The 230,686-nt window shown below is 54.3% G+C and carries 203 protein-coding genes, 5 tRNA genes, 1 pseudogene and 1 riboswitch (2 of these 210 cut by a window edge); of the genes and pseudogenes, 114 read left to right on the forward strand and 95 right to left on the reverse strand.

Annotation, left to right across the window (positions count from 1 at the left end; translation table 11 throughout):
* The 3 genes from rdgB to AMM48_RS08315 form a co-directional block, all read left to right on the forward strand.
* Positions 1 to 233, forward strand: the 3' end of a protein-coding gene (gene rdgB / locus AMM48_RS08305; protein WP_101301500.1) for an RdgB/HAM1 family non-canonical purine NTP pyrophosphatase. 364 nt of this gene lie to the left of the window's left edge; the window shows 233 of its 597 coding nt (coding positions 365-597); its start codon lies off the left edge, out of view; it ends in the stop codon at positions 231 to 233.
* 114 nt (positions 234 to 347) lie between these two features.
* A complete protein-coding gene (hemW, locus tag AMM48_RS08310; protein ID WP_102783644.1) occupies positions 348 to 1,541 on the forward strand; it encodes a radical SAM family heme chaperone HemW in 1,194 nt (397 codons plus the stop codon).
* A gap of 190 nt (positions 1,542 to 1,731) precedes the next feature.
* Positions 1,732 to 1,818 (forward strand) — tRNA-Leu (locus AMM48_RS08315).
* A 46-nt stretch (positions 1,819 to 1,864) separates the two neighbouring features.
* Here the strand turns inward: AMM48_RS08315 and AMM48_RS08320 are convergent.
* Entirely contained in the window at positions 1,865 to 2,542 is a 678-nt protein-coding gene (locus tag AMM48_RS08320) for a hypothetical protein (RefSeq protein WP_102783645.1), read from the reverse strand.
* A gap of 201 nt (positions 2,543 to 2,743) precedes the next feature.
* Here AMM48_RS08320 and AMM48_RS08325 point away from each other — a divergent pair, with 201 nt between their 5' ends.
* The 8 genes from AMM48_RS08325 (at position 2,744) to ptsN (ending at position 9,868) form a co-directional block, all read left to right on the forward strand.
* Positions 2,744 to 3,355 (forward strand): ribonuclease D, encoded by a 612-nt coding sequence (locus tag AMM48_RS08325; RefSeq protein WP_102783646.1) that lies wholly within the window; start codon positions 2,744 to 2,746, stop codon positions 3,353 to 3,355.
* Positions 3,356 to 3,522: 167 nt separating this feature from the next.
* Positions 3,523 to 4,545: a KpsF/GutQ family sugar-phosphate isomerase gene (locus tag AMM48_RS08330; protein WP_102783647.1), complete on the forward strand. Its 1,023-nt coding sequence runs from the start codon at positions 3,523 to 3,525 to the stop codon at positions 4,543 to 4,545.
* 2 nt (positions 4,546 to 4,547) lie between these two features.
* Positions 4,548 to 5,255 (forward strand): LPS export ABC transporter periplasmic protein LptC, encoded by a 708-nt coding sequence (gene lptC / locus AMM48_RS08335; protein WP_101301506.1) that lies wholly within the window; start codon positions 4,548 to 4,550, stop codon positions 5,253 to 5,255.
* Positions 5,252 to 6,154 carry an LptA/OstA family protein gene (locus AMM48_RS08340; RefSeq protein WP_102783648.1) on the forward strand — a complete coding sequence of 301 codons (903 nt, stop codon included), beginning with the start codon at positions 5,252 to 5,254 and terminating at the stop codon, positions 6,152 to 6,154. Before lptC ends, AMM48_RS08340 begins: the two co-directional genes overlap by 4 nt.
* A gap of 75 nt (positions 6,155 to 6,229) precedes the next feature.
* Positions 6,230 to 6,982 carry an LPS export ABC transporter ATP-binding protein gene (gene lptB / locus AMM48_RS08345; RefSeq protein ID WP_051146009.1) on the forward strand — a complete coding sequence of 251 codons (753 nt, stop codon included), beginning with the start codon at positions 6,230 to 6,232 and terminating at the stop codon, positions 6,980 to 6,982.
* A gap of 43 nt (positions 6,983 to 7,025) precedes the next feature.
* The gene (gene rpoN / locus AMM48_RS08350; protein ID WP_102783650.1) at positions 7,026 to 8,606 is read left to right on the forward strand and encodes an RNA polymerase factor sigma-54; all 1,581 of its coding nucleotides are present in this window, start codon (positions 7,026 to 7,028) and stop codon (positions 8,604 to 8,606) included.
* 162 nt (positions 8,607 to 8,768) lie between these two features.
* Positions 8,769 to 9,365 carry a ribosome-associated translation inhibitor RaiA gene (gene raiA, locus AMM48_RS08355; RefSeq protein WP_022732863.1) on the forward strand — a complete coding sequence of 199 codons (597 nt, stop codon included), beginning with the start codon at positions 8,769 to 8,771 and terminating at the stop codon, positions 9,363 to 9,365.
* Positions 9,366 to 9,403: 38 nt separating this feature from the next.
* Complete coding sequence (gene ptsN, locus AMM48_RS08360; protein WP_028791622.1) at positions 9,404 to 9,868, forward strand: PTS IIA-like nitrogen regulatory protein PtsN; 465 nt, start codon at positions 9,404 to 9,406, stop codon at positions 9,866 to 9,868.
* A gap of 129 nt (positions 9,869 to 9,997) precedes the next feature.
* Here ptsN and AMM48_RS08365 read toward each other — a convergent pair whose 3' ends face one another.
* The 6 genes from AMM48_RS08365 to AMM48_RS08395 all read right to left on the reverse strand — a co-directional run bounded on the left by AMM48_RS08365 (position 9,998) and on the right by AMM48_RS08395 (position 18,414).
* On the reverse strand, positions 9,998 to 11,572 hold the full coding sequence (locus AMM48_RS08365; RefSeq protein WP_102783651.1) for an MFS transporter: 1,575 nt from the start codon (positions 11,570 to 11,572) through the stop codon (positions 9,998 to 10,000).
* A gap of 150 nt (positions 11,573 to 11,722) precedes the next feature.
* Positions 11,723 to 13,543, reverse strand: coding sequence for a translational GTPase TypA (gene typA, locus AMM48_RS08370; RefSeq protein ID WP_101301781.1), 1,821 nt, complete (start codon positions 13,541 to 13,543; stop codon positions 11,723 to 11,725).
* 447 nt (positions 13,544 to 13,990) lie between these two features.
* Positions 13,991 to 14,980, reverse strand: coding sequence for an adenosine kinase (locus AMM48_RS08375; RefSeq protein WP_101301513.1), 990 nt, complete (start codon positions 14,978 to 14,980; stop codon positions 13,991 to 13,993).
* A 655-nt stretch (positions 14,981 to 15,635) separates the two neighbouring features.
* Positions 15,636 to 16,775 carry a transglutaminase-like domain-containing protein gene (locus AMM48_RS08385; RefSeq protein ID WP_102783653.1) on the reverse strand — a complete coding sequence of 380 codons (1,140 nt, stop codon included), beginning with the start codon at positions 16,773 to 16,775 and terminating at the stop codon, positions 15,636 to 15,638.
* Positions 16,753 to 17,415 carry a BON domain-containing protein gene (locus AMM48_RS08390; RefSeq protein ID WP_102783654.1) on the reverse strand — a complete coding sequence of 221 codons (663 nt, stop codon included), beginning with the start codon at positions 17,413 to 17,415 and terminating at the stop codon, positions 16,753 to 16,755. Before AMM48_RS08390 ends, AMM48_RS08385 begins: the two co-directional genes overlap by 23 nt.
* A 135-nt stretch (positions 17,416 to 17,550) precedes the next feature.
* A complete protein-coding gene (locus AMM48_RS08395) occupies positions 17,551 to 18,414 on the reverse strand; it encodes an AraC family transcriptional regulator (RefSeq protein ID WP_102783655.1) in 864 nt (287 codons plus the stop codon).
* 32 nt (positions 18,415 to 18,446) lie between these two features.
* Between AMM48_RS08395 and AMM48_RS08400 the strand changes: the two genes are divergently transcribed.
* Entirely contained in the window at positions 18,447 to 18,854 is a 408-nt protein-coding gene (locus AMM48_RS08400) for a DUF2000 family protein (protein WP_022732855.1), read from the forward strand.
* A 28-nt stretch (positions 18,855 to 18,882) separates the two neighbouring features.
* Here the strand turns inward: AMM48_RS08400 and AMM48_RS08405 are convergent, their stop codons facing one another.
* Both AMM48_RS08405 and rsmI read right to left on the reverse strand, forming a co-directional pair.
* A complete protein-coding gene (locus AMM48_RS08405) occupies positions 18,883 to 19,281 on the reverse strand; it encodes a YraN family protein (protein WP_102783656.1) in 399 nt (132 codons plus the stop codon).
* 3 nt (positions 19,282 to 19,284) lie between these two features.
* Entirely contained in the window at positions 19,285 to 20,319 is a 1,035-nt protein-coding gene (gene rsmI / locus AMM48_RS08410; RefSeq protein WP_022732853.1) for a 16S rRNA (cytidine(1402)-2'-O)-methyltransferase, read from the reverse strand.
* Between the two features lie 2 nt (positions 20,320 to 20,321).
* On the opposite strand from rsmI, the gene AMM48_RS08415 reads away from it, so the two are divergent.
* The gene (locus tag AMM48_RS08415) at positions 20,322 to 21,686 is read left to right on the forward strand and encodes a penicillin-binding protein activator (protein WP_244271166.1); all 1,365 of its coding nucleotides are present in this window, start codon (positions 20,322 to 20,324) and stop codon (positions 21,684 to 21,686) included.
* A gap of 50 nt (positions 21,687 to 21,736) precedes the next feature.
* On the opposite strand, the gene nth is transcribed toward AMM48_RS08415, so the two are convergent.
* Entirely contained in the window at positions 21,737 to 22,378 is a 642-nt protein-coding gene (gene nth / locus AMM48_RS08420; protein ID WP_033368946.1) for an endonuclease III, read from the reverse strand.
* Between the two features lie 481 nt (positions 22,379 to 22,859).
* On the opposite strand from nth, the gene AMM48_RS08430 reads away from it, so the two are divergent.
* The 3 genes from AMM48_RS08430 to dnaJ all read left to right on the forward strand — a co-directional run bounded on the left by AMM48_RS08430 (position 22,860) and on the right by dnaJ (position 26,877).
* Positions 22,860 to 23,360, forward strand: coding sequence for a DUF2244 domain-containing protein (locus AMM48_RS08430; protein WP_102783659.1), 501 nt, complete (start codon positions 22,860 to 22,862; stop codon positions 23,358 to 23,360).
* 336 nt (positions 23,361 to 23,696) lie between these two features.
* Complete coding sequence (dnaK, locus tag AMM48_RS08435) at positions 23,697 to 25,619, forward strand: molecular chaperone DnaK (protein ID WP_102783660.1); 1,923 nt, start codon at positions 23,697 to 23,699, stop codon at positions 25,617 to 25,619.
* Between the two features lie 103 nt (positions 25,620 to 25,722).
* A complete protein-coding gene (gene dnaJ / locus AMM48_RS08440; RefSeq protein ID WP_102783661.1) occupies positions 25,723 to 26,877 on the forward strand; it encodes a molecular chaperone DnaJ in 1,155 nt (384 codons plus the stop codon).
* 55 nt (positions 26,878 to 26,932) lie between these two features.
* On the opposite strand, the gene AMM48_RS08445 is transcribed toward dnaJ, so the two are convergent.
* A complete protein-coding gene (locus AMM48_RS08445; protein ID WP_101301530.1) occupies positions 26,933 to 27,871 on the reverse strand; it encodes a LysR family transcriptional regulator in 939 nt (312 codons plus the stop codon).
* A 106-nt stretch (positions 27,872 to 27,977) separates the two neighbouring features.
* Here AMM48_RS08445 and AMM48_RS08450 point away from each other — a divergent pair, with 106 nt between their 5' ends.
* Together AMM48_RS08450 and dapB are read left to right on the forward strand one after the other, a co-directional pair.
* Positions 27,978 to 28,862 carry an aldo/keto reductase family oxidoreductase gene (locus tag AMM48_RS08450; protein ID WP_102783662.1) on the forward strand — a complete coding sequence of 295 codons (885 nt, stop codon included), beginning with the start codon at positions 27,978 to 27,980 and terminating at the stop codon, positions 28,860 to 28,862.
* Between the two features lie 104 nt (positions 28,863 to 28,966).
* A complete protein-coding gene (gene dapB, locus AMM48_RS08455) occupies positions 28,967 to 29,767 on the forward strand; it encodes a 4-hydroxy-tetrahydrodipicolinate reductase (protein WP_102783663.1) in 801 nt (266 codons plus the stop codon).
* A gap of 78 nt (positions 29,768 to 29,845) precedes the next feature.
* Here dapB and AMM48_RS08460 read toward each other — a convergent pair whose 3' ends face one another.
* The gene (locus tag AMM48_RS08460; RefSeq protein WP_102783664.1) at positions 29,846 to 30,697 is read right to left on the reverse strand and encodes a transporter substrate-binding domain-containing protein; all 852 of its coding nucleotides are present in this window, start codon (positions 30,695 to 30,697) and stop codon (positions 29,846 to 29,848) included.
* A 245-nt stretch (positions 30,698 to 30,942) separates the two neighbouring features.
* Complete coding sequence (gene polA, locus AMM48_RS08465) at positions 30,943 to 33,789, reverse strand: DNA polymerase I (RefSeq protein WP_102783665.1); 2,847 nt, start codon at positions 33,787 to 33,789, stop codon at positions 30,943 to 30,945.
* A 301-nt stretch (positions 33,790 to 34,090) separates the two neighbouring features.
* Between polA and AMM48_RS08470 the strand changes: the two genes are divergently transcribed.
* Positions 34,091 to 34,873 (forward strand): hypothetical protein, encoded by a 783-nt coding sequence (locus tag AMM48_RS08470; RefSeq protein ID WP_181951560.1) that lies wholly within the window; start codon positions 34,091 to 34,093, stop codon positions 34,871 to 34,873.
* 33 nt (positions 34,874 to 34,906) lie between these two features.
* Entirely contained in the window at positions 34,907 to 35,485 is a 579-nt protein-coding gene (locus tag AMM48_RS08475) for an alpha/beta hydrolase (RefSeq protein ID WP_102783666.1), read from the forward strand.
* Here AMM48_RS08475 and AMM48_RS08480 read toward each other — a convergent pair whose 3' ends face one another.
* The 5 genes from AMM48_RS08480 to AMM48_RS08500 form a co-directional block, all read right to left on the reverse strand.
* Positions 35,486 to 36,796, reverse strand: a complete 1,311-nt coding sequence (locus AMM48_RS08480; RefSeq protein WP_244271167.1) for a folylpolyglutamate synthase/dihydrofolate synthase family protein — start codon at positions 36,794 to 36,796, stop codon at positions 35,486 to 35,488.
* Positions 36,777 to 37,700, reverse strand: a complete 924-nt coding sequence (accD, locus tag AMM48_RS08485; RefSeq protein WP_022732839.1) for an acetyl-CoA carboxylase, carboxyltransferase subunit beta — start codon at positions 37,698 to 37,700, stop codon at positions 36,777 to 36,779. Before accD ends, AMM48_RS08480 begins: the two co-directional genes overlap by 20 nt.
* 62 nt (positions 37,701 to 37,762) lie before the next feature.
* Positions 37,763 to 38,611 carry a tryptophan synthase subunit alpha gene (gene trpA / locus AMM48_RS08490; protein WP_102783668.1) on the reverse strand — a complete coding sequence of 283 codons (849 nt, stop codon included), beginning with the start codon at positions 38,609 to 38,611 and terminating at the stop codon, positions 37,763 to 37,765.
* Positions 38,608 to 39,831 (reverse strand): tryptophan synthase subunit beta, encoded by a 1,224-nt coding sequence (gene trpB / locus AMM48_RS08495; RefSeq protein ID WP_102783669.1) that lies wholly within the window; start codon positions 39,829 to 39,831, stop codon positions 38,608 to 38,610. Before trpB ends, trpA begins: the two co-directional genes overlap by 4 nt.
* Positions 39,832 to 39,956: 125 nt before the next feature.
* Positions 39,957 to 40,136 carry a zinc-finger domain-containing protein gene (locus AMM48_RS08500; RefSeq protein WP_022732836.1) on the reverse strand — a complete coding sequence of 60 codons (180 nt, stop codon included), beginning with the start codon at positions 40,134 to 40,136 and terminating at the stop codon, positions 39,957 to 39,959.
* Between the two features lie 181 nt (positions 40,137 to 40,317).
* Here AMM48_RS08500 and AMM48_RS08505 point away from each other — a divergent pair, with 181 nt between their 5' ends.
* The 6 genes from AMM48_RS08505 (at position 40,318) to AMM48_RS08530 (ending at position 46,549) form a co-directional block, all read left to right on the forward strand.
* Complete coding sequence (locus tag AMM48_RS08505; protein ID WP_102783670.1) at positions 40,318 to 41,280, forward strand: ABC transporter ATP-binding protein; 963 nt, start codon at positions 40,318 to 40,320, stop codon at positions 41,278 to 41,280.
* A 182-nt stretch (positions 41,281 to 41,462) separates the two neighbouring features.
* Entirely contained in the window at positions 41,463 to 42,428 is a 966-nt protein-coding gene (locus AMM48_RS08510; protein WP_244271168.1) for an alpha/beta hydrolase, read from the forward strand.
* A gap of 145 nt (positions 42,429 to 42,573) precedes the next feature.
* Positions 42,574 to 44,310, forward strand: coding sequence for an adenylate/guanylate cyclase domain-containing protein (locus AMM48_RS08515; protein ID WP_102783672.1), 1,737 nt, complete (start codon positions 42,574 to 42,576; stop codon positions 44,308 to 44,310).
* Positions 44,311 to 44,472: 162 nt separating this feature from the next.
* Positions 44,473 to 44,549 (forward strand) — tRNA-Arg (locus tag AMM48_RS08520).
* A 168-nt stretch (positions 44,550 to 44,717) separates the two neighbouring features.
* Positions 44,718 to 45,791 (forward strand): type I restriction enzyme HsdR N-terminal domain-containing protein, encoded by a 1,074-nt coding sequence (locus tag AMM48_RS08525; protein WP_102783673.1) that lies wholly within the window; start codon positions 44,718 to 44,720, stop codon positions 45,789 to 45,791.
* A 110-nt stretch (positions 45,792 to 45,901) separates the two neighbouring features.
* Positions 45,902 to 46,549: a 5'-methylthioadenosine/S-adenosylhomocysteine nucleosidase gene (locus AMM48_RS08530; protein WP_102783674.1), complete on the forward strand. Its 648-nt coding sequence runs from the start codon at positions 45,902 to 45,904 to the stop codon at positions 46,547 to 46,549.
* 26 nt (positions 46,550 to 46,575) lie between these two features.
* On the opposite strand, the gene AMM48_RS08535 is transcribed toward AMM48_RS08530, so the two are convergent.
* The 5 genes from AMM48_RS08535 to AMM48_RS08555 all read right to left on the reverse strand — a co-directional run bounded on the left by AMM48_RS08535 (position 46,576) and on the right by AMM48_RS08555 (position 52,057).
* Positions 46,576 to 48,243 (reverse strand): thiamine pyrophosphate-binding protein, encoded by a 1,668-nt coding sequence (locus tag AMM48_RS08535; RefSeq protein ID WP_102783675.1) that lies wholly within the window; start codon positions 48,241 to 48,243, stop codon positions 46,576 to 46,578.
* A 238-nt stretch (positions 48,244 to 48,481) separates the two neighbouring features.
* Positions 48,482 to 49,027, reverse strand: coding sequence for a polysaccharide biosynthesis/export family protein (locus AMM48_RS08540; RefSeq protein WP_102783676.1), 546 nt, complete (start codon positions 49,025 to 49,027; stop codon positions 48,482 to 48,484).
* Between the two features lies 1 nt (position 49,028).
* Entirely contained in the window at positions 49,029 to 50,252 is a 1,224-nt protein-coding gene (locus AMM48_RS08545; RefSeq protein WP_102783677.1) for an outer membrane beta-barrel protein, read from the reverse strand.
* Positions 50,252 to 50,890, reverse strand: coding sequence for a sugar transferase (locus tag AMM48_RS08550; protein ID WP_347876276.1), 639 nt, complete (start codon positions 50,888 to 50,890; stop codon positions 50,252 to 50,254). The genes AMM48_RS08545 and AMM48_RS08550 overlap by 1 nt, the downstream gene beginning before the upstream one ends.
* Positions 50,891 to 51,085: 195 nt before the next feature.
* A complete protein-coding gene (locus AMM48_RS08555; protein WP_102783679.1) occupies positions 51,086 to 52,057 on the reverse strand; it encodes a response regulator in 972 nt (323 codons plus the stop codon).
* 167 nt (positions 52,058 to 52,224) lie between these two features.
* Here AMM48_RS08555 and AMM48_RS08560 point away from each other — a divergent pair, with 167 nt between their 5' ends.
* The 3 genes from AMM48_RS08560 (at position 52,225) to AMM48_RS08570 (ending at position 55,468) form a co-directional block, all read left to right on the forward strand.
* On the forward strand, positions 52,225 to 53,400 hold the full coding sequence (locus AMM48_RS08560; protein ID WP_158246442.1) for an EAL domain-containing response regulator: 1,176 nt from the start codon (positions 52,225 to 52,227) through the stop codon (positions 53,398 to 53,400).
* Positions 53,401 to 53,499: 99 nt separating this feature from the next.
* The gene (locus AMM48_RS08565; protein ID WP_244271169.1) at positions 53,500 to 53,964 is read left to right on the forward strand and encodes a molybdopterin-dependent oxidoreductase; all 465 of its coding nucleotides are present in this window, start codon (positions 53,500 to 53,502) and stop codon (positions 53,962 to 53,964) included.
* Positions 53,951 to 55,468, forward strand: coding sequence for an ATP-binding protein (locus tag AMM48_RS08570; RefSeq protein WP_102783681.1), 1,518 nt, complete (start codon positions 53,951 to 53,953; stop codon positions 55,466 to 55,468). The genes AMM48_RS08565 and AMM48_RS08570 overlap by 14 nt, the downstream gene beginning before the upstream one ends.
* Before the next feature lie 96 nt (positions 55,469 to 55,564).
* On the opposite strand, the gene AMM48_RS08575 is transcribed toward AMM48_RS08570, so the two are convergent.
* Positions 55,565 to 56,035 carry a DoxX family protein gene (locus tag AMM48_RS08575; protein WP_102783682.1) on the reverse strand — a complete coding sequence of 157 codons (471 nt, stop codon included), beginning with the start codon at positions 56,033 to 56,035 and terminating at the stop codon, positions 55,565 to 55,567.
* 37 nt (positions 56,036 to 56,072) lie between these two features.
* Entirely contained in the window at positions 56,073 to 56,774 is a 702-nt protein-coding gene (locus tag AMM48_RS08580; RefSeq protein WP_102783683.1) for a pirin family protein, read from the reverse strand.
* 139 nt (positions 56,775 to 56,913) lie between these two features.
* On the opposite strand from AMM48_RS08580, the gene AMM48_RS08585 reads away from it, so the two are divergent.
* Together AMM48_RS08585 and AMM48_RS08590 are read left to right on the forward strand one after the other, a co-directional pair.
* Positions 56,914 to 57,825, forward strand: coding sequence for a LysR family transcriptional regulator (locus AMM48_RS08585; RefSeq protein ID WP_102783684.1), 912 nt, complete (start codon positions 56,914 to 56,916; stop codon positions 57,823 to 57,825).
* Between the two features lie 112 nt (positions 57,826 to 57,937).
* Positions 57,938 to 58,738 (forward strand): CbiX/SirB N-terminal domain-containing protein, encoded by an 801-nt coding sequence (locus AMM48_RS08590; RefSeq protein WP_102783685.1) that lies wholly within the window; start codon positions 57,938 to 57,940, stop codon positions 58,736 to 58,738.
* A gap of 30 nt (positions 58,739 to 58,768) precedes the next feature.
* Here the strand turns inward: AMM48_RS08590 and AMM48_RS08595 are convergent, their stop codons facing one another.
* Complete coding sequence (locus AMM48_RS08595; RefSeq protein WP_101301575.1) at positions 58,769 to 59,701, reverse strand: LysR family transcriptional regulator; 933 nt, start codon at positions 59,699 to 59,701, stop codon at positions 58,769 to 58,771.
* A gap of 92 nt (positions 59,702 to 59,793) precedes the next feature.
* A complete protein-coding gene (locus tag AMM48_RS22160; RefSeq protein WP_158246443.1) occupies positions 59,794 to 59,970 on the reverse strand; it encodes a hypothetical protein in 177 nt (58 codons plus the stop codon).
* 301 nt (positions 59,971 to 60,271) lie between these two features.
* Between AMM48_RS22160 and AMM48_RS08600 the strand changes: the two genes are divergently transcribed.
* From AMM48_RS08600 to chrA, 3 genes are all read left to right on the forward strand, one after another.
* Positions 60,272 to 60,721 carry a PaaI family thioesterase gene (locus tag AMM48_RS08600; protein WP_102783686.1) on the forward strand — a complete coding sequence of 150 codons (450 nt, stop codon included), beginning with the start codon at positions 60,272 to 60,274 and terminating at the stop codon, positions 60,719 to 60,721.
* Positions 60,722 to 60,960: 239 nt separating this feature from the next.
* Positions 60,961 to 61,779 (forward strand): sulfurtransferase/chromate resistance protein, encoded by an 819-nt coding sequence (locus tag AMM48_RS08605; protein WP_102783687.1) that lies wholly within the window; start codon positions 60,961 to 60,963, stop codon positions 61,777 to 61,779.
* Between the two features lies 1 nt (position 61,780).
* Positions 61,781 to 63,148 (forward strand): chromate efflux transporter, encoded by a 1,368-nt coding sequence (gene chrA / locus AMM48_RS08610; RefSeq protein ID WP_102783688.1) that lies wholly within the window; start codon positions 61,781 to 61,783, stop codon positions 63,146 to 63,148.
* Positions 63,149 to 63,269: 121 nt separating this feature from the next.
* Here chrA and AMM48_RS08615 read toward each other — a convergent pair whose 3' ends face one another.
* Both AMM48_RS08615 and AMM48_RS08620 read right to left on the reverse strand, forming a co-directional pair.
* Complete coding sequence (locus AMM48_RS08615; RefSeq protein ID WP_102783689.1) at positions 63,270 to 64,847, reverse strand: aldehyde dehydrogenase (NADP(+)); 1,578 nt, start codon at positions 64,845 to 64,847, stop codon at positions 63,270 to 63,272.
* Positions 64,848 to 65,441: 594 nt separating this feature from the next.
* Complete coding sequence (locus tag AMM48_RS08620; RefSeq protein ID WP_101301583.1) at positions 65,442 to 66,173, reverse strand: GntR family transcriptional regulator; 732 nt, start codon at positions 66,171 to 66,173, stop codon at positions 65,442 to 65,444.
* Positions 66,174 to 66,490: 317 nt separating this feature from the next.
* Between AMM48_RS08620 and AMM48_RS08625 the strand changes: the two genes are divergently transcribed.
* The 5 genes from AMM48_RS08625 (at position 66,491) to AMM48_RS08645 (ending at position 71,521) form a co-directional block, all read left to right on the forward strand.
* Positions 66,491 to 67,576, forward strand: a complete 1,086-nt coding sequence (locus AMM48_RS08625) for an ABC transporter ATP-binding protein (RefSeq protein ID WP_022732812.1) — start codon at positions 66,491 to 66,493, stop codon at positions 67,574 to 67,576.
* A gap of 38 nt (positions 67,577 to 67,614) precedes the next feature.
* A complete protein-coding gene (locus AMM48_RS08630) occupies positions 67,615 to 68,931 on the forward strand; it encodes a PotD/PotF family extracellular solute-binding protein (RefSeq protein ID WP_102783690.1) in 1,317 nt (438 codons plus the stop codon).
* Positions 68,932 to 69,069: 138 nt separating this feature from the next.
* Entirely contained in the window at positions 69,070 to 69,927 is an 858-nt protein-coding gene (locus tag AMM48_RS08635; protein ID WP_101301586.1) for an ABC transporter permease, read from the forward strand.
* 2 nt (positions 69,928 to 69,929) lie between these two features.
* Positions 69,930 to 70,766, forward strand: coding sequence for an ABC transporter permease (locus AMM48_RS08640; RefSeq protein ID WP_022732809.1), 837 nt, complete (start codon positions 69,930 to 69,932; stop codon positions 70,764 to 70,766).
* Positions 70,763 to 71,521: an aspartate/glutamate racemase family protein gene (locus AMM48_RS08645; RefSeq protein WP_102783691.1), complete on the forward strand. Its 759-nt coding sequence runs from the start codon at positions 70,763 to 70,765 to the stop codon at positions 71,519 to 71,521. The genes AMM48_RS08640 and AMM48_RS08645 overlap by 4 nt, the downstream gene beginning before the upstream one ends.
* Before the next feature lie 11 nt (positions 71,522 to 71,532).
* On the opposite strand, the gene AMM48_RS08650 is transcribed toward AMM48_RS08645, so the two are convergent.
* Together AMM48_RS08650 and AMM48_RS08655 are read right to left on the reverse strand one after the other, a co-directional pair.
* Positions 71,533 to 72,204, reverse strand: coding sequence for a FadR/GntR family transcriptional regulator (locus AMM48_RS08650; RefSeq protein ID WP_102783692.1), 672 nt, complete (start codon positions 72,202 to 72,204; stop codon positions 71,533 to 71,535).
* A 110-nt stretch (positions 72,205 to 72,314) separates the two neighbouring features.
* Positions 72,315 to 73,148 carry a sulfite exporter TauE/SafE family protein gene (locus AMM48_RS08655; RefSeq protein ID WP_028791615.1) on the reverse strand — a complete coding sequence of 278 codons (834 nt, stop codon included), beginning with the start codon at positions 73,146 to 73,148 and terminating at the stop codon, positions 72,315 to 72,317.
* Between the two features lie 236 nt (positions 73,149 to 73,384).
* Between AMM48_RS08655 and AMM48_RS08660 the strand changes: the two genes are divergently transcribed.
* From AMM48_RS08660 to AMM48_RS08690, 7 genes are all read left to right on the forward strand, one after another.
* The gene (locus AMM48_RS08660) at positions 73,385 to 74,329 is read left to right on the forward strand and encodes a tripartite tricarboxylate transporter substrate binding protein (protein WP_102783693.1); all 945 of its coding nucleotides are present in this window, start codon (positions 73,385 to 73,387) and stop codon (positions 74,327 to 74,329) included.
* A complete protein-coding gene (locus AMM48_RS08665) occupies positions 74,326 to 74,877 on the forward strand; it encodes a tripartite tricarboxylate transporter TctB family protein (protein ID WP_102783694.1) in 552 nt (183 codons plus the stop codon). Before AMM48_RS08660 ends, AMM48_RS08665 begins: the two co-directional genes overlap by 4 nt.
* Positions 74,878 to 74,892: 15 nt before the next feature.
* On the forward strand, positions 74,893 to 76,416 hold the full coding sequence (locus AMM48_RS08670; protein WP_022732803.1) for a tripartite tricarboxylate transporter permease: 1,524 nt from the start codon (positions 74,893 to 74,895) through the stop codon (positions 76,414 to 76,416).
* A 9-nt stretch (positions 76,417 to 76,425) separates the two neighbouring features.
* Positions 76,426 to 78,024, forward strand: a complete 1,599-nt coding sequence (locus AMM48_RS08675) for a gamma-glutamyltransferase family protein (RefSeq protein WP_102783695.1) — start codon at positions 76,426 to 76,428, stop codon at positions 78,022 to 78,024.
* Between the two features lie 337 nt (positions 78,025 to 78,361).
* Complete coding sequence (locus AMM48_RS08680) at positions 78,362 to 80,203, forward strand: glucan biosynthesis protein (protein WP_102783696.1); 1,842 nt, start codon at positions 78,362 to 78,364, stop codon at positions 80,201 to 80,203.
* Positions 80,204 to 80,262: 59 nt separating this feature from the next.
* Entirely contained in the window at positions 80,263 to 82,392 is a 2,130-nt protein-coding gene (gene mdoH / locus AMM48_RS08685) for a glucans biosynthesis glucosyltransferase MdoH (protein ID WP_244271170.1), read from the forward strand.
* 137 nt (positions 82,393 to 82,529) lie between these two features.
* Entirely contained in the window at positions 82,530 to 83,009 is a 480-nt protein-coding gene (locus AMM48_RS08690; protein WP_101301599.1) for a hypothetical protein, read from the forward strand.
* A gap of 262 nt (positions 83,010 to 83,271) precedes the next feature.
* Here AMM48_RS08690 and AMM48_RS08695 read toward each other — a convergent pair whose 3' ends face one another.
* The 13 genes from AMM48_RS08695 to AMM48_RS08755 form a co-directional block, all read right to left on the reverse strand.
* A complete protein-coding gene (locus tag AMM48_RS08695) occupies positions 83,272 to 84,165 on the reverse strand; it encodes an NAD(P)-dependent oxidoreductase (RefSeq protein WP_102783697.1) in 894 nt (297 codons plus the stop codon).
* Positions 84,166 to 84,188: 23 nt separating this feature from the next.
* Positions 84,189 to 84,995, reverse strand: a complete 807-nt coding sequence (locus AMM48_RS08700) for an enoyl-CoA hydratase (RefSeq protein ID WP_102783698.1) — start codon at positions 84,993 to 84,995, stop codon at positions 84,189 to 84,191.
* 54 nt (positions 84,996 to 85,049) lie between these two features.
* Positions 85,050 to 85,580 carry an acyl-CoA thioesterase gene (locus AMM48_RS08705; RefSeq protein ID WP_022732796.1) on the reverse strand — a complete coding sequence of 177 codons (531 nt, stop codon included), beginning with the start codon at positions 85,578 to 85,580 and terminating at the stop codon, positions 85,050 to 85,052.
* Positions 85,581 to 85,635: 55 nt separating this feature from the next.
* On the reverse strand, positions 85,636 to 87,420 hold the full coding sequence (locus AMM48_RS08710) for an acyl-CoA dehydrogenase C-terminal domain-containing protein (RefSeq protein ID WP_102783699.1): 1,785 nt from the start codon (positions 87,418 to 87,420) through the stop codon (positions 85,636 to 85,638).
* A 17-nt stretch (positions 87,421 to 87,437) separates the two neighbouring features.
* Positions 87,438 to 89,774 (reverse strand): 3-hydroxyacyl-CoA dehydrogenase/enoyl-CoA hydratase family protein, encoded by a 2,337-nt coding sequence (locus AMM48_RS08715; protein WP_102783700.1) that lies wholly within the window; start codon positions 89,772 to 89,774, stop codon positions 87,438 to 87,440.
* Positions 89,774 to 90,910: a thiolase family protein gene (locus AMM48_RS08720; RefSeq protein ID WP_102783701.1), complete on the reverse strand. Its 1,137-nt coding sequence runs from the start codon at positions 90,908 to 90,910 to the stop codon at positions 89,774 to 89,776. The genes AMM48_RS08715 and AMM48_RS08720 overlap by 1 nt, the downstream gene beginning before the upstream one ends.
* A gap of 42 nt (positions 90,911 to 90,952) precedes the next feature.
* Positions 90,953 to 91,357: a MerR family DNA-binding transcriptional regulator gene (locus AMM48_RS08725; protein ID WP_101301784.1), complete on the reverse strand. Its 405-nt coding sequence runs from the start codon at positions 91,355 to 91,357 to the stop codon at positions 90,953 to 90,955.
* A 90-nt stretch (positions 91,358 to 91,447) separates the two neighbouring features.
* Positions 91,448 to 93,154, reverse strand: coding sequence for a long-chain fatty acid--CoA ligase (locus AMM48_RS08730; protein ID WP_102783702.1), 1,707 nt, complete (start codon positions 93,152 to 93,154; stop codon positions 91,448 to 91,450).
* Between the two features lie 97 nt (positions 93,155 to 93,251).
* Entirely contained in the window at positions 93,252 to 94,562 is a 1,311-nt protein-coding gene (locus AMM48_RS08735; RefSeq protein WP_102783703.1) for an outer membrane protein transport protein, read from the reverse strand.
* A 56-nt stretch (positions 94,563 to 94,618) separates the two neighbouring features.
* A complete protein-coding gene (locus AMM48_RS08740) occupies positions 94,619 to 95,296 on the reverse strand; it encodes a DUF6134 family protein (protein WP_102783704.1) in 678 nt (225 codons plus the stop codon).
* Positions 95,297 to 95,317: 21 nt separating this feature from the next.
* Positions 95,318 to 95,614 carry an SCP2 sterol-binding domain-containing protein gene (locus tag AMM48_RS08745; RefSeq protein ID WP_022732788.1) on the reverse strand — a complete coding sequence of 99 codons (297 nt, stop codon included), beginning with the start codon at positions 95,612 to 95,614 and terminating at the stop codon, positions 95,318 to 95,320.
* Positions 95,615 to 95,846: 232 nt separating this feature from the next.
* Positions 95,847 to 96,452 carry an RT0821/Lpp0805 family surface protein gene (locus AMM48_RS08750; protein ID WP_102783705.1) on the reverse strand — a complete coding sequence of 202 codons (606 nt, stop codon included), beginning with the start codon at positions 96,450 to 96,452 and terminating at the stop codon, positions 95,847 to 95,849.
* Entirely contained in the window at positions 96,449 to 96,682 is a 234-nt protein-coding gene (locus AMM48_RS08755; RefSeq protein ID WP_102783706.1) for a hypothetical protein, read from the reverse strand. Before AMM48_RS08755 ends, AMM48_RS08750 begins: the two co-directional genes overlap by 4 nt.
* A 402-nt stretch (positions 96,683 to 97,084) precedes the next feature.
* Here AMM48_RS08755 and AMM48_RS08760 point away from each other — a divergent pair, with 402 nt between their 5' ends.
* From AMM48_RS08760 to AMM48_RS08795, 8 genes are all read left to right on the forward strand, one after another.
* Positions 97,085 to 97,714: a LysE family translocator gene (locus tag AMM48_RS08760; protein WP_102783707.1), complete on the forward strand. Its 630-nt coding sequence runs from the start codon at positions 97,085 to 97,087 to the stop codon at positions 97,712 to 97,714.
* A 443-nt stretch (positions 97,715 to 98,157) separates the two neighbouring features.
* Positions 98,158 to 99,384 (forward strand): MFS transporter, encoded by a 1,227-nt coding sequence (locus tag AMM48_RS08765; RefSeq protein WP_102783708.1) that lies wholly within the window; start codon positions 98,158 to 98,160, stop codon positions 99,382 to 99,384.
* Positions 99,385 to 99,555: 171 nt separating this feature from the next.
* Positions 99,556 to 99,723, forward strand: a complete 168-nt coding sequence (locus AMM48_RS08770; protein WP_022732783.1) for a hemin uptake protein HemP — start codon at positions 99,556 to 99,558, stop codon at positions 99,721 to 99,723.
* A 120-nt stretch (positions 99,724 to 99,843) separates the two neighbouring features.
* Positions 99,844 to 101,910 carry a TonB-dependent hemoglobin/transferrin/lactoferrin family receptor gene (locus tag AMM48_RS08775; protein WP_102783709.1) on the forward strand — a complete coding sequence of 689 codons (2,067 nt, stop codon included), beginning with the start codon at positions 99,844 to 99,846 and terminating at the stop codon, positions 101,908 to 101,910.
* A gap of 63 nt (positions 101,911 to 101,973) precedes the next feature.
* On the forward strand, positions 101,974 to 103,047 hold the full coding sequence (locus AMM48_RS08780; protein ID WP_102783710.1) for a ChuX/HutX family heme-like substrate-binding protein: 1,074 nt from the start codon (positions 101,974 to 101,976) through the stop codon (positions 103,045 to 103,047).
* Positions 103,048 to 103,050: 3 nt separating this feature from the next.
* Entirely contained in the window at positions 103,051 to 103,908 is an 858-nt protein-coding gene (locus AMM48_RS08785) for an ABC transporter substrate-binding protein (protein ID WP_102783711.1), read from the forward strand.
* Positions 103,909 to 103,940: 32 nt separating this feature from the next.
* On the forward strand, positions 103,941 to 104,990 hold the full coding sequence (locus AMM48_RS08790) for an iron ABC transporter permease (RefSeq protein WP_102783825.1): 1,050 nt from the start codon (positions 103,941 to 103,943) through the stop codon (positions 104,988 to 104,990).
* Positions 104,987 to 105,811 carry a heme ABC transporter ATP-binding protein gene (locus AMM48_RS08795; RefSeq protein ID WP_102783712.1) on the forward strand — a complete coding sequence of 275 codons (825 nt, stop codon included), beginning with the start codon at positions 104,987 to 104,989 and terminating at the stop codon, positions 105,809 to 105,811. Before AMM48_RS08790 ends, AMM48_RS08795 begins: the two co-directional genes overlap by 4 nt.
* On the opposite strand, the gene AMM48_RS08800 is transcribed toward AMM48_RS08795, so the two are convergent.
* The gene (locus AMM48_RS08800) at positions 105,793 to 107,499 is read right to left on the reverse strand and encodes a methyl-accepting chemotaxis protein (protein ID WP_158246444.1); all 1,707 of its coding nucleotides are present in this window, start codon (positions 107,497 to 107,499) and stop codon (positions 105,793 to 105,795) included. The genes AMM48_RS08795 and AMM48_RS08800 overlap by 19 nt on opposite strands.
* A 127-nt stretch (positions 107,500 to 107,626) precedes the next feature.
* Complete coding sequence (gene gcvA / locus AMM48_RS08805; protein WP_240626388.1) at positions 107,627 to 108,589, reverse strand: transcriptional regulator GcvA; 963 nt, start codon at positions 108,587 to 108,589, stop codon at positions 107,627 to 107,629.
* A gap of 275 nt (positions 108,590 to 108,864) precedes the next feature.
* On the opposite strand from gcvA, the gene AMM48_RS08810 reads away from it, so the two are divergent.
* The 4 genes from AMM48_RS08810 to AMM48_RS22165 all read left to right on the forward strand — a co-directional run bounded on the left by AMM48_RS08810 (position 108,865) and on the right by AMM48_RS22165 (position 113,280).
* A complete protein-coding gene (locus AMM48_RS08810; RefSeq protein ID WP_102783714.1) occupies positions 108,865 to 110,052 on the forward strand; it encodes an FAD-dependent oxidoreductase in 1,188 nt (395 codons plus the stop codon).
* An 83-nt stretch (positions 110,053 to 110,135) separates the two neighbouring features.
* Entirely contained in the window at positions 110,136 to 111,452 is a 1,317-nt protein-coding gene (locus AMM48_RS08815) for an aminotransferase class III-fold pyridoxal phosphate-dependent enzyme (protein WP_102783715.1), read from the forward strand.
* Between the two features lie 48 nt (positions 111,453 to 111,500).
* Positions 111,501 to 113,000 carry an aldehyde dehydrogenase family protein gene (locus AMM48_RS08820; RefSeq protein ID WP_102783716.1) on the forward strand — a complete coding sequence of 500 codons (1,500 nt, stop codon included), beginning with the start codon at positions 111,501 to 111,503 and terminating at the stop codon, positions 112,998 to 113,000.
* 115 nt (positions 113,001 to 113,115) lie between these two features.
* The gene (locus AMM48_RS22165) at positions 113,116 to 113,280 is read left to right on the forward strand and encodes an addiction module protein (protein WP_158246445.1); all 165 of its coding nucleotides are present in this window, start codon (positions 113,116 to 113,118) and stop codon (positions 113,278 to 113,280) included.
* A gap of 71 nt (positions 113,281 to 113,351) precedes the next feature.
* Here the strand turns inward: AMM48_RS22165 and AMM48_RS08825 are convergent, their stop codons facing one another.
* The 5 genes from AMM48_RS08825 to AMM48_RS08845 form a co-directional block, all read right to left on the reverse strand.
* Entirely contained in the window at positions 113,352 to 113,957 is a 606-nt protein-coding gene (locus AMM48_RS08825) for a superoxide dismutase (protein ID WP_022732770.1), read from the reverse strand.
* Positions 113,958 to 114,277: 320 nt separating this feature from the next.
* On the reverse strand, positions 114,278 to 114,583 hold the full coding sequence (locus AMM48_RS08830) for a hypothetical protein (RefSeq protein ID WP_101301625.1): 306 nt from the start codon (positions 114,581 to 114,583) through the stop codon (positions 114,278 to 114,280).
* A 220-nt stretch (positions 114,584 to 114,803) separates the two neighbouring features.
* Positions 114,804 to 115,451 carry a thiamine phosphate synthase gene (thiE, locus tag AMM48_RS08835; RefSeq protein WP_102783717.1) on the reverse strand — a complete coding sequence of 216 codons (648 nt, stop codon included), beginning with the start codon at positions 115,449 to 115,451 and terminating at the stop codon, positions 114,804 to 114,806.
* Positions 115,448 to 116,257: a hydroxyethylthiazole kinase gene (gene thiM / locus AMM48_RS08840; protein WP_102783718.1), complete on the reverse strand. Its 810-nt coding sequence runs from the start codon at positions 116,255 to 116,257 to the stop codon at positions 115,448 to 115,450. The genes thiE and thiM overlap by 4 nt, the downstream gene beginning before the upstream one ends.
* A gap of 82 nt (positions 116,258 to 116,339) precedes the next feature.
* A riboswitch (TPP riboswitch) is annotated at positions 116,340 to 116,464 on the reverse strand.
* A gap of 149 nt (positions 116,465 to 116,613) precedes the next feature.
* Entirely contained in the window at positions 116,614 to 119,001 is a 2,388-nt protein-coding gene (locus AMM48_RS08845; protein ID WP_102783719.1) for a Tex family protein, read from the reverse strand.
* Between the two features lie 247 nt (positions 119,002 to 119,248).
* Between AMM48_RS08845 and AMM48_RS22285 the strand changes: the two genes are divergently transcribed.
* Positions 119,249 to 119,512 (forward strand): succinate dehydrogenase assembly factor 4, encoded by a 264-nt coding sequence (locus AMM48_RS22285; protein WP_181951561.1) that lies wholly within the window; start codon positions 119,249 to 119,251, stop codon positions 119,510 to 119,512.
* 7 nt (positions 119,513 to 119,519) lie between these two features.
* Here AMM48_RS22285 and AMM48_RS08855 read toward each other — a convergent pair whose 3' ends face one another.
* From AMM48_RS08855 to AMM48_RS08880, 7 genes are all read right to left on the reverse strand, one after another.
* The gene (locus AMM48_RS08855) at positions 119,520 to 120,242 is read right to left on the reverse strand and encodes a hypothetical protein (RefSeq protein WP_102783720.1); all 723 of its coding nucleotides are present in this window, start codon (positions 120,240 to 120,242) and stop codon (positions 119,520 to 119,522) included.
* A 412-nt stretch (positions 120,243 to 120,654) separates the two neighbouring features.
* Positions 120,655 to 120,825: a hypothetical protein gene (locus AMM48_RS22170; RefSeq protein ID WP_158246446.1), complete on the reverse strand. Its 171-nt coding sequence runs from the start codon at positions 120,823 to 120,825 to the stop codon at positions 120,655 to 120,657.
* Positions 120,822 to 121,142, reverse strand: a complete 321-nt coding sequence (locus AMM48_RS08860) for a helix-turn-helix transcriptional regulator (protein WP_102783721.1) — start codon at positions 121,140 to 121,142, stop codon at positions 120,822 to 120,824. The genes AMM48_RS22170 and AMM48_RS08860 overlap by 4 nt, the downstream gene beginning before the upstream one ends.
* An 80-nt stretch (positions 121,143 to 121,222) precedes the next feature.
* On the reverse strand, positions 121,223 to 121,537 hold the full coding sequence (locus AMM48_RS08865; RefSeq protein WP_198413511.1) for a hypothetical protein: 315 nt from the start codon (positions 121,535 to 121,537) through the stop codon (positions 121,223 to 121,225).
* Complete coding sequence (locus tag AMM48_RS08870) at positions 121,534 to 123,828, reverse strand: FdhF/YdeP family oxidoreductase (protein WP_102783722.1); 2,295 nt, start codon at positions 123,826 to 123,828, stop codon at positions 121,534 to 121,536. The genes AMM48_RS08865 and AMM48_RS08870 overlap by 4 nt, the downstream gene beginning before the upstream one ends.
* A 177-nt stretch (positions 123,829 to 124,005) precedes the next feature.
* Positions 124,006 to 124,671, reverse strand: coding sequence for a ribulose-phosphate 3-epimerase (gene rpe, locus AMM48_RS08875; protein WP_101301633.1), 666 nt, complete (start codon positions 124,669 to 124,671; stop codon positions 124,006 to 124,008).
* Between the two features lie 136 nt (positions 124,672 to 124,807).
* Positions 124,808 to 126,154, reverse strand: a complete 1,347-nt coding sequence (locus AMM48_RS08880) for a transcription antitermination factor NusB (protein WP_102783723.1) — start codon at positions 126,152 to 126,154, stop codon at positions 124,808 to 124,810.
* A gap of 243 nt (positions 126,155 to 126,397) precedes the next feature.
* Between AMM48_RS08880 and AMM48_RS08885 the strand changes: the two genes are divergently transcribed.
* The 7 genes from AMM48_RS08885 to purH all read left to right on the forward strand — a co-directional run bounded on the left by AMM48_RS08885 (position 126,398) and on the right by purH (position 134,291).
* A complete protein-coding gene (locus AMM48_RS08885; RefSeq protein ID WP_102783724.1) occupies positions 126,398 to 127,411 on the forward strand; it encodes a glycosyltransferase family 4 protein in 1,014 nt (337 codons plus the stop codon).
* A gap of 132 nt (positions 127,412 to 127,543) precedes the next feature.
* Positions 127,544 to 129,535 carry a nucleoside-diphosphate sugar epimerase/dehydratase gene (locus tag AMM48_RS08890; RefSeq protein ID WP_102783725.1) on the forward strand — a complete coding sequence of 664 codons (1,992 nt, stop codon included), beginning with the start codon at positions 127,544 to 127,546 and terminating at the stop codon, positions 129,533 to 129,535.
* 200 nt (positions 129,536 to 129,735) lie between these two features.
* Positions 129,736 to 131,142 (forward strand): VOC family protein, encoded by a 1,407-nt coding sequence (locus AMM48_RS08895; protein ID WP_102783726.1) that lies wholly within the window; start codon positions 129,736 to 129,738, stop codon positions 131,140 to 131,142.
* A gap of 169 nt (positions 131,143 to 131,311) precedes the next feature.
* Positions 131,312 to 131,635: a metalloregulator ArsR/SmtB family transcription factor gene (locus AMM48_RS08900; RefSeq protein WP_102783727.1), complete on the forward strand. Its 324-nt coding sequence runs from the start codon at positions 131,312 to 131,314 to the stop codon at positions 131,633 to 131,635.
* A complete protein-coding gene (locus AMM48_RS08905) occupies positions 131,632 to 132,045 on the forward strand; it encodes an SRPBCC domain-containing protein (RefSeq protein WP_102783728.1) in 414 nt (137 codons plus the stop codon). Before AMM48_RS08900 ends, AMM48_RS08905 begins: the two co-directional genes overlap by 4 nt.
* A gap of 28 nt (positions 132,046 to 132,073) precedes the next feature.
* Positions 132,074 to 132,439 carry a DoxX family protein gene (locus tag AMM48_RS08910; protein ID WP_102783729.1) on the forward strand — a complete coding sequence of 122 codons (366 nt, stop codon included), beginning with the start codon at positions 132,074 to 132,076 and terminating at the stop codon, positions 132,437 to 132,439.
* 274 nt (positions 132,440 to 132,713) lie between these two features.
* Complete coding sequence (gene purH, locus AMM48_RS08915; RefSeq protein ID WP_102783730.1) at positions 132,714 to 134,291, forward strand: bifunctional phosphoribosylaminoimidazolecarboxamide formyltransferase/IMP cyclohydrolase; 1,578 nt, start codon at positions 132,714 to 132,716, stop codon at positions 134,289 to 134,291.
* Positions 134,292 to 134,388: 97 nt separating this feature from the next.
* On the opposite strand, the gene AMM48_RS08920 is transcribed toward purH, so the two are convergent.
* Genes AMM48_RS08920 through hemC form a run of 4 tightly spaced genes read right to left on the reverse strand, consistent with a single transcriptional unit; the run spans position 134,389 to position 139,120 of the window.
* Positions 134,389 to 135,849, reverse strand: coding sequence for a heme biosynthesis HemY N-terminal domain-containing protein (locus tag AMM48_RS08920; RefSeq protein ID WP_102783731.1), 1,461 nt, complete (start codon positions 135,847 to 135,849; stop codon positions 134,389 to 134,391).
* A complete protein-coding gene (locus AMM48_RS08925) occupies positions 135,846 to 137,384 on the reverse strand; it encodes a mitofilin family membrane protein (RefSeq protein ID WP_102783732.1) in 1,539 nt (512 codons plus the stop codon). Before AMM48_RS08925 ends, AMM48_RS08920 begins: the two co-directional genes overlap by 4 nt.
* A 39-nt stretch (positions 137,385 to 137,423) precedes the next feature.
* Positions 137,424 to 138,152 (reverse strand): uroporphyrinogen-III synthase, encoded by a 729-nt coding sequence (locus tag AMM48_RS08930; protein WP_102783733.1) that lies wholly within the window; start codon positions 138,150 to 138,152, stop codon positions 137,424 to 137,426.
* 23 nt (positions 138,153 to 138,175) lie between these two features.
* A complete protein-coding gene (gene hemC, locus AMM48_RS08935; RefSeq protein ID WP_102783734.1) occupies positions 138,176 to 139,120 on the reverse strand; it encodes a hydroxymethylbilane synthase in 945 nt (314 codons plus the stop codon).
* Positions 139,121 to 139,465: 345 nt separating this feature from the next.
* Here hemC and tsaD point away from each other — a divergent pair, with 345 nt between their 5' ends.
* The 5 genes from tsaD (at position 139,466) to AMM48_RS08960 (ending at position 142,718) form a co-directional block, all read left to right on the forward strand.
* Entirely contained in the window at positions 139,466 to 140,524 is a 1,059-nt protein-coding gene (gene tsaD / locus AMM48_RS08940; protein ID WP_102783735.1) for a tRNA (adenosine(37)-N6)-threonylcarbamoyltransferase complex transferase subunit TsaD, read from the forward strand.
* A 46-nt stretch (positions 140,525 to 140,570) separates the two neighbouring features.
* On the forward strand, positions 140,571 to 141,575 hold the full coding sequence (locus AMM48_RS08945; protein ID WP_102783736.1) for an NAD(P)H-dependent glycerol-3-phosphate dehydrogenase: 1,005 nt from the start codon (positions 140,571 to 140,573) through the stop codon (positions 141,573 to 141,575).
* Between the two features lie 115 nt (positions 141,576 to 141,690).
* Complete coding sequence (locus AMM48_RS08950; RefSeq protein ID WP_022732746.1) at positions 141,691 to 141,969, forward strand: YciI family protein; 279 nt, start codon at positions 141,691 to 141,693, stop codon at positions 141,967 to 141,969.
* Positions 141,970 to 141,972: 3 nt separating this feature from the next.
* A complete protein-coding gene (locus AMM48_RS08955; protein WP_102783737.1) occupies positions 141,973 to 142,386 on the forward strand; it encodes an EVE domain-containing protein in 414 nt (137 codons plus the stop codon).
* Positions 142,383 to 142,718: a Rieske (2Fe-2S) protein gene (locus tag AMM48_RS08960; protein WP_102783738.1), complete on the forward strand. Its 336-nt coding sequence runs from the start codon at positions 142,383 to 142,385 to the stop codon at positions 142,716 to 142,718. Before AMM48_RS08955 ends, AMM48_RS08960 begins: the two co-directional genes overlap by 4 nt.
* 27 nt (positions 142,719 to 142,745) lie before the next feature.
* On the opposite strand, the gene AMM48_RS08965 is transcribed toward AMM48_RS08960, so the two are convergent.
* On the reverse strand, positions 142,746 to 143,558 hold the full coding sequence (locus tag AMM48_RS08965) for an alpha/beta hydrolase (protein WP_244271171.1): 813 nt from the start codon (positions 143,556 to 143,558) through the stop codon (positions 142,746 to 142,748).
* 68 nt (positions 143,559 to 143,626) lie between these two features.
* On the opposite strand from AMM48_RS08965, the gene AMM48_RS08970 reads away from it, so the two are divergent.
* The 4 genes from AMM48_RS08970 (at position 143,627) to AMM48_RS08985 (ending at position 147,071) form a co-directional block, all read left to right on the forward strand.
* A complete protein-coding gene (locus AMM48_RS08970; protein ID WP_102783740.1) occupies positions 143,627 to 144,841 on the forward strand; it encodes a glycosyltransferase family 4 protein in 1,215 nt (404 codons plus the stop codon).
* A 134-nt stretch (positions 144,842 to 144,975) separates the two neighbouring features.
* Positions 144,976 to 145,866, forward strand: a complete 891-nt coding sequence (locus tag AMM48_RS08975; RefSeq protein WP_244271176.1) for a glycosyltransferase family 9 protein — start codon at positions 144,976 to 144,978, stop codon at positions 145,864 to 145,866.
* Positions 145,867 to 146,096: 230 nt separating this feature from the next.
* Positions 146,097 to 146,612, forward strand: coding sequence for a translation initiation factor IF-3 (gene infC / locus AMM48_RS08980; protein WP_022732740.1), 516 nt, complete (start codon positions 146,097 to 146,099; stop codon positions 146,610 to 146,612).
* Positions 146,613 to 146,666: 54 nt separating this feature from the next.
* Positions 146,667 to 147,071 (forward strand): response regulator, encoded by a 405-nt coding sequence (locus AMM48_RS08985; RefSeq protein ID WP_022732739.1) that lies wholly within the window; start codon positions 146,667 to 146,669, stop codon positions 147,069 to 147,071.
* A gap of 79 nt (positions 147,072 to 147,150) precedes the next feature.
* Here AMM48_RS08985 and AMM48_RS08990 read toward each other — a convergent pair whose 3' ends face one another.
* Positions 147,151 to 148,110, reverse strand: coding sequence for an AEC family transporter (locus AMM48_RS08990; RefSeq protein WP_102783741.1), 960 nt, complete (start codon positions 148,108 to 148,110; stop codon positions 147,151 to 147,153).
* A gap of 253 nt (positions 148,111 to 148,363) precedes the next feature.
* On the opposite strand from AMM48_RS08990, the gene rpmI reads away from it, so the two are divergent.
* From rpmI to pheT, 4 genes and pseudogenes are all read left to right on the forward strand, one after another.
* Positions 148,364 to 148,561, forward strand: a complete 198-nt coding sequence (gene rpmI / locus AMM48_RS08995) for a 50S ribosomal protein L35 (protein ID WP_022732737.1) — start codon at positions 148,364 to 148,366, stop codon at positions 148,559 to 148,561.
* A gap of 16 nt (positions 148,562 to 148,577) precedes the next feature.
* Entirely contained in the window at positions 148,578 to 148,934 is a 357-nt protein-coding gene (rplT, locus tag AMM48_RS09000; RefSeq protein WP_022732736.1) for a 50S ribosomal protein L20, read from the forward strand.
* A 126-nt stretch (positions 148,935 to 149,060) separates the two neighbouring features.
* A pseudogene (gene pheS / locus AMM48_RS09005) lies at positions 149,061 to 150,130 on the forward strand (phenylalanine--tRNA ligase subunit alpha).
* Between the two features lie 4 nt (positions 150,131 to 150,134).
* Positions 150,135 to 152,543, forward strand: coding sequence for a phenylalanine--tRNA ligase subunit beta (gene pheT, locus AMM48_RS09010; RefSeq protein WP_102783742.1), 2,409 nt, complete (start codon positions 150,135 to 150,137; stop codon positions 152,541 to 152,543).
* A 117-nt stretch (positions 152,544 to 152,660) separates the two neighbouring features.
* Here the strand turns inward: pheT and AMM48_RS09015 are convergent, their stop codons facing one another.
* Positions 152,661 to 153,134 (reverse strand): hypothetical protein, encoded by a 474-nt coding sequence (locus AMM48_RS09015; RefSeq protein WP_102783743.1) that lies wholly within the window; start codon positions 153,132 to 153,134, stop codon positions 152,661 to 152,663.
* A gap of 111 nt (positions 153,135 to 153,245) precedes the next feature.
* Positions 153,246 to 155,294, reverse strand: coding sequence for an ATP-binding protein (locus tag AMM48_RS09020; protein ID WP_102783744.1), 2,049 nt, complete (start codon positions 155,292 to 155,294; stop codon positions 153,246 to 153,248).
* 563 nt (positions 155,295 to 155,857) lie between these two features.
* Between AMM48_RS09020 and lepA the strand changes: the two genes are divergently transcribed.
* Positions 155,858 to 157,663: a translation elongation factor 4 gene (gene lepA, locus AMM48_RS09030; RefSeq protein ID WP_101301666.1), complete on the forward strand. Its 1,806-nt coding sequence runs from the start codon at positions 155,858 to 155,860 to the stop codon at positions 157,661 to 157,663.
* Positions 157,664 to 157,800: 137 nt separating this feature from the next.
* A complete protein-coding gene (locus AMM48_RS09035) occupies positions 157,801 to 158,262 on the forward strand; it encodes a heme-degrading domain-containing protein (RefSeq protein WP_102783745.1) in 462 nt (153 codons plus the stop codon).
* Positions 158,263 to 158,306: 44 nt separating this feature from the next.
* On the opposite strand, the gene AMM48_RS09040 is transcribed toward AMM48_RS09035, so the two are convergent.
* From AMM48_RS09040 to AMM48_RS09050, 3 genes are all read right to left on the reverse strand, one after another.
* Positions 158,307 to 158,579, reverse strand: a complete 273-nt coding sequence (locus AMM48_RS09040; RefSeq protein WP_102783746.1) for a hypothetical protein — start codon at positions 158,577 to 158,579, stop codon at positions 158,307 to 158,309.
* A 142-nt stretch (positions 158,580 to 158,721) separates the two neighbouring features.
* The gene (locus AMM48_RS09045; protein WP_102783747.1) at positions 158,722 to 159,129 is read right to left on the reverse strand and encodes a GFA family protein; all 408 of its coding nucleotides are present in this window, start codon (positions 159,127 to 159,129) and stop codon (positions 158,722 to 158,724) included.
* 27 nt (positions 159,130 to 159,156) lie between these two features.
* Complete coding sequence (locus tag AMM48_RS09050) at positions 159,157 to 160,179, reverse strand: NAD(P)/FAD-dependent oxidoreductase (RefSeq protein WP_102783748.1); 1,023 nt, start codon at positions 160,177 to 160,179, stop codon at positions 159,157 to 159,159.
* A 254-nt stretch (positions 160,180 to 160,433) separates the two neighbouring features.
* On the opposite strand from AMM48_RS09050, the gene tsaE reads away from it, so the two are divergent.
* The 6 genes from tsaE to trxA (AMM48_RS09080) all read left to right on the forward strand — a co-directional run bounded on the left by tsaE (position 160,434) and on the right by trxA (AMM48_RS09080) (position 169,891).
* Positions 160,434 to 160,910, forward strand: coding sequence for a tRNA (adenosine(37)-N6)-threonylcarbamoyltransferase complex ATPase subunit type 1 TsaE (tsaE, locus tag AMM48_RS09055; RefSeq protein WP_102783749.1), 477 nt, complete (start codon positions 160,434 to 160,436; stop codon positions 160,908 to 160,910).
* On the forward strand, positions 160,907 to 162,031 hold the full coding sequence (locus tag AMM48_RS09060; protein WP_102783750.1) for a phosphotransferase: 1,125 nt from the start codon (positions 160,907 to 160,909) through the stop codon (positions 162,029 to 162,031). The genes tsaE and AMM48_RS09060 overlap by 4 nt, the downstream gene beginning before the upstream one ends.
* A complete protein-coding gene (locus AMM48_RS09065) occupies positions 162,028 to 162,789 on the forward strand; it encodes a nucleotidyltransferase family protein (protein WP_102783751.1) in 762 nt (253 codons plus the stop codon). Before AMM48_RS09060 ends, AMM48_RS09065 begins: the two co-directional genes overlap by 4 nt.
* Positions 162,789 to 165,947 carry a double-strand break repair protein AddB gene (gene addB / locus AMM48_RS09070; RefSeq protein ID WP_102783752.1) on the forward strand — a complete coding sequence of 1,053 codons (3,159 nt, stop codon included), beginning with the start codon at positions 162,789 to 162,791 and terminating at the stop codon, positions 165,945 to 165,947. The genes AMM48_RS09065 and addB overlap by 1 nt, the downstream gene beginning before the upstream one ends.
* Positions 165,944 to 169,408: a double-strand break repair helicase AddA gene (gene addA / locus AMM48_RS09075; protein WP_102783753.1), complete on the forward strand. Its 3,465-nt coding sequence runs from the start codon at positions 165,944 to 165,946 to the stop codon at positions 169,406 to 169,408. The genes addB and addA overlap by 4 nt, the downstream gene beginning before the upstream one ends.
* Positions 169,409 to 169,570: 162 nt before the next feature.
* Positions 169,571 to 169,891, forward strand: a complete 321-nt coding sequence (gene trxA / locus AMM48_RS09080; RefSeq protein WP_022732720.1) for a thioredoxin TrxA — start codon at positions 169,571 to 169,573, stop codon at positions 169,889 to 169,891.
* Positions 169,892 to 169,960: 69 nt separating this feature from the next.
* Here trxA (AMM48_RS09080) and AMM48_RS09085 read toward each other — a convergent pair whose 3' ends face one another.
* The gene (locus AMM48_RS09085) at positions 169,961 to 170,908 is read right to left on the reverse strand and encodes a hypothetical protein (protein WP_146030394.1); all 948 of its coding nucleotides are present in this window, start codon (positions 170,906 to 170,908) and stop codon (positions 169,961 to 169,963) included.
* An 83-nt stretch (positions 170,909 to 170,991) separates the two neighbouring features.
* On the opposite strand from AMM48_RS09085, the gene lanM reads away from it, so the two are divergent.
* A complete protein-coding gene (gene lanM / locus AMM48_RS09090) occupies positions 170,992 to 174,156 on the forward strand; it encodes a type 2 lanthipeptide synthetase LanM (RefSeq protein WP_102783755.1) in 3,165 nt (1,054 codons plus the stop codon).
* Between the two features lie 119 nt (positions 174,157 to 174,275).
* Here the strand turns inward: lanM and AMM48_RS09095 are convergent, their stop codons facing one another.
* Positions 174,276 to 175,217 carry a GNAT family N-acetyltransferase gene (locus AMM48_RS09095; RefSeq protein WP_102783756.1) on the reverse strand — a complete coding sequence of 314 codons (942 nt, stop codon included), beginning with the start codon at positions 175,215 to 175,217 and terminating at the stop codon, positions 174,276 to 174,278.
* Positions 175,218 to 175,443: 226 nt separating this feature from the next.
* Here AMM48_RS09095 and AMM48_RS09100 point away from each other — a divergent pair, with 226 nt between their 5' ends.
* Positions 175,444 to 175,635: a hypothetical protein gene (locus AMM48_RS09100; RefSeq protein WP_146030395.1), complete on the forward strand. Its 192-nt coding sequence runs from the start codon at positions 175,444 to 175,446 to the stop codon at positions 175,633 to 175,635.
* A 296-nt stretch (positions 175,636 to 175,931) separates the two neighbouring features.
* Positions 175,932 to 176,144, forward strand: a complete 213-nt coding sequence (locus AMM48_RS09105; protein WP_102783758.1) for a hypothetical protein — start codon at positions 175,932 to 175,934, stop codon at positions 176,142 to 176,144.
* 132 nt (positions 176,145 to 176,276) lie between these two features.
* Here AMM48_RS09105 and AMM48_RS22175 read toward each other — a convergent pair whose 3' ends face one another.
* From AMM48_RS22175 to AMM48_RS09140, 8 genes are all read right to left on the reverse strand, one after another.
* Positions 176,277 to 176,420: a hypothetical protein gene (locus AMM48_RS22175; RefSeq protein ID WP_158246447.1), complete on the reverse strand. Its 144-nt coding sequence runs from the start codon at positions 176,418 to 176,420 to the stop codon at positions 176,277 to 176,279.
* Positions 176,421 to 176,515: 95 nt separating this feature from the next.
* A complete protein-coding gene (locus AMM48_RS09110; RefSeq protein WP_102783759.1) occupies positions 176,516 to 178,207 on the reverse strand; it encodes a cache domain-containing protein in 1,692 nt (563 codons plus the stop codon).
* 285 nt (positions 178,208 to 178,492) lie between these two features.
* Positions 178,493 to 180,952: a DNA translocase FtsK gene (locus tag AMM48_RS09115; RefSeq protein WP_102783760.1), complete on the reverse strand. Its 2,460-nt coding sequence runs from the start codon at positions 180,950 to 180,952 to the stop codon at positions 178,493 to 178,495.
* Positions 180,953 to 181,038: 86 nt separating this feature from the next.
* Entirely contained in the window at positions 181,039 to 182,229 is a 1,191-nt protein-coding gene (locus AMM48_RS09120) for an aminotransferase class I/II-fold pyridoxal phosphate-dependent enzyme (protein ID WP_102783761.1), read from the reverse strand.
* Between the two features lie 214 nt (positions 182,230 to 182,443).
* On the reverse strand, positions 182,444 to 183,682 hold the full coding sequence (locus AMM48_RS09125) for an ammonium transporter (RefSeq protein WP_102783762.1): 1,239 nt from the start codon (positions 183,680 to 183,682) through the stop codon (positions 182,444 to 182,446).
* 339 nt (positions 183,683 to 184,021) lie between these two features.
* The gene (locus tag AMM48_RS09130; protein ID WP_022732712.1) at positions 184,022 to 185,350 is read right to left on the reverse strand and encodes an ammonium transporter; all 1,329 of its coding nucleotides are present in this window, start codon (positions 185,348 to 185,350) and stop codon (positions 184,022 to 184,024) included.
* Positions 185,351 to 185,373: 23 nt separating this feature from the next.
* Complete coding sequence (locus tag AMM48_RS09135; RefSeq protein ID WP_007088725.1) at positions 185,374 to 185,712, reverse strand: P-II family nitrogen regulator; 339 nt, start codon at positions 185,710 to 185,712, stop codon at positions 185,374 to 185,376.
* 139 nt (positions 185,713 to 185,851) lie between these two features.
* Entirely contained in the window at positions 185,852 to 186,232 is a 381-nt protein-coding gene (locus AMM48_RS09140) for a hypothetical protein (protein ID WP_102783763.1), read from the reverse strand.
* Between AMM48_RS09140 and AMM48_RS09145 the strand changes: the two genes are divergently transcribed.
* Entirely contained in the window at positions 186,231 to 187,454 is a 1,224-nt protein-coding gene (locus tag AMM48_RS09145) for a UbiH/UbiF/VisC/COQ6 family ubiquinone biosynthesis hydroxylase (RefSeq protein WP_102783764.1), read from the forward strand. The genes AMM48_RS09140 and AMM48_RS09145 overlap by 2 nt on opposite strands.
* Positions 187,455 to 187,678: 224 nt before the next feature.
* A complete protein-coding gene (locus AMM48_RS09150; protein ID WP_102783765.1) occupies positions 187,679 to 188,335 on the forward strand; it encodes an OmpW family outer membrane protein in 657 nt (218 codons plus the stop codon).
* A gap of 148 nt (positions 188,336 to 188,483) precedes the next feature.
* Here AMM48_RS09150 and AMM48_RS09155 read toward each other — a convergent pair whose 3' ends face one another.
* From AMM48_RS09155 to AMM48_RS09175, 5 genes are all read right to left on the reverse strand, one after another.
* Positions 188,484 to 188,873 carry a DUF971 domain-containing protein gene (locus AMM48_RS09155; protein WP_102783766.1) on the reverse strand — a complete coding sequence of 130 codons (390 nt, stop codon included), beginning with the start codon at positions 188,871 to 188,873 and terminating at the stop codon, positions 188,484 to 188,486.
* A gap of 14 nt (positions 188,874 to 188,887) precedes the next feature.
* A complete protein-coding gene (locus AMM48_RS09160) occupies positions 188,888 to 189,076 on the reverse strand; it encodes a Trm112 family protein (RefSeq protein ID WP_022732708.1) in 189 nt (62 codons plus the stop codon).
* A gap of 47 nt (positions 189,077 to 189,123) precedes the next feature.
* Positions 189,124 to 189,813: an LON peptidase substrate-binding domain-containing protein gene (locus tag AMM48_RS09165; RefSeq protein ID WP_102783767.1), complete on the reverse strand. Its 690-nt coding sequence runs from the start codon at positions 189,811 to 189,813 to the stop codon at positions 189,124 to 189,126.
* Entirely contained in the window at positions 189,810 to 190,730 is a 921-nt protein-coding gene (gene trxA, locus AMM48_RS09170; protein WP_102783768.1) for a thioredoxin, read from the reverse strand. The genes AMM48_RS09165 and trxA (AMM48_RS09170) overlap by 4 nt, the downstream gene beginning before the upstream one ends.
* A 124-nt stretch (positions 190,731 to 190,854) precedes the next feature.
* Positions 190,855 to 191,373 carry a prolyl-tRNA synthetase associated domain-containing protein gene (locus AMM48_RS09175; protein WP_102783769.1) on the reverse strand — a complete coding sequence of 173 codons (519 nt, stop codon included), beginning with the start codon at positions 191,371 to 191,373 and terminating at the stop codon, positions 190,855 to 190,857.
* A gap of 218 nt (positions 191,374 to 191,591) precedes the next feature.
* On the opposite strand from AMM48_RS09175, the gene AMM48_RS09180 reads away from it, so the two are divergent.
* From AMM48_RS09180 to AMM48_RS09190, 3 genes are all read left to right on the forward strand, one after another.
* Positions 191,592 to 191,666 (forward strand) — tRNA-Gly (locus AMM48_RS09180).
* Between the two features lie 38 nt (positions 191,667 to 191,704).
* Positions 191,705 to 191,779, forward strand: a tRNA-Gly gene (locus AMM48_RS09185).
* Positions 191,780 to 191,866: 87 nt separating this feature from the next.
* Positions 191,867 to 192,508: a DUF488 domain-containing protein gene (locus tag AMM48_RS09190; protein ID WP_102783770.1), complete on the forward strand. Its 642-nt coding sequence runs from the start codon at positions 191,867 to 191,869 to the stop codon at positions 192,506 to 192,508.
* Positions 192,509 to 192,557: 49 nt separating this feature from the next.
* Here the strand turns inward: AMM48_RS09190 and fabI are convergent, their stop codons facing one another.
* Positions 192,558 to 193,316 (reverse strand): enoyl-ACP reductase FabI, encoded by a 759-nt coding sequence (fabI, locus tag AMM48_RS09195; protein ID WP_102783771.1) that lies wholly within the window; start codon positions 193,314 to 193,316, stop codon positions 192,558 to 192,560.
* 370 nt (positions 193,317 to 193,686) lie between these two features.
* Between fabI and AMM48_RS09200 the strand changes: the two genes are divergently transcribed.
* From AMM48_RS09200 to AMM48_RS09215, 4 genes are all read left to right on the forward strand, one after another.
* Positions 193,687 to 198,522 (forward strand): NAD-glutamate dehydrogenase, encoded by a 4,836-nt coding sequence (locus tag AMM48_RS09200; RefSeq protein ID WP_102783772.1) that lies wholly within the window; start codon positions 193,687 to 193,689, stop codon positions 198,520 to 198,522.
* Positions 198,523 to 198,823: 301 nt separating this feature from the next.
* Entirely contained in the window at positions 198,824 to 199,462 is a 639-nt protein-coding gene (locus AMM48_RS09205) for a TetR/AcrR family transcriptional regulator (protein ID WP_022732701.1), read from the forward strand.
* A 139-nt stretch (positions 199,463 to 199,601) separates the two neighbouring features.
* Positions 199,602 to 200,765 carry an efflux RND transporter periplasmic adaptor subunit gene (locus AMM48_RS09210; protein WP_102783773.1) on the forward strand — a complete coding sequence of 388 codons (1,164 nt, stop codon included), beginning with the start codon at positions 199,602 to 199,604 and terminating at the stop codon, positions 200,763 to 200,765.
* A gap of 38 nt (positions 200,766 to 200,803) precedes the next feature.
* Positions 200,804 to 203,983 carry a multidrug efflux RND transporter permease subunit gene (locus tag AMM48_RS09215; protein ID WP_102783774.1) on the forward strand — a complete coding sequence of 1,060 codons (3,180 nt, stop codon included), beginning with the start codon at positions 200,804 to 200,806 and terminating at the stop codon, positions 203,981 to 203,983.
* Between the two features lie 76 nt (positions 203,984 to 204,059).
* Here AMM48_RS09215 and AMM48_RS09220 read toward each other — a convergent pair whose 3' ends face one another.
* Positions 204,060 to 204,698 (reverse strand): hypothetical protein, encoded by a 639-nt coding sequence (locus AMM48_RS09220; RefSeq protein WP_102783775.1) that lies wholly within the window; start codon positions 204,696 to 204,698, stop codon positions 204,060 to 204,062.
* Positions 204,699 to 204,996: 298 nt separating this feature from the next.
* On the opposite strand from AMM48_RS09220, the gene htpX reads away from it, so the two are divergent.
* Both htpX and AMM48_RS09230 read left to right on the forward strand, forming a co-directional pair.
* Positions 204,997 to 205,950 (forward strand): zinc metalloprotease HtpX, encoded by a 954-nt coding sequence (gene htpX / locus AMM48_RS09225; protein ID WP_102783776.1) that lies wholly within the window; start codon positions 204,997 to 204,999, stop codon positions 205,948 to 205,950.
* 200 nt (positions 205,951 to 206,150) lie between these two features.
* On the forward strand, positions 206,151 to 207,803 hold the full coding sequence (locus tag AMM48_RS09230) for a hypothetical protein (protein ID WP_102783777.1): 1,653 nt from the start codon (positions 206,151 to 206,153) through the stop codon (positions 207,801 to 207,803).
* A 136-nt stretch (positions 207,804 to 207,939) separates the two neighbouring features.
* On the opposite strand, the gene AMM48_RS09235 is transcribed toward AMM48_RS09230, so the two are convergent.
* Entirely contained in the window at positions 207,940 to 208,662 is a 723-nt protein-coding gene (locus tag AMM48_RS09235) for a Bax inhibitor-1/YccA family protein (protein ID WP_102783778.1), read from the reverse strand.
* A 326-nt stretch (positions 208,663 to 208,988) separates the two neighbouring features.
* Between AMM48_RS09235 and AMM48_RS09240 the strand changes: the two genes are divergently transcribed.
* Together AMM48_RS09240 and AMM48_RS09245 are read left to right on the forward strand one after the other, a co-directional pair.
* Positions 208,989 to 210,473, forward strand: coding sequence for a hypothetical protein (locus tag AMM48_RS09240; protein ID WP_102783829.1), 1,485 nt, complete (start codon positions 208,989 to 208,991; stop codon positions 210,471 to 210,473).
* Positions 210,474 to 210,593: 120 nt separating this feature from the next.
* The gene (locus AMM48_RS09245) at positions 210,594 to 212,210 is read left to right on the forward strand and encodes an acyl-CoA synthetase (protein ID WP_102783779.1); all 1,617 of its coding nucleotides are present in this window, start codon (positions 210,594 to 210,596) and stop codon (positions 212,208 to 212,210) included.
* Between the two features lie 87 nt (positions 212,211 to 212,297).
* Here AMM48_RS09245 and AMM48_RS09250 read toward each other — a convergent pair whose 3' ends face one another.
* The gene (locus AMM48_RS09250; RefSeq protein ID WP_102783780.1) at positions 212,298 to 214,865 is read right to left on the reverse strand and encodes an FtsX-like permease family protein; all 2,568 of its coding nucleotides are present in this window, start codon (positions 214,863 to 214,865) and stop codon (positions 212,298 to 212,300) included.
* Positions 214,862 to 215,608 carry an ABC transporter ATP-binding protein gene (locus AMM48_RS09255; RefSeq protein WP_102783781.1) on the reverse strand — a complete coding sequence of 249 codons (747 nt, stop codon included), beginning with the start codon at positions 215,606 to 215,608 and terminating at the stop codon, positions 214,862 to 214,864. Before AMM48_RS09255 ends, AMM48_RS09250 begins: the two co-directional genes overlap by 4 nt.
* A 169-nt stretch (positions 215,609 to 215,777) precedes the next feature.
* Between AMM48_RS09255 and AMM48_RS09260 the strand changes: the two genes are divergently transcribed.
* The 7 genes from AMM48_RS09260 (at position 215,778) to AMM48_RS09290 (ending at position 222,952) form a co-directional block, all read left to right on the forward strand.
* Complete coding sequence (locus AMM48_RS09260; RefSeq protein ID WP_102783782.1) at positions 215,778 to 216,491, forward strand: arylesterase; 714 nt, start codon at positions 215,778 to 215,780, stop codon at positions 216,489 to 216,491.
* 927 nt (positions 216,492 to 217,418) lie between these two features.
* Positions 217,419 to 218,120, forward strand: a complete 702-nt coding sequence (locus tag AMM48_RS09265) for a J domain-containing protein (protein WP_102783783.1) — start codon at positions 217,419 to 217,421, stop codon at positions 218,118 to 218,120.
* 119 nt (positions 218,121 to 218,239) lie between these two features.
* On the forward strand, positions 218,240 to 219,358 hold the full coding sequence (locus AMM48_RS09270) for an FIST C-terminal domain-containing protein (RefSeq protein ID WP_102783784.1): 1,119 nt from the start codon (positions 218,240 to 218,242) through the stop codon (positions 219,356 to 219,358).
* A gap of 156 nt (positions 219,359 to 219,514) precedes the next feature.
* Positions 219,515 to 220,555: an NADP(H)-dependent aldo-keto reductase gene (locus AMM48_RS09275; protein ID WP_102783785.1), complete on the forward strand. Its 1,041-nt coding sequence runs from the start codon at positions 219,515 to 219,517 to the stop codon at positions 220,553 to 220,555.
* An 83-nt stretch (positions 220,556 to 220,638) separates the two neighbouring features.
* A complete protein-coding gene (locus AMM48_RS09280; protein WP_102783786.1) occupies positions 220,639 to 221,505 on the forward strand; it encodes a pirin family protein in 867 nt (288 codons plus the stop codon).
* Positions 221,506 to 221,549: 44 nt separating this feature from the next.
* Positions 221,550 to 222,173 carry an RNA 2',3'-cyclic phosphodiesterase gene (gene thpR / locus AMM48_RS09285; RefSeq protein WP_102783787.1) on the forward strand — a complete coding sequence of 208 codons (624 nt, stop codon included), beginning with the start codon at positions 221,550 to 221,552 and terminating at the stop codon, positions 222,171 to 222,173.
* On the forward strand, positions 222,170 to 222,952 hold the full coding sequence (locus AMM48_RS09290; protein WP_102783788.1) for a pyrroline-5-carboxylate reductase: 783 nt from the start codon (positions 222,170 to 222,172) through the stop codon (positions 222,950 to 222,952). The genes thpR and AMM48_RS09290 overlap by 4 nt, the downstream gene beginning before the upstream one ends.
* An 87-nt stretch (positions 222,953 to 223,039) precedes the next feature.
* On the opposite strand, the gene AMM48_RS09295 is transcribed toward AMM48_RS09290, so the two are convergent.
* Both AMM48_RS09295 and AMM48_RS09300 read right to left on the reverse strand, forming a co-directional pair.
* Positions 223,040 to 223,753 carry an NAD(P)H-binding protein gene (locus AMM48_RS09295; protein ID WP_102783789.1) on the reverse strand — a complete coding sequence of 238 codons (714 nt, stop codon included), beginning with the start codon at positions 223,751 to 223,753 and terminating at the stop codon, positions 223,040 to 223,042.
* Positions 223,754 to 223,785: 32 nt separating this feature from the next.
* On the reverse strand, positions 223,786 to 224,685 hold the full coding sequence (locus tag AMM48_RS09300; RefSeq protein ID WP_102783790.1) for an EamA family transporter: 900 nt from the start codon (positions 224,683 to 224,685) through the stop codon (positions 223,786 to 223,788).
* An 80-nt stretch (positions 224,686 to 224,765) separates the two neighbouring features.
* Here AMM48_RS09300 and AMM48_RS09305 point away from each other — a divergent pair, with 80 nt between their 5' ends.
* Positions 224,766 to 225,260 carry a MarR family transcriptional regulator gene (locus tag AMM48_RS09305; RefSeq protein WP_102783791.1) on the forward strand — a complete coding sequence of 165 codons (495 nt, stop codon included), beginning with the start codon at positions 224,766 to 224,768 and terminating at the stop codon, positions 225,258 to 225,260.
* A gap of 108 nt (positions 225,261 to 225,368) precedes the next feature.
* Here AMM48_RS09305 and AMM48_RS09310 read toward each other — a convergent pair whose 3' ends face one another.
* The 4 genes from AMM48_RS09310 to AMM48_RS09325 all read right to left on the reverse strand — a co-directional run bounded on the left by AMM48_RS09310 (position 225,369) and on the right by AMM48_RS09325 (position 227,547).
* On the reverse strand, positions 225,369 to 225,941 hold the full coding sequence (locus tag AMM48_RS09310) for a hypothetical protein (RefSeq protein ID WP_102783792.1): 573 nt from the start codon (positions 225,939 to 225,941) through the stop codon (positions 225,369 to 225,371).
* Between the two features lie 9 nt (positions 225,942 to 225,950).
* The gene (locus AMM48_RS09315; RefSeq protein ID WP_102783793.1) at positions 225,951 to 226,970 is read right to left on the reverse strand and encodes a hypothetical protein; all 1,020 of its coding nucleotides are present in this window, start codon (positions 226,968 to 226,970) and stop codon (positions 225,951 to 225,953) included.
* Between the two features lie 146 nt (positions 226,971 to 227,116).
* Positions 227,117 to 227,362 (reverse strand): GIY-YIG nuclease family protein, encoded by a 246-nt coding sequence (locus tag AMM48_RS09320; RefSeq protein ID WP_102783794.1) that lies wholly within the window; start codon positions 227,360 to 227,362, stop codon positions 227,117 to 227,119.
* Between the two features lie 95 nt (positions 227,363 to 227,457).
* Positions 227,458 to 227,547: transfer RNA gene (locus AMM48_RS09325), tRNA-Ser, on the reverse strand.
* Positions 227,548 to 227,885: 338 nt separating this feature from the next.
* On the opposite strand from AMM48_RS09325, the gene AMM48_RS09330 reads away from it, so the two are divergent.
* The 3 genes from AMM48_RS09330 to AMM48_RS09340 all read left to right on the forward strand — a co-directional run.
* Positions 227,886 to 228,191 (forward strand): hypothetical protein, encoded by a 306-nt coding sequence (locus AMM48_RS09330; RefSeq protein ID WP_022732676.1) that lies wholly within the window; start codon positions 227,886 to 227,888, stop codon positions 228,189 to 228,191.
* A gap of 140 nt (positions 228,192 to 228,331) precedes the next feature.
* Positions 228,332 to 229,333: an NADPH:quinone oxidoreductase family protein gene (locus AMM48_RS09335; RefSeq protein WP_102783795.1), complete on the forward strand. Its 1,002-nt coding sequence runs from the start codon at positions 228,332 to 228,334 to the stop codon at positions 229,331 to 229,333.
* Positions 229,334 to 229,447: 114 nt separating this feature from the next.
* Positions 229,448 to 230,686, forward strand: the 5' portion of a protein-coding gene (locus tag AMM48_RS09340; protein WP_102783796.1) for a class I SAM-dependent methyltransferase. 30 nt of this gene lie beyond the right edge of the window; the window shows 1,239 of its 1,269 coding nt (coding positions 1-1,239); it begins with the start codon at positions 229,448 to 229,450; its stop codon lies off the right edge, out of view.

Genomic DNA, 230,686 nt, shown 5'->3' on the forward strand with positions numbered 1-230,686 from the left:
TTATCTGTGCGCTGTCACTCGCCTGGCCTGATGGGCATGTTGAGAATTTCGAAGGGCGGCTTGAGGGTGACATCGTTTGGCCCAAACGCGGTCGTCATGGATTTGGCTATGACCCGATTTTCCAGCCCAAGGGGTATGATCAAACCTTTGGCGAAATAGAGCCAGCCATAAAGCATGAGATGAGCCACCGGGCCGATGCCTTCGCGCAGTTGGTTGCGGCCTGCTTTAAATAAGCTTCTGGGCAGGTTATCGCCCTGCACTGAACATATGCACGCATCGCTGATGTCATGATCGGCGGTGCGTGTTAGTTTATCGGCCAACATTCCCGTATTTGAAAAGAATTTCGCGTGTCCGCAACCTTCGCTGAAACCGTGCCGTTTGGCATTTATATCCACTGGCCGTTTTGCCTGTCGAAATGCCCCTATTGCGATTTCAACAGCCATGTTGCCAACAGTGTCGATCATGTGCGCTGGCGCAAGGCATTGCGCGCCGAACTGGCGGCGGGGGCTGCGCGCCATCCGGGGCGCACAGTGGGATCGGTGTTTTTTGGGGGTGGCACGCCGTCGCTGATGGATCCGGAAACCGCGGGTGCTTTGATTGATGACATCAAGACGTTCTGGAACGTGACCGATGATATTGAAATCACGCTGGAAGCCAATCCGGGGACGGTTGAAATTGACCGGTTTTCCGCCTTTGCCGCCAATGGCATTAACCGGGTATCGATTGGCATTCAGGCCCTTAATGATCGTGATTTGAAGTTTCTGGGCCGTTTGCACAGTGCAGAGGAAGCCATGCGTGCGCTTGATGTTGCGACATCAGTATTTAACCGGTTTTCGTTTGATCTGATTTATGCCCGCCCGGAACATGATCCCAAGGCATGGCGCAAGGAGCTGCGCGAAGGGCTCGCGATCGCCAATGGGCATATTTCTCTCTATCAGCTGACGATTGAGCCGGGCACGCAGTTTTACACCCTGCATCAGCGCGGTGAGTTGGTCGTCCCCGACGAAGACCTTGCGACCGAGCTTTATGAGATCACGCAAGAAGAAACGCAGGCGGCCGGTTATGGCTGTTATGAGGTGTCTAACCATGCCAAGCCGGGGCAGGAAAGCCGCCATAATCTGGTGTATTGGCGCTATGGCGATTATCTGGGCATTGGACCCGGCGCGCATGGCCGCGAAGCGATTATTCAGCCAGATGGCACGACGGTCCCGACTGCGGTCCGCCGCCATCGCGCCCCCGATATTTGGCTGGATCGGGTGGAAAAGGCCGGGAACGGTACACAGGAAGAAACTGTGCTGGATGCCAAGGAACGCCTGCTTGAAATGGTGATGATGGGGTTACGGCTCAATGAAACCATTCCAACGGCCCGGTTTGAGCGGATTATTGGCAAAGGTCCGCGCGATGTTCTGGATAACGCGCGGCTTGAAACCCTGATCGGATCGGGGGATTTGATCTGTGATTCGGCAGGGCTTCGCACGACCGATCAGGGTCGGAACCGTTTGAACGGTGTATTGGGTTACTTATTCGACCCTTCGGCGTGAGGGAAAATGGCCCGCTAAAACGGCCAAAATACCAAGAAAACCCTGATGTTTCCGGCATTCGCCAAACATACGCGCATCTGACGTGATTTAGTTTCATCAAACCATCAAAAAGGTGGTTGACACTTCAAGCTGACCGCGTATATTCCGCCCCGTTCCGGCGGGTTCCGCCGAACAAACCAGATGCCCCTATGCCCAGGTGGCGGAATTGGTAGACGCGCTGGCTTCAGGTGCCAGTGGCCGCAAGGTCGTGGAAGTTCGAGTCTTCTCCTGGGCACCATACCCCAGCACATTCATGATGTGCTGGGGTATTGTCGTTTTGGGGATCAATTCGAAGTCTGAGGACGCATGTGTTGCTTGATGCTGTATAGCAACTCGAATGAAATTTGTCGGATGGTTGGGAATGTCGGCCCCTCATCAATTACTATTTTCTCGTCAATGTACAATTTCATGTTCATCGACTTTGCACGTGTTATTGAGTGATACTCATTCGGAAGGCTAGGGTCGACGTGTGCGCCGCCATCTTTATTTCGCACATATCGGACAAGTTCTTTTCTGCTGAAATTATTCCTCTGGTCGGTGAAAACGATTTGTTCCCACCAGTCTGAAAAATTCAGCCACTTACCTTGGTCGAGTTCGCTGTCATAGATTGGTTCGTAAACGGCGAGTTTTGGTGTGTTCTGACCGGCCACCAGAAGTCGAGGGCTTTGAAGGTACAATTGGGAGTTTGGATCTCGACCTAGCTTCTTGAGATCCGCTCGAATCATTTCCATGGCAATGTCATTAGACGCACCTGAGTCAAAGTATTTTAGATCTTCTTTGTATCCAAGTTGCTCAAGAATTGAATGGTTGCTTCCCTGATCATGGACCAACATCATTATGTAATTCGCAAGGGGTTTCGCCTCGAACCTATGCCCACTGTCATACGCTTGGTTCGAGCGATCTAAAAAGTAAAGCGTCTCACGAAGGCGTTCTTGAGTGTCTTCATATGAACATTTTTGCATTTTCTCGCGGTCCAACTTGATAAAGCACTAGGTTGCTATTCCGATGATACATGAAGATCTAATGTGGAAAAGGTTCATCATGTTTGGGATGTTGAAAGATCGTAGAAACAATTAAAACTCCTCAAACATCCCGACTTTTGCGTCGCGACGCGCAGTTTGCTGTGTTAAGAACAGGCAAATCATGACATTTGGAGCACCGCGATGACCAATTTCCTCCATCTCGGAGATCTGCCCGATGACCTTGACCTTGGTAAGGTTGTGGCGATCGACAGTGAGACCATGGGCCTTAATCCGCACCGCGACCGTTTATGTGTCGTGCAATTGTCGAGCGGCGATGGCGATGCCCATCTGGTCAAGTTTGATGGGGAAGATTACAGCGCGCCGAACCTGAAGAAATTGCTGGCTGATCCGAGCGTTCTCAAGCTCTTTCACTTCGGGCGTTTCGACATTGCGGTGATGGACAAATATCTTGGTGTGCGCTGTGCGCCGGTTTATTGCACCAAAATCGCCTCCAAGCTGATCCGGACCTATACTGATCGTCATGGTCTGAAAGACCTGTTGCGCGAACTGGTCGGGGTTGAAATTTCCAAGCAGCAGCAAAGTTCCGATTGGGGTTCGCCTGAGCTTTCCAAGGATCAGATCGATTACGCGGCATCGGACGTTTTGTATTTGCATAAAGCCAAGGAAGAGCTGGATCGTCGTTTGGCACGCGAAGGGCGCACCGAACTGGCGCAGGCCTGTTTTGACTTCCTGCCAACGCGCGCGACGCTGGATCTTTCGGGCTGGGACGAAACTGATATCTTTGCCCACTAGTTTTCTGGCCGCCTGCCGATATTTGCATATCGGTTAACCGCCTGTGAATGTCGGATGTGCTAGGCAATTGACCCCCACACCGGGGAGGTTCATAGTTTTGGCAAAATGGCCGTGTATGTTGGTCAATACGCCTGACGTTCCGGGCGGGAAACGCAAACAAGAAACAGATGACAGTGACCCCAGAAGCCAAACAAAACGCCCCGCAAAATGTCGGACATACCCCTGCACCTGCTTCCAGTGCCGATCTCGCTGTGGCGCGCCGGGTGCTTGAGATCGAAGCAACTGCCTTACACGAACTGGCCGAATCGCTTGATGGTGCATTCTGTGCGGCGATTGACCTGATTGAGGGGCTTAAAGGCCGACTTGTGATTACCGGGATGGGCAAAAGCGGTCATATCGCCAAGAAAATCGCTGCGACCTTTGCCTCGACAGGCACGCCATCGTTTTTTGTCCATCCGGCCGAAGCCAGCCACGGCGATCTTGGCATGATCGGCAAGGATGACGGGGTTTTGGCCCTGTCCAATTCCGGTGAAACCCCGGAGCTTTCCGATATTATCGCCTTTACGCGGCGGTTTAAAGTGCCGCTGATTGGGATGACGCGCAAACCGCACAGCTCGCTTGCGATGCAAAGCGACTGCCCGCTGGTGTTGCCCGCAAGCCCGGAAGCCTGTCCGAACAAGCAGGCGCCGACGACCTCAACCACCGCCATGCTGGCCTGTGCCGATGCGCTGGCGGTGACCTTGATGGAGCGGCGTGGCTTTTCCGCCGAAGATTTCCGAACCTTCCATCCCGGCGGCAAGCTGGGGCAGCGGTTGCTGCACGTTCGTGATGTCATGCATCCAGCCGACAGCCTGCCATTGATTGCCAAGGATGCCCTGATGTCCGAGGCGCTTGTGACCATGACCAGCCATTCGTTTGGCTGTGTCGGGGTGTTGGGGGATCGCGGTGAGCTGATCGGGATTGTGACCGATGGCGATTTGCGCCGTCACATGGCCAATAATATTGTGGCGATGAAGGTGATGGATGTGATGACGGCGGGCCCAAAGGTGACCAGTGAAATGGCGCTTGCGGTCGAAGCTCTTGCCATCATGAATGATCGCAGCATTACGGCCTTGTTCGTGCTTGATGAGGCCGGTGTTCCTGCCGGACTTGTGCATATCCATGATCTGCTGCGTGCGGGGGTTGCCTGAGCATGGCTGAGGATCGGGCGCAAAAGGCTGAGAAAGCGGCGCGTGACGCACGCAGCCGTGACCGGCTTCCGTCCGGGCGTCGCGATGTACGGATCAATCCGTTTCGCCGGATCATTGTGACGTCGCTTAAACTCGTTTTGCCCTTGATCGCGCTCACGCTGATGGCGTTGGTGGTGTTATGGCCGCAGATCGAACAGGTTCAGGACAGTGGGTTTCGTCTTGGCTTTTCCACATCTCCTGAGGATTTGATGGAAAATGTTGCCATGTCCAACCCGCGCTTTTTTGGTGTGGATGGCAATCGGCAGCCGTTTACCGTCACCGCGCAGGAAGCCATCGAAAACCAGGCCGATGACGGTCACGATGATCATGTTTACCTTGATACCCCACAGGCCGATATCACGCTTGAAGACGGTTCGTGGATTGCGCTGACGGCCAATGAAGGGTTCTATACCGAAACCGATGGTGTGCTTGATCTGGTCGGGGCGGTGAATATGTACCACGATAACGGGTTTGAAATTCACACCCAAAAAGCTGAAATCGAAATGAACGTTGGCAATGCCAGCGGATCGGTTCCGGTTGATGGGCAGGGGCCGTTTGGCACGATCAAATCGGATTCCGGGTTTGAACTGGAAGACAAAGGGGCGGTCATCCGCTTTTTGGGGAACGCCAAAATGGTGATTTTCGATAGTGCATTGAAAGGGAAGTCATGATCGCAACGGCGCGTTTGGCCCGCACACAGGCAGCCGCAGGGCGTTTATTGGCGACTGCCCTTTTGGTCGGAAGCATTATGGGTACAAGCACCCTGATGCAGGCGACTGTGATGAAACAGGCACATGCCAATCCGCTTGGGCTGGCACAGAACGGCAGTGGCGGGCTTGAGGTCGAGTCTGATAACGGCATTGAATGGCGCCGCAATGAGCAAATCCTGATTGCGCGCGGCAATGCGGTGGCCAAACGCGGAACATCGCGGGTCGATGCCGATGAATTGCAGGCCTTGTATCGGGATCGCGATGGCAACAGCGAGATTTACCGCATCATTGCGACCGGCAACGTCAGATTGTCATCTGATACCGATGTCGCGACCGGCGATAAGGCGGTTTACGATATTGATCAGGCGGTTGTGGTATTGACCGGTGAAAACCTGAAATATCAAACCCCGAAAGAAACCCTGACGGCGGAAGAAAGTCTGGAATATTGGGAAACCGACCGGATTGCGGTGGCCCGTGGCAATGCGGTTGCGGTTGCCGAAGATCGGACATTGCGCGGCGATACATTGACCGCACGGTTCGAGCCGGGCGAGGGCGGGACCAACGAACTGCGCCGCATTGACGGCGACGGCAATGTAACAATCCGCACACCAACCGACTTTGTCATTGGTGATCAAGGGGTTTATGATGCTAAAACAGGTATCGCTACTTTGATTGGATCGGTTAAGATTACGCGTGGCGAGAACCAGTTGAACGGGGATCGCGCGGTTGTTGATCTGAATACCGGCATCAGCCGCCTGACGACCAATGGCACAGGTGGCAGCAAAAACCGTGTCCGGGGCCTTCTGATCCCAGAAAAAGACGAAAAAGACGGCCCGGCAGACGCCGGGACAGGAAATTGAGGAAAGGTCGGTAATTTGTTCTGGTCGCGCAAAGGCGTAAAATCCGACACAGCAAACGGGCAGGCTGCATCTTCTGTGGATGGCGGGCCGCGTTTGGTGACCGCGAACAAGGGGCTGGTGGCGCATAATCTTGGCAAAAGCTTCAAGAAGCGCCCGGTTCTCAAAGATGTGTCGATGTCTGTGCAGCGTGGTGAGGCGGTTGGTCTTTTGGGGCCAAACGGTGCGGGAAAGACGACCAGTTTCTATATCATTACCGGACTGATTGCCTCTGATCGCGGATCGATTTCATTGGATGGTCGCGACATTACATCGATGCCGATGTATCAGCGCGCACGCCTTGGCATTGGCTATTTGCCACAGGAAGCATCGATTTTCCGCGGCATGACGGTCGAACAAAACATCATGGCCGTGCTTGAGGTGGTCGAAGATGACCGCATCAAACGCGAACAGAACCTGGAAGATCTTTTGGCAGAATTTGCGATTGAGCATCTACGCCGTACACCGGCACTGGCATTGTCGGGCGGGGAACGCCGCCGTTGCGAGATTGCGCGTGCGCTTGCGGCCCATCCGAACTTTGTTCTTCTGGACGAACCGCTGGCCGGGATTGACCCGATTGCCGTGGGGGATATCCGTGATCTTGTACGTCATCTGAAAGATCGTGGCATTGGGGTCTTGATTACCGACCACAATGTGCGCGAGACTCTCGACATTATTGACCGGGCATATATCTTGCATGATGGCCGGGTTTTGATGGAAGGTGGTCCCGATGAAATCGTTAGAAATGACGATGTTCGCAGGGTTTATCTGGGCGATCGTTTTAGCCTGTGACCATTTCTTGGGGGGAATCGGATTGACACGGGGTAGTGCATAAATGGCCCTGAAGGCGCGGCTTGATCTTCGCCAGTCCCAGTCTCTTGTCATGACGCCGCAATTGCAGCAGGCGATTAAGCTGTTGCAATTCAACAATATTGAACTTTCCAATTTCATTGACAGTGAGCTGCTTGAGAATCCGCTGCTGGAACGCGCGGACCCGGGGCAGACGTATGCCGAATCGGGCGATAGCGCGGTCGGCAATGGTGACGACGGGATCGATCAACGCACCAGCGACAATTTCACCGACCGTGATGACCAGTTCGGCACCGACCGCCTGACTGCCAGTGAAACCATGGGGGCGGGTGACAGTCCGCTCGATATCGCCAGCGACGCGCTGTATGACGGCGAAGGCGAGATTTCCCAAAATGGTGCACCTGTTTCGGGCAGCCATGACTATTCCGCCCCCTATAGCGGCGGTGCGGGCGGTGGTGGCGGCTCAGGTGGGGGCAGTGGTGATGAACTTCCCAGCCTTGAACAAACCCTTGCCGATGAAGCAACGCTTCGTCAGTCGCTTGATGATCAGCTCAATATTGCATTTGCCGATGCAAGGTCACGCATGATCGGCAGTTATCTGATCGATATGCTTGATGATAATGGCTATCTCAGTGGGGAACTTGACGAGGTGTCATCCTCGCTTGAATGCGGCCTTTCGGATGTGAAGCATGTTCTGTCGGTAATGCAGGGGTTTGACCCAGTCGGGATTTTTGCCCGCGGTCTGGCCGAATGTCTTGAGCTGCAATTGCGCGATCTAAACCGGTTTGATCCGGCAATGGCGGCCCTTCTGGCCAATCTTGAATTGCTGGCAAAACGCGAATTTGACCGGTTGCGCCGGATTTGCGGTGTCGATGCCGATGATCTGCATGACATGATCGCCGAGATCAAAACGCTTGATCCGCGCCCCGGCCGCACGGCCGATGGCGAGGTGGCTACACCGGTGATCCCCGATGTTTTGATGCGCGCTGCGGGCAATGGCAACTGGCATCTTGAGCTAAATACCGATGCGCTGCCGCGGGTTTTGGTCAATGAAGAATATGTCGCGGAAATCGGGGCTGGTTTGCGCGACCGCGAAGAACGCGGCTTTATGAGTGAAAAGTTGCAGACTGCCAACTGGCTGGTGAAGGCCCTGCATCAGCGGGCAACCACCATCATGAAGGTGTCGACCGAAATTGTCCGCCAGCAGGACGGGTTCTTTAGCCACGGGGTGTCGCATTTGCGCCCGTTGATCCTGCGTGACATTGCCGAGGCCATCGGCATGCATGAAAGTACGGTATCGCGGGTTACCAATGGCAAGTTTATGTCCACCCCGCGCGGGATGTTTGAGCTGAAATATTTCTTTACCACGGCGATTTCATCATCGGTGGGCGGAGATTCATATTCGTCGGAATCGGTGCGTCATCGGATCAAGTCATTGATCGATATGGAAGATCCGAAAAAGATTTTGTCAGACGACAAACTGGTCGAACTTCTGCAAAAGGAAGGGATCGACATTGCACGCCGAACAGTGGCAAAATACCGCGAAGCGATGCGCATTGCGTCTTCTGTTCAGCGGCGTCGCGAAAAAAAATCACGTGCTTCCTAGCACTTTTTTACCAGAAAAATGCGCCATAAGGTGCTGTAATTTAAGGTAGAATACCCATATCTTGACTTGGCTATTACGAGGGAATATGGTGCGCCCACCTGATTGAGGGGCTCCAAACATCCATATGTACTGGGAAGTCACTCAAAGAGGGATAGGCGATCCATGCAAATTACGGTTATCGGTAAGCAACTTGACGTAGGAAATGCTCTTCGCGAGCACGTCGTCGAGACCTTGGACCCTGCGGTAGAGAAATATTTCGATCACGCGATCGAAGCCACGGTGACACTCACCAAACAGGCGCATCTCTATCATACGCAAATTTCGGTCCATGTCGGCAAGGGCATGATGGTGCAGGCCAAAGCATCGGCGGATGAAGTTTATCCTGCCTTTGACGGCGCCTGCGACAAAGTGGCCAAGCAGTTGCGGCGCTATAAAAGGCGCCTGCGTGATCATCACGCCAGCCGGGACCATCATGAGCAGGCCCGCCTAGATGCGATCCACTATGTGATCGCGCAAGAAGACGATGATCATTCGGATGACACTCACGTAAATGGCTATGAACCAGTGATTGTTGCCGAAACGCCCGATCGCATTGATACGCTTTCTGTTGGGGAAGCGGTCATGCGGCTCGACTTGGGGGACATTCCGGCACTTATGTTCCGGAATGGCAAACATGGCGGATTGAATGTTGTGTACCGTCGTGCCGACGGAAATATCGGGTGGCTTGATCCAGCCGATGAGGAAGCCGGTGCAGCGTGACGGACGCGGATTCTGAGCCAAACAACGCAACGCGAAAAATGGACATATCATCTATTCTTACCCCGTCCGGGGTTATTCCGGCCCTGCGGTCCGGTGCGAAAAAGGCTGTGCTTGAGGAACTTGCCGAGAAAGCAGCCGAAGTTACCGGACGCGATGCAAGCGAGATTTTCTCTGTCCTGCTTGATCGTGAGAAACTAGGCAGCACTGGCGTTGGCGGTGGTGTCGCAATTCCGCATGGCAAGCTGAATGATCTTGATCGGCTTTACATGGTCTTTGCCCGTGCTCAGAACCCGATTGAGTTCGATGCGGTTGATGAGCATCCGGTGGATTTGTTCTGCATGTTGATTGCGCCCGAAGAAGCCGGTGCGGATCATCTGAAGGCGTTGGCGCGGATTTCCCGCCTGCTGCGCAATCAGGGCATGTGTGACAAGCTGCGTGGTGCGGGCTCTGCTGATGCGATCTATGCGCTGCTGACACAGGATGAGGCCGAACAGGCCGCCTGAAAAGGTCAGTGACCGGCGGGTAATCCCCGTACGCACAGATAACAGCCCAGAATTTAAAAAACCGGACGCCCGTTAAGGCGTCCGGTTTTGCTTTATGGACGACATGCAAGAGTGATCAGCTGTTGACCATCAGCCCTCAGCTTTGGTTTGCGTGCTATCCTTGTTTGGATTTTCCACATCGGTTAAACGGCCCGCCAGAACGACAAGGTACAATACCGGAATGCCGATGATGGCGGTGCCAATGAAGAACCAGCTGTATCCGACCGCATCGACAACCGTGCCAGAGAACCCGGCGAGGATCTTTGGAAACAGGGTCATGATCGAACTAAAGATCGCGTATTGCATGGCCGTAAAGGAAATATTGGTCAGGCCTGACAGATAGGCAATGAAGGCCGCTGTTGCCAAACCACCCGACAGGTTGTCGGCCATGATCACCACGGCAAACATGATGGTGTTCGCCCCCATATGGGCCATAAAGGCAAACAGGACATTGGTGATCGCCGAAAGTAACGCCCCGACAAACAGGATGCGCACAACCCCGTAGCGCACTGATAAAACCCCGCCCATGAAACTGCCGGCAATGGTCATGAACAGACCAAATGTTTTGGACACGGCGGCGATTTCTTCCTTGGAAAAGCCAAGGTCGGTGTAAAACACATTGGCCATGACCCCCATGACGATATCGGCAATGCGATAGACGCCAATCAGGATCAGGATAATGATCGCGGCCTTGCCATAACGATCAATGAAGTCCTTTACCGGTGCGATATAGGTTTCACGCACCATGCCCGTCGGAGTGAGGCCGACCCGCGTGGTCAGCCAAGCGACCAAAATGGCAACGGCAATCGAAATTGCCAGTTTGAGGGTGCCGGCAATAAACCCGGCAAGCTCGCTGATCATGCCGCCATCGTGCAAGATTGCTTTGAGTGGGTCGGTGATGTCCCCGGCATAGAGATTGGCAAGGATGAAGGTGATGACCGTGACGGCAAACATCGCAAGAAATCGCACGTAATCGGATGTTTCGTGGAAATACTTGCTGTCGGTGCGGTTTACGGCCGGTTCACGGATCAAAAGCGTTGTAATCACCCCGATACACATCGCAAGCGCCATACAGCCGTACGCCATTGTCCAGGCAAAGGGTTGGTAACTGCCTTCGGCTTCAAACAGCCCGGCAATGGTGAGCGCCCCGGCCCCGGCAACGATCATGCCGATGCGATAGCCGCCAATATAGGCCGAACTCATCATGGCTTGAAGGTCGGTATCGGCGGCCTCGATGCGATAGGCATCAATCACGATATCCTGTGTGGCCGAGGCAAAGCCAAGGGCAACGGCGGCAAAGGCCATCATGGTCAGGTTTTGCGCCGGATCGGTCAGCCCCATCCACAGGATGGCGCCGATGATGCACCCTTGGGCAATGATCAGCCAACTGCGCCGACGGCCCAGCAACCCGTGCAGGACCGGGAAGGGTAGCCGGTCAATCAGTGGCGCCCAGACAAATTTGAACGAATAGCCAAGGGCGGCCCAACTGAAATAGGTAACGGTGGAACGATCCACACCCGCTTCGCGTAGCCAGATCGACAGGGTGGAGAAAATCAGAAGGATAGGAATGCCCGCCGACAAGCCCATAAACAGCATTGTGATGACACGTGGATGGATGAAGGCGCCAAAGGCCTCGCTCCAGCTTCGTTTTTCTGCGCTGTGCATCAATTTCCCCCGTTTGCATGCCACGTGGCCACAAAGTAGGGGAAACTGGTTAAGGAATACCGAAATCGTCCGGCTGTGATGCAAAGGACCTTAAACGCAAAAAAGGCCGATCCTGACGGACCGGCCTTTTTCAATTCAGGTGCGAAACGATTAGACGGTTTCGGATTCTGATTTACGGCTTTCGCGTTTGCGCACGTTCGGATCGAGGTGCAGCTTACGAATACGAATGCTTGTCGGCGTTACTTCGACCAGCTCGTCGTTCTGGATGTAGGCAAGGGCCTCTTCCAGGGACATGCGGCGCGGCGGGGTCAGGGTGATGGCGTCATCCTTGCCCGATGCACGAACGTTGGTCAGTTTTTTGCCTTTGAGGATGTTAACCTCAAGATCATTGTTACGATTGTGTTCGCCAATGACCATGCCTTCGTAAACGCGCGTACCCGATTCGATGAACATCGCGCCACGATCTTCCAAGCCCCAAAGAGCATAGGCAACCGCGTCGCCCTGATCGTTTGAAATCAGAACGCCGTTACGACGGCCTGCAATGGCACCTTTGACCGGGCCATAGGAATGGAACACACGGTTCATAACGCCGGTACCGCGGGTATCGGTCAGGAATTCACCGTGATAGCCGATCAGGCCACGCGACGGTGCGTGGAAGATGATACGGGTCTTGCCGCCACCAGATGACCGCATATCGGTCATTTCGGCTTTGCGCAGGCTCATTTTCTCAACAACCGAACCGGCGTATTCTTCGTCAACGTCGACCTGGACTTCTTCGAACGGCTCAGACATGACGCCGTTGATTTCCTGGATCAGAACGCGCGGACGCGAGATTGAAAGCTCATAGCCTTCGCGGCGCATGGTTTCGATCAGAACGCCAAGCTGAAGTTCGCCACGACCGGCAACTTCAAAGGCGTCTTTATCAGCAGTTTCGCCGATCTTGATCGCGATGTTGCCTTCGGCTTCGCGCTCAAGACGGGCACGGATCATGCGCGAGGTAACTTTGTCGCCTTCCTGACCAGCCAGCGGCGAGTTGTTGACCGAGAAGGTCATCGCCAGCGTCGGCGGATCAATCGGCTGACTTGCAATCGCGGTGGTGATTTCGGTCGAGCAGATGGTGTCGGCAACGGTTGCGTTGGTCAGGCCAGCAATTGCGATGATGTCACCAGCATTTGCTTCTTCCTGTGGTACACGATCCAGACCGCGGAAGCCCATCAGTTTGGACAGACGGCCGGTTTCAACCGTGCCATCGCCGCGAAGAACCTTAACCGGCATGTTAAGTTTCGCACGGCCCTGCGCGATACGACCGGTCAGGATACGACCCAGGAAGTTATCGGCATGCAGCATGGTCGCAATCATTGCGAACGGTGCGTCAACGTCTGCCTTCGGAGCTGGAACATAGCTCAGAACCAGATCCATCAGCGGGGTCAGGTTTTCTTTCGGACCTTCTGGTGCTTCGGCAGCCCAGCCATCACGGCCAGATGCATAAAGCGTCGGGAAGTCGAGCTGTTCATCGGATGCTTCAAGCGACACGAAGAGATCGAAGATCTCGTCGAGAACTTCTTCGGCGCGCTCATCCGGACGGTCGATCTTATTGATGATGACGATTGGCTTCAGACCCAGTTTCAGGGCTTTACCCAGAACGAATTTGGTCTGTGGCATTGGGCCTTCGGCCGAGTCAACCAGCAGAACAACACCATCAACCATCGACAGGATACGTTCGACTTCACCACCGAAATCGGCGTGGCCCGGGGTATCAACGATGTTGATACGGGTCTCGCCCCACTGAATTGCTGTCGGCTTTGCCATAATGGTAATGCCGCGTTCGCGTTCCAGATCGTTGCTGTCCATGGCGCGTTCATCAACGCGCTGGTTATCACGATAGACGCCCGACTGGCGGAACATCGCATCGACGAGGGTGGTTTTGCCATGGTCAACGTGAGCGATGATGGCGATATTGCGCAAGTTCATTGGCGCGGACTCCAGAATAAAAATGCCGCGCGCCGGGATGTGTCCCTTGCGCATCGGTCAGTAAAAGTTTCAAGGCCAGTAGATATTCAGCCGCCCTAAGACCGGGTTCATCCGGTCGGCAAGGTCAAACCCGCGCAATTTGCGCAGCACGGCACATGCTGAATGTTTACTGGCCCAAAGACATTTTGCAGGCTGGCTCGAAAGCTGCCCTGTCATAGCCAATGTGGAGGCGAATGACCAGCCTCGTGCACGCCATGCGGGGTTGATTTTTCTGCAATGCGGGCTGTTTGCGCTAAACTCTGTATAAAGTCAATGCTTGTGTGCAGTGCAAAGCCACGGAATCTGTGCTGTTTGCCAAAATAAAACGGGACGGCAAACAAATATTGCCGTCCCGTGAAATCTTTCGAGGCTTGTCTCAGGGCATGCAAATCATGTCCTGCGAACCGATCAAATGGCCTTGTTGATCAGGTCCTTAAGGTCGGCAACCGGGCGTGCGCCCATATGTGAAATGACTTCGGCGGCGCAAATCGCGCCCAGCTGACCACAGGTCGCAAGGTCATGCCCCTTGGTATAGCCATAGAGGAAACCCGATGCGAACAAATCACCGGCTCCGGTGGTATCAAGTACGCGCGCGACAGGTTCGGCACTGATTTCATACAATTCGTTATCTGAAACAATCACCGCGCCCTTTTCACTGCGGGTCAGGGCTGCGACCTTGCAGTGTTTGCGCACTTCGGCCAAGGCTTCTTCAAAGGTTTCAACCTCATAAAGCGACTTGATTTCGTCTTCGTTGGCAAACAGCACGTCAATATGGTTATGCACCAGATCGCGGAACGATTCGCGATGGCGGTCAACACAGAACGAGTCAGACAGGCTAATGGAAACCTGACGGCCTGCTTCGTGGGCGACCTTGGCAGCTTTGATAAAGGCGTCCTTGGCTTCCGGACGATCCCAAAGATAGCCTTCCATGTAGGTCAGCTTTGCCGATTTGATCAGATCCTCGTCGATGTCTTCCGGGCCAAGTTCCGCACAGGCACCCAAAAAGGTGTTCATGGTGCGGTCACCATCCGGGGTGACAAAAATCAGGCAGCGCGCGGTCGGCGACCCTGTGGTTGACGGGGTGGAATTGAACTGCACACCAATTGCACGAATGTCATGGCGAAACACCTGACCGAGCTGATCATCGCGGACTTTGCCGATATAGGCGCCCTTGCCACCAAGGGCTGCGATGCCAGCCATGGTGTTGCCAGCTGACCCGCCCGACATTTCCATGCCCGGCCCCATCTGTTCATACAGGCGATCCGCATCATCCGCGTCGATCAGGGTCATGGAGTTCTTAACCAGGTTCAGCCGTTTGAGGTCTTCTTCCTTGCAGTTGGCAAGGACATCAACGATGGCGTTTCCGATCCCGACGACGTCGACTTTGGTGTCGTGCATGTAATTCATTCCTGCGATGTGTGCGTTTGTGTGCTCGGTTTGGACGGTATGGCGCGCGGGCCTTTCGCGTAACAGGCCGTTTGGACAAATGCCGAACCGGACCGTCTTTATATAGTAGGTGACGTTATATCATAGGGGCCATTGGGCGTTGGCGGGAGTATAGGCATTGCAATTATTGGTGCAAGTGTTGCGACCGTTTCGTGACCGGTCGTTTAACCGCGCGTTAAGAACCTGAAAAACTACATACGATGTTTTTTGCGCCGATTTTGAAACGAGATTCCCGAGCCTGCAGTTTAAACATCGTGCGATGAGTCAATTGAATCCCATCCGGCGGGGAAGAATGAATCATAAGTCGCGGAAAACTGCCAGATTTCGCAAGTTAGCGGTCAGTGATGCACAGCAAGAGACATTCCCCGGATTTGAAGGTGAGAACGGGGCAAAAATACGCAAACAAGAATTTTTAACTATTTTTAATCTCGAATTTTACCCGCATTCGATTTCTTTGAAGCAACGGACAAACTGGTTTGTATTGAAATAAGAGTAATGATTTATCTGTATAATGATCAGCATAGATAATATTAATCAATCTAACATAGCGAAAAACGGCATTTCAGCATGCTGTGCCGGTTTGCGACCGACCATGCCTTCATTCGAGTCAATGGTCGCTTGAGGAGGGGGTGTCAGACGTGTTCGTGGTGTTGGTAACCGACATCAAATTGGGATAAAGCGGGATTGGCGCATTGTCCTTTGCGTCGTTTTTGACACTGTCATCATCTGTGACGGCAGGGGCTTTTGTTTTGGCGCGCCCATCGGTGTCGGAGAGGACATCAAGTCCAAGCCGGTCGCGTAATTCCTCGATAACCGCTTCGATTCTGGTGCGATGAAGCGGGTCTTCGCACAGGGCCACAAACTGTCCAAAGGCGCCCAGCGCCTTATGATCTTCATTAAGGCGGGCATACAGCGCACCGAGCTGATGCCACAGGCCTTCATGGTCGGGTGCGATCAACAGGCTATGCTCGATAATGCGGGTCGCATGGGCGAGTTCCCCGGCACGAAGCGCACGAACCTTGATATTGTTTTGCAGTCGTAACAAAATAGAAACGTCGGAAGATTCGCAATAATGGCGGGGTTCGAGTTCGGCATCGAGGCCACTAAACGATTTTAAAAGTTCACGTAGCTCGGCCGGGCCCAGCGCAATGCCGCCATGGAATGGATCAATCATGCGACGTTTGCCATTTGACTGCAGACGCAACAGGAAATGACCGGGGAAATCAATGCCGGTGATCGTAAAGTCACAACGGCGCGCCACATGGATATAAAGCATGGCCAGCGCAACAGGCAGACCACGTTTGCGGTCCATGACCTTCATCAGATCGGCGTTTTCCATGTCATCATAGTTTTCCGCATCCCCCTGAAAGCCATGTCGGGTCGGGATGACAGATTGCAGCGTCGATACGATTTGTTCGATGGAGGCCTGTGCCAAGGTTTCTGGAGCCAAGGTGTTGTCTGGCGCCACCTTGGCGGATGCCACTGTGTCGTGCCCGGATGACGCCAACAGGGCCGCAAGATCGGAACGAACCTGATCGGCCAGATCATCAAGCCGCGCAAGATACGGTGCAATGTCGCGTGCGTTGTTTGGATCGTTGATCCGTGCAAAACGCAATGCGGCTTCTGCTGCCGTGGCGTCGGGCTTATTGCCCTTGCCATAATCGACAAGCCATTGGCGATCCGGATCGGTCGGGTCTGTGATGTGGCGAATACTGTTAATAGGATCAGGTTCCTTGCCGGGTTGCATCATTTTTCAGGCGAATATGGCTGACCACCCGTCTAACATAGCTGGTATCGCGGGCATGTGCGATGACGCGATTGCGTTCAAGGTCATCCTGGGCAATCCCCATCAGATGCACCGTGCCCTTTACGGTTTCGATGCTGTAATTGATCGCAAAGACATCGGTATCAAACATCAGGGCCGTTTTAATGCGGGTCGTGATCAGAAGGTCGTTGGCATTGTCCATGAAGGACGCACCTTCGCCGACGCTGATTTCATTGAGCACACTGCGTACACCACCAACCTGCCAGGTGAGTTTCACGGCTTCAAGTTCGTCCGTTGCTGATTTGACTTCACCAGCCAGAAGAACTTCGCCTTCGACAACTTCGATCTCGATATTGAGAAACAGGGATTCGTCCTGTGCCAGAAACTTTTGCCAGATTTCAGCTGTAATTGCCGTGTCGCTTACCGCCCCTTCAAATCCGCGTTCCTGAAAGGCCGCGACCCCGGCGGTTGCCCCGGCCCCAATGGCCATCGATGTGCAGCCCGCCAACGGCAGAATGCCAAAACCGGTGAATGCCAAGGTTAGTAAAATACAAAAACGCCGCTTGGCATTGCTTGGCCATGTGCCAATGAAATGCCGGGCTGTGTCATATGCTGACGCCATATGCCGAAGTCTCGTCCCGATTCCCCAAATAATGTCCCATCATTACCCCATCGGGTTAAGGAGTTTTAAAATCCGGACCGGTTTATCAGAAAATATGCATTTTATCTTTGCCGAAGCCTTTTAACTTCGGGGTATTCAGTGGCGATGAGGGGCCGCCAGTTCCGACCAGCGTCCCGGTGTCAGGCCAAATGCCTGACGGAAATGCCGGTTAAAATGGCTTTGATCGGAAAATCCGGTTTCAGCCGCAATGCCCGCAAGCGGTTGACCCAGCGTGATCAGGGCGCGGGCCTGTTGCAGGCGCCGCATGATCAGATAGCGATAGGGTGTTGTTCCGAAACGGGCGCGAAAATGCCTGATCAACCGATAACGATCCATGTCGGCCACCTGTTCAAGTTCGTGCGATAGAACCGGGCGATCAAAATTGGCTTCAAGGAATGCGCGCACCTGCTCCATCTTCAGGCTTGCATTGTATCGTGATTGCTTCAGGGGTGTTCTGGCATGTTGTGAAAGACGATGTGCGATGTCGGTGACGAATTGATCGCGCAACAACGGATCAACGTCGCTTTCAAGTTCACCCAAAACAGATGCAAGGATCGCCCACAGTGCAGGATCGTGAATGATGGGATCGCCGACAAACGGCAGGGATGCTGTTTCATGATCAAGGCCGCGCCGCAAAAGGGCCGGTTCAAGATAGAGCATGCGATACTGTAACCCGTCATCGGTGCCAGCGCCGCCATCATGTAATTCGTCGGGATGCAAAACAATGACGTTGCCCGGATTGCTGGCGCGATATTCTCCACGATAATTAAACGTCTGAACACCGCGCATCGTAATGCCAAGCGCATAGGTGTCATGGCGGTGTGGGGAAAACATATTGCCAAAGAACTGTGCTTCGATGCGTTCAATCCCGGGGGTGGCAGGGGCCGCAATGAACCGTTCACGCGTTTTGCACAAACGTTCAATACCGGGTTCACCGTCCTGTTCTATTGCTTCTGTCATGACCTGATAACCCAACCGGATGGAGGACGCATATGTTCGAGACCAAAGTGGCGCTGGTGTTGCGCGATGATTTGCAGATGTGGCAGTCACTGAATGTGACGGCCTTTCTGATGAGCGGCATTGTCGCCCAAACACCTGACATCATCGGCGAACCCTATGTCGATGCGAAGAACAATCTTTACAACCCGCTGTCACGTCAGCCGGCCATCGTTCTGGCGGCGGATGCGCAAACCATTGCGAAAATTCATCAACGCGCCATAAACCGTGGCATTCGGGCATCTGCCTATATCGAAGAAATGTTTGCCACCGGCCATGATGGCGCCAACCGGGATGTTTTTGCCAGACTGGCCCCCGATGACGCCCAGTTTGTGGGTATTGGCATTCATGCCGACAAACGCATTGTTGATAAAATCACCAAGGGGGCAAAGATGCATCCCTAAGATGTTCTTGGGTGTGGGTATCGACAGGTTAGCGCGGTTCTGTATGCCAGGCATTTTTCAAATGTTCGATCCGGTAGCATTTGCCAATAATCATCAGATCAAGACGCAAATCACCCTGATGGCCAATGTGCCCGGCATAGGATTCAAGCGCACGTGCAATGCGGTTTTGCTGTTGCGGGCGGATGGCCAGAAGGGCATCGGCGCGATTGGTGCGGTTTTTAACCTCGATCGCGGCGATCAGGTTTGCGCGCTTGGCGATGATGTCAATTTCGCCAAGCGGGCTGCGATACCGGGTGGCAAGAATGCGATATCCCTTAAGACGCAACCAAAATCCACACAGGGTTTCTGCCCGACGTCCGGCCTTTTCTGCCCGTTTGCGTTTTGATTTATCACTGGGTGCTGGGGGGCGAGAACGCGACGGGGCCATGGCTTAGTCGTCCGATGGTTTGGCAAGTGCGAGCGCACGATTATAAAGGTCGCGTTTTTTAAGCCCGGTTTCCTTGGCAAGGATATCGGCCGCATCCTTGGTGCGGTGGGTTTTGATCAGGTCGGAAAGTCGGGCGTCGATGTCTTCGGGGCTTGGTTCGTTGCCAGTTTCATCGGCGGGGCCGACAATGACCACAACCTCGCCCTTGGGCGCACCTTGTTCGGCGTAATGGGCGGCCAATTCATCAAGTGTGCCGTTGCGGACCTCTTCGAACATCTTGGTCAGTTCGCGGGTGACCGCGGCTTCGCGTGTACCACCAAGCATTTCAGCCATATCAACCAGACTGGCGGCAAGACGTTTGGGGCTTTCAAGGAAAATCAGACTGCCGGGGATCGGGGCAAAGCGCGCCAGTTCCTTTTTACGCGCCATGGTTTTGGGCGGCAGGAAGCCAGCATAAAAGAAATGATCGCTGGGCAGACCCGACAGGATCAGGGCGACAATCGGGGAGGAAGCGCCCGGTGCTGCGGTAACGTTAAAGCCTTCGGCCTTACAATCGCGCACAAGTTTATAGCCCGGATCATTGATCAGCGGCGTGCCCGCATCGGAAATCAGCGCAAGTCCCTGACCCTTGCCAAGCCGGTCCATGATTTCCGGACGTAATTTGGCGGCGTTATGTTCGTGATAGGCAATGCGTTTGGTTTTTACCCCATAGCGCGACAGCAATTTTCCCGATGTGCGGGTGTCTTCACACAGGATAATATCGGCGCGTTTGAGGATATCGAGTGCGCGGAACGTAATATCGCCCAAATTTCCGATTGGAGTAGCAACAAGATAAAGACCAGATGAAAGTGGTAAATGGCTTTCATCATGTTTACTTGATCGGTCGCCCGCATTACCCTGCGTGCGAAACGAGTTATCGGGAGGTGAGAGTGGATTCTCCGAAACGTCATCCGGGGCAAAATCAGGCGCCGCGTCGTCAGGCGTTGAAGAATTTTGATCGGGATTCGGCTTGGTGCCGTGTCGTGTGCCGGACGGCATCTGTGTTTGTCCTCTCTATCGGGCTAGCCGCATGTAGTGCGACCACGAGTATCACGGACCTGTTTGGCATGCAACGAGACGGGGCACCGGTGGAAACCGCCAACGACCCCGGCGCGAATGCGACCCGCGCACCGGATCAGGGATTGATCCCGGATGCCAATCCGTGGACAAACGATGCCGCCTTGCCAGAAGGGGTAGGCGAAGAAATCCCGACACTGTTTAATGATGAGGCCGCAACATCGGAAAAACGTGTTGCGTTGTTATTACCACTGTCAGGACAGAATGCCGCCCTTGGCCGTGCGATGCGCCATGCGGCGGAACTGGCAATGTTTGATATCGCCGCGGATGATTTCATCCTGATGCCGATTGATACCGCCGGGACCTATCAGGGTGGGCAGAATGCCGCGCGTCAGGCGATTAACGCCGGTGCCAAGATGATCCTTGGTCCGCTGTTTTCCGAATCGGTAAGCGGTGCCAGCGAAGTTGCCAAATCGGCCAATGTGCCGGTAGTGGCCTTTTCCAACAACCGTCGGGTTGCCGAAAATGGTGTGTGGGTCAACGGTTTGATCCCGGAAGACCAGATTGCGCGTGCGGTGGGCTATGCCACAACGCAGGGCAAATATCGTTTTGCCGCCCTGTTGCCGCAGAATGATTATGGTCGTCAGATTGCCGGTGCCTTGCAAAGTGTCGTGTCACGCGTTGGCGGTACACTTGGCCGGGTTGCCTTCTATCAGCCGGGGTCCGAAGGCCTTCAGCAAACCATCCGCGATTTTGCAAATTATGATGCACGGCGTGCGAATTTGCGGGCGCGCAAGGCACAGCTGAATGCCGAAGGCGGGACAGCGGCCAAACGTGCACTGCGGCGTCTTGAAGGTGTCGATACCCTTGGCGAGCTTGATTTTGATGCCCTGATCTTGCCGGCAACCGGGGGCGATTTGCGTCAGGTATCGGCCCTTCTGGCCTATTTCGATATTGATCCATCGGTGGTGCAATTCATCGGGACATTTGGCTGGAACGATCCGGGACTGTTTACCGAACCAGCCCTTAAGGGCGGAATTTTTGCCGCCCCGAACCCGGAAAACTGGGAACTGTTTGCGGATCGGTTTGCGCGCACCTTTGGCGATCAGCCGCCGCGTATTTCAAGTCTGGCCTATGACAGTACCGCTTTGGCGGCCTTGATGGCGCGTGATGAAAACAATATGTCCGAGGCTGCGTTGACCAACACCAGCGGATTTGTCGGTGTGGATGGTGTTTTCCGCCTGACCCCAGACGGTCGGTCTGAGCGGGGGTATGCCATCATGCAAATCGGGCCAGAGGGGGCAAAGGTCATTGCGCCGGCCCCGGCCAGCTTTGATCAGGTATTCTGATTTGATCGGGTAAAACCGTATCGACAGTATGACGCAAAACGCCTGCCGGGTTATGCCCCAGCGGGCGTTTTGTCTTTGAAGTTGCACAGATCATTGACAATGCAGTCGCCACAACGCGGTTTGCGCGCCTTGCAGATATAGCGACCATGCAGGATCAGCCAGTGATGGGCATGGGTCATAAATCGCGAAGGTACCTTTTTCATCAATCCCTTTTCCACCGCCAGAACCGTCTTGCCATTGGCCATGCCGGTGCGATTGCCCAGACGGAAAATATGGGTATCAACCGCCATGGTATGTTCGCCCCAGGCAATATTGCGCACCACATTGGCAGTTTTACGACCCACACCGGGCAGTTCTTCAAGCGCGTCCTGATCGTTGGGCACGATGCCATTATGTTTCTCGACCAGAATTTTGGCCGCGGCCATGACGTTCTTGGCCTTGCCGCGATACAGACCAATGGTTTTGATATGACTGATCAGGGCTTCTTCGCCCAGATCAAGCATGTCTTGCGGGGTTTCAACGATCTGAAACAGCTTCTTGGTGGCTTTGTTCACCCCGATGTCGGTCGCCTGTGCTGATAGGGCCACAGCAACCAGAAGCGTATAGGGATTGGTGTAATCCAGCTCCCCCTTGGGTTCCGGGTCGGCATCAGACAGACGCTGGAAAAAGGCGTCAATCGCGGCTTTGTTCATCGGGCGGGCCATGGCAGAGAACTCTTTCTTGGTGCCGCATTTTTGCGGTCGATTTAGGGTCAGGACCCATTAATTTGTTTGGAATGGTCAATCAGGTTTGTGCGGATATACGAAGCAAAAGTGCAGGAAGATATTTATCTTTCAAGGTTTTGCGACAAAGTAGCCCGTGCAAATCCGATTGATCCGAAGGACAGTCGTTATATTTGCGAACTCCCACGTCAAATCCCTTGTTCGGGATACCAACCCGCACGGCGGGCTTTTCCTTGGATTTCACAAATATAACGACTGCCATTCCAATCAAATTAATGGGTCCTGACCCTAGGGAACAGCATCTTGTTGAAATGCCGGTTCCGTGATCCGATCTCTTGATCTGCTATTATATAAACGTGCAGGTTCAAAAAATCGAATTCTGATTGCAACCCGGTCAAGGCCGGGCGCAAAATCGCCGCGTACAAGACGACCACGATCAGAGGGATATATAGTGCCCGCCGTACCGCGCAGTTCGAAACCGATCTTCAGCATTGCCCTGAGGCCGCCGCGTTCCCTGTCACGGCGCGGGGCGCGCAATGTTGTTTTCCTGCTGGCGGGGGCGACAACGACGATTGGCTTGATCTTTTGGTCGGTGGGGGCGTGGCCGGTGATCGGCTTTTTGGGTGTTGATGTGATTTTCCTCGCCCTGGCATTTCATTTCAGTTTCAGGGCCGCGCGCCAAGAAGAACGGATTGAGTTGCATCCGGGGAATTTACGGGTGACACGAATCCCGGTGCGTGGCCGACGCCAGCAATATGATTTTCAGCCATATTGGCTGCGCGTTGTTCTTGAACGAGGCGAAGACGCGCAGTGCAGTCTTTTTTTGCAAACACATGGCAAAAGTCTGGAAATTGCCGGTTTTCTCGGGCCCGATGAAAAGGCCGATCTGGCCTCGCGACTTGAAGACGTGTTGCGTAAAAACCGTTGCTATCCGGCGCAAAACCCTGCCTGAGAAATTAGATTTGCGCGTTTTGCAACCCGGTTATGACCGATTTGAAAAGCGCGAATTTCAAGGATCAAAACCAGCGTTATGCGCCAATTTCGCGTCCCGGATCGGGTCAAAATGCCCGTCATAGGATGAAAATAGGTGTTTGATTGCCAAAATCACCCAAGATTCCCTGTTTTGACCGCTTGCGACTTTGTGGGGACTTTCATATATAGGTGCGCGGGGTAACGAAGAACCCCCAGAAAAATTACGTGTATTAACACCATTGGTCCCAGGAGGTCCTGCGCGGCGCTTCATAGCGAAGGCTGCGGGACGGACCGGCCGCTAAAAGAGGAACTTACTATGGGCAAAATTATTGGTATCGATCTTGGCACCACAAACTCATGCGTTGCAGTCATGGACGGCAAAGAAGCCCGCGTGATTGAAAACAGTGAAGGTGCCCGTACCACGCCATCAATGGTCGCATTCACCGATGACGATGAACGTCTTGTCGGTCAGCCTGCAAAACGTCAGGCTGTGACCAACCCGGAAAACACCCTGTTTGCGATCAAGCGTCTGATCGGCCGTCGTTACAGCGACGCTGAAGTCGAAAAAGACAAGGATCTGGTGCCGTACAAAATTATTGCCGGCGAAAACGGTGATGCATGGGTTGAAGTCAATGGCGAGAAAATGGCCCCGAGCCAGATCGCAGCCATGGTACTTCAGAAAATGAAGGAAACCGCAGAAGGCCATCTTGGCGAGCCGGTGACCGAAGCCGTGATTACTGTACCTGCGTATTTCAACGATTCGCAGCGTCAGGCAACCAAAGACGCCGGTAAAATCGCCGGTCTTGATGTTAAACGTATCATCAACGAGCCGACGGCAGCTGCCTTGGCCTATGGCCTGGATAAAAAAGAAGCTGGCACTGTGGTTGTTTATGACCTTGGTGGCGGTACTTTTGACGTGTCGGTTTTGGAAATCGGCGATGGTGTTTTCGAAGTTAAATCAACCAACGGCGATACCTTCCTTGGTGGTGAAGATTTCGACAAACAGATCATTGATTACCTTGCTGACGAGTTCAAAAAAGAACAGCAGATCGATCTTCGTAAAGACCGTCTGGCCCTGCAGCGTCTGAAAGAAGCCGCTGAAAAAGCCAAGATCGAGCTTTCCTCGTCGATGCAGACAGATGTGAACCTTCCGTTCATCACCGCAGACGCATCGGGTCCGAAGCACCTGAACATCAAACTGTCGCGTGCGAAGCTTGAAGGTCTGGTTGGCGATCTGATCGAACGCACCATGACGCCGTGTAAAGCCGCATTGAAAGATGCCGGCATCACCGCAGGCGAAATTGATGACGTGATCCTGGTTGGCGGCATGACCCGTATGCCGAAAGTTCAGGAACGCGTAAAAGAATTCTTTGGCCGTGAGCCGCACAAAGGTGTGAACCCGGACGAAGTTGTTGCACTTGGTGCGGCCATTCAGGGTGGTGTCTTGCAGGGTGACGTTAAAGACGTCCTGCTGCTTGATGTTACTCCGCTGTCGCTGGGTATTGAGACTCTTGGTGGTGTCTTCACCCGTTTGATCGACCGTAACACCACGATCCCGACCCGCAAGTCGCAGACTTTCTCGACCGCTGAAGACAATCAGACGGCCGTGACCATCCGCGTCTTCCAGGGCGAACGTGAAATGGCGGCTGATAACAAGATGCTTGGCCAGTTTGATCTGGTTGGTATCCCGCCGGCACCGCGCGGTGTTCCGCAGATCGAAGTGACTTTTGACATTGATGCCAACGGTATCGTCAACGTGTCTGCCAAAGATAAGGCAACCAACAAGGAACAGCAGATCCGCATTCAGGCATCTGGTGGTCTTGGCGATGACGAAATCGAAAAAATGGTCAAAGACGCGGAAAGCAATGCCGAGTCTGATAAACAGCGTAAGGCACTTGTTGAAGCCCGTAACCAGGCCGAAGCCGTTATTCACGCGACCGAGAAAAACCTGACCGAGCATGGCGACAAGGTTGACGATGCAACCAAGTCAGAAATCGAAAACGCCCTGTCGGCTTTGAAAGAAGCCAAGGACGGTGAAGATGCCGATGCGATCACCGCAAAGGTCAACGAACTTCAGCAGGCTGCGATGAAACTTGGCGAAGCCATGTATCAGGCCCAGCAGGCAGAAGACGGTGGCGCAGAAGGTGACGCTGCGGATGCAGGTGCGTCAGCACAGGCTGATGACGGTGTTGTTGATGCCGACTTCGAAGAAGTCGACGACAACAAAAAAGATAAATAAGACGACCGCAGAGGTCGTCTTTAACGACGCCCTGTAAATAAAAATCGGGCCGTTCCGGACGCAGAAACTGCTGGGACGGCCCGACCGTATTTCGGAGTTACAGATGGCGAAAGAAGATTACTACGAGCTGTTGGGTGTCAGTAAAGACGCCAGCGCGGCCGAGCTCAAAAGCGCCTATCGCAAGCAGGCCATGAAATTCCACCCGGATAAAAATCCGGGCAATACCGAAGCCGAAGTTAAATTCAAGCAGGTCAACGAAGCTTACGAAATCCTCAAGGATGACGAAAAGCGCGCGGCCTATGATCGTTTTGGTCATGCTGCCTTTGAACAGGGTGGTCCCGGTGGGGGCGGCTTTGGAGGTGGTGGCTTTGGCGGCGGCGGTTTCGGTGGCGGCGGATTTTCCGACGTCTTCGACGAAATCTTTGGCGCCATGGGTGGCGGTGGTCGCCGTGGTGGCGGTGGATCGTCACGCGGTGCTGACCTGCGCTACAACATGGCGATCACGCTCGAAGAAGCCTTCGACGGTAAGAAAGCCGAAATCACCATTCCGGGATCGGTTTCGTGTGAAGAATGTGACGGTACCGGTGCAGAAGCCGGTTCCCAGCCTGTGACCTGCCCGACCTGTAATGGCCACGGTAAAGTCCGTGCCCAGCAAGGGTTCTTTACCATTGAACGCACCTGCCCGAGCTGCCATGGCAAGGGCAAGATCGTTAAAAATCCGTGCAAATCGTGCCACGGGGTCGGTCGCGTTGAAAAGGAAAAGACCCTGCAGGTCACGATCCCGCAAGGGGTTGAGGACGGCACACGCATTCGCCTTTCAAGCGAAGGTGAGGCCGGGACCAATGGGGCACCAGCGGGTGATCTTTATATCTTCCTTGATATTGCGCATCACCGGTTCTTCCAGCGTGAAGGGGCCAACCTGTATTGCCGGATTCCGATCCCGATGGGCAAGGCTGCCCTTGGGGGTACCATAGAGGTGCCGACCATTGAAGGCACGCGCACCCGGATCAACATTCCTGCCGGGACCCAGTCGGGTCAGCAGCTTCGGCTGCGGGGCAAGGGCATGACCATCCTGCGCTCACAGGCGCGCGGGGACATGTTTGTTGAAATCAGTGTCGAAACGCCGGTCAATTTGACCGACCGCCAGAAAGAACTTTTGGAAGAATTCGACGAGATTTCGCGTGCAGAAGGCTCCAGCCCGGAAAGCGAAGGCTTCTTTTCCAAGATGAAAGAAATCTGGAAAGACCTGACCGATTAGGCACCATGCAATATCGTTCCGGTTTTGGAACGAAAAAGGATTTAACCCCACTCTGTTATGCGGAGTGGGGTTTTTCTTTGGCCGGATGGCTTGGCCAAGGGTGGCTTTTGACGAAATCAATAAAGGTCCTCAAGGGTGTCGGGACAAGCCGACGCCCCGGATAATACAGTTTGGGCCCCGGAAACCGCGGCCACCAGTCCGACAGCACCGGGACGAGTGCTCCGCTGTCAAAATAGGGCTGGAGCCAGTCTTCAAACAGATAAAGGATGCCTGTGCCCTGACAAGCGGCCACAGTCGCAAGGTCGGTCCCGCCGCCCGGCCGGACAAGCAACGGACCGGTCGGGTTGAGTTCGATGGTTTCATCCCCGCGTTCAAATTCCCACGGATGTAGTGCCCCGCTGGCAAAGCGGCCACGCAGGCAGGCATGGTCCAGAAGGTCACGGGGATGTTCGGGTATGCCGTGCTGTTTTAGATATCCGGGCGATGCGGCAGCGGCAAAACGCTGGCTGCGCGGGCCAATCGGAATGGCGATCATGTCCTGTTCAAGGCTTTCATCATACCGGATGCCGGCATCGCATCCTTCGGCCAGAACGTCGACAAAGCTCTCTTCGGTGATGATTTCGACCCGGATACCGGGATAGGCGGCCAGAAAGGCCGGGATGATATCGGGCAGGACAAGACGGGCGGCACTGACCGGGACATTCAGCTTAAGGGTCCCGACCGGCCGGTCCCGATAGCTGTTAACGACATCAAGTGCGAGTTCCATTTCATCAAGTGCTGGGGAAAGCCGTTGCAACAGTCCTTCTCCGGCCTCGGTCAGGGCGACACTGCGCGTGCTGCGGTTAAACAGCCGCACGCCAAGTTGCGATTCAAGGCGGCGAACCTGATCGCTTAAGCGCGATGCGCTGCCGTTGCTCAGGCGGGCACCTTCGCGAAAACCCCCGGCGCGCGCGACCGTGACAAAGGCGGTGATGGTGGCCAGATCCAGTTTCATTGTTCCAAATTCCGTACAGCTTGTATCAATTGTAGCGGATTGTTGATCACGGGAATAGGCGTTAGCGTCCTGTCAGACAGAAATCCTGATAGGAAGGAGAATTCCCATGACCATGATCGAACAGGCAGGAACATTTACGATTGGTGATTTGACGGTGAACCGCATGGGCTATGGCGCGATGCAGTTGGCTGGGCCGGGGGTGTTTGGCCCGCCAAAGGACCGGAATGAGGCGATTGCGGTTTTACATGCCGCCCGCGAAGCCGGGGTCAATCACATCGATACCAGCGACTTTTACGGGCCGCACATCACCAACCAACTGATCAAGGAAGCGCTTCATCCTTATCAGGATGATTTGGTGATTGTGACCAAGATCGCGGCAAAACGCGGCGATGATGGTGCTTGGTTGCCAGCCCTGTCGCCCGAGGAACTGACATCGGCGGTGCATGACAATTTGCGCAATCTTGGGGTTGAGGCGATTGATGTTGTCAATTTCAGGTCCATGCACGGGCTTCATGGCCCGGCGGAAGGATCGATAGAACAACAGGTGACCGTGCTTGCCGAGTTACAGCGCAAGGGTTTGATCAAGCATATCGGTCTGTCAAACGTCACACCGACCCAGGTTGCCGAAGGGCGCAAGATTTGCGACATCGCCTGTGTCCAGAATCAGTACAACCTTGCCCATCGCGATGACGACGGTTTGATTGACGATCTGGCGGCGGATGGCATTCCCTATGTACCGTTTTTCCCGCTTGGGGGCTTTTCGCCATTGCAGTCAGAAACCTTGTCACAGGTTGCCAAACGTCTTGAGGCATCGCCGATGCAGGTCGCGCTTGCGTGGTTATTACAGCGGTCCCCCAATATCCTGCTTATTCCGGGGACATCGTCGCGCGAACACTTGTCACAGAACCTTGCGGCGGCGGGTTTGACGATCCCGGCGGATGAGATTGCCGAGCTTAATGCGATTGCGGCACAGGCGGTGACATCAGCCTGAATGGGCTGATGCTGGTCTTTTGCGCATTTCCGATGATTTCATCGTGCGGCGGCATGTGATAAAGCAATCACACGTTTGAAATTACGGATCCTAGGAGACCGGAAATGAAAGTCGGGATTGTTGGTTGTGCTGGCCGGATGGGCCGGATGCTGGTGAATGAAACGGCCAAGACCAAGGGATGTGACGTTGGTGGTGGCACGGATCTTCCGGGCAGTTCATTCATTGGCAAGGACGTCACCTTGATTGCCGGTCTGGAAGAAAGTGGCGTTCTGGTTGGTGACGATCCCAAGGCACTGTTTGAAACCGTCGATGCGGTGATTGATTTCACCGCCCCGGCGGCCACCATGAAACATGCGAAACTGGCTTCTGAGACCGGTACCATCCTTGTGATTGGTACGACCGGCCTTTCCAATGATCAGAAAGACGAGTTGAAAGTTGCGGCGCAAAACGCCCCGATCATTTTTGCCCCGAACATGAGTGTCGGTGTCAATCTTGCCTTTGCACTGGTCGAAAAGGTGGCAGCGGTTCTTGATAAGGACGTGGCAGACATCGAAATCGTTGAAATGCATCATAAGCACAAGGTCGATGCGCCGTCGGGTACTGCCCTTGGCCTTGGTGAAGCCGCTGCCAAGGGGCGTGGTGTTGTGCTTGATGATGTGTCGGTGCGATCACGCGACGGGCATACAGGTGCGCGTGAAGATGGCACAATCGGCTTTGCCACCCTGCGTGGTGGGGATGTTGTCGGTGATCATACGGTTGTCTTTGCCTGCGAGGGTGAGCGCATCGAGATCACCCACAAGGCATCCTCACGCGAAGTGTTCGCCAAGGGGGCCGTGCGGGCAGCAAAATGGGCCGAAGGCAAGGCGCCGGGACTTTATTCCATGCGCGATGTCTTGGGGCTTTAAGCCTGACATCGGACGTGTCACAGCCGACTTTATACCGTGAGATGATTAACACCGGCCAGAGACATCAGGCCGGTGTTTTTATTGGCTATCGACGGCTTTGGTTTCTGGCCGCAAAGGCATTATGTTGGCAACCTCATCGGGGATGCATGCGGGGGGCATGCAGCTTAACCGGTCAAGACCCTTGTTAAAGGCATCACGTTGCCTAAGGCCCTGTGATGAGGGCGGGAATCCGACATGCAATGTTTGTTCGATCACCAGATGCGGGTTGTAGATGACAAGGTTTTCCGCATCGCGAAGGCCGGGATTATTCTGAAGAAGGTAGCGGGCAACATTGTGATCAATCACGGCCACTTCGACATGGCCGGTAATGAGTTGGCGCAGAAGAGTTTCATCGTCGCGCATACCAAAGGAATTCATGCTGGTACTTTCGAGCATGGCGACCAAGTGTGATTCATAGCCATAGCCCTTGACATAGCCGACGGCATATTCTTTGAGGTCGCTAAGGTTTTCCCAAGAAAATTCAGTTGAACGCAAATGTACAAAGCCGAGCGGACTGGTGCCGATTGGTTCGGAAAACAGGAACTGACGACGCCGTTCAGGGGTGTCATAAAGCGGAAATATGGCTTCAAACCCGCGATTGTTCAGGATGTTTAAAAGTGCGCGCTTCCAAGGATAGACTTCAATTGTGTGGTCGATATCGACCTGATCAAAGGCTGCGGTTACCACACGCGATAGAAGTCCACCATCCGGCAGATTGACAGTGCTATAGGGCGGCCAGTCCAGCGTGACGAGGTTAATAACCGGTTTTGTAAAATGCCCAAGGTTATCGGCGCGTACCGTTTGGATCGACACTATCAGCGCAACACACATGATCAAAGCACCCCACATAATCTTCTGGGCGATCAATCGGCGTTGCACCGGAACACGCATTGTTTCCTCCCTCTGCCCGCAGAAACCTATCCATAAGTGGTGATTCCGGTCAAGGTTCGAAAGGCTATTTTATTAGATTTATATTGTATTAATTGGTGTATTGTTCGTGTTTATAAACAATCACAGATGCTTAATAAGGATTATTTAATGTAGTGGTGCGACGGCAAGGCGCAGGACCAAGTGGCAAAAGAAAAACCTCGGCATTTTGACAGATGCCGAGGTTTTAAATGATCGAGGGGGATGATCTAATGCGCATCCGCCCAGCTATCGCCAATGCCCGCATCGACTATCAGCGGGACCGACAGATGGGCGGCATTTTCCATGACATCACGGATGATTTTGATGGCTTTTTCGGCCTCGTCTTCCGGGGCTTCAAAGATCAATTCATCGTGGACCTGCAACAGCATCCGGGTTTTAAGGCCCGCATCAACCAAAGCACCGGGAACCGCGATCATCGCGCGTTTGATGATATCGGCCGCACCGCCCTGAATAGGGGCGTTGATGGCTGCACGCTCGCCAAAGCTTCGGCGCATGCCATTTTTATCGTTGATGCCATTGATATGGATGTTGCGGCCAAACAAGGTGCGGACATGGCCATGTTTTTTGGCAAATTCCTTGGCCTGATCCATGTAATCGCGAATGCCGGGGTAAATTTCGAAATAGGCTTCGATGAAGGCCTTGGCTTCTTTTTGTCCAATGCCGAGCTGATTGGCCAGACCAAAGGCAGATATGCCATAGATGATGCCAAAGTTAATTGCCTTGGCCTTACGGCGCACCATCGGGTCCATGCCTTCAATCGGGACACCAAACACCTTTGATGCGGTCGCAGCGTGGATATCTTCGCCATTTTTGAACGCTTCGCGGAGCGCATCAATTTCGGCAACATGGGCCAGAAGACGCAGCTCGATTTGCGAATAGTCGGCAGAAATAAGCTTACAGCCCTTATCGGCGACAAAGGCGGTGCGGATTTTGCGGCCTTCTTCGCTGCGGATCGGGATGTTTTGCAGGTTCGGATCGTTTGACGACAATCGGCCGGTATTCACATTGGTTTGACCGTAACTTGTATGAACGCGCCCGGTCAGCGGGTTAACGTGGTGGGCCAGCGCATCGGTGTAAGTACTTTTAAGTTTTGATAGTTGGCGCCATTCCAAAATCTTTGTTGGCAGGTCATGGCCCAAGGCAGCCAATCCTTCAAGAACGTCAGCACCGGTTTGCCATGCGCCGGTTTTGGTTTTTTTGCCGCCAGGCAGGCTCATTTTATCAAACAGAATTTCGCCAAGCTGCTTGGGACTGCCAAGGTTGAACGGTTCACCGGCCATTTCATGGATGGTTTTTTCGAGTATCGCCATGCGTTTGGCAAAGTCATCCGACAGGTTTTTAAGGATGTCGGTATCAACCTTAACCCCCAACCGTTCCATTTTGGCCAAGACCGGCACCAATGGGCGGTCCAGCGTTTCATAGACGCTTGCCATATGTTCCTGAGCAATGCGGGGTTTGAGCAACCGATGCAGGCGAAGGGTGATATCGGCATCCTCGGCGGCATAGTCCAGCGCCTTATCAAGCGGGACCTGATCAAAGGTGATCTGGGTTTTGCCCGACCCGCAAACCTCCGAGAACTTTATTGGCTGGTAATCAAGATGCAGGTCAGCCAGTTCGTCCATGCCATGTCCGTGGCTGGTGCCATCAAGGACATAGGACAGGACCATGGTGTCATCCATCGGGGCGACATCAATGCCATGACGCGACAGAACAATCATATCGTATTTCAGGTTTTGACCGATTTTCAGAACACCGCTGTCCTGCAACAACGGTTTGATCAGCTCAATGGCGCGATCAAGCGCGATTTGTTTGGGGATGTCGGCCTTTGCAGGGGTTTCTTCGGCATCGCCAAAATCAAAGCCACCCTGTGTGCCTTTGGCTTCGCTGTTTTCAGCACTCTTGCCGTGCCCCAGCGGGATGTAACAGCCATTTCCTGGCTCGGTCGAAAGTGAAATGCCAACCAGTTTGGCCTGATGGGCATCAAGGGACGTGGTTTCGGTATCGACCGCAACTGTCCCGGCATATTCGGCCTTTGCAATCCAGTGCTTTAGACGTTCTTCATCCTGCACAAGTTCATATTCGGCCTTTTCGACGTTGATTTTATTGACACCGACACCGGGCTGGATCGGGCTTTCAAATTCAATATCGCCGCCAAATTTTGCTTTTACTTTAGAAAGCAGTGATTTAAAGCCGTGACTTGCGATAAAGCTTAAAAGAACTTCTGCGTCGGGTTCTTTTAATTCAAACTCACTGATCTGCTCAACCACCGGAACGTCGGTTTTCAGGGTGACCAGACGTCGCGAAATACGGGCCAGTTCGGCATTCTCAATCAGTTTTTCGCGGCGCTTGGGCTGTTTGATTTCGCCTGCGCGCTCCAGTAGAGAATCAAGATCACCATATTCATCAATAAGTTGGGATGCGGTCTTAATGCCAATGCCCGGAACACCGGGGACGTTATCGACAGAATCACCAGCAAGTGCCTGAATATCGATGACTTTGTTTGGAGAAACACCAAACTTCTCCATCACCTCGGCAGCACCAATGGTGCGATTCTTCATCGCATCAAACATTTGCACCCGGTCGGTGACAAGCTGCATCAAATCCTTGTCCGAAGATACGATAATGACGTCAGAACCTTCGGCTTCGGCCTGACGGGCATAGGTCGCGATCAGGTCGTCGGCCTCATATCCTTCGAGCTCGATCGACGGCAGGTTGAACGCCCGGGTCGCATCGCGGATCAGGCCAAACTGCGGCACCAGTTCTTCGGGCGCTGGTGGGCGGTGTGCCTTATATTCGGGATAGAAATCATTGCGGAACGTCTTGCCCTTGGGATCAAAAATGACCGCCATATGGTCGGGCTTGGTGTCTTCGCGCAGTTTCATCAGCATGGTACAGAAACCATACACCGCGTTCACCGGTGTGCCGTCCGGACTGGTCATCGGCGGCAGGGCATGGAAAGCGCGGAAAATAAAGCCGGAACCGTCAACCAGCACGACGCGGCGCGGTTTTTGTCCGCTGGACGTCTTGGTGTCGGATGGGGCGGAATCTGTCATGCGTCTCTTGCTCTTATGTTCGAGGATAATGTTGGCCCGCAGAATGCCCGATCCGTGTCGGTAAGTCGAGGGCGCGGTGCCGCCCACGATCAAAAACCGCGCCTGTCTCCTGACAAAAACGGGTGGCAAAGTGTCGGCCTTTGACGCTGGCTTGATGTATATTTCGATATCAAAACAAATAAGCTAAATACCGGGAGCTGGACGATTTTTGGCGGACGGTCTGTTTGTGCTTATCGTTCTGCTGCGGTGTTGCTATGGTGATGCGATAACTTCATCCCAAGGGACATGGGAGATCCGGTTCGTGGCCCGGAAAACAAGCAAGCCGGAATTTAGCCCAAAGGGCATCGGCGTTGAAACTGCAGGTCCGGTACGTGAGCTTTCAGATGATATGAGGCTCTCAACCCGGCAAGGCAAAAAGAAGCAGGGTGATCGTCGCGGGGTAGCTGCGAACGATACAGGATGGCGCCGATTTTTTAGCGTCAGTGCATGGCTGCGTTTTGTCCTGACTTTTGGTAGTTTTGGGTTGGTTCTGCATGGCTTGTTCATTGTCTTTGGCGTGTATGAACGCAATGAACGCCTTGCAAACTTTGATCACTTTGTCTTGCTGATCAAACTCGTGGTGTTTGTCGCGTTGATGTATCTGTTTTACGCCATGCTGATGCATTACGGGCCCATTCGGCACAAGGTTCGGGGCATTTTCTTTTTGGCGCTTGCCCCGGTGGCCGCCCTTTGCATTTTTATGATCTATGGCGGTGGTGCGCTTTTTGGCAGCTTCATCCCGGTTTTACAGTTCCTGATCCTGACGGTCGGGGTTGGTGGATTTTTGCTGTATGTTCTTGGCTACACATGGATAACCGGACGTAAGGTGCGCCGTGAAACGGTAAAATATGGCGATTTCACACCGGCAGGCGACCCAATAGGCTCGGCGGGTCATGGTAACCTGCCGCCCGGTGTGCGACAGGATCGCCGCAAAGTTCACAAAGCAGGCAACCTGCGGCTGCGCAGTACCGATGGCCGTGGTGATGCAACGGGCGGGGGATCTGGAAACGGCAATGGTGGCAAGGTCCGTTTGCCGGAAATCTAACGCATTCTGAACCATGAGCAGCGGAGGGCCTTTATGCGCCGCGACTTGATTTTTATCCACAGTGCAGGAAAACAGGGCGGAGATGACGGCAGTAGCCGGTTTCTGGCCCGGCTTGAAGCCGCGCTGGACGGCCTGTTTCGCATTGTCGCACCAGAAATGCCGACACCGGAGTGCCCCGACGTTGAACTATGGCTACGCGAAATCGACCGTTTGGTTTCCAACAGCAAGTCTGATGCCCGACCAGGGGCGGTGCTTGCCGGTCATTCGTTTGGTGGGTCAACGATTTTGCAATATCTCGGGCGGAATCGTGAAATATACCGTGATGATAACTGGTTATCGGCGGCTTTTAGCATTTCAGCACCGTTTTGGGGCCTAAAAGACTGGGAAGTGACGGATTTTGCCTTGTCTGCGCCAGAAATTGCCGCATTACAGGGTCTAAAAGACCTGTATTTCTGTCATAGTGCGGATGATCGCATCGTGCCGCCGGAACATCAGGACGCTTACGCTGATCATTTTCCCCATGCGGGCTGCATCCGGCTTAGATCAGCCGGGCACTTGTTGTCAGACGGGGATGCTGACGATCTGATTGAAAAGATCGCCGCATTCGCCTGATCAGGAATGATTTTCCAGAACGACACCGGCCAGATACAGCGACCCAAGGATTAAAATCCGCGATGGTGCCGGGATTTCTGTCAGCAAAACCTCAACCGCCTGTTTGAGGTCGCTACAAGCGTGGCTTTTGGTAATGCCGCAATCGCGCCCGGCGTTTTGCAGGGTGATCGCATCATGCGCCTCATGATCGCCGGGGATAACAATTCCCGCCAAGGCCGATACATGGGGTGCCAGTGGTGCCAGAAAGGCAACAGGGTCGCGGTTATCAAGCATACCGACAAGCACAAGCGTATCGCCCTTTGGCTGCTGTGACAGCCATTCAGAGATCACCTCGGCGGCGGCGATATTATGGCCGCCATCAAGGATAAGCTCACAATTTTCCGGCAGGGCGTCGATCAGCGGACCTTTTTTAAGGCGCTGCAAGCGTGCGGGCCAGTGCGCTGTCCGCAATCCATTGGCCAGAACATCCACATCCATGCCGTTACAGCCGGGGATATTTGCCTTGCGCACCGCGGCAATCGCCGTGGCGGCGTTGACATATTGATGCCGACCGGGAAGGGCAGGCCGTGGCAGGTTTAATGTGTCGCGCCCGATGCGCAGCGTAAAACCATCAGCCGTTTCGTCAACGACGTCAAAATCATTGAAAATGGTCGCGTTGATCGTATTGGCGTGACGGGTCAGCGTGTCAAAAGCTTCGAGGGGTTGCGGGGCCAGAATGCTGATGACCCCCGGCTTCATGATCCCGGCCTTTTCAAAGGCAATTTTGGCAATCGTATCGCCAAGGAACCCCTGATGATCAAGCGAGATTGGCGTGATCACGGTTGCCGCAGGGGTATCAAGCACATTGGATGCGTCCACCCGTCCACCCAGTCCGGTTTCAAGGATCAGCACATCGCCGGGAATGCGCGCAAAGGCCAGAAATGCCGCAGCCTGCGCAATTTCAAAGAAGGTGATGGAATCGCCGCTATTAACGGTTTCGACTTCTTCGAGCAGGTCACAAAGCGCCTGTTCGGAAATCTGCGCACCGGCAACGACAATACGTTCGTGAAAACGCACAAGATGCGGGGATGTCGAGCAATGAACCCGAAGGCCTGCGGCCTCATAAATCGCGCGCAAATAAGCCTGGGTGGACCCCTTGCCGTTGGTGCCGGCCAAATGAATGACAGGCGGCAGACTCAGGTGCGGATTACCAAGCTTTTCAAGAAGCCCGGTAATCCGCCCGAGTGAAAGATCAATGACTTTCGGGTGCAACTGACCAAGGCGCGCAATGATTGCATCGCTTCGGGCAGTGTTACTTGTCTGCTTTGGCACCTTTGGTGTCCGGCTTTTTCTTGGCATCCTTGATCGGGACAATCGACGCACCGGGTTTGGTGCGGCGGATCATGTCAATCAGGCGGCCAAAGGTCGCGTTCAATTCGTTGCGCGGAACCACCATATCGACCATGCCATGGTCCAGCAGATATTCTGCCGTCTGGAAGTCATCGGGTAGTTTTTCGCGAATGGTGTTTTCAATTACACGCCGACCGGCAAAGCCGATCTGGGCACCCGGTTCGGCAACCTGAATGTCACCGAGCATGGCAAAGGATGCCGAAACACCCCCCGTGGTCGGATCGGTCAGCAGCACGAAATAGGGCAGGCCCTTTTCCTTGACCTTTTCAATCGCAGCCGTGGTGCGCGCCATCTGCATCAGGCTAAGGATGCCTTCTTGCATACGTGCACCGCCCGATGCCGGGACGATGATCAAAGCCGCATCCTGAACCGATGCCAGTTCGGCCGCGGCAACGATGCCCTCGCCAACCGCGATCCCCATCGACCCGCCCATAAAGGAGAAATCGAAAACGGCAATCACCGTCGCATGACCACCGACCTCACCATGGGCAACAGCCAGCGCATCCTTATAGGTTGCTTTGGCTTGGGCTGCTTTAAGGCGGTCAGTGTATTTTTTCTGATCGCGGAATTTCAGCGGATCAACCGGAACATTCGGCAGTTCGATGGTTTGGTATTTACCCCCATCAAACAGGAGTTCAAGACGGTTTTGCGCGGAAATCCGCATGTGATGCCCACAATGCTGGCAAACATGATTGTTCTTTGCCAGGTCACGGTGGAAAATCATCTGTTCGCATGATTTGCATTTGTGCCAAAGATTTTCGGGCACATCTGTCCGGCGAACAAGTTGTTGAATCTTGGGACGGACGAATTCAGTCAGCCACGACATATCGGATACTGATCCTTAGGTTCTGTCTATATCGGTTCTTTTACAAACGCACAGCGATTTGCTTATTTGCGTGCGTCCCGGACCCCGTTTGCCAGTTCGCGTACAAGGCCGGTAACCATAGAGGCGGTCTTATCGGTGGCCTTGCCGTTTTCGTCAAGACTTTCGGCAATTTTTGATACGATTGCCGAACCAACAACAGCTGCATCGGCCTGTCTTGCGACCTCGGCGGCCTGTGCGGCTGTCTTGATGCCAAACCCGACTGCGATCGGCAGTTTGGTATGACGACGCAGGCGTTCCATTGCTTCGATAATCTGCTCATTGCTTGCCGAACCGGCACCGGTTACCCCGGCCACCGACACATAGTAAACAAAGCCGGATGTATTCTGAACAAGTTTCGGCAAACGCTTGTCATCAGAGGTCGGCGTGGTCAGTCGAATGAACGATAGACCTTTTTCGACCGTTGGAACACAAAGCTCTGCGTCTTCTTCGGGTGGCAGATCAACAACGATCAGGCCATCAACCCCGGCATTGCGCGCATCTTCAAGGAATTCCGCCACGCCATAGATGTAGATCGGGTTGTAATAGCCCATCAGAATGATCGGCGTTTCGTGGTCCTGATCACGGAAACCACGCACCAGCGACAGTGTTTTGCGCATGTGCATGCCCGCTGCAAGTGCCCGGTTCGATGCTTCCTGAATGGCGGGACCATCGGCCATCGGATCGGTGAACGGCATGCCCAGTTCGATGATATCCGCCCCGGCTTCTGGCAGGGCTTTGAGGATATCAAACGAAGCTTCGGGGTCCGGGTCACCCGCCGTGATGAAGGTTACAAGACCGGCACGGCCTTCTTCCTTGAGCTTGGCAAAACGTTTTTCGATGCGGTCTTTGCCGCCAATGATTGCGTCGCTCACAGTTTAACTCCCAGTGCTTCAGCCACGGTAAAGATGTCTTTGTCACCTCGACCGCACAGATTGACGATGATGATTTTATCCTTGCTCATCGTCGGTGCGATTTTCATGACATGTGCCAGTGCATGGCTGGGTTCGAGTGCCGGGATGATGCCCTCACATTCAGAACACAGCTTGAAAGCAGCAAGGGCTTCCTTATCGGTAATCGCGACGTAATTGACACGCCCGATATCCTTAAGCCAGCTGTGTTCCGGGCCAATCCCCGGATAATCAAGGCCAGCCGAAATCGAGTCTGCCTCGGTGATCTGACCATCATCATCCATCAAAAGGTATGTGCGGTTGCCGTGCAAAACGCCCGGTGCGCCAGCCGTCAAGCTGGCGGCATGCTTGCCGGTGTGAACACCGTGACCAGCCGCCTCGACGCCAGTGATTTCGACATCCTTGTCATCGAGGAACGGGTGGAACAGCCCGATGGCGTTTGATCCACCCCCAATGGCGGCAACCAGAAGATCAGGCAGGCGACCTTCGGCTTCCATGATCTGTTCCTTGGCTTCGTTGCCGATCACACATTGGAAATCACGGACCAGTTCCGGATAGGGATGTGGGCCAGCCGCGGTGCCGATGATGTAAAACGTGTCTTCGACGTTGGTGACCCAGTCACGCAATGCTTCGTTCATCGCGTCTTTCAACGACCGCGAACCCGACTCGACCGGTTTGACCTCAGCCCCCAGAAGCTTCATGCGGAACACGTTGGGCGACTGACGTTCGATGTCTTTGGCCCCCATGTAAACCGTGCAGGGCAGACCAAAGCGCGCACAAACCGTGGCGGTTGCAACACCGTGCTGACCTGCACCGGTTTCGGCGATGATGCGGGTTTTGCCCATGCGCATGGCCAGAAGGATCTGACCAATACAGTTATTGATCTTGTGCGCGCCGGTATGGTTGAGCTCGTCACGCTTGAAATAGACCTTGGCCCCGCCAAGTTCTGCTGTCATGCGTTCGGCGAAATAAAGCGGGCTTGGACGGCCAACGTAATATTTCAGGTAATAATCGAGTTCCTTTTGGAACTCCGGGTCATTCTTGGCGTCCTTATAGGCCTGCTCAAGCTCAAGAATCAGTGGCATGAGCGTTTCGGCGACAAAACGGCCACCGTAATTACCAAAATGCCCGTCCGTATCAGGAAGGGTGCGGTAGCTGTTGGGCTTGGGCGATGAAGACGTCATAGAAATTCCCCGTGGATAGGCCGCAATTCCTGCGGCGTAGGCTGGTGACGACCGATTAATCCGCAAAGCGCTGACGAAATGTGTCGCGCTGGCTGGTTACAATACCCGCAAACGGGTGTCGCGGATTAATGGGCTGCGTGATCGGCCTGGGATTTGTCGAAGATATATTTTTTTGAGCAGTACGGGCAGACGATCTCGCCTTTTTCCTCAAGATTGAGGTAAACGGTCGGGTGGCCAAGGTGACCTTTTCCGCCGTCGCAGGCTACATTCAGAGTGCCGACTTTGATTTCTTCGGTGAGCTTCATATATCCAGTTCCAAGTTTTGTATGGCCATCGGGATTGGCCACGCGATGCGGTCAGCATTGACCCCGGTTTAACGGGGATGATACCGATTGCGCATATTCAATCAATACTTCCGCATGCTCATGGCGCTCCATGGTCTTAGCGCAAACAAGCGACGCGGAAAAGAGTGGAGATCACTGACACATGACTGCAATGCCCGACTATGCCATCGAAGTCGAAGGCTTGACCAAGGTCTATACGGGGTCAAACGGCGAAAAACTTGCCCTTGATGATGTTTCACTGAAAATTCCCCGCGGGTCTTTTTTCGCGCTTCTCGGACCAAATGGTGCCGGAAAGTCAACGTTTATCAACATCTTGGCCGGTCTTGTCACCAAGACAAACGGCACGGCGAAAATCTGGGGCCATGATATCGAGGCGGAAATGCGCGCGGCGCGTTGCGCGATCGGGATCGTGCCACAGGAACTAAATTTGGATGCATTTTTCACCCCGCGTCAGGCGATGGAATTGCAGGCTGGCCTCTATGGCGTGCCGAAACCGGAACGTCGCACCGATGAGATTCTTGCAGCCCTTGGTCTGGCAGACAAGGCAGACTCGTACTCAAGATCGCTTTCGGGCGGGATGCGTCGCCGTCTTTTGGTCGGTAAGGCGATGGTTCATACCCCACCGGTTCTGGTTCTTGATGAACCAACCGCCGGGGTCGACATCGAATTGCGTCAGCAGCTTTGGGCCTATGTCAAAGAACTGAACAACGCCGGTGTGACCATCGTTCTGACCACGCACTACCTTGAAGAAGCCGAAGAACTGTGTGACGAGATTGCGATCATCAATCAGGGCAAAGTCATTGCCCATGAAGATAAGCGTAGCCTGCTGCGCCGGATTGATCACAAAACCCTGATCCTGACGGTGAATAATGAACTCAATGCGGTTCCCGATGTGCTGGCCCCTTGGGGGGCGGAGCTTCGCTCGGACAACCAGATTGCGCTGCATTACCGCCCCAGCAACACCCAGATGACCGAAATCCTCGAAGCCATTCATGGTTCCGGTCTGGCGGTTAAGGATCTGTCGACCGAGGAAGGCGATCTTGAAGACATCTTCCTGATGCTGACCCGCGATAATAATGCCGCGCGGGCCGGTGCGGCGGCGTAGGCTGCCGCGCAGTACCAGAATATCAAGCGGTCCTTGTCCGTCATGATCGATATAAGAACCCCGCAATTTGTTGTGGGGTTCTTGTTTTTGGCTTTAACATGAATGTCTTGTCTGAAACCTTTTCCTTCGGAGTTTCTGTGTCCGTCACTCAATTATTCCGTCGGGTCTTCCGAAGGATTTCGGTGCGCTTTCTAGCATATTTGATGGTGCCGGGGGTGGTGCTGATGCTGTCAGCCTGCGCACCTTCTGTGCATTCCGCCGGGCCGCCAATTGCGCAAATTTCGTTTACCTCCGATAGTTTTCAGACAAGTGATGGAACCGGGCTTGCCCTGCAGTCATGGGGCGCACTTGATTACCCGTCTGCGGTGATCCTTGGCCTGCATGGCATGGGCGATTATGCCAATGCGTTTATGGAACTTGGTGACGCACTTGGACCGACCGGCATTGCGGTTTACGCGTTCGATCAGCGCGGATTTGGGCGTGGCCCGACGCGCCCGTTCTGGGCCGGAACACGCAGCATGGTTGATGATGCCAGTGACATGCTGATTTTGTTGCGGGCACGCTACCCCAATGTTCCGATTTATCTTATGGGCAATTCCATGGGCGGGGCGGTGGCGATTGTTACGGCGGCGACCCGACCCTCATTGATGGATGGGGTTGTGCTGGCCGCCCCGGCGGTCTGGGACCGGGCCACGATGCCGTGGTATCAAACTGTGCCGCTGAGTATGATGTCCTATAGCCTGCCGTGGTTGCCGATTACAGGTCAAGGGCTTGATATTTGGCCGTCCGATAATATTGAAATGCTGCGTCGTTTGTCACGCGATCCACAGATGATGTCTGCGGTGCGGGTGGATATGATTGCCGGGGTGGCCGATTTAATGGATTTGGCGCACGCGCGTGCGGCCGACATTTCCGTTCCGACCCTGTTGTTGTCGGGTCAGCAGGACCAAGTCATTCCGCCCGATGCCATTGATGCGATTGATCGTGACCTTCGGGCGCAAAATTTACCACGCTATTCCAGATGTTTGTATGCGTCGGGCTATCACATGGTGTTGCGTGACCTCAATGGGCCGGTCGTGATTGGCGATATTGGTCGCTGGATCACATCATTGGGGACGGCAGAAAATTATTCCTGCACACAATCATGATTGCTTTTTGACCAAGGAAAGCCGATCAGGTAGCCTTTTTAATCATTTGCGCGGTGTCGGTTGGGTTGTTTAACGCTCTTTCAATCCCGATATGGCAGCAATAAACGCGCTTTGTGCAGCGATTTTTCGGAGGATCAGGACCGCCATGCTACGGACCGTTCGGGCGAAGTTCCTGGGTGTTGCGGCCTTTTTTGTCGTGTGGCTGGTTGTGGCCACCGGATTCTCTGTCATTCAATCGCTTGGCATCAATGGCGACCTCGAAGCGGTGTCGCGCTATGTCACGCCGGTCAAGGATGCGATTTCAGATGTGCGCGCGCGTCAACTTGAACAGATTTCGCTGATTGACCGCTATATGCGGGTGGTCGAAAACGATGGCCCGCACGCGCCGCTTTTGAACGGTCTTGAGATCGAAATCAACGCCAAGCAAACCCAGATCGAACAGGCATTTCGCAAGGCATTTACCTTTGCCGCCCTTGGCCGTGCACAGGCATCGGGGCATTTCGATAATGGCGTTCTGCTTGATCTTGATGTCCGCATGCGTGAGTTCGCCGATGTCTCGGCGCAATTTTCCCTTGGCGTTGAACGGTTGCTCAGCCGGGTCAGGGATGATGATCTGATGGATGCGCAGCGTCAGGAAAATCTGGTGCGGGGCCTGCATCGTAATATCGTGCTTGATCTGCGCAACGAGATTTTGCTGCTGGAAAAATATGCGGCCGATACGGTCGAAAACGTCTCGTCACGCGAAGATTTCCTGATACAGGCCGAATTTATCATGATGCTGGCTGCGGTGGTGATTGGCGTGTCGCTGGCCTATTACATGGCCCATGCGGTGGTCATTGCCGTGCGTCAGGTTACCAATGCGCTCAATGCGGTGCAGTCGGGTAAACTTGATACCAGCCTTGATTTTAAGGGCAAGGGCGATTTTGCCCGTCTGGCCGATGCGTTTAACCGTATGACCCGTGAATTGCGCATCCGGTTTCGCATGCGTGAACGGTTTGGCAAATATGTCGATCCGAAAATCGTCAATAACCTGATCAATCAGGAAACCGCGCTTGAAACCTCTGAAAAGCGGGTGATGACGGTCAGTGTTGTCAATCTGACCGGGTTTGACTGGCTGGCCGAACATACTGCTCCCGAAAAGCTGGTTGATTTCCTTAATGATTATCTGACCGCCATGACCGAACCGATTTCCGGCCATAGTGGGATTATCGACAATTTCGTGGGCGACCGGGTGATTGGTTTCTGGGGCCCACCGTTTTGTGGTGAAGGTGCTCATGCCGGTCACGCCTGTCAGGCGGCACTCGAACAGGTCGCGCGCTTTAACGCGCTTAAAACCAAATATGCCGATTTGATCGGTGACCACGGGCTTGATATCCGGGTGGGAATTGCGACCGGCGAAGTCGTTGTGGGCTCGATTGGGACGGATAAATCACGGGCCTATACCGTGGTTGGCGATTGCGTGAATTATGCCAACCGTCTGGAAAAGGCCAACCGGGTTTATGGCACGCGCATTCTGGCATCCCATGAAACCGCCAATATGGCGACGGGCGACATTGAAATGCGCGACCTTGACCATGTGGTGTTGCTGGGAACGGAAAAGGTGGTCTATCTGTATGAAGTGCTCGCAGCCGGTGGACAGCTTTCAGATGAACGCCAGGAATGGCGCAAAAAATATGAAGCCGCGATGGCCCATTACCGCGATGGTCGTTTTGACGAAGCCCGTCCGCTTTATGAATCCGTGATCGACTTTGACGACAGCGATTTTGCCGCCCAGTTGATGATGAACCGGATGGAACGGCTGGAACGTCGCGAACAGGACCGCGAATGGAACGGCACATGGGTGGTGCGCGATCCCTATGAACGCCGGGATGTCGAAAGCTGATTGCACGATGGCGGTGGCAAGAATTGCTTAACCCAAAGGCCGCTATGCTCAACACCGGATTTGGTGAACAGCAACCCGCAAAAATCCTTGCCCGCCGGGGATAAAACCTGTATCACCCAAACCGCTCGGGCCACTTGATCCAGACGTGGCCCCACATATTGCGCACCCGTAGCTCAGCTGGATAGAGCGCTGCCCTCCGAAGGCAGAGGCCACAGGTTCGAATCCTGTCGGGTGCGCCATTTTTTCCCAATCGGACGTCGATTTTTTCTTTCAGCGGTATTTGTCTATGCATAGTAAACATGTGTAGCCACAAGTTAACCGCTCTAAATTCATTAGAAACTCAAAGAATACCTCGGAATTATTTTATGCTCTGGGTTGTATTCCGCTACTATTGTAAGACTTAGTAGATGGGTGAAAATATGAATTTAGATAATGCGAACGAAACTGATATTAGGGAAGAACTTGCGGCCCCATTGTTGTCAACATTGGGTTATGAGCGAAACACGTCCAATGATATTCTCCGTGAGAGAAGTTTGAGATACGATCGCGTATTTCTCGGGCGGAAAAAAGATAATGATCCTCCATTGCGTGGCCGCGCAGACTATATCCTAAATGTTACAGGAGTTGCCCGTTGGGCATTTGAAATAAAGGCGCCAGATCAAGAACTAACAATAGATGCTGTTGAACAGGCGATATCTTACGCCCGACATCCGGAAGTTTCAGCAAGCTATGCTGCTCTAACCAATGGGCGTATGTTTTTGTTGTTTCGTGCGTCTCAAAGAAGTGACGAACAACCCATTGTAAGTTTGCAAGTTCAGAGCGTTCAGCAACTGGCCGATGAATTATCTGGGGTTCTTGGGCCGGCAGCAATTCGCCGAGATTGTTCTCCTGCGGTTGTGGACTTGGCCCGCCCTCTTGCAGATGGTCTTCGATCATCAGTAAACATCACCGGAGGCGTCCTAACCTATGAATACTTTGATTGGGAAAGCTCATTACCCTTCGGACCTCAATTAGCGGAAATACAGCAGGCTGTTGATCGTATTGTAGGCACCAGAGAAACTGTAACTGGTGGTCAAATACATCGAGATGATTATTCAAGAATTATTGCAAGAATCCAATGGGCTGTTGGCCGTGAAGAGATTCTTCAATTTATGCAAAACAAGGGTTTCGTGGATTTAGATTATGTTTCTTTAAGCGCGGATATTTCCAGTGACCCGGCGGCTCCAACGACATTCGATGTTATAGGAGATATTCAATTACATCAGGGTGAGCAAATCTTTGATGCGTCATCTTGGACGTCGAAAACGATGGGTCTGAACTCTAATATGACATTGCGGGGACAAGGCTCTGGTCATATTGAAGGTCACTGCTTCTCAGGTAGTTTTCAGACTGAATATGATGTTTCTTTTCCACAAGCTCCTGGTTTTGGGATCAGCATGTTTGGCGGCGGATCATTTTCGATCACATTGGATGATCGTTGATCAATTTGTTGTCGCTCAGGTAAGTGAAAATCACTTTCTAATGTGTTATCGCCTGTTAAATTATGCTCCGAGTTCTATTTCGAGTTTCTTTTAGATTGGGTCGAATACACATGCGCGGATATCTTCATGATTTTGCAGGCCACAATGTGCTGTTTTCGATGGCGGCACCGGCGGAATATGGGGATTTTCTCAAGCAGCGCTTTACACCCTTGATGATCGGGGTGGGGCCGGTGGAGGCTGCGATTAATCTCACTGCGGCGTTGACCGAGTTGCAGCAGTCAAATGATCTGCCTGATCTTGTCGTGACGCTGGGTTCGGCCGGATCGCGGACGTTGGAGCAGGCCGAGGTTTATCAGGCGATTTCCGTATCCTACCGCGATATGGATGCATCTGTTTTGGGGTTTGAGAAGGGCTGCACGCCGTTTGTCGATTTTCCCGCCGAAATCATGCTGCCCCATCGTATTCCCGGCATTCGCGAAGCACGTCTGTCGACCGGGGCCAATGTGGTGTCGGGGGCTGCCTATGACGCGATTGATGCCGATATGGTCGATATGGAAAGTTTTGCCATTTTGCGGGCCTGTCAGAAGTTTGGTGTGCCGTTGATTGGCCTGCGCGGGATTTCCGATGGCAAGGAAGAGTTATCCAAGCTGTCGGACTGGACGGCCTATTTGCATGTGGTTGACGAAAAACTGAGCCATGCGGTTGATAAGCTTAAAGCCGGATTGGAAAGTGGCGAGATCAGCCTTTCGAAAGGCTGATCTGCCTTATTGCATTTTCGAAATGATCAGCTTCCCGCCCGGATTTGATCCAGCGTTTTGACCGGCGTTAAGGCCTGTGGGTCAACCTGAATTTCAAGGATCGCGGGTTTTCCCGATGCGACCGCACGGTCAAAGGCCGGGCCGAAATCCTCGGTCTTTGTCACGGTTTCCCCATATCCCCCAAATGCGACGGCATAGGCCGCGAAATCGGGGTTCTGGATTTCGGTGCCCGACACACGGCCGGGATAATTGCGTTCCTGATGCATGCGGATGGTGCCAAACATGCCATTATTGACTACAAGCGTGATGATATTCGCACCATACTGCACAGCCGTTGCAAATTCCTGCCCATGCATCAAAAAGCAGCCATCCCCAGCAAGACAGACCACCGGTCGATCCGGATGGGTCAGTTTTGCCGATACCGAGGCGGGAAGGCCATAGCCCATAGAGCCCGATGTCGGAGCCAGTTCGGTGCGGTATTGTCCATAACGGAAGAAACGATGCAGGAAAGCGGCGTAGTTGCCCGCCCCGTTGGTGACAATGGCGTCTTCGGGGAGCTTTTCGCGCAAAGTCGCCACCACATGCGCCATTTTGACATCGCCGGGCGTTTCCACCGGGGTTGAGAAGGCAAGATAGGACGCATGGGCAGATTCGATCTGACCGTCACGCGCACTGCCATCGACCGGTTCCATCATAGCAATGGCGCGGATAAACGATCGTTGCGACGCATTGATCGCGATATCAGGGCGATAGACGCGGCCCAACTCATCTGGTCCGGCATACACATGGATCAGTTTTTGGCGCGGGCAGGGAATTTCAAGCAGGCTATAGCCGCTACTCGTCATCTCCCCCATGCGCGAGCCGACCAAAATCACAAGATCACTGTCGCGGATGAACTCGGCCAGTTTGGGGTTAATCCCGATGCCAACATCGCCAATGAAGTGGCTGTGGGTGTTGGGGATATAGTCCTGACAGCGGAAACTGGTGGCAATCGCAACATTGTTTCGAAGTGCAAACGATTTAAGATTTTCAGTGGTTTCGCGGGTCCAGCCGCCCCCCCCGACAATCATCACCGGCTGCTTTGCCGAGTTGAGGGCATTGTGGAACCGCGCGACGTCTTCAGGGGCTGTTTTGGCTTCAATCGGGACATAGGGTTTGGCATCGGCCACTTCGGCGCATCCCGACAGCATATCTTCGGGGAGGGCCAACACGACCGGGCCGGGGCGACCCGATGTGGCGATGTGATAGGCGTGGCTAAGATATTCCGGGATGCGGGTGATGTCATCAATCTGCCCGACCCACTTTGCCAGGGGTTCAAACATCTTGCGGTAATCGACTTCCTGAAATGCTTCACGGTCGACCATGTCGCGTCCGATCTGCCCGACAAGCAGGATCATCGGTGTGCTGTCCTGATGGGCGACATGCACACCCGCCGACGCATTGGTTGCACCGGGACCGCGCGTGACCATGCAAATGCCGGGCTTTCCGGTGAGTTTGCCATAAGCCTCTGCCATGATGGCCGCTCCGCCTTCCTGACGGCAAATGATCGGATCAATGTCGGGATGATCAACAAGACCATCGAGAACCGCCAGATAACTTTCACCGGGCACCAGAAAGACGCGTTTCGCCCCGTGAAGGGCCAGTTGATCAACCAGAATACGTCCGCCGTGTCGCATTTGCGTTTTCGCCGACATGTGTGAAGAACTCCGTATGGTGGGGCTATTGCCTTAATGGGTTTTGTTTGTTGTTGGCGCGGTGGTGCGCAACGGCGATTTCATCATGGATCAGGGGCAAAGGTAAAGATATCAGGATCGAAAACACCGGGAAAATTCAACGCACTGTTGAAGGTTTCCAAGGACGGCGGTTTTTGGCGCTAAATCCACAGCAGGATCTATCGTAAAGATGTTGGTTCGAAGTGTTTTGGTCTTGAGCCTAAAAATACCGTTCAGCAATCCGAACGATATCGCCGGGCATGACAATCGTGGCCAGGGTTGCGGGTATGGCAATGCGGTCGGTGTCATTGCCGCGCAGGATTTCGATGTCATCTTCATCGCCGCGATAGGTCATGCCGCCGCCAAGGGCGATGGCGTTAAGCACATTCATCCCCGGCACATAGTCATAGGAGCCGGGTTGATTGACCTCGCCGACGATAAAGAACGGCCGAAAGGCAATGATTTCAACCGCGATGTCGGGATTGCGTAAATAGCCGTCCTGATAGGCATCATGGACTTTTTGACGGGTTTGGTCGGCAGTCAGGTTGCGAACATCGACCGACCCGATCAACGCCATGTTGATTCGTCCGTTGGCATCGACGGTGAACTCACCCGATAAGTCTGCTTCGCCAAACACAGTGACGCGGACCGTATCCCCCGAATTGATGTGATAAATGGTTTGGGCATGTACCGGGATTGCACCGCCCGATAACACGGTTAAGAAAGCCAGAACCATCATCAAAAGGGCGTATGGGTGTTTAAGCATCTTACATCTCCAGCTTGAGGCTGAATTGCGTTTGAAAACGGCGATAGTCATGACCGGAACTGGTGGAGTTTCGCATGTCATGGGCAATCCCGGCATCAAACCGGGCAAAGCGGTTGAGCTGATATGTCATGCCCAGCCCGACACCCGTCGTGCGGTCATGACGGGTGGTTTGGCGGAACGCTTCGTCGGTATAATGTGCGTCTGCGGTGATCGAAAGAAAGCGGCGCAATTCATGTGAAACGCTTGCGCCAAAGTCAAAGGCCAGAATACCACTTGCCCCGGGCAGGGTGGTTTCGCGGACTTGGCGCGCGGCTTTGACGCCGATGCTGGTCAGCCGTGTGACGGCCCAATTCACATCAGCGCGGAGCGTATAATCGGCAATATTGCCAAATGCCGGATCGGCGTAACTTTGGGTCATCCAGCCTGCGGCAACGTCGGCTGCGATCAGATTGGTCAGATCAAACCGCAGTCCCCCCAGCATTTGAAACCCGGCGGAATCACGGACCCGGCCGTCATCATCGGGGGTCCGGTCATATTGGCGTTGATTGAGGTTAAACTCGCCATAGGCCTCGCGCCCCAGATCAAGGGGCATCAAAACCCGGATGGTTTCGCGGCTTTCAACCCGGTTGCGATCATCATTGGCAATGCGATTGCCGTTTTGGTCGGTGGCATCATCAAAATCCAGACGGCGCAAGGCCAGTTCGGTTTGATAGTGCAGGTTTTTGGCGATGTGTTGCGCGTTAAGGCTGGCCCGGACATCGTTAAAGACAACCGGCTTGGTTGCGTTGGTGGGGACATCATTTCCCCCACGGGCATCATGGGCGCGGTGCCATTCAAATGTACCGTCAAGAACGGTATTGGGGCCGATATCAAGCGCGATACCGCTACGGACATCGGCATCCTGATAATTGTCGTCGTCAGAATCGGCATAAAATCCAAGTTCCGCGCCGGCCCCGACGTAAAGTTTCAGGTAACGCCATTCAGATTGCAGGCGCAAACGCGGTGCGATTTCGGTGATGACATCTGATGTCGGGGTGTCGTCGGTCAGATAGATGTTGTCATCAAACCGTTCACGAACAGAAACATCGGGCGATATCACAAACCGACCCATTCGTATGCCAGTGTCCTCGGGCGGTGTGTTGGTTTGTGTGTGACCCGATGTCTGGACAAGGAAAAGGGCTAAAACCGGTGCAAATACCGTAGTTATCAAACGCCCGGCCGCCATCAGGTCACATCCTTGGTTTGAAGAAGCCCTGAGCGCCTTGTTGATGCGGTTAATGGCAGCAAAACCGTGCCGACCAAAATGGCCAGATCAAAGAAAAAATGCTGCTTTGAGATATAGGCAAGATCGTGCGCCACACGTTCGGCCAGATGACGTTGGCATGTGACGGGACCCCGCCAGCCCCGTATTTGCGCCCAGCCGGTCAGGCCCGGCTTTGCTGCAAGACGGTCGTCGTATTCGGGCAGGATGGATGCAAAAAGAATATGGTCGGAAATTGTATGGGGTCTTGGACCCACCAGCGACATGTCCCCGCGCAAGATATTGAAAAGTTGCGGCAGTTCGTCAAGCCCACTGCATCTCAGCAACGACAGGATCGATTTTGACCCGTGATCAGGTGAGAAATCAGACGATTGGTGAGGACGCGCGCGCAGGGTCCGGAATTTGAAGATGGTAAAAATCTTCCCGTTCAGTCCGACGCGTTTCTGGGTAAAAATCGGCTGGCTAAAGCCGCAACTCCGGATCAGACCATAGACACACAGCATGAGTGGCGCACAGGCAACAACGGCGAGGCTTGCCAGCAATAGATCGCAACACCGTTTGAGGTATGGGTGCGGTGAACACACCGGCTTTGGCCGCCGCACGGATAATCGCGGGCATATGACACAGGACCGCGATGGATTTGTTTTGACGACAGCCAACCCCTTGATGCCCCCACATTTCCCTGATGCAGCATAGCAGTATATTAAACTCAGGGTAGCGCGGAAATGATGTAATTCAAGGTGATATGTTGCAGGTCTTTGGTCGTATTACCAAACCTCTCCGTGGTTCATCCTTGTTTAGGATCGCAAAGACGGGATGGTGGATAGAACCGCTTTCATGAGTTGTGGCTGCCGGTTGACCCCGATCTTCGAAAAGATGGTTTTAAGATAGGTGCGCGCCGAACTGCTTGAAATACCAACCGTTTCGGCGGCCTGATCAATCGAAAGCCCCTCGGTCAGCTTTTGGGTGAGTTTTGCCTCGGACCGGGTCAGGCCAAACAGATCCATCAGGTCATCAATGGCTGGTGGGCATTGCTGCAACGGGTCGACCAGAATGACCATAAAGGTTGTGGTTCCATCGGATGTTTTGGGCATTCGGCGCACAAACAATGACAGTTTTTCAGCATCATGTTCCAGCGAGAAACTTTGTTGACGGCGCGGCGCAAGGTTGGCGGTGGGATGTAAAAAACTGTCGAGCCCGTCGGGCATCGGGGTGAAAACCAGATTGTTTTTCGTGCCGATCCGCACCAGCGATGATGTACGCATCACCTCGGCGGCCTGCGCATTCATGTGCGATATCGTCCGTGTTTCATCAATGGCCACCACGCCGAGTTGAAACAGGTCAAGAAATGCCGTGGGCAGGGAATCTTCGCTGTGCTCATCACGGCGTTTGAGTTCATCTGCAATCCCGTCAAGGATCGTCTGAAGGTTGGTGGGTTTGGGATAAAACCGATACACGCCAAGTTCATTGACCGCCATCAATGCCGATTGCAAATCGGCATAGCCGGTCAGCATGACAATGATCAGATCATCCCGTGTTTTACGCAGGTGTGTTGCCAGTTCCAGCCCGGTCATGCCAGGCATATGAATATCAATGACTGCGGCAACGATATCGGGCTGTGTCGTGATGGCATCCTGTGCGGAAAAGGGATCGCCAAAAAACACGCCATCCCATTCGGGCATCAGACGGCCAAAGTTGCGCCGATGCGATGACAAAAGGTTTTCGTCATCATCGACAAAGGCAATTCGGACCGGCGTTTTGGCAACCATCAGAAAGTGCCCTCCACAAATGGGGATATTGGACAAGCTACTCTGACACTATTCTTGGCAGCATCAAAGCATTGGCACTGATATCTGCCGATATCAAATGCCGTATTCGACAAACACACTGAATTTTCTGAGACGTCTGGAGTTTCCATTTTATGGAAGTGGTTGGTTTGACACGTTCTGTCATTTTGATGGTTGATGATGATGAAAGGCTGCTGGCCGCGGTGCGTCGAACCCTGTCGGGCAGTTTTAATTTCGTCACCCATACCGATCCAGAGGCCGCCTTTGAATGGCTTGTGCACAACCGCGCCCAGATCGATCTGATTATTGCCGATCTGGTGATGCCAACCCTTGACGGGATTGGGTTTCTAAAAAAGGCGGCCCGCACCGCACCGACTGTCCCGCGTATTTTGCTGTCGGGGAACGTTTCAAATATCTCGCTGCGCGAGGCCATCAATCAGGCCATGGTCACCCGTGTTCTGGCCAAGCCGGTTTCGGTTGCCGTTCTTAAGGATGCAATTGACCGGGTCATTCAAATCAAATGCCCGGCGTCAAAGCCCGCGACCGCGACGGGAATTTCGCCAGAGATGGTCAGTGCGGCGATTGATCGTGCTGATTTCCGCACGGTTTTACAGCCACGTTTCCGGGCAAGCGACCTTGCGCTCTGTGGTGGCGAGCTCCTGTGCCGTATGCCATCGCTTGAGAAAGAATTTGGCATCGACGAGATTTTCGAAGCCTGCTGGGACCATCCGGTGATTGATCGTCTGACCAGCCAGTTGATGGCACTGATGATTGATCAAGCGCCGCGGTATCGCGCGCTGATGGAAGATGCGGCCAGCGTTGCGGTCAATATTTCGGCCTATTCGCTTAGAAATCCCAAGTTTCTTGAGCTGCTCATCCGGTTTTATGAAAAAATGCGCATGCGCGGGGTTGGTGTGACTTTTGAAGTACCTGAACGTCAAATTCAGCCAGATGACCATGATTTGCTTGCAGGTGCATGTCGCCTGCGTGAACGCGGCATTGCCTTGTTGATTGATGATTTTGGTTCGGGGAACAATTCGCTAGAATTGCTGCGTCATGAAGTTTTTGCCGGTATCAAACTTGATCGGGATCTGATTGGCGGCATCATGACCGATTTTCTTGATGATGCCTTTGTTGAGTGGATCGCGCGGGTTTGTTCCAAGCTGGGCCTGTCGATTTCGGGCAAGGGCATTGAAAATCGTCAACTTGTCGAAAAGTTACAGATCTACGGGATTACGGAACTACAGGGTTTCTATCTTGGCGGGCCGGTCTCACTTGAAGAATGGGAAGCCGCGGTTGCGGTGCCGTTGAGTGCTTCTGGTTGATGGTTAAATCATCAAAACGATATCCGGGCCATTGCGAAGGGACGTCCGGCTCAGACTTAAAACATGTATGGGAGTAGGGTTATGAAGATGAAATGCTGCGTGAAACTGCTTGTAATGTTTGTTGCGGTGATCGGCCTGTATGCAACGCCTGCAATGGCTGGCAGCAGTGTGACACTGACCAAGACAGACGGTACATCGGTAACGATTTCCATGGAAAAGATGATGGAAATGCCGGTAACTGAATTTTATACGTCGACGCCATGGACCAACGGGATTCAAAAATTCCGCGGTGTCGATTTTAAACTGTTGCTTGATACCGCAGGCATTGATGCCGAAACAGTTCGGGTTTCAGCACTTAATGATTACAGTGTCATGGTGCCAGCCAATGTTTTGCGGACCGATGGGGCGATCCTTGCCTATCATATGAATGATGCGGAAATGTCGGTCCGTGAAAAAGGTCCGTTCTGGGTTGTCTTCCCCTATGACAAGGATGTTCGGTTCCAGACCGATGCATATTGGGCGTATTCCGTCTGGCAGGTGAAAGCGATTGATGGCCAAAACTAAATCATTTTTTGCCAAGATTTCGGGACGGACGGTATTTGCCGTCCTGGTCTTGTTTCTGATCCTGTACGCGGTTCTGTCGACATCAATCGTCCATAAACTCGAAGATGAACGGTTTACCTATCGTGAAAACTTCGTCTGGGCGGTGTTTCAGGTCCAGCGACAGTATCTTGTCCTGCAACGCGATATTCAGGCCGCATTGGCCGCACCCGAGGTGACCGACGAAGCCGTCGAAAACATCATGCTCGGCTATGAGCTTTTGGTCAGCCGTGTCTTTCTGTTGCGCGACGGGGATGGCTTTACCGTGCTGTTTTCCGTGCCCGAAGTCACCGACCTGATTGCTACGCTCGAAAAGCAGATCGTGGTGATCGATGATGAAATCGTCGTGATGAGCGAACCGCATGAACGGATTACCGAACTGGCCCGGTTGCTCGAACCTTTGGGTGATCCGCTTCAGCAGGCGGTGGTGCGGACCACCAATTTTGTCTCGGTCTATAACACCAATAATATTTCCGGGGTGAAGAACGATATCGAGACATTGTCTTATCTGTTCTTCTTTGGCGTGTTTGCTATGGGGCTTTTGGGGCTATTTATGATCCGCCAGCGCCAGCGCGCCTTTGCGGCCGATATCGCCGCACAGAAAGCCCGTCAGGAACAGGAAGTCATCGAAGAAGCCGCCGATTACGCCAAAATGCATGCGCTTGGGACGCTGGCGGGGGGCGTTGCCCATGAAATCAATACACCGGCGCAATATATCCAGAACAATCTTGAATTCCTGTCTGACAGCTTTGCTGATTTGATAGGCGCGATCAAACGCGACAATCCGGCAGACGACGCGCGGCTTGATCTTGATAAGGGCAAGATTGATTTTCTGACCGCAGAAGTCCCGATGGCGATTGATGAAAGCATTCAGGGTCTTGACCGTATTGCTGAAATTGTCCGGGGCATTCGCAAATTTGCCCATCCCGCGACCGATGTTGTCGAACGGATTTCAATCATTGAAGAAATCGATACGGCCATCACATTGACGCGCAATGAGGTCAAACACATCGCCGACCTTGACGTCGGCATGCAAACCGATGTCACCGAAATCAATGGACGTCGCAATCATCTGTCTCAGGCCTTGATCAACCTTATTGTCAATGCATCGCAGGCGATTAAGGAAGTTGGTCAGCCGCGTGGGCGAATTGATCTTGTGGTCAAATCCGATGACAGAAATGTCTATATCCATGTGCGCGACAATGGCGGGGGGGTTCCCGATACGGTACGCGACCGGATTTTCGATTATTTCTTTACCACCAAGGAACGCGGCGTTGGCACCGGTCAGGGGCTTCCGATTTGTCGCAAGCTTATTCAGGATGATTTCAACGGTGATTTGACCCTGTCAGACGATTATCACGGTGGGGCAGAATTCGTGATCCGATTGCCAAAACCCGATCAGGATGACGCGGTCAGCCGCCAGACCGATCACGAAGGGCCAGATGATCTGAGCGCGCTTTTGGGGTAGCCCGACTGTGCGTCTGGTGACGGAAATGTCCCAAAACAAAACGGGCTGCCCGAAAAGGCAGCCCGTTTTGCATAATATATTCTGGCAGCACAGGGATCAGAAAGCGTAGCCAATTTTCTGATCGACCGAGAATTTGCCACCGCCCCGGATCAGAACCGACAGGGCCAGCAAACCCCACATCAGCGGCATTTCAAAACCACCCTCGTTCCAGAAATAGCCAGCGGGTAAATGGGTGCTGACGGCAATCGCCATAAAGACGACAACAGCTGCGGCAACCGGGCGGGTCAACAGCCCCACTGTCAGCATCAAGCCACCGACAAATTCCAGAAGTCCGATCATCAGGGCAAAGGCAAAGCCCGGCACAAACCCGATGCTTTCAAGCCAACCGGCTGTTCCCTCCAGGCCATAGCCGCCAAAGGCACCAAACAGTTTCTGTGCGCCGTGCGGCACCATCAAAAGGCCGGTTGTCACACGAATGATGACAGGCGACAGGGGCTCAAGGACATTCCATAGAGGTTCAAGTGCCGGAATGATCGCACGCGGTTTGTTATGTGAAAACTCACTCATAACGTTCTCCAATATATCGCCTGTCCGGTGTTGCGGATCAGGGGACCATGTCAAAAACAAGGGCTTCGGCGTCTTTGGCGTCGGTGAAGACAAGTTCGTCTTCATCCTTGATCGCCACACCGTCACCAGCGTTAAGGCTTTCGCCATTTACGGTCAGACTGCCGCGTGCGACCTGCACCCAGGCAAGACGTCCTTTTGCAATCTTGTGGTTGGCACTTTCCCCGTCATTAAGATGCGCGACATACAGATCGACATCTTGATGAATGGTGATTGAGCCATCCCGTCCCGTGCGGGACCCGATCAAAGATAAACCAGAACCGGTATCACCGCGCGCAATTTCCTTTTCCTCGTACCCTGGCTCAAGACCATCCGCCTCGGGGATAACCCAGATTTGCAGGAAGTGGACTGGATCGGTTTTTGAGTGGTTATATTCCGAGTGACGAATGCCCGTTCCTGCGGTCATGCGCTGCAGACGACCCGGACGGATAACAGAACCGGTGCCAATGCTGTCTTTGTGTTCAAGTGCGCCATCAAGCACATAGGAAATGATTTCCATATCCTTGTGGCCGTGAGTGTCAAAACCAGCCCCGGCAATGACGCGGTCTTCGTTGATCACCCGAAGCGGGCCCCATCCCATGCGGTTGGGATCGTAATAATGGCCAAACGAAAAGGTGTGGTTGGAATCCAACCAGCCAAACTGTGCGCGGCCACGTGTTTTGGAGTCTATTTTGGTCAGCATGTCTGCCTCCATGGGTTGATGTGGTGTTGGAAGCACAATACCCCTTTCATAAAATGAGACAATTCATGTAATAATGCCCATAGTGTTGCATTATACGCGACAATAAATGAGGCGATTGGCGGGATAGGTATCAGGAAAAATGGATAAGCTGGTCAGTTTGCAGACATTCATTCGTGTGGTCGAAGACGGGGGGTTTGCCGCAGCCGCGCGCAAGATTGGTCAATCAAGATCGCAGGTAAATCGCGCGGTGGTCGCCCTTGAAGATGATTTGGGTGTGCAGCTTTTAAACAGAACCACCCGCCAGGTGTCGGTGACGCCAAGCGGGCAGGCCTATTATCAGCGGGCCAAGGGAATCCTTGCCGATCTGGTGGATGCTGAAGAGTCTATTCGCGAAAGCCGTGAAACACCGGCAGGTGACATTCGCATCAATGCGCCAATGTCGTTTGGCACTTTGCATCTTGGCCCGGCGTTGGTCGATTTTGCCCGTCTGTATCCCGACATCCGAGTGGAACTGGCATTAGATGATCATTTTATTGATCCGGTGGCGGACGGGTTTGACATGACGGTGCGCATCAGTCGGCCGTCGGACACACTGGCCCTGATTGATCATGAGATTATCGCGATCAAGCGGGTTCTATGTGCGTCGCCTGACTTCATTCAAACCCACGGTGAGCCGGTTGATGTTCGCGACCTTTCGACTTTGCCCTGCCTGCATTACGGCAATTTGCCATCGGGATCGAGCTGGAAAATGACTGGTCCGGATGGGCCAGTCGCGGTTCAGGTCAACGGGGTATTTTGTTGTAACAATGCCGAAGTCCTGCGTGATGCCGCATTGGCCGGGTTGGGGATTGCCGAAATTCCAACCTTTATTGCCGGGCCGGAATTGCAAACCGGGCGGCTGGTGACAATCTTGTGCGATTACACGCCGCCGGAACTGTTTTTATATTTGCTGTATCCGCCCAGTCGGCAACTGTCATCGCGTATCCGGTTGCTGGTTGATTTTATGCATGAACGGTTCGGCGGTCAGCCACGCTGGGATTTGGTGCAGTAATCAAATTGACCAAAAATACGCTCGGGGCAATCCAACCGGTTGCACACTGCGTATTGACTATTAGGTTATCATTGAAACACTAGGGTCTGAACCCAAATCACGGTTGGTCAGCATGACACAATTTGAAATGCCAACATTGATGATGGTTGCACATGGCAACAGTGGCAATGGCGGTGATCCCGCCGGGCAACTGGCGGCAAAGGTGCGCGATCGTTGGGATGGTCGTGTCAGTTTTGGCTATATGCGCAGTCAACCGTCTGTTTCAGATCAGCTTGACCACTTAAAACAGTTTGGTGATGCCGACAGATTGATCCTTTTCCCGCTGTTTTTCAGCGAAGGCTATCTGGTGTTTGAAGAACTGCCCAAGAACCTTAAGGATGCCGGTCTGGATGATGCGGTGATCCTGCCACCGGCAATCAATTTGCCGGGCTTTACCCAAATGGTCGCCGACCATGTGCAGGATGGCATCGCGCGGCGCGGTTGGCAGGCATCGGATACATCGGTGTTTCTTGTCCCGCATGGTTTGAAAACCCTGACCGAAGCCTTGCCGGAAACCTTGCGGTTTGCCGATGACCTGTCGCGGTTCTGCCCGTCGGCGGAAATTGCGGTGGGCAATATCGAAGGTCACCCATCGCTGGCAGATTGGCGCGATTTGGGATCGCGCAAAAATGCGTTGATTGTCCCGATGCTTGCGGGCGGGGGCATGCATGCGCGCGATGATTTACCACAGTTGATTTCTGCACGTCCGGGTGAGGAAATTGAAATTCTTGCGCCAATCGGACAGTGGAGCGAACTGCCAACCCTCGTCATTGCGGAAGCCAACCGTCATGTTGCCCGGTTTGGCAAATATGCCGTGCCGCTTGGTCCGACCGGTCATGATTTGTGGTCAGAAAGAATGGCGCGTTCGGCCTGACGGCTGTTGTTGGTGATGCGCCGGGGGATTTTATCCCAGGACGGGTTTGAATTTGGTTTCTGCCGACTTTTTCAACAGATAATCGCGGAACGTCCGGGCTGAACTTGTCAGGTTTTCATCGCCTTCATGGGCGATCAACAACTGACGTTTGGCCCAGTCATCAGCAATCGGCGCACCAGAAATATTCATATGCCCGACATAACCGGCAACCGAACTTTTGCGTAAGAACCCGATGCCCAGTCCAGCGGCAATCATCTGACGCAGGGATCCAAACCGCACGACCTTGATGTGCGGGTGCATGTCGAGTTTCAATTTCGATGCTGCTTCGCTGATCAGATCATCAATCACCCCGCCTTCGTGTAACGAGATGATGTCGTATTTGGCGGCGTCGGAAAATTTGACCGGTTTTGGATTGGTATCGTCGCTGATCAGGGGGTGACCTTTGGGGGTGACGACCCAGATCGGATCATCACAAAACACATCATGCTTTAAATCCCCGCGCGGGCTGTTATCGGCCAGAATGGCCAGATCAGCCCGGCCTTCGCGGACGGCCTCGGCACTTTCGCGCGATGTCAGTTCGCGAACATCAACAGTGATATCGGGAAAGTCGCGTTCGAAATCAGCCAGAAAATTTGGCAGGCCGGTCAAAATGGCCGATGTGACGGCGGCAAGATAGATTTTGCCTTTTTCGCCAACATTGAAATCGCGCAATTCATTGGAAAGATGGTTCAGGTCGCCCAGAAGCTTTTCGCCGTAGCGGGCAAAAATCTCGCCTTCTTCGGTCGGTTCGACCCCGCGCGGCAGGCGGCGCAATAGTTTGACACCCAGCATGGCCTCAAGCTCGCCGATGCGGCGACTGACTGCCGACGTCGCGATATGCTCGCGCCGTGCTGCTTCATTAATGCTTCCGGCACGCACAATGGCGACAAACAACCGGATGGTAACAATATCAAACTTTTGCATAGAACCGTTTTCGGTGGTTCAACCAAAAGCGTCAAGCGCTTTGAACGTGCGGTGATTTGCAGATCGATGCACGGGGCGCTCGCGAGGGTGAATTAACCCTCGACCTTGCGCCACGCATTGTTCCAATCCGCCGTCAGTTCAGCGTGATTTTTGGCCTGCGATGCCTTCATGATCACGGCAACCTGAAGTGCGCGGACAAAGCTGGTGAACCAGCCGGTACGGACTTCACGTTCGATGGTGGTGCTGTCTTTAAAAGTAATCGTCGTCATGATGTTTTCCTTGATACCGCATACTGTTCGTTTGCTGTGATTTCAGAAATATCAAACACCGGATGCAACGACTATTCTCCTTTCACCGCTATCCCGTTCTTGTTTGGAGAACGATAAAGCTAAGGTATTGAAATAATTGTATTTAACAATATTGCTATGCAGCATTAATTGTCGGGTTCAATGGTTTTATGGCGTTTGGAAGTGGGGTTTGCAGGGATGGCGGGCGCGCATTGGCATGCTTCACGGGCCGGGTAAACATCTGCTATAGCTGGATAAAGTTTTCACCACAAAGGTCGCAACCATGACTGCAATTGACGACAATCTTGCCTATGAACAGTCCAGTGGCAGTGGCCTGCAAAACCATCTGGGATACCGCTTGGTGGAATGGGCTGAAGACCATGCTGTGATTGAGCTCGACATCAAGGATTATCACCGCAACCGCGGGGGCATTCTGCATGGCGGGGTTTTGGCGACTTTGTTGGATACCGTATCGGGGTATGCGGTGTGTTACTGCCCGGTGCTGGGAAATGTCCGTAAATCGGTCACACTGACCCTGACCACCAATTTTATTGGGGCGGGGACGGATGGGATTGTGCGTGTGGTGGGTCGGAAACAGGGCGGCGGGCGCAAGATCGTCTTTACCGAAGCAACGGCCTATAACGCCGACGGTGAGGTGATCGGAACTGCCACCGGGACTTTTAAATATCAACGCGGCAGCGATGATCCCAACGGTATCCCGCGCGACGCCTGACAAAGGTATTTGCATTCCTCATACAAAAAGGCGCGGCCATAGGGTCGCGTCTTTTCCCTGTTCGGCATCCGCCCTGAAACAGGCAACCCCGATGGTTTTCGGAATTGGAGCGTCCCTTGCTTTACCCTTGACTATCTCATCGCGTTATCGTTATTTCGTGTTATGGGGATTCGCGAACTCCCCACGAGGCGCCAGCTAAAGATCGCGTTCCAATACAAACCTGCAAAGGAGGAACGCATATGCCTGCGCCCAACGCTATTTCCAGTGATAAACTTTCCAAAATCATCGGGACCCCGCGTGCCCCGCTTCTTCTCGACGTCCGTTCCGAGGAAGATTTCAAGACCGATCCCCGACTGATACCAGGGGCGATCAGAACGGATGATCAGGCGTTGCCGGAGCTTGCATCTCGCCTGACCGGCACCGCTTCCATCGTGATCTGTCAGGCCGGGCACAAGCGTAGTCAGGGGGCCGCAGCCTGGCTGCGGGCCGAAGATTGTCCGTCAGAGTATCTGGAGGGGGGCTTCGAGGGCTGGATAGCTTCGGAACTGCCAGTGATCTGTCCTGAAAAGCTGCCGCCTCGTGATTCCCAAGGGCGCACGGTCTGGGTAACCCGTTCGCGTCCCAAGATTGATCGCATCGCCTGTCCCTGGTTGATCCGCCGCTTTCTTGACCCACGCGCCGTCATCCTGTTTGTTGCGCCTGCCGAGGTGATGGGCGTGGCCGAGCGATATGACGCCGCGCCTTTTGACATTGAGGACGTGTTCTGGAGCCATCGGGACGCATTATGCACCTTCGATATCATGGTGTCGGAATTCGGCCTGTCAATCCCGGCCCTTGATCGGCTTGCCACCATAATTCGTGGTGCGGATACGGCGCGCCTCGATCTTGCACCCGAAGCGGCAGGGCTACTGGCCGCCTCGCTTGGTTTGTCGCGCATGTATTCCGACGATCTGGAGCAGCTTGACGCCGGTATGCTGCTGTATGACGCGTTTTATCGTTGGGCGCGTGACGCCAGCGAGGAGGCGCATAACTGGCCCACCAACAAGCCGCAGGTATGACATGGGCAAGCCTGATTACCCGACGCTGAGAGAGGCGATCAAAGTCTGGGCCCGGATTGGTCTTTTGAGTTTCGGTGGTCCCGCCGGACAGATCGCAATGATGCACAAGATCCTCGTGGAAGAGCGGAAATGGCTGGGCGAAAAGCGGTTTCTGCACGCACTGAACTATTGCATGTTGCTGCCTGGCCCGGAGGCGCAGCAACTTGCCGTCTATATCGGATGGCTGATGCACCGCACGTTTGGCGGGATCGTTGCTGGCGTTCTGTTTGTCTTGCCCGGTGTTATTGCAATCATGGCAGTGAGCTGGATTTATGCCATCTGGGGTAATGTCGGGATTGTCGCGGCGCTGTTCTTCGGGCTGAAGGCGGCTGTTCTGGCGATCGTCGTACAGGCGGTGATTCGGATCGGCAGGCGCGCGTTGAAAAATCGCGCGATGCTGATGATTGCCACAACGGCATTCATCGCAATCTTCGCCTTCGAGGTGCCGTTTCCGTTGATCATCCTCGTTGCGGGGCTGATCGGATTTTCCGGGGCACGTGCGAATATTCCGGCGTTTCGCGACGGGGGCGGACATGGGAAGATCGGCTCGGTACAGGTCGCCGATGCCGATACGCTGCTGGGTGACGAATCCCCCGACCATACCCGTGTCAACCGCAGTTGGGCGTTCCGCATCTCTGCCATCCTGCTTGGTCTGTGGCTCGTGCCGGTCGCGGTGCTTTTTCTTGTGCTCGGTCCTGCGAATGTGTTCAGCCAGATCGCGGGATTCTTCAGTGTCATGGCGGTGGTGACCTTTGGCGGCGCTTATGCGGTTTTAGCCTATGTCGCACAGGAGGCGGTGCAGAATTTCGGCTGGCTGGCACCGGGCGAGATGCTCGACGGTCTTGGCATGGCCGAAACCACACCGGGCCCGTTGATCATGGTCACGCAGTTCGTGGGGTTCATGGGGGCTTTGCGCGAAGCGGGCACATTGTCGCCGCTGGTCGCGGGGACCTTGGGCGGGTTGCTTACGACCTGGGTTACGTTTACGCCGTGCTTCCTGTGGATTTTCCTTGGAGCTCCCTTTATCGAGCGGCTGCGGGACAATCATCAACTGACAGCGGCCCTGAGCGCAATCACCGCCGCTGTTGTTGGTGTGGTCCTGAACCTTGCGGTGTGGTTCGGGCTGCATGTGGTCTTTGCAGAACTGACACCGGTAACGGGGTATGGTCTGGACCTGATGGTTCCGGTTCTGGAATCGGTGAACAGTGCGGCGGCGGTACTGACCGTGTTGGCACTGTTGGCGGTGTTCCGGTTTCGGGTCGGAACCATTGCGGTATTGGCACTTTGCGCAGGGCTTGGCGGGGTGTTTAACCTGACCGGCATTCTATGATCCGACTGTGAGCTAAATGCAAAGTGCTTTAAGGGAGGACATATTTCAGGACGAAATATTCCTCATACAAAAAGGCGCGACCCTATGGCCGCGCCTTTCGTTTGTGTGACCATTGATGGTCTTAGCTTGGCATTTGCCACTTGCCATTGACCAGACGCGGAATGTTCAGCGGGTTGGCATCCTGAATGGCGGCCGGAAGCAGCGCATCAGGGAAGGCCTGATAGGATACTGGACGGATAAACCGTTTGATCGCAAGTGAGCCGACCGAGGTCGAACGCGAGTCTGTACTTGCCGGGTATGGTCCACCATGCACCATGGAGTGGCAAACTTCGACACCGGTTGGCCAACCGTTGATCAGGATACGGCCTGCACATTTTTCCAATGCCGGGCGCAGTTTGCCTGCAACGTCTGAATCGCCATCAACCATGTGAACAGTTGCGGTCAACTGACCAATCAGGGTTGCCGACAGGGCAATCATTTCATCAACAGTGTCACATTCAACAATGATACCGGCCGGACCAAACATTTCCTCGGCCAGTTCCGGGTTGGCTTTCCAGTCGGCCGCCGTGGTGCGGAAGATCGCCGGGCTGCCTTCGAATTTGCCATCGGAATCGCGGCGTTTCAGCGCACAGGTGACTTTGCCATGTTTGCTCATGGCGTCGGTGACATCGTGATAGGCACTTGAAACGCGGTCGGTCAGCATGGCAGCACCGTCAACCTGACCAAGTTCAGACGCAGCCTTGTCGACAAAGGCGTCAAGGTCCGCACCCTTAACCGCGATCAGAAGACCCGGATTGGTACAGAACTGGCCCACACCCATGGTCAGTGATCCGACCCAGCCCTTGGCAATTTCGGTGGCCTTTTCGCCCATGGCTTTGGGCAGAAGGAAGACCGGGTTGTTTGAGCCAAGTTCGCCGTAGAACGGGATCGGTTCCGGGCGTGATACTGCGATATCAAACAGCGCACGACCACCACCGGTCGACCCGGTAAAGCCAACCGCCTTGATCAGCGGATGGGCAACCAGTGCCTGACCAACTTTGCGTGTGCCGCCATGGATCAGGCTAAACACGCCTTTGGGCATGCCGGTTTTGGCAACGGCGGCTTCAATTGCCTTGGCAACGACTTCTGAGGTGCCGGGATGGGCAGCATGGCCCTTAAACACAACCGGGCAACCAGCAGCCAATGCCGATGCGGTATCACCGCCAGCAGTCGAAAAGGCCAGCGGGAAGTTGGACGCGCCAAACACACCAATCGGACCCAGCGCCTTGTTCATCACACGCAGATCAGGTTTTGGCAGCGGCTGACGGTCTGGCTGCGCGGTTTCAATGCGGGCTTCGAACCATGAGCCTTCTTCGATCCAGTCAGCAAAGAACCGCAACTGACCAACGGTACGGCCGCGCTCGCCGGTCAGGCGTGCAGCAGGCAGAGCTGATTCAAGGGTACCGATTTCGGTGATTTCGTCGCCGCGTGCATCAATTTCATCGGCAATCGCGCGCAGGAATTCTGCGCGTTTGGCCGGCAGCATGGCGGCGAATTCTTCGGCACAGGCTTGTGCGGCGGTAACAGCCTGATCAACCAAATCCTCGGTGCCGTGCTGAAATTTGGTTGGCAGTTTGTTGCCGGTTGCCGGGCTATCGGCCTGAAATACGTCTGGCCCATTGAGCCATTCACCGGCGATATAATGCTGTCCACTAAGCATGTAGGTCTCCTATGAGATGTAAGTCCTGTGACTTTGTATGTACCGCGCAATCCAGTTCAGACCGCGGCAGATGCCAAGCATCGCGGCAGTCCAAAGGGCGCAGTCTTGATAAACTCGGCGCAGCTTAGGTTCTCGGCCTCCGGATGTAAACATCATACAATATGATAATATTGCGGCGGGGCCGTATTTGGTGGTTTTCCGGACAGTAACAGGCTCATTGATAACGGTCGAATATTTTATACAATGTTGGTCGACTGACGGTTTGGGGTGGTCTTGAGGTTGCGACCGGAACGAGCCAATTGTCAGATTTCCGATATCAGGTCTGCGCCCGATGTGGTGCACGCACCATGTGGCGGGTGACTTGGTCATGGTGTCGGCATGATCGGCTTGCTGTCTGCCGCGTAAAACTGTCTAAGGGTAAAGCTGCGTTCTACGTTTAACGGTACAGGACATGATGTTGTTCCCCGCGATGACCGGAGATGACGGGGATCATCATTGCTTTGCCCATGTTGACGGACGCATCACAGTCACAGTTAAGGATGTTGGCGTAGGGAGTTGTCCGGATTGGCTTGGCTTGGCTTGGCTTGATTGAGCTTAGCTGGCTTCGGATCTTGGTGTGCGGCCAAAAATGCTGGCAAAGTCGGTTTTGCCGGGTTTGGGGCGCTGAAGCTGCAACCGGTCGCGGATGGCATCAAGGTGGCGGGACATTTCGGCGGCCGCCACATCGGGATCGCCACCGAGTAATGCATCAAGCAAACGGTCATGTTCGCTGTGGGAGCAATCAACCGGCTGCGGGCTTTCATACATCGCAATGATCAGCGAGCTTCGTAAAATCAGCCGTTCCAAAAATTCCTCAATCACCAGATTGCCGGTCAGACGGGCCAGAAGAAGATGAAACTCACCCGATAAAATGATGGCGGCGCGGTGGTCACCGTCATGGTGGGCCGCATGTTCGCGCGCCAGATGGCTTCTGATTTGATCGGCACGTTCCGGCGTCATGCTGGTGGCCACTTTGCGGGCAACCCCGTCCTCAATCATGCGGCGGGCGGAAAAGACTTCGATGGCTTCGTTGATGGTCGGCTCAGCAATAAAGGCGCCGCGATTGGGCACAAGATTGATCAGTTTATCATGGGCAAGCTGAAGGAAAGTGGCGCGTATGCGCGCCCGGCTGACACCAAACGTTTTGGCCAGATCCTCTTCGACCAGCTTCATGCCCGGTTCCAGCCTGCGATCAAGAATCGCATCAAGCATTTCCTGGTAGATCATTTCCTCCGGACGGAGCTTCCCGCTGCCCTTGTAGGCGCCCGAATCTTCGGCCTTGGCCATCGTGACGATTCTTTCCGTTCGTTCATGTTTTTAAGTGTGCGTTTATTTCTACAAAATTGTTGACGATTTAGACAATAAAAAATCGAAGGGGTCAGTTTCATTTCCCTCCATATAATTGCATTAATAACCATCAACCAAACCAAGGTGCGTAAAAAACGCGCAAAACATGCGCAGAAAACGAGCAGAGCCTTTGCGGTTTGTATAAGCGTTTGAGCTGACTCCCGCACAAAACAGCCAATAAGAACAAGTGGCACGCATTTTGCCAGCAATCGACAATAAGATTGTTAACAATTTTGCGTGCAGCGACGGGTGAGCGAATGAAGGGCGACGGAGCCATTGAATTGATTGCTGTCAGTAAGTTCTATGGCAGCACACAGGCGGTCAAATCCATTGATCTGCAAATTCCGGCGGGCGCATATTGCTGCCTGATTGGCCCATCGGGCTGCGGAAAATCGACGACTTTGCGTATGATCGCCGGTCATGAAGTGATTAGCGAAGGCGATCTTTTGATCGGTGATCGCAATGTCACGGAACTGCCGCCGGTCAAACGCGGCACGGCGATGATGTTCCAGAATTATGCACTGTTTCCGCATATGACCTGTGCGGAGAATGTTGCCTTTGGCCTGAAGATGCAGGGTGTTTCAGCACCGGATCGCAAAGAACGCGCCAAGGAAATGTTGGCGCGTGTTCAGATGGAACAGTTTGCCGACCGCAAACCTGATCAGCTTTCGGGTGGGCAGCAGCAGCGTATTGCTCTCGCACGGTCCTTGATTACAGAACCCTCGGTCCTTCTGCTTGATGAGCCACTTTCGGCGCTTGATCCGTTCTTGCGTGCGCGGATGCGTGATGAATTGCGCCGGTTGCAGCAGGAACTTGGCATTACGTTCGTTCATGTCACCCACGCCCAGGACGAGGCCTTGGCCCTGTCGGACATGGTGGTGGTGATGGAAGACGGGATCATTCGCCAGAAAGGCAGCCCGCAGGAAATCTTCAATCAGCCCAAATCGCGGTTCATCGCCAACTTCATGGGCGGTCAGAACATTTTCAAAGGCACGGTTTCGCAATCCAGCCCGGCGGGCACCTTGCTTGCGCGTGGACCTGACAGCTTTTTCCTGCCCGGTTTTGCCGACGGAAAGGCTGGTGAGGAACTTGAATTCACCATTCGTACAGACCTGATCGGTCTGGACGAAAACGCGCCAGAAGATACCGAAAACGGGCAAATCCCCGTCGAAATTACCACGGTCGAGTACCTCGGACTGTGGGTCAGGATCGTCGCGACGACAAGCGACGGCAAGGAGATAACTCTGATGAAGACCGAAAGTGAATTTCGGCAGGCGCCAGTAAGGCGCCAGGACAAGTTCATCGCCTATTGGAAGCCTGAACACGCACATGTTCTGGCGTAAACGAAAACAAACCAAACAAACTATCAGGAGTGCTTCACATGACGATCGACATCAAAAAATCAGCGAAGAATCTTCTTACCGATACCGGCGTTTCGCGTCGTAGCTTTGTTAAGGGTGCGGCAATTACCACCGGTGCGGCCATTGGTTCGGGCGCAATTACCGGCTTTCCGACCATCTGGGCGCAGAACATCAAAAATGTAACCCTGCGTCAGTTCGGCACGGGTGTTTCCAACATCAATGCGGTTGCCGATAAGGTCAAAGAAGACCTTGGCTTCACGCTTCAGATGACCGCCCTTGATTCGGACGCGGTAGCCCAGCGTGCAGTGACCCAGCCAAATTCATTTGATATCGCCGATATCGAATATTGGATTTGTAAAAAGGTTTTCCCGGCCGGCACCATGCAGCCGATGGACACCACCAAGCTTAAAAACTATGACGCGATTTCCAAGCTGTTCATTACCGGTAAACTGACCCCGGATTCCGAAATCGCCCAAGGTACCGCACCGCATAAGGTTGGTTTTGTCGAAGGTCCCGACAGCGTTGATTTTGCATCCGCACCGACCCAGTGGATGACCCTGATCCCGACCATTTACAATGCCGATACGCTTGGCATTCGCCCGGACCTGATCGACCGTCCGATTGACAGCTGGGCGGATCTGCTCGATCCGGCGTTCAAAGGCAAAGCATCGATCCTGAACATCCCGTCGATTGGCATTATGGATGCGGCAATGGTGTGCGAAGCCATGGGTGAAATGACCTATGGCGATAAAGGCAACATGACGCAGGAAGAAATCGACAAGACCATCGCAATCATGATCGAAGCCAAAAATGCCGGTCAGTTCCGTGCGTTCTGGAAAAGCTTCGATGAGTCGGTCAACCTGATGGCGTCGGGCGAAGTTGTTATTCAGTCGATGTGGTCACCGGCAGTTGCTGCCGTGCGTTCCAAAGGCATCGCCTGTAAGTACCAGCCGCTTAAAGAAGGTTACCGCGCATGGGGTGGCGGTATTGGTCTTGCCAAGCACCTTTCGGGTCTCGAACTGGAAGCAGCCTATGAATATATCGACTGGTACCTGTCGGGCTGGGTCGGTGCGTATCTGAACCGTCAGGGCTATTACAGTGCTGCGCCTGAAACTGCGAAAAAGTTCATGTCCGAAGACGAATGGGGCTTCTGGATGGAAGGCAAAGCCGCCGAAGGCGATATCCTCAGCCCGGATGGCAAGGTTATGGAAAAAGCCGGTGCCGTGCGCGATGGCGGTTCGTACGAAGAGCGTATGGGCTCGGTCGCATGCTGGAACTCTGTCATGGACGAGAACAAGCACATGATCCGCAAGTGGAACGAATTCGTCGCCGCATAATTTGGCGACTGACATTGTCGGGCGCGGTTTATGCCGCGCCCGACACCCAATTGGGTTCAGACACTAATTGATTTCAAATGCCAGACTTGATCATTCCTTATTTGACCATTTATTCCGGCAGGCATTCAGGGACAGACCATGGCTTCTGATACGTCCAAACGATCGTCTTATTTTCTGATCACGCCAATGGCGGCGATCTTTGCGGTCTTTCTTGTCATTCCGTTGCTGACCATCGTGGTTGTCAGTTTCTGGGATTATGACGAATACCGAATCCTGCCTGATTTTATTTTAGAAAATTATAGCTACTTGCTTGGGTCTTCGGTGACCTGGAGCATCTATCTCAATACCTTGAAATATGCCGCCTTAACGTGGGTGTTTACCCTTCTGATCGGCTTTACGGTGGCCTATTTCCTGGCCTTCCATGTCCGCAGCCTGACGTGGCAGATCGTGCTGTTTATGCTGTGTACCATCCCGTTCTGGACCTCAAACATCATTCGCATGATTTCGTGGATACCGTTTTTGGGGCGCAACGGGCTTTTAAACTCGGCGCTTATCAATATGGGCATTGTCGATCAACCGCTTGAGTTCCTTCTGTTTTCCGATTTCGCAGTCGTGTTGGCAGATGTGCATCTTTATACCCTGTTTATGGTGGTGCCGATTTTCAATTCAATGATGCGGATTGACCGGTCGTTGATCGAGGCGGCCCGCGATGCCGGGGCCAGCGGGTTTGAAACCTTAAAATCAGTGATCGTACCGCTGTCCAAACCGGGCATTGCCATCGGATCGATTTTTGTCATCACGGTGGTGATGGGTGATTTCATCACGGTGCGTTTGATGAGTGGTGGGCAAAGTGCATCGGTTGGTTTGCAGATTTCCAACGAAATCGGGCTGTTGCAATACCCGGCCGCGGCGGCCAGTGCGGTGGTGCTGTTGATTACGGTTCTGTTGATCGTGACCGGATTGTTGCGGTTGGTTGATATCAGGAAGGAGCTGTAATCATGGCAATGTCGCGCAAGACCCGTGAACGGCGTCCGACGAGTTTTTACTTCCTTGCCGCGTTTTTCACCCTGTTTGTCCTGTTTCTCTATGGGCCGATGCTGACGATCTTTATCCTGTCGTTTCAGGGCGTGAATGGTGGTTTGACCTTCCCGATGAACGGATTTTCGTTCCACTGGTTTGGCAATCTGTTTGAACGTCAGGCGGTGGGCGACTTTGGCGGGTCGTTTTTGCGGTCGCTTAAGCTTGGCCTGATTGTCATGGTGGTGACGGTTGTTGTGTCCTTTATGGCCGGTCTGGCATTCCGCCGCCGGTTTAAGGGCGACAGTATTGTGTTCTATCTGGCGATTGCCAGTTTGATTGTGCCCTCGATCTTGATTTCGCTGGGGATTGGCTTGCTGTTCAACATCATCGAATGGCAACCACAATGGTTCACATCCGCCCTTGGCGCGCATCTGACATGGACGTTCCCATTCGGGCTTTTGATCATGTTTGCGGTGTTTAACCGGTTTGATCCGTCATACGAGGAAGCCGCGCGTGATTTGGGGGCGAGTAACTGGCAAACCATTCAATATGTTGTCTTGCCGATGGTCGGGCCGAGTTTGATCGGGGTGGCGATGTTTTCCTTTACGCTGTCCTATGACGAGTTTGCCCGCACTTTGATGACGGCAGGCGCGCTTAATACCCTGCCGCTTGAGATTTATGGCATGACCACCAATGTCACGACGCCAGTTCTGTATGCGCTGGGCACGGTGACCACCGGGTTCTCGTTCCTGGTGATCGCACTTGCCCTTGGATCGGTGGCGATCCTTAGAATGCGCAAAGGGCAAAAAGCATGAGCAAGATCGCGGTTATCAATCCCAACCTTTCAGAAGGGTTCACCCGAAAGGTTGGCGATCAGGCACGCAGCATTGTTGGTGCGAATACCGATATCATCGCGCTTAATCCGCAATTTGGCCCGGCCAGCATCGAAGGATATTACGACGAGGCCTTTGCCAGTGTCGGGTTGCTGTCAGTCATTCGCGACCTTGAAGCCGCACCCGATCATGCGGCCAATCCGATTGGCGGGTATGTGGTTGCCTGTTTTGACGATACCGGGGTTGATGCGGCACGCTGTTTGACCAGCGCACCAGTTTTGGGCCTGTGTGAAGGGGCGCTTCGCATGGTCGCCGCCGTGGCGTCGCGTTTTGCCATTGTCACCCCGATGCCGGTATCGGTGCGTCCGCTTGAACATCTGGTCGCGAAATATGGGGCAGCCTCGCAATGTGTTGTCCGGGCGGCTGGTGTCCGAACGCTTGATTTTGAAGGCGATGGGGCAGACGCGGCCTATCAGGCGCTTAAGAAGCAGGCAAAAGCCAGCCTGACAGAAGACCGGTCAGAAGCCATCGTTCTGGGCTGTGCGGGCATGACCGATATTGCCGACCGTCTAAAGGACGAGCTTGGCGTGCCGGTGATTGACGGGGTCAGCGCGGCAGTCAAGATGGTTGAAGCCATGGCGATGCTGGGTCTTCACACCAGCAAGGCCGGGGCCTATGCCAGCCCGCCGCTTAAGACGTATCATGGAATGTTTTCTGGTTTCGCCCCACAAGGCTGAGCAACGAGCGCTCAGCTTTGTTTTAGGGCCTGTTCGACCTGTGCCAGATGGCGACGCATGGCGTCTTCGGCGCGTTTGGGGTCACGCTGTTCAATCGCATCGACAATTTCGCGGTGTTGCCGACTTAGGTCATTGATCAGGCTGCCGGAATGGCTGCTTTCGCGCATGCGGGCCCATGCCGCATCGCGGCGCACGGCATTGACGGCCTCAAACACCGCCAGAAACAGGGTGTTTTTAACCGATTCCGCCAGTTTCTGGTGAAAGGCCGCATCCCATTTTTCATATTCGCCCTGTGTGGTCGCGCGGGCCGCATTTTCGACCATGGTGCGCATGGCATCAATATCGCCCTGTGATGCGCGAAGGGCGGCAAAGCGGGCCATGGACGGTTCGATTTCCTGACGAACTTCCATGATTTCAAATGGGCTGGTTTTGGTGGCGATGCCTTCGAGTTTGCGCAGGCGCGGGGTCGGCGGGGTGCCAACAAAGGTTCCTTGTCCCTGACGGCGCCAGATGATGCCTTCGGCCTCAAGCAAATCAAATGCCTTGCGAAGGGCGCGGCGGCCAACATCAAGTTTTTCGGCAAGGTGACGTTCTGCAATCACGCGCCCGTCTTTGACGAAGCTGCCGTCGGTGAAGCCTGCTTTGAGTTTCTCGGCCAGTCCCTGTGTCGCGATATCATGCATTGTCGTTATTCTTTTTATGGCGATCCCTATTCCGAACCAATCCGCACCCATTTTTTGCGGTGTCATTTCCCAGAGGACTGGTTCGGCTTTGACGTTTGTCTGAACTGATATCAGTTAATCAGATCATAGAACATCCGCAATGATGTCACAGCCAGAAACAGGCCAAAACACATGCGCAGTGCCCGACGTGGAATGGTGTGGGCAATGCGTGCGCCAATTGGTGCACACAGCACGGTCATCGGTATCAAAAGGGCGGCTGCCAGAACATTGACATAGCCGATTGAGAAGGGCGGGCGCCCGTCAACACCAATGCCCGACATGGCATAGCCAATCGTGCCGGGGATGGCGATGATCAAACCGATGGCCGCAGACGTGCCAACCGCGCGGCGGATGTCGTAGCCAAGGAAATTCAACACCGGCACACAAATCGTGCCGCCGCCAATCCCCATCATGGCCGACAGGCTACCGGCAATCACACCCAGCACGGCCCAGACTGATTTCGGTGGATTTTTGGCCTCATCCGTTTCGCGGTCTTTGACCAGGATCATGTTGGCGGCCACCAGAAGGGCAACAACGGCAAACACAATTGTCAGAACCCGACCATCGGCAAGGCCGCCAATGGCGGTCCCAATGATCACACCAACGATAATGGCCGGTCCCCAATGTTTCAGAAGGGCCGTATCAACCGACCCCTTCTTATAATGGCTTCGGGTGGATGAGATGGCGGTGGCGATGATTGTCGTTAACGAGGTGGCGACCGCGACCTGCATGCGTAGCGACTCGTCGACCCCCATGGTGGTCAAAAAGTGATAGAGCACCGGCACAATAACAATGCCACCGCCCACACCGAGAAGCCCGGCCATGATCCCACCGACAACGCCGGCAAACAGCATGGCAGCGCCCCAAACCAGATAGAGGCTCATGGTGCCTTCAATTTCAATCATCTCAAACCAATCCAAACCAATTTTGCGATTACATCTGTATAGGTACTAACGCCAGTGATTACAGATTGGCAATAAATTTGCGCAACAATACGTGAAATATCGCGAAAAATACGCATAAATGCGTTTTTAGGCTTGCGAATACAATATTCAGATGACAACAATATGCCGACAAAATGACGGAACCAAAATTTAATTGGTTTTGATTGATTCGAATAACTCATCAGGAGGCACTTACCATGTTCCGCAAGATTGCCGTTGCCGCCGGTTTGATGGCTGCTGCCATTGCCGGCCCGGCGCAGGCGCAAGACTATCCGACGAAACCAATTGAATTCATCGTGCCGTGGGGTCCGGGTGGCGGCAGTGATACGCAGATGCGTCTTGTTGCACAGGGTCTTGCCGAAGAAACCGGTCAGGCAGTTCCGGTGATCAACATGCCCGGCGTTGGCGGCAATGTTGGTTTGGCAGAATTCGCCAAACGTCCGGCCGATGGCTACACGATTTCGCAGATCCACGAAGGCCTTCTGATCTCAAACGGGACCGGCATTACGGACCTGAACTGGGACAGCTTCATGCCGATCGCGCTGGTGACCTCGTCGCCGCAGTATTTGACGCTTTCAAAGAACGACAATTTCTCGACCTTTGAAGAAATGGTTGCCTATGCCAAGGATCATCCGGGTGCCGTTCGTGCGGGTGTGACCCTTGCCGGTGTGCCGCATTTGCACATGGCCATGATCGAAGATGCTTTTGACATTCAGTTTTCCTATGTCGGGTATGAAGGTACCGGTCAGCGCATCCGTGCACTGGTTGGTGGCAACATCGACGTTGCCATCGGTGACGTTTCATCAGCGGGTCAGTTTGTTGAAAATGGCGATTTGATCTTTGCGGCTGTTGGCATGCCAGAACGTACCGCCGAAGAGCCTGATGTTCGTACCTTCAAGGAACTTGGTCAGGATCTTGATCTTGCTGTGACCCGTGGTGTTGTTCTTCCCAAAGGCACGCCGCAGGATGTTGCAGATGCGCTGGAAGCACATCTGGAAAAAGTCATGCAGAACGAAGACGTCCGGACCAAAATCAAAAATGTTGGTTCCGAGCCGGTCTTCCTTGGTCAGGACGCATACAAAGCCTATCTCGGCAAACTGTCTGAAACTGTTAACCGTCTGGTTGGCAAGCTCGCAGGATGACGAACGGGGCTGAGAAATCAGCAGCAGCGGGTGCAGATGCATCCGCTGCTTCTCGTGCAAGGGCAGAATTCGCACGGCTGATTTCATACATCGTATTTGGTTTGGGGTCGGTTTATCTGTCCGTCCGGGCGAGTGCGTTGCCGACATCACGCTGGGAACCACTTGGCGCGGGATCGTTCCCCAAGCTGGTTTTTGCCGTTCTGGCGGTCTTGTGCCTGATTTCGGCAGTTCGGACAGTCATTGATCTTCGCAAGACCGGTCATCTAAGTGGTCTTGGTGCGGCTTTGGCTGAATGGCTCAAGGTGCGCCGGTTTGCCTTTGCGCTGTTTGGCTTGCTGGTGATCTATCTTGGTGTATTGCCCTATGCCGGGTTTTCGCTTGCGACCTTTATGTTTCTGCTGATCACGCAGCTTATGATCGCAGGTATTTCGAAAAAGACCGTCATTCAGTCCCTGATCGCCGCCCTGATTTTCTCGGTTGGCTTGAATCTGCTGTTTGCCGAAGTCTTTAACGTGTTTCTCCCGCGCGGCGTGCTGTTCGCGGGCTAACAGAAGTTTACGATCATGTTGGATGCATTTCTTGCCGGTGCCCATCAGGTTTTCGCATTCGATACCCTGATTTATATGCTGATTGGTTCCGTTGCTGGGATCGTTGCGGCGGCCATTCCGGGCTTTACGGTTACGATGGCAATCATTCTGACCTTGCCGCTGACCTTCGCCATGGATCCGTTGCAGGGCGTTTCGGTGATGCTGTCGGTCTATGTCGGTGGCTATACCGGTGGCCTGATCAGTGCGGCCCTTTTGGGGATTCCCGGAACACCAAGTTCGGTTGCCACCACCTTTGACGCCTATCCGATGGCGCGTGGCGGGGAACCGGGGCGTGCGCTTTCGCTTGGTGTCTGGTCATCTTTCTTTGGAACGATTATTTCGACCATCATTCTGATTGTTGCCGCACCGCCATTGGCCCTGATCGCGGTTAAACTTGGTCCTTGGGAATATTTCTCGTTGATCGTGTTTGCGCTGACGATTGTTGCATCGCTTGTCGGTAATTCACTGATGCGTGGCTTGATTGCCGGTGTGATTGGCCTTGGTCTGGCAACCGTTGGGCCCGATCCGATGATGGGACGTCCGCGATTGACGTTTGACTCGGACATTCTGATGCCCGGCCTACCGTTTCTGATTGTCTTGATCGGCATTTTTGCCATCAGCCAGCTGATGGGTGAAGTCGAAGATGATGGCAAATCAGAAACCAAGGGGGCGCTGATCCCCGATGTGATCGAATTCAAGACCTGGGCCGTGATGCGCGAAGTTCTGATGCATCCGGTGAACCTTATTCGGTCCTCCCTGATCGGTGTGTTTATTGGGGCACTGCCCGGTGCAGGTGGCTCTATTGCCAACCTTCTGGCCTATGATCAGGCCAAGCGCAGCTCCAAAACCCCGGAAGAATTCGGCAAGGGCACGCCAGATGGCGTGATCGCGTCGGAAGCCGGGAACTCTGCGACGGCGGGTGGCGGTTTGATCCCGATGATTGCATTGGGCATTCCCGGATCAGCGGTTGATGCGATCCTGATGGCGGCCCTGATGGTGCACGGCATTTCGGTTGGCCCGCGTTTGATCATGGATAATGCCGATCTGGCCTATGGTATGTTCATTGCCATGATTGTGGCGTCATTGATGATGCTGGTGGTGTGTGTGCTGTCGATGCGCCTGTTCCTGCGCGTGACCGACATTCCCAAACAGTTCATTGTGCCGACTGTTATGATTTGCTGTGTGATCGGGGCGTTTGCGCTCAATAACCGTGTGACGGACCTGTATCTGCTTGGCGCGATTGGTCTGGTTGGCTATGGGCTTAAATCGCTTGATTACCCGCTGGCACCTTTGGTGCTGGGCGTGATTTTGGGGCCGATTGCTGAGACCAACCTACGCCGTGCGCTGATGAGTGACGGGGACTGGACTGTGTTCTTTACCCGCCCGATTTCGGCGGTGCTACTGGCCGCAGCCTTGCTGTCTGTCATTTTCAGCATCCGGTCTGTTTTGAAGATGCGTAAGAAAAACCGCGCTGTCACCGATGAACAAGACGGCGATTAGGAGACTCCAATGAAACTTCGTCATGACGCGCTTTATGCCTCACGCCGGTCACCGGTTTTGGCGCGCAACATCGTTTCCACGTCCCAACCCCTGGCCGCACAGGCCGGTTTGCGCATGTTGCTTGCCGGTGGTAATGCGGCGGATGCCGCGCTGGCATCGGCCATTGCACTGACCGTGGTGGAGCCGACCGGCAATGGGCTGGGCTCGGACGCCTATGCGATTATTTGGGATGGCAAGGAACTGCATGGGTTGAATGCATCTGGCCGTGCGCCCGGGGCATGGACCCCGGAACGGTTTGCCGGGGCTGATAAAATGCCCCAGCGCGGTTGGGAATCGGTGACAACGCCGGGTGCCGTTTCCGCATGGCGCGAAATTTCCGATAAATTTGGCAAACTGCCGTTTGAAAAACTGTTCGAACCGGCTGTTGAATATGCATCGCGTGGCTTTGCCGTTTCCCCGATCATTGCGACTTTGTGGGAAAAAGGCGGTCAGACGTTGGGCAAACAACCTGGTTTTGCCGAGGCGTTCCTGCCCGGTGGCAAGGCGCCAAAGGCCGGTGAGTTGTTTGTCAATAAAGCCGCTGCTGATAGCCTGATTGATATCGCCGAGACCAAGGGCGAAAGCTTTTACCGGGGTAAACTGGCCGCCAAAATTGCCGCTTTTGCCAAGGAAAATGGGGCTGCCCTTTCCGAAGACGACCTTGCCAATCACAAGGCCGACTGGGTTGGCACAATCTCGCAAAGCTTTGGCAAGGTGAAGCTGCATGAAATCCCGCCAAACGGGCAGGGGATTTCGGCCCTGATTGCCTTGGGCATTTTGCGCCATACCAACATTTCTGATTATGAGCCCGACTCGGTCGAGGCGCTGCATCTTGAGATTGAGGCGATGAAACTGGCGTTTGCCGATATGCGCGCCTATGTCGCCGATCTGGATTATATGACCGATGTGACGGTCGAACATCTTTTGTCTGATGAGTATCTGAAGTCGCGTGCTGCACTGATTGATACGAATACCGCACAGGATTTCAAGGCTGGTGCGCCCAAGCATGGCGGGACTGTCTATGTCACCGCGGCTGATGAAAACGGCATGATGGTGTCGTTTATTCAGTCGAACTATATGGGCTTTGGTTCGGGCGTTGTGGTGCCGGGCACGTCAGTTAGCCTGCAAAACCGCGGTCATGGCTTTAGCCTGACGCCGGGGCATCCCAACCATGTTGCGGGCGGCAAACGCCCGTTCCAGACGATCATTCCGGCGTTTCTGATGGGCGATGACGGCAATCCGGTGATGAGCTTTGGCGTCATGGGCGGCCCAATGCAGTCACAAGGCCATTTGCAAATGACCCTGCGCACCCAGCTTTGGGGGCAGGACCCGCAAACGGCTGTTGATGCACCGCGCTGGCAGGCGCTTTCGGGACTTGAAGTCGCGGTCGAAGCATCGCTTGGGGCAGGCGTCATTGACGGGTTGAAAGCCAAAGGTCACGCCATTGCGGTTGAGACACCAGACAGCACGAACTTCGGGTTTGGTGGCGCACAATTGATCGCCAAAACCGATGTTGGCTATGTGGCGGGGTCTGATCCGCGCAAGGATGGCTGTGCGGTTGGCTATTGATTAAGAGGTCTTTCAGATCGGCATTCGCAGTCATCTGAAGTCCGGGTCGGCCCTGTAAAGGGTCGACCCTTTTTTATAGGTGGCACAAATGCACAGCCTGCCTTTTAAATTCGCGGTTCTGTCAAGATGGAAATCCCCGCATTTCAGGACCATAGCCCATGCAAAAATACCATTTTGCGCAAAGGGCGGTTGGGCGTATTTCGGATGCAATGGGGGGCATGCCTGACGCGACATTCCGGATTCTTTCCCTTATCGCGACACATTCCTGCCTCGTTTTTTGCGCACAAACACAATCAGGATTCCAAAGAAGTCCATTGGTTGGGTAACTCAAACGAGAATGATGCAAAACAGTCAACGGCGTTCAGCGCTGAGCTTGAAACATGTCCTTCTGGTTGCATTTGCAGCCGGATCCATTGTGCTGGGCACATCACATACGGCTTTGGCGCAGGATAGCAAACCTGCTTCGGCGTCGCAGGGTGATGCCGCGGTGCCGGCAAAGCCGAAGCCCGGTGCGGCAGCGGTTGCAACGCCTGTGGCAGACAAAACAACGCCTGTGGCAGACGAAACAACGCCTGTGGCAGACGAGGCTGCGCCATCGGGCGCGGACGTCGTCCCGGTGCAAGATCCGCAAAATGAACCTGCTCCGCAAGACGACACAACGGCGCGCCCAGCTGACGCAACACCCCCGGCTGCTGTTGATCAGGACAAGCCGGTCACGTCTGTTCCGGTGGCATTTGATCCGAAAATGGTGATTGATCGCGCCCGTGCGCTGGCGGCAAAGCCGTTTGAGGATCCGCATCGTGACTTGCCCGACGCCTTGGCCAATCTGAGTGCCGAAGAATACGACCAGATCAGGTTCAAGTCACAAAGGGCGTTTTTCAGTCAGGCAAATTCCGGCTTCTCGCTTGAACTGTTCCATCCGGGCAACATGTATGACGTGCCGATTGCGATCAATCTTGTACGCGATGGCAATTTGCAGGTTGTGCCCTATTCCGCCGGGCTGTTTGATTTTGGCGAGGCCGGATTGTCGGGGAATGATTTTTCGACACAGGGCTATGCCGGGTTCCGGCTGCGCTATCCGTTGTCCGATGTCACCAGCAACGATGAATTGGCGCGGTTTTTAGGCGCGTCTTATTTCCGTTTGCAGGGCGAAGGCCAGTCGATTGGTCAGATGGCACGTGGGTTGGCGCTTGATCTGGCCGGTCCAACCGGCGAAGAGGTGCCAGTATTTCGTGAATTCTGGATTGTGGCGCCCAAAAAAGGCGAACGCAAAATTACGGTTTACGCGCTGCTTGATAGTGCGCGCGTCACCGGGGCCTATCGGTTTGACATCATACCGGGTGCGGACAGCAAAGCCGATATTCGCGCCAATCTGTTTTTCCGCGAAGGCATTGAGAAGGTCGGCCTTGCGCCATTGAATGGCATGTTCCTGTTTGGCGAACAGCGTCGCCGCACCTTTGAAGATTATCGCGGCGAAGTGCATTCAAGCGATGGTCTTTTGATCAATAACGGTCATGGTGAATGGCTGTGGCGGCCACTTGATAACCCGGTCAATTTGCAGATCAGTTCGTTCCTTGATGAAAACCCGCGCGGGTTTGGACTGTTGCAGCGTGACCGCGATTTTGATCACTATCAGGACCTTGATCGTCGTTTCGATCAGCAACCCGGCTATTGGGTGACGCCCAAGGGCAACTGGGGCAAGGGTCATGTCGAACTGGTTGAAATCCCGATCCCAAGCGAAAGCAATGACAATATCGTTGCCTATTGGGTGCCGGAAACCAAACCCGTGGCAGGCGGCGAAATGCAGATCGAATACAGCATTACCGCAACCCGTGACGGTGATGATCTGCACCACATGGCACAGGCGACAGATACCCGGATCATGCGGATTGCACCACAAGGTGATGATGAGCCGGCCAAAACCCGGTTCGTTCTGAACTTTGCCGGTGGTGATCTTGACTATTTCACTAAAAACATCGCTAAGATGAAGGCAAACGTCAGTGCAGCCCATGGCACGGTTGAAAACATCCGCCTGATGGCCGATCCGGAAAACGGCGGGGTCAGGGTGATATTTGATCTGCTGCGTGACGGCGATGTTGCCAGCAGCGATTTGCGTGCTTTCCTTTTGTATGACGAACAGGTCCTAAGTGAAACCTGGACGATGCCGTGGGTCTTTTGACCCGGTTTTCAGAACCGTCCATCAGACCGCTGATCACAGACATATTCAGGTAGCCCCAAATGAACCGGATTTCTGATCCACAGAACGACCCGACGCCCGATCATCCGAAAGGCAGTCCAGACGATGCGGTCGCCTATGACCCGGCCGTCAGACTGCGCGGGCCGGGTGTTGGGGCACGGCGTTTCTTTCTGTTTGGCGCATCGCTTGCCGCAACGGTCTATGCCGCGTGGCTGATGGCCGATGTCTTGGGGGCGGACCAGTTGACCATCATGGAAATGGTGGTGGTTGCGTTCTTTAGCATCAACTTCGCCTGGATTTCACTGTCGTTCTTTACCGGTATTGTCGGGTTGATCCTGCGCGGGTTGAAGCTTGATGCGATTACGCTCAAACGCCTTAAACCCATTGCACGCAAAGGGCCGCTCCGATCCAAGAACGTGGTTGTGATCCCGGTGTATAACGAGGACCCCAACCGCGTGTTTGCAGGCCTTCGCGCAAGTTATGAAAGCCTTGCGGCCACGGGTGAAATAGATGCGTTTGATTTCTTTGTTCTGTCTGACACGCGCGATCCCGATATCTGGATTGCCGAGGAAATGGCATGGGCAAAGGCCTGTACCGATCTGAATGCACGCGGCAAGATTTTCTTCCGCCGCCGCGCGGAAAACACCGAACGAAAATCGGGCAACCTTAAGGAATTCTGTGAAACCTATGCGGCCAATTACGATCATATGATCGTGTTTGACGCCGATAGTGTGATGTCAGGCGATGCCATGGTCAACATGGCCTATCTGATGGAAAACAATCCGGATGCCGGGATTGTCCAAAGTCCGCCGCAGCCGACGGGCCGTCAGACGCTGTTTGCGCGCATCTTGCAATTTATCTCGCGCGTCCATGGCCCGACCATGTCTGCGGGTCTGTCATTCTGGTGCATGGGCAGTTCCAACTATTGGGGCCATAACGCGATCATTCGGGTTAAGGCGTTCATTGAATGCTGCGGGCTTCCAGTTCTGTCGGGCAAGCCCCCAATGGGCGGTCATATCCTGAGCCACGATTTCGTCGAGGCAGCCTTTATGCGCAAAGCAGGCTGGCGGTGCTGGCTGATCCCGCAGCTTGAAGGCAGTTGGGAAGAATTACCGCCCAACCTGATTGATTTTGCCATTCGTGACCGTCGTTGGTGTCAGGGCAATATGCAACACGCCCGCCTGATGGTGGCCGATGGGTTTAAACCGCTCAGCCGACTTCATTTCTTTATGGGCGTGATGAGCTTTGCCTCGTCGCCGCTCTGGTTGTTGCTGTTGTTAAGCTCGACCATTGCCACACTGCAAAATACGCAGCTGACCTATAGCTTCTTCCCCGGACATTTCACGATGTTCCCGCAATGGCCGGTGGACCGGTCGTTTGAAATGCTGGTCCTTTTGATCTTTACCATCGGCATGCTGGTGCTGCCCAAGATCATCTCGATCCTGATGGTGTGTCTTGGCCGGGATCGCAAGCAGTATGGCGGGGTGATGGTGCTTATGAGTGGCCTACTGGAAACGCTGTATTCTGCGTTACAGGCGCCGATCATGATGATGTTGCATGCGCAATTTGTGTTTTCGGTTCTGACCGGCAATCAGGTTGGCTGGGATGCGCAGGAACGCGACGATGCCGGTGTGCCATTTCGTGCCGCTCTTAAAACCCATCGTACGATCATTGTCATCGGGCTGATCTGGGGGGCGATTGCCGTTTTTGTTGATACGGCATTCTTCTGGTGGCTTTCGCCGATTTTGGCCGGTTTGGTTTTATCGCCGTGGTTAACGCATTATTCGAGCAACCTTGCCATTGGCAAGGCCGCACGCCGGATGAAGCTTTTTGTCACACCAGAAGAATATGACAGCCCCGAAGAACTGCGCGCCCTTGAACGGATCACTGCTGAAAATGGTGGCGGTGGTGACGTGAAGGACGGGCTTTTGCGCCTGATCGAAGATCCGTATGCCAATGCGCTGCATTCGGCATTGCTTCCCGCGCGTAAACCGGATTCCCGCACCGCGATTGAGATTGGCATTATTTATGAAAAACTGGCACGTCTTGGCATTGAAAGCCTGACACGCGATGAAAAACTGCTGATCTTGTCCTGGCCGGTCAAGCCGCTTGATCAGATCATGGCGGGACGGGATGCATCCGCGGCAAAATCCCCGGACGTTTTGTCGTAAGATATTGTTTTAAAACAATACATATCGCCACAAAAACGCCCAGATTTGAGCAAAATATCCCGACTTTTTAAGGTGAATATCATTCTTAACGAACAGTTAATCACCGATGACTGCTTAGCTTCTTAGGGGCCAAAAACATGACTGATCTGACCATTGCATCACAGGGCTTTTCTTACGCTTCTTTTGAATCGGCTGCGATGACGCGCCTGATCGAAGATACAGCACATGCTTGGCTGCGGTCTTTTGGCTTGACCAATGCATCCGCCAAGCAGCGTTTGGTCACAGCACTGCGCGATGCGCTTGCACAAGACAGCTTTGCGGCAAATGACCGGACAAACATGCAGGACCTTCTGGATCAAGCCGCACATGACACGATTGGCGGCTGGTTTGCACAGGTAACCGGTCAGCATGATTGCTATGGTTCGGGAAAATTCTCGATGCTGCGCTGTGCCTTTTTGTCGGCCAATCGCGATGGCATCTGGTCCGAGCATTTTCTTGATCAGACGCGCACCCATCATGATCTGGCGATTGCGTTGTCGGTTCAGATGATGTTGCCGACACCAAGTTTGAAATCATGTGAAATGCCGCGCCAAACGCTTGAGCGCCGCGCTTCCTGATACAGAACGTATCCTTCGCTCTTTTGCTTTTTCATCTTAACCCTCAACGTTGATATGCAAAGCCTGAAGGATTGGCACCGCCACACATGTTGGCGGTGCTTTTTTGTGTAAGCAGGTCCTGACTTTGGGTAAATTTCCAAAAAAGAACCCGCCACAAAGGGCGGGTTGAGTTCAGCGGGCGAGAAACCTGATAAAACCACCTTGGTCAGATCAGGCCCCTGCAAGACGCCGAAGCACACACTACTTCGGCGCCAAACGGTGTTCAGGCGGCTTTGTGAAAGCGGCCAAGTTTTTCCAGAAGTTTTGCAACCTGCGGGTCGTTCTTGCCGTTGCGGTCAAGCTCAAGAAAGAAGTCCGGATAGGGCGATTTGCCCGGTGTCAGGTTGTAGCGTTCAAAATCAGCGATGCCGATGGCTTCAAGAACCGCCTCATCGGTAAAGAACCCGCCAGTAACATCGCGCGATGGCGCGGTTAGGATGGCGTGGGCGGCGTCGGCAATAATTTCAGGTTTGCGCGCACGGCCCTGTTCCAGTCCGGGGATCATATTAAGCGCGGCGGTTTCAATCACGGTGACCGGCCACAGCGAATTGACCGCAACGCCCTCATCGGCAAACTCGGCCGCCAGCCCCAGTGTGACCAGGCTCATGCCGTATTTCGAAATGGTATAGGCCGTGTGATTGGCAAACCATTGCGGTGACAGGTTGGGTGGCGGGGACATGGTCAGGATATGCGGATTGTCCGACTTTAACAGATGCGGCAGGCAGGCCTGCGCACAGGCAAAGCTGGCCCGTGTATTGACCTGATGCATCAAATCAAACCGTTTCATCGGCGTTTGCAGGGTCGGGGTCAGATTGATCGCGCTGGCATTGTTGATCAGGATATCAATGCCGCCGAATGTCTCGACTGTTTTGGCAACCGCCGCGGCGATCTGGTCTTCTTCACGAATGTCGGTTTTAAGTGCCAGACCCTTGCCACCGGCGGCGTCGATTTCGGCGACGGTGCTATGGATGGTGCCGGGCAGTTTCGGGTGGGGTTCATCGGTTTTGGCAATCACGGCGATGTTGGCGCCGTCACGTGCAGCACGCAGGGCAATTTCCTTGCCAATGCCGCGTGACGCGCCGGTGATGAACAGTGTTTTGCCTGCAAGATTTGCCATGGATGTTTTTCCCTGAATTCTTTTTATGATTTACCAAACTGGGGGCTGCGTTTTTCGACAAAGGCGGTGACACCTTCGCGGAAATCGGCACTGACCGCACAGTCGGCAAATGATGTGGCCTCAGCAGCGAGTTGGGTGGAAAGGTCGTTTTCCGGGGCTGCGTTTAACAGCGCCTTGGTCCGGGCAATCGCATCGCGGGGACCATTGGCCAGACGGGTGGCGTATTTCGCGGTGGCCGATGGCAGCTGTGCAGCTGGAACCACCCGGTTGATCAAGCCGTAATCAAGGGCCTCGTCCGCGCCAAACCGATCCCCCAAAAGGGCAATTTCCTTGGCCTTCTTCATGCCGACCAAACGGGTCAGCGAATGGGTCGCGCCCCCGTCCGGCGATGTGCCGATATGGATATAGGCAAGGGTGAAAACCGTATCCTCGGCGGCAACCGCAAGGTCACAGGCATTCATCAGACTGATACCAAATCCGGCAACCGCCCCTTCAAGCTTTGCCACCACAGGACGGGGCAGGGCATGAATGCGGGCAATAATGTCGTGCACGCCGCCAATCATGGTTTCGATCAGCGGGCGGGCTTCATTGGTGGGGGTTTGGGCCATCTGATAAAAGAATTTCACATCGCCACCGGCCATAAAGGTCCCGCCTGATCCTTCGATGATGATCGCGCCGATATTGGTAATGTCAGCTTCGATCTGATCAAAGGCGTCGGACAGTCCGGCGACCATGGCCTGATCAAGCGCGTTCATCCGCTCAGACCGGTTGAGCATGATGGTTGCGATTTCATCGGTTATCGACAGCAAAACGGCGTCATTCGATGCCATGTGAGTTCCTCCCGCAGGCTTTTGCCCGGTTTTCTTTCTGTGCTTACCTGTGAATCAGGCCGCAAGGCGTGCTTCAATCGCACTTTCCATATCCGGCCAGCCCGAAAGCCAGTCGGGCATCAGTGGCGAGGTTTCATCCGCACCAACAAGACGGCAAATCTCTTCGGGCCGGATGATACCTTCGGGGCCGACAAACACAGCCTTTACAACACCAAGGGCAAGGGTTTTTCCGTTCGCAACAAAGCGTTGTTCAAGATAAAATCCCTTGTCATCCCAATAAAGCGCGTGGGTTTCCACAGCAAACTTCTGGAACGGTTTGATGGCGCGTTTGAACCGCATGGTGGAGCCCGATACCACCGGCTGCCATTTGCGTTTAAACATCTGTTTGGCGATGCCATTGCGCAAAATAAGTTCGGTCCGGCCAAGGTCCATCAGCGCAAAATACCGCGAATTGGTCATATGCACGTTGATGTCGAGATCAAAAGGCCAAGCCCGGAAATGCAAAACAGATGGATCCAGCGGATCAAGACGGGACCGCACCAGCGACAGGATCAATACCCGGATCAGTCGGAAAATAAGGTTCACGACATCCCCCCGGGCATGGGTGCCCTGTTATCCTGGATACGGTCCGATGCCATGATCAGAACAGCTCCTCGTCAAGCGCCATCATGTTGCTGGAGCCCGACATCATTTGACTAAACAGCGCCCCTGATTGCGGCAAAACCCGTTCCATATAGAATTTCGCCGTGATCAGTTTGGCCTTATAGAACCCGTCCGGGTCATCATCGCGTTTGGCCAGTGCGATTTCAGCCATGCGGGCCCACATAAAGCCAACCGCGACCAAGCCAAACAGACGCAGGAATTCAGATGCGGCGGCCCCGGCTTCATCGGGGTTTTTCATGCCGCGCTGGGCCAGTTCACCGGTGATCTGTTGCAGGCGCATGAACGCCTTGGCCAGCGGCTGAACGTAATCGCCCAGTTCCCCGTTCGATACGTTGGCTTCGATATATTCCTGAACCGGGTGGAAGAACCGGCGCAGGTAACGGCCTGCCTTGGCCGGCATTTTACGCCCGACAAGGTCAAGGGCCTGAATGCCGTTTGTGCCTTCGTAAATCTGGGCAATGCGGGCATCACGGACATATTGTTCCATGCCCCATTCACGGATGTAACCGTGCCCGCCAAAGACCTGCACACCAAGATTGGCGTTATCAAAACCCCAATCGGTAAACAGGGCTTTGACAATCGGGGTCATCAGCTGAACAAATTCATCGGCTTCTTCGCGTTTGACCGGATCGGCATGATGTTTGGCGGTATCAAGGGCGCGTGCGACCCACATGCCCATCGCCCGGCAGCCTTCATTGGTGGCCTTGGCAGTCAGCAACATGCGGCGCACATCGGGATGCACAATGATTGAATCAGCCGCCTTGTCAGGCGATTTCGCCCCCGTGAGTGCACGGCCCTGAAGGCGGTCCTTGGCATAGGCGCGTGCGCCCTGATAGGCCGCCTCACCAAGACCAAGCCCTTGAATGCCAACCGACAGGCGTTCCTGGTTCATCATGGTGAACATCGCGGGCATGCCCTGATGGGGTTCGCCCACCAGATAGCCAACCGCACCATCAAAGTTCATCACACAGGTCGATGATGCCTTGATGCCCATCTTGTGTTCAATCGAACCACATTTGACCGCATTGCGATCACCCAGTGATCCATCATCCCCGACCATGAATTTCGGGACAAGAAACAGCGAAATGCCCTTGGTGCCCTTGGGCGCATCGGGCAGTTTTGCCAGTACCAGATGGATGATGTTTTCGGTCAGGTCATGTTCCCCGGCCGAGATGAAAATCTTGGTCCCGGAAATCGCATAAGACCCGTCATCAAGCGGTTCGGCCTTGGATTTGATAATGCCAAGATCGGTTCCGCAATGGGGTTCGGTCAAACACATGGTACCCGCCCACGTACCTTCGACCATTTTGGGCAGGAATTTGTCCTTAAGCGTGTCCGATGCATGACTATGCAGGGCGGCATAGGCGCCAAATGACAGGCCGGGATACATGCCAAAGGACAGGTTGCTCGAACATATGATTTCTTCGACCAGCGCATTGATCGATTTTGGCGCACCTTGCCCGCCATAGGTCGGGTCACAGGCAATGCCGGTCCAGCCGCCTTCGGCAAAGGTTTTATAGGCTTCCTTGAAACCTTTGGGGGTCGTAACAACCCCGTCATCCCAGTGACAGCCTTCCTCGTCGCCCGACCGGTTGATCGGATAAAGGACCTCTTCACAGACCTTGGCGGCTTCTTCGAGAACCGCATCGACAACGTCGGGGGTGAAATCCTCGCAACCGGGCATCTGATTGATGTCGTTAAAATCAAACAGCTCGGTCAGGACGAAGCGCATGTCGCGTAAGGGTGCTTTATATTCTGCCATTTTCCGTCTCCTCGTCCTTAATTCCGCAACGGCTTGCCGGTCAGCAACATATGCTCGACCCGGGCCATGGTGCCTTCATTGCGGACCAGCCGCATGAAACCTTCGCGTTCCATTTCAAGCATGTCGTCTTCGGACAGTTCTTCGGTGACGTCGGTATCGCCACCGGCCAGAACCTTGGCCAGTTCCCCGGCCACGACACGGTCGTAATCGGTGGCCTTGCCAAGACGGTGGAAACCATCGACGGCCATTTCAAACGCCACACGGGCACTTTCACCGGGCAGGCGATAGGTGAATTCTTCGGGCGCTTCATAGTCCTCAACCATCGAAAGGGCGCGTTCCTTGGCATCGGCCAGCAACCGGTTGCGGTTCATGGTGATGCCATCTGATTCGCGGAAAAACAGGTTTTCCTTGGCTTCCATTGCCGATTTGGCAACGGTCGCGACCGAGATGATTTCAAACGCCTTGGCACTTGGGGCCATCGGGCCTTTGACGAATTTCGGATTTTCCGTCCAGCGACGGATCATTTCCTTACATCCGCCCCATGCCGGGATCAGGCCAACACCGGGTTCAACCAACCCGATATAGGTTTCGCCGTGCGCCTGAACCGCGTCACAATGAAGCAAAACCTCACAGCCGCCACCAAGGGCAAGACCACTTGGCGCGCCAACAACCGGGAAGGGTGAATATTTAAGCGCCTTATAGGTTTCCTGACCGGTTTCAACCAGATTCTCAATCTCCGGCCATGCGGCGATATTGGCGGCAAACAATGCCAGACCAAGGTTCGCCCCGGCCGAGAAATTGCTGCCTTCGTTATAGATCACCATCGCCTTGAACTGCTTTTTAACAGTCCGGATCGATGTTTTGATCGCACCAAGCACGTCGGCATCAAGCGCGTTCATTTTGGTATGGAATTCAAGACAGGCAACCCCATCACCAATATCCCAAAGCGATGCGGCGCGGTTCCCGGCAACCGGTTCGGATTTGCGTTTGATGTCTTCAAGCAGGATGACGCCATCCGGGCGGGTGACGGCGGCATATTTCCCGTCAAAGCCAAGATAGAAAAGCTGTCCGTCGTCGACCTTATAGAACGATTTGCCCGCCGCCCTTTTAAGCAATGGCGGGACGTCAACGCCGTCTTCCTCAAGCATCGCAATCAGCACATCAACGCCAATGGCATCAATCAGCTCAAACGGGCCGGTTTTCCATGCATAGCCCAGCTTCATCGCATCATCGACATCGACAATCGAATTGGCCGCAACCTCGGCGATGAAGGCGGCATAGGCAAGGGTTTTGCCCATGACAGCGCGACCATATTGGCCGCCCTTATCCGTGGCTTCCATCATTTTACGCGGGTCTTTGCCTGCGGCACGCACGCTTGAAACACGGGCTTTTTCGGATTTGGAAAATTTACCGGTTTGCAGATCGACCGATTCTTTTACCTTCTCGCCACCGTCGCGGTTCAGGCGGTAAAAGCCGCCCTTGCCCTTGCGCCCGGTATAGCCATCGGCAATCAGGGTGCTGACCAGTTCACTTTCGCGGTAAATGGCGTGGAACGGATCGGATTTATCGAGCGCACCCGCCATGCTGGATTGCACATGGGGCATCAAATCAAGACCCACCAGATCCATCAGGCCAAACACCCCGGTTTTGGGAATGCCAAATGGACGGCCAATGACGCTGTCGGCTTCTTCGACGGTCAGTTTGCGGTCCATGGCCTCGACCATGGCGGCCTGAATCCAGTAAACACCCAGACGGTTGGCGATAAAGCCCGGCTCATCGTGGCAGGTCACACAGGTCTTGCCGAGTTTGCGATCGGCAAAATCGGCAACCATGTCGATCACGCCATCACGGGTCGCATCTGATCCCACCAGTTCCAGCAAACGCATATAGCGCGGCGGGTTAAAGAAGTGGGTGATGATGAAGTCCTGCGCGAACGTCTTATCCATCCCGTCAATCAGGGTGGCGAGCGGAATGGTCGAAGTATTTGACGAAATCACCGATCCCTTGGCACGGACGGCATCGATTTTACGATACAGGTCCTGCTTGATATCAAGGCGTTCAATAACCGCCTCGATGATCCAGTCACATTTGGCAATTTTATCAAGGTCATCCTCGATATTGCCGCACGTGATCAGTTTGGCGACCCGTTTGGACATGAACGGGGCCGGATCGGTTTTCAGCATTTTGGCCACCGCACCCTCGGCCACCGCATTGCGGTTTTTGGCCCCGTCGGGAACGATATCAAGCAGCAGGACCGGGGTCCCGGAATTGGCGATATGGGCGGCAATCGACGCCCCCATAACACCGGCGCCGATCACGGCAACCTGTTTGATGTCTGATGTTACGTTGGGCATTACATCGCCTCCAGAATGGTCGCGATCCCCTGACCCCCGCCAATGCATTGCGATGCAAGGGCGTATTTGCCGCCATCACGTTTGAGGATGGCTGCGGCCTTACCGACAATACGGGCCCCCGTGGCACCCAGCGGATGACCAAGGGCCAGCGCACCGCCGTCGATATTGACCTTTGCCCCATCCAGACCAAGGTCGGAAATGCTGGCCATGGCTTGGGACGAGAACGCCTCGTTCAGTTCGGTGACATCAATATCGCTTGCTGAAAGGCCAGCACGCGACAGGGCCTTTTTCGAGGCACCCACCGGGCCAATGCCCATGATTTCCGGAAGGCACCCATCAACCGCAACCGATTTGATCCGCGCAAGCGGGGTCAGGCCGTGTTTCTTTGCATAGTCTTCCGAGCAGACAAGAACCGCCGACGCCCCGTCGGTCAGCGGCGAAGACGTGCCCGCCGTCACAACACCATCAGCCTTGAATGCTGGTTTCAGGTCGGCAAGACTTTGCGCGGTGGTTTCAGCGCGGATACAGCCATCTTCGGAAACAACACCGTCCTTGGTCTGGATCGGGATGATTTCATCGGTGAATTTGCCAGCCGCCTGTGCGGATGCAGCCCGTTTGTGGCTTTCAACCGCGAAGGCTTCCTGATCGGCGCGCGACAGGCTGTATTTCGCCGCAACATTTTCGGCCGTATCGCCCATGCCCATATAGGCCTCGGGCATTTCCTTATACAAATCCGGGTTGGGCAACGGGTTAAAGCCCATCATCGGCACGCGCGTCATGCTTTCGACACCGGCACAGATAAAGACATCCCCGGCACCCATCGCGATGGCACCCGCCGCCTGATGGATCGACTGCATCGATGACCCACAGAACCGGTTGACGGTAACCCCCGCGACCGAGCGCGGCAGGTCGGCCAAAAAGGTCACCAGACGGGCAACGTTAAAACCCTGTTCGCCTTCGGGAAAGGCACAGCCAAGGATCAGGTCTTCGATGTCTTTGGGATCGATCCCGGTCTTTTCGACCAGACCTTTGACAACCTGTGCCGCAAGATCGTCAGGACGGACCTTGGCAAGAGCCCCTTTGCGGGCGGGGGTAAAGGGTGAGCGGACATATCCGGCAATTACGGCGTTGGTCATGGCGATGTCTTCCTTCCTGAGCTGTCCTCTGTCCGGGTATCATTACGAAACCGGTTCGAGTCCTTTTTCTTCAAGCGCATCAATCGATTGTTGTTCGATGTCGCGCAGTTCATCCAATGTGACGTCCAGGGCCTGGCGTTGTTCTTCCAGATCCGAAATCCGTTCCCGAACCCGGCCAAGCAGCATTCTGATCTGCTCTGACTGGGTGGGGTCCGCGCCATAGAGATCCAGATAATCGGCGATCTCGCGCAGGCTGAACCCCAGTCGCTTGCCGCGCAGAATGATCAGCATCTTGGCGCGATCCTGCCGGGTATAAACCCGTGTGGTGCCTGCACGTTGCGGATTTACGAGCCCCTTTTGTTCGTAAAACCGGATGGTGCGTGGCGTGATGCCAAGATCAGCGGCCAGTTCCGGCACGGTGTAAAACCGGTCGTCTAATTTCGTCATGTTCTCGCCCCCATGGTACCTATTTTTCACTTAACGTCAATTAGTTTACGTTAACGTCACATTGATTTTTTCTCTGTGTGTGATGTGACGTTAACGCATTGAATTTATTGACGTGTCCCCCTCACGTTTTAGGCGCTCTTCCTCAACCAGCTCTTTTTTCGACAATTTGCCGACCATGGTTTTGGGAAGTTCTTCACGGATTTCAATCTCGCGCGGCATCTCGATTCTCGAAATCTTGTCATCCAGAAACGCGCGCAAATCTTCGGCCGTAATATCGGTGACACCATCTTTCAGACGGACAAATGCCTTTGGTGCCTGCCCACGATAGGGATCGGGCACCCCGATGCAGGTGACCTCGGCGATCTGTTCATGCAGATAAAGGGCTTCTTCAATCGCGCGCGGATAGACGTTGTATCCACTACACAGGATGACGTCCTTTAACCGGTCGACAAGGAAAGTGTATCCATCCTCATCCTGATAGCCGACGTCGCCAGTCCGCAGCCAACCGTCGACAAAGGTTTCCTCGGTGGCTGCTGCATTTTGCCAGTATCCCGGCATAACTTGCGGCCCACGCACGCACACCTCGCCCTTTTCACCCAGTGGTACGGGTTGAGCATGGTGTTCTAACGAACGAATTTCGATTTCAGCCCCCGGCATGGCCAGACCGATTGAACCTTCCTTGTTGACCCCTTTGACCGGGTTACAGGTGCAAACCGGGCTGGCTTCGGTAAGGCCGTATCCTTCAACGACTTTCGATCCGGTGATTTCCTCAAACCGGTGTTTAACCTCAACGGGAAGCGGCGCACCGCCTGAAATGCAGCATCGAATGTGTGACAGATCGTGTTTGGGGGTTTCTGGCGAATTGTTGATGGCGGTATAGATCGTCGGAACACCCGGAAAGATCGTTGCCCGCTTTTTATCGAGCGCCTTAAGCAAGGCATTAAGCTCAAAGCGGGGTTGAAGAACAAGTTCTGACCCCATGTTGACCGATGTGTTAAGGGCCACGGTCATGGCAAAAACATGAAAGAACGGCAGGACACACAATGTGACCTCATATCCGGGATTGGCGTCGGGCATCCAGCGGGTCAGCTGATCAACATTGGCACTGAGGTTCGCATGGGTCAGCATCGCCCCCTTGGGACGACCGGTGGTGCCGCCGGTATATTGGAGTACTGCCAGATCATCGACCACGATATCGGCCGCCGTATCAATTGGCTTGCAGCCAATAACACGATCATAGGCAATATGGCGCAAATCGGTCGGGACGTCGGCCAGTTCACTGCGTTTAAACAGTGAAAACAGAACGCTTTTGATCGGGGGCAGAATGTCGCTCATTTCGCAAACGACAATCCGTTTTAGACAGGTCTGATCCAGACAGGCCGCGACCTTGGGATAAATCTGTTTAAGGTTCAGGGTCACCATCAGGCGACAGCCGGAATCCTCGATCTGATAGGCGATCTCGCGCTTTGCATACAGCGGATTGAAGTTGACCACCACGCCGCCGCATTTCAGGATCGCGTAATAGCACACCACATAATACGGCGTATTGGGCAGGCACAGCCCAACCTTGTCGCCTTTGCGGATGCCAAGCTGTTTGAAACCTTCGGCGGCGCGATCAATCTGATCCTTGATGGTTTTGTAATCATAAATCCGACCCAGAAAATCAATACAGGGACGATTGGGAAAACGTGCTGCAGCCCGGTCGAAAATCTCATGAACCGGGCAGGTGTAAACCGGCGAGCTTACGTCAACGCCATTGATCAGGGTCGGGGATTCTTGAACGTTCATCTGGTTCATTCGCGTTAACTCCATTACGTTAACGTCACTTTACGGGCAAAAAAAACGGGCCCGGTCGGGGCAGCATCCGCTCCCCCGCACCGAACAGTATAGCAGATCAGAACTTGAAGTTCGCCTGCAGGGCGATGATGTCGACGTGGGCCTCGTAATCGGCTTGGAACGTGCCGAGCGTCGAGGTCGTGTGGTCAACGCGCGCTTCATCCGCAAAGATATGAGTGTAGCCGAGGCTGACCATTGCCCAATCGGAAACCTGATAAGAGGCTCCCAATGATGTCCAGTACCTGTTGGAGTCAGGGAGGCGTACGTTGCGGTACTGGGTTTTGATGGGCGTTTCGTCAAATGCAATACCACCGGTAAAGGCCCAATTCTCATCATATTTGTAGCGGGCACCAAGCGATCCGAACCACGCACTTCCCCATTTATATTCATCAGAACTGGAATTGGAGGTCGCAGCGGCAGCGTTCGTCAAACCATCAAATTTGAAGGTTAATGTGTCAATCGTGTTCCAATTGGTCCACTGCGCATCTGCCATTACAGTCCATTGTTCGTCTAGCTTCTGAGCGATGCCAAACGTAACTGACTCGGGGGTTGAGACGGTTGCTGTTGCATTTCTATCTACATAAGGTGCTGCAAAACCTTCCGCAGCGCTGTCGAAATCGATTTTACCTTTTAGGTCGTGTTCAACTTCGGAAACATAAGACAGACCAAATGTCGTAGATGGGGTCATCTCCCAGTTGATGCCCGCAGTCCAGCCATAATCAAGGGAGTCCCCGCTAACTTTGCTACTGCCTTCGCCTGCGCCAGCAAGATTATCTACAGCTTTTGAAAGTTCTGCATCCATATACTGGATTTGCGGTCCTGCACCGATCGACAAACCATTATCAAAACGATATGCCAACACAGGCTTCATATTGATGGTCTTAATCGAGGAAGTCGTGCCGTAAAACCGACCTGCGAAGTCACCCTCGTAATCCGTTACAAGGCCCCACGGCGATGTAATGGACATTCCCAGATTCAATTGATCATTGAGCTTCCAGACAGCATGTGCGTTTGGGACGATAGCGTCATTTGCCATATCCTCGTCGCTTGGACTGCTAAAGCTTTGCGTATTGTTTAGCGTGCCGCCGGATGCAGATACATTTTTTGCCTTGGCAACAGGCCGAATGACGGTGACACCCGTACTGTAGGTCGTTTCTTTATATTGACCAACGGTGCCGGGGTTATAGGACATCGTGGACGCATCGGTAGAGAGCGTCGACATACCCGCAAAACTCGAACCCTGCAGCGTGCCACTGGTTTCGCGGACCTGAAAGCCTGATGCCTGTGCGGTGCTGGCGGTGGTGAGGGCACATAGAAGTGCGGTACCCGATGCCGCCCCCCAGAGGCAGCCTTTCTTGAACTTGGACATAAAGTTTCTCCCTTAATCGTAAAACGCTTTAATTTCTGTGACCAAAGCGCCCGCTGTCATTCTTGAAGGGCAATCGCATCGACCCGAACAAAATCGATGTCGTAACCCTTTCTTTTAAAACTGGTTTTAAGAAGATATCCGTCGCTGCCATACCAAAGGTCGCGTTCGACATCGCCGGACATTTCGTAATGGGTCGCCGGTGTTTCCCGGTTTTCGATCCTCAGTTTTTCGTCGCCGACCTTTGTGGTTTGCACCGCATAAGGTTCGGCGTTGATGACGCTATAGAGATGCGATTTGGCGGTGACGTCTTCAAGCCACAAGGTCAGTGGCCAGGCGCCGTCACAGGCATTGCGCTTCCCGACACCTTTTCCGGCAACATCATAGCAATCTGCCTGATAGTCCGCCTGATAGTCCGCCTGATAGGTGTAGTGTGTGCCGTCATCATTGGTGGTGGTTTTGACCGATACCAGTTGATTGCCGTGCCATTGCTCGGTCCGCTGGTGGTCATAGTGGAATTGAAGAAACAGCACCCGGACATCGGTCAGGGTTTCAACCTCAACCGTGCGGCCATTTGCCGTTTGGGTGATGTCGACTTTCTCATAGCCAATCGGTTCCCCGTCCTTAAGAACGCGGAAATTCAGGATGTCACCAGCATAAGCCGATGGCGCCATAAGAAGGGCGACAGATCCTGTCGCCAAAGCCGATACGGTGCGTTTTAAGACGCGGTTCCGCATGGTGTTCCCCTGTAGAACAGATCAGTCCAGCATGGACGATAGTTTCGCCGCAACTCCCATGGATCCCTTGATCTTGAGCTTGCCCATGGTGAAGGCCAGCATCGGATCGAGTTTTCCGTTGATCAGTTTTTCGAGGTTGGCTTTTTTGATTTTCAGAATGCAATCCGCATCCGACAGGTCATCATCGGTGATTTCCGGCTCATCACCGGTGGCATCGACCACAATCTGACCGTCATCGCCGCAATCAAATGCGACAACAGCATTCAGTCCGCGCAACTGCGGCAGTTTCTGTTTTACAGTTTCGAGGATGTCATCCACGAACGCCTCCCTCTTAAAGACGGTGTTTTTTTATGATTGTGGCTCAACTGTAACGGAATGTGACGTTAACGTAAAACAAATTACGATAGAGGGAGGAATATAACGAATAGAGCTTTGAAATTTAACAATTTTAAGATGAAAAACATCCAGCCCGGAATGCAAAAAAGCCCGGCATTGCCGGGCTTTTGAAACATAAATAGCCGTCATGTAATCTGATCAGGGGGCCGCGTGATTACGAGACAATCTGCCACGATCCATCAGGCTGCATACAGGCCGTGCCATAGCTTTCCTGTTGTTTTCCGCTGATGACGGTGGTCGCGGTATATTCGCGGCAATAACGGCCTTCGCTGGTTTCCCAACTGCGTTGCGGGACCATCTGATATGGTTGGCCCGACTCCGGATTGCGCCAATGCACCGATTGCCCGTCTGGAACCTGCTTCAGGGCATAACCGGTACAGGCACTGTCGGCCTGATCAAGGTTCTGACCAAGGGCATACCCACCCAATAGGCCAAGAATGGCGCCGCCAATCATTGCGGCATCCCGTCCATCACCCTTACCAATAGTTGATCCGAGTGCGGTGCCAGCACCCCCGCCAACAATCGCGCCAATCACATCGCGGTTACAGCGCAGGAAATTGCCGTCCGGAACAAACAAATCCCCCCGGCTCGTGCGATAATCACGGTCGTAGTGCCGCTTATGGCCATGCTTTGAGGCATGCTTGTCACGGTACCCGTGTGCGGGGGCCCAAGGTGGCGGGTCGGCCTTTGCTGCTGAGGGCATGGCGACCGGTGCCGAGAGACTTATGGCTGTTGCCACCAGAATGATCTTCTTGATCATTTTCGGGCCTCTTCGTTTTCATGCATGATGTAACCGACACCTGTGCCGACCGCCCCGCCAATCACCGTGCCGCAGGTAACACACCCGCCGGTAAGCACGGTTCCGACCGCACCGACACCCGCACCAATTGCCGCACCGCTTAGCATTTTCTGATTACGGTCATTCAGGCCGCTACAACCCGAAAGGCCCAGCGCACCTGCAAGGACGACGATCATGGCTGTCTGTCGCATTTTCGATACCCTTCCCGTTTGTTTTAACCCGTGTCATTGCGACAGGCTGAACCAGAATTGGGAACAGGGTTGGGCGCCTTTGCGCGGAAAATCGGGCAGATAAGGCGATCCAAAGGCAAAACACATCAAGTGTTTGAATTGGCGAATTTTTTAGGAAAAAGCCGATGGGGCCAGATGCATGAAACGTCAAATGTGCCGCGTAAAAGGGCGTTTTGATTGTCAAAGCAACACTTTGAACCCTGCTTTACAGTCGATGACAGGGGGACATGCTTATGCATGATCCGGCGCTTCATTTCCGTTGAAACGGTTCAGCCAAAAAGATAGCTTTGCGGTCAATTAAAGCTGACAGCACGTCGCGATACATCGCGGGACAAAGTGCCCGCACCATTTAAAGGAAACGTCATGAGCTTTGCGGCGTGGTTGTCGGTTGCAACCATCTGTGTTCTTGGGGCAATGACACCGGGGCCAAGTTTGGCGGTTGTGTTGCGCTATTCGGTGGGGCAATCGCGACAGGCCGGTTTTGCCTGTGCGCTGGCCCATGGGGTGGGCATCGGGTTTTATGCCGTCATCACCATGACCGGTCTTGGGATCCTGTTTCAAACCGTGCCGGTGTTTCATAATGCGGTCAGCATTCTCGGCGCGCTATATCTGATCTGGCTTGCCATCAAGGCATGGCGTGCGGCCGGGTCGGGGGAAAAGTTCAATGTCGAAGGAGCCGGGCAACTGTCCGGGTCGTTGACGCAGGCCGCACGCGACGGGTTCATGATCGCGTTTCTTAATCCCAAAATCGCGCTGTTTTTCCTCGCCCTGTTTAGTCAGTTTGTATCGCCGGAATTTGAATGGGGCGGTAAGTTCCTGCTGGCTTTTACCGCCGCTGCGATTGATGCGGGCTGGTACTGTCTGGTGGCGATCGGGCTTTCGCATGGCGCGGTTCTGCCATGGTTGCGTGACCACGCATCATGGATTGAACGCATCATTGCGGTTTTGTTTGTTATCGTCGCCCTGCGTGTTCTGTGGGGGGTGGTTTTATAAGCTCCATGCATGACGCACGGACCGTGATGCAGGGCCTTGAGGCAGGCTGATATCACGCTGTTTCTGTTCCTGTCCCCGGTGCGGTGATGCTCAAATTTCCAAAAAGTTCTTGATTTGTTCTTTTGTTTGTGACATAAGGGACAAATCAACAGGAAAAAACCGCCTGCACCGCACCCCGCAAGACATCATGTTTTGCGGGTTTTTTGCGTTTGGCCGCATCTCAGGGAGACAGACGATGCAAGGAATTTCGGGTCACAGAAAGATCACGTCGGCACAATCGATCAGCTTTAACACACAGCGCATTCGGCTCAGACCGCAGGGTCAAGACCATTGCCAAGACCGTTTCCAGAACCTGTTGCATTCAATCTGTGCAAGCCAGTATGGTCATGCGCGCCACCCTTCGACCTTACCCGGATCATCCCTGATCCAGACGGAGCCCCCCGATGACTGACAAAACTGCCCCCACGGATGAACCGCAAAATAATGCCGGGCGCGGGTTTCATCGCCTTGGTGCCCATATCGGGTTTTTGATCGCGATCCTGCTTCTGGCAGCCAATATGCGCGGCAGCATTGTCGGTCTTGGCCCGCTGGCCGAGATTATCGGCACCGACCTTGCCCTTTCGGGAACCCAGCTTGGTCTGTTAACGACCTTGCCGGTGTTGAGTTTCGGGGTTTTGTCGATCTTTGCCCCCCGGCTGGGGCAAAAATTCGGGCTTGAGGCAACCTTGCTTGCGATGCTGTTTTTCATCGCCATCGGGCAGGGGCTGCGCGCCAGTGGATCCTATGACATCATGGTGGTCGGCACGATCATTTTGGGGGCGGCGATTGCCGTCTTGAATGTTCTGACGCCGTCGTTGGTGCGTCGAAGCTTTCCGACCCGTGTCGCACTGGTGACAGCACTTTACACGTTTACCATGTCGACCGGGGCGACCGTTGCGGCGTTTATTTCCATTCCGATCCGCAATGCGGCCGATGGGGATTGGCGCTGGTCACTTGGGATTTGGGCGGTGTTTGCGGCAATTGCCTTTATCTGCTGGCTGCCGATGTTGCGTTATCGCCATAAGGCGGTTGTACCGGCATCTCTGGTCAAAATATCGTTGTGGAAAAATGTCGAAGCCTGGTGGCTGGCCCTGTTTTTCGGGTGCCAGTCCTTGATGTTTTATACCGGCACGGCATGGGTGGCCAAGGTCTTCATCGACAGCGGTATTTCCGAGGCCGAAGCCGCAACGCTTCTGACTTTGTTTAACGTGTTTGGCATTCCGGCCGCCTTTGCCGCCCCGCTGATCTATTCGAAGTTCCGCAATAAAAAACTGGCCATGCTGTGCCTGCACATTCCCTTGATCATTGCCGTGCCCGGCTTTGTTTTTGCCACGACTGAATTGCCGTATCTTTGGGCGGTTTGTCTTGGCCTTGGTCAGGGCAGCATGATCAGTATTGCCCTGACACTGGTTGGGATGCGCGGGGCGGACCCGCAAACCTCGGCCCGTCTTTCCGGCATGGCCCAGTCGGTCGGTTATTTGTTTGCGGCCATCGGGCCGGTTTTGTTCGGGGCGCTGCATGATCTTTTGGGCGATTGGCAGGTTGCCCTTTACTTCCTGTTTGTCGTGGTTGCAATCCAGATATGTGCCGCGATGCGCGCCGGATCGCCCGAGAAAATTGGCGGATCATAAAACCGCGCACTGAGTGACCAGAGATAAAACACCCCGGCATGAGTTGACACCATGCCGGGGTGTTTTGATGTGTGTGACAATCATCACAAGGTGTTCTTGACTTGCATTCGCAACAAGCATATAGAATGCAAATCATTATCAATTACATTAGAAACAAACAAGGAGTTTGCGATGCCCCACATCGCAGCCAGACCGTCAAGAGACGACAAATCCGGCGCGGTCAAATACATGCAAGTCAGCGAGTTGATGGGGGATGATCGGGAAATCATCATTATTCATCAGGGGGATGAATATCACCTGCGCCTGACATCGAATAACAAATTGATCCTTACGAAATAACAGCGTCAGTCGACGCAATCCTTCTCACATCACGCCTTCCGCCAGCCAGCGCGCCAGTGCCCTGCACAAGCCAGCCAGCCAGCCAAAAAATGGTCCAAAGCTGCCTTACAGGGGAACATCATGGTTCGAACGACTTCTGCGCGCCTGCTTATGGCGACGGTATCCATGCTTGCGCTTTGCGTTTCAGCGCACGCACAGGAAACCACCGACGAAACACCAAAAACAACCGTCGATCAGACATCCGATGACGCGGCGCAATCCGTGCGGGAAACGACAATTGTGCTGGATGCGATTTCGGTCACGGCCAGCAAAACAGGCACATCGGTGATTGATGCCCCGGCATCGATTTCCATTGTCGATCAGGAAGAACTCCAACGCCGTCAGCCAGATAATCTTGGCGATATCCTGCGCGGGATGCCCGGTGTCGAGGTTTCTGGTGGGCCACGCAGCACAGTTCAGATGCCGATCATTCGCGGCCTGACAGACAACCGGGTTGTCATCCGGGTCGATGGGGCGCGGGCAAATCTGAATGTCGGGCACAAAGGCGGGTTGTTTATTGATCCTGAGGTCATCAAGCAGGTCGAAGTGTATCGCGGCCCGGCATCGACCATGCAGGGGACGGGCGCACTTGGCGGTGTGCTGGCTTTAACAACAGTCGATGCCAACGACATGCTTGAGCCGGGGCAGAATATCGGTGCGCGCGTCAAAGCTGGTTATACCTCTGTGGATCACGGGATGACATGGAACGGCATGGCGTATGGTCGCCCGACCGACAATTCCGACATTCTTGTCAGTGTGACGCGCAAGAACACCGACGATTTCGAGGCCGGTAACGGCGAAGAGCAACCCTATACCGATGATGATTACATCAATGGGTTATTCAAGGCCGGGCTTGATATCAATGATGTCAGTCGCCTGACCCTGTCGCTTCAAAGATATAGCGATGATCATGAATTACCCTCTGCACCCGATGGTACCAGCACCTCCAACCTGACGGACCGCGAAAGTACTCAGACCACGGCTGTTGTTGGGTATGAATACGATGACAGTGCCAATGACTGGGTCGATGCAGAAGTCCGGCTGTATGGCATGGACAACGACATCCATGAAGTCCGCATCAGTGATGGTCGCGACGACCGGCGCGAACTTCAGACAGTTGGTCTGGAAGGCAGCAACACCGTCCGTTTTGATCTTGGCGGCGGGGAGCTTTTCACAACGGTGGGCGGCGAGGTTTTCCGCGACAGTCAGGAAGGGCGTCGCGATGGGGAGCCAACACCGGGTTGGTTCCCGGATGCGGAAATGCTGATTTCCGGTGTTTATATCGACAACACCTATGCGGTGACCGAGCGCCTCGAACTCGGCGCAGGGGTTCGGTTCGATTCCTTTGATCTTTCGGCAGATGGACAGGAAGACCGTACCGATCAGGCCGTTTCCCCACGCTTCTCGGCCAGCTATCGCGTGACAAGCTGGATGCAGCCTTATGTCAGCTATGCCGAAGCCTTTAACGCCCCGACACTCAATCAGCTTTATAATGACGGGCTCCATTTCTCGATGGGGCCGGGCAATAACAACTTCTTTGTCCCGAACCCGAACCTTGATGCCGAAACGGCGAAAACCTGGGAATTTGGGACAAACTTCAAGGCCGATGACCTGATCGTTGGCGGCGATGCCGTGCGGGCAAAGGTTTCGTACTTCCGCAACAAGGTCGAAGATTACATCGAACAGTCGACCGACATTGCCGGGGGAACGACAAGCAGCAGCAACTTGCCAGAAGCCGAAATCAAGGGCTTTGAGGCCGAGTTGACCTATGACACCGGTGTTGTTTTTGCGGGTCTTGCCGCAGCCCGTATTCGCGGCGAAAACGCGCGAACCGGTGAATATCTGTCCAATATTTCTGGCGATAAGGTTTCGGTTTCCGGTGGATACCGCTTTGTCGACGAGGGTGTCGAAGTCGGCGGTCGTGCCAACATGGTTGACGCACAAAACCGTGTTCCCGATGACGAGGATGAGCGCGATGGCTATGCGACGTTTGATCTATTTGCCAATTGGCATGCGGATGAGGTCGTCAACGGTCTGACTGTTAATTTCGGTGTCGATAACATCCTCGATCAGAAATATCGCACCAGTGCCGCGACCCTGTATGAGCCGGGCCGCAACGTCAAAATTTCCGCAAGCATGAAATTCTAATCACCGCCGATCAGACGATGCCGCCTCTGCATCGTCTGATCTTTAAGGAGGTACTTAAACGCCATGACACAAAACAATTTTAAAACAGCCGATGAAGCCTGGTCGGCATTCTCTGCCGGTGAGGCAAAAGGCTATGCGGTCGATATCGCCGCCGAACTTGGTTTGACCGAGGGCGAACTGGTTGCCGCAGGCATTGGGCAGAACGTTACGCGTCTTGATGCGGACTGGGGCGATCTGATTTCCCGGTTGGAAGAACTGGGCGAGGTCAAGATCCTGACCCGCAACGTCAATGTTGTGCATGAAAAAACCGGTACGTTTGGCAAGGTCAGTATCAATGGCGAAATGGGCCTTGTGCTCAATGGTGATATTGACCTGCGCCTGTTTCTGGGGCGTTGGGGGCATGGGTTTGCGGTTGAAACCCATAATCCGCGCGCTGGGCGTCGGCGGAGTTTCCAGTTCTTTGATCACGATGGCACGGCCATTCACAAAGTCTTTTTGACCGGACATTCCAATGAAGCTGCCTATGACACTCTGATTGCCGATTTCAAGGCAGAAAATCAGATGCCGGGTATTGAGACCTTGCCACCACTTCCCGAACAGGTGACCCGCAAGGATGGGGATGTTGATGTCGAAAACCTGCGGGCCCACTGGCGCCGCATGACCGATGTCCATCAGTTCCATGGTTTGTTGAAAGATTTCAATGTTGACCGTCAGCAGGGCCTGCGACTGGTTGGCGAAGAATTCGCCGAACGGCTGAGCAATGACGCGCTTAAAGCCCTTTTGGAAACGGCTGCCAAAAGCGATCTGTCGATCATGGTGTTTGTCGGCAACAGCGGCGCCATTCAAATCCATACCGGGCCGATCAACACCATTCGTGAAATGGGTGACTGGATCAACATCATGGATCCGAGTTTTACCCTGCATTTGCGGATGGATTTGATTGCAGAAGCCTGGCTTGTGCGCAAACCGATCCGCGAAGGTCAGGTGACCACGGTCGAGCTGTATGACGCAGAGCTAAACAATTTCGTGATTTTCTGTGGTGAGCGCAAACCCAAGGACCCGGAAAATCCCGATTGGCAAAAACTGGCCGAAGGCCTGCCGCGCTATTCATCAGCAGCGGCCAAAGTGGCGGAGTAACTCATGCGCGCGATTTTTGGATTTACGCTGGCCGTCATCGGGTTGATTGGCTTGTGCCTGCCGGCATTTTCGGCTGAGCAGCCCCAACGTGTGATCACGGTGGGCGCACCTGCGACCGAGATTGTCTTTGCCCTTGGGGCAGGCGACAGCGTGATTGCGACCGATACCACAAGTACGCGGCCAGACCCGGTGCCAAGTTTGCCCAAGGTCGGCTATATGCGACAACTGGCAGCAGAGGGCATCATCAGTCTGAAACCCGATGTGATTGTTGCGGTGGAAAAGTCCGGTCCCGACCCGGTGTTACAGGAGCTGACCGATCTTGGCATCAAGATCGTCAAACTGCCGTCGCTTGATCGGATGGAAAACCTGCCCGATGCGATTGCCATGGTGGCAGAAGCCCTGGGGCGTCAGGATGAAGCGGCCCTTTTGACCAAACAGGTGAACGACGATATTGCCAGTCTGGCCAGCCTTGCCACCAACGATCACCCAAGCATCGTTTTCTTGATGGCGGTCGGTCATGGCAAGCCGCTTTCAGCCGGGAAAAACACAACCGCAGCTGAAATCATCGATTTGATTGGCGGGCGCAATACCATGGCCGCGTTTGACGGTTTTAAACCGGTGTCATCGGAAATCATTGCCGCAGATACATCGGATTATGTTTTGGTCGCCCAATCAACGATCGATCAGTTGGGCGGAATTGACGGATTGAAAAACCATGCGGTTCTCGGCCTGAACAAGGCCGTGGAAAAGGGCCATGTCCTGACTGTGTCGTCGTCGACGATTTTGGGGTTTGGTCCGTCATCGGCATCGGAAATCCGGGCTTTGGCGACGTCTTTGCATCAGGCTGAACAGGCACAGTGAGCGGCGTGAAGAAGATGGTGGCATCGCCTTGGATGCACATACCAATCAATCGGTCCGTCATGGTTCTGATGTTTCTGGCATTGGGGCTGTTGGTGGTGACGGTGATATCGCTGGGGACGGGTGGTGCCCCGATTGATCTGGGCGATGTCATCCATCACATCCTGCACCGCATGGGTTTGATGGGAACGGGGATTGAGGAATTTGATGCCCGTGTCCTTGATCATTTGCGGCTGCCTCGGATTCTGCGCGCGATTGTCATCGGGGCGGGACTTGGCCTTGCGGGTGCGGTGATGCAAAGCCTGTTTCGCAATCCGATTGCCGATCCGGGCATCATCGGGGTTTCGGCCAGTGCCGCCTTTGGCGCGGTGGCGATGATTGTTGCCGGTCATATTATTCTGGGCAGCTATTACCCAATTGTTGGGCCCTATGGGGTGCCGGTTGCGGCCTTTGCCGGGGCTGTTTTGGCGACCGGGGTGATCCGGGTTTTATCGCGTCAGGACGGGCATACCGATGCGGCGATCATGTTGCTGATTGGGGTGGCGATTAATGCCATTGCCTTTGCCGGGGTGGGTGTTTTCACCTATATGGCCGACGATGCCCAGTTGCGCAGTCTGACATTCTGGCAAATGGGCGCACTTTCGGGCAATGGACCGGCGGATGGGCCGGCTTTGCTGATCATAGCCCTTGGTGCGGGATATCTTGTCAGTCTGGGGACGTCGCTGAACCTGTTTTTACTCGGCGAGGCCGAAGCCCGCCATCTTGGGGTCGAGGTTGAACGTCTTAAACGCCGGGCGACCGTGGTGACCGCATTGGTCGTCGGGGCGGCGGTGGCGGTATCGGGGATTATCGGCTTTGTCGGGCTGGTTGCCCCCCATCTGGTGCGCTTGGTCACTGGGCCCGATAACCGTTATGTCCTGCCCGCCTCGGCGATTTGCGGGGCGGCGGTCCTGACCGGGGCGGATGCGGTCGCCCGGATCATTGTTTTGCCTGCTGAACTGCCGATTGGGCTTGTCACCGGGATTGTTGGCGGACCGTTTTTCCTGGGCCTTTTGATGCGTGAAAAGAAAAGGCGGCGGATATGACCCTGACGGCGCACAACATCAGCTTTTTGGCGCGTGGCCGGTATTTGTTGCGCGATATTTCCGTTTCATTGGTGCCCGGCGAGGTTCTGGCGATTTTGGGGCCAAATGGGGCGGGGAAATCGACCTTGTTAAAGGTCCTTGCCGGTGAACACGGCGTTGCCCACGGGACAGTCACCCAGAACGGTCGCGATGTGTCAAAGCTGCCCGCGCTGACACTGGCGCAGGAACGTGCGGTGATGCCACAAGCAACATCAATGACATTCCCCTTTGCCGTGCGCGATGTCGTGGCCCTTGGCCGGTCGCCGTTTCGCAAGATATCAACGCGCAAACATGATCAGACACTGGTCGAACGGGCGATTGCCCTTGCCGATATCGGGCATCTGGCAGACCGTGCCTATCCGGCGTTGTCGGGTGGGGAAAAACAACGCGTCCATCTTGCTCGGGCACTTGTGCAGGTCTGGGGGATGGATGGGGATCACGCCCCGGTCGGGGCAAGCGGGGCAAGATTCCTGTTACTTGACGAGCCGACATCGGGACTTGATGTTTCTCATCAGCATGCCTTGCTTTCGGTTGCGCGGCGCGAAGCCCGCCAGAACGGGGTGGGGGTTTTAATGATCCTGCATGATTTTAATCAGGTCACAGCCTATGCCGACCGGGTTGCTGTTTTGCAGGGTGGGGAAATGGTCGCGCAAGGAGCGGTTCAGGACGTCATGACCCCCGACTTGCTTTCGACTGTTTTTAAAAGCCCCATCCGGGCCATCCCCGATCCAGATGGTCCAGATGGTGGGGCTGTGCTGGTCAGTCAGGCGGCATCGGGGTGAATGTCGCGGGCTTCTTCAGCCAGTTGCTTTAAGGCGGCCAAAACATCCTGCGTTGCGTTTTCCATCTGGGCAAAGGCCGTTTCGGCGGCGTCCTGATCGCGATTGGCAAAGGCACGAAGGGCCGCGTGGGCGGCTGCATGTTGGGCTTCGTGCGGGGCGCGGACGGCCGCAAATCCGGGCAGTTTGCGGAAGGGGTCGGCAGCGGGGCTGTCATACCATTTGCCAAACCGGCAGGTATCTGCGGCCCCCATGTCAATGGTATCGGCGGCGGTCAGTCCGGCAAGAACTTCGGCGACGGTTTTGAAATAAACCGCATGTTCGGCCCGCGCACTTCGGATGGTGCGGTTGGGGATGTCATATTGCACCAGTTCGGCAACCTGTTTATCGATCAGGCCTTCGACCTCGCCAACGGTTTCAATGGCCGACCTGATCGCGCTGACCTGACCGCCGGTTTGATTGGCAATGCCGGTGATGCCATCGCGCACGGCATCGGTTGCGATGTTTTGTTCGCCCAGAATATTGGAAATATCGGCGATGCGCTGGGTGGTGTCTTCCATTTTGGTGCCGATTTCGCCCATTTCGCGGGCAACTTCCCCCATGACATCCTGCCCGCGTGATACCGCATCGGTGCCAAGGTTCATGGCATCGACAATGCCATCTGTTTCGCCCTGAAGATTGGCAATGCGTTCGCGGATGCTTTCGGTGGCACGCGCGGTTTGCTGACTTAGGGCTTTGACCTCGTTGGCAACCACGGCAAAGCCCTTGCCGGCTTCGCCGGCGCGGGCGGCCTCGATGGTGGCGTTAAGCGCAAGAAGGTTGGTTTCCGATGCGATGGCTTCGATCTGTTCAACGATTTCGCCGATTTTTTGCGATGCCTCGGCCAGAACATCGACCCGTTTGGACGCATCGCTGACCGCATGGGCGATTTCGTCCATGCTTGAAACGGCTTCGCGCACGGTTTCCTGTCCGGTGCGGGTGACTTCGATGGCATCTTGGGCATTTTCCGCAGCAACCTTGCCATTTTCGGCAATGTTGCTGATGCCTGATACCATCTGATCGACGGCGGCCGAGATTGATTGCGCGCGGCGGTCAACATCCTCGATGACATTCATCATCCGGGCATTGGAAATCGCACTTTCATTAATCGCGACCGATAAATCCATGGTGCGATCGAGTTGCTGATCGGCAAAGGCATTTTCCGACGTGGTGTGGCGGTTGTGCGCACTGGCATCGCAATAGGCCGTCAGGGTCAGTTCGATATCAAGCAACATCACCGATGTCAGGGACGTGACGATCCGGGCGGCATCCGATGCCCGCCAGCGGAATTTCAAAATGATGGTTTCAATCAGCGCATCGGTAACGGCGTTATAGGCCGCGATGTAAAGTTTCGGGGTAATGCCGTATTCTTCGTGGCGTTGACCAATTTCAATCGATTGGCGGACGAACGCGTCGTCAAGTTTGCCATCAAACAGGTTTTGCCAGTGGGTTTGCAGGCTGTTGGTGAGGTCTTTACGGACCGCGTCATCAATAACAGCCTGATGTGGGGAGGGGTTTTGCGAAATGATTTCGTAGAACTGCGCGGCCCGTGTTGCCGACCCACCCTGAACATCGCGAGATGCCTTGTGCAAAATCTCAAAGGTTGCGGGCAAAACATTGTAACGTTCAAGACGATCCTCGAGCAGCGACACAACCTGAACTCCCTTTTCCCCATGACAACCTGGCAGTTCTGCCAAGCCGCTTACCCGTCAGCCTTTTGATGGCTTGTTTAGGGTCTGAACCCAATATGTAAGCACAGGAACTGTAGGGTTCAGCGTTTCAATCGGCAATCTCTTTTACGGTCGCCTGTGAGGAGACCAGCGATTGTGGGCGGGTAAGCTGTTCCTGTTCAGTTTTGCAGGTGGCAAGTAACCAGTCGCGAAACGCCCGGACGGCAAAGTTGTTTTCCTTTTCCTGCGGATAAACAACGTAATAGGCATGATGGTTGGGGATTGAGACATCAAACGGGGCAACCAAGCGCCCGCTTTCAAGTTCTTCACGCACCAGAAATTCCGGCAAAAGAGCCAAGCCAAGCCCGGCAACAGCGGCCTGAATGACCATGTGGAAATGTTCAAACCGGGGACCGGCCAACTCATCAACCACGGCAACGCCAGTTGCAGCCAGCCAGTCCTGCCATGCGCGCGGACGGGTGGAATGTTGCAGCAATGTGCAATTGCGCACCCGTTCACGGGCAATGGGTAAATCGTCGTTTTCTTTCAGTATTTTGGGTGCACAGACCGCGATCAGGGTTTCGCCCATCAAGCGATGGGATTTGCAGCCCGGCAGATTGTCATCGCCAAAATGAATGGCGATATCGATGCCTTCGCGGTCGAAATTAAATTCGCGGGTCTGAGTGATCAGGTTTAGCTGAATATCAGGCCATGTGGCTTTGAAATCGCCCAAACGCGGCACCAGCCAGCGCGCGCCAAATGTCGGCAGTGTCCCGACCGTGAGCATCCCGCCCGCATCGGAATAGGCCATGACCTGCAAGGTTGCGGCCTCGGCCCGATCCAGAAGGTCGCGGACCTGTGCGGCGTAGGCTTCGCCCGCCGCGGTCAGTTTCAGGCGTTTTTTGATGCGGCGAAACAAATCCCGCCCGAGATATTCTTCGAGCGCACGGATTTGGCGGCTAATCGCACTTTGGGTCACGTTCAACTCTTCGGCGGCCCGGGTGAAGGAAAGATGGCGGGCCGAGCTTTCAAAAAATTGCAGGGCCGTTAAGGATGGCAGGACGCGACGCATGGGGCAGATTCCGGTTCATGACTAAATGGAATGATGTGGTGCGAATATATCGTTTGTTTGCTGTTCTTCCAAGGCGTACCGTTTTAAACGGTTCCAAGCCCCCGCGCGCCGCCAGATGAAGCGTTCGGGTCATGGGCCAGAGCGCATGATTATCGGGAATTGATAATTATTTGGAAGGAGAAACCCTTTCAAGAGCCTTTTTCGGTCATCCTGCGCATACTGAAACATAAAGAACGGCCAGAAGGCCTGCACAGTTTATCGGGTAGAAGGCGAGAATGGGTTCAGAAGCGCAAAATTACGATGTGATCATTGTCGGTGGTGCGGTTATTGGCAGTTCCATCGCATGGCATCTGACGGGCCGGGATGATTTCAAGGGCCGGGTTCTGGTGATCGAAAAAGATCCCAATTACGAATTTTGTTCGACCGCCTTGTCAGCCGCCTCGATCCGCCAGCAGTTTTCAACCCCGATCAATATTGAAATGTCGGCCTATGGCATTGATTTTTTGCGCAATCTGAAACGTGACCTTGATCCGGACGTCGACATTTCCCTGCATGAAAAGGGCTATCTGGTTCTGGCCACCGATGACGGGCGCGATATCCTGCGCCATAACCACGCCACCCAGACCGAATTTGGCGGCGATATTGTCTGGATGGAGCCCGATGAGCTGGCGGCCAAATACCCATGGATGACGACATCGGATTTGGCGGCGGGCTGTTGGGGCCGCACGGGCGAGGGGTGGTTTGATGCCTATTGCCTGATGCAGTCGTTCCGCAAACAGGCGCGCCGTCGCGGGGCGGAGTATATCGACGGTGAAGTGGTCGAGGTCCTGCGCGATGGTCATCAGATTACCGGTGTTGTCTTAAAAGACGGCCGTCGGTTTGGCTGTGGCCAGCTTGTCAATGCGGCGGGAACCGGGTGTTCCAAATTGGCCGGAATGGCGGGCCTTGAAATCCCGGTCGAGCCGCGCAAACGTTGCATTTTCGTGTTTGATTGCCGTGATGCGGCCGACATCAATGCCAGTTGTCCGATGCTGATCGATCCAAGCGGGCTTTATGTTCGGCCCGAAGGCGAATTTTTCATCACCGGCATCGCCCCGCCCAAGGAGCGCGACCCGGAATGCTGGGATTTTGACGTCGATCACAGCCTGTTTGACGACATCATCTGGCCCGGCTTGTATGAGCGTTGCGAACGGTTTGAAGCGATCAAGGTCATCAATGCCTGGGCCGGGCATTATGCCTATAACCTGCTTGATCAGAACGCGATTTTGGGCCGCCATACGGACGTTGCGAATTTCATTTTCGCCAATGGATTTTCCGGTCACGGGTTGCAGCAAAGTCCGGCAGTCGGGCGCGGGATTGCCGAACTGATTACAACGGGGGGCTATGAAACCCTTGATCTGTCGGTGTTTGGCTATCAACGCATTCGCGACAATGCGCCGGTGCTTGAGCTGAACGTAATTTAATTTAATTTAATTTAATTTAATTCGATTTCGTAACGATACTGCGAAATCAACCCTTTAACCCAAATGGCCGGAGCACGCCCCACATGCCCCGTGATGATCGCACCACAGAAGTAAACGCCAGCACCATGCTCCGTGATCGCAAGACAGGGTCGGTGTCGTCTGCTGTGCGCAATCTGCATCCGGTCTATCTGGATCGGGCGTTGAATGCCGAGGTCTGGGATGTTGATGGCAACCGCTATATCGATTTTGTCGGCGGGATCGGTGTTTTAACTGTGGGTCATCGCCATCCGGTCGTGATGGACCGGGTGGCAAAACAGTGCGACCGCTTTACCCATAGCTGCTTTAACGCGCTGCCTCATGAACCCTATGTTGCGGTGACCGACTGGCTGGCGGCCAATTGCCCGATTGAAGGTCCGGCAAAATCCATGCTGACCAATTCCGGGGCCGAGGCGATGGAAAACGCGCTTAAACTCGCGCGTGCCTTTACCGGGCGGACCGGGGTGATTGCCTTTGAAGGCGGGTTTCATGGGCGCACGCTTGCGACCTTGGCGCTGACGGGGAAAACCAAGCCTTATAAAACCGGGCTTGGCCCGCTTCCGGGGCCGGTTTGGCATTTGCCATATCCTTGCCCCGAAACCGGTATATCGGTTGCGGATGGCATGGCCGCCCTTGCCAAGCTGTTTTCGGTTTCGGCCGATCCCGGATCGGTGGGCGCCATTGTCATTGAGCCGGTACAGGGTGAAGGTGGTTTCCGTGCCTGTGACCGGGAATTTTTGATCGAATTACGCGCGTTTTGTGATGCCAACGGCATGGTTTTGATTGCCGATGAAATCCAGTCGGGCTTTGCCCGCACGGGTAAGATGTTTGCCATGGAATATGCCGGGGTGGCACCCGATATCCTTGTCATGGGCAAGGGGATCGGTGGTGGTTTTCCGTTGGCGGCGATCACCGGGGCGGAGGATGTCATGAGTGCGCTTGCGCCTGGTGGGCTTGGCGGGACGTATTCGGGCAATCCGGTGGCCTGTGCGGCGGCAACCGGGGTGTTTGATGTTTTGCGCGATGAAAAGATCCTTGTTCGCGCCAAACAGCTTGGCGAGAAATATGCGACCCATATTGCATGGTTGCGCGATCTGCCCGGCGGGCATGTGATCGGCAATATGCGCGGAATTGGCGCGATGCGCGCCTTTGAAATCATTGCAGATGACGGCACACCATCGGCCAAACGTCTGCAAACCTTGTTGCAACGGGCCCGTGCAAACGGGCTATTGTTAATGCCAAGTGGTGAACACGCCAATGTGGTGCGCCTGCTGGCACCTTTGACCATTCCGTTCGATCAGGTCGATGAGGCCTTTGCCATTATCGGCAAATTGTTGCCTGAACTGGCCGAAATTGCCGATTGAGCGGTCGGTGGTGATCACCAAAGAGTTTTAAAAGAAGGGAGTTTTACTGTGAGTTACACATCCATCCTGACCGAGCTTGGTCTGTCCGAGGCCGAGATTGCCAATGGCACGCTAAGTGTCCAGACCCCGGTTGACGGTTCGGAATTTGCGTCTGTTACCGAAACCACGCCAGCCGAAATGCTTGATGCCATCGGCAACGCCAAAAAGGCATTTGGCGCATGGCGTCAGGTTCCCGGCCCGCGCCGTGGTGAACTGGTGCGGATTCTGGGCGATGAACTGCGTGCGGCCAAGGAGCCACTGGGCCGTCTGGTCGCACTGGAATGCGGCAAGATTTATCAGGAAGGTCTTGGCGAAGTTCAGGAAATGATTGATATCTGCGATTTCGCGCTTGGCCTGTCGCGTCAGCTTTATGGCCTGACCATCGCGTCCGAACGTCCGGGCCACAAAATGATGGAAAACTGGCATCCGCTGGGCGTTGTTGGCCTGATTACCGCGTTTAACTTCCCGGTTGCCCCTTGGGCCTGGAACACCGCCCTTGCACTGGCGTGCGGCAATGCCGTGATCTGGAAACCATCGGAAAAAACCCCGGTTACCGCCCTTGCCTGTCAGAAGATCCTTGAAAAAGCGATCGCGAAATTTGGCGATGCCCCGGCCAACCTGCATCAGGTTGTTGTTGGGGATCGCGAAATCGGCGAAATCATGACCGACAGCCGGGATGTTTCGCTGATTTCGGCAACCGGTTCGACCCGTATGGGCCGTGAAGTTGCCCCGCGTGTGGCCCAGCGTTTTGGCCGCACCATCCTTGAGCTTGGTGGTAATAACGCCATGATCGTCACCCCGTCAGCCGATATCGATATGTCGGTGCGTGCGGTTGTGTTCTCGGCTGTTGGTACCTGTGGTCAGCGCTGCACGTCCTTGCGTCGCCTGATTGTCCATAAGGACGTTAAGGACCAGTTGCTTCCGAAAATCATTGCGGCCTATAAATCGGTCAAAATCGGTGATCCGCTTGCCGATGGTGTGCTGGTTGGTCCGCTGATCGATGAAGACGCTTATACCAACATGCAGGCCGCCCTGACCAAGGCCAAGGCAGATGGTGGGACGGTGCATGGCGGTGAACGCACGCTTGAATCTGAATATCCCGATGCGTTCTATGTCACCCCGTCGGTGGTTGAAATGCCCGGCCAGACGGACACGGTGAAGCATGAGACCTTTGCGCCGATCCTGTATGTCATGACCTATGAGACGCTTGAAGAAGCCATCGCGCTTCAGAATGACGTGCCGCAGGGCCTGTCATCTTGCATCTTCTCGACCGATTTGCGCGAAACCGAATTGTTCCTGTCCTCGGTCGGGTCTGATTGCGGGATTGCCAACGTCAATATCGGCCCGTCGGGTGCGGAAATCGGCGGTGCGTTCGGCGGTGAGAAAGAAACCGGTGGCGGACGCGAGTCTGGTTCGGACGCATGGAAAGGCTATATGCGCCGTGCGACCAACACGATCAACTATTCCCGTGAGCTGCCGCTGGCGCAGGGGATTAAATTTGATATCTGATCGCGTGTCTGATCAGGTTTGATTACAGAAAACCCCGCTGGTTTCCGGCGGGGTTTTTGTTTGGGCGGAAGCGCGATAGAATACGACATGTGACATCGCAAACAGAGGCCCAACCATGAGCAAGGATTCAAGGACGGTAGATGAAGATTATCAGGAATGGCAAGTAAAGCTGATCGCTGAACGCTTACAAAGCATTGAGGAAGGCACTACGTCGATGGTGTCGCATGACGATGTTGTGGCGATGTTTGAGCAACGGTTTGCTGACAAGCAAACCCGATGAATTCTGAACAAGAAAAAAGCGGCCCCCGAAGGAGCCGCTTTCTTTAATTCTGTCTCAAAGCGTAAGGCTAATTAGCCCGCTTTGGAGAAACGTTCTGCGACATATTCCCAGTTTACCAGGCTGTCGAGGAACGCTTTGACGTAGTCAGGGCGCGCGTTGCGGTAATCGATGTAATAGGAGTGTTCCCAAACATCACACCCGAGCAGCGGGGTCTGACCGTGGACCAGCGGGTTTTCCGCATTCGGGGTTTTGGTCACAACCAATTTGCCCGATTTGTCCATTGCCAGCCAGCACCAGCCCGAACCGAACTGGGTGACACCGGCCTGTACGAAGGCTTCTTTGAAGGCATCGACAGAGCCGAAATCTTCGACGATTTTCTTTTCCAGTTCACCCGGAAGGTTGCCGCCGCCATTTTTCTTCATCATTTTCCAGAACTCGATATGGTTCCAGTGCTGGGCAGCGTTGTTGAAAAGACCGGCTTTGGCCGCGTCACCATAGGAAGCAACAACGACTTCTTCGAGTGACTTGCCTTCAAGGCCCGACCCTTCGAGCAGCTTATTGCCATTCACAACATAGGCGTTGTGATGTTTGTCATGGTGAAACTCAAGGGTTTCAGCCGACATGACGGGTGCAAGCGCGTCGTGTGCATACGGAAGTGCTGGGAGTTCAAATGCCATGATACAGTTCCTCGACTTTCATTATTGGTCTGTGCGGTAACGCAACATATCCCTTTTTGCGCGCTGGGTGAAAGTTAAATTCCCGTGCAACCTGTTGTAAACCTTTGTTGCGGGCTTTCATCCTCGCGGCAAAGAAGATGTCTGTGGCCTTTATCTAGGACAACAGCGCTTTAATGCAATGTCGCGTGTGGCAACGGGCGATTGTCCAGCCCTGTATGATGAACTTGTCAGATGGAAAAACGTTCCCGAAAGGTTGCAAATTTTCCATCCGGCATCTGGGGTGGGGACGGGGACGATGCCGCCATCGGGTTGATCGGGAATTATTCCTTATACAGGGCGACCATTTGCTGGATGTCGGTGCCATTGCGGATCATGACATCGTATTCGCCCTTTGACAGCGATGAGATATCAAGCTGGCAGGGGAAGCTTTTGCAATTTCGATTAAAGGCAATCGTGCCATCCTGATGGCTTAGAATCACCTGACCCTCGGGTATTTCCGAATAAACGGTCACACTGTCCGTGGTCGGTTTCGGGGCGATCTTGATTGCAGCCAAGGCGGCCGTCGTGCCCATGAAGATAGAGGCCAGGGCAATGGCAACCGGTTTGCTACGCAAAGATTTCAACATGATATCCCTCGCGCGTTTGTGCATTTTCCATGCCCCAAAGATGCCCCCCGAAGCAGAAGAATTCGCGGCGCAATTGAGGCATTTCCGTGCCGGTTCGTGCTTTGGGCGATGGGCAGCCATGCATGGACCAAAAAATTCAATGCCCGCAACCATTTACGGAAACGGGCATTGGGCAGAATCATGCAAATATCTTTGGGTCACATGGCACATTCGCCAGATTTCAAGAGGTCAATGCCGACTTTGTGGCCATAATTTCGGTTGCGATTTTATGTGCCGCGGCCTCGGGATCAGGTTGTCCGCAAATGGCCGATACCACGGCAAGTCCGTTGGCACCTGCGGCAAAAACCCGATCGACATGATCCCGTTTAAGCCCGCCAATGGCAACGGATGGCAGTTTGGCAATCTTGATCAGGTGCGCCAAACCGTCAAAGCCGATGGCGGGTTTATGATCGGGTTTGGTCGCGGTGGCAAAGATGGGACCGACGCCAACATAATCGACAATTGCCGGGTCAACTTTGCGGGCGACGGCTTCATTTTCAATTGAAAGACCGATGATCTTGTCACGGCCAAGGCGTTCGCGGGCGGTTTGTGCGGAGATGTCATCCTGACCAACATGAAGGCCATCGGCGCCAATCGCGATGGCCGCATCGATATCGTCATTCACAATCAACGGAACACCGCTGCCCGCCATGGCATCCATCAATTCACGCCCGATCCGGATCAGGCCTTCGGTGCCGACTTTCTTGTCGCGCAACTGAACAATCGTTGCCCCACCGCCGATTGCGGCCATGGTAGTTTCAACCATCGAATGGGTCCGGCACAGGTCAGGGTCGAGAACCAGATACAGCGAAAGGTCAAAGGACGTCATTGGGCAGTGATCCGGGCGTTGGCGTTAAAAGTTTTTGCATCAAGGGTATAGAGCCCGTCGACAAAGGCCGTCATGAACGATGCCGGGCCATGTGCCGACTTTGCGGCGATTTCGCCGGCAACGGCAAAATTGGCAAGGGCGGCAACCGTTGCCTCAAACGCCTGATCCGGCGCAATGGCGACATAGGCGCCGGTAAGGGCCGTCAACGCACAGCCCATGGCGGTGATTTTCGGCATCAGGTCCGATCCTCCGGCAATGCGCACCGACCGCGTGCCATCGGTGACGAAATCAACCTCGCCGGTCACAGCCACAATCGCCTTCTGTGCGGTGGCAAGGGTGCGTGCGGCATCCTCGGCCTGTTCGACCGGATCGCCACTATCGACACCCTGACCAGCACTTTGTCCGCCGCCAAGGGCGATGATTTCCGATGCATTGCCGCGAATGACGGTGGGGTTGAGTTTAAGGAGTTCGGTCGTCGTGCCCTGACGATACCCGGTTGCAAAATGCGCGACCGGATCAAGCACCCATGGTTTGCCTGCAGTGTTGGCCGATTTTGCCGCGGCAATCATGCCTTCTACCCAGTTGGGCGACAGGGTGCCGATATTGACGGTCAATGCGCTGGCAATGGCGGCAAATTCACCGGATTCTTCGGGCGTATGCACCATGGCGGGGGAGGCGCCCGCCGCCAGCAAGACATTGGCGGCATAATTCATCGCGACATAATTGGTGATGCACTGGACCAGCGGATTGGTCGCACGCATGCGCTCAAAAAGATCGGTTGTGGTTTGGGAAAGGTCGGTCGTCATATCGAGGCTCCAATGCGTCTTGTGTCGCAGCGTTGGAGACCCAGTTCGAAGTCGGAATGATGGAGAACGTTGTTTAAAGCGTTTGCAACGTTCGCACCGTCCCTACGCCAGTATGAACTGGATCAGGTTCAACGGGTCACTGCGCATGTGCTTTGATTGCACGGGGCAGTTTCTCAGCCTCCTGTCGAGGCTCCCCTTGGTGAACCTGCAACATGGGTTTTTCCGTGCTTTCTGTCAATTCGCCCTATGTATGGTGCGCGATATCCGAAGGCCAAAAAAGGCGGCGGATTGGTTTGCGCCAAGTCCCGCCGCCCTTTTATTTGATCAAAACGCGTTATGTGCGCGCAACGTGGCGCTTATTTACGGCGTTCCATCGCGGCCTTCAGGGCGGCGGCCATCGCATCATTTCCAGATGATGCGCCAGCGGACCCACCTGCGGAATTGCGCGAAGAATTACCACCACCGCCATTGCCGCGATTGTGGTTCGGGCGTGCGCCTGAATGTGCCTGCCCGCCACGTGGGGCAGCAGCTTGGCTGTCATTTCGGCGTTCGCGTGTGCCTTCGTAATCCGGCGCTGATTTCATCGACAGCCCGATGCGTTTACGCGGGGCGTCGACTTCCATGACGGTGACAGAGACGATCTGACCGGCCTTGACCACCTGACGGGGGTCTTCGACAAATTTGTCGGCCAGTTGGGAAATATGGACCAAGCCATCCTGATGCACGCCAATATCGACAAACGCGCCGAAATTGGTGACGTTGGTGACGGTTCCTTCAAGCTTCATACCGGCTTTTAGGTCCTTGATTTCATTGACACCATCGGTGAATTTGGCGGTCTTGAATTCCGGGCGTGGATCACGGCCGGGTTTATCAAGCTCGGCAATGATGTCGCGGATGGTTGGCACACCGAATGTGTCGTCGGCGTAATCTTCGGCACGCAGTGTTTTGATGAAGGCCGAATCGCCAATCAAATCGGCAAGCGATTTCGATGCCTGTGCACTGATCTTTTTGACCAGCGGATAGGCTTCCGGGTGCACGGCGGACGCATCAAGCGGGTTGGTGGCCCCGCGAATGCGCAAGAAGCCCGCACATTGTTCAAACGCCTTGGGTCCAAGACGTTCGACCTTTTTAAGGTCAGTACGCGACTGGAACGCGCCGTTTGAATCACGGTATCCGACGATATTGCGCGCCAGTGTTTCGCTTAAGCCCGCCACACGGGTCAAAAGCGGGATCGATGCGGTATTGAGGTCAACACCCACCCCGTTCACGCAATCCTCAACCACGGCATCGAGTGATTTGGCCAGTTTGGTTTCCGATACGTCGTGCTGATACTGCCCAACCCCGATGGATTTTGGTTCGATCTTGACCAGTTCGGCCAATGGGTCCTGCAAACGGCGCGCGATTGAGGCGGCCCCGCGCAGCGATACATCCAGATCGGGGAATTCTTCGGCGGCAAATTGCGACGCGGAATAGATCGATGCACCCGACTCATTGACAATAACCTTGGTCGCGGTCAGGGCCGGGAAGCGTTTAAGCATCTGCCCGGCAAGGTCATCGGTTTCACGCGAAAACGTGCCATTGCCAATCGCGATCAGCTCGATCTTATGGCGCGCGGCAAGGGCGGCCATGGTGTTAATCGCGCCCTCCACATCATTGCGCGGCTGGAACGGATAGACCGTCGCGGTATCGACCAGTTTGCCCGTCGCATCGACCACGGCAACCTTGACCCCGGTACGCACGCCCGGATCAAGACCCATGGTGGCCTTTTGCCCGGCAGGAGCGGCCAGAAGAAGGTCTTTGAGGTTATTGGCAAAGACCTTGATAGCATCTTCTTCAGCGCTGTCACGAAGGGACCCAAACAGATCAAGCTCAATCGACAGCGACAATTTGACCCGCCAGGTCCAGCGCACGGTATCGACCAGCCATTTATCGGCGGCACGGCCCTTATCGGCAATCCCGACGTGGGCCGCGATCATTATTTCGGCGCGCCCCGCCTGACTGCGCGGGCGGGCTTCGTCCTCGGCACCCAAGGTGAGTTTAAGTTGCAGGATGTCTTCGTTGCGGCCGCGGAACAGGGCAAGTGCGCGGTGCGACGGGCAGGTTTTGACTTTTTCCGAATGTTCGAAATAGTCGGAGAATTTCGCCCCTTCGGCCTGCTTGCCCTCAATCACGCTGGCGGTGATTTCGCCATCATTCCACAAAAGGTTACGCAGCTTGGCGACAAGGTCGGCATCCTCGGCAAAGCGTTCCATCAGGATTTGGCGCGCGCCATCAAGGGCGGCCTTGGTGTCCTCAACGCCTTTTTCCGCGTCAACGTATTTTGCCGCCTCAATCTCGGGATCAAGGGTCGGGTTGTTAAACAAGCCATCGGCCAGCGGCTCCAACCCGGCTTCGCGGGCAATCTGTGCCTTGGTGCGGCGCTTTTTCTTATAAGGCAGGTACAAATCTTCAAGGCGGGTCTTGGTGTCGGCCTCGTTAATGGCGGCTTCAAGTTCGGGGGTGAGTTTTTCCTGTTCGCGGATGCTTTCAAGCACGGAGGACCGGCGGCTTTCAAGTTCGGTCAGATACCTCAGGCGTTCTTCCAGCGTACGCAATTGGGTGTCATCAAGCCCGCCGGTTTTTTCTTTGCGGTAGCGGGCGATAAACGGAACGGTGGAACCTTCATTGAGCATCTCGATGGTGGCAATGACCTGTTCGGGACGAACCGAAAGTTCTTCGGCGATACGCTGAGGAATTGGACGCATGGTTTCTCCTTGTTTTGCTCGTATGCCTGAAATAGCGGCTTTAAGGGCACACGGAAAGAGTCAGTTTTCGCCAAATTTTTCCATCAGACCAGAATACGATTCCACGTTTGATTCCAAAGGATTGAAATCCCATGCATTTTGCGCGGTTCGGCTGCGCCATACGCAGGCTTGCCCAACGGTGGTCAGGACGCTATTTCTTGGGCAAATGTGAATTACAGGGTGCAGGCCCTAAAATAGGAGAAGCCGAATGACCGGAAAGTTTCGCGAGACCGTCATTCATCAGGTCGAGCCAAAAGATAAGGCCGAACCAAAAACAAGTGAAGAAAAGAACGAAGAGATCGCGGGTGCTGATATGGCCCCGGCCTTGTCTCAGGACGCGATCAACGCCCTTGCCGAAGCCAAGGCCGCCAAGGAAGCCGCTGCAAAACAGCGCGAAATCGGCGGCCCGAAAGGCCCGGAACCGACCCGCTTTGGCGATTGGGAAAACAAGGGGCGGTGTATCGATTTTTAATATTAATTTAGCGCTCTGCTATAAGTGGTAGTATTGCTAGTAAAGTCATTAGAAGTGTTGAGAGTATGCTGAATAAAGCAGTCACCGAGATAAATACCCAAGTGGCCCATGCGTTTAAAAGTGGGTGTTGAATTATATCAATGGCACCAACCAACAATGCATAAAAATGAAATGCTATTCCCAGCATCACAAAAAGCATCAGAGTGGTTCCATTTATCAAAACTAGTTTTTTTATCTTTGGGAACTCGGAGAAGTTTTGTGCGTCAAACATAAATTCAGCCGGTGCAGCCTCAAAATAGGAACTGAAAAGTATAAAATTGTCTTGACCTTTTGTTTTATTTTCGCAGATTTTCTTAATTATGCTCTGATAAAAGGTCAGTGATACAATGTATATTGATGATAAAAATAAGTTATGGTTGGAAACGTAAATTATCATTTCCATTAAGCCATCAAACTTCTTTATGCTAGTCCCAAGAAATACAATTGTAAAATCTGGATTGTTTTTTAAAATTATTATTAGTGCGTCGGCTAGGATTGTAAAAAAAACGGATCTTTTTAGATTATTTCCGCATTTGTCTGATTTTTTATCTAGTTTTTCTAATATTTCGTTCGAAACTATCGACTGAGTGATATTTGGATCATTGATCTTGTCAAAGTTATCGCGGGTGATTTTCGAAACAATAGTGATCAGTGTACGTAATATTTTTCCCTTATGTTGTTTTATTGGCATGACAACTTTTCCAAGTTTTTAAGGAAATGGTAAGCGTTTGTTTTAACCCGATTTCTGGATAGTTTTGATGTTATGGTCATATTCTCTCAGGTCATTTTGAATATGACGAATGGTTAAACCATAGCATTGGTATCCGCTTCGGTCATCTTGCATATGCGTTTGATCTTTTTAAGCTGGCTTGTAATGAGTTTTTGAGCGCTAAATTTAGATTTTTAGTCATAATACCAACCATCTCCGTGACTTATTCAATGAGACTTTTCCGGGGTGACGAAAGTCGCGATAGGTCAGACTTTCGCTCAGAGATTTGATCATAGGGGAAGGATGTCAGGGTGAATTTGGCATCTTTGCCGGGTTCACAGAAGGTGCGCAATGTACGGTCATCGCGCTTTACCAGTTCTAGAACATTATCCGATTATAAAAGCGCATTAAGTTCGCGCAGGACAAGCGCGTGGGCAAGGCCCAGAAGGCGGGCAAATGTGCGGCTGTTATGGGCGATATCTTGCTGTGCTGTGATCAGGGTGCTTGCCTGTGTTGGCGTTAGTTCTGGCTGGGCGGCAATAAGCTGCGCAACCAGATCGGTCATGTTTTGCGCCTTGCACGTTGGCGGGGCTTGGTGTTTTCGGTTTCCAGCATTTCGTCAATGCTGTTGGGAAGATCATCAGCAGGCGCAAAAATTTCCCCCAGAACCGCATCGCGAGAGAGCGCGTGCGCCAAGCGCATAACGGTCAGGAACGGTGCCAGACCGGTATCTTCGAATTTGCGCAAGGTCGGAGCAGGCACACCTGCACGTGAGGCTAGGTCCTTGCGTGTCAGGTTCCGTGAAAGGCGCAATTGCTTGGCCGCGACACCGACATTGCGCGCGCTTTGTTCTGGTGAAAATGATTCAAGTGATATTACCATATCAATTAACCTGTTATTTTGTGGTTAAATGATACTCTCATATCAATTATTTGGAAACTAGCCCTTGTACCAAGAGCAGATTAATCAAGGCTTCCGGCCATCTCGTAAAACGTTCGCAGGGTGCGTGCATCCTGTTTGGTGATGGTCAGGCGGTTTTGATCGCAAAGTGTGGTGATCTCGCGCAGGACAAGCGCATGGGCAAGGCCCAGAAGGCGGGCGAATGTGCGGCTGTCGCGGGCAATATTTTGCTCTGCTGCGATGATGATGCCTGCCTGTATCGAGGTAAGGTCGGGTTGCGCGGTGATAAGGCGCGCAACCAGATACATGAATTGTTCGCTCTCAGGCGGGGTGTTGGATGCGGTTTTAGGTGCGGTTTCGGGCACAGTCCCGGTCACGCCGCTGCTTCCTTTTGAAACGATACCATGACCGATTTTGACGTTGGCGTGTCGCTTTGATCCCCGGTACTGCCCAGCGGTACCAGTACATTCAGTTCCGGGTAATAGCCCGCAACGCTGCCGCGTGGGATATCGTATGAAACGAACCGGAAATCCGGTGCAACGCGTTTAACGCCATCATCATATTCGCCAATGACATTCACCCGGTCGCCAGATTGTGCGCCAAGTGATGCAAGATCATCGGGATGGATAAAGATGACGTTGCGTTCGCCGTACACACCGCGATAGCGGTCATCAAGACCATAAACGGTGGTGTTGTACTGATCGTGCGAACGGAATGTCTGAAGCGCGAAACGGGTTTGTGCCGTGCGGGCCTGCTGGTGCACGGTGCTGGTGGGAAGGGTGCCGGCAAAGAAATTGGCCTTGCCGGTCGGTGTGTTCCATTCCCGGTGTGCGGCACTGTTGCGCAGGAGGAACCCGCGTGGTGTGCGCAGGCGGGTGTTGTAATCGTCAAAGCCCGGAATGGTGGCTTCGATATGGCTGCGGATGCGTTCATAATCATCGGCAAGGGCAGGCCATGACACGGTCTGGGTGCCAAGGGTTGCCTCGGCAATCCCGGCGATGATGCCAACTTCGGATAATAGGTGCGGCGATGCCGGACGGTTGATGCCCGCCGACCCGTGAACCATACTCATCGAGTCTTCGACGCTGACGACCTGTGACTGACCGGCTGAATTCAGATCAATTTCGGTCCGCCCGAGACACGGCAGGATAAAGCTGACCTCGCCTGGCATCAGGTGCGAATGATTGGGCTTGGTCGCGATGTTGACCGTCAGTTTCAGGTTTTTAAGTGCCTTGGCGACAAGGGCGCTGTCGGGCGTTGCACGGGCGAAATTGCCGCCAAGCCCGATGAAGGCCTTGGCACTGCCATCCAGCATCGCGCCAATCGCACCCAGCACATTGTGCCCGTGTTTGCGCGGTGCGGTGAAGCCGAATTCCTTTTCCAGTGCATCAAGGAAGGCATCGGCGGGTTTTTCGTTAATGCCAACGGTGCGGTCACCCTGCACATTCGAATGTCCGCGCACCGGGCAGAGGCCGGCACCGGGTTTGCCGATATTGCCGCGCAGGAACATGAAATTGGAAATTTCACGAATGGTCGCAACCGAATGAAGGTGCTGGGTGACACCCATCGCCCAAGTGCAGATCACATTTTCTGCCGACATATACACATTTGCCGCCTGTTCGATGTCGTGCCGGGACAGGCCCGACTGGTCTTCGATCTCGGCCCAACTTGTGGCGTCAGCAGTGGCGCGATACTCGGCAAAGCCTTCGCAATGTTGGCTTAGGAAATCATGATCAAGCACGGATGGATGACCCGCCGCAATGGCGGCATCTTCGGCGGCAAACACCGCCTTGCTCATGCCGCGCACGGCGGCCATGTCCCCACCGAGAAGGGGCTGGTAATAGTGGCTGGCGATGTCGGTTGATCCGCCTGACAGCATTTCAAGTTTGGCCTGCGGGTCGGAAAACCGTTCCAGACCGCGTTCACGGACCGGGTTAAAGACAACGATTTCAGCACCACGAATGGCGGCCCGGCGCAAATCACCCAGCATGCGCGGATGGTTGGTGCCGGGGTTTTGTCCCAGCACGAAAATGGCATCTGCCTTTTCGAAATCTTCGAGCAGGACCGTGCCTTTGCCAGCGCCAATCGCCTGACGCAGGCCAATGCCGCTTGCTTCGTGGCACATGTTGGAGCAATCGGGGAAATTGTTGGTGCCATAAAGGCGTACGAACAATTGATAAAGATAAGCAGCTTCGTTGCTGGCCCGGCCGGATGTGTAAAACTCGGCCTGATCGGGGGAATTCAGGTTTTTAAGAATGCCCCCAATTTCGGCAAAGGCATCTTCCCACGCGACCGGCAGATAGGTGTCGCTTTGCGCGTCATAGCGCATCGGGTGGGTTAGTCGCCCGTTCAGTTCCAGCTCATAATCGGAAAGTTTGCGCAGCTCAGAAACCGTATGTTTGGCAAAGAATGCCGGTGTGGCGCGCTTTTGCGTTGCTTCCCACGACACCGCTTTGACACCGTTTTCGCAAAACTCAAACGATGATCCATGCTCGGGATCACCCCACGCGCAACCAGGGCAATCAAAACCGTTGGGCTGATTTGCCTTAAGCATCGTGCGGGCACCGGTAAGGGCGCTGCCGCTTTGTAAAAGCTGCTTACCGCAACTTTTCAGCGCACCCCATCCACCCGCAGCCGATGATTTCTTGCCAATAAAGATTTCATTCATGGGGGCATCTATTTGCGATAACGCAAATTAGGTCAAGTATGCAGACGTAATGGGGTGATAGAAAAAATTTATCAAACCCTTATGCGGTGATTTTAAATGCGCATAAAACGCATTCAGGGCCGAAACCAACGATGTGGTTCCGGCCCTGATGCATACAGAAGGCAGGTCGTATATGGCTTAGGCGCCGCGAATTGCCTTGATGTTGTTGGCGTATTCACCCGGGCCGCCTTTGAAGGTGGCCGATCCTGCGACCAGAACATTCGCGCCAGCCGCAATGACTTGCGGTGCGATTTCCGGGTTTACGCCACCATCGACTTGAAGGTCGATGTCGCGCCCGGTGGCATCGATCATCTTGCGGATGCGTTTGATTTTCTCAAGCTGGCTTGGAATGAATTTCTGACCACCAAAGCCCGGATTGACGGTCATGACCAGCACCAGATCAACCATGTCCATGACGTATTCAATCACAGATTCCGGGGTTGACGGATTGAGCGACACACCGGCTTTTTTGCCCAGCGACTTGATCAGTTGCAAGCTGCGATGCAGGTGCGGGCCGGCTTCGGCGTGGATGGTGATGATGTCGGATCCGGCATTGGCGAAGGCTTCGATATAGGGATCGACCGGGGCGATCATGAGATGCACGTCAAACACCTTGTCGCTGTGCGGGCGCAGCGCCTTGACCACGTCCGGGCCAATCGTGATGTTGGGCACAAAATGGCCGTCCATCACATCAATGTGGATGTAATCCGCACCGGCGGCGTCAACCGCACGGACATCAACACCCAGTTGGGCGAAGTCGGCCGAAAGGATCGAAGGGGCAATTTTAATGTTCGACGTGGTCATGCGTCACGGGTCCTGAAACACTGCGGGATATGGGAATTTGGCGCTTGTCTTACCGCAAAAAACCCGCCCTGTCATCCGAATGGACGGTCATGGCAGCCTTGTGTGCGGGGGGGTCTTGCCGTATTTTGACGCGAAATCAGCGCTTTTTGACAAGCCGGGCGCAGAAAAAGCCATCCATGCCGCCATATTCCTGCATATGAACCGGCAGAATGCGCAATTCGCCATCTTCGTTGATCGCCTCATCCCAGCCGCCGAGTTCTTCGGCAGTAATCGGTTTGCGTTCGTATTTGGGATGATCGGCCAGGAACGATTTGATCTGATGTTCGCCTTCTTCGGGTTGCAGCGAACAGGTGCAATAGATCAACTCACCGCCAACATTCAAAAGCTTGTCAGCCTGATTAAGCAATTTGGTCTGGATCGGCAAAAGAGAGCGCATCAGTTTGTCGTTCTGACGCAACAGAATATCGGGATGACGGCGAATGGTGCCGGTCGCCGAGCATGGGGCATCGAGCAAGACCGCATCCGCACGCGGGGTATCCGGGGCCAGATCGGTGGCATCGCCAGTGACAACGGCTGCGCCCAGTTCAACCCGTTCAAGGTTTTCGTAAACGCGTTTGAGGCGACCTTCGGATTTATCAACCGCAATCGGGCTGCTGCCAAGGGCCGCCAATTGCATTGTTTTGCCACCCGGGGCGGCACAAAGGTCATAGATCGTTTTGTCTTTATAGGCCGAAAACAGGGTGGCCGGAATGGCGGCTGCCGCATCCTGTACCCACCATTTGCCGTCCTTATAGCCCGGAAGGTCGCGAATGCGTCGGCCACTTTCAAGTCGGACTGATCCGGTCGGCAGGACAAGGCCATCGACCTGTTCGGCCCAATCTTCCGATTCTGAACGATCCTTGATCGACAGATCGAGCATGGCGTGGCCAAGGCTGGCCTCGGCGATGCCTTGCGCGATTTCGGCACCATAGGCCTTTTTCCATGATCCGCGCAGCCATGCCGGGATGTTAAGCTGCCAGTCTTCGACCCCTTCGGGCCATTCAAAGCCATCGCGCTGCAAACTGCGCAGCACCGCATTCACAAGCTTCACATATTTATGCAAACCGGCATCACGGGTCAGATTGACCGTGCTGTCGACCGCACCGTAATCGGATGTGTCCATAAAGAACAACTGTGCGACGCCAAGGCGCATGATGTTGGTCAGGCGCGCAGCAACCCGGTCCTGTGGCGGTTGATAGCGCGGCGCCAGAACCGCATCAATTTCGCCCATATGGCGCAATGTGGTGCCCAGCAAATGGCGCAGGTAATTGCGATCCAGTGACGGCAGACCATAGCCATGCTTTGACAGAAGTTCGTCCAGTGTCACTTCGCCGCCACGCAGTTCCTGCAGCGTTTTCAGCGCCAGCATGCGTGGATCGGGTGCCTCGACCGCAGGATGGCGGGATGCATTGCGATGGGCGGGACGGGAACGGCGTTCAGTCAAAGGGGTATCTCCGGTTTTATGTTATGACTGTAGTTAAGGCGGCGATAGCCAAGTGTAAAGCACCAAGCATCTGTTGGGTCGGCATGGCTGACCTGCCAATCACCACGATGCCGGGTTGAAAAGCCTTGCGATGGGGGCTGTCCCCGGCTACTCCAGACGCAACAATCTGCTGATGGCGTGCCGGTCGTAACCCACGGGCAAACCATGGCCCAATCAGGACCGAAACAAGGGATCACCCAAACGATGACGTTTGCCGGACTTGCGACCTTTTCCAGTATTTTTCTGATCGGTGCCATGTTGTTGACGTGGGGGGTGCTGGTGTATTTGCGGCGCAAGGCGATTTTGGACATGCCCAACCACCGCTCCAGTCATGCGGTGCCGACCCCGCGTGGCGGTGGGTTGGCGGTGACCCCGCTTTTGATTGTTCTGGTGGCGGTGGTGTTTATCCATACCGGGGTGCGCGATACTGGTCCTTGGTTGATGCTTGCCGCCGGGGCCGGTCTTGGCGTCTTAAGCTGGCTCGATGACCGGCGTGATTTGTCCGCAGCGATACGGTTTGCCTGTCAGTTCATGGCGGTGATCATTGGTGTTTTTGCCATGGATAAGCCGGTTCTGGGCGGGATCGTTCCGGACTGGCTTGATCATGTTTTGGTCGTGCTGGCGTGGGTCTGGTTTATCAATCTGTTTAACTTCATGGACGGGATTGATGGCATTACCGGGGTTGAGGCCGGGTCGATCGGACTTGGTGTGTTTATCCTCGCCCTTTTGATCCCGTTGCCGCAGTTCATCGGGCTTGGCTATATCGGGCTTGGTGTCACCTCGATCATGGCCGGGTTTTTGATCTGGAACTGGCATCCGGCCCGGTTGTTTCTGGGCGATGTCGGATCAATCCCGCTTGGCTTTATTCTGGGTTGGGTTCTGTTGGAGCTGGCTGCCGAAGGGGCGTGGGCGGTCGCGCTTATCTTGCCGTCATATTACCTGTTTGATGCGACCATAACCTTAATCAAGCGTGCACTTCGCCGGGAAAAAATCTGGCAGGCGCACCGCGAACATTTTTATCAACAAGCCACCCAGCGCGGACTTAAACATTCGACCGTCTCGGCAATGATCGGGATCACCAATCTGGTGTTGATTGCGGTGTGTTTTACCGAGTTTGATACGCCGGGCTGGATGCGGGTTGTGGCGGCCGCCATGGTGGTGTTTGGGCTTGTGGGCATGATGTTGCGCATGCCGGTCAAAGACCGCGCGCAACCGTAAGCAAAAACAGGCACGTGCGGAGTGCTTGACTTGTTTTCAGGTGGGCGCGAAAAGAAAGGCTTATCCGTCTTCGGGTGAAGCGGGTATCCTTTAAAAACAGATAAAAACAGAAAATTGCCGGTAAGGGACCGCATGTCGCGCATTTTACAGCGAAGCCATATTGCCTTTGGTCATGACATTGTCATGGCCGCACTTTCTTTCCCGCTGGCATTGTATTTGCGGGTTGGTGAGGGCGTGCAGTTTTATGCCTTTGACAATATCTTGTTTTCAGCCGGTGTGTTTACCCTGATTGCGGCGGCATCCTTCTGGTTTTTTGGACTTTATCGCGGTATCTGGCGCTATGCGTCGCTGAATGATCTGACACGGATTGCCAAGGCGGTCAGCGTTGCGGTGGCGGCCTTGTTTGTTATCTTGTTCCTGACCACCCGTCTGGACTGGATCCCGCGGTCCGCGCCACTTATTCAGTGGTTTTTGTTGATGGCGTTGCTGGGTGGGTCGCGGTTGGCTTATCGCATCGCCAAGGATAAATCGACTGCGCGTGCGCTGGTGCGTCAAGGTACGCGGCGTCTTTCGGTTCTGTTGATCGGGGCCGGCGACGAAGCAGAAGCCTTCATCCGTGAAACACAACGGTCTGCCGACACCCCGTTCAAGGTGATCGGGATTGTCGCGCTGACGGAAAGCCGTGTCGGGCGCAACATGCACAATATTGATGTGCTGGCGACGGTTGATCAGCTTGAAGAAACCATTCAGAAACTTGAAAAATCACGCCACGGTGTGCCGCGCCGTTTGGTTTTGACCGGTGATGCGCTGCGTCATCCTGATAATGCCAAATGGCTTGAGATTGCCGACCGATATGGCATGACGTTTGCCCGCCTGCCGAAACTGGGGGACCTGCGCGAAGGCCTTGCCGATCCGCTGCAAATCCGCCCGGTGGCGATTGAGGATTTGCTGGGCCGTCCGCAGGCGCGTCTGGATCGTGACCGCGTCCGCGACATGATTGGCGGCAGGCGCGTGCTTGTTACCGGGGCAGGTGGATCGATTGGGTCCGAACTGGTGCGCCAGATTGCATCTTACGGTCCGGCGAGCCTGACACTGGTCGATGCCGGGGAATATAATCTCTATGCCATTGATATGGAAATGGCGGAAAAATACCCGGACTTGCCACGTGAAAGCGTTCTGGGTGACGTTCGGGATCGCACACGGATTGATACAGTTTTTGATGACGTCAAACCGGAAATTGTTTTCCATGCGGCGGCGTATAAGCATGTGCCGCTGGTCGAACATAATCCCAACGAAGGTATCCTGACCAATACACTGGGGACGCGCAATGTGGCCGAGGCCTGCCGGGCGGCCAATGTTGCGACGATGGTTTTGATTTCAACCGATAAGGCGGTTAATCCGGCCAATGTCATGGGCGCGTCCAAGCGGCTGGCGGAATGTTATTGTCAGGCGCTTGAAACCTTGCCCGAAGATCAGCGCAGCATCACGCGGTTTGTCACGGTGCGGTTTGGCAATGTGTTGGGATCGACCGGATCGGTTGTGCCGCTGTTTAAGCGCCAGCTTGAAGCCGGGGGGCCTTTGACCGTCACCCACGAAGGCATCACACGTTATTTCATGACCATTGCCGAGGCGGTGGAGCTTGTCCTGCAATCGGCTGAACTTGGCCGTCGCGGTGTGACAGAAGGCGGTAAAATCTTTGTTCTTGATATGGGGCGCCCGGTCAAAATCGTTGATCTGGCACGTCAGATGATCTTGCTGTCGGGCTTGCAGCCGGGCAAGGATGTCGAGATCAAGGTCACCGGCCTGCGTCCGGGTGAAAAGCTTTATGAAGAACTGTTCCACGATTCGGAACCGCCCGAACCAACAGAGACGGACGGTGTGATGTTGGCCGCCCCGCGGGTTGTTGACTATGGCCTGATCAAACAGGTGTTTGATGCGCTTGAAACCAGTGCAACCAGCCGTGATACCCACGCCACTTTGGCGTTGATCAGCCAGTTGGTGCCAGAATTCCAGCCGCCCGAAATCGGGGTTAAATCGATCTTTGCCGATAACGCCAAAGCCGTAACAGGTCCGTCTGCCGGGGATGGCAGCGATCTGGATCAGGCTACGGGAAGATCGGCCTAGTCGTCTTTCCAGTGACACCATTTTCCATTTTTTGGGATGCCTCATAAGAGTTCATTCTCATTGCGAATGAACTCGTGCGGAATTGTCGTTTGTCACGGGTGTTTTACGCCAATATCTTGCGATCAGAATGACAAACAGGAATGACCTTTTTGATAAGGCATTCCGAAATTCCAGTCCGTTCCCGTTCTTTGGAGGCTTCCATGTCGGCAGATGCTTTGGTCCATCCCGATGAAATTCGTTCGATGTTTTCCAGCGCCATGTCGGACATGTACCGTGCCGAAGTGCCGCAATATGGAACACTTCTGGAACTGGTGGCCGATGTTAATCAGGACAGCCTTGCGGTAAACGCAGCGTTGCGTGAAGGGCTGGAAAGCAATGATGAGCTGGATCGACTGGATGTCGAACGCCACGGCGCGATCCGTCTGGGCAAGCCCGAAGAACTGTTTACCATGCGCCGCCTGTTTGCGGTGATGGGTATGCATCCGGTGGGCTATTATGATCTGTCAGTGGCGGGGGTGCCGGTGCACTCGACGGCCTTTCGTCCGATTGATGACGCGGCACTGCGGCGCAATCCGTTTCGGGTTTTTACATCCCTTTTGCGGCTTGAGCTGATCGAAGATGAAAAACTGCGCTATGACGCCCAGCAGATTCTGGCAGCGCGCGATATTTTCACCGCCGATGTCATCAAGCTGATTTATCTGGCGGAAAAGAATGGCGGGTTGACGCAGGTGCAGGCCGAACAGTTTGTGACCCAGGCGCTTGAAACATTCCGCTGGCACAGTGATGCGACGGTGTCGCTGGCCTCATACCAAAAGATGCATGACGCCCATCGTTTGATTGCCGATGTGGTGTGTTTCAAAGGTCCGCATATCAATCATCTGACACCGCGCACATTGGATATTGATGCGGTTCAGAAAGCCATGCCCGAAAGGGGCATTTCACCCAAGGCGGTTGTCGAAGGTCCACCGACCCGCAACTGCCCGATCCTTCTGCGCCAAACCAGTTTCAAGGCGCTGGAAGAACAGGTTTATTTCGTGGGCGACACACCAAAAGGTACGCCGGGAACCCACACCGCACGCTTTGGCGAGATTGAACAGCGCGGCATTGCGCTGACGGTAAAGGGGCGGGCGCTCTATGACACGCTTTTGGCATCCGTCCGGCAGGCTGTTCAGATCAATGCCGGTGGATCAAATGCGCGCGATTACGAAACCGAGCTTTGCGAACGGTTCGTCGCCTTCCCAGATGATTATGAAACGCTTCGGGGCGAAGGGTTGGCCTTCTTTAAATACAGCCCGACCCAGGCCGGTTTGGATGCCGCGCGCAAAGGCAAATTGCCGGGAACGGCCCATGAGTTGGTTGATCAAGGATATCTGCGTGCAGATCCGATCATTTATGAGGATTTCCTGCCTGTGAGTGCGGCGGGTATTTTCCAATCGAATCTGGGCGGTGACGCGCAGAAAAATTATCAGACCCACTCCAATCAGGATGAGTTTGAACAGGCGCTTGGGGCATCGGTTCGTGATGAGCTGGCACTTTATGCGAAAACCCAGCAGGCTTCTATTGACCGTGCATTTGATGCATTGGGGCTTAAGAAAAGCGTTGCTTGATTAGGGTTGGCGTATCGAGCCGATTGGTGCGGGCACGTACATTAAAGGTTTACGGCATTTCCTGCGTTTGGAAGGTCGATATGGCACTCATTGTCGTGTCATCTTTTTCGTTGACCAATCCATACCCCAATGACTATACGTTAATTCATAGTCATCGGGGTATGGGTTAATGTCAGACGCACACACGATCCTTTTCAAAACGCTTTCCGACCCAACGCGGCGGGCAATTTTTGAGCGTTTATGCCGAGAAGGGGACAAAACTGTTGGGGCACTGACAGAGCAGGCGGGTGTCTCGCAACCGGTTGTCTCAAAACACCTGCGTATTTTAAAGCAGGCAGGTTTGGTTAGCGGCTTACATCAAGGCCGCCAGACTCATTACAGCGCACAGCCTGATGCGTTATCCCCCCTCAGGGACTGGACCGCGCAAATGGCTGAGTTTTGGGAGGGCCGTTTCGATGCGCTTGAAAACTTGCTCAAACGGATTGATCAATGAAAAATACCACACCCGAAACCCGCTCTGTCGTTGTTGAACGGGAACTCGCCTATCCGCCTGAGAAAATATGGCGTGCTCTTACGCAGCCGCATCTCATCGCAGAATGGTTACTGCAAAATGACTTCACGCCAGTTTTGAATCACAAATTCAATCTCAGCGCCAGTTGGGGTGAAATTGACTGTCAGGTTCTGACGATCGAGCCCGAGAAAACACTCACATACACATGGCAGGCAGATGGTTTGGAAAGTGTCGTTAAATGGACACTGTCGCCTTCTGCCAGTGGAACGCTTCTGCGTATGGAGCAAACAGGTTTCAATCCAGAGAAACAAAAGCTCGCATATTTCGGGGCGAGAAGCGGATGGCCCCGGTTCTTTGATCAGTTAGAACAATTACTATCCCAAGTGGACTGAATTTGTCTCCAAATTTGAGGGATCTAGGATGAATATTTTTTTGTGGATTTTGCAGGCATTACTCGCCGTGCATACAGGTATCGGCGCAGTTTGGAAGTTTTCAAATTCCGAACAAAACATTCCATCTCTGAGCGCTATTCCTCATGCGGTATGGATGGGGCTGATTGGCGTTGAACTGCTTTGTGCGGTTGGGTTGATCCTGCCTGCAATCAATAAGCAATTTGCCATTCTCGTACCTATCGCGGCCTTGGGTATTGCAGCAGAGATGCTCCTCTTTTCCGGGATGCATTTGCGATCAGGTGTAGAGCAGAATGGGCCGATGTTTTATTGGCTGGTCGTGGCGGTCATATGTGGATTTCTTGCCTATGCCAGAACGTCACTCTCACCGCTTTAGAGCGGCGGTATGAAATAGAGCTATTTTGCTGAAAGCCGCCATGCAAGAATTCGGGGTCCACTTTTTGCGCTGCACATGCTAAAGGTCCGCGCGAAACATGGTTCGGACTCATTGATCATGTGTCGGCCCGGGTTTCTGCCAAAAGGCCGGTTCGCCCGCAATTGATACCATCCCGTATGCACGAGCAGCCATACAGCACGGTATCGCGTTGGGCCGATATATCATCAATGGGTCCGCGACCTTCATCACATATTGATGCATGAAAGCGAACCCAATGACTGCTCGTATTGCGCGCGCGCTTATTTCCGTTTCCGACAAGACCGGTCTGGTCGAATTTGCCAAATCCCTTCATGAACAGGGTGTTGAAATCCTGTCGACCGGTGGTTCTGCCAAGGCGATTGAAGCGGCCGGCATCCCGGTTAAGGAAGTTGCCGATCACACCGGTTTTCCTGAAATCATGGATGGTCGTGTTAAAACGCTTCATCCGAAAATTCATGGCGGCCTTCTGGGCCGTCGTCCGCTTTCCAGCCATATGCAGGCGATGAAAGACAACGACATTGCGCCGATTGATCTGGTGTGTGTGAACCTTTATCCGTTCGAAGAGACCGTCGCCAAGGGTGCCGATTTCGATACCTGCATCGAAAACATCGACATTGGCGGGCCAAGCATGATCCGTTCTGCCGCCAAGAACCATGAATCGGTCACGGTTGTTGTCGACCCAGGCGATTATGACCGGGTTGTTGCCGAAATGAAGGGCAACGAAGGGGCGACCACCGCCGAAACCCGCCGCGTTCTGGCCGCCAAGGCATTTGCCCGCACGGGTGCCTATGACTCGGCGATTTCAAGCTGGTTTGCTGGTGAACTGGGTGAAACCTTCCCGCAGCGTTTGAATGTTTCGGCCGAACTGAAGCAAACCCTTCGTTATGGCGAAAACCCGCATCAGCAGGCCGCATTTTACACCAACGGTAAAAACCGTCCGGGTGTTTCGACCGCGACCCAGCTTCAGGGCAAGGAACTGTCGTTTAACAACCTGAACGACACCGATGCCGCGTTTGAGCTGGTGTCCGAATTTGATGAAAAACCGGCTGTTGCCATCATCAAGCACGCCAACCCGTGCGGTGTGGCAGAGGGCGAAAGCCTGATTGATGCCTATCACAAGGCACTGTCATGTGATCCGGTGTCGGCATTTGGTGGTATCATTGCGGTCAACCGGACCCTTGATAAAGCCACGGCTGAAGAAATCGCCAAACTGTTTGCCGAAGTGGTGATTTGCCCGGATGCGGATGAAGCGGCCCGTGAAGTTCTGTCGTCCAAGAAGAACCTGCGTGTTCTTATTACCGGTGGCATGGCCGATCCGGAAGGCGAAGACATGACGCTGCGTTCGCTGGCGGGGGGATATCTGCTTCAGAACCGTGATGCGGGTCGGGTCAAACGTGAAGAGCTTAAAGTCGTTACCAAGCGCACGCCGTCCGAGGCCGAGCTTAATGACCTTCTGTTTGCCTTCCGCGTTGGCAAGCACGTCAAATCAAATGCGATTGTGTATGTTAAAGACGGCAAGACTGTTGGTGTTGGTGCCGGTCAGATGAGCCGTGTTGACAGTTCACGTATTGCCGCATGGAAAGCCGAAGAAGCCAGCAAAAATGCAGGCGAAGATGTCGTGCGGACCAAAGGGTCGGTTGTGTCATCTGATGCATTCTTCCCGTTTGCCGATGGTCTTCTGGCAGCGGTCAAAGCCGGTGCCACGGCGGTGATCCAGCCGGGTGGTTCGATGCGTGACGAAGAAGTCATTGCAGCAGCCGACGAGCACGGTATTGCCATGGTGTTTACCGGCATGCGTCATTTCCGTCACTAAGTGCGTAAATGATCCAGAAAATGAAAACCCCGGGGTCTGTCCCCGGGGTTTTGTTTTGGTGGAGTTGTTCCGGCCAAAGTGACCCAACCTGACGGACTTAAACGGCGGGTTGGGTGCCTTTTTGCGGGGTGTTTGCACTGTCACTGTCACCGTCATCATCGTTGCTGTGATCAATGATGGTGCCATTATGTTCAATGGCTGCAGGTTTTTGGGCTGCGTCCTTTGACGGTGTCATTTCCGTATCAGAGGTGGTTGTTTTTGGTGCCTGATGCACGCGAAGGGGGCTTCGCCATTCAACACTGCCAAACGAATGACAGGACGGGCAGGATACGACCCAGCGATCCGTTTCTGCCCCACAGGCCCCACAGCGCCAATCGGGATCCGGGTTGGCGTGGCTGGCCTTGACCAGAAGGTCACGAGCCTTCGCACCATCTTGCTTTTCACGCAATTCCAGATCGGCCAGCAAACGATAATGGCGAGCTTCGGTCTTGCGGGTCATGGCCTTTTCAAGGTTGCTGCGCGCCATGCCCCACAGATCGGCCAGAAGGGCAGCCTCGGCCAGAATAATCTGGCTTTCGACATGGTCTGGGTTGGTGGCAGCCAGTTTTTCAACTGATTTGACCTGTGCCAGCGGATCGCCGGTCAGCGTTTCAAGATAGATCGCGCCAAGGGCGGCAGACGGTGTTGTGCGCCAGCTTTGTAGGATAACGTCGCGGGCTTTGGTTTCCTGTTTCAGGTCGCGATAAAGCCCGGCCAGCAAAACAGCCGCACCGGTAAAGTCGCCGGCCGCGTTCAATGCCTTGCGTAAAAGTTTGATGGCTTCGGCATTTTCACCAGACGCGATGGCGTCCTCGGCCTTGGCGGTAATTAGCAAAGCACGCCGACGGGTCAATTCCTGTTCGCCAAAAACCTCGGCCTTTTGCGCATCAACCAAAAGGCTAAGTGCGCGGTCCCACCGTTTGGACGTCAGCAGCAAGTCAAACAGGGTCACGATCACAGCCGGATTGCGCGGGCGCAGACGGTGTGCGCGTTCGGCGTAATCAAGCGCGTCTTCGCGGTCATTGGTCTTAAGTGATAATTGCAGCAACCCGCGCAGGCCAAAGAACGCCGAGTCTGGTTTTTCCAACATGGCTTCAAACTGGCGCTTGGCCGCATCGTTGTTGCCGTCAAGTTCTGCTGCCTGTGCGGTTAAAAGCCGTGTCAGTGTATCGTCTTCAAGATAACGATCGACCGCACGGGTATGTTTAAGCGCCTGACGCACATCGCCCGATGCCAGTTCCAGCAACCCCATGGTCAGGGCCTGCTGGCCTTTTTTACGCCGACGACTGCCGAGCAGACGACCGACCCAGCCCGGTGAATTGGCAATGATGGTCCAGCCACGCCAGATCAGAACACATATGGCGGTCAGGGCCAAAAGGGCCAAGGCAACCATGCCAATCGATCCGTCAAAGCGATAGCCAAGCCAGACCACCGTCATTCTGCCGGGATTATCGGCAAACCAGACAGTGCAGCCCACCAAGATGGCCGTAATCAGGATAAAGGTCAGCAGGCGGATCATTGGCTATCCTCCGACCCGGTCAGAAGATCAATCGCATGCGCACTCAGCGAGGCGATGGCGCTGTTGAGAATTTGACGGTTTTCCGCAGCCGCCAACCAGTCGGCAACCGCGACCGATGCATGGTCACCTTCAACACCCTGAAGGGCGGTAATGGCAGCATCAAGGTCGTCGTGCTCAAGCGCGTTTTCAGCCGTTACCAGACGTCCTTCAAGTGATTCCTCGCCTGCCGCATCGACACGGCGGATCGGGATCAGTTTTTTGATGTTGGCCCACGTCGCATCAAGCACACTGCCCGAATGATCATCGGTGGCGGCCTGAACGGCTTCCTGTGCCATGACCGGGAAGGACTGACGCAGTTTTTCGATGGTCGGGGCCCCCTGATCGGCAAGCGGTTTAAGGGTGGTAATCTGTTCAGCAATAAGGGGGTCATCGCCGCTGCTGCGTTCAAGCTGATTTAGGGCGATGATAAATGGCCCACCGCGCTGCAAAGCATCGCGCAGGATGGTGACGGCCATGGCAATCGCCTGTCCGCGGCTTTCAACCCGAAGGCCAGCCGTTGCCCGGACTTCTTCTTCCATCGTTGACAGGCGTGCCGACATTTCACGCATTTCGTTGGCGACACCGGCAAGTTCGCTTTCGACGCGTGCAAGTTCTTCGATGGGGGCAGTACGGGTTTCAATTTCCGCCATACGGCGGGCAACTGTGTTGTTCAATGTGCCGCCGCGTTCGCTGTTAAGGCGTTCGCGCAAGGCATCAATTGTGCCTTCAAGCCGCGAAAGGCGTTCGGTCAGTTCCGGATCAACAACAACCGATCCATCCGGCAGGGGTGATGCGCTTGAAACGCTATTTGTATCACCGTCAACCGGGGGAAGACTGTCTTCTTCACTGACCATGCCATCGTCTTTTTCGGCCATGGTTGCGTCTTCATCCGGGGCCGGGATGGTATTGTTCTGATCGTTCTGATCAGTCATTTCCGGCTGACTTGGTGCATTGGTTGCTGTGATTGCACCGTCATCCTTGAACTCTTCGGGGGTTATTTCATCAAGAATAACCGTCGGGACATATTGGCTCAAAACCGGCTCTGCATCACGCCACCAGATCGCACGGGTCAACCAGCCAGCGGCAATGGCACCGACAATGATGATCACAAACAGCAAAAGCGCCTTGCCGCCCACACCCTTGCGCGAGGCAGCAGAACCGTCGGTTTTGCTGCTTTTGTCATTGGACTGATTGTTGCGATGGGCCGATGCCGGTTTTATTTCCGGTTTGGCCGTTGTCGATGCTGTTGCGCCAGGTTTCTCTGTCGGCTTTGATCCCGACTGGGAGGGCGATTTTGCCGTATCGGGTTTTGCACCAGATTGTGTGTCGGACTTTGTGCCTGTCTGGGTGTCTGTCTGGGCCGCCGTTGGCTTTGATGCGGGTTTCGCATCCGAACTGGCATTGCCGCTGCTATCGACAGATATGGTCTCGGTCGATTTCTGGGTGTCGACCGGTTTTGCGGAAGCGTCTGATTTTGGCGTTTCTGGTTTTTTCACGATCGGACCATTGCAGTTTGCGGTTGTTCCATAACGTGGTTACACGCTGGAAAATGACTGATCTAGTATAGAAAGAAGGTATTCCTGTGTCGGCTTTGATGCAACGTGCGTTCTTTGCCATGTAAGGTCGGCAGTTCGCAATTGCACTGCCGGACTGAGACAAATTGCACAGGTATCTGTCAGTTCCCCTTCCAGCTTGTAGCTTTTGACCAGCTTAACAAAGGTTTCGGCTGTGCGGGGAGAGAAAAATAAAACTGCATCAATATGATGCGCAGTGATGGCATCTAAAATCTGTTGTGGCAGGGTCTCGCTGGCGTGGGCGGTATAGACGGTTTGGCGGTCAATCTGATACCCGCCGTCACGCAGGATTTCGCCCAGATCGCCTGCCGTCTTGCGCGCTGCGGGATGGAAAAGCGGGCCCATTGCGGGACTAATTCGTTCCCGGATCAACGCGGCGAGATCGTGGATATCGCCATTGGCGCTTTCGATCCGGTTAAAACCCATATCAGCGGCCAGACGGGCTGTGGCATCGCCAACACATAAAGCCGTTTGGTAGCGATCCTGTGACAGACGGGCAAAGGCCCGCAGCCCGTTGGCGGATGTAAAAATAAGGGCCTGATACGGGGTCGGGTCAAAAGGCCTGGTTTGTGCTGGAAACTCAATTTCCAACATCGGTGCAGACAGAACCCGATAGCCGCGCGTTTGAAGGGATGCTTCAAGATCGGCGGAATCGGTTTTGGGCCGGGTGTTTAAAACCAGTGGTCCCATTTTCTGTCCCGTTATGTTGTGAGTCAGGCCGAAATAAAGTCCGGACCACCGCGTTGTTTAAGCTCTTCCCCGGCATCTTTTCCTGCGGCAGATGCGGTTGCCATGTCTGGCCGTGCAATATGGCGTTCGGTATCAAGCCGTTCGCTGCCATCCGGGCGCACGATTGAAACCCGCAACCGCATGCTGCCATCCTCATGATACTCGGCAAGGGCGGCAATCGGGGTGCGGCAGGAGCCATCAAGCGCGAAGAGGGCTGCGCGTTCACCCGCGACACGGATTGCCGACTTTTCGCAATGAAGGGCGGATATCCAGTCTTTGGCCTGTGTGTCATCCTCACGGATGGTGATGCCAATCGCCCCTTGGGCCACTGCGGGCAGCATGTCGTCTTCGGCAATCGGGGCGGTGGCAATTTCGGGTTGGCCCAGACGGTTCAAACCAGCCATCGCCAGTAAGGTCGCATCGACCTGTTCTTCGCCAAGTTTGCGAAGCCGGGTCTGCACATTGCCGCGGAATGTGATGACCTTGAGATCGGGATATTTGTTCAGGATCATGGCCTGACGCCGCAGCGACGCCGATCCGATCACGGATCCGGCAGGCATTTCGGCAAAGCTTTTATATTTCAGCGAAATAAACGCATCACGGACATCTTCACGCGGTAAAATCGTCGGCAGGATCATGCCATCAGGCAGGACTGTCGGCACATCCTTCATGCTGTGAACAGCAAGGTCAATGTCGCCCCCCATCAGGGCATCATCGATTTCCTTGGTAAACAGTCCCTTGCCGCCGATTTCCGACAATGCGCGATCAAGGATCTTGTCGCCGGTCGTTGTAATGACCGTAATGGCGATCGCACCCTCACTGGCAAGTTCGGGATGGGCCGCGGCCAGTTTATCACGGACCTCGTGCGCCTGTGCCAATGCCAAGGGTGAACCACGGGTGCCAATGCGAAGTTTTGCTGTATCTGTCATGACAGGAGTTTTAGTCTTAAAGTTGTTTGAAAACAAGGGGTGCGGCGGTCTGCGTCTTGGTAAAAATCGATTGGTATGACGTTGCTATTATAGTGTTAGAAAATGCGATTTCATTGACGTATGTCGGTCTAGAGAGAGTTTCGATAGTTTTGCGAGGCGTGGGTAAAAGGGCGGCGAAACAAACCCTTTAGACTGTCAAAATAGGCCTGAAACGCGATAACTGCATATGGCAAATGCGCCCGTCGGGGGTGGAAAGCAGGTAAAGTTTCCGCTACATCATCTCCAAGCGTAGTATTGTCATCCCAAAGCCGAGGGTTTCGGCGCACCCCTGACCGGATCAAAAGCATGATCGTACTTGGTATCGAAACAAGCTGTGATGAAACGGCCGCTGCTGTTGTAAACGACAAGCGCGAAATTTTGTCCAACCGCGTTTTATCCCAGCTTGATGATCATCGCCCCTATGGCGGCGTGGTGCCCGAAATTGCAGCGCGCGCACATCTTGAGCATCTTGATCGGCTTGTCGCCGAGGCGATGGATGATGCCGGGGTTGATTTTGATGATCTTGATGCGGTTGCCTGTACCGGCGGACCGGGCCTGATTGGCGGGGTGATGGTCGGGACCATGACCGCCAAGGCCATCGCCTTTGCCGCGCAAAAGCCGTTCATGGCGGTTAATCATCTTGAAGGTCATGCGCTGACCGTGCGGTTGACCGACGATGTTGCCTTTCCCTACTTATTGCTGCTGGTATCAGGTGGCCATTGTCAGGTGCTGATTGTCGAAGGTGTCGGGCGCTATAAACGGATTGGCACGACGATTGACGATGCGGTCGGCGAAGCCTTTGATAAGACCGCCAAGATGATGGGGCTTGGCTATCCCGGTGGTCCGGCGCTTGAAAAAATTGCGGAGAAGGGCAACCCGAACCGGTTTGGCCTGCCGCGTCCGTTGCGCGGTCGTCCGGGCTGTGATTTTTCATTCTCCGGGCTTAAGACGGCGGTTCGCAATTACATGGACGGTTTCCCGGTTGAACAGCAAACCGAGGACGTCAAAGCCGACCTTGCGGCATCCTTTCAACGTGCGGTGGGCGATACCCTGATTGATCGGGCGCGCAACGCTGTGTTTCAATTCATGCAAGATTATCCGGCGGGTAACACGCTTGTTCTGGCCGGCGGGGTTGCGGCCAATAAATATCTACGTGGGCGGTTGGTCGAGCTTACCGATCAGGCCGGCATGAAGCTGGTTGCGCCACCCCTTGATCTTTGTACCGATAATGCCGCCATGATTGCATGGGCCGGGCTGGAACGGTTCCGTCTGGGCGAACGTGATGATCTTGATTTCAAGCCACGTCCGCGCTGGCCGCTGGACCCGGAAGCGCCCAAGCGCCCCGGTGCCGGGGTTAAGGCATAAATCAATCCGATAAAAACCACCTTACATTTTGTCCGGAAAACAGATCATGAAAAAGCGCATTACAGTTATCGGTGGCGGCGCCTGGGGAACGGCACTGGCCATACAGGCCGTCCGTGCGGGTGCAGATGTTGAACTGATTTTGCGTAATCCTGATTTGGCAGAGCAGATCAACGCCAATGGCGAAAATGATCTTTATCTGCCCGGTGTGTCGTTGCCCGGGGCATTGCGGGCAACCACGGCCTATGACGGGTTGCGCGATGCGGATGCGGTTTTATTGGTGACACCGGCCCAGCATTTGCGTGAAACCCTGACCAAGCTTGCGGCCCACTGGACCGACGATCTTCCGGCTGTGATTTGCTGCAAGGGGATCGAAAAGGAAACCGGGGCATTGATGGCGCAGGTTGTGACTGAAACGCTGGGCAATGTGCCGGTTGCGGTTCTTTCCGGCCCAACCTTTGCCAAGGAAGTTGCCACCGGGTTGCCTGCGGCCATTACTCTTGCCTGTGAAGATCGCGGTTTGGGCAAGCGCCTTGTCGAACTGATTGGCACACCGGAATTTCGCCCCTATTTCAGCACGGACGTTGCCGGGGTTGAAGTGGCGGGTGCGATCAAAAACGTGCTGGCGATTGCCAGTGGCGTGGTTGCCGGGCTTGAGCTTGGCGATAATGCGCGCGCGGCCTTGATTACGCGTGGCATTGCTGAAATGTCACGGCTTGCGGTTGCCATGGGCGGGCGGGTTGAAACCATGCTGGGGCTTGCCGGGCTTGGGGATTTGACCCTGACCTGTACGGGGACATTATCGCGCAATTACACGTTTGGTGTTGCCCTTGGACAGGGTCGAAAGTCTGCTGATATTCTGGGTGAACGCCGTTCGGTGACCGAAGGCGTTTATACGGCGGCCTCAATTACCGCAGTTGCGGTGAAATACCAGGTTGAAATGCCGATTTGCACGGCAGTTGATCAGGTTGCCAACCATGGCAGCGATCTGCGCAGCACGATCAATGGGCTTTTGCAGCGTCCTTTCCGTGATGAGCTTGAGACAGCGCGGTAGACTTTTCGCACATACTGACCACAAGCAGGTCATTGGCGATTGGTTCAGCTTGAGAATGGGGCAACCTTCTGTCACTTTACGGGTATTGAACCCATAAAGAAGCAGGAAACAGTCCATGCATTTCTATATCCGTTGTGTTGATAAACCCGGTCACCTTCACGTGCGTAAAGCCAACCGTGATGACCATCTGGCCTATATCAAAGGCGGTTTTGCCGAGCGTATCGTTGCGGCGGGCCCGACCCTTGATCCTGATATGGAAGGCATGAATGGTTCGGTCTTTATCATCGAGTTTGATGCAATCGAAGATGCGCGCGAATTTGCTGCCAATGATCCATATGCCAAGGCCGGTCTTTTTGAATCTGTTGTGATCCGTCCGTTTAAAAAGGTCTTCTGATCCATGGCGTATTGGCTGATCAAAACCGAACCGGGAAGCTGGTCGTGGGACGATCAGGTCAAGAAGGATGTTGAGGGGTGGGATGGTGTGCGCAACCATCAGGCTGCCAAGAATCTCCGCACCATGAAAATCGGCGACAAGGCGTTTTTCTATCACTCGGTAAATGAGAAACGCATTGTTGGCATCGTTGAAGTGGTGCGGGAATTTTACCCTGATCCGACGGATGCGAAGGGCAAATTTGTTCAGGTTGATTTCAAAACGGTCAAGCCGTTGAAATCGCCGGTGACCCTTGCCGACATCAAGGCCGATCCACGTTTTGCCGAGTTGCCGTTACTCAAACAATCGCGCTTATCGGTCATGCCGATTGATGATGCGTCCTGGGCGGCGATTTGTGAAATGGGTGGTGTCGCGCCATGAGCGACTTGCCCGAAGCAGGCACAGTTTTGTGCGCACTAACCGATCTTGATGCGACAGGTGCCAAGGGTGTTAATCTTGGCGGCACGGGCATTTTTGTCGTGCGCAGCGATGAAGGTGTTTTTGGCTATGTAAATAGCTGTCCGCATATTGGTGTGCCGCTTGATATGGAACCAGATGAATTCATCAGCGATTTTGGTGATGAAATCATCTGTTCGACCCATGGGGCACGGTTTCGCATCCAAGACGGTGAATGTGTTTCTGGTCCCTGTACAGGCGATGTGCTTGAACCGGTTGCGGTTAAGGTCGAGGACAACCAGATTGTCCTCGCCTGACACTTGGCGATGGCAAAGGCGGTTGGATTACCCTGTCGCCTTTGCCAAAATTTCATCGAGATGTTTGGTAATGACGTCGAGCTGATCAGGTTCGGACAATCGATGATCGCCGGTCTTGATCAAATCAATGCGAACATCGTCGGTTACCAGTGCGTCGGTCAGGCGAAGGGCGGTTTGCCACGGTACATCGGGGTCTTTCATGCCTTGAACCAGACGCACCGGGCATTTTACGTCTAGTGGTTTGCGCAAAACGAGCTGGTCGCGGCCATCCTCTATCAGATTGCGTGTGATGGTATAGGGATCGTCGCCATAGTCGGTGGGTTCGATCAAGGCGCCGTCTTCCATAATCGATTTTTTCTGATCGTCGCTAAACTGTGCCCACATCAGGTCTTCGGTAAAGTCAGGTGCGGCGGCAATGCCAACAAGTCCGGCAACCCGTTCTGGCCGGGCAAGGGCGACCAGCAACATGATCCAGCCGCCCATCGATGACCCGACAAGAATTTGTGGTCCGGTGGTAATTTCATCAAGAACGGCAATGGCATCCGCCGCCCATTGGCCGATTGTGCCATCGGCAAATTTGCCTGACGATTGTCCGTGACCACCATAGTCAAAGCGGGTATAACCCAGCCCCTGCCGGATGCAATGCTCCTCAAGGTGCGTTGCTTTTGTTCCGGTCATGTCTGACATGAAACCGCCAAGGAACATAACGCCCGGCATCTTTAAAGTCCGGGTATTGGTGGCTTGAGTGTCAGATTGCTTGCCGGGCGTGTGATGGTATGCGATTTTTAATCCATCGGGCCGGTTGAGATATTGGGGTTTTTCAAGCTGCGGTGTGGGCATGTCATGTGTCATCCGGGGCGGAGTCCTTGGATGTTGGTGGTTGGAGTTGCATGAGCGCGTCAGAAGTAATGACTGAAGCAGTCTATCGATCAGAGCCCCGAGCGCAAGGCGGGGACTATCGTCCTGCCGTAATTTTACAGGTTTTGCCAGAACTTGACGCCGGTGGGGTCGAGCGCGGAACGGTTGATATTGCCCGTGCCATCGTTGACGGTGGCGGCAAGGCGCTTGTCGCATCCCAGGGGGGACGGCTTGAGCGTGAACTGGACCGCTTTGGGGCCAAGCATATCAATTTGCCGCTGAAGTCAAAAAACATCCTGACCATGCGCAAGAATATCGACGCACTGGTGAAGCTTATTTCGGACGAAGGTGTGGATATCATCCATGCCCGGTCGCGCGCACCGGCCTGGAGTGCCTATTTTGCGGCGCGCAAGGCCGGAATTCCGTTTGTGACGACGTTCCACGGGACGTATTCCGGGTATAAAAATCCGTTCAAGCGCCGCTATAACGCGATCATGACGATGGGGGATCAGGTTATTGCGATTTCCCAGCACATCGCCAACCACATCAACAAGTATTACAAGGTTGAACCAGATCGCTTGAACATTGTGCCACGCGGAACGAATGTTGATCTTTTCAATCCTGAAAATGTCAGTCAGGAACGGCTTATCGCGCTGTCGAACCTGTGGCGTCTGAACGGTGAAGAATATGTGATTATGCTGCCGGGCCGTATCACGCGCTGGAAGGGGCATGGTTTCCTCATTCGTGCCTTGCCGGCTGTTCTTGAATCCCTTGGGCATCGTCGTGTGCGGTGTCTGATTGTTGGATCAGATCAGGGCCGGACCGGTTACCGGGATGAAGTACTGCAAATGACCAGTAAGCTTGGGCTTGAAGATGTCGTGCATATTGTCGACCATTGTGCCGATATGCCTGCGGCCTATATGCTGGCCGATGTCGTTGCCTGTCCGTCGATTGAACCCGAAGCCTTTGGTCGTATTCCGTCCGAGGCACAGGCAATGGGACGTCCGGTTGTTTCAACTGCGCACGGTGGGGCGATGGAAACGGTTCTTCCGGGCGAAACCGGGTGGCTTGTCACACCCAATGAAGTCGAACAGCTTTCACGCGCACTTGTTCAGGTTCTGAGTATGACGCCGGAAAAACGCGCGACCCTTGCGGCCAAGGGGCGTCAGCATGTGATCGATCATTACTCGCTTGAACAGATGGCCGAACAGACACTTGGCGTTTATGCCAAGGCGCTTAAGCGCGTTCACAGGAATGCAGCATGAACGACGATATCATGAGTATGCCAGTTGATCCGGTTGTTACAACAGCCGGTAAAGAACTGGCGACGGATGCGTCGGCAACGGGCAAGCGTATTCTGGTGATCAAGCTTTCTGCACTGGGCGATGTTATTCTGGCAATGGGGCCGTTTGCGGCGATCCGTGCTGCCCATCCTGATGCGCATATCACGGTTCTGACCACACGGCCGTTTGTCGATCTGATGAAAGCCAGTGGTTTTTTTGATGCGATTGCCATCGACCGTCGCCCAAAATTGACCAATCTGCGCGAAGTTTTTGCCCTGCGCCGTTTTCTGCGCAACGGTAATTTTGACCGCGTTTATGATTTGCAAACCTCGGACCGGTCCGGGTTCTATTACAAGTTGTTCTGGCCAAGCCCAAAGCCCGAGTGGTCCGGAATCGCACGTGGATGTTCACACCCGCATGCAAATCCCGAACGCGATAGCATGCATGCGCTCGATCGAATTTTTGACCAGCTTGAATATGCAGGTATTTCGAAGGTTCCTGTTCCCGTTCTTGCCGGACCTGACATTGATCTGGATCGTTTTGGCATTCGCAGTCCGTTCGTTCTGATTTGTCCGGGCGGCGCACCGCATCGCCCGGCAAAGCGGTGGCCCGCAGAACGGTTTGGGCTTTTGGCCAAGAAACTTGCTGATTATCGCTTAACGCCGGTTCTGATCGGAACCGAGAAGGAAAGCGATGTCCTGGGCAAGATTGATGCCATGTGCCCCAAGGCCCGCAATCTGATGGGGCGGACCGGATTTCTTGATATAGCATCGCTTGGTGCGCGGTCGGTTTTGGCGATCGGCAATGATACGGGGCCGATGCATATTGCGGCTGCCGCAGGGGCGCCATCCATTGTCCTGTTTTCGCGCGAATCGGATCCAAAATTAAGTGCACCGCGCGGAATTAGCGACAATGCCGTTAGCACCGTTCGCGAAAGTGACCTGCGGGAATTAACCGTTAATCGTGTGATGGAAGAAGTGCGCCGTCGTCTTGATTTGGACGAATAAAAAACCGGTAATGGCACAATAAGCACACCGTTAATTCAAAAGCGCGGAAATTGGCGCTTTGAAAGGTTTTGACTTGCCTAAAAACATTGCTTTCTGAGCGCACCGGGATATGCTAGTGCAGGTCTAGTGAAAAACGCGGTTTCATAGAAACGCGGTTTTCCATATTACTCTTTCTGACCGATTTGTTTGATTACCATAGGAGATTATCCATAGCACGACCACGCAAACCGATGCAGCCGACCAAGGATGGTCCGCGCGTCAATGAGGATATTAAAGCCCGTTTGATCTGTGTTGTCGACGCTGAAGGCAATATGTCGGATCCGATGACGGTGCGTGAAGGCGTTGAAAAGGCAGCAGAAGTTGGACTCGACCTTGTCGAAGTCGCTCCAAACGCCGAACCGCCAGTGTGCAAGTTGATCGACTACGGCAAGTTCAAATACGAACAAAGCAAAAAGCAGAACGAAGCCAAAAAGAAACAGAAGGTTATCGAAGTCAAGGAGATCAAACTCCGTCCGAACATCGATATCCATGACTACAACGTCAAACTGCGTGCCGCGCAGAAGTTTCTTGGCGGTGGTGATAAGGTGAAAGTTACGTTGCGCTTCCGCGGACGTGAAATGGCCCACCAGGATCTTGGTCTTGGCATGCTCCAGCGCTTCTCGGGGGATCTTGAAGATCTTTCCAAGCCGGAAATGATGCCGAAGATGGAAGGTCGTGTTATGATTATGGTACTGGCGCCGCGTTAAGACGCGGCGTTTTGCCGTTCTGCCCAAAGAGGTCCAAGCCAAAGAGGGAATGCCATGCCAGCCGTAAATGATCTTCTGATCGTTGGTGTTGATGACGACCCGAAAAGTCTGGTTCTTCTGAAACGAATCGTCGAAAGCGGCGGTTATCAGTTTCAGGGGGTTTCCTCTGGCAAGGACCTTTTAAAACTCCTGAAGTCGGCAAGGCCGCGCATCATCCTTCTGGATATCATGATGCCCGACATGAACGGGTTTGAAACCGCGCTCAATGTGCGGACCCATTTCCCCAATCTTGCCTGCGCGATCATTTATGTCACAGCACGCCAGAGTGAAGAAGACCTGCGCGGCGGTGTTGCCGCCGGGGGCAACGATTTTGTCCTTAAGCCGGTCAATCGCGAAAAGCTGATGACACGAGTCGAAAAATGGATCGGCCGCGCCCATAACATCAAAACTGCGGTTTGATGGTTCACCTGTAACCTACGACGTGACGCATTGCGTTTGAGTGCCAGCCCTGTCGGTATCAGCCGATGGTGAAGTGTGTTTATGGCGTAAACGGGCGAAGGGCTGCGATCAGCGGATCAATATATAATGTCAGGACCGAAAAGCTGATAACGCCGACGGCTGTGGTCACCAGAACAATTGACGAGCTTCTAACGATATAGCGGTCATAGGTTGTCGCAATGACAAAAACATTCCCCGCCGTTGGCAAGCCTGCAAGCAGTAAAACAGCCTGTGCCTCCAGCCCGGAAACGGTTCCAAGACTATAAAATGCAATGAAGACGGCCACGGGATGGGCAACCAGTTTGGCAATGCTCATGACGGCAAGCTCGGCACGGTTTTCGGCAATCGGACGGCCGACAAGTGCGACGCCAATGGCAAATAGTGCTGCCGGCCCGGCACTGCGTCCCAGAAGTTCCAGCAGATAATCCACACCATCTGGCCAGCGAAGATCAAGAATGCTGGCCGCAACGCCGGTCAGAATCGCGATGACAACCGGATTAAGCAACGTCCCGCGCAGGATTTTGCCCAATGGGTTTGTGCCATCGGCATGTTTCGCTGTTTCAAGCAGGAACAGCGAAAGTGGCAACATGAAAATCAGATCAAACGACAGGGCGACAATCAGGGGAACAGTCGCCTGCGTTCCAAGCAACCCAATGATCAGGGGTAAGCCCATGAAACCGACATTGGGCATGGTGCTGCCAAAGGAAAAAAGCGTCTGGCAGGCTGGGTCGAGTTTGAAGACACGTTTTGCAATAAGCCGCGTTGCGCCATAAACCAGAAGCGTTGCCCCGCCGTAAGCAAGCAAAATGTCGGGCTGCCAAATCTCTGATGGTGTCCGGCTGGCAAGGGCGCGAAACAAAAGGGCAGGCAAGGCAAAGTAAAAAACAAAGCCATTGATGCCGCGCATCCCTTCGCTTGAGACGATCTTGGTCTTTCCGCCAATCCAGCCAAGGGCAATCAGGCTGAAAAAGGGCAGGATGATAGATGTGATTTGTGCCATGCGACCTGTGATATAGAGGCGAGAGAATGAAACTGGGCGGGTTTATTTGATCTGTCGAATGCACAATGGCGGGGCAGAGCCGCAAAAAGCAAGGGCAAAGGGGCGAATTGGTTCTTGAAAAAGGCAAATGCTGAGTCTATAACCACCCGTCCCCGAAACAGGTGGTGAGGCTGGAAAGTTTGTTATGAACTTTCAGGGCATGCCCAGCCGCCGTAGGGGATTTCGTTTTCATTGCATATGCAAGGATAGAAAAATGCCCAAGATGAAGACCAAAGCGAGTGCTAAAAAACGCTTTAGCCTGACTGCAAGCGGAAAAGTGCGTCGCAACGTGGCAAACAAGCGCCACCTGCTGACTGCAAAACCTACCAAGATGAAGCGCCAGTCGCGTGGTACAGAGATTCTCTGTGACGCCGATGCCCGCATTGTCAAAAAATTCCTGCCGTACGGTTAAGGTTAAGGAGAGTTAAATGGCTCGTGTAAAAGGGGGCGTGTCTTCACACGCCCGTCACCGCAAGGTTATTAATGCTGCCAAGGGTTACCGAGGCCGCCGCAAGAATACTTTCCGCACTGCCGTTCAGGCTGTGGAAAAAGGTTTGCAGTATGCATACCGCGATCGTCGCGTTAAGAAACGCCAGTTCCGTTCACTCTGGATCCAGCGTATCAACGCCGGTGCACGTGAAAACGGTCTGAGCTATTCGCAGTTCATGAACGGCCTTAAGAAGGCTGGCGTTGAACTGGACCGCAAGGTGCTTGCTGACATCGCAGTGCGTGAACCTGAAGCTTTCAAAGCTCTGGTTACACAGGCGCAGGCTGCACTCGGCTAATAAACCTTTGTAATAAGGTTTATATAGGCACTTGCCTGATTTGATCGGGGGCGGCCATATTGGCCGTCCCCTTTCTTATTTTACGTTCTTTTTGTTTTTGAAACCCAAGCCAAAGCGTCGGAAGTTATGGAAAACATCGAAGCATTGCGCGAAGAGGTTCTGGCGGAAGTCGAAAATGCGGCCGATCTGGCTGTACTTGAAGATGTCCGCATCAGCGCCCTTGGCAAGAAAGGCCGTATTACCGGCCTTATGAAAAACCTTGGCAAGATGGACCCCGATCAACGTCGTGAATTTGGTCAGACGCTGAACGCAGTCAAAGATCAGGTCGCAGGCGCAATCGATACCCGCAAAACCGCCCTTGAAGATGCTTCGCTTGAAGCGCGTCTGGTGGGCGAGCGGATAGACGTTACCCTGTCATCGCGCCCAGATGAAACCGCGGGCCGCATTCACCCGATCAGCCAAACGATTGACGAAATTGTCTCGATCTTTGGCGAGATGGGCTTTGCACTGGCCGAAGGGCCGGACGTCGAAGACGATTTCCATAACTTTACCGCCCTTAACATTCCGCCGGAACATCCCGCGCGCGAAATGCAGGACACTTTCTATCTGCCTGAACGCGAAGACGGGTCGCGCCTTGTGCTGCGGACCCATACACGCCTGTGCAGATCAGAACCATGCAGAACAAAACCCCGCCGATCCGCATTATCGCGCCGGGGCGCACATATCGTTCCGATAGCGATATGACCCATACGCCGATGTTCCATCAGGTCGAAGGTCTGGTGATCGACAAAAAAACGCACATGGGGCATCTCAAGGGCTGCCTGCTTGAGTTTGTGAAAACCTATTTCGAACTTGATGATGTGCCGGTGCGCTACCGTCCAAGCTTCTTCCCGTTCACCGAGCCGAGTGCCGAAATGGATATCGGCTGTTCGCGCAAAGGCGGGGAGCTCAAGATTGGTGAAGGTGACGACTGGCTGGAAATCCTTGGCTGCGGCATGGTGCATCCGCGGGTTCTGTCTGCCTGTGGTCTTGACCCGGAAGAATATCAGGGCTTTGCCTTTGGCATGGGGATTGAACGTATCGCCATGCTGAAATACGGCATTCCCGATCTTCGTACCTTCTTCGATACCGATCTGCGCTGGCTGAAACATTATGGTTTCGTGCCGCTGGATGTACCGAACATGGTAAGGGGCTGAGATTATGAAATTCACACTTGATTGGCTAAAACAGCACCTTGATACCGATGCGTCGGTTGCGGTGATTGCCGAGAAACTGACTGATATCGGCCTTGAAATCGAAGGGCTTACCGATCGTGCAGCAGCCCTTGCCGACATTCGTGTTGCCCATATCGAAGAAGCCGGACAGCATCCGGATGCAGACCGTTTGAAGCTCTGCCGGGTCAATACCGGCGAGAAAATCATTCAGGTCGTGTGTGGTGCGCCAAACGCACGCACAGGCATCAAGGTTGCCTTGGCCCAACCGGGCGCGATCATTCCGATTGATGGCTCGAAGTTAAAGCCGGGCAAAATTCGTGGTGTCGAAAGCCAGGGCATGATGTGCTCAAGCCGTGAGCTGTGCCTTGGTGACGATCATGACGGTATTATCGAGTTGCCGGACGATGCGCCAATTGGCGCACCCGTTGCGGGCATCTTGGGGGCGGACGATACAATTTTTGAAATTGGTCTGACCCCGAACCGCCCCGATTGCACAGGTGTGCGTGGTATTGCACGTGATCTGGCCGCAGCCGGTATCGGTACGCTGAAAGCTGATCCGCGTCAGGAAGTCGTTTCAGGTGCCTTTGACAGCCCGATTGGTATCACGATCAGCCATGAAATCGCATCCAACAATGCGGTTCCGGCATTTTATGGCCGGTATATCCGTGGCGTGAAAAATGCCCAAAGTCCCGATTGGCTTAAAGCCCGTCTGGAGGCCATCGGCCTGCGCCCGATTTCGGCCCTTGTTGATATCACCAATCTGGTAACCCACGATCTGGGCCGTCCGTTGCATGTGTTTGATGCCGATAAACTGTCGGGTGACATCAATGTGCGCTATGCGACCAATGGTGAAAAAATCGCGGCCCTTGATAACAAGGAATACGCGCTTTCCGATACCATGGTTGTCATTGCCGACACGACAAAGGCACTTGGCATTGGTGGCATCATTGGCGGCGAAGAAACCGGGTGCCTTGAAGACACAGTAAACGTGTTTGTCGAATGCGCCCTGTTCGATCCGATAAGCGTTGCCAAGACCGGGCGTAAGCTTCAGATCAATTCCGATGCGCGCTATCGTTTCGAACGTGGTGTCGATCCGCAATCTATCGCTTGGGGCATGGAAGTTGCCACGCACCTGATTACGGAAATCTGTGGTGGTGAAGTATCCAACGTTGTCAAAACCGGTGAGGTGCCTAACCCGCGCAACAGCTTTGATTTGCGGATTGACCGCATTCGTGAGCTTGGCGGTGTTGCGGTTGAGGCTGATCGTGTTGTTGAAATTCTGACATCGCTTGGTTTTGAGGTCAGTGGTTCGGGCCCGGTCATTTCCGCCGTCGCACCGACGTGGCGTCCAGACGTGATTGGCGAAGCTGATCTGGTCGAGGAAGTCCTGCGAATTGTCGGTTACGACAAAATCCCGACCGTTGCGTTGGAACGCGAAAGCAGCCTGCCGGTACCGGCCCTGTCGCCGATGCAAAAACGTGTTGGTCTGACCCGTCGCGTTCTGGCGTCACGCGGTTTGTATGAAACCGTGACATGGGCCTTTACCGACTCGCGTTGGGCAAAGCTGTTTGGTGAGCTTAAAGACGGTTTGTATCTGGCCAATCCGATCAGTTCCGATCTTGATGTGATGCGGCCCAATGCGCTGATCAACATGATCGCGGCGGCCGGACGCAACCACGCACGCGGGTTTGCTGATCTGGCTTTGTTTGAAGTTGGGCCGGAATTCTTTGGTGATCAGCCCGGCGATCAGCGTCTTGTGGCGGCGGGTCTTCGTTCTGGTGCCACCACAGCACGCAGTTGGACCGGTTCGCGCCGTGACGTTGATGTGTTTGACGTTAAGGCCGATGCAGAAGCGCTGCTTGAGGCGCTTGGGACCAATGCGGCCAATGTGCAGGTCTCTACCGACGGTGCGCCAAGCTGGTACCATCCGGGACGCTCAGCCGCCTTGCAGCTGGGTCCGAAAAACGTTCTTGGGTATTTCGGTGAGTTGCACCCCAAAGTGCTTAAGGCGCTTGGTGTTAAAGGTCGTGTCGTGGCGTTTGAGCTGTTTGTTGAAAACGTGCCGATGCCAAAGAAAAAAGGCACGGCCCGTCCGGCGCTTAACGCATCAAGCTTCCAGTCGGTTGAGCGGGACTTTGCCTTCTTGCTCGATCAGGATGTGAAGGCCGAAGCCATCATTAAGGCCGCGCGCAGTGCCGACCGTAACCTGATTGTCGATGTGACGATCTTTGATCTTTATGCCGGCAAAGGCATCGAGGATGGCAAGAAATCATTGGCATTTTCGATCACATTACAGCCGACCAAGGCAACCTTGACCGAAGAAGAAATTGATACGGTCAGCAAAAATGTTGTCGCGGCTGTTGAAAAGGCAACCGGCGGATCTTTGCGGGCCTAGGTCCTGCTCTTTGGCAACCAAAGACGGTAAAACATTTCAGACGGGTCGCTTTCGGGCGGCCCGTTTTCTTTTATCGGGGATGCAAAGTATGGCGAACGCGAAAAGGCCGGGATAAATTTACCGACCGGGGCGCTTGCGCAGGATGGCATATTCTTCCTCGTCGAGATCAAGTGCGATCAACTCGGGCCCGTTGCTAAAGATGTGCCATTCCATATCGGTGTCATCGCATTCGATGCTGAGCTGATCGGCCATGCTGTTCCATGTGCATTGTTCGCGATCATCATCGGCATCAAGGCGCCCGACACCATTGTCATAAAGATGCATAACCAAAAGCTGCTCATCCTCGTCAATCGAATAGATGGCATATGTTTCGTTTGCAAAACGGTAGTTGATTTCCCTGCCATCCAAACGCCGCCATCCGCGTGGCAATGGCTCCCCCGGTTCGTGCTGGGCAAAGAAGTTGGCAAGGGTCTGCATGTGGTTGTTATTCATGGTGCGCATGTCCGAGCCACAGGCGCCAAGCGTAAGTAGCCCCAGTATTGCGACAGATGTCAGGATCGAACGACGGTTGCGGGCAAAGCTTATGGTCATGTTTTCCGTAACTCCCTTGGTGCCAGAGCGAGGCAGCTTTTTCCCTGCGTCACGCCTATACCGACACACCAAGCAATATGCTTGCCATTCGATGCCGGGTTTTAGCCGCTCTTATTCAGACCGGCTGGCACGGAGTGTAAATATGAATGTGGCGCCCGGATCACTGATCGGGCGGGTGGTATCAAGCCAGATTTTCCCGCCGTGCTGTTCGACAATTTTCCGACATAGCGACAGGCCAAGCCCGGTTCCTGAAAACTCGTCCTTATGCAGGCGCTGGAACAGACGGAAAATACGTTGGGCATGTTCGGGGTGAATGCCAATGCCGTTGTCACGTACCGAAAAACGCCAGAAATCGCCCGACGGCGTATCGGGTTCAACCGTAATGTCAATATGGGGCGGGACGCCGGGGCGACGGTATTTGATCGCGTTTGACACAAGGTTCTGGAACAGCCGCGAAAGACCAATGCGGTCGCCCATCAGGCTGGGCAGTCCGTTATGGGTAATGGTGGCATGTTCCTGACTGATGATTGTTTTAAGGTCCGCCTGTGCTTCGTTAAGGACCTGATTGCAGTCAACAGTGCTGAAATCTTCGTTGGTGCCGGTTTTGGCGTATTCCAGAAGGTGGCTGATCAGCTTGTGCATCCGCTTTGCGCCATCAACCGCATAGTCGATATATTCGTCAGCCTCCTGATCGAGCGTCCCGGCATAGCGTTTTTTCAAAAGCTGGGTATAGCTTGCGACCATGCGTAACGGTTGTTGCAAGTCGTGTGATGCAACATAGGCAAACTGTTCAAGGTCCTCGTTGCTGCGTTTAAGCTGGTCAAGGGTATCGCGCAGTTTGTTGGCATTTTCCACAAACTCGGTGACATCGCGTGCGCTGCTAAATGTCATGCCGTCAAATGGCCCGATGGCATGCCACGAAAGCCAGCGGATATTGTCGTTGCGATCCCTAAGGCGCAGGATCTGCTTTGTGTCACCCGAATCGCGCTTTTCGGTAAGGGCGCGTGATGATGCCAGGGCAATTTGCTGGTCTTCGGGCTCGAACAGTTTGAAAAATGGCTGGCCGATCAGATTATACAGACGTGTCCCAACCAGTTCTTCGAACGCCGGACTAAACCCGTGCAAAATTCCATCAGTATCAACCGCGATTGATGGTTCGGGCGTGTGGCGCAAATAGGTTTCGAACGGATTGCAAAGTTCCTGCTGGGCGGCGGTTTCAAGCAATAGAACGGAAATGAAATCACGTTCGTTCTCAAGGTACCTATGCGCCATAAGATAGAAACGCTGGGTATGGGTGGCATCAATGCGAATATCGACCATCGCGCCAATCCGCGCATCCGGCCAGACATTGTCAATCAGCGGTCCGCGCAGTCTTGCCATTGAGGATGGCGTTAACCGGTCAAGGAATTCGGTTAGCAGCGGTTTGATGTTTTCATTCGACGGGCCAAGAATTTCGGGCCAGTTCATTTGTGTGACTAATTTCCCATCAGCAGTATCGACCGGCCAGCTTATGACCGCACAGCCACATTCCGACAGGGTGTTTTCCGTCTCGCTGAAATGTTCGGCCAAATGGGCGGCGCGCAAATGCTGGCGCTTAAGGCGTTGCCAAAGCCAGACCGCCAACCCGCACAGGATGGTCATGGCCATGACAAACAAAAGCGCGTGCAAAATGATGGCCTGGCGCCAGTTTTCCATCAGCTTTGATCGCGGGGTATAGGCAACCAGGATCCGATCAAGATCAGGCAGCTTGCTATAGGCCAGAATCATGACCTGTTGCCCATGGACGCACAGCAATGAATCGCGATCCGCAGGCTGCTTGACAATGTATTCCGCCAGATCGCCAATCAGATGCGGTGGGATATACCCACTAACCTGATCAAGCTTCCCATTGAGCAACCCGACAGTGATGTCTGAATTATCCTCAACGATCTTTTGCAGATCGACTGTGCTGTTTTGTAACAGCATCAACCCCAAACGATATGCAGTTGCTTCAAGTTGGCTGCTGGCTTGGTCAACGGCGCTGTCATACAGCGTTTTCTGGATGAAGAAGAAGGAAAACAGCAGGACAAACACGCCGGTCATGGTCAAGAGCGCCAGCCTTTTGCGCAGCTTTGCCAAGCTGCGACGAGACAGGGTTTGCTCGATTGAGGTCATGAACATGTTGGCAGGCGTTCCCACTCGGACTGTTTCGGCTCATCCTTGTTAGATGGGGTGAGCTCTGACTAAAACCTATGTTCTTTTTCTGCGGTTGAAAAGCGCGTAGATGGTCTAAATCTTATGTAACGACAAAGAAATTGCGTCTGCAAACAGGGATTTGATGAATGCGGTGGCACGTTTGACGCAATGGCAGGTGGATCGCGATGATGTTCGGTCGTGATGGCATTGCAAAACACTGGTGGGCATTTGCAACACAACGCTTCTATTTGCAGGCAAAAACCCCTATAAACCCGCTGGTGATTGATCCGGGGAATTGTTTGTTCAATTTCCTGACTGCTTTGCGGATCACATATGGCGGGTTTTCCTGTAAGTGTCACATCGTTTAGGCGATGTGTTTCATCCCAGCGTCGCTGCCAGAACATGGTGTGCAGACCGGGATGGATGCTTTCGGCTGAACCTTGCGTGTGACGGGTTTCGCGACAGTCAGACAACGACAATCACAGCGTTTCGATATTGTTTTGCCCCTTGGCCGAATGCGAGCCAACTTTAGTGCCAGAAGCAGCCATATGACCGACCTTAAGCATATTCGTAATTTTTCGATCATCGCACATATCGACCACGGTAAATCGACCCTGGCCGACCGTCTGATCCAGTTGACCGGCGGCCTGACCGACCGTGAAATGGCTGAGCAGGTTCTCGATTCGATGGATATCGAACGTGAACGTGGCATCACCATCAAATCACAGGCCGTGCGTCTTAAATATACCGCCAAGGATGGGGTTGAATATACCCTCAACCTGATGGATACGCCCGGTCACGTCGACTTTGCCTATGAAGTGTCGCGCTCTCTTGCTGCTTGCGAAGGATCGCTTCTGGTGGTGGATGCCGCACAGGGTGTCGAAGCCCAGACGCTGGCCAACGTTTATCAGGCGATTGAAAACAATCATGAAATCGTTCCGGTTCTGAACAAGGTCGATCTGCCTGCCGCAGAACCCGACCGTGTCAAAGAGCAGATCGAAGAAGTGATTGGCATTGATGCCAGTGACGCGGTGATGATTTCGGCGAAAACCGGCCTTGGTGTACCAGACGTTCTTGAAGCACTGGTAACCCGTCTTCCATCCCCGACCGGGGATGCGACCGCACCGCTTGAAGTTTTGCTGGTTGATAGCTGGTATGACGCCTATCTCGGTGTGATGATTTTGGTGCGGGTCAAGGAAGGTACGCTCAAGCGCGGCCAGAAGGTCCGTTTCATGAACGCCAAGGTCACCCACACCATCGACCGTGTCGGGGTGTTTACGCCAAAACCGATCGCGCTCGAAGAAATGGGTCCGGGCGAAGTCGGCTTTATCAACTGCGGTATGAAAACCGTTGCCGAATGCGAAGTCGGGGATACCATTACCGAAGACAAACGCCCGTGCGCCAAACCGCTGGCCGGTTTCAAACCGTCCATTCCGGTGGTGTTCTGTGGCATTTTCCCGGTTGATACCAGTGAATATGAAACGCTGCGCGATGCGCTTGAAAAGCTGCATCTTAATGACGCATCGTTCCAGTTCGAACCGGAAAATTCGACCGCACTTGGTCTTGGTTTCCGCTGTGGGTTCCTTGGTCTGTTGCATCTTGAGATCATTCAGGAACGCCTTGAACGCGAGTTCGAGCTTGATCTGATTACGACCGCACCGTCGGTGTCCTACAAGATCACCATGAGCAAGGGCGAAGAAATCCTGCTGCACAATCCGGCAGATTTCCCCGATGTCACCAAGATCGCCAAGATCGAAGAGCCATGGATCAAGGCATCCATCATGGTGCCCGACGATTATCTTGGCGGGATCCTGACCCTGTGTACCGAACGCCGTGGCGTTCAGCTTGACCTGACCTATGTCGGGAACCGCGCAATGGTGGTCTATAAATTGCCGCTCAATGAAGTGGTGTTTGATTTCTATGACCGTCTGAAATCGATTTCGCGTGGCTATGCCAGCTTTGATTATGATATCGCCGGATATGACGAAAGCGATCTGGTCAAGGTCTCCATTCTGGTCAACGAAGATCCGGTTGATGCGCTGGCATTGATGGTTCACCGTTCGGCAGCAGAATACCGTGGCCGTGAGATTTGCAAACGTCTTAAGGATCTTATCCCGCGTCAGATGTTTAAAGTCGCCATTCAGGCCGCCATTGGCGGCCGGGTGATTGCCCGTGAAACCGTATCGGCAATGCGCAAAGACGTGACAGCAAAATGTTACGGCGGTGACGTGTCGCGTAAACGTAAACTTCTGGAAAAGCAGAAGGCCGGTAAGAAAAAGATGCGTCAGTTCGGCAAGGTGGAAATTCCACAGTCGGCCTTTATCAATGCGCTTAAGATGGGCGACGATAAATAGGCGATCGCCGAAGTTTCGATATCAAAACAAAGGCTGCATCCCATTGGGGTTGCAGCCTTTTTTCTTTGCTGTTTTCAGAAGTACCTTCGCTGCGCTATGGATGATCCAACCACAACACATATCGCAGGAGCCGACCCATGGAGCTTGACCGTCTGATCAAACAGGAAGAAGCGCTGGTGTTTGACCGCTTTGACGAAGACACCGCATGGGCAATCGGCTCCAAACTGGTGGGGGTGGCGCAGGCGCAAAACGCACCCGTTGCGATCAATATCCGCACCCCGGACCGTACCCTGTTTCACGCATCCCTTGCTGGGGCCAAACCGGCAAATGACGGCTGGGCACGGCGTAAAAGCAATGTGACCTTACGCGAACATGAAAGTTCGATGCGGTTTGGCGTGACCCTGCAAACCAAGGGCAAAACGCTTGCCGATCATGGCCTTGGTTTTGCTGAGTATGCCGATCACGGCGGCAGCTTCCCGATCCGGGTTTCCGGTGTTGGTGTAATCGGGGCGATTACGGTATCGGGGCTGGCCTCCGCCGAGGATCACGCAATGATTGTTGGCGTGCTTGCCGACTTCTTGAAGGTCGATGTTATCTGATCTGATCCATGCACCGGGCGATCCGACTGGATCAACGGGACGGTTTATTCTTCCAGAATCGCTTGGACTTTGCGCGATACCCATTTTGAAATGATGGTCGATCCGGCAACAAGCAGGCCGATGGCAACCGCTGTGCCAATGACAACCATAAAGCTGCCCGCCGACCGGCCGTGCATCATCATTTCAATTGCGGCCTGAAACGTCACCATCAACAGCAAAGTTCCCAGCAGCAAGGTGCCTGAGCCAAAAAGAATCAGCTTATGCATATTTGTAATGAAGCTCGGGTTCTTTTGGTCTTCCTGACGTTGGTCACTCATAAAGGCCCCCTTGATGGTGGTGTGTGCAGATTTCGACTGTCAGTGGAGTTTAGCAGCCTGACATGAATGCACCTTAAGGGCCAGAGCCAAAAGCCCTTATTTTTGAAGTGTTTCAAGAGGTGAGGTTTAAGCAGGGGATGTTTTAGCTACCCTGATCGAAATGATCGATGTCGGGATCAATCACGGAAAATTCGGGCAGGGCTGTACTGACCCAAAGGTGCTTTTTCGCCTTAAAAGGGGTCGGGTCATCAAAGCTGCCAAGGCGTAGATCGATGGTGTCAGCACTTTCGCGGCTCCACCATGTCAGGCTGGAGCCGCATTTGGGGCAAAATCCGCGATATTTACCCGGTGTGCTTTCGTAATCGGTCGGTGTGCCATCCCATGTGACGGCATCGGTCCGAAAGCTGACAAAGGTGGAAACACCCGACCCACTATCCTTGCGGCACATGCCACAATGGCAGTGGTTGGCACCAACCGGGTCGCCAGATGCGGAAAAACGCACCGCGCCACAAAGACAGCCACCAACATGGGTCGGGGTACTTGTGGTCATGGTGCGCTTTCCTGAAATGCCTATGGATTATTCGTTCGGAACACCTGTGGTGGTCGAATATTCGAAGTGGAATTCCTTGTCCGGGAACAGGTAGCTGCGCGCGGCATGGATCGCACTTGCCCCTTCGGCAAAGCCAGACAGGATCAGTTTTAATTTATGCTCGTAATGGGCGATATCGCCAATGGCAAAGATGCCCGGAACCGAGGTTTCCATGGTCGCCTGTGTCACACCGATATGGTTTTTATCGACATTCAGGCCCCAGTCGGCAATCGGGCCAAGTTCCATGGCAAGGCCAAAGAACGGCAAAAGGTGATCGGCTTCAAGTTCGCGTTCTTCGCCCTTAAGCGTTGCGACAACCACGTGGGACAGAATGCCGTTTTCACCGCGAAGGCCCTTGAGCTGATAGGGGATGACCATCTCGATCTTCCCGGCTTCGGCCAATGCTTGCAGTTTTGCACTGCTGTCAGGGGCGGCACGGAATTTCGGGCGACGGTGAACCACCATGACCTTTTCGGCAACATCATGCAGTGACAATGCCCAGTCAACGGCGGAATCTCCGCCACCGGCAATCACAACCTTTTTGCCGGCAAAATCAGCGCGGCGTTTGACGTAATATTGAACCCCGCCAGAATCCTCGTAATCGTCAAGACCATCCATCGGCGGCTTGTTTGGGCCAAAGGCACCACAGCCTGCGGCAATGACAACCGCACCAGCGTCAATTACGGTGCCGGTACTGGTGGTCAGCGTAAAGCGGCCATCATCACGTTTTTCAAGTTTGGTGACCTGCTGACCCAAATGGTACGTCGGTTCAAACGGAGCAGCCTGTTTGGCAAGCTGATCAATCAGGTCCTGACCGGCGATCTGTGGGTGGGCCGGAATATCAAAGATCGGTTTTTCCGGATACAGCGCGCTGCACTGGCCGCCGACCATTCCAAGCGCATCAATCACATGGGATTTAAGCCCCAGCATACCGGCTTCGAAAACCGCAAAAAGCCCAACCGGGCCTGCGCCAATAATGGCAATATCTGTGCTGGTTGAGGCGTCTGACATGTTTATTCCATCCAAATAATATCGAATTTGGGGCTCGGTCCAGACCCTGAGCCCGGCGATCAGCGGGAAAACGAATATGGGCGAAATAGCATTTGGGGCAGAATATCGCAATGTAAACCGGCCAAATTTGCCGTCTTTGCCCGGTTTTGATGTGACCTTGATTGCGATCGCGTAAAATCATTGCGAACGGGCGGCTTCACCCCCTACAAAAGGGGGCCATACAACATCCATTTGCCAATCGATAAACGGACATCATGAGCAAGACAGTCGCTGTCAGTGATCAAAACGGGACCGAAGCCCTTGCCGCCAAGCTTGCATCCATCGCCAAGGCGGGGGATGTGATCCTGATGCATGGCACATTGGGCATGGGAAAAAGCGCGTTTTGCCGCGCCTTTGTGCGCGCGGTGGCCAATAACCCGGATGAAGAAGTCCCCAGTCCAACCTTTACGCTGGTGCAGGTTTACGATTTTGATCCCCTGCCGGTCTGGCATTTTGATCTTTATCGTTTGTCTGACGCGGAAGAAGTCCATGAACTTGATATCGAAGATGCCTTTGCCGATGCTGTCAGCCTGATCGAATGGCCTGACCGGTTGGATTATCTGACCCCGCAAAACCGGCTGGACATTCATATCGAACCCGGACCGAATGAGGATGCGCGCGTGTTTGTGCTTGAACCCCATGGCGCAGATTGGGAATCGCGGATTGCCAATATGACGGGGAAAACCCAATGACGGGCACGACAGTCGAACAGGGGCGGCGCAACGCAGATCGTCAGGATTTTCTTGGCGCCTGTGGCTGGCAGACGGCACAGGTCATGCCCTTGGTCGATGACGCGTCAGCGCGGAAATATTTTCGGCTTGAACGCAAACATGACACCGCCCTTTTGATGGATTTTCCGCCCAGTGCGATCCATGTTGACCCACACGGCATTTACGAAAACCCGGAACGTCCGGCATCGGTTGAGCCGGTGTTACAGACGACGGCCTTGTTTGAGCGCGCCGGATGGCGGGTGCCAAAAATCCATGCGTCTGATGTAAAACGCGGACTTGTCCTGATCGAAGATTTTGGTGATGTCACCTTTACCCGTGCGCTTCAGTCGGGCGGGATGATGGATGGGGTTGGGCAGGACGGGCTTTATCTGCGTGCGGTGGATCAGCTGATTGGGCTGCATCGGTTTTGTGATGCTGGCGGAATGACCGATTGCGGATTGGTGACCTATGGGCCCGACAATTTCCGGCGCATGCTGACCAGTTTTAAAACCGATTATCTGCCATTGATCATCCCAGATGCGCAGAAGCGTGATGCTGCGATGGTCGATTTTGATCGGTTGCTTGATGATGTTTTGCCGCTGTGCTGGCGGGTTGGGGATGCGATCATTCACCGCGATTATCATGTCGATAACCTGATGCTGGTGGAAAATGGCGACGGCGGGGATGATTGCGGGATCATTGATTTTCAGGACGCCGCCATTGCCCCACGTCCCTATGATTTGGCGTCGCTGTTGCGCGATGTGCGCCACGACATCAGCCCGGATCTGGAAAGCCGGATGAAGCAGTTCTATCTGGCGGCCTTCCCAAATCTTGATCATTCCGATTTCGAAACGGCTTATATCGCCAATTCGATGGTGCGTAATTTCAGGATATTGGGTCGGTTTGGCTGGCTTGCGATCAAGGCCGGGAAAACGCGCTATTTCGATTTTATCCCGCGCTGCTGGGATCTTATTCTACGCGGGGCGGTCGATGGGTTGCCTGCCTTGCATCACTGGGTGGAAACCCACATTCCTTATGATGCCCGCAAGGCCCCGAACATTAGCCTGAGCCCAACGCATTCAAACAAAAAGGCGCCTCAATGACCGGCAGCACACAGAAAGCACAGGCGATGGTACTGGCGGCCGGTCTTGGCAAACGCATGCGCCCGATCACCGATACGATGCCAAAGCCACTTGTGCCGGTTGCGGGCAAACCGATGCTTGATCATGTGCTCGATAAACTTGCCGCTGCTGGCTTTGATCAGGCCGTGGTCAACAGCCACTATCTGGGACAGATGATTGTTGATCATGTTGGAATGCGCAGCGCGCCCAAGGTTCTGACATCGCCCGAGGAGGACCTTTTGGAAACCGGTGGCGGGGTGAAAAAGGCCCTGCCGATGCTTGATCGTGATGTGGTGCTGGTTGCCAATGCCGATGTGTTCTGGACCGAAGGGGCCGAACCGCTTTTTGATCGGTTGATGGCGGCTTTTGATCCCGAACATATGGATGCGTTGCTGGCGCTTTATCCCGTGTCGGGGGCGTTTGGTTATGACGGGGCGGGTGATTTCTTCTGGCAGGTTGACGGGCGGTTAAAGCGACGTGGCGACGCGCCGTCCGCACCCTATTTCTTTACCGGTGTGCAGGTTTTATCGCCGCGTTTGTTTGAAAATACGCCTGATGGGTCCTTTTCGCTGAATGTGGTTTATGACAAGGCCCTTGCGGCTGGACGATGCTATGGTCTGGTGCATGACGGGCGTCATTTCCATATCGGTACGCCAGACGCACTTGCCGAGGGCGAACCGATCATTGTGGGTGCCTTGGAAGATGAACGCGCCAAACGGGCAGAATCCGGGGGAAAATAATGGCGGACCTGTTTGATTATATGGACGCATCTGATGCCTTCGCTCAGGACATGGCGAACCCCGAAAACCTGTTCTTTATCCCGCCGGGTGAGGCCTTTGCCGATCTGATTGCCAAACAGCTGATGGCTGAAACCGCCGATCAGCCCGATGCACTGCCCGATTACGTTTTGATGGTGCCCAACCGCCGGTCGGCCAAGGTGATGCGCGATGCGTTTTTACGCCAGTCGGGCGGGGCGGTGACGTTATTGCCGACCATTCGCCCACTCGGCGAGGCGGACGAGGATGAACTGGCGGTTTATGGTGCGGGCGGGCAACAGGCTGCCCTTGATCTGCCGCCAGCCATCCCCGATTTGCAGCGCAAATTGCTGCTGACCCGCCTGATCATGAACCGGCCCGATCATCGCGGTGAAAAACCAACCGCCGATCAGGCCGCTCGTCTGGCCGGGGAGCTCGCCCGCTTTCTTGATCAGGTTCAAACGGAAAACTGCCAGTTTGATGATCTTAAGGGATTGGTGCCCGAAGAATTCGCTGAACACTGGCAACTGACGTTAGAATTCCTGCAAATCCTGACCCTGCATTGGCCGGGTATTCTGGCAACTCAGGATGTCAGCGACCGGGCGATGCGGCGTAATGCGCTGATCAAGGCACAGATTGAACTGTGGCAGGCCAATACACCGCAAACACCGGTTCTGATTGTCGGCTCGACCGGGCCGTTCCCGGCCTTGCGCGATTTGATGGCGGCGGTCCTTGCCATGCCCAAGGGACGCGTGGTTTTGCCCGGCCTGATGATGGGGCTTGGCCATGAAGACTGGGCCGCCATTCAGGATGACGCCGCCCATCCCCAGCACCTTTTGGGCAAGACATTGCGTCATATCGGGCGCAGCGCTGATAGCGTTCTGCCATGGCCTGCCCTTGGCATGGAAGACGATGCGACGATTGAGCGCCGCCGTTTGGCGCGCGAGGCCCTGCGCCCGGCCAAAACCACCCATCATTGGCGTCACATTACCGGGTTTTTCCCCGATGTTCTGGACGGGGTATTACGCGTCGATTGTTCGGGGGCGCGCGAAGAAGCCACCACCATTGCAGTGATGATGCGCGACGCCCTTGAAAATCCCGCCATGACCTGTGCGCTGGTGACCCCGGACCGTGGTCTGGCGCGGCGTGTGGCAACTGAACTGCGTCGCTGGGAAGTTGAAATTGATGACTCGGCGGGGATCCCGCTTCATGACACCGCACCGGCGATTTATCTGCGCCTTGTGGTGCGTGCGGTGCAGGAAGAATTCGCCCCCGTGCCGTTACTTGAATTGCTGAAACATCCGTTGTCGGCGGCCGGCCTGCCGCCTGAAACTTTCCGTGTGTTGACCCGTGTTCTGGAACAGCATGTCTTGCGCGGTGCACGACCTGGGCCGGGGCTGGATGGTTTGCAAACGGCCCTTGATGGCTGGCGCGATGAGTTCATTGAACGGATGAAAAACAGTGGTTCGGAACATGCCCATGCCCGCATTGAACGCACCCGCGATGATCATGCGCGGTTGACCGATCTGGTGGCACGGTGTGCTGAATGCCTGACCCCGCTTGCCGATTTGAATGCCGATAAAACACTGTCGCCAGTCGGTGCATTGCGCAGCCACATCATGGCCGCCGAAGCCCTGGCCGCAAGTGATACCCAGCCCGGTGCGGATCGCCTGTGGCGCGGGGAGGCGGGCGAAGCACTGGCGGATTTCGTCCATGAATTGCTCAATGCCCTTGGTGAGTTCGTGGCGATGCCCGGCAATCGCTATGGCGCATTTTTGGATGCGCTGATGGCGGACCGGGCGGTGCGTCCACGCTATGGCAAACATCCACGCCTGTTTATCTGGGGCACGGTCGAAGCCCAGATGCAGCAAGCTGATCTGACAATTTTGGGTGGATTGAACGAAGGCGTCTGGCCACCCGAAGCCGGTGCCGACCCATGGATGAGCCGCCCGATGCGCCAAAAATTCGGCCTGCCTGCCCCCGAACACCGGGTCGGGCAATCGGCCCATGATTTTCAGCAGCTGTTTTGTTCGCCCAATGTCGTGATGACGCGTGCTTTGCGTGTTGAAGGCACACCAACCGTGCCATCGCGGTGGTTGTTACGCATTGAAAACATTCTGCGCAAATCCGGGATTTCGATGGAAACCGCCGATGCCGCCGAATGGCGCGCACTGGCCGAAACGCTTGATGAACCCGCCGACGAGATGCGCCGTAAAATTGGTCGCCCAGCTCCCAAACCGCCGGTGTCGGCCCGCCCGCAACGTTTGTCCGTCACCCAGATCGAAACATGGATGCGTGACCCCTATGCGATCTATGCGCGGCATATTCTGGGGCTACGCAAACTTGACGGGGTGGACGAAGACCCCGGTGCCGCCGATTATGGCAACCTGATCCATGACGCCCTTGATCAATTCATTGCACGCCATCCCGATCATTTACCGCCAGACGGTGAACAGGAACTGCTGATCATTGGTCGTGACGTATTCAAACCCCTGGCCGCCCGACCGGGGCTTTGGGCGTTCTGGTGGCCGCGGTTCGAACGGATTGCCAAATGGTTCATTCAGACCGAAGCCGCGCGGCGTGGCGATGTGCGTAAATCCTATACCGAGCAATCAGGTACCCTTGATACCCCAAGCGGGTTTCAGGTGTATGCCCGTGCCGACCGGATTGATGCGCTTCGCGATGGCGGGATTGCGATCATTGATTATAAAACCGGTGCACCGCCCAGTCAGGGGGATGTGGCAAACGGTTTTGCGCCGCAATTACCGCTTGAAGCCGCGATTGCCGAAAAGGGGGGCTTTGGCGATGTGCCGGCTGGTCCGCCCGCATCGATGGCGTTCTGGAAGCTTTCGGGCGGTGATCCAGCCGGCGAGATTGTCGAGATCAATACCAACCGCATGAAAACCACGCCCGCCGCACTGGCGCATGAGGCGGTTGATGGGGTGAACGATTTGGCCGCGGCCTTTGCCGATCCGGCGACACCGTATCTCAGCGTGCCACATCCGGATCATGCGCCGAAATATTCCGACTATGTTCATCTTTCACGTCGGCGCGAATGGATGGGCAGCGAGGATGTTGAGAATGGCGATGTTAGCGCTAACATCAAGGCTGGGTCAGATGTTGAGGAAGGGGATAAGTCATGACCGAAATGCGTGGAACTGATCCCAATGTCCTGCAACGCAGCGCGTCTGATCCAAGTGCGTCTGTCTGGGTGTCGGCATCTGCCGGGGCGGGCAAGACCAAGGTTCTCTCAGACCGGGTTTTGCGTCAGATGCTCTCTGGCACCGAACCTCATCGGATTTTATGTCTGACCTTTACCAAGGCGTCAGCGGCCGAAATGGCCAACCGGGTTAATGAGCGTTTGGGGCATTGGGCCACGATGGAGGACCGCGCCCTTCATGACGATCTGACCAATCTTTCGGGTGCAGCCCCCAGTTCAGACGAAACCATGCGCGCGCGGCAATTGTTTGCCCGGGTTCTTGATGCGCCGGGTGGCATGAAAATTCAGACCATTCACGCCTTTTGCCAGTCGCTGTTGCGGCGTTTTCCACTTGAAGCTGGTCTGGCACCGCATTTTGAAATCATGGATGACCGAACAGCCGCCGAAACCATGGCCGCCGTGCAGGAAGAAGTCTTGGCCTTTGCCCGCACCGGGCGGGACCAGGATTTGGCAGATGCCCTTTCGGTCGTGACCGGACAGGTTCGCGAAGGTGCCTTTGGCGAGGTGATGAGCGAGCTTGCCCGCGAACGGGGCCGTCTTAAACGCATGTTGACCAATCTTGGCGGGGCGGATCGCATGCGCGATGCGGTCTATGCAGCCCTTGGTGTGCCGGTCGGGGTTAGCGAAGATGCGATTTTGCGAAAGGCCCTGTCAGACGATGCCTTTGACCGCGATGGTTTGATGCGTGGGTTAGCTGCCCTTGAGGCAGGAACCAAGACCGATCAGGCACGTGTGCCAGCCTTGGCGCAGTTTTTGGAAAAAACCAATGTCGAAGACCGGCTTTCGGTATTTGGTGAGTATCGCAGTGTGTTCTTTACCGCGGCGGGGGAACCGCGCGCCAAACTGATCACCAAGGGGGCGGCGGAAAACCACCCGATGGGGGCTGATGCGCTGGAACACGAAGGCGCGCGTCTGATTGAAATTGATCGCCTGCGCAAGGCTGCGGCCATGGCCGGGGCGACGGCGGCCTTGATCACCATTGGCAATGCGATGCTGGATCGCTATGCGACGAAAAAGGCCCTGCATGCCCGCCTTGATTACGATGATCTGATCCTGACCAGCCTGAGTTTGCTGCAACGTCAGGCCGGCATGGCGGGCTGGGTGTTGTTCAAACTCGACGAAGGCCTTGATCACATCCTGATTGACGAAGCGCAGGATACCAACCCCGAACAATGGGAAGTGGTGCGTATTCTGGCCGAAGAATTCTTTATCGATGCCGGACGTCATGCCGATAAGCCCCGCACCATCTTTGCCGTTGGGGATGCGAAACAATCAATTTACAGCTTCCAGCGGGCCGATCCGGAAAAGTTCGCCGAAATGCGCCGTTATTTCCGCGAACGGGCACAGCAAATCGAAGCCGCATGGCGCGAAGTGCCGATGAACATTTCGTTCCGGTCCACCGATGCGGTTTTGGGCACGGTGGATCGTGTCTTTGCAGGCCCCATCGCCAAACAGGGCGTCGGTGATGATGGTGCAGATGTGCTTCATAGCCCGTTTCGCGTCGGGCAGGCGGGCCGGATTGAACTTTGGCCAGCCGTCGAACCCGAAGAACGCACGCCCGAAGACCCATGGACGCCACCCACCCGGATTGTGCGCCTTGAGGATCCGGAAATCAGATTGGCCCGCGTCATTGCCGGGCGCATTCGCCATGCGATTGATGAAGGCGAAATCCTGACGTCACGCGGGCGTCCGGTGCGGGCAGGTGACTTCATGATTTTGGTGCGTCGCCGGACCGCCTTTGTCGATGAAGTGGTCAAGGCGCTTAAGGAACGCAATGTGCCGGTGGCCGGTGTTGACCGGATGCAAATCACCGATCAGTTGGCGGTGATGGACTTGGTGGCGTTTGGTCGGTTCCTTCTTATGCCCGAGGACGATCTGACACTGGCCGAAGTGCTCAAAAGTCCGTTGATCGGGCTTGATGATGATCAGTTGTTTGAGATTGCCCACAACCGGCCCAGAACCCTTTGGCATGCGCTGCGTGAAAAGGCGGCCATTGTTGAGGGCGACTCACCATTTGCACGCGCTTACGGATTTTTGTTCAAATGGCTGGGCCGGGTCGATTACGAACGCCCGTTTGAACTGTTTGCCGAATTGCTGGGTGGGCGGGGCGAAGATGCCCGTGGGGTGCGTGCGCGCTTGGTCGGTCGGCTGGGGATTGAGGCCAACGACCCGATTGATGAGTTCCTCAACCTTGCCATGGGCTATGAGGCCGATCATGCCCCGACCTTGCAGGGGTTCTTGCATTGGTTGATGGCCGGTGATGCCGAGATTAAGCGTGACCTTGAACAAAGCGGGCGCGATGAAGTCCGCATCATGACCGTGCATGGGGCCAAGGGGTTGCAGGCCCCCATCGTCTTTTTGCCCGATACCATGCAGGTGCCAACACAGGCGCCGAACCTGTTTTGGCAGGAAGACCGCAATTTGATGTTCTGGTTGCCGCGCGTCGCACTTGAAACCGATGTTGTGTCGCGCTTGCGCGATGCCATCGCGGTGAAGCGCGATCAGGAATATAACCGGTTGCTCTATGTCGCCCTGACACGCGCCGAAGACCGGCTTTATATCTGTGGCTGGCAGGGCCGCCGCAAGGCGCCGGACCATTGCTGGTACAATCTGTGTGAACAGGCGATGGAAGGCTATGCCAAGTCCGAACAGATTGATCTTGGCACCTATTCCGGGTCCGGTTGGTCTGGCGAAGGCTGGATATGGCAAACCGATCAAAGTCAGGCGCCCAAACCCGACCGTGTGGCGGCAAATGATGCGCAGGAACAGCCCAGTGCACGCACGTTGATCCGTGCGACGGCACCGGTTGAAACCTTCCCGCCCAGGCCGCTGGCACCCAGCAAAATGATCGAAGACGACGAAGTTTTCCAATCGCCCTTGGGCGGAGATCAGGGCCAAAGCTTTAAACGCGGTCTTTTGATCCATAAGCTTCTGGAATTGTTGCCAGACCTTCCGGTGGACGCCCGCCGTGCAGCCGCCGCACGGTTCCTTGCGCAATCGGTCCATGGTCTTGAGCCCGATCAGCAGGGCGAAATTGCCGATGAGACCCTCCGCATTTTTGAAAACCCCGACTTTGCCCCGATCTTTGCCATAGGCTCACGCGCCGAGGTGCCGTTGGTCGGTATTGTGGGTGGGGATGTTGTTTCCGCCCAGATTGACCGCCTTGTGGTGCGTGACGATGAGGTCATGATTGTCGATTACAAAACCAACCGCCCGCCGCCGCGCGATGTGGAGGGCACGCCCAAGGCATACCGCCGTCAAATGTCGATCTATCGTGCGGCTTTGCGGCAGATGTATCCGGGCAAGAATGTCAGGTGTTTTATCCTCTGGACCAATGGGCCGTGGATGGTTGAGCTTCCCGATCATGTTCTGAATTTTGGCTAAAGGCTGCGACTCTGCAGAAGTCTTGGCTTTGCGCTGGCGACATTGCAGCAGATCGCCCAATGCGCTTGACGTTTGCGTCAGTGCTGCCTACCTTGGCCTCATACAGCGGATCGAGGTGTGGGGGACGACCCCAAGCCTCGTAACAACTAGGATACTGAAAGTATGACCACGATTAAAGTTTCCGACGGTTCGTTCGATAGCGACGTTCTGGGTTCCAACGACCCGGTTCTGGTCGATTTCTGGGCAGAATGGTGCGGTCCGTGTAAGCAGATTGCGCCATATCTCGATGAAATCGCCGGTGAACTGGGCGGCAAGCTCACGATCGCCAAGGTGAATATCGACGAAAACCCGAACACCCCGGCAAAATACGGTGTGCGCGGCATCCCGACCCTGATGATTTTCAAGGGCGGCGAAGTTGCAGCGATGAAAGTCGGCGCACTTCCGAAAAGCGCACTTGTTGACTGGATCAACCAGTCGATCTGATCGCTTGATCGGAACAGAACTTAAAAAGGCGGGCTGAATTTCAGCCCGCCTTTTTTCATGTGTACGGGTCTATATCGTAAATGCTTCGCCTGCCGGAATATGGCGTTCCCAGATCATGAGTTCTTCAATCCGTGTTAGCCCAAACCGTTCAAGCGCCTTCCACGACGCGGCATTTCTTGCTTCGGCATAGCCAATAATTGGAACGTTCCACCGGTCTGCGACCAGCTGGGCCAGATGGCGACACATCAGGTCAACCGACCCGGTTCCCCAATGGCGCCGCATGCAGGTATATTGCGGTGAAAGAACGGAATCTCCCAGGTAGCTTAGCGTAATGCTGCTTGTAACTTCATCACCGAGTTTGGCGATGATGATATCATTGGCGTCAGCTTCATAATTCTTGCGCATGCGCTCAGGTGTGGAAGGGGTAACGCTGTCGCGATTTGAAAAGGCGCGGTTATAGATGTCCGCCAACTTTTCAAAGATTTCCGGATCAGAAGCGACATAAGCATCGTCAATAACAAGCGTTTTATATCCGCGTTCAACCGCCCGGTCCGCATGTGGGAATTCACCGGGCCGCGGTGGCCCGGGTTCACGCTTATAGCGATAGGTTCCGGGTATCTCGGCAAACCCCATCTCTGTCATTTTTGTGCGCGGTAAAGTCATCTCAGGCGGGTTACAAACGTGGTAACGGGTGTCGAGTGTTGCGACCCCGTTTTCCATCGCAAGAACGATGCGCAGCAAGCTTGCATTTGTTTCGGGTTTTTTGTCTTTGCCTTCGACCGACATAATGATCAGAAGACTACCGTCCCGGATTTCTGTGCGCTGGATTGTGACAGCCGCCTGCATCTTACCGTCTTCGTCCTGAAGCACATAGTCGCTGCCTTGCGTCAGAATAGCGGTCGCCAGATCAATGGTTTGGTAGTACCGCCGTCCTTCTTCGTCGGCGATTTCCATGCGCAACGCGACATAGGGCGCGATGTTTTCCTGCGTGACGGCGACAAGTTGCATGTTGCTCAAAACTTCTCTTGGCTTAAGGTCACAATTAGGGTCCTAGGTTTAACTATCAGTGCTTTAATACGCCAAAAGGTCAAGGGGAACAGATGGATATCGAGCCGTTTTGGGCATCAATTGCGGCAAAGGCGGCCACCATTGATGAACGGCTGTCGGGAAAATACGTCCCTGCTCCCGGCAAGGATGAGGCATGCTCTGCATCTCAGTCCGAAACTGACGATGCTCATCAGCGATTGCTGCAGCAATGGTGTGAATTTGCTTCTAACGGGGATGCTGACCTGTTTACCCGCCGTCTTACCAGAGACGGTCTGAAGGCAAATGACGTTGCCCCGTATCTTGGCGATGTTGTGCTCCGTGCCGGAGAAGAACCCCCGGAATGGCTTGCGACCGCACATTGGGTATTTGACGCGATTGTATCGGGTGGCGGTGAGGCTGCTGGGGACTGTCCCCCCGATATTCGCAATAACGTGCCGTTTGCAGATTTGATTTGGCCGGTTGTCGTTGCTGCACAGGCAAGGGTTCAGGGTTTTGATACCGCCCTACTGAGTGCGGATGCAAGACACGACCTTGACCGTATTTTGGTCCGGCGCTTGGCCAAGGTTTACGCGCACACACTTTATGAAAGCTTTGATTCGTTTCGCGAGGCCGTTGGTATCAAGCCTGAAGACACATCCGGGCCAGAAGTCTATGACGCCTTCACATCTGCACTGCGCAGCGGACCCTTTGCCAATCTGGTTTCAAACCGACCCGTCATGATCCGGCTGCTGGCAACCATTGTCGATCAGTGGATTGCTACCACAGGCGAGTTTATTGACTGTTTGCGGCGTGATATGGCCGCCTTGCATGATCATTTTCCGGAGCTTCAGGATATATCTGTTGTTCGCAAAATAACGGGTGGGATTTCAGATTCCCATGATCACGGGCGGTCGGTTCTGATCCTTGAATTCGATACGGCTGCCAAGATTGTGTATAAGCCGCGTCCGATTGGTGCAGAGCAGGCCTGGAAGGGGGTGTCGGACTGGTTGGTCAATAACGGCTCGGACATCTGGCTTGGTGCTGCGCAAACTTGGTGCCATCCAGATTATGGCTGGATGGCATATGTCGACCATGACGCAGCCCTGTCATCGGACCGGGCGCCTGTTTTCTATCGCGCATCTGGTCAGTTGCTTGCGCTGCTTTACTGTTTGAAGGGCAGTGACATGCATCATGAAAACGTCCTGATTGCAGATGGACGGCCTGTGGTCATCGATCTGGAAACACTGTTTCAGCCGGAATTGCGTCATCTGCCGGGCGGCACAAAGGCGCTGCATGCAAAGGAACTTGCGACCCATAGCTTTGGCAAAGGCGTGATTGCTGTGGGGCTGCTGGCGCAACGTAAAAACATTGCCGGGCATTGGGTTGATGACGGTGGTCTGGCCACATCGATGCCAAAGCCGGTTCGCGATGTCCGGTTAACGAACATTAATCAGGGCAATATGGTCTTTGAAACCGTCACAGTGGAAAAGTCGCTTTCCGGCTTGGGCATTACCATTGATGGCAAACCAGCCGATGCGGCGGATTACGTTACAGACCTTATCGACGGGTTTTGCGACACCATTAATTTCCTGTCTGATAACAGCGCTGCGTTCCTTGGCAAAGACGGGCCGCTTGGCGGATTTAAGGATGTGCGCATTCGCCATGTGTTGCGCCCAACCGCCTATTATCAGGAACTCGAATACGCCATACGCACGCCGCAAAATCAGCAGAATGGTTTTGTCTGGAGCCTGCATTTCGAAAGACTCGCACGTCGTGCGCGTTGGGATATTGATGACTATCCGGGGTGGGGTATTCTTGCCCAAGAACGCACAGCATTGAGCCGAATGGACGTGCCGCTTTTCACCGGCAAGACAGACCAGGAAGGCGTGTGGGCCGATGGCATGCTTGTTTCCACCGATTTTACCGCGCCGGCCGTGTTACCCAACCTCCGTGATCGTCTCGCTGACCTAAAAGCCAATCTGGAATATGATTGTGCAATTATCCGCCAGCTTATTCTTTCAACACGGATTGCCGACTTGCCGCCGCGCAAGCCATGGACGGATACGCCTGTTTGCAGCGATGTCGCTGTCGCCGCCCGCCAATCGGCATTGTCCATCGCACGATATCTTGCCGATCAGGCGATCCTGTGTGATGGCGCTGCGTGCTGGATGATCGCAGATGCCACAGCGGATGGCGAAGCCCTTCAGATCAGCGCGATGGGCGAGCAGTTTTATGAAGGCACGGCGGGAGTGGCCCTTTTCTTTGCCGGATGCCATGCGATTGATCCGGGTGGGGCGTGGCGAGAGATGGCTTTGTCCGCACTTGAAGCCCCGCGCGCGACCACAGCTCAGCTGGGGTCAGTCGGTGGGTTTGAGGGATTTGGCGGCCTTGTTTATGTGCTGGTACGCTGTGCCGATCTGCTTGATGCACCTGAATTGCTTGAAGAAGCCGTTTGCATGTCCGAACGTATTGATGATGTCGCTGTCCATGCGGACAAGGCACTTGATGTCATAAGCGGTGTTTCTGGGGCTATACTGGGGTTGCTGGCGCTTTACCGTGACACCGGCGATAAGGCCGTGCTGGATCGGGCAATAATGTGCGGAAAACATCTTCCCAAAGATCCGGCAGCATGGATTGGCGTTGGGGGTCGCGCATTGGCAGGCATGTCCCATGGCGCAGCCGGGTCGGTTTTGGCCCTTTTGAAGCTGTATCAGGCCTGCGGTGATGAAGCATTTTTGGCGCTGGCCCAACGGGGTCTTGAGTTTGAACGCAGCCTGTTTGACCCGGTCGAAAAGGGATGGCCCGATTTGCGTGGTGAAAAACCCGTCCGTGATCCGGTCCAATGGTGCCATGGGGCAGCGGGGATCGGTTTTGCCCGGATGGCCGCCTTTGATGTGCTGGATGACCCGGCCATTCGCGATGAAATTGAAACGGCAATCGCGGCGGTTCTGGCAACCCAGGACGGGGGGCGTGATAATCTATGCTGTGGCCATGCCGGGCGGTTTTCAATGTTGCGATATGCTTTGGAACTTGGGTGTGGCCCGGATGATCTGGAACATCGCTTTAATCATCGTTTGTCTGCGTGGATCAATCGGCTTGATAACCCGAATACTATCGGCCTGATGGCGCGTGACAAGGTGTTCCAGACCGGCCTGATGCAAGGATTGCCCGGCATTGGACAGGCACTTCTTGAAATCGCAGCCCCCGAAAAAATCAGACCGGTGCTAACACTGGAATAACTTTTCTGATTTTTCGGTGCTCCTTTTGGGCAAAGGCAGACAAGAAAAGCATACTAACATCCAGTTGATGATCGCGGTCTTGATCGCCTGTGTTTGTCTTTTGGCAGGGCATGATACGATCAGAAATCTACCCGCGAACCTGCCGTGAACGTGCGTTGCCAGCTGAAATGCTCCTGAACCGGATAGAGGCCAAAGCGTTCCAGCGCGCGACGCGATGCTGCGTTGGTTTTGTCGGCATAGGCAATGATGGGGAGGTTCCAGCGTCGGGTAACTTCCTTGACCTGATGTTTGCAAACCAGATCAGCCGCCCCGGTTCCCCAGTGTTTTCGCAGGCATTCCAATTCGGTCGCAAGAACTTCTTGGTCAAGTTTTAGAAAATGTGTGCTGGCGACAAGATCGTCACCCAGCATGCAGATAACATAACCACTATCGAGTTGATGGTAGTTTTTTTCCCGTTCCTCCACCGTTATTTTTTGTGCATTGGGGCGCCTTGCAAAGGCCCGGTCATAGACGTTGCTTATGCGCGAAAAAATATCGGGATATTCCGCAATCAGATCATCATCAAGCACCATCGGGCGATAGCCAAGCTGTTCACCCTTGGCGGCATGAGGGAATTCACCCGCGCGTGGTGGACCCGGATCGCGGACATATTTGATGTTTTCTAAGTTCTTTGAAAACCCCATCGCGTGCATGTCTGTCTCGATAAAGGAAAGCCCGCTGGATGGATAAAGGTGGTAGCGGGTGTCGCGATCAACGGATGGCTGGTTTTCAGTTTTAAGCAATCGCGCGATCAGGTCGGTCAGATGCTTTTCGTCGCGCTTTTTCGGGTCAATCAACACGTAAACCGACATGCCATCATCATCAGTTTTACGTTTGATTGCAGCTGTTGCGACCACGACATCGTCTTCCAGCAAGAAGTGATGAGACGTACTGGCAAGGATCATAGAAACCTGATCGGTTCCAGAAAGGTAGCTGGCGGTACTGGCGTCGACGACAGAAAGCCGGAAATCCAGATACGCCGCGACAGTGTCTTTTGTCACCGCAATGAGGGTTAAGGTCACACATCTTTCCTTTGGGCCTGTCGGCAAAATGGTGTTTCATCAAATGGCATTTTGGCAACAAGATCAATTTCTAAACAATTGTTTAGAAACGATTTGACGCAGTTGGCCGACCATCAGGATATATTGACATCGGATTGCAGGTGTCGTTCAATCATAGCGTGAATATCTTTAATGGTAATTTGGGGTAAAGAGCATGGTGCGAATGGAATGCACAACGAATGACCAGATGGCAGCCTGGTTTGCTTCTGGTGGTGCCGGTTTGGCAAAAACGATCATTGCAATGGATGATCAGGGTTTGGAATTGCAGGCGGCGATGCTGACGCGCTCACCACAGACCTGCTACAGCATTGGTCGTGATGACAACGGCCTTTCGGCTGCTGCTTATACCCATAGCATCGAATGCCGTACGCATCGGTAAGATACGGACATGACGGCGTTGCCACCTTAGTTTCTGCTTCTGGTCTCAGGTTTCGGCCTGTTGGAAACATGTAGGATTAGGGGATAACTTTGGCGTGTTCTCGAAGAAAGAGGGGCTGAGCCCGCCTCTTTCTTGTGAGAAAACGCTCTGAGGCAATCCAGGGAGACGGGTCCATTTAGGCACGCCGCGTTGAATTTGACGTTTACTTCGTCACGCATTCCCGAATTGACTTGTCCTCCCGATTGTACTTCTATTGGATAGTAAGTCTTTTCTTATGCAATTCAGGGGTGACAATCATGAACACGATGGGAAATGCCACCGGCGATTTGATGGCCTATTGGATGACCAGTGGCGGGGTGTTGTTGGCGCAGGATGCAAACGAGGCCGCCGATAACATTGACCAAGGGCTGAGCGCTGCTGCCAGCACTCAAGGTGCTTCTTGTGGATGGATTGATCCGGAAATCAGTGCTGCGCAAGGATCGCATCAGTTCAGGTGTGCAGTTTCGTAATCGGGTCGACTGACAGCGGCCTTGCGCTCCGGTCTTGCCGACTTGCCATGTGCGGACATCGACGTCGCCAGTTGACGTTTTGAAAAGGGGTGGGCCGTGACAATGGCCCACCCCTTTCAAATGCAACGGCCTTTAATACTCGTAAGGCGAACCATCCATATTTTCCATCAGCACTTCGCGTTTGCCAACATGGTTGGCACCTGACGCGACGCCGTTTTCTTTCATTTCGGGCACGGCCCATTTAAAGGCGACAACCGCTTGTGTTGGCTGGAGCAACCCGTCGATCTGATTATTTGACCAAACTAGAATTTAAAAAAGCGGGCTGATTTTCAGCCCGCTTTTTTGGTGTGATGTTTTCAAGCGCGATTTACTTACGCGGCCCGAATGTCGGTCAGGAACTGTTTGATCTGAACCATCAGGACCTGGGATTTATCGCTTAGGCTGTTTGACGCGGTCAGGACCTGTCCGGATGCCTCGCGCTCTTGCTCGGCAGACTGGCGCAGTCCCACAACATTTTGGGCAACTTCCTTGGTGCCAGTTGCAGCTTCGGAGACATTACGGGCGATTTCGCCGGTTGCGGCGTCCTGTTCGCTGACGGCTGCTGCGATACCGCCAGCAACTTCATTGAGCTCCTTCATGCGACCGGAAATGTGTTCGATCGCACCAAGAGCATTTTGAGTTGAGTCCTGAATGCCGCTGATCTGGCCTGCAATTTCTTCGGTCGCGCGGGTGGTCTGATTGGCCAGGTTTTTAACCTCGGCCGCAACCACCGCAAAACCTTTACCCGCATCGCCTGCGCGTGCAGCTTCAATCGTTGCGTTCAGGGCCAGAAGGTTGGTTTGTTCGGCAATTGATTGGATCAGTTGGACAACCTCGCCAATTTTTTCCGATGCGGTGCCAAGCTCTCTGAAGATGGTGGTTGCGTCATCGGCCTCGTTCGATCCCGATTGTGCAATATCCGAACTTCTTGTGACCTGGGCGGTAATTTCGTCAATCGCGGCAGCAAGTTGTTCTGCAGCAGCAGCGACAGTATCAACATTGGTGGCGGCCTGTTCGGTGGCGGCGGCAACATTTGTCGCCTGTGCCGTTGTATGATCGGACTGCTGCGCCATGCTGCTTGCCGTGCTGCGCAATTGATCGAGGGCAGCATTGACGAAAGTCAGGTTACCTTCAACGTCCTGTTCAAACTGTTTTATCCGCAGATCAATCGTGTCTGCGCGTTCAAGCTGGGCTTGGTTGGCAGCTTCCTGTTCGTTTCGTAGAGCTTCCGATTTCTCAAGATTGGCACGGAAAACTTCAAATGCGCGTGCAAGGTCCCCGATTTCGTCTTTACGATCAGCCCCTTGAGCCTGTGCGGACAAGTCACCACCGGCAAGGTGGTTCAGCGCCCCGGTAATGGATCGCATCGGGGCTGTTGTGGATCGTTCAATCGCAATTGCAAGTGCCATGATCAGCAAAAACAGGACAGCCGTGCTGAGGATATCTATGCGTGCAACTGCCCAAAAAGCATCTTCGATATCATCAACATAGGCACCGGTGGCAACAACCCACCCCCAATCATTGGTCTCCCGTGCATAGGAAATTTTAGGTGCGACCTGTTTGGTGCTGGGTTTTTCCCAGACATAATTAACAAAGCCGCCTGCCGGGCGTTTGGATGCCGCTTGGACAAGATACCGCAAGATGGGATCGCCATTCGGATCCTTGACGGTATCAAGTCTCTTTCCATTAAGCTGTGGTGCTGTCGGATGCATGATTGTCTGGTCGTTGGTTTGGCCAAGGACAAAGACATAGTTTCCATTGTCATATCGCTGACTGGCAAGAACGGAAAGCGCTTGTTTTTGCGCTTCTTCTTGGGACAGTTCGCCTGATTTTGCCTTTTGTGCAAACTGGTCAATAACAGACACCGACTGATCAACCACGTATTGCAGACTGACCTTGCGGTCATTCGTCATGGTTTCGCGAAGCGACACCAGATTGGTAACCGCAAGAGACACAAGCGCCAACGCTGTGAGAATCATGACGCCGCGCAACTTCCACGCGAGCGAATAGTTTGAAAGTTTCATAGCACACACCAACTTGAATATACCCGGCAAGGCGTTCCTTACCATTTCCGCATATTAGGACCGGCCGCAGGCATACTTCTCCTAGGCATACGGATGCGTTGATCTATGCCAAATGGTGGACAAGCTATGGGTTTGTATAGATAACAGGTTGATTTATAATAATTTAAAATGGATAAAAGTTTGAATTTCAATCTAGGGGTGCTGTTGGGCGCATATTATTATTGGTGATAATGAAGGATTTAAGCGTCGTGACCGGGCGAATCGCACCATCACGACGCGTTGGATTTAATACTCGTACGGCGAGCCATCCATATTTTCCATCAGCACTTCGCGTTTGCCAACATGGTTGGCACCGGACACAACGCCGTTTTCTTCCATCTGTTCGATGATGCGTGCGGCCCGGTTATAGCCAATCGACAGTTTGCGCTGGATAAAGCTGGTGGATGCCTTTTTCTCGCGAAGCACAATCCCAACCGCCTGATTATACAGATCATCGTCTGATCCATTGCCGCCGCCTGAACCAGCATTGCCACCGGCCATATAGGCGGCAACCGGGTCTTCTTCGGGTTCTTCGGTGACGGTTTCAAGGTATGATGGGTCGCCCTGATCGCGCAGGTGCTTGACGATGCTTTCGACTTCCTCGTCCGACACGAACGGGCCGTGGACACGCTGCAATCGGCCCCCTTGGCCCATATAGAGCATATCGCCCTGACCCAGAAGCTGCTCGGCGCCCATTTCACCAAGAATGGTACGGGAATCGATCTTGGACGTCACGGAATATGAAATTCGGGTCGGGAAGTTGGCCTTGATCGTGCCGGTGATCACGTCAACCGATGGGCGTTGGGTCGCCATGATCAAATGCAGGCCTGCTGCACGGGCCATCTGGGCCAGTCGCTGGATCGATGCTTCAACGTCTTTGCCCGCCACCAGCATAAGATCAGCCATTTCATCAACAATCACGACGATAAACGGCAATGGCTCCATCGGCAGTTCCTGATCTTCAAAGATCGGCTTGCCGGTTTCCGGATCAAAGCCGGTCTGAACCCGTCTTGTAAGCTGTTCGCCCTTGGCGGCAGCTTCCTTGATGCGTTTGTTGTACCCGGCAATGTTACGCACTCCGACCTGGCTCATGGCGCGGTAGCGGTCTTCCATTTCGCGCACCGCCCATTTAAGGGCGACAACTGCCTTGTGTGGGTCGGTGACAACCGGGGTCAGAAGATGCGGAATGCCGTCATAAATCGACAGCTCCAACATTTTCGGATCGATCATGATAAAGCGGCATTCTTCGGGTTTTAAGCGATACAGCAAGGACAGGATCATTGCGTTCACACCAACCGATTTACCCGAGCCGGTGGTCCCGGCAATCAGCAAGTGCGGCATTTTCGAAAGATCGGCAATCACCGGGGTTCCGCCAATATCCTTGCCTAAGCTCATATTAAGCTTGCCGGTATTTTTTTCAAAATCACTCGATGCCAGAATTTCGTGCAGATGCACGGTTTCGCGGCGTGAATTTGGCAATTCAATACCAATCACATTGCGGCCCGGAACCACAGCAACACGGGCGGCAATCGCACTCATGGAGCGCGCAATATCATCGGCCAAGCCAATCACGCGCGATGATTTTACCCCGGCAGCCGGTTCAAGTTCATAGAGGGTCACAACGGGGCCCGGGCGGACCTGAACGATTTCGCCCTTTACGCCAAAGTCCTGCAACACGGTTTCCAGAAGACGGGCGTTTTGCGCCAGTGCTTCCTGATCAATCTGGTTGGCGTCGGCCGGGTCGGGTTCACTCAAAAGATCAAGCGGCGGGAACCGGTATTCTTCTGATCCAAGGTCAAAGGATGCCTGACGCTGGGCGGAAGCCTTGTCACTGGGTTGCAGTTTTGCCGCCGGGGCGGCAACGATATGAACCGGCGGTTCGTGATCTACGTCGTCGTCAAGCTCGTCATATCCGTCGTCATCGGCGGTGTGACCGGCGGGCGGTTCGGACCGGCGGGTGGAAATGGAGGTTCCCATTTTGCCTTTGCCGGTATCCATCGATGGTTCCTGACGTGATCGTGCCGTGCGTTTGGTCCCCGGTTCATCGTTGGTTGATCCCGGAATGGCCGCCCGGATGCCTGATACGACCTTACCGGCGGCATAGGCAAGAACACCCCCAAGGCGCGCCCAGTCAGACAGCGAATAGGCCATGCAAAAGATGGTCAAAACCATGCCCAGCACCATGGAGGCCAAGGCAATCAGCGCACGCGCCCCGGGAATGCCGATCATGGCAAAGCCGGTTTGCAATTTCGAAAGCAGCAAATCACCGGCAAACCCGCCAAGGCCAACTGTTAACGGCCAATGCATGCCCGGCTCAATGGCAGCAGCGGAGGTCGCCACCAGCAACAGTGCCAGCGGCAAGACAAGGAAGCGTAACCACATCCAGTTAAAAGGCTTAACCGCAATCAGCCGCATGCCCCAACCCAGCAACAGCACCGTGAGCAATGCGGACGCCAGACCAAGGGTGCGCAACATCAAATCTGCGCCATACGCCCCAGCAATGCCCAGCGGATTAAACAGCGTTGCCCGGTCACTGGCATGGTTAAACGACGGATCACCGGGATGGAACCCGATCAGCATGATGAACAGGGTAATGGCCAAAAGGACCAGCCCAAGTCCGCAAATTCGCAAACCGCTTCGTTTCAGCAGCATCACAAGACTGCCGGGCATGAAGGCGGTTCCAAGAATGTTTGACTGACTGCTCATCTGGGTGTCCGTAACTGGTTATGGTCGGTATCTTGCGCGATAGTGTTGTCGATCATTTGGTCGGCGTTATGTCGGTACGGGTAACGTCAGTTTTCCAGTGCCTGCGCAATGCGTGTCAGACCGTCGCGCGTGGTTGCCAAATCATGCACCAGCGCGATGCGGATAAACTGTTTGCCCGGATTGTTTCCCCTGGCATCGGTGATCGAAAGATAACTGCCCGGAATGACTTTGACCCCGGCTTCGCGCCAGATTTTCTTGGTCGCGGCTTCGTCATCGCCAACATCAAGCCACAGGAAAAAGCCCCCCGGTGGACGATAAAACCCGAACCGGTTGCCAAAGATTTCCTCGGCAATGTCAATTTTGGCCCGATACAGATCACGGTTTTCCTGCGCATGTGCGTCATCGTTCCAAAGATCAACCGATGCGGCCATCACTGGCATCGGGATGGTGGCTGAACAATAACTGCGCAGTGCAGTGAACCGTTTGACGATTTTGGGATCGCCTGCGACGAAACCTGATCGTAATCCCGGTGCGCTGGATCGTTTCGACAGGCTGTGAAACACAAGGACATTATCCATGTTCCCACCCTGTGCTGCACAGATTTCAAGCGCACCGACCGGCGCGGCACGATCATAAATGTCGGCATAACATTCATCCATCGCCAGCACGAAATCATGTTTGCGGGCTAGTGCAATGATGCGTTCAAGGTAATCACGCGAGGCAATCGATCCTTGCGGATTGGCCGGTGAACAGAGGAAAAACAGGCGGCACGCATCTAACGTCTCGGGGTCGATCTGATCAAGATCAGGCAGAAAACCATTTTCAGGACCGGCGGCAAGCGGGACCATTTCCGCATCATTAAGCACAGCGGCCCCGCAATAGACCTGATAAAACGGGTTGGGCAAAAGGACCTTGGGCTTGGGGCCGGGTGTGTCTTGCGGAATGACAGTGGTCGCAATCAGATAAAGCGCCTCACGTGTGCCCGCCACGGGCAGGATATGGTCATCACGATCAAGCATGTCGGTGGGCAGATCATACCGGCGATCAAGCCAGTTTTTAATTGCCTCACGCAGTTCCGGCGTGCCAGCCCCCGGTGGGTATTTGTGCCAAAGGTTTGCATGTTTAACCATCGCATCGGTGATCATTGCAGGTGGGGTGTGCTGCGGTTCGCCAATCGACATCACCAACGGCGATTGTCCCGGTTCAATACCGTTAAGCAAGGCCGCTAATCTTGGGAACGGATAAGCAGGCAATTGATCGAGGCGTTCGTTAAACATGGTTGACGTCATTCCAGCTTGATCTGTGGCGCATCAGGGCGAAAGCCATGATGCGGATGCATGTTGGTTTAATATGGGCAATTTCCCCTCACTCTACCCCTATGCCAAAAGTGCAAAGAAAGATTTAAGAAGTGGCATGTCTGAACGTAAAAAGCCCGGAAAGGCGCGCTTTCCGGGCTTTTGATTTTATGGCTATGCTGTGGGGTGCTTGGGACTAGCTGGCGCGCAAGTCATCCTCTGGATACGCACCGATCTTGTGGATCGATACATCTGCGCCATCAAATTCGTCTTCTTCAGACAGGCGAATGCCAATGGTTTTCTTCAATATGCCATAGACAGCAAACCCGGAAATGACGGCAAAAACAACACCAGCCAGCGATCCCACCAACTGGGCGCCAAATGATACGCCACCCATACCGCCAAGGGCTTCGAGGCCAAAGACGCCACAGGCAATGCCGCCCAAAAGACCGCACATCCCATGGAGCGGCCAGACGCCAAGCACGTCATCAATTTTCCATTTCGCCTGACACTGGTTAAAGCCCCAGACAAACAAAGCCCCGGCCAGCCCGCCGGTAACAAGGGCGCCAATCGGATGCATGACGTCCGATCCGGCGCAAACTGCCACCAGTCCGGCCAGTGCGCCGTTATGGACAAAGCCCGGGTCATTTCGCCCGGCCAGCAAGGCCGTTAAAATGCCGCCGACCATTGCCATCAGTGAATTAATCGCAACAAGCCCGGTGATGCCGCTAATTGATTGGGCGGACATGACGTTAAAGCCAAACCAGCCAACGCATAAAACCCACGACCCAAGGGCAAGGAACGGGATGTTGGATGGCGGAATCCCAATCAGACTGCCGGTTTTGCTATAGCGTCCGCGCCGCACACCAAGGCAGATGACCGCACCAAGGGCGATCCATCCGCCGACCGCATGGACAACAATTGATCCGGCAAAATCATGAAACGGCGCACCATAGGTGGCTTCGATCAGGTCCTGAAACCCGAAGTTATTGTTCCAGACCATGCCTTCGAACAATGGATAGAAAACCCCGACCAGAATGGCCGTGGCGAACAGTTGGGGATAAAACCGCGCGCGTTCGGCAATGCCGCCCGAAATGATGGCCGGAATGGCGGCCGCAAAAGTCAGCAGGAAGAAGAACTTAACAAGGTCATAGCCGCTTGAGGCAAACAGATGCTGTCCATCGACCATGGCGGAGCCGGAAAGAACGGGGGCACTGGCAAAGAAATTAACCCCATAGGCAACGCCATACCCGACAAAGAAATAGGCAATGGTCGATACCGCAAAATCGACAATGATTTTAACCAAGGCGTTGACCTGGTTCTTTTTGCGCACGGTGCCAACTTCAAGGAAGGCAAAACCGGCATGCATCGCAAGCACCATAATGGCGCCCATCAGGACGAAAAACACGTCCGAGGCAGTCTGGAAAGCCTCCATAAGGCATCCCCCCGTTTATAAAAAGCGTTTCCTCTCGGTCCGTTCTTGCCGGGGCAGTCGGACTCTGGTTCGGGCTGCCATGATCAATTTCTGTGCCAACAGGCACTTGAACCGAGTGCAGGCGATATTCTTCTAGGCGTGAGGATGCTTTTTCGATCAGGGGAATGGCGGATGAGGCAGGTTGGCTCAAAACCGGTTCTGCCTTTGCAGTGATCAAAATGCTGCCCAAAAAGGCAGCACACAAACAAAAGACCCGCCGGGCGAAAGACGCCGGGCGGGTCAGTGGTCTGACAGGCAGGGTACTGTGCGAACACGGTACCCGTCAGGAAATCGTATCGCTTAGAAGCGCTGCGAACCTTTACCGAATTCCGGATAAGCTTCGAGGCCAAGCTCAGCAGCATCGCTGCCCATTGCTTCGTCTTCTTCGGAAAGACGGATGCCAACGGTGAACTTCAGGATCAACCACACTATGCTCGAGGCAACGATGGTGAAGGCACCCATTGCAACGATACCGGTCAGCTGAACACCGAACGATGCACCGTCATTGGTGAACGGAACAGCAAGCGTGCCCCAGATACCAGCAACAAGGTGAACCGAAACCGCGCCAACGACATCGTCGATTTTCAGTTTGTCGAGCAGCGGAACTGCAACAACAACCAGAACACCGCCGATTGCGCCGATAATGATCGCCGAACCGATGGTCGGGGTATCCGGACCGGCCGTGATCGAGACCAGACCAGCCAGTGCACCGTTAAGTGCCATGGTAAGGTCGACCTTTTTGTAAAGGATCTGGGTCAGGATCGCTGCGGCAACAACACCACCAGCAGCCGCCATCGAGGTGTTGCCATAGATGTTGGCAATCGCGATGACATCAGCACCCGTACCCATTGCAAGCTGGGAACCACCGTTGAAGCCGAACCAGCCGAGCCACAGAACGAAAGTACCAAGCGTTGCAAGCGGCAGGTTTGAACCCGGCATCGGATGAACCGAACCGTCAGCGCCATACTTGCCTTTACGTGCACCAAGGATGATCGCACCGGTCAGAGCAGCCCAGCCGCCGACCGAGTGAACAATGGTTGAGCCAGCAAAGTCAGCAAAGCCCATTTCGGCCAACCAGCCGCCGCCCCACGTCCAGGACCCGGTGATCGGATACAGAACGCCGGTCAAAACAACGACGAAGATCATGAACGGCCACAGTTTGATACGTTCAGCAACAGTACCTGATACGATCGACGCTGCGGTTGCAACAAACACCATCTGGAAGAACCAGTCAGATGTTGCGGAATAACCGCCCGAGAAATCACCTGCAAGAGCAGCTGCATCATCAGCACTCCAGAGGCTGATAGAACCGATCCAGCCGGTCACATCCATGTACATCAGGTTATACCCGATAAGGTAGTACATGATGCCTGCAACCGCGAAGAGCGAGATGTTCTTGAGCAGAATGGTAGAAACGTTTTTCGTACGAACCAGGCCGGATTCCAGCATGGCAAAGCCAGCTGCCATCCACATGACCAGTGCGCCACTGAACAGGAAGCTAAAGCTGTTCAGAATGTATTGAGTCTCGGCCGAAACGCCAGCGTCCTGAGCAAAGGCCGGAGAAGCGATTGCGAGAACGGCGGTGCCTGCAAGAGCGGCAAGGCCGGTTTTCTTCATAGGAATATTCATTGTGTCTCCCCTTGTCTCTGGACTTACAGGGCGTCGTCGCCGGTTTCGCCTGTGCGGATACGGACCGCCTGGCTCACATCAAGAACGAAAATCTTTCCGTCCCCGATTTTCCCGGTTTGAGCTGTTTTGGTGATAGCCTCGACAACCTGATCGACCAGATTATCCGTGATGGCGACTTCCAGCTTCACTTTCGGCAGGAAGCTGACCATGTATTCAGCACCACGATAAATTTCGGTCTGGCCTTTCTGACGGCCAAAACCTTTTACTTCGGTGACCGTTAACCCCTGAACGCCCAGTGCGCTAAGCGCCTCGCGGACTTCGTCGAGTTTGAACGGTTTGATGACAGCAGTAACAAGTTTCATATTGTGCGACCTCCCGGCATATCCGTTGAGTACCAACGTGGTAATCACGATTTCGCAGTCTCAACCCTCAAACCAAGAATCGTGCCAGACTCAAAATAATAAATGTAAGTATTTGTTATAAAAAAGAAAAATGTCTAATTTAGGCATTGAAGATCAGGAGGCCATGGCGAGGCGCAGGATTAAAATATGCACAGAATCTAAGGTTGTTTAAAAAATGTGCATATTTTTTAATCAACCAAAGCGTCAGAAAAACCTGTTTTAGGTCAAGGCTCTGTCGCAGGGCGGTCGATAAAGTGCCGACTTTGGAAAATGACCCCGCAGGGAGTGGCCCAATCGCCAACGGATCGCGTACTTTCTTAAGGTGCTGGTCACACTGCGGCTTTGTTGGCAGGGGTATAATTTCCTGCATTTTCTTGCCCGCTATGGCGACGCCGGGTAAACATGTGCCAAACGGATACAAGGTCAGACAGAACAGGTTCACCTGTCGGTCTGACCCCACAGGATAGGGATTTTGCGCCATGCATGATCAGGACGTGATGAAGACTGATGTCATTATTTTGGGCGGTGGCCTGAACGGGGCGGCCATGGCGCTGTCGCTGGCGCACGGCGGGATGAAATCCGTGGTGATTGATTTTGCAGATCCCAAAACCATCCTGAGTGCCAATTATGATGGCCGGACGTGCGCAATTGCCGCCGCATCAAAATCCGTACTTGAGGTTATTGGTGCCTGGAAAAACATGGCTGACGCGGCCCAGCCGATCCTTGATATCCGGATTGCCGATGGTCAAAGCCCGCTGTTCCTGCATTACGATCATGCTGATCTTGGTGATGCGCCACTGGGCTATATCGTTGAAAACCTTGTGACGCGCGGTGCCTTGTACCGGGCCATTGCCGAAAACGACCTGATCGAGATGTTGGCCCCGGCACGGGTTGCGGACATCGCGCGCGATCAGGGCGGCATGACCATCACCCTTGCCGATGGGCGTGCGGTGCGTGCGCCGCTTGCCATTGGTGCAGAAGGCCGCAATTCGATGCTGCGCGACTGGGCGGGGATCAAGACATATGACTGGAGCTATAAGCAAAGTGCAGTTGTGTGCACGGTCAAGCACAAGCAGCCCCATAACGGCCTTGCGGTCGAGCATTTCCTGCCTGCGGGTCCGTTTGCCATTCTGCCGATGACGGAAAACCGGTGTTCGATTGTCTGGACCGAAAGCACGGACCTTGGCAATTATCTGGTTAATCTCGATGAAGAAACCTTCACCGACGAGTTGCACCGTCGCTTTGATGGCTATCTTGGCGATCTTGAGGTGATTGGGCCGCGCTTTTGCTATCCGCTGGGGCTTCAGCATGCCTATCACTACACCGATGACCGGATCGCCCTGATCGGGGATGCCGCGCACGGCATGCACCCGATTGCCGGGCAGGGCCTTAATATGGGCATTCGCGACGTTGCGGTATTGGCCGAAATTCTGGTCAATGCCCGTCGTCTGGGACGCGACATTGGCAGCATTGATGTTTTGGCCGAATATGCCCAATGGCGCCGGTTTGATAATACGGTGATGCTGGCGGTAACAGATGTGACCAATCGGCTGTTTTCTAATGATATCGCCCCGATCCGCTGGGCGCGTGACATTGGCCTTGCCGTGGTTCAGAAAATCCCGCCGCTTAAGAAAACATTCATGTCACATGCCATGGGATATGCCGGGACTCTGCCCAAACTGATGCAGGGAAAGCCCCTTTAACCAGGAAATCTGCGTCGTGCCCTCTGACCCAATGTGATTAAAAGAGATGCAACGGTAGAGATAGGGTTCTTCTATCGCGCGTCAGAGTTTAATATTTCAGGGTCATTTAAAGTCATTCAAAATGTTGTCTTTTTTAATGAGCCATTGTTGATGTGTGTCAACAAGTCAGCAATGGCTTAGGCGCAGGTTCCCCTCGAGTTAAATTTAATGACAGGGGACAGGACATGACATTTTCCCATAAACTGATGTTGTCAGCTGCTGTAGTGGCAATTTTTGGTGCAACCATGGTTGCCGGTGGTGCAGCACAGGCGCAAACTGCGGAATTCAAGACCAAGCAGGCTGGTGATGTTGTCATTCGTGCACGCGGTATTGCGATGGTGCCTGATGAAGATACCTATGACCATAATATCGGCAGTGGCCATGGCGAACTGAACAATGATGCCGTTCCGGAAGTCGACTTTTCATATTTTGTGACCGACAACTTGGCGCTTGAGTTGATTGCAGCGACAACCAAGCACGACTTGAGCTGGAAGGATCCCAGTCTTGATGCGGGATCTGTTCGGTTGCTGCCACCTACCTTGACCTTGCAATACCATTTTATGCCAGAAAGTCGCTGGAGCCCTTATTTGGGGGCCGGTATCAACTATACTTTCTTCTATGACTCGAAGCCGGGACAGTTCAATTCTGTCAAATATGATGACGGCTTTGGCTATGCCTTTCAGGCCGGTTTCGACTACGCGATTTCCGGGCCATGGTCGGTCAACCTTGATGTGAAGAAAATCTTCCTCGATACCGATATTAGCATCAACAACGGTGCGAATACGTCCAAAGCACACCTTGATCCTTGGGTCTTTGGCCTAGGTGTCGGCTATCGTTTCTAAGCCTTCGCTGATTGTACGCGCCATAAGGCGGCAACGTCGTTCCGCCTTATGGAGGGGGAACGAACGACCAAAAAACGGCCCTGTCTTTTGATGGGGCCGTTTGTACATCTTAAATGCACCAGGTCGAATTTTCAGGAGGGTTTAGTGGTCAGGACGGTTTGCGCGGATCGCGTGACAGGCCTCGGGCCTCAAGTGCACGAAGGTAATCTGCCCACAGGGTATCTTGTGTGTCGTGTAATTCGCGCAGGTAGTGCCAGCTGAAAAGTCCGCTGTCATGCAGGTCGTCGAAACTGATGCGGATGGCATAATTGCCAACCGGAACAATATCGATAACCCCGACATGGCGCCGCCCGGGTATAATTTTCTTTTCCGACGGATGGTGGCCTTGCACCTCGGCCGATGGGCTTTCAATCCGAAGAAGTTCCGCACTAAAGCGTGATGAAACGCCATCATCCCAGACGATTTCCAGAATGTGTTCGTCACGCAGATAATTGATTTCAACTGGTGTGAAATCAGGTGTGAAACCGTCTTTGGCCATGAAGTTAAGCTGCCTTAATCGTCGATTGCGCGGGCTTCGTCAGGCAGCATGATCGGGATGCCGTCGCGGATCGGATAGGCCAGACCGGCTTTGGTGCTGATCAGTTCGTTATTGTCGCGATCATACTCAAGTGCCTGCTTGGTGACCGGGCAGACAAGGATTTCAAGAAGTTTCGGGTCTACCGGGCTGTGGGTCGCGGTCATAATGTGGCCTTCGGTTTGGTGGGCGTCGTGTGACAGGTTTGTTTGGCTTAGTTTGAATTGCTGTGCGCGTGCTTTGGATTGGCATGTGCCGCCATCTCAAGCAAGGTTGTCAGCATATCGCCGCGATCATACAGGGTTGTGCATTCGAGCAAAGCCTGTTTTTCAAGCGGGCTAAGCTGGCAGCCCATCGAAATGGTGGTGATCAACATTTCATCATCGCTGTCGGCCAGTGTATCCCAGCATGACCGTAAGGAATGCTGCGCAAAATAGACTTCCAGTGCAGTGCGCAGGCGATCACGGTTGATCGGTGCGTCGACACTGGGAATGTCCAGATCATCTTTCCATGCGCTGAAATCACCGCGTACAGTGCGGTAACCGCCCTCATTCTCGGGCAGTTCTTCCACCACATTGAACCGGCATACACCGGTCAATGTGATTAAAAAACGTCCATCATCGGTTTCGCTAAAGGCGGTAATACGTCCCGCACAGCCGGTGTTGAAAATCGGCGGATTATCCTGATCAACCAAAAGGCTGGCACGCTGGTCCGGCCTTGGCTGGATCATGCCAATCATGCGGTCCTGACCCAATGCATCCGTCACCATGTTAAGATACCGCGGCTCAAAAACATTAAGCGGCAGATGCCCGCGCGGCAGCAGCAAAGCGCCACCCAGCGGGAAAATCGGCATGGTGTTTGGCAAGTCCGAATACATCGGATCGAAGGGACCGCATATGCTCATGAAAATAACACCGTTGATAATGCTCGGCGTCCGGCGACGCTGGCGGGGTCTGATGGGCCCCATGCTTCAAAGAATTTAAGGAGCTGGGTGCGCCCGGCATCCTCGTTCCATTCACGGTCGGTGCGAATGATGGTGATCATGGCTTGGACGGCATCTTCGCGTTTGTTGGTTGCAAAGCAGGCCATGCCCAGATCGTACTGTGCCTGCAAATCAGCAGGATTGGCCGCAACTTTGGCGCGCGCGGCTTCAAGGTCTTCCGGGCTATATCCGGTTTCGGCCAGTTCAAGCGCGCTGATGGCAGCCGCAATCGCGGGTTTGAGGCGATCAAGATCAGACATATTGTCAACGAAGTGGCGGGTTTCTTCAATTTCGCCCATGCCAACCATGCAGCGGATCATGCCGCCAATGGCAACTTCGTTTTGCTGTTCACGTTCAAGCACGCTGACATACAGGCTATGTGCTGTAGCGTGGTCGTCTTCGGCAAGGGCTGTGGCCGCCTGTTCAAGAATGGCTTCAATCGGGCTTTCAATCGGGCCGCCAGCAAGTTTTTCATAGAATGCGCGCACTTCGCTTTCGGGCTGTGCGCCCTGAAATGCATCAACCGGACGGCCATCCTTAAAGGCATAGACGGTCGGGACGGACTGGATGCGCAACTGCGCTGCCAGTTCCTGATTCTCGTCAATATTGATTTTGACAAGCTTCACCCGTCCACCGGCTTCGCGGGTGACTTTTTCGATCGTCGGCGTCAGGCTTTTGCACGGACCGCACCAAGGTGCCCAGAAATCCACGACAACAGGCACTTCCATAGACGGTTCGATGACGTCTTGCACAAAAGTTTCGACAGATCCGTCCTTGATCAGGTCGGGCGTCGTGTTGGTGGCAGGTTCCGGCGCGTTTGCGTCAAGAATGATGGACATTATCTTTAACTCACTAATTCAGGATTTAAGATGATGTTGCCATTGCCGTCCGACAAGAGGTGAAATGGCAATATTAGGTGTGTATTATACGTCAATATAAAGGACTAAAAGGTTTCTCAGACGTTTAGCTAGACGATTGGTCATCTAATTCGTTTTCAAAATCGATGATCTTTGCGTCATAGCCCAGTGACGAGACGAACCGCAACAGGTCCATAGACTGAATTGTCGTGGTTCGATCATTCCGCAAGGGGTGAAAGTTCAATTTGTCGCCATTGGCCAGTTTGGCATCAAGTGCCAGATTAACCACGCGATCTTGATCATTGATCAGGGCAAAGGGCGTCACCGACCCCGGTGTCACGCCAAGCGTTTCGATCAGAAGTTCTGGTTTACCAAACGAAAGGCGTGCCGATCCAAGCCGTTTGTGCAGATGGTTCATACGGATTTGCGTGTTTTCCTCGGCCACCACCAGCCAAAGGGCGTCTTTTTTGTCTTTGACAAACAGGTTCTTGGAATGCAGACCGGGCAGGTCGCCGCGCAAATTCTGCGAATCCTCAACCGTAAACAGCGGCTCATGGCTATGAGTCGTGGTTTCGATTTCCAGTTTTTCCAGATATTCGAAAAGCAGGGTTGATGGATCGCTCATGCTGTTTTCCTTGTGGATGTGATGCCAGAAGATACCCAAGTTGAAAACCGGACGCAAATTTGCGCAACGATGGTCGGATTTCGGCGATTGGGCCCAGTAAAGTCAAGGAAAACCGCCAAAATTTGTGATGTGACACTTTCGTGGAAAAAAGGGTTGCAATCGCTCTTTGTTGGGCTATTATCCGCGCCGCTCCACAGGGGCAGGAAATACTGATGAATGCGGGCGTAGCTCAGGGGTAGAGCATAACCTTGCCAAGGTTAGGGTCGAGAGTTCGAATCTCTTCGCCCGCTCCATCAGGTCACTTTCCAAAGGCATCAGCTTTCATGATGATGCGGGCGTAGCTCAGGGGTAGAGCATAACCTTGCCAAGGTTAGGGTCGAGAGTTCGAATCTCTTCGCCCGCTCCATGATGAAAGTTTCAAAGGCCGCCCGATGGGGCGGCCTTTTGCTTTTCCGTCTTGCGCTATGGGCCGTTTTGTCGTGTGCTGCACCCTATGCAGGATGCTCCGCCAAACATACCCGGACCCGATCCGAAAACCATCTTCACGGTCGGCTATGCCGGTCATGACCGCGACAGTTTGCTTGCGCTGTTTAAGGCGCACGGCATTACCGCCGTGGCCGATGTTCGGACGTTTAAACGATCCAGCTACTGGACGGCGTTTGATGCCGACAGTTTTGGCCCCTTTTTGCGGGCACAGGGCGTTGCCTATGTTTTTATGGGGGATGTAATGGGTGGCAAGCCGCAAGCGCCTGAGTTCTATCCTGACGGGCAGCTGGACTATGATCTGATGGCACAGCTTCCGGAATTTCAGGATGGCATTGCCCGTTTGATCCGCGGTGCGCAAAAATATCGCATCTGTCTGATGTGTGCGGAAAAGGATCCGCTTGATTGTCATCGGACGTTGCTGATTGCGCCGCCGTTAAAAGCCGCCGGGTTTGATCTTTGCCATTTGGTCGAAGGGGGCGTTGAACATCAGTCCGAAACCGAACAGCGCATGGTCGCGCTGAATGGCGGTGACGTGCCCGATCTGTTTGCCACAACGGCCCCTGATCCCGAGGCCGAAACCAAACTTGCGTTACAGCGCCAGATCAAACGTGTCGCGCCACGGGCCCAAGACGCTATAAAGCGTCGGTAATATGAGACGCGATAAAGCGTCGCTAGCGATATGACGCAATAAGGCGTCGTTATCCCATGATATTGTAACCACCATCAATATGAACGACATCCCCGGTCAAAGACCGGGCGCGGTCACTGGCAAGAAAAGCTGCCAGCTCGCCGATTTCATCAATCGTGACCAATCTGCGGCCCGGCGCGCGACGGGTTGCCTGATCCATCAATGTCTCAAACTCGGCAATGCCTGATGCCGCACGGGTTAAAAGTGGCCCCGGTGAAATCGCATGGCAGCGGATGTTTTTCGGGCCAAGCTCTGCTGCCATATAACGGGTTGTGCTTTCAAGGGCGGCCTTGACCGGGCCCATAACGCCGTAATGATCAATCACCCGCTCTGAGCCCATATAGGTCACCGTCAAAAGTGCGCCGCCATCGGTCATTAACGGTTCGGCCCGTTTGGCAAGGCGTTGAAACGAATGGCACGAAATATCCATCGCCATCAAAAAGCCGTCGCGCGAACAGTCCGTCACCCGCCCATGCAGGTCATCTGCCGGGGCAAAGGCGATTGAATGCAGCACGAAATCAAGCTTTCCCCATTGTTTCTCGATCTGTGCGAACAATATGTCCATTTGCTGCTCGTCACAGACATCAAGTGGGCAGATGATCGGGGCGTGAAGTTCTTCGGCCAGTGGGCGGACATATTTTTCGGCTTTTGCGTTCTGATAGGTGATCGCCAATTCAGCGCCTTCGCGGTTGAAAATGCGGGCGCATCCCCAAGCGATGGACATTTTATTGGCAATACCGACAATCAGGCCTTTTTTGCCTGCAAGCATCATGAGACTCCGAATTTTCATTGTGCGGGTGCGAAGGTGATAATCGCTTGGGGCAGTATTCCAAGTTTAACTCGGTCTTGCGATGCAAAAAGAACAAAATTCTGTGACATCGCAGCCAGACAATTAATGTGTCGGTGAAAGGCTAGCTTGTTGGTTAAATGAATTTTTTTTGTGCAGAAGCATAGTTTTTAGGCAGATCATCCGCTATGTGTAGCCTTGGAGGAAATCTTCGGAATTCCATATGCTCCAACCTTGGAAAACCCCAGATTTCCTTCCCAATTAAATGTGACATCCGTGGTGTGTGATGCTGACCGCAAAAGGTCAGTGTTTCGGTTCTGGCAAACAGGACCGGGAAAAAGGGAAATTGGACATGAAAGCCCGTAAAGACGACCCGAAACGGGAAGTCATCGACAAAGTTGTCGAACAAATCCAACAGCGTTTAAAAGGCAAAATGGCGAAGGATGCGGAAGCGTTCGTTCGCCTTTTTTACAAGGATGTTCCGCCCGACGACGTGGCGGGTCGATCTATCGACTCGCTTTATGGCGCGGCGTTGACGCTTTACAAATTCGCACAAAAGCGTCCTTCGGCTGATGCGGCCAAGATCCGGGTCTATAACCCTGATCTTGAAGAGCACGGCTGGAAATCAGATCACACCGTGATCGAGATGATCAATACGGACATGCCGTTTCTGGTCGACTCGGTTACATCCGCCCTGCATGACCTTGATCTGACCGTTCATCTGGTCATTCACCCGATCATGCGGATCAAGCGCGACGGCAAGGGCGAACTTGACGTCGTTGCCTCGGTCGAAGACTCCGATGCGCCCCGTGAATCGGTCATGCATCTTGAAATCGACGAACAGACCGACGAAGCCGTGCTTAATAAAGTACGCGCCCGTCTTGATGATGTTTTGACCGATGTCGGTCTTGCTGTGCGTGACTGGAAACAGATGCTCAGCAAAGTCACCGACGTTCTGGATGAAATTAAAACAGCCCCGAAAACCATCCCCGCCGATGATCGCAAGGAAGCCGAGGAATTCCTGGGCTGGCTGCATAACGACCATTTCACCTTCCTGGGCTACCGCGAATATAAATTTGGCGGTGGTGCCAAAAAGTCCGCTGGTAACGTAAGTGTTCAGAACCAGCTTGGTATTCTGGCGCGCGAAGGCACGCATGTTTTTGACGAGTTGCGCCAGATCGGCAACCTGTCGGACGAGGTAAAGGATTTTGTTACCAAACCCAGTCTCTTGATGGTGACCAAAGCCAACAAACAATCGACAGTTCATCGGTCTGTTCATCTTGATACCATTGTCGTCAAACAGTTCGACGCCAAAGGCAAGGTGATTGGCCAGCATCTGTTCGTCGGTCTGTTTACCTCAGTTGCCTATAACCTCAGCCCGCGTTTGATCCCGCTTTTGCGCAAAAAACTGGATGAAACGATTGCCCGCGCCGGCTTCCCGCCCGCCGGTCATGACGCCAAGGCACTGGTCAATATTCTTGAAACCTTCCCGCGTGATGAGCTGTTTCAGGTCGAACTTGATGATCTGTACCATACCTGCATGGGGATATTGCACCTGCAGGAACGCCAACGGATTGCGCTTTTTGTCCGGCGTGATGCGTTTGAACGGTTCGTCTCCTGTCAGCTGTTCTGCCCGCGTGATCGTTTCTCGACCAAATTGCGGATCAAATTCCAGAAGGTCATCGAAGACGCCTTTGAGGGCAAGGTTTCAGCCCACTACACCCTGATTGGCGACAGCCCGCTTGCGCGGTTGCATTTGCTGGTGAAAACCACGCCGGGTGAATTGCCGGAATACGATGTGACCGACATCGAACGTCAGCTTGTTGAAACTGCACGCGACTGGGCCGATACGTTGCGTCAGGTTCTTGTGCGTGAAATGGGCGAAGAACGTGGCTTGGCACTGTATCGCAAATACGGCGAAAGCTTCTCAAGCGACTATCGCGATCGTTTCACCGTTGAAAGTGCCGCACTTGATGTTGAGCGCATCGAAGACGTGATGAAGGCCTTTGATATCCGGGTGAACCTGTATCGCCCGATTGAGGCCGCCGAGAACGAGCTTCGGTTTAAAATCTATAATCCGGGCATGCCTGTGCCGCTGTCCGATGTGTTGCCGATGCTTGAAAACATGGGGCTTAAGGTCATCACCGAGAATCCGTTCACGGTGGAGCCGCGCGACGTTGATATCAATGTGCGTATCCATGATTTCGGCGTGGTTGTGGATGGTGAATTCCACCTGCATGACGTGCGTGACAAGTTCCAGGAACTGTTTGTCCGCATGTGGCACGGTGAAGTGGAAAATGACGCCTTTAACCGTCTTGTCCTGCTGGGCGGTTTGCATTGGCGCGAAGTCGTGATCCTGCGCACCTATTCGCGCTACATGCGTCAGATGGGATCGGCCTTCTCGCAGGACTATATGGCCAAGACTCTTGCCAATAATCCGACACTGGCATCCGCCCTCGTCAGCCTGTTTGTTGCCCGCTTTGACCCGGATCGTGATCCGGGACTGGTGGCCGAGGCCGAAGCCATCGAAGGCGATATCATCACCAAGCTTGAAGATGTGATGAACCCGGACGAAGACCGCATTTTGCGCGCCTTCCTTAATCTGGTTCAGGCAACTTTGCGCACCAACTTCTTCCAGTATGGTGCGGATGGGAATCCCAAGCCGTATCTGTCGGTCAAATTCAATTCGGGCATGGTCGAAGATTTGCCGCTTCCGCGTCCGTGGCGCGAAATATTTGTTTATTCTCCGCGGGTCGAAGCTGTTCACCTGCGCGGGGGGCCGGTTGCCCGTGGTGGGATCCGCTGGTCCGACCGTCAGGAGGATTTCCGCACCGAAATTCTCGGTCTGGTCAAAGCCCAGATGGTCAAGAATGCGGTGATTGTACCCGTCGGGTCAAAGGGCGGTTTTGTTGTCAAACGCCCGCCGGTCGATGGTACGCGCGAAGCCTTCCTTGAAGAAGGCATTGCTTGTTACAAAACACTGATGAGCGGGATGCTCGATATCACCGACAATATTGTTGCCGGTGATATTGTTGCCCCCGAACGGGTACGCCGTCTTGATGACGATGATCCCTATCTGGTGGTTGCCGCCGATAAGGGGACTGCGACGTTCTCAGATATCGCGAATGGTGTGGCGCGTGATTATGGCTTCTGGCTTGACGATGCCTTCGCATCGGGCGGCTCGCAGGGCTATGACCATAAGAAAATGGGCATCACGGCGCGTGGGGCATGGGAATCTGTCAAACGTCACTTCCGCGAAATGGGCAAGGACATCCAGAAAACCCCGTTCACCGTGGCCGGTGTTGGCGATATGTCAGGCGATGTGTTTGGCAACGGCATGTTGCTGTCTGAGCAAATCAAACTGACCGCCGCCTTTAACCACATGCATATTTTTGTCGATCCGGAGCCGGATATGGCAAAAAGCTTTGCTGAACGCCAGCGCCTGTTTGATCTGCCGCGTTCTGGGTGGGGCGATTACGACAAAAAGACCCTGTCCAAAGGCGGGGATATTTTTGATCGCAAAGCCAAAACCCTTGATCCATCGCCAGAAGTCCGCAAGTTGCTGGGTCTTGAGACGGGCAAGGTGACACCCGCCGATATGATGAAGGCCATCCTGAAATCTGACGTCGAACTTCTGTGGTTTGGCGGGATCGGGACCTATATCAAATCGCATGCGGAAACCAATGCCGACGCAGGCGACCGTGCCAATGATGCCATTCGCATCAATGGCCGTGAAATTCGCGCAAAGGTCATTGGCGAGGGGGCCAACCTTGGCGCCACACAGCGGGGCCGTATCGAGTATGCACATGCCGGTGGTCGTTTGAATACTGACGCCATCGATAATGCTGCGGGTGTGAATTGCTCGGACCATGAGGTCAACATCAAGATCCTTGTTGGCGAAGTTGTCGCCGCCGGGGACATGACCGAAAAGCAGCGCAACAAGCTTCTGGTCGAAATGACCGATGAGGTCGGTGATCTTGTTCTGCGTGACAATTATCTGCAAAGTCAGGCGATCTCGAACACCTATGCGGCAAGTGCGGATGTGCTTGATGCTCAGGTGCGCCTGATCCGGATGCTGGAACGCGAAGGGCGGCTTAACCGCGAGATCGAATATCTTCCAGATGACGAAGAACTTGCAAAACGTGCCAGCAACCACGAAGGCCTGACACGGCCCGAAGTTTCGGTTCTGATGCCCTATGCCAAACTTTGGCTGTATGACGAGGTGCTGGAATCTGATTTGCCAGACGATCCGATTTTGGTCGAAGAACTGGTGCGCTATTTCCCGACACCGGTGCGTAAAAAATACGCCGATGCGATTTCAGAACACCGTCTGAAACGTGAAATCATTGCCACCGTTGCGACCAACAGTCTGGTCAACCGGGTCGGGGGCACATTTGTTCACGACATGATGGAAGCCACGGGTCTTTCGGCTGTGGATGTGTCGCGCGGATATTTGATTACCCGTGCGGTGTTTGGTCTGCGTGATATCTGGGCCGGGATTGAGGCCCTTGATAACGTGGTTCTGGCCAAACTTCAGATCGGTATGTTCCGCGACATCAACCGGATGGTCAATCATGTCACCCAATGGTTCCTGCGCAACTGCGAGGAACTTAATGTTGGGGCCAAGATCGAGATGTTCCGCCCGGCAGTGTCAAAGGTGATTGAAGCCTTTGACGATATTGTGCCGGTTGATGCCGGTTTCAGAACGTCGCTGGATCAAAAGGCACAATCCCTGGTCGCGCAAGGTGTGCCCGAAGATTTGGCACGCCGCGTGGCATCCATGGCGCAGATGGTGGCGATTTGTGATGTCGTCCGCATTGCCGAGGCCACGGGCCGGGATGTGATCGAAGTCGGGGCCACCTACTTTGCAGTGGGGGCACGGTTCCAGCTTGGTCTGATGCGGGCAGCCGCCGATTCAATCGAAGCCGAAACCCATTGGCAGAAACTCGCCCGTGCAGCGGTGGTTGACGATCTTTATGGTCATCAGCGTGAATTGACCCGTGCGGTTCTTGGTGCGGGCAAAAAGGGCGCATCGGGTGCCGAGCTGGTTGATAAGTGGGTGGATGCCCATCAACGGGGTTGTGCGCGCTGTGATGAACTGATCAATGAGCTGCGGGCCGCAGGTCAGATTGATCTCTCCATGATCACCGTTGCCAACCGTCAGATCAGGGCTTTGACCGGCGCCTGATCACGCTGCACGGTTCATGTCAGTATCTATGTCAGGAGGGCGCATTTCGGGCCCTCCTTTCTTTTGTGTGGTCATCGGGCATGTTTGGCCGATGTGGTGTCGCAGAACGGCGGAAAATACCGCTATGACGGCTGCTATGCGTTTTTAACTCATCCCGGCTTAGCGCATTGAATTTGCAAACATTACTGTCATCCTGTTGCCATTATTACATGATGAAGTGACAATATATCCGGTCATTTACTTGAAAAATACCGACCGGTTCGTATATTCGTTACATACATAAAAAAATTAGGTCAAAGCCATGAGGAACGCTGCAGAAACCCGGATCAAGCTGCTTGAGACAGCCATGGAGCTGTTAACGACCCGTAGTTACCACGATATCGGCGTCAGCGACGTCTGCAAACATGCCGGTGTCACCAAGGGCGCGTTCTATCATCACTTTGACAGCAAGGCCGCCTTGTTTGCCGCGTCTGCGCGACAGCATTGGGAAAAGGGCAAGGACGAGCTCCGTTCGATCTTTTCGCCCGATATTTCCCCGATTGAGCAACTGAACCGCTATATCGATCTGGTCTGTAGCAAGCAGGAAAAATACGCAATCCCCGGTGAAAGCGAAGTCTGTGTCTGTCCGATTTTCACCGCAGGTGGTCAGGTCGGACCCGAAGATATCGAAATTCAGGATTGCTCACGCGAACTGGCCGAAGAACAGATCAAATACCTTGCATCCATGGTGCGTGGCCTCAAAGGCGAGGGCATGCTCAGCGAGGATGGAGATGTCACAACACTGGCGCGCATGATTTTCCAGTATGTCCACGGGCTTTTGACCTATGGCAAGGTTTTTAATGATCTTGATACTGTTCGGTCTGATCTGCGTGAAGGCATCTGTCGAATCCTCAATTTACAATGTAAATTCAGGGATGTAAGCTCTTCTGACGCGGCCTGATGTTTCGGATGCGTTCTAAAATAATTTAAAAAATAACCACTTTTTTGCCTTCTTCCCCTTGCAAGCAAACCGATCGGTATGCATCTATCGGTCAAACAGTCCGCAATATGTGCGGCTCACGCTTTTGGAAGATGGAAAGATGCAGTCTCGATCAAAACGCAAAATATTGCTGCCCGCGGCCGTTCTGGCGCTGGCAGTTGCCGCCGGTGGATATGGCTTGCATGTCACCGGTTCCGCCGCTGATGAGGTCGCGGTTCAGTCCGCACCCATGGCAACACCGGTCACCGTTTCCGATGTAAAAAGTAATTCTGTTCGTCTCTGGAGCAACTTTTCCGGCCGCCTGAGTGCGGTTGAGGAAGTCCAGTTGCGCCCGCAGGTCAGTGGTGCGATCGTCAAAATCGGTTTTGAAGACGGTCAGTTGGTCAAGCAGGGCGATATTCTTGCCGTGATTGACCCGCGCAGCTATCAGGCCGCAGTTGATGAAGCGCGCGCAGAACTTTCCGTTGCCCGTCAAAACCTGTCGCTGGCCTCCAAGGAAAAGGAACGTGCGGAAAAGCTGGTGTCCAATGGCACGGTGTCAAAACGTGTTTATGACGAACGGCTTAGCACCCATCAGGTCGCACAAAGTCAGGTCACCCGTGCGCAGGCACAGCTTGAACTGGCTGAAATCGAACTTGACCACGCCTATGTCAAATCCCCGATTGACGGGCGTGTCAGCCGTGTCGAAATGACCGTTGGCAATCAGGTCAATGCCGGTCCAAACGCCCCGGTTCTGACCACCATTGTCTCAACCGGGAAAATCTATGCCGATTTTGACCTTGATGAGCAGACCTTCTTTGCCAGCCTTGGCGCCAGTGGCAAGATTGATGATGCCGCGCAAAGCATTCCGGTCAATATGACGCTGTCGAACGGCCGCCATGTTTCTGGCCACGTACACAGCTTTGACAACCGTATTGATGCGCGCACCGGCACCATCCGGACCCGGGCACTGTTTGACAATCTTGATGGCACCCTTCTGCCGGGCACCTTTGCCAGTCTGGAACTTGGCACGCTTGCCAAGGAAGAAGTCATCATGATCCCGCCCGAGGCGATCAGCACCGATCAGGATCGTAAATTCGTCTATGTCGTTCAGCCCGACAACACGGTTGCCTATCGTCAGGTGATGCTGGGGTCTGAACTCAACGGCATGCGGATTGTCACATCCGGTCTTGAGATTGGTGAACTTGTCATTGTGAACGGCATCATGAAGGTTCGTCCCGGTATGTCCGTCGCCCCCGAAATTCTGCAGGCCTCAGCATCCTGAGGGGTGCTTTACTGCGCGCATAAGCAAGGCTGACCGTCATGCAGAACTTATCCAGATTTTTCGTGGATCGCCCGATTTTTGCAGGCGTCCTGTCCGTTCTTATCCTTTTGGCAGGCCTGATTGCCATGTGGCGTTTGCCGATTTCCGAATACCCGGAAGTCGTACCGCCAACCGTCGTGGTCCAAGCCAAATTTCCCGGTGCAAACCCCGCCGAGATTGCCGAAACTGTTGCCTCCCCGCTTGAAGAGCAAATCAACGGGGTTGAGGGGATGCTTTATATCAATTCGCTGGCGACAACCGATGGCAACCTGTCGCTGACCGTGACCTTTGAAATCGGGACCGACCCGGATCTGGCGCAGCAAAAAGTCCAGAACCGTGTATCGCAGGCCGAACCGCGTCTGCCCGATGTCGTGCGTCAGCTTGGCGTGACTGTATCAAAACAGTCGCCAGACCTGACCATGGTCGTGCATTTGCGGTCGCCCAATGAACGCTATGACATGCTGTATTTGCGCAATTACGCGACGCTGAATGTGCGGGACCGTTTGGCACGTATTGGCGGTGTCGGGCAGGTAGGGCTGTTTGGGTCAGGCGATTACGCCATGCGTGTCTGGCTAAACCCCGACAAGGTTGCTGAACGTAACCTGACGGCGGGTGAGGTGGTTGCCGCCATCCAAAGCCAGAACGTTCAGGTTGCTGCGGGGATCATTGGCGGGGCACCTTATGACACCGGCGTGCAGTTCCAGTTGCCGATCAACATTAGTGGTCGTCTGGAAACCCCCGAAGAATTCGAAGACATCATCATCAAGCGCGGTGATGATGGCACGATTACCCGTCTGGGCGATGTGGCACGGATCGAGTTGGAGGCACAGCAATATGCGCTGCGCTCCCTGCTCGATAACAAGCCCGCCGTCGCCCTGCCGATCTTTGCATCGCCCGGTTCAAACGCGCTTGATATCTCAAGCAACGTTCGGGCCGCGATGGAGGAGCTCAAACAGAACTTCCCCGAGGACCTTGATTACAGCATCGTCTATGACCCGACCGTCTTTGTACGCGGCTCGATCAAATCTGTGATCATGACCTTGCTTGAGGCCATTGCCCTTGTGGTTCTGGTGGTCACGATCTTCCTGCAAACATGGCGGGCGTCAATTATTCCGCTGCTGGCTGTGCCGGTTTCGATCATCGGGACCTTTGCGCTGATGCTGTTGATGGGCTTTTCGATCAATGTGCTGTCGCTGTTTGGTCTGATCCTTGCCATCGGGATCGTGGTCGATGATGCGATTGTCGTTGTCGAAAACGTTGAACGAAACATCGAACGCGGCTTGTCGCCGCGCGATGCAACGGTTGCGGCTATGCGCGAAGTGACCGGGCCGATCATCGCAACCTCGCTTGTGATTACCGGTGTGTTTGTGCCGATTGCCTTTATCAGTGGCCTGACCGGCCAGTTTTATCAGCAATTTGCCCTGACCATTGCGATTGCAACGATCATCTCGACGATCAATTCCCTTACCTTGAGCCCGGCCCTTTCGGCGATCTTGTTGCGCAGTCATGATGCGCCAAAGGATTGGCTGACACGCGGCATGGACTTTGTGTTTGGCTGGTTCTTCCGTGGGTTCAACCGGTTCTTTAACCGCAGCACCGATCTTTATGCCGGGGGGGTTAAGCGCCTTCTGGGTGTGAAATCGATCATGATGGTGCTTTATGTCGGCTTGCTGGCCCTGACCTATCAGGGGTTCCAGATATTGCCGAACGGCTTTGTCCCAATTCAGGACAAACAGTATCTCGTTAGTTTTGCCCAACTCCCACAGGGCGCGACACTGGACCGGACCGAAGATGTCATTCGTGAAATGTCTGACATTGCCCTTAAGGAACCCGGTGTTGAAAGTGCCGTTTCTTTCCCGGGGCTCTCGATCAACGGGTTTGTGAACAGTTCAAGTGCGGGCATTGTGTTTGTTACCCTGACTGACTTTGCCGAACGCAAAAGTGACGATCTGTCAGGCTTGGCGATTGCGGGCAAACTTCAACAGAAGTTTGGCGCGATTGATGAAGCCTTCGTTGCCATTTTCCCCGCACCACCGGTGCAGGGTCTTGGCACGGTGGGCGGGTTTAAGCTGCAGGTGGAGGATCGCTCCGATCAGGGGTATCGCGCCCTTGATGATGCCATGAAACAGGTTCTGGCCAAGGCATGGGCAGCACCTGAACTGACCGGTGTGTTCTCAAGTTACAACATCAACGTCCCGCAACTTCAGGCGTCTCTTGATCGTACAAAGGTGCAGCAACTTGGCATTCCGGTTGATGAAATCTTCCGCACAATGCAGGTCTATCTGGGCTCAATGTATGTCAATGACTTCAACACATTTGGCCGTACCTATCAGGTGATTGCACAGGCCGATAAGCCTTATCGATCCAGTCCCGAAGACATCCTGCGTCTGCAAACCCGTAATACGGATGGTGATATGGTGCCGCTTGGCAGTGTTCTTTCCGTTTCCGAAACGTTTGGGCCCGATACGGCCATGCGCTACAACGGGTTCCGGTCGGCGGATCTGAACGGCAATGCCGCACCGGGTTATTCTAGTGGTGAGGCAGAAGCCGCCATCATCAAGATACTCGATGAAACCTTGCCACCGGGCATGTCCTATGAGTGGACGGAGCTGACCTATCAGCAGATTCTGGCGGGCGATACAGCAATGTATATCTTCCCGATCTGTATCCTTCTGGTGTTCCTGGTTCTGGCCGCACAGTACGAAAGCCTGACCATGCCGCTGGCGGTCATCATGATCGTCCCGATGAGCATCCTTTCTGCTGTCTTTGGTGTCTATCTGTTTGGCGGGGATAACAACATCTTCACCCAGATCAGTCTGTTTGTTCTCGCCGGACTGGCATCAAAGAACGCGATCCTGATTGTCGAGTTCGCCCGCGAACTGGAACATCAGGGCCGCACAACACTTCAGGCCGCGATCGAGGCCAGCCGCCTGCGGTTGCGTCCGATCCTGATGACATCACTGGCCTTCATCATGGGCGTCGTGCCGCTGGTTCTGTCCAGTGGTGCCGGGGCCGAGATGCGCCACGCGATTGGTATTGCCGTTTTCTCGGGCATGCTGGGTGTGACGATATTTGGCCTGATCCTGACTCCGGTCTTTTATGTGCTCGTGCGCATGATTGGCCGGCGCGACGAAGTCCGTTCACTTAATGGGGCTGATTCCAATCAGTCTGCGGAGTAAACGGAATCGTTGCAGAAACAGCCGGGCCAACTTCCCCCCCGACCCCCGTAGGTCCGGCTGTTTCTTCCTTTTTCTGTCAGGCATTTTTGGCTTGCTCGCGCATGGCCAGAAACGCCGTTGTATTAAGCTCTATCGGGCCTTTCCACGTGCCGGCTTCTTTTGGAGACGGCGCGTTCCAGTCAATTTCGGGATGTTGTGGAAAGTTTTCGAGCGATGGCCAGCGTTCTCCCCCAAACAGCTCTTCACGGTAGTCGCCAACCGTCCCCATTGTCCCTGCCGAACCTTCCCTGACTTCCAGGCGGTCGCCATATTTGCGTTTGAGCTCGAACTCGATGCGGTTTTCTACATATTTGGTCAGTTCATCGCCGGTCAGTCCGCGCTGTTCACCTTCACTTTTGGCGATGCCGTACTCAAAACCGTAACTCATGTCGTTCGAAACGTTGGCGTTGTCAGTGCCAAAAACGGCGGTGAGTTCCCCATCCAGATAATAGGCACGGGTCACCTGTGCATCGCTGTTGTCATCAAGCCAGTTTGATAGGTTGCTTTCCGCAGTTTTTCGGATTTCCTTGAACTCTGCTTGACGGGTGAGCATACGCTCTTTCCACTCTTCGGCTGTGTATTTGGTGGTGTACTCACCGGTTTGCCCGTCAATCGGCCGAGGGAGAAGCAGCATCTGCGCCCCAGCCAAAGAAAATTGTCCCTGAATATTGACCATTTCTGTGTCTCCTGCTGTCACATGTCTGAAAAAACAAGCAACATCAGTGCCACTCATACGTGTGCTCAGGGAATCCTTTGGTATCTGCGGTGTTTGTTCTGTGATGTCGGTCACGCGGGCAAATAAGGTCAAAACCATTACGCTAAATCAGATGGTTAGTGGGAACAAACTGCCCACACCAATGGGGCAATGGCCTCATACTATTGTCAAATGATCGGTTCGTAATTGCCGGGTGCTTGCCAACGCAAAAATACGCCTTATTTTTCGTACAGATTTTTCGCCAAAAGGGTATTCGAGCATGAATTACATCCGTACAGGTTTGTTACTCGCCGGGTTGACCGCGCTGTTTGGCGTGGTCGGCATGATGATTGGCGGGCAGCAGGGCATGATCATCGCCTTGCTTTTTGCCGGTGCGATGAACGTGTTTGCCTATTGGAATTCGGATGCGATGCTGCTTCGGATGCGAAGCGCCCGCCAGGTCGATGACCGCACGGCACCGGAACTGGTCTCGATGGTGCGTGAATTGTCGCAGAATGCCGGTTTGCCAATGCCCAAGGTCTATGTGGTTGAAAATCCACAGCCCAATGCCTTTGCCACCGGACGTAATCCGGAAAATGCGGCCGTGGCGGCAACCACCGGATTGCTCAAGCTTTTGGACCGCAATGAGATCGCCGGGGTCATGGCCCATGAACTGGCCCATGTTAAAAATCGCGATACCCTGACCATGACAATTACCGCGACCATCGCCGGTGCCATTTCTGCCTTGGCGAATTTTGCAATGTTTGCCGGTATCTTTGGCGGTCATCGGAACGACAACAACAATCCGCTTGGCGGCTTTGGCATGATTTTGGTCGCCATTCTGGCCCCGCTTGGCGCGATGTTGGTTCAGATGGCCATTTCACGTACCCGCGAATACCAAGCCGATAAAATGGGCGCGGAGATTTGCCGCCATCCATTATGGCTGGCCAGTGCCTTGAACAAGCTTGATAAAGGCGTTCACGCCATCCCCAATCAGGATGCAGAACGCAACCCGGCAACCGCGCACATGTATATCGCCAACCCACTGTCGGGAAAGGGGATGGACAGTTTGTTTTCAACCCATCCCGATATGGCCAACCGCATTGCCCGCCTTAAAGCCATGACTGTTCCGGTGACAGATCAAACAGTTGATCAACCTGCCCATTCTGGGCCGTGGCAGACACAGTCTCGCAATCAGAATACCCGTCGACAACGAAGACGCCCTTGGAACTAAAACATAAAATAATGCCGATTTATCAGACATTTGTCAGTATTGATTATGTTTTCGGGTGGCGAACTCCTATCCTTCAGTATCGTGAAAACCGGTATTGAGTGCATTGACCCCAATTGACTCGCGGCAGACAATGGACCCGTAACTCTTTGTCGGGCTTTTGTTTTCCAATTCGCAATGCGTGATCACGGATAAGGGATGTAATGGCTGGTTTCTGGTCTGTCGTTGGTCTTGCGATCAAGTCGCTGTTCGCAGGCCAAGACGCAAACGGGCATACTGGCGACGTTGTGACATCTGATTCTGATGTGACAACGTCAGAACCGGAACCGTCATACCGCTATGCCATTGCGCGCTTTTCCGGTGCTAACCCTGCCAATGCCAACCCTGCTAATGCGGGTGCTGCAGGGGGTGCAACACCGACCAACCCTGAACAGCCTGATGCCATTGCCAATATTCTTTCGCGCAGTCTTGCATCGATTCCAGACAGTCAGGTCGTTCTGGTAAATCAGTTTTTTGCGCCGAACCCCGATGTTGCGGATCCCTTTCAGGCCATACGTGAAACCCAGCTTGGCGTGTTGAACGTTGCCCATCAGCGTGATGCGCAAGCAATGTTCTGGGGAAGGCAAAACGATGCCGCCGGCCAGCTTGAAGTTCACCTGATCAGCGATGAACTGGCATCGTCGCTTTATGGCCTGATCATGCCGCTGACCCATTGTTTCAAGCTGCCTGAACATCACGATACGACAGAAGCCCTGTGTATCTTACTTTCCGCAGAACTTGTTCATCAGGCGCGTGGCAGTGAAATGCGCGCCCAGCAGATGGCGCGCCTGACCTCGCACCTTGAAGATCTTCTGGAACGCATTCAGAAGGGCGATACGTTTGATGCTGCGGGCCCCGGCGTGGCAACGGCCTATGCCTTTGCGGCCTATGTTCTGGCTGAAACCGGTGATCGCAAGTATTGCGCGACGGCGATGCGCGTGATTGAGCCCCAAATCCGTCAGATTCTTAAGGCCGCCGGGGATCAACCTGTCGAGAAGGCCGCCGTGAAGGCTGCGGCGCCATCGGGTCTGCTGGGCGAAAAACTGCACCATAAGGAAGTCGTCGTCAAAGAAGCCAGCACCGAGGAACTCATTGCCGGGATCAGCGATTTTGACAAGGTCGATTGCCAGAAAACAGCCATTCTTGCGCTCTATGGCGGGTTGGTGAATTGGTCGTTGGTCAGCAACATGCAGGCAGGTACGGGGACCTTGGCCATCGCACTATGGAAGTTCCTTGTCCGGCGCTTTGAATTGACCGGCGGATCGGCCGCCGATTGTGCGACGGCGATTTGCCGGGTGGGCGAAGCATTGGTTGCCCATGCCAAAGAAACCGAAAACGCCAAACTCGCCGATAGTGGTGTCGTGCAGTTTCGCCGGGCAATTGGCATGATCAGCAACCGGTCGCATGCGGCACTATATGCAATTGCGGCCTATGGTCTGGCGGAGTCCATCGTCGCATCGGCCCTGATCAATGATATCCATATTCCCGATGAACAGGTCATTCCTGTGTATCAGGCATCGCTCAAGGTCTGTGCCCGGCGGGATCAGCCCTATATCTGGGGGCGGACAATGTTTGCACTGGCCTCGGTTCAACTGATGAATGGCAGCCAGGGCAAGGATGCAAAGATGACGGGGCTGGCGCGTGTCAGCTTCTCGCAAGCGTACGAAGCTTTTACCGATGCCGGGGCCAAGGGGGCTGCTCGCGCCGCATCGGGTGGCTATACCCGGGCGGAAAACATGCTGTCCCAGTTGTCCCATCGCAAGGCCGTGATGGATGCGACCGGGGGTGAGAACAATCAGGAATCCACCGGGTCCTGATCGATCATTGGTTTGATCTTGGGCATCCTGTTTTTACGATGTCGCGACGGTTTTCCTTGGGGCAAGTTTCATGCAGGCAAAAGAAAACCCCGCAGCTTGCACTGCGGGGTTTCTGACTGCGAATGCGTAACGCATTCTACTCGCGGCTTGCGCCGAAGAAGTGCAGCAACATGATAAACAGGTTCACGAAGTCAAGATAAAGACGCAGGGCACCGAACAGGGCTTTCTTGCCCGAGGTCGCGGTGTCGTCATGTTCGTGATACTCTTCCTTGATGCGCTGGGTGTCATAGGCGGTAAGGCCCGTGAAGATCAGTACACCAGCAGCCGAGATGATGAACTGCAACATCGTGCTCGCGAGGAAGATGTTGACCACCATGGCAATGATGATGCCGATCAGACCCATGAACAGGAAGCTGCCCCAGCCCGACAGATCTTTCTTGGTGGTGTAGCCAAACAGGCTCATCGCACCAAAAGTACCTGCGGTGATGAAGAAGGTCCGGGCAATCGACTCACCGGTATAAACCAGGAAGATCGATGAAAGCGACAGACCCATCAGGGCGGCATAAATCCAGAACGTCGTCTGTGCAGCGCCAAAGCTCATTTTGTGAATGCGCGCGCTCAGGAAGAACACCAGCCCGATCGGGGCCAGCATCACAATCCACTGCAGTCCTGTACCGAAAATAGCCTGCATCAGGGTTGGGCTGGTGGACACTGCCATCGCGACCACACCGGTCAGAGCCAGTGCGGATGCCATGTAGTTATAAACACTTAGCATATAGGCGCGGAGACCTGCATCGATCTCGGCCGCCGACCGGCCAACCGAGACGTCATAGCCGCGTTGACGCGTTTCAAAAGCCATTGAAATCCCTCTTTGATCCAATTGTGAGCAGAACACTGATAGTATCCTGCAATGGTCAAAATATGGCAGAATTTCCACGAAAAGCAACGGTTTGCCCGATTGATGCCCCTTGCGGGAATATATGTTGTGATCTTGTTCACTTCGCGCTTGGGCGCGACAATCGTTCAAAAAAGCGCTAATATGCTTGAATGCAGGGGGTAATCACGCAGTGACAGCAAGATACAAAGGCTCAACCTGCCATGTCCGGGCCAAGTTCGATCAAAAACGTTAAGCGACTTCAAAACCTTATCGCCGAACGCCTGTCTGGGCGTTTATCGGGATTAAGCATGGCTGCGCTTGCGGGTTTGGCGTTGTTTTGTATTGTCTTGCCAAATGGCGGTCGGGCGCAGAATGCCAATCTGACGGCGAACCCGGATTCGGGCGCCATCCCGGTTTTTACCGACAAATATCCTCAATCCGAATTTTGTGCCGATCCCGATCAGGCCGCACCTTGTACTGTTGCGCCGGTCGATGTGCCTGAATTTGACGCCAGTTTCATTTACCGGTTTTTGGCCTACGAAGCCCAACGACCCTTTGACCGGTTTTCCTGGCAGTCCTTTGTTGCGGTAACCTCGTCTGATCCAACTGGGAACGGTCTTGCGCGATGGGAAACATATCCCACCAGACGCGATCTGTTTTCCGAGGTTGCCATGCCGAACCCGACCTGCGGCAACGGTCTGCCCGATGGGGCCTTACTGTTGGCCAGTCATGTCCAATCAAGCGGTGACATTCTGGTCGATCAGGCCGGGAATTTCATTTTGTATGAAACCCGCATCAATCCGGTCGCGGCCAATTACATTCGCCAAAACGGACTGGACCACGAATCCGGACGTCTGGAGTTTGCCAATGCCGGACAACCGGTTGATTTTCCCATGGGGCATGGTCCCAACACCCGCGTTTCAAACACCGGCAGTTTTGCCAAAGGCGTGATCAAGACGGCTTCGGCGTCTGACTCTGCTGATGCTGTGGTTGCCGATGCGGCTGTTGATGCGCGCAAAAACAGTGTCATGGGCGCACAGCTTTTGAAATTTGCCTGGCGTATTTTGCCCGATGGACTGTCAGGAGATCGCTATTTCACCCGTGCGGCACGCATTGCCTTGGATGGGGATGTCACTCTTGATGGCAAGCCCACCTGCCTTGATGTGACGGTCGGGCTTGTCGGAATGCATCTGGTTGAACGTGTGACCAGCGGCAACGGGGATCGCTGGATCTGGTCGAGTTTCGAACATGTTGGCACGGTGCCACTGGCAGCCAACGCGCGACGCCCCAATAGCATCATCACCGATACACCGTTTGCCGACGGCTGTTTGGCCCCCGATCCGGTCGGGCTCCAAACCCCGACCGACGGGTTCCTTTTTTATGGTGGCCGAACCGGGGCAGGGGGGCAGGCCAATCAATCCATTCAAGCGGACCTTCGATGGGATGATCATGCACCATATGCCCGCACAGCGTCGGGGGGTACTGTGGTGCCGCCCGATATTGTTAGGTGTTGGCGATTGTTTTCCGGAACGGCCGAAGCCAACTTTGTCTGGCAAGCCAAACTGGAAGGCACGGTTTGGGCAAATTACATGCTGTTGGGCACGCAATGGATCGGCAATCCGGGCGGGGCCCCGTTTGGTGTTGGCGAAGTGCCGCGTTTTCTAACCAACAGTGCCCTTGAAAGCTTTATCCAGCATCATAGTGATGCGACCTGCCTTGGCTGCCATGTCAATGCGGTAACCGACGCCGGGCAAACGGCCAACTTTACGTTTCTGCTTGATCCTGCACGCTGAGGGTACTGAGCTGACCGTTGCTCAGACAGACCTTCCAATTTTCTCTGATTGGCACTAGCATGCTGCGAAAATCTGCCGCAGCCAAAAAACAAATAACAGTGGCAGATACAGGGAGGAAACATGCTGGTCTGTCGTGATGATTACGCGACGGTGCGCTCGGAGTTCGTCTGGGATGTGCCGACTTATTTCAATATTGGTGTCGATGTCTGTGACAAATGGGCCGACGATCCGGATCGGCTGGCGCTGATGTATCGCAGGCGGGACGGGTCTCGCCGTGATTACAGTTTTGCCCAGATCAAACGACTTTCAAACCGCTTTGCCAATGTTATGCGCCGCCATGGTATTCGCCGGGGCGACCGGGTGGGGATTTTACTGCCGCAAAGTCCCGAAACTGCGATTGCCCACGTTGCGACCTATAAAATGGGTGGCATTGCTGTGCCGCTGTTTACCCTTTTTGGTGTTGATGCGCTGGAATACCGGTTGGGCAACTGTGCGGCCAAGGCACTTGTCACCGACCGCGAAGGGGCGGCAAAAATTGCGGAAATTCGTGATCTTTTGCCCGCCTTGGAATATGTCTATGTGATTGATGGTGCGCCAGATAACTGTTTTGATTTCAAGGCACTGTCGGCGGAGGCCAGTGATCAGTTCGAACCGGTCAAAACCCGTGCCGATGAACCAGCCCTGATCATTTATACATCAGGCACCACCGGCCAGCCCAAAGGTGCCCTTCATGCGCACCGGGTATTGCTGGGCCATTTGCCCGGTGTCGAAATGTCGCATGATTTCTTTCCCAAGGACAATGATGTCATGTGGACGCCTGCCGACTGGGCATGGATCGGTGGGTTGCTTGATGTGCTTTTGCCATCGTGGCATCACGGGGTGCCAGTCGTCGCCCACCGGTTTGAAAAATTCACCCCTGAGGCTGCCTTTGAATTGATTGCGCAGTTCGGCGTGCGCAATACCTTCCTGCCGCCAACCGCGTTAAAGATGATGCGGGCGGCGGGTGATGATGTGGCGCAAAAATTCAACTGTAATTTACGCTCTATCGCAAGTGGCGGTGAAACGCTTGGGTCAGAACTACTTGATTGGGGGCATCGGGTTTTCGGTGTCACGATCAACGAGTTCTATGGTCAGACCGAATGCAACATGGTGGTTAGTTCCTGCCAGTCGATCATGGATCCCAAGCCCGGTGTCATGGGCCGTCCGGTGCCGGGGCATGATGTTGCGGTGATTGATCTGGATGGCAATGTGCTGGGTGCTGGTGAGATGGGCCGCATTGCTGTGCGTGCGCCCGATCCGGTGATGTTTCTGGAATATTGGCGCAATCCGGACGCCACACAGGAAAAATACATCGGTGAATGGTTGCTGACCGGCGATATGGGCTGTGTCGATGAAGACGGCTATATCCGGTTTGTCGGACGCGACGATGATGTCATCAGTTCAGCGGGCTATCGCATCGGCCCGGGCGAGATCGAAGATTGCCTGATTGCCCATCCGGCGGTGCGCATGGCTGGTGTGATCGGCAAACCCGATCCCCAGCGCGGGCAAATCGTAAAGGCCTTTGTCATTCTTGCCGATGGCTTTGCCCAAAGTGCCGAGCTTGAAGACGACATCAAGCAGTTTGTTAAAACCCGGCTGGCCGCCCACGAATACCCGCGCGAGATTGCCTTTCTTGATGAACTGCCGATGACCACAACCGGCAAGGTTGTGCGTCGGGCCCTGCGCGATTTGGTGTAACGCTCATTGTCCTAAACCAAAAGGGGCCGGTCAGTGATGTGACCGGCCCCTTTTTACGTGGTTGGAAGGTTTGCTGTGTGTGCTGTGTTACTCGTTACGCAGCAACGGTGCCGCTGGACTGCGCAATGCCTGCCACGTGCCGACAAAACCGGCTGACAGGGTGGCAAACAACCCGATGGCAATCGGACCCAGTATCGTCGCGGGGAGAAGCGTCCAGGACGCCCCCATCACCAGCACAAGCACCGACCATGCGGCGATGGACCCGACCAGCGCGGCCAGAACCCCGGTCGCCAGCCCAAGAATGCCGTACTCCAGCGCATAGGCATAAAGGATGTTGGCCCGTGTCGCGCCCAGTGTTTTAAGCACCACGGCATCATAGATGCGTTTGCGCCGACCTGCGGCAACGGCCCCGGCCAGCACCAGCACACCGGCAACAATCGCGATCATGCTCGTCGCATTAAGCGCGGTGCCAATCCCGGCCAGAATGGCGTTGGCGGCTTCAAGGGCTTCGCGCACCCGGATGGCCGACACATTCGGAAAGTCGATCCCGATCATGCGATCCACCGGTTCTTCCATGTCGCGCGGCATATGGGCGGTCGCAATCAGGCTATAGGGTGCCTTGTCGATCAGGCCCGGTGAAAACACCATGGCGAAATTCATCCGCAGGCTTTGCCATTCGATTTCGCGCCAATTGGCGATCTCGGCGGTGATGTCGCGCCCGAGGATATTAATGGTCAATGTGTCGCCCGGTTGAAGGTCAAAGGCATTGCCGATGTCCGCACTGATCGATACCAGCGGTTTGGAGGCATCATTATAATCAGACGGCCACCAATCGCCGCGCACCAGTTTGGTTTCGGGCGGCGGCACGGCAGCAAAGGTCAACCCACGATCCCCACGCAGGAACCAGCGATCATCGCCCGGTCCGACATCTTCGGATTTAACGCCATCAACCGCGGTGACACGCCCGCGCAACATCGGTGTTTGTTCGACATCCGAAACATTATCCTTTGCCAGAAGCTGGGTGCGGAACGCGTCGATCTGGTCAGGTTGAATATCAAGGAAGAAGAACGCCGGGGCAGATTCGGGCAGGTTCTCATTAATCTCGTTATCAAGGTTGCCCTCGATCCCCGAAATGGTCACCAAAAGTGTCAGACCAAGCCCAAGCGACAGGGCGACCGGAACTGTGCTGGCGCCTGGTCGATGCAGGTTGGTCAGGGCAAGCCGTGAAAAGGCATTGCGTCCGGTGGTGAACCGTTTCGATAAGGATACAATTGCCCGCCCGGCGTAAGTGAAAATCACAATCGCTGCTGCCGACCCGCCGATAAAGCCAAGGGCGATGGTCTTATCGGTCGCGGTCATTACGGTCAAAATCAGCAACAGCACAAGTGGCGCGCCGATATAGGGCAGGTCGCGTTTGCGTACCGGGCTGCCACCCAGCAATCCGGCACTGGCACGGAACAAACGTGCGGCCGGGATTTCACGCGCCCGCAACAACGACGGCAGGGCAAAGACCAATGTGGTCAGAATGCCAAAGCTGGTCGCAATAAGCAGCGACGGCAATGCCGGGCCCAATGTCACATCAATTGGCAACCGCCCGGCCAGAAGCGGGGCGACAATGGCCGGGGTCACTGCCCCGATCAAAAGGCCGATGGCAATGCCGATAACGGCCAGTACAAGGATTTGCAGGAAGTAAATCCGCAACACCAGCCCATGCGATGCGCCCACCGATTTCAAGGTGGCGATCACAGATGTTTTGCTTTCGATATGGCTGCGCACGGCATTGGCCACCCCAATGCCGCCGACCAGAAGGGCGGACAACCCGACAAGGGTCAGAAACAGGGTCAACCGTTCTATAAAGCGGCGCAGTCCCGGATTGGCGTTGGCGGTATCGCGCACACGCCACCCGGCATCTTCAAACTGTTCATCAAGCCGTTCACGAAACGCGGTGGGCGTTTCATTGCCCTTCAAATCCAAAGCGTAATAATAGCGGATCAGGCTTCCGGGCTGCACCAGTCCGGTCTGCATCAGGGCGTCCTTGGACACCATTAAACGCGGACCAAAGTTGAAAAAGCCAACGGCCTTGTCGGGTTCGGTGGTGATGACGCCGCGAATTTGCACGTCGATGTCACCGAGTTTTACCGTATCGCCAACCTTGATCTTAAGGCGTTCAAGCAATCCGGCCTCGGTCACAGCCCCCCAAACACCGTCTTTTTGATCAAGACTTCCGGCAAAGGGAATACCGTCGGCCAGTTCCATCTCGCCAAACAGCGGATAGGCATCATCAACGGCTTTAAGCTCAACCAAACGGCGTTGATCGGGGCCATAGGCGGTGGTCCGCATGGTCGCAAGTTGCCCGACCCGTTCTGTATTATCGCTAAGCCATTCAAGCTGTTGGGGTGTGGCGTCCGTGTGGGTCAGGCGCAACTCAACATCCCCACCCAAAAGCTTCCGCCCGTCACGCTCAAGTGCCGATAGAACGGATTCCGAAACGTTTCCCACGGCCGCAATCGCGCCAACGCCCAATGCAAGACAGGCCAAGAAAATCCAAAAGCCGGACAAGCCGCCACGCAATTCCCGGCGACAGACTTGCCACGCAATAGACCACATGCGGTCTGCACCATTGCGACCATCCGATGCGTTTGTCGTGGGGCTCATGAGTGCTCTTCCTGCTGCGTAACGATTTCACCATCGCGCAGCATGATGGTGCGGTCGCACCGGTCGGCAAGATTGGGATCATGGGTAATCAAAAGCAGTGTCGATCCTTTGCGCTTGGCCAGATCAAACAGCAATTCAATAATCGTTTCACCGGTCGCCCCATCAAGGTTCCCGGTCGGCTCATCAGCCAACAACAGCTCTGGATCGGTGGCAAGTGCGCGGGCCAGCGCAACACGTTGTTGCTCGCCGCCCGAAAGCTGACCGGGGTAATGGCCAATCCGATGACCGAGCCCAACGGCTTTAAGTTCCTGCTCGGCCTTTTCAAAGGCATCCTTGCGCCCGGCAAACTCCATCGGAAGTGCAACGTTTTCAAGTGCACTCATGGTCGGGATCAGGTGGAAGTCCTGAAACACGATGCCAACATGATGGCGGCGATACAGGGCAAGCCCATCTTCATCAAGCGTGCGCAAATCATTGCCACACACTGTCACAACGCCTTCCTGGGCCTGCTCCAATCCGGCAATCACCATCAAAAGCGATGTTTTGCCCGATCCGGATGGCCCGACCAGACTGACGCGTTCGCCCGCCTCGATTGAAATATCGATCCCTTTCAGGATTTCAACAATGCCCGCCGGGCCAGCCAGACGCAGTTTGAGGTTCTGCACATCAACGGTTTTGCTACGTTCCTGTTGTGATGCGACGGTGTTTTTATCCGGGATCGAGGCAGTTTCAGTAACACTCATCTGGGGTCCTATCGGGCTTAATCCATTGCAAGAATAAGAATGCGGGCTAAATACTCATACGGAAACGCAGGGTTTCGGTTCAACCATATCAGGTTTGAAATGCGCCGTTCGCAGGTAACCGTATGGTAACCGTTTCACAAAGTAACAGGCATATAAGATGGGATGTGTAATGAATTTTGGCTTCGGGCAAGGGTGCGGTGTAATCAAGTTCACTGCAAATCCGCTATGGCGTGCCGCGCGGTTTGTCTCGCGCAGCAGTGTAATCCTGTTTGGGGTTGCGACCATTTTCCTGTCTGCACCTGCCAATGCCAATGCTAGTGAAAACAAGCCGCAAACCCTTGTGTTGTTTGGCGATAGTTTGATGGCGGGCTATGGACTTTCGCAAGAAAACGGTTTTGCACCAAAGCTTGAAGCCGCCTTGAAGGATGCCGGACATTCAATCAATGTCGTCAACAGTTCCGTCTCCGGCGATACCACAGCAGCAGGCCTGGCGCGGCTTGACTGGGCATTGGTTGATAAACCCGATGCGGTGTTGCTTGAACTTGGTGCCAATGACGCGTTGCGCGGCATGGAACCGGCCCAGACCCGCGATAATCTGGCTCAGATCATCGAAAAATTGCGCGCAATGGACATTGATGTTTTGCTGGCCGGGATGATGGCCCCGCCAAATATGGGCAGGCAATACGGCGATGAATTCAACAGCATCTACCCCGATCTCGCAAGCGAGTATCAGGTTGATTTATATCCATTTTTCCTTGATGGCGTCGCGGCCGACCCGACCCTTAATCAGGATGATGGCATGCATCCCAATGCAAAGGGTGTCGATGAAATCGTCGGCCGTATCCTGCCAGATGTTGTTTCTATCCTCACCTCGGGGTCTTAACCGGGGCGGGTATCCCCCGGTTTTATCCACGGCATCTCTACGACGAGACGTTTTATGATTTTGCCAAACAGGCTGCATCGATCTGATGTGGCCTGTTTTTAGTAAAGTCTAAAAGTCTAAAAATCGCATGTATTACAGTCGGTTGCGAAGCTTTCAATTTTGGTTCTTTGACAAAAAAGCGCAAAAAAAGCCACTAAAATCTGTCTGAGTCAGCAATTAAAACTGCATACGTAGATAGAATTCATACGCTTATCGAAATGATTGCCGCTGCCTTGGCAGTGTATCCCGTAAGAACACCAAAAATGATCACTAATCTGTTATATATCAAACAGTTATATCGTATTCAAAGCTGTTTGTTTTAACCGCAAAAGCATCAAAAACCCGCCTGAAATCGCTCTGAACAGTGGGATGAGTGTAAAATTAACACTCCATTTACTTTCGGTTATGTTCCAAATGTTTGACGGTGTAACTGCATATGTAGTTTTGAGGTTGGCAAGATGGAAGCAACGACGCCATTTTTACTTCAAAAGGTCGATTTGGCCCCTGCGCAGGACCTAAAATCAAACGCGATGATTCACAATGATAGTTCTTATGATTCAAAGCGTTAGAGTGGTCTGGCAAGTTATCCACTGCAAAGGCCTGTGGATAAGTTTGTTGACTATCTTTTCATCAGACAAATAAACCAAACGTGCCGGGAATCGTTAATATCCTTGGTATATCAGGCGTTTGAGTTCTATCAAACAGTCCCGAGTCGCTGTTTGACGGCCGAATAGGGCCTGTGGATGAATCGGAAGCGATTCAAATTTTGACTGCAAATGCAGTTGCCCAGCCCGGAATCCGTCGATAGACTTTAGCCATTCAATGTCCGGCGTGCGCCGTAAAAACACTGATATAGTATTATAAATCAAATGCTTGTGGGGAATATTCGTGACCACACCGGGCGTCAAACAATCCTACACCATTCCCTGTTCGTCGGTTTTCCGTGATGCGGTGCAGGCCTTGGCCGAACGGCGCGGGGTGAATGCCGCCGACCTTGCGCGCTCTGTAATGCTGATCGTGCCGGAAAAGGCGATCGATGATTATGCTGATCCGGGTGATCCGCCCAAGTCGGACCGCGAAACCATCGTTTTGAAATCCGGCCCGGCCGAAGGGCGTCCGTGGCGCAGAAAACCACGCCTGCAATTGCGCCTGCCACCGGGGTTTTCCATCATCGTGGTGCGTAAGGCGTTGAAAATGGCGCTGGATTTTGACACGGGCGATGTCAAAATGCGGGTTGAGAAATCCGATATTCTGGCTGCCGAAAGTGCCGCACTCGCCGAAGCCCGCGCACTGAAAAAGCGTCAGGCCGAACCCCCGGTCGAACTTTTGCAATCGCGCGAAGAACTCGAACGTCTGCGTCAGATTGTCGATAATCTGGCGTTTGATCCACTTGATCGCGGTGTAACCACATTCAACGAAGCCCTGCATGTCATGGGGTTCGCGCCAAGTGCTAGGCCAGATTTACGCGAAATTCGCACCAAATATCGCGTGCTTGCCGCCATCCATCATCCCGACAGCAATTACGGATCGCACCAACGCATGACGCAACTTAATGCGGCAATGGATCTGCTGCGACGCCATATAACCTAGGCTCAGGTAACCTAGGCTCACGCGGGTTTTTTAACGGCGTATCTTGAGAACACCTGATCGCAATGCTTAGATATGAATAAGGCCCCAGAAGGGTCCAACATGGAACATCGGGAGAATGCATGACGGGGGAATTTTGCGCGGCACATGCCAGTGGTGAAAACTGGGCAGCGGTGGCCTCCGAACTGGCCGATCAACTTCAGTCAACACCCTTGCCAGAACAGGCCTTGGCGTTTTTGTATGTTACCGAAGCGCTTTCTGATGATCTGGGCAGCATCCTGACCTTCCTGCGATCACGTCTTTCGATCGAACACTGGACGGGGACGGCGGGCATTGGCGTCTGTGGGTCGGGTCGGGCTTATTTCGGTGTTCCAGCGGCATCGGTGCTGATTGCCCCGTTTGCCAGTGATGACTTTCATGTTTTCGAACCGCTGAAAACCGATGCGGATGTGGATGCACCGGAATTGCAGCAGGCCATCGACCGCCTTCAACCGATCTTTGGTTTGGTGCATGGTGATCCGGGCGCACCCCAGTCATTATCCACCCTTGGCGAATTGGCGCGGGTTGGCTCGACCTATCTGGTCGGTGGCATCGCATCGGGCGAACGCGGCGCGCCACAGATTGCTGACCGTGTGGTGGACGGCGGATTATCAGGTGTTTTGTTTGATGCCAAAACCGCCGTTCAGGTCGGCATTACTCAGGCCTGCACCCCTGTCGGCCCGGTGCATCGTGTAACCGAAGGACGCGAAGGCATCGTTTCCACGCTTGATGATCGCCCCGCCCTTGAGGTGCTTAAAGAAGAACTCAATTCCGACGGCAGCGAGAATTCCATCGCATCGGGCCGATATCACGTTGCCCTGATGATCCCGGGCTCGGACACCGGCGATTTTGTCGTGCGCAATCTTCTGGGCGTTGATCCACATAATCACATGATCGCCATAAGCGGCGATGTGCAGGCCGGGGATGCGGTTCGTTTTGTCCGGCGTGACGGGGCGGCGGCCGAAGAAGACCTGCGCCGTATGCTGAACGATGTGCAAAAACGCCTGCCGGGAAAACCACGCGGTGCGCTGTATTGCAGCTGTGTTGCCCGTGGGCCGCATTTGTTTGGCACCGAAAGCCGCGAAATGATGATCATCCGCGATGAACTTGGTGATTTGCCGCTGACCGGGTTTTACGGCAATGGCGAAGTCTGCAATGATCGGTTTTATGGTTATACCGGGGTTTTAACGCTGTTTGTGTGACGGTGGACCTGTCTGGAACACATTGCAAAATCTTTATAAAATCAGGACGTCCCGACATTTTTTGCCGTCAAAGGTTCCATCCCCGGCCTGACAGGATATATTCAGTCCATTGAAAAATATGTACACCCCACCCGGGGTGTAAAAGGGGATTGATACATGGAATACCGTCGATTGGGACGTACGGACATTGATGTCAGTGTTATTTGCCTGGGTACGATGACCTGGGGCCAGCAGAATACGCAAGATGAAGCCTTCGAACAGCTTGATTATGCGACGTCGAACGAAGTCAATTTCATTGATACCGCCGAAATGTATCCGGTTCCGGCAATGGAAGAGACCTTTACCAAAACCGAAACCATCATCGGCAACTGGCTGGAAAAACGCGGGCGTCGTGATGATCTTGTGATCGCAACCAAAATCGTCGGCCCTGCCGAACGTTTTGGTTATGTCCGCGGTGGGCCGCGCTTGACCCGTGATCAGATCAATGAAGCCATCGACGGATCGCTCAAACGTCTTAAAACCGATTACGTCGATCTGTATCAGCTCCATTGGCCGGACCGTAATTCCAACTTCTTTGGCAAACTGGGCTACGTCCATGACGCGGACGAGGATTTCACCCCGATTGAGGAAAGCCTCGAAGCGCTTGACGGCCTGGTAAAGGCCGGGAAAGTCCGTCACATCGGGCTTTCGAACGAAAACCCGTGGGGCTTGATGAAGTTCCTTGAGCTGGCCGAGAAAAAGGGCTGGCCGCGTGTTGTCTCGGTCCAGAACCCCTATAGCCTGCTGACCCGTCAGTACGAAGTCGGCATGGCGGAATGTTCAATCCGCGAAGATGCCGGACTTCTGGCTTATTCACCGCTCGGCGGTGGGGCTTTGTCGGGTAAATATCTGGATGGTGCCCGTCCAGAAGGCGCGCGTTCGTCGATCTGGCCGCAGTATTTTGCCCGGTATCTGACCGAAAATGGCATCAAATCGACCGAGGCCTATGTCAAACTCGCCAAGGACAACGGTCTTGATCCATCCCAGATGGCGCTGGCCTATGTCAATTCGCGCCCGTTCCTGACGTCAAACATCATTGGCGCGACCAGCATGGAACAGCTGAAACTCAATGTCGGATCGGCCAAAATCACCCTGTCCGAAGACGTTCTGTCCGAGATTGAAAACATCCATCAAACCTGGCCGTATCCGTGCCCGTAAGGCACAGATATACGCGCAGGTAACGGGGAAGGCAGCCCGATTGTCGGGCTCCTGACCCCACCAAAATGTGAAGGAGACGGCGCATGGTAAAGCAGATTTTTGGTAAGGAAACCGATCTTGGTGCCTTTTCCGTGCGCCGTGTCCTGCCGCACCGCGACGTGCGGTCGGTCGGGCCGTTTGTGTTTTTTGATCATATGGGACCGGCTGATTTCAAACCCGGTCAGGGCATCGACGTTGCTCCGCATCCCCATATTGGCCTTGCCACGGTAACCTATATTTTCGAAGGTGCCATCCGCCACCATGACAGCCTTGGCAGCCTGCTTGAAATCAAGCCGGGCGATCTGAACTGGATGCATGCCGGGCGCGGGATTACCCATTCGGAACGTGAAACCGACGCCGTGCGCAACAGCGCACACAAGCTTGACGGGCTGCAATTATGGGTCGCGGTTCCCGAAGAAGACGAAGAATCTGACCCGGAATTCTTTCATGTGGCAAAGGACGATTTGCCGATCATCGAAGATGCCGGGCTGCACATGCGCCTGATCGCGGGCGAGGCATTCGGCAAAACGGCCCCCGTACCGGTCAAATCCAAACTGTTTCATCTTGATGTCCATATGGACGAAGGCGCGCAGCTTTTGCTTCCCGGTGAAAATCAGGAAGCCGCCCTTTATGTTGTCTCGGGCACCTTGCGCATTGATGGCACAGCCTATGCGCCGCAAAGCTTCATCTATGTCGCGCCCGAAGAAATCCCCGATATTGTCGCGCAAAGCGACTGCCGGGTGATGTTGCTGGGCGGCTTGTCGGTCGGCTATCGCCATCTGTGGTGGAACTTTGTCTCAAGCTCCAAGGAACGCATTGATCAGGCCAAAGCCGATTGGGCGGCGGGCAACTTCCCGCAAATCGACGGCGAGGATGACATCATTCCGCTTCCGGGCCGATCAACCGGCTGAATGCTGCTTGATCGCATCCACCCATTTCGTTTTGAGTTTTGAATATGCGTTTGTTTGTTGGCGTCGAAATACCGGCTGATATCGCAGCCGATCTTTACCCGTTGGCGCGCGGGATCAAGGGGCTTGATGCCCAAACCCCGGAAAATATGCACATCACCCTTAAATTCATCGGCAATGTTGATCCCGGCTTGGCTGTCGAAATTGATCAGGCCTTGGCAAAAATTGCCTTTGAGCCATTTGACCTTTGTGTGCAGGGCCTGAATATTTTTGCATCAACCCGCAAAATCCGCATTTTCTGGGCCGGGGTCAAGGATCAGCCACTGATGCGACAATTGGCTGCACGGGTAGAGAATGCGCTTCTTGCTCTGGAAGAATGCCCCGATATGGACATGCGCAATTTCACCCCGCACATTACGTTGGGCCGTAACCGCAATGCCGCGCGCGCAACCATTGAGCAGGCGGTTGCCGATCATGGCGATGTCAGCTCGCGGACGTTTACCATTGATCGTTTCTGCCTGTATGAAAGCCATTCCACCGCCGATGGCCCGGAATTTCGAGTGGTCGCGGCCTATGATGGGACGGATGGCCAAAATGGCACTGGTGACACACAGAACTTCCGCGATGATGAGGCGTTTTTAGAACGCGAAATGTTAGGAGAAATCGAATGAAGCTCGGCTTTATTGGCACCGGCGTCATCAGTGATGCCATGATCCGGGGGCTTCTTTCGACCGACGATGCGGTTTCCGAAATCATCGTTTCGCGCCGTGGGCGTGAATTCTCGCAAAAGCTGGCGGCGGAATTTGATGCCGTTCGGGTCGAAGACGACAATCAGGCGATCATGGATGCCGCCGATATCGTGTTTCTTGCCGTCCGCCCGCAAATCGCCGAGCAGGTCTTAAGCGGGCTGAAGGCCCCCGCCAACACCCAAATCGTCAGCCTGATCGCCACCATCCCGATTGCAAAGCTGCAAGGCTGGATTTCCGGCGGGGCCTCCTTTGACCGCGCCATTCCCTTGCCGTCGGTCGCCCATTGTAATTGTGTGACGGCGGTCTATCCCGGCACACCTGATGTTATCGCCCTGTTTGAAAAACTTGGCGGGGCGGTTGCAGCCGATACCATTGATGCCTTTGACGGATACGCGGCAGGCAGTGCTTTGATGGCGACCTATTTCGAAATTCTTGAAAGTTCGGCGCAATGGATGGTCGCACACGGATCGGATTATGCCGACGCCAGACGCTATCTCGCGGCCCTGTTTGCCGGGCTTTCCGACAACACAATCAAATCCCCCGATCAAAGCTTTGCCACCTTGGTCGAAGGCCACTCGACACCGGGCGGTTTAAACGAACAGGTCGCGCAAACCTTTATGCGGCAAAAGGGCGGGGCGGCAATCCACAGTGCCCTTGATGACGTCTTTGCCCGGATCAAGGCTGCCTCAAGCGACAGCTAAACCCCCGAGCCGAACAAAAACGGGCGGCCTGTATAAGGGTCGCCCGTTCTATTTCTTGTCTTTATATATCTTGGTGTGGTTCCGGGCCTATGCGGCCGCTGCGGCGTTCTGATAGCCAACTGTCAAACGACGTTGCGGTTTGTCGCCTGCCTCTAAGATATCGACCATCGCCACCGCGAAATCGGCATAGGAAATCCTGGCCATCCCATCATGATCGGGGATCAGCGTATCCGTACCGCGTACATACTGTCGGGTTTTATCCCCGGCAAACAGCATGGCGGGCGGGCACAGGCAGGTCCATTGCACATCGTCATACTGGTCAAAAAGTGCATCTTGCGTGGCGCAGGCCTGGGCAATTGGCCGCACGGCATCGGGCAGGAAATCCGGTGCACTCAGAACTGTATGACCACTGCCATCCGCCAGTTTCAGGGTTGCCGCCCCACCAGTGATATAAATCGGGGTGCCGGTCTGACGCGCGGCGGTAAGCAAGCATTCGGTCATGGTGGCCAAAAGATGTTCCTGACCTGACACCGGGCGCACGGCGCTGATGGCGATATCATGCTCGGCCATAATGCCCGCCACCAGATCGGGGCTTTCAAGAATATCGACCTGACGTCGTGTAACCGTTTCTGGCAGTGACGCAAGGCGGTCGGTGTTGCGTGCAATGGCTGTGACTTGATGCCCGCGCATGATTGCTTCGGTCACCACTTCACGTCCGACATCACCAGTTGCACCAAAAACGACAATCTTCTTTGGCGCCGTGGTTTTGAAAGTGTGTCTCGTTTTGACAGTATGTTTCATTGGGGCGTTCCTTTAAGTGTCGTTCGGTATTGTCATGAACTTACGGTCGGTTTAACCGGGGGGACGATGTGTGCGGCGACCGGTGCAGGGCGCGCGGCGCGTTGACCAAGCCAGATGCTGGCCAAAACAATCACCACACCGGCGATCTGGGTTGGGCTTAACTGCTCGCCAAGGATGATCCAGCCCAGCAACACCGCACTGGTCGGGCTGAGAAAGCCAAAGCTTGTCACCGTGGCCGGACCCAGTCTGGCAATCCCGCGAAACCAAAGGTAATAGGTCAATGCCGCCCCGATCAGGCCAAGCCACGCCAGCCCGGCAAGGTTTTCAAGCGTCGGGACCGGAAACGATGGCTCCAAAATCAGCGCAACCGGGATCAGAAGCACACCGCCCGCCGTGAGCTGCCACGCGGTAAAGGTCAGTGGTGATACGGGGGGCTGCCATTTGCGGGTTAAAACCGTGCCTGCCGCCATTGAAAGGGCGCCGATGGTGGCACTGGCAATGCCAATCGGATCAAGCGTTGCGCCGGGATCAAGGACCAGAAGTGCAACACCAAAGATCCCGGAAATTGCCGCGATGATCCCGGCAACCTTAATGGTGCTTCCCAAGGCAAAGCGCGCCAGAAACAGCACGAACAATGGCTGAACCGCGCCCAGTGTCGCCGCCACCCCGCCCGGCAGGCGGTAGGCCGCCAAAAACAGCATCGACCAGAAAATCGCAAAATTAAGCGCGCCAAGGATCAAGACCTTGCCCCACCACCCCGATTGCGGCAATTGGCGGACAACAAGCAACAGGATCAAACCCGCCGGCAAGGCACGCAGCAGCGACACAGTCAGCGGATAACCATGCGGCAAAAGCTCCGTGGCAACGATATAGCTGCTGCCCCAGATCGCCGGGGCAAGGGCGGTAAGCAATAAGTCGGTTGTTCGGTTCATCGGCTTTCTCCATTTATCTTGACGTCAAGGTAAATGGAGAAATCTTGACGTCAAGATAAATTTTTGCCATCACCATCGTCATGGACCAGGTAGATCGCATTTTGGCGCAGTGGCATCAGGAACGTCCCGATCTTGATGTGACGCCAATGGGAATGTTTGGCCGCTTCGGGCGGCTGCGTTCCGTTTTAATGTCGGGATTGGATGATATCTTTCGCGCCCATGGCCTGAGTGCGGCAAGCTTCGATGTGCTCGCCACCTTGCGCCGTTCCGGCCCGCCCTATGCGCTGAGCCCATCCGATTTGATCGCATGGACAATGGTAACATCGGGCACCATGACCAACCGGCTTGATAAGCTTGAACAGGCCGGATTGGTCTCACGCGAAAAGAACCCGGAAGACGGGCGCGGCTTTGTCATCGCGCTCACCCAAAAAGGCCGCGACCTGATTGACGCCGCCGTCACCGACCACGTCGCCAACCAGCACCGCCTTGCCGAAGGCCTGACGGGTGATGAGCAGGAACAGCTAGATGGTTTGCTGCGTAAATGGTTGGCTGCAATGGAAATGAATGACCGCTAGCGGGCTTTGAGCTTAATCGTAAACAATACCAGTTGAAAGCAGCTCAAACCCGGTAATTTCGAATTCATACATCCCAGTTCTGTCCGCTTTTTAGCCCCACCCGACCGGTTATACCGTCTTTGCTATCAGGAAATAGATCGCATACAGCGACATCACGATGTAGTGCCAAAAGAAACCCGCTATCGCAGCAAACATGGCAATGCGTGCTACATCATTTGACGCCCATGGGATCGCCGAAAAGTTGATAAGTGAAGCAGAGATCGACATCACGAGATAGATGATGCCTAGCGTGCAAAGGTAGCCAAACAAACGGCACGCATACTCTCTCATGGTCAGGAAGTGGCGAAACCAATCGTTGTCTTCATTGCTCCACCTGCGAATAGAAGCGGCTGCACCTGCGGGTGGCTTATCTAACGCCGGGCTTTGAAATGTTGCCAAAGCTGCTAGTGCAGCCAAGTGGAAAGGGACCATGAAGACGACGAGCTGAAACAATTTGTCATCAAGTGTTCCGAGAATACCGGCTACGAAATATGACCGGAGACATATGTATGCCCACAGCGTCAATATCGTAAGTACAATCGGCAGTGCGAACTCCAACACACGCTTGGAATGGCGAAACGGAACATCCTCAGACACCCCTAGAAAAGCGAAGCCAGAGAACAGGTATCTAGCCCACCACATATCGCGCTCCTATTTCCAGTACTCGGCCTGACCGAAAAACTTCTTCGCTTTGACCACGATCTCTTCGTGGAAACTTGGGTAACATTGCTCAAGTTCCGATGTAAAACCGGAAGCTTTCACCGTTCGGCAATAGCGCATGTCAGCGTTATCGATTGTTTCAAGTGGTAACAGCTGCGTACTGTGCTCGTCGCCATCATCGGTATCGAGAAGATCAAGCTTGTAGCTGTCGAAGTCTACCGCAGCGCTCATTGCGTTCTTGACATTCTTCAAGGTTTTAAGAACGTTCTTTACATTTCCTGTTGGCGTGAGCTTCACTTGAAGCTGGACATTTGTCCCAACGATCCTTGCTTCATCTGCTGGACCATTGTACTTGGCCTCCCCTCGCATTAGGCGGAAGCCTCCGATCTGACCCTTCTCCATATCGTTCTTCAAGCTGGCATTCTGTTGCGGATTCAGCTTGACGGTTGGCGAATATTGGATGGTTTCAGGTTTTTCGCCCTTCTTGCTAACTTTTTTCTGCGCTTCGAATTTGTCCGGATGATCCTTTGCATATCGTCGAAGCAGAACTGCTAAGTAATCCCTAACCATGCTTTTGCCGAGGCCAGACGCACGTTCAAGGATCGATCTATGTTGCCCTTTGTCATTGACCGAGATGCTTCGCTCAACAACCAGTAACGCCGAGACAGCTGGCACCGCGTCAGGATCATCACTCGTTGCGGGCGTTACACTCTTGTTCTTCATGTTCACAAACGTGGGACGCCCGACTGTGGGATCGCCTCGCACTAGCAAAATATGGACGTAATTCTCGTCTAGACGGAAATCAGCGAGATATATGGCGTTCGAGCTATTAATGCCTGGCTCGTCTCCATGGACCCTGTTCCCAACAACCCACGCAACGTCTGTCGCCTTTTCTCGCGCGTATTCGATAGCGTCAATCAGGGTTGGAATGGTTACACTTGCATCCACCGCTGGGTGTCGCCCCATCGCAAGACGCATGAGATAGAACATACGCTCATTCGCCGAACTCATAAATCCCTCCCCCATAAAATATTAGGGGAGGCTATGCCGCTATGCCGAAATCGTCAATGCCGTATGCTGAGGGGACACTCCCCATGCGAGCGTGCAAATATGTGATTTTCAGGAGTTTGGTCGGATGGCTGGTTGAAGTAGAAGTCCTACTGTTCTGACCAGAATCTCTTTTTGGCAAAAGCCTTGCCTGAGCCGGATTTGAAATACTTTTCCAGCGACCGTGCGTTCTGCTCGGTTTCAACCGAGACATAGGAAAGTAGCTTTGGCGGCAGATATTTTCGGGTGGAAACGACATCGCCATTCTGATGCGACGCAAAGCGACGTTTCAGGTCATTGGTTGACCCGACATATACATCATCATTTGAAAGTCTGAGGAAATAAACATACCACATTGGGTAATCTGCCTCCCTGCGCCAAGGCTTCGGGAGACACCCCATGCCATTTTGGCTCCGTGTGGCCTGCCACCCGAAGCCCGCAGGGCATAGGGTGGCAGAGAGGAGGGGATTCGAACCCCTGAGGGGCTTACACCCCAACACGCTTTCCAGGCGTGCGCCTTAAACCACTCGGCCACCTCTCCACATGCGATCTATATATCGCGAAAGCGGGCGGACATTAGCCGACCCGTCCTTGCTTGACAAGGGCCAATCAGCCTCTTTTTTCACTTTCGGGAAATCCGCCCCAAAACAGGGCTGACGGCGGCTTTGATCAAGGCTGTCAGGGTTGAGAAAACGTGGTCTGGCGCAATCTTTACTTCTTATTGAGGTCTGATGACTAAGGTTTCATGTCAGGGTTCTCGACCTGCAAGATAAATAACACTGAAACCCTGCAACACTTTACGTTGATGGGGTCTTGCCGTTAGGGTGTCTGCATAATTTTCTAATATACCCATCCTTGCGGGGTGGTGCGGAGAAGACAATGTGGTTTTTCAGGGCGTTGGGATGGTTGTTGCTTTTCGCCAGCATTGCGGTGCTGGTCGATGGTTCCATCACGGCGCTTCAGACAGGTAGTTTTCGTCTGGCAGCCGCCGGAGAGCTCTGGTATCGCCTTGATGCCGGAAGCCTGAACCTGTTGCAATCGGTCATACAGCGTTACGTTTCGGTCTGGATCTGGGACAATATCTTTGTCCCTGTGTTGCTGGCCCCGGCCCTTGTGGTGCTGTTTGTGCCAGCCGTCGTGTTGCTGGTGCTGACCCGCAAACGCAAACGTCAGCGTATTTTCTAATTTCCAAACCATCATCATGCTGGAATCTCGCAATCTTTGTGCGGGGCTGTTTACGGGTTTAGCCCAATGTCGGCTTGTCTGTCGTTTCGTCAGGCGGCACACTGTCGCCAACTATTCCCGACCACGGACAGGCAGCAGGCATGAAAGCATGGATTTGCACCGCATTCGGTGAAGAACCGCAGTTGATCGAGCACCCTGATCCGGTGGCCGGTCCAAACGCGGTGGTGATTGAGGTTGCGGCCTGCGGGGTTAATTTCGCCGATAGCCTGATCCTGCAGGGAACCTATCAAAAGCGCCCCACCGGCGCCTTTTCCCCCGGTTTTGAAGTCAGCGGCACTGTCATGGAAATCGGCGATGATGTGCAGGGCATTGCGGTGGGGGATCGTGTCATGGCCCTGCCCGATTGGGGCGGCTATGCCACCCGGCTCATGGTCGATGCATCCCTTGTCATGCCTTTACCCGATGAAGTTTCATTTGACGCAGCAGCAGCCTTTCAGATCGCATATGGTACAAGCTGGTTTGGTTTGAAATATCGCGCCAACGTGCAGCCGGGCGAGATTGTTCTGGTCCATGGTGCTGCGGGCGGTGTTGGGTTAACTGCGGTTGAATGCGCCAAGCTGCTGGGGGCGACGGTGATTGCCACGGCGGGCGGGGCGGCGAAATGCCAGATCGCGCGCGACCATGGTGCCGATTACGTTATTGATTACAAAACGCAAAGCATCCGGGACCGGGTGCGCGACATTGTCGCCGGGCTGAACCGCCCGCCGGGGATGAAAGATGGGGTTGATGTGGTCTATGACCCGGTTGGCGGGAATGTGTTTGACCAAAGTCTGCGCTGTGTGGCGCCCGGCGCGCGCATATTGCTGATTGGCTTTGCCAGTGGCACCGTGCCGCAAATTCCGGCCAATATTCTTTTGGTCAAGAATGTCGCGGCCATGGGCTTTTATTTTGGCGCCTATTTACTGCAAAATCCCGACATTGCGCGTGCGGGCATGGCGGAACTTGTTGCGATGTTGTCGGCGGGTAAAATCACTCCGATGATTTCACGTCGCTATCCCTTGCCCGACGCCATGCAGGCCCTTGCGGCGATTGCCGATCGCACAGCAACCGGCAAGCTCGTGATCACCTGTCAGGAAGCCTAAGGTCGCTGTTGTTTCAACAAAGTCTGATATTAAGCAAATCGCCGGATTTTATTAATTAATTCCTTGGTATAGGATGGCGCTGTCCCACTCGATGATCTACTGGAACCCGCGGTAATGCCCGACGACAAAAAAATGCCTGATGCTGTGTCATCGTCTGCCAAGACGCGCGACCAGTATGAAAGCTATCCTTATCCGGCACGTGATCCGGGGGATGAGGATAAGCGCCTGATCACAGGCTCTCCGGGCAATTGGGATGAGGTGGTGCATTTTGTGTTTGGCGGGCGCGACCCTTCCGCCAAAGGCAAAATCAGGATTTTGGTTGCCGGTGGTGGGACGGGCGATGCCTTGGTCATGCTGGCCCAGCAGGCCCGTGACCGTAAGGCCAAGGCGGAAATTGTCTATATCGATCTGTCCGAAAGCTCGCGCGCGATTGCCGAGGCGCGGATCAAGCGCCGCAATCTTGAAAAGAACGTCACCTTTGTCACCGGATCATTTGTCGATCTGGCGGCCGAGCACGGCCCGTTTGATTATATTGATTGCTGCGGGGTACTCCATCATCTGCCCGATCCGGATGCCGGATTACGCGCATTGTCTGATGCGCTCAAACCCAACGGCGGCATGGGCTTGATGGTCTATGGGGAGCTCGGGCGCACCGGCGTCTACCATATGCAGGAAATGATGGAACGTATGAACGCCGAAGCCGGTGGGGCACGGCGTTTGAATTTCGGCAAGGCGCTGTTTAACAGCCTGCCGGGCACCAACTGGCTCAAGCGCAATCCGTTTGTCGGCGATCATGTCCATGGTGGGGACGCCGGGTTTTATGATCTGTTGCTCCATCAACAGGACCGGGCCTACCGGGTGGATGAGGTATTTGATTTCACCGAACAGGCTGGTTTGCGTCTTCAGAACTTTGTCGAACCGATGCGCTATGACCCGACGACCTATTGTTCGCGCCATGATGTGCTTGACCGGGCGGTACATGTGCCGTTTCGCGAGCGTGCCGCCCTGGCCGAACTGATGGCGGGCAATATCATCAAGCACACATTTTACGTGGTGAAGGCCAAAAACAAGATCAAACCGCCGATGCCATCCGAAGACGCCATTCCGTTCTTTACCCGTGTGGATGGAGCGGCATTGGCACGGTCGGTGGCCAAAACCGGCAACATCAAAATCACCTTTACCGGTCTTGCCGTGACCCGCACCATGCCGGCTGCCAGCCCGGCAATCCTGTCGCGGATTGATGGCAAACGCAGCATCGGCGAGATATATAAGATGTTTGATCCCAAGCCGGAAAAATACGAATTCAATGCGCAGTTTGCCGTGATGTATTCGGTGCTGAGTGCGGCAAACATC

Source organism: Thalassospira sp. GB04J01 (assembly GCF_000751115.1).
Lineage (GTDB): Bacteria > Pseudomonadota > Alphaproteobacteria > Rhodospirillales > Thalassospiraceae > Thalassospira > Thalassospira lucentensis.

What these genes read in the sequence shown, in the direction of transcription:
- AMM48_RS22170 (WP_158246446.1), bottom strand. Translation starts at nt 120,825, where the DNA reads ATGACCGATCTGGTTGCGCAGCTTATTGCCGCCCAGCCAGAACTAACG.
- AMM48_RS09045 (WP_102783747.1), bottom strand. Translation starts at nt 159,129, where the DNA reads ATGACCACAAGTACCCCGACCCATGTTGGTGGCTGTCTTTGTGGCGCG.
- AMM48_RS08690 (WP_101301599.1), top strand. Translation starts at nt 82,530, where the DNA reads ATGACTGATCTGACCATTGCATCACAGGGCTTTTCTTACGCTTCTTTT.
- AMM48_RS08860 (WP_102783721.1), bottom strand. Translation starts at nt 121,142, where the DNA reads ATGGTAATATCACTTGAATCATTTTCACCAGAACAAAGCGCGCGCAAT.
- AMM48_RS08765 (WP_102783708.1), top strand. Translation starts at nt 98,158, where the DNA reads ATGACTGACAAAACTGCCCCCACGGATGAACCGCAAAATAATGCCGGG.
- tsaE (WP_102783749.1), top strand. Translation starts at nt 160,434, where the DNA reads ATGAGCAAGACAGTCGCTGTCAGTGATCAAAACGGGACCGAAGCCCTT.
- lanM (WP_102783755.1), top strand. Translation starts at nt 170,992, where the DNA reads ATGGATATCGAGCCGTTTTGGGCATCAATTGCGGCAAAGGCGGCCACC.
- AMM48_RS08795 (WP_102783712.1), top strand. Translation starts at nt 104,987, where the DNA reads ATGACCCTGACGGCGCACAACATCAGCTTTTTGGCGCGTGGCCGGTAT.
- AMM48_RS08730 (WP_102783702.1), bottom strand. Translation starts at nt 93,154, where the DNA reads ATGAACCAGATGAACGTTCAAGAATCCCCGACCCTGATCAATGGCGTT.
- AMM48_RS08390 (WP_102783654.1), bottom strand. Translation starts at nt 17,415, where the DNA reads ATGGCGTCAGCATATGACACAGCCCGGCATTTCATTGGCACATGGCCA.
- AMM48_RS08920 (WP_102783731.1), bottom strand. Translation starts at nt 135,849, where the DNA reads ATGATCCGCCTGCTGACCTTTATCCTGATTACGGCCATCTTGGTGGGC.
- thpR (WP_102783787.1), top strand. Translation starts at nt 221,550, where the DNA reads ATGCGTTTGTTTGTTGGCGTCGAAATACCGGCTGATATCGCAGCCGAT.
- AMM48_RS08790 (WP_102783825.1), top strand. Translation starts at nt 103,941, where the DNA reads ATGCACATACCAATCAATCGGTCCGTCATGGTTCTGATGTTTCTGGCA.
- AMM48_RS08960 (WP_102783738.1), top strand. Translation starts at nt 142,383, where the DNA reads ATGAGCGACTTGCCCGAAGCAGGCACAGTTTTGTGCGCACTAACCGAT.
- AMM48_RS08990 (WP_102783741.1), bottom strand. Translation starts at nt 148,110, where the DNA reads ATGGCACAAATCACATCTATCATCCTGCCCTTTTTCAGCCTGATTGCC.
- AMM48_RS09230 (WP_102783777.1), top strand. Translation starts at nt 206,151, where the DNA reads ATGGCTGGTTTCTGGTCTGTCGTTGGTCTTGCGATCAAGTCGCTGTTC.
- AMM48_RS09255 (WP_102783781.1), bottom strand. Translation starts at nt 215,608, where the DNA reads ATGAGTGTTACTGAAACTGCCTCGATCCCGGATAAAAACACCGTCGCA.
- AMM48_RS08895 (WP_102783726.1), top strand. Translation starts at nt 129,736, where the DNA reads ATGTCGGCAGATGCTTTGGTCCATCCCGATGAAATTCGTTCGATGTTT.
- AMM48_RS09245 (WP_102783779.1), top strand. Translation starts at nt 210,594, where the DNA reads ATGCTGGTCTGTCGTGATGATTACGCGACGGTGCGCTCGGAGTTCGTC.
- AMM48_RS08715 (WP_102783700.1), bottom strand. Translation starts at nt 89,774, where the DNA reads ATGCCCAACGTAACATCAGACATCAAACAGGTTGCCGTGATCGGCGCC.
- AMM48_RS08985 (WP_022732739.1), top strand. Translation starts at nt 146,667, where the DNA reads ATGCCAGCCGTAAATGATCTTCTGATCGTTGGTGTTGATGACGACCCG.
- AMM48_RS09270 (WP_102783784.1), top strand. Translation starts at nt 218,240, where the DNA reads ATGACGGGGGAATTTTGCGCGGCACATGCCAGTGGTGAAAACTGGGCA.
- dnaJ (WP_102783661.1), top strand. Translation starts at nt 25,723, where the DNA reads ATGGCGAAAGAAGATTACTACGAGCTGTTGGGTGTCAGTAAAGACGCC.
- AMM48_RS09150 (WP_102783765.1), top strand. Translation starts at nt 187,679, where the DNA reads ATGACATTTTCCCATAAACTGATGTTGTCAGCTGCTGTAGTGGCAATT.
- AMM48_RS08890 (WP_102783725.1), top strand. Translation starts at nt 127,544, where the DNA reads ATGTCGCGCATTTTACAGCGAAGCCATATTGCCTTTGGTCATGACATT.
- AMM48_RS08525 (WP_102783673.1), top strand. Translation starts at nt 44,718, where the DNA reads ATGGGTGAAAATATGAATTTAGATAATGCGAACGAAACTGATATTAGG.
- tsaD (WP_102783735.1), top strand. Translation starts at nt 139,466, where the DNA reads ATGATCGTACTTGGTATCGAAACAAGCTGTGATGAAACGGCCGCTGCT.
- dapB (WP_102783663.1), top strand. Translation starts at nt 28,967, where the DNA reads ATGAAAGTCGGGATTGTTGGTTGTGCTGGCCGGATGGGCCGGATGCTG.
- pheT (WP_102783742.1), top strand. Translation starts at nt 150,135, where the DNA reads ATGAAATTCACACTTGATTGGCTAAAACAGCACCTTGATACCGATGCG.
- AMM48_RS09105 (WP_102783758.1), top strand. Translation starts at nt 175,932, where the DNA reads ATGAACACGATGGGAAATGCCACCGGCGATTTGATGGCCTATTGGATG.
- AMM48_RS08810 (WP_102783714.1), top strand. Translation starts at nt 108,865, where the DNA reads ATGGGTTCAGAAGCGCAAAATTACGATGTGATCATTGTCGGTGGTGCG.
- AMM48_RS09305 (WP_102783791.1), top strand. Translation starts at nt 224,766, where the DNA reads ATGGACCAGGTAGATCGCATTTTGGCGCAGTGGCATCAGGAACGTCCC.
- raiA (WP_022732863.1), top strand. Translation starts at nt 8,769, where the DNA reads ATGCAAATTACGGTTATCGGTAAGCAACTTGACGTAGGAAATGCTCTT.
- AMM48_RS08655 (WP_028791615.1), bottom strand. Translation starts at nt 73,148, where the DNA reads ATGATTGAAATTGAAGGCACCATGAGCCTCTATCTGGTTTGGGGCGCT.
- AMM48_RS08505 (WP_102783670.1), top strand. Translation starts at nt 40,318, where the DNA reads ATGACTGCAATGCCCGACTATGCCATCGAAGTCGAAGGCTTGACCAAG.
- AMM48_RS08950 (WP_022732746.1), top strand. Translation starts at nt 141,691, where the DNA reads ATGCATTTCTATATCCGTTGTGTTGATAAACCCGGTCACCTTCACGTG.
- AMM48_RS09200 (WP_102783772.1), top strand. Translation starts at nt 193,687, where the DNA reads ATGAAAGCCCGTAAAGACGACCCGAAACGGGAAGTCATCGACAAAGTT.
- AMM48_RS08930 (WP_102783733.1), bottom strand. Translation starts at nt 138,152, where the DNA reads ATGGGACCACTGGTTTTAAACACCCGGCCCAAAACCGATTCCGCCGAT.
- AMM48_RS08640 (WP_022732809.1), top strand. Translation starts at nt 69,930, where the DNA reads ATGGCAATGTCGCGCAAGACCCGTGAACGGCGTCCGACGAGTTTTTAC.
- AMM48_RS08645 (WP_102783691.1), top strand. Translation starts at nt 70,763, where the DNA reads ATGAGCAAGATCGCGGTTATCAATCCCAACCTTTCAGAAGGGTTCACC.
- AMM48_RS09275 (WP_102783785.1), top strand. Translation starts at nt 219,515, where the DNA reads ATGGAATACCGTCGATTGGGACGTACGGACATTGATGTCAGTGTTATT.
- rpe (WP_101301633.1), bottom strand. Translation starts at nt 124,671, where the DNA reads ATGACCACGTCGAACATTAAAATTGCCCCTTCGATCCTTTCGGCCGAC.
- AMM48_RS08535 (WP_102783675.1), bottom strand. Translation starts at nt 48,243, where the DNA reads ATGTCGGCGAAAACGCAAATGCGACACGGCGGACGTATTCTGGTTGAT.
- AMM48_RS09135 (WP_007088725.1), bottom strand. Translation starts at nt 185,712, where the DNA reads ATGAAACTTGTTACTGCTGTCATCAAACCGTTCAAACTCGACGAAGTC.
- AMM48_RS08500 (WP_022732836.1), bottom strand. Translation starts at nt 40,136, where the DNA reads ATGAAGCTCACCGAAGAAATCAAAGTCGGCACTCTGAATGTAGCCTGC.
- rplT (WP_022732736.1), top strand. Translation starts at nt 148,578, where the DNA reads ATGGCTCGTGTAAAAGGGGGCGTGTCTTCACACGCCCGTCACCGCAAG.
- AMM48_RS09240 (WP_102783829.1), top strand. Translation starts at nt 208,989, where the DNA reads ATGGCTGCGCTTGCGGGTTTGGCGTTGTTTTGTATTGTCTTGCCAAAT.
- AMM48_RS08620 (WP_101301583.1), bottom strand. Translation starts at nt 66,173, where the DNA reads ATGGCCAAGGCCGAAGATTCGGGCGCCTACAAGGGCAGCGGGAAGCTC.
- AMM48_RS08320 (WP_102783645.1), bottom strand. Translation starts at nt 2,542, where the DNA reads ATGCAAAAATGTTCATATGAAGACACTCAAGAACGCCTTCGTGAGACG.
- AMM48_RS08885 (WP_102783724.1), top strand. Translation starts at nt 126,398, where the DNA reads ATGACGTTTGCCGGACTTGCGACCTTTTCCAGTATTTTTCTGATCGGT.
- hemC (WP_102783734.1), bottom strand. Translation starts at nt 139,120, where the DNA reads ATGACAGATACAGCAAAACTTCGCATTGGCACCCGTGGTTCACCCTTG.
- trxA (WP_102783768.1), bottom strand. Translation starts at nt 190,730, where the DNA reads ATGTCCATCATTCTTGACGCAAACGCGCCGGAACCTGCCACCAACACG.
- AMM48_RS22160 (WP_158246443.1), bottom strand. Translation starts at nt 59,970, where the DNA reads ATGACGACGATTACTTTTAAAGACAGCACCACCATCGAACGTGAAGTC.
- purH (WP_102783730.1), top strand. Translation starts at nt 132,714, where the DNA reads ATGACTGCTCGTATTGCGCGCGCGCTTATTTCCGTTTCCGACAAGACC.
- AMM48_RS08845 (WP_102783719.1), bottom strand. Translation starts at nt 119,001, where the DNA reads ATGCGTCCAATTCCTCAGCGTATCGCCGAAGAACTTTCGGTTCGTCCC.
- nth (WP_033368946.1), bottom strand. Translation starts at nt 22,378, where the DNA reads ATGAACAAAGCCGCGATTGACGCCTTTTTCCAGCGTCTGTCTGATGCC.
- AMM48_RS08770 (WP_022732783.1), top strand. Translation starts at nt 99,556, where the DNA reads ATGCCCCACATCGCAGCCAGACCGTCAAGAGACGACAAATCCGGCGCG.
- AMM48_RS09190 (WP_102783770.1), top strand. Translation starts at nt 191,867, where the DNA reads ATGCAGGATGCTCCGCCAAACATACCCGGACCCGATCCGAAAACCATC.
- AMM48_RS08405 (WP_102783656.1), bottom strand. Translation starts at nt 19,281, where the DNA reads ATGGCCCCGTCGCGTTCTCGCCCCCCAGCACCCAGTGATAAATCAAAA.
- AMM48_RS09125 (WP_102783762.1), bottom strand. Translation starts at nt 183,682, where the DNA reads ATGGAGGCTTTCCAGACTGCCTCGGACGTGTTTTTCGTCCTGATGGGC.
- AMM48_RS08595 (WP_101301575.1), bottom strand. Translation starts at nt 59,701, where the DNA reads ATGCAAAAGTTTGATATTGTTACCATCCGGTTGTTTGTCGCCATTGTG.
- AMM48_RS08815 (WP_102783715.1), top strand. Translation starts at nt 110,136, where the DNA reads ATGCCCCGTGATGATCGCACCACAGAAGTAAACGCCAGCACCATGCTC.
- lepA (WP_101301666.1), top strand. Translation starts at nt 155,858, where the DNA reads ATGACCGACCTTAAGCATATTCGTAATTTTTCGATCATCGCACATATC.
- AMM48_RS08600 (WP_102783686.1), top strand. Translation starts at nt 60,272, where the DNA reads ATGACTGCAATTGACGACAATCTTGCCTATGAACAGTCCAGTGGCAGT.
- ptsN (WP_028791622.1), top strand. Translation starts at nt 9,404, where the DNA reads ATGGACATATCATCTATTCTTACCCCGTCCGGGGTTATTCCGGCCCTG.
- polA (WP_102783665.1), bottom strand. Translation starts at nt 33,789, where the DNA reads ATGACAGATTCCGCCCCATCCGACACCAAGACGTCCAGCGGACAAAAA.
- AMM48_RS09315 (WP_102783793.1), bottom strand. Translation starts at nt 226,970, where the DNA reads ATGAGTTCGGCGAATGAGCGTATGTTCTATCTCATGCGTCTTGCGATG.
- rsmI (WP_022732853.1), bottom strand. Translation starts at nt 20,319, where the DNA reads ATGCCGTCCGGCACACGACACGGCACCAAGCCGAATCCCGATCAAAAT.
- AMM48_RS08340 (WP_102783648.1), top strand. Translation starts at nt 5,252, where the DNA reads ATGATCGCAACGGCGCGTTTGGCCCGCACACAGGCAGCCGCAGGGCGT.
- AMM48_RS08625 (WP_022732812.1), top strand. Translation starts at nt 66,491, where the DNA reads ATGAAGGGCGACGGAGCCATTGAATTGATTGCTGTCAGTAAGTTCTAT.
- AMM48_RS09335 (WP_102783795.1), top strand. Translation starts at nt 228,332, where the DNA reads ATGAAAGCATGGATTTGCACCGCATTCGGTGAAGAACCGCAGTTGATC.
- AMM48_RS08660 (WP_102783693.1), top strand. Translation starts at nt 73,385, where the DNA reads ATGTTCCGCAAGATTGCCGTTGCCGCCGGTTTGATGGCTGCTGCCATT.
- AMM48_RS09260 (WP_102783782.1), top strand. Translation starts at nt 215,778, where the DNA reads ATGAATTTTGGCTTCGGGCAAGGGTGCGGTGTAATCAAGTTCACTGCA.
- AMM48_RS08590 (WP_102783685.1), top strand. Translation starts at nt 57,938, where the DNA reads ATGACACAATTTGAAATGCCAACATTGATGATGGTTGCACATGGCAAC.
- AMM48_RS08330 (WP_102783647.1), top strand. Translation starts at nt 3,523, where the DNA reads ATGACAGTGACCCCAGAAGCCAAACAAAACGCCCCGCAAAATGTCGGA.
- dnaK (WP_102783660.1), top strand. Translation starts at nt 23,697, where the DNA reads ATGGGCAAAATTATTGGTATCGATCTTGGCACCACAAACTCATGCGTT.
- AMM48_RS08725 (WP_101301784.1), bottom strand. Translation starts at nt 91,357, where the DNA reads ATGACGAAATTAGACGACCGGTTTTACACCGTGCCGGAACTGGCCGCT.
- AMM48_RS08545 (WP_102783677.1), bottom strand. Translation starts at nt 50,252, where the DNA reads ATGGCGGCCGGGCGTTTGATAACTACGGTATTTGCACCGGTTTTAGCC.
- AMM48_RS22165 (WP_158246445.1), top strand. Translation starts at nt 113,116, where the DNA reads ATGAGCAAGGATTCAAGGACGGTAGATGAAGATTATCAGGAATGGCAA.
- AMM48_RS09220 (WP_102783775.1), bottom strand. Translation starts at nt 204,698, where the DNA reads ATGGTCAATATTCAGGGACAATTTTCTTTGGCTGGGGCGCAGATGCTG.
- AMM48_RS08710 (WP_102783699.1), bottom strand. Translation starts at nt 87,420, where the DNA reads ATGGCAGAATATAAAGCACCCTTACGCGACATGCGCTTCGTCCTGACC.
- AMM48_RS09115 (WP_102783760.1), bottom strand. Translation starts at nt 180,952, where the DNA reads ATGAGCAGTCAGTCAAACATTCTTGGAACCGCCTTCATGCCCGGCAGT.
- AMM48_RS09100 (WP_146030395.1), top strand. Translation starts at nt 175,444, where the DNA reads ATGGCAGCCTGGTTTGCTTCTGGTGGTGCCGGTTTGGCAAAAACGATC.
- AMM48_RS09280 (WP_102783786.1), top strand. Translation starts at nt 220,639, where the DNA reads ATGGTAAAGCAGATTTTTGGTAAGGAAACCGATCTTGGTGCCTTTTCC.
- AMM48_RS08905 (WP_102783728.1), top strand. Translation starts at nt 131,632, where the DNA reads ATGAAAAATACCACACCCGAAACCCGCTCTGTCGTTGTTGAACGGGAA.
- AMM48_RS09020 (WP_102783744.1), bottom strand. Translation starts at nt 155,294, where the DNA reads ATGTTCATGACCTCAATCGAGCAAACCCTGTCTCGTCGCAGCTTGGCA.
- AMM48_RS08570 (WP_102783681.1), top strand. Translation starts at nt 53,951, where the DNA reads ATGGCCAAAACTAAATCATTTTTTGCCAAGATTTCGGGACGGACGGTA.
- AMM48_RS08635 (WP_101301586.1), top strand. Translation starts at nt 69,070, where the DNA reads ATGGCTTCTGATACGTCCAAACGATCGTCTTATTTTCTGATCACGCCA.
- AMM48_RS08445 (WP_101301530.1), bottom strand. Translation starts at nt 27,871, where the DNA reads ATGAAACTGGATCTGGCCACCATCACCGCCTTTGTCACGGTCGCGCGC.
- AMM48_RS08585 (WP_102783684.1), top strand. Translation starts at nt 56,914, where the DNA reads ATGGATAAGCTGGTCAGTTTGCAGACATTCATTCGTGTGGTCGAAGAC.
- trxA (WP_022732720.1), top strand. Translation starts at nt 169,571, where the DNA reads ATGACCACGATTAAAGTTTCCGACGGTTCGTTCGATAGCGACGTTCTG.
- AMM48_RS08785 (WP_102783711.1), top strand. Translation starts at nt 103,051, where the DNA reads ATGCGCGCGATTTTTGGATTTACGCTGGCCGTCATCGGGTTGATTGGC.
- AMM48_RS08900 (WP_102783727.1), top strand. Translation starts at nt 131,312, where the DNA reads ATGTCAGACGCACACACGATCCTTTTCAAAACGCTTTCCGACCCAACG.
- addA (WP_102783753.1), top strand. Translation starts at nt 165,944, where the DNA reads ATGACCGAAATGCGTGGAACTGATCCCAATGTCCTGCAACGCAGCGCG.
- AMM48_RS09235 (WP_102783778.1), bottom strand. Translation starts at nt 208,662, where the DNA reads ATGGCTTTTGAAACGCGTCAACGCGGCTATGACGTCTCGGTTGGCCGG.
- htpX (WP_102783776.1), top strand. Translation starts at nt 204,997, where the DNA reads ATGAATTACATCCGTACAGGTTTGTTACTCGCCGGGTTGACCGCGCTG.
- gcvA (WP_240626388.1), bottom strand. Translation starts at nt 108,589, where the DNA reads ATGCGTCGCGTCCTGCCATCCTTAACGGCCCTGCAATTTTTTGAAAGC.
- AMM48_RS08665 (WP_102783694.1), top strand. Translation starts at nt 74,326, where the DNA reads ATGACGAACGGGGCTGAGAAATCAGCAGCAGCGGGTGCAGATGCATCC.
- AMM48_RS08695 (WP_102783697.1), bottom strand. Translation starts at nt 84,165, where the DNA reads ATGGCAAATCTTGCAGGCAAAACACTGTTCATCACCGGCGCGTCACGC.
- lptC (WP_101301506.1), top strand. Translation starts at nt 4,548, where the DNA reads ATGGCTGAGGATCGGGCGCAAAAGGCTGAGAAAGCGGCGCGTGACGCA.
- AMM48_RS09250 (WP_102783780.1), bottom strand. Translation starts at nt 214,865, where the DNA reads ATGAGCCCCACGACAAACGCATCGGATGGTCGCAATGGTGCAGACCGC.
- AMM48_RS09130 (WP_022732712.1), bottom strand. Translation starts at nt 185,350, where the DNA reads ATGAATATTCCTATGAAGAAAACCGGCCTTGCCGCTCTTGCAGGCACC.
- AMM48_RS08755 (WP_102783706.1), bottom strand. Translation starts at nt 96,682, where the DNA reads ATGCGACAGACAGCCATGATCGTCGTCCTTGCAGGTGCGCTGGGCCTT.
- AMM48_RS08555 (WP_102783679.1), bottom strand. Translation starts at nt 52,057, where the DNA reads ATGGTTGCCAAAACGCCGGTCCGAATTGCCTTTGTCGATGATGACGAA.
- AMM48_RS08670 (WP_022732803.1), top strand. Translation starts at nt 74,893, where the DNA reads ATGTTGGATGCATTTCTTGCCGGTGCCCATCAGGTTTTCGCATTCGAT.
- AMM48_RS09290 (WP_102783788.1), top strand. Translation starts at nt 222,170, where the DNA reads ATGAAGCTCGGCTTTATTGGCACCGGCGTCATCAGTGATGCCATGATC.
- rpmI (WP_022732737.1), top strand. Translation starts at nt 148,364, where the DNA reads ATGCCCAAGATGAAGACCAAAGCGAGTGCTAAAAAACGCTTTAGCCTG.
- AMM48_RS08615 (WP_102783689.1), bottom strand. Translation starts at nt 64,847, where the DNA reads ATGCTTAGTGGACAGCATTATATCGCCGGTGAATGGCTCAATGGGCCA.
- AMM48_RS08760 (WP_102783707.1), top strand. Translation starts at nt 97,085, where the DNA reads ATGAGCTTTGCGGCGTGGTTGTCGGTTGCAACCATCTGTGTTCTTGGG.
- accD (WP_022732839.1), bottom strand. Translation starts at nt 37,700, where the DNA reads ATGTCGTGGCTGACTGAATTCGTCCGTCCCAAGATTCAACAACTTGTT.
- AMM48_RS08870 (WP_102783722.1), bottom strand. Translation starts at nt 123,828, where the DNA reads ATGAATGAAATCTTTATTGGCAAGAAATCATCGGCTGCGGGTGGATGG.
- AMM48_RS08680 (WP_102783696.1), top strand. Translation starts at nt 78,362, where the DNA reads ATGATGCAAAACAGTCAACGGCGTTCAGCGCTGAGCTTGAAACATGTC.
- AMM48_RS09015 (WP_102783743.1), bottom strand. Translation starts at nt 153,134, where the DNA reads ATGACCATAAGCTTTGCCCGCAACCGTCGTTCGATCCTGACATCTGTC.
- AMM48_RS08780 (WP_102783710.1), top strand. Translation starts at nt 101,974, where the DNA reads ATGACACAAAACAATTTTAAAACAGCCGATGAAGCCTGGTCGGCATTC.
- AMM48_RS08740 (WP_102783704.1), bottom strand. Translation starts at nt 95,296, where the DNA reads ATGCGGAACCGCGTCTTAAAACGCACCGTATCGGCTTTGGCGACAGGA.
- AMM48_RS09120 (WP_102783761.1), bottom strand. Translation starts at nt 182,229, where the DNA reads ATGTTTAACGAACGCCTCGATCAATTGCCTGCTTATCCGTTCCCAAGA.
- AMM48_RS08540 (WP_102783676.1), bottom strand. Translation starts at nt 49,027, where the DNA reads ATGCTTAAACACCCATACGCCCTTTTGATGATGGTTCTGGCTTTCTTA.
- AMM48_RS08720 (WP_102783701.1), bottom strand. Translation starts at nt 90,910, where the DNA reads ATGACCAACGCCGTAATTGCCGGATATGTCCGCTCACCCTTTACCCCC.
- AMM48_RS08675 (WP_102783695.1), top strand. Translation starts at nt 76,426, where the DNA reads ATGAAACTTCGTCATGACGCGCTTTATGCCTCACGCCGGTCACCGGTT.
- AMM48_RS09110 (WP_102783759.1), bottom strand. Translation starts at nt 178,207, where the DNA reads ATGAAACTTTCAAACTATTCGCTCGCGTGGAAGTTGCGCGGCGTCATG.
- typA (WP_101301781.1), bottom strand. Translation starts at nt 13,543, where the DNA reads ATGAACTTGCGCAATATCGCCATCATCGCTCACGTTGACCATGGCAAA.
- AMM48_RS08775 (WP_102783709.1), top strand. Translation starts at nt 99,844, where the DNA reads ATGGTTCGAACGACTTCTGCGCGCCTGCTTATGGCGACGGTATCCATG.
- AMM48_RS08650 (WP_102783692.1), bottom strand. Translation starts at nt 72,204, where the DNA reads ATGCATGATATCGCGACACAGGGACTGGCCGAGAAACTCAAAGCAGGC.
- AMM48_RS08735 (WP_102783703.1), bottom strand. Translation starts at nt 94,562, where the DNA reads ATGTCCAAGTTCAAGAAAGGCTGCCTCTGGGGGGCGGCATCGGGTACC.
- chrA (WP_102783688.1), top strand. Translation starts at nt 61,781, where the DNA reads ATGGGCAAGCCTGATTACCCGACGCTGAGAGAGGCGATCAAAGTCTGG.
- AMM48_RS08325 (WP_102783646.1), top strand. Translation starts at nt 2,744, where the DNA reads ATGACCAATTTCCTCCATCTCGGAGATCTGCCCGATGACCTTGACCTT.
- AMM48_RS09310 (WP_102783792.1), bottom strand. Translation starts at nt 225,941, where the DNA reads ATGTGGTGGGCTAGATACCTGTTCTCTGGCTTCGCTTTTCTAGGGGTG.
- AMM48_RS08375 (WP_101301513.1), bottom strand. Translation starts at nt 14,980, where the DNA reads ATGCACGACACCAAAGTCGACGTCGTCGGGATCGGAAACGCCATCGTT.
- AMM48_RS09060 (WP_102783750.1), top strand. Translation starts at nt 160,907, where the DNA reads ATGACGGGCACGACAGTCGAACAGGGGCGGCGCAACGCAGATCGTCAG.
- AMM48_RS08700 (WP_102783698.1), bottom strand. Translation starts at nt 84,995, where the DNA reads ATGGCATCGAATGACGCCGTTTTGCTGTCGATAACCGATGAAATCGCA.
- thiM (WP_102783718.1), bottom strand. Translation starts at nt 116,257, where the DNA reads ATGACGACCGACCTTTCCCAAACCACAACCGATCTTTTTGAGCGCATG.
- AMM48_RS08450 (WP_102783662.1), top strand. Translation starts at nt 27,978, where the DNA reads ATGACCATGATCGAACAGGCAGGAACATTTACGATTGGTGATTTGACG.
- AMM48_RS09140 (WP_102783763.1), bottom strand. Translation starts at nt 186,232, where the DNA reads ATGGCGCAAAATCCCTATCCTGTGGGGTCAGACCGACAGGTGAACCTG.
- AMM48_RS08605 (WP_102783687.1), top strand. Translation starts at nt 60,961, where the DNA reads ATGCCTGCGCCCAACGCTATTTCCAGTGATAAACTTTCCAAAATCATC.
- AMM48_RS08910 (WP_102783729.1), top strand. Translation starts at nt 132,074, where the DNA reads ATGAATATTTTTTTGTGGATTTTGCAGGCATTACTCGCCGTGCATACA.
- AMM48_RS08365 (WP_102783651.1), bottom strand. Translation starts at nt 11,572, where the DNA reads ATGCACAGCGCAGAAAAACGAAGCTGGAGCGAGGCCTTTGGCGCCTTC.
- AMM48_RS08970 (WP_102783740.1), top strand. Translation starts at nt 143,627, where the DNA reads ATGACTGAAGCAGTCTATCGATCAGAGCCCCGAGCGCAAGGCGGGGAC.
- AMM48_RS08530 (WP_102783674.1), top strand. Translation starts at nt 45,902, where the DNA reads ATGCGCGGATATCTTCATGATTTTGCAGGCCACAATGTGCTGTTTTCG.
- AMM48_RS08575 (WP_102783682.1), bottom strand. Translation starts at nt 56,035, where the DNA reads ATGAGTGAGTTTTCACATAACAAACCGCGTGCGATCATTCCGGCACTT.
- AMM48_RS08945 (WP_102783736.1), top strand. Translation starts at nt 140,571, where the DNA reads ATGAAAAAGCGCATTACAGTTATCGGTGGCGGCGCCTGGGGAACGGCA.
- AMM48_RS08385 (WP_102783653.1), bottom strand. Translation starts at nt 16,775, where the DNA reads ATGCAACCCGGCAAGGAACCTGATCCTATTAACAGTATTCGCCACATC.
- AMM48_RS08855 (WP_102783720.1), bottom strand. Translation starts at nt 120,242, where the DNA reads ATGCCAATAAAACAACATAAGGGAAAAATATTACGTACACTGATCACT.
- AMM48_RS09165 (WP_102783767.1), bottom strand. Translation starts at nt 189,813, where the DNA reads ATGAGCATATGCGGTCCCTTCGATCCGATGTATTCGGACTTGCCAAAC.
- AMM48_RS09205 (WP_022732701.1), top strand. Translation starts at nt 198,824, where the DNA reads ATGAGGAACGCTGCAGAAACCCGGATCAAGCTGCTTGAGACAGCCATG.
- rpoN (WP_102783650.1), top strand. Translation starts at nt 7,026, where the DNA reads ATGGCCCTGAAGGCGCGGCTTGATCTTCGCCAGTCCCAGTCTCTTGTC.
- AMM48_RS09210 (WP_102783773.1), top strand. Translation starts at nt 199,602, where the DNA reads ATGCAGTCTCGATCAAAACGCAAAATATTGCTGCCCGCGGCCGTTCTG.
- AMM48_RS08955 (WP_102783737.1), top strand. Translation starts at nt 141,973, where the DNA reads ATGGCGTATTGGCTGATCAAAACCGAACCGGGAAGCTGGTCGTGGGAC.
- mdoH (WP_244271170.1), top strand. Translation starts at nt 80,263, where the DNA reads ATGAACCGGATTTCTGATCCACAGAACGACCCGACGCCCGATCATCCG.
- AMM48_RS09320 (WP_102783794.1), bottom strand. Translation starts at nt 227,362, where the DNA reads ATGTGGTATGTTTATTTCCTCAGACTTTCAAATGATGATGTATATGTC.
- trpB (WP_102783669.1), bottom strand. Translation starts at nt 39,831, where the DNA reads ATGACGTCTTCATCGCCCAAGCCCAACAGCTACCGCACCCTTCCTGAT.
- AMM48_RS09065 (WP_102783751.1), top strand. Translation starts at nt 162,028, where the DNA reads ATGACCGGCAGCACACAGAAAGCACAGGCGATGGTACTGGCGGCCGGT.
- AMM48_RS08750 (WP_102783705.1), bottom strand. Translation starts at nt 96,452, where the DNA reads ATGATCAAGAAGATCATTCTGGTGGCAACAGCCATAAGTCTCTCGGCA.
- infC (WP_022732740.1), top strand. Translation starts at nt 146,097, where the DNA reads ATGCAGCCGACCAAGGATGGTCCGCGCGTCAATGAGGATATTAAAGCC.
- AMM48_RS08475 (WP_102783666.1), top strand. Translation starts at nt 34,907, where the DNA reads ATGCGCCGCGACTTGATTTTTATCCACAGTGCAGGAAAACAGGGCGGA.
- AMM48_RS08830 (WP_101301625.1), bottom strand. Translation starts at nt 114,583, where the DNA reads ATGTTGAAATCTTTGCGTAGCAAACCGGTTGCCATTGCCCTGGCCTCT.
- AMM48_RS08580 (WP_102783683.1), bottom strand. Translation starts at nt 56,774, where the DNA reads ATGCTGACCAAAATAGACTCCAAAACACGTGGCCGCGCACAGTTTGGC.
- AMM48_RS09160 (WP_022732708.1), bottom strand. Translation starts at nt 189,076, where the DNA reads ATGACCGCGACCCACAGCCCGGTAGACCCGAAACTTCTTGAAATCCTT.
- AMM48_RS08460 (WP_102783664.1), bottom strand. Translation starts at nt 30,697, where the DNA reads ATGCGTGTTCCGGTGCAACGCCGATTGATCGCCCAGAAGATTATGTGG.
- AMM48_RS08975 (WP_244271176.1), top strand. Translation starts at nt 144,976, where the DNA reads ATGGGGCCGTTTGCGGCGATCCGTGCTGCCCATCCTGATGCGCATATC.
- fabI (WP_102783771.1), bottom strand. Translation starts at nt 193,316, where the DNA reads ATGCTTGCAGGCAAAAAAGGCCTGATTGTCGGTATTGCCAATAAAATG.
- AMM48_RS09295 (WP_102783789.1), bottom strand. Translation starts at nt 223,753, where the DNA reads ATGAAACATACTGTCAAAACGAGACACACTTTCAAAACCACGGCGCCA.
- AMM48_RS22285 (WP_181951561.1), top strand. Translation starts at nt 119,249, where the DNA reads ATGACCGGAAAGTTTCGCGAGACCGTCATTCATCAGGTCGAGCCAAAA.
- AMM48_RS08825 (WP_022732770.1), bottom strand. Translation starts at nt 113,957, where the DNA reads ATGGCATTTGAACTCCCAGCACTTCCGTATGCACACGACGCGCTTGCA.
- AMM48_RS08515 (WP_102783672.1), top strand. Translation starts at nt 42,574, where the DNA reads ATGCTACGGACCGTTCGGGCGAAGTTCCTGGGTGTTGCGGCCTTTTTT.
- AMM48_RS08965 (WP_244271171.1), bottom strand. Translation starts at nt 143,558, where the DNA reads ATGCCCACACCGCAGCTTGAAAAACCCCAATATCTCAACCGGCCCGAT.
- AMM48_RS08630 (WP_102783690.1), top strand. Translation starts at nt 67,615, where the DNA reads ATGACGATCGACATCAAAAAATCAGCGAAGAATCTTCTTACCGATACC.
- thiE (WP_102783717.1), bottom strand. Translation starts at nt 115,451, where the DNA reads ATGACGTCCTTTGACCTTTCGCTGTATCTGGTTCTCGACCCTGACCTG.
- AMM48_RS09215 (WP_102783774.1), top strand. Translation starts at nt 200,804, where the DNA reads ATGCAGAACTTATCCAGATTTTTCGTGGATCGCCCGATTTTTGCAGGC.
- AMM48_RS09050 (WP_102783748.1), bottom strand. Translation starts at nt 160,179, where the DNA reads ATGTCAGACGCCTCAACCAGCACAGATATTGCCATTATTGGCGCAGGC.
- AMM48_RS09040 (WP_102783746.1), bottom strand. Translation starts at nt 158,579, where the DNA reads ATGAGTGACCAACGTCAGGAAGACCAAAAGAACCCGAGCTTCATTACA.
- AMM48_RS08395 (WP_102783655.1), bottom strand. Translation starts at nt 18,414, where the DNA reads ATGACAGAAGCAATAGAACAGGACGGTGAACCCGGTATTGAACGTTTG.
- AMM48_RS09155 (WP_102783766.1), bottom strand. Translation starts at nt 188,873, where the DNA reads ATGGCCAAAGACGGTTTCACACCTGATTTCACACCAGTTGAAATCAAT.
- AMM48_RS09300 (WP_102783790.1), bottom strand. Translation starts at nt 224,685, where the DNA reads ATGAACCGAACAACCGACTTATTGCTTACCGCCCTTGCCCCGGCGATC.
- addB (WP_102783752.1), top strand. Translation starts at nt 162,789, where the DNA reads ATGGCGGACCTGTTTGATTATATGGACGCATCTGATGCCTTCGCTCAG.
- AMM48_RS09175 (WP_102783769.1), bottom strand. Translation starts at nt 191,373, where the DNA reads ATGAGCGATCCATCAACCCTGCTTTTCGAATATCTGGAAAAACTGGAA.
- AMM48_RS09145 (WP_102783764.1), top strand. Translation starts at nt 186,231, where the DNA reads ATGCATGATCAGGACGTGATGAAGACTGATGTCATTATTTTGGGCGGT.
- AMM48_RS09035 (WP_102783745.1), top strand. Translation starts at nt 157,801, where the DNA reads ATGGAGCTTGACCGTCTGATCAAACAGGAAGAAGCGCTGGTGTTTGAC.
- AMM48_RS09330 (WP_022732676.1), top strand. Translation starts at nt 227,886, where the DNA reads ATGTGGTTTTTCAGGGCGTTGGGATGGTTGTTGCTTTTCGCCAGCATT.
- AMM48_RS08400 (WP_022732855.1), top strand. Translation starts at nt 18,447, where the DNA reads ATGTTCGAGACCAAAGTGGCGCTGGTGTTGCGCGATGATTTGCAGATG.